The 229,439-nt window shown below is 75.0% G+C and carries 185 protein-coding genes and 2 pseudogenes (2 of these 187 only partly in view); 99 read left to right on the forward strand and 88 right to left on the reverse strand.

All coding sequences use genetic code 11. From position 1 onward, the window contains the following. A protein-coding gene (locus A2CP1_RS16065) for a hypothetical protein (RefSeq protein ID WP_015934345.1) crosses the window boundary here: on the forward strand, positions 1–1,013 show its 3' portion. The gene continues 445 nt to the left of window position 1, outside the view; 1,013 of the gene's 1,458 nt are visible here — the last part of the coding sequence; its start codon lies beyond the left edge, outside the window; it ends in the stop codon at positions 1,011–1,013. Positions 1,014–1,728: 715 nt separating this feature from the next. Continuing rightward, complete coding sequence (locus A2CP1_RS16070) at positions 1,729–2,472, forward strand: 16S rRNA (uracil(1498)-N(3))-methyltransferase (protein WP_015934346.1); 744 nt, start codon at positions 1,729–1,731, stop codon at positions 2,470–2,472. A 99-nt stretch (positions 2,473–2,571) separates the two neighbouring features. Here the strand turns inward: A2CP1_RS16070 and A2CP1_RS16075 are convergent, their stop codons facing one another. Further along, entirely contained in the window at positions 2,572–3,627 is a 1,056-nt protein-coding gene (locus tag A2CP1_RS16075; protein WP_015934347.1) for a class I SAM-dependent methyltransferase, read from the reverse strand. A gap of 326 nt (positions 3,628–3,953) precedes the next feature. Here A2CP1_RS16075 and A2CP1_RS16080 point away from each other — a divergent pair, with 326 nt between their 5' ends. Then, positions 3,954–5,144: a pyridoxal-phosphate-dependent aminotransferase family protein gene (locus tag A2CP1_RS16080; RefSeq protein ID WP_012527089.1), complete on the forward strand. Its 1,191-nt coding sequence runs from the start codon at positions 3,954–3,956 to the stop codon at positions 5,142–5,144. Between the two features lie 47 nt (positions 5,145–5,191). Here A2CP1_RS16080 and A2CP1_RS16085 read toward each other — a convergent pair whose 3' ends face one another. Then, positions 5,192–5,608, reverse strand: coding sequence for a response regulator (locus A2CP1_RS16085; RefSeq protein WP_015934348.1), 417 nt, complete (start codon positions 5,606–5,608; stop codon positions 5,192–5,194). A gap of 189 nt (positions 5,609–5,797) precedes the next feature. Between A2CP1_RS16085 and A2CP1_RS16090 the strand changes: the two genes are divergently transcribed. After that, complete coding sequence (locus A2CP1_RS16090; protein WP_245529805.1) at positions 5,798–7,183, forward strand: hypothetical protein; 1,386 nt, start codon at positions 5,798–5,800, stop codon at positions 7,181–7,183. A 26-nt stretch (positions 7,184–7,209) separates the two neighbouring features. On the opposite strand, the gene A2CP1_RS16095 is transcribed toward A2CP1_RS16090, so the two are convergent. Beyond that, positions 7,210–8,643: a helix-turn-helix domain-containing protein gene (locus A2CP1_RS16095; RefSeq protein WP_015934350.1), complete on the reverse strand. Its 1,434-nt coding sequence runs from the start codon at positions 8,641–8,643 to the stop codon at positions 7,210–7,212. Positions 8,644–8,909: 266 nt separating this feature from the next. On the opposite strand from A2CP1_RS16095, the gene aceB reads away from it, so the two are divergent. The 4 genes from aceB (at position 8,910) to malQ (ending at position 15,941) form a co-directional block, all read left to right on the forward strand. After that, a complete protein-coding gene (gene aceB / locus A2CP1_RS23965; RefSeq protein WP_015934351.1) occupies positions 8,910–12,245 on the forward strand; it encodes a malate synthase A in 3,336 nt (1,111 codons plus the stop codon). Positions 12,246–12,422: 177 nt separating this feature from the next. After that, entirely contained in the window at positions 12,423–13,646 is a 1,224-nt protein-coding gene (locus A2CP1_RS16110) for a hypothetical protein (protein ID WP_245529806.1), read from the forward strand. Positions 13,647–13,654: 8 nt separating this feature from the next. Continuing rightward, the gene (locus A2CP1_RS16115) at positions 13,655–14,377 is read left to right on the forward strand and encodes a mechanosensitive ion channel family protein (RefSeq protein ID WP_015934353.1); all 723 of its coding nucleotides are present in this window, start codon (positions 13,655–13,657) and stop codon (positions 14,375–14,377) included. A 7-nt stretch (positions 14,378–14,384) separates the two neighbouring features. Beyond that, positions 14,385–15,941, forward strand: a complete 1,557-nt coding sequence (malQ, locus tag A2CP1_RS16120; protein WP_015934354.1) for a 4-alpha-glucanotransferase — start codon at positions 14,385–14,387, stop codon at positions 15,939–15,941. Here the strand turns inward: malQ and treS are convergent. After that, the gene (gene treS / locus A2CP1_RS16125; protein WP_012527097.1) at positions 15,908–17,569 is read right to left on the reverse strand and encodes a maltose alpha-D-glucosyltransferase; all 1,662 of its coding nucleotides are present in this window, start codon (positions 17,567–17,569) and stop codon (positions 15,908–15,910) included. The genes malQ and treS overlap by 34 nt on opposite strands. A gap of 284 nt (positions 17,570–17,853) precedes the next feature. On the opposite strand from treS, the gene A2CP1_RS16130 reads away from it, so the two are divergent. The 5 genes from A2CP1_RS16130 (at position 17,854) to A2CP1_RS16150 (ending at position 21,850) form a co-directional block, all read left to right on the forward strand. Continuing rightward, complete coding sequence (locus A2CP1_RS16130) at positions 17,854–18,357, forward strand: hypothetical protein (RefSeq protein WP_245529807.1); 504 nt, start codon at positions 17,854–17,856, stop codon at positions 18,355–18,357. Positions 18,358–18,478: 121 nt separating this feature from the next. Further along, positions 18,479–18,898, forward strand: coding sequence for a CBS domain-containing protein (locus tag A2CP1_RS16135; RefSeq protein ID WP_015934357.1), 420 nt, complete (start codon positions 18,479–18,481; stop codon positions 18,896–18,898). A 159-nt stretch (positions 18,899–19,057) separates the two neighbouring features. Continuing rightward, positions 19,058–20,155 carry a Re/Si-specific NAD(P)(+) transhydrogenase subunit alpha gene (locus A2CP1_RS16140; RefSeq protein ID WP_015934358.1) on the forward strand — a complete coding sequence of 366 codons (1,098 nt, stop codon included), beginning with the start codon at positions 19,058–19,060 and terminating at the stop codon, positions 20,153–20,155. Positions 20,156–20,159: 4 nt separating this feature from the next. Beyond that, the gene (locus A2CP1_RS16145) at positions 20,160–20,459 is read left to right on the forward strand and encodes an NAD(P) transhydrogenase subunit alpha part 2 (protein WP_011422058.1); all 300 of its coding nucleotides are present in this window, start codon (positions 20,160–20,162) and stop codon (positions 20,457–20,459) included. Next, on the forward strand, positions 20,456–21,850 hold the full coding sequence (locus A2CP1_RS16150; RefSeq protein ID WP_015934359.1) for an NAD(P)(+) transhydrogenase (Re/Si-specific) subunit beta: 1,395 nt from the start codon (positions 20,456–20,458) through the stop codon (positions 21,848–21,850). Before A2CP1_RS16145 ends, A2CP1_RS16150 begins: the two co-directional genes overlap by 4 nt. 102 nt (positions 21,851–21,952) lie before the next feature. Here the strand turns inward: A2CP1_RS16150 and A2CP1_RS16155 are convergent, their stop codons facing one another. The 3 genes from A2CP1_RS16155 to A2CP1_RS16165 form a co-directional block, all read right to left on the reverse strand. After that, on the reverse strand, positions 21,953–22,432 hold the full coding sequence (locus A2CP1_RS16155; protein WP_015934360.1) for a hypothetical protein: 480 nt from the start codon (positions 22,430–22,432) through the stop codon (positions 21,953–21,955). Positions 22,433–22,572: 140 nt separating this feature from the next. Further along, on the reverse strand, positions 22,573–24,213 hold the full coding sequence (locus tag A2CP1_RS16160; RefSeq protein ID WP_015934361.1) for an AMP-binding protein: 1,641 nt from the start codon (positions 24,211–24,213) through the stop codon (positions 22,573–22,575). A gap of 123 nt (positions 24,214–24,336) precedes the next feature. Beyond that, positions 24,337–25,305: a quinone oxidoreductase family protein gene (locus A2CP1_RS16165; RefSeq protein ID WP_015934362.1), complete on the reverse strand. Its 969-nt coding sequence runs from the start codon at positions 25,303–25,305 to the stop codon at positions 24,337–24,339. A 106-nt stretch (positions 25,306–25,411) separates the two neighbouring features. Here A2CP1_RS16165 and A2CP1_RS16170 point away from each other — a divergent pair, with 106 nt between their 5' ends. Beyond that, entirely contained in the window at positions 25,412–26,656 is a 1,245-nt protein-coding gene (locus A2CP1_RS16170) for a hypothetical protein (RefSeq protein WP_015934363.1), read from the forward strand. Here the strand turns inward: A2CP1_RS16170 and A2CP1_RS16175 are convergent, their stop codons facing one another. Together A2CP1_RS16175 and A2CP1_RS16180 are read right to left on the reverse strand one after the other, a co-directional pair. Next, entirely contained in the window at positions 26,657–27,706 is a 1,050-nt protein-coding gene (locus A2CP1_RS16175) for a 2-oxoacid:ferredoxin oxidoreductase subunit beta (protein ID WP_015934364.1), read from the reverse strand. A 2-nt stretch (positions 27,707–27,708) separates the two neighbouring features. Beyond that, positions 27,709–29,547, reverse strand: a complete 1,839-nt coding sequence (locus tag A2CP1_RS16180) for a 2-oxoacid:acceptor oxidoreductase subunit alpha (RefSeq protein ID WP_015934365.1) — start codon at positions 29,545–29,547, stop codon at positions 27,709–27,711. A gap of 249 nt (positions 29,548–29,796) precedes the next feature. On the opposite strand from A2CP1_RS16180, the gene A2CP1_RS16185 reads away from it, so the two are divergent. Then, positions 29,797–31,467 carry a hypothetical protein gene (locus tag A2CP1_RS16185; RefSeq protein ID WP_015934366.1) on the forward strand — a complete coding sequence of 557 codons (1,671 nt, stop codon included), beginning with the start codon at positions 29,797–29,799 and terminating at the stop codon, positions 31,465–31,467. 62 nt (positions 31,468–31,529) lie between these two features. On the opposite strand, the gene A2CP1_RS16190 is transcribed toward A2CP1_RS16185, so the two are convergent. The 3 genes from A2CP1_RS16190 to A2CP1_RS16205 form a co-directional block, all read right to left on the reverse strand. Next, the gene (locus A2CP1_RS16190) at positions 31,530–34,976 is read right to left on the reverse strand and encodes a pyruvate carboxylase (protein WP_015934367.1); all 3,447 of its coding nucleotides are present in this window, start codon (positions 34,974–34,976) and stop codon (positions 31,530–31,532) included. 306 nt (positions 34,977–35,282) lie between these two features. Next, a complete protein-coding gene (locus tag A2CP1_RS16200) occupies positions 35,283–35,684 on the reverse strand; it encodes a bacteriohemerythrin (RefSeq protein ID WP_012527110.1) in 402 nt (133 codons plus the stop codon). A 61-nt stretch (positions 35,685–35,745) separates the two neighbouring features. Continuing rightward, entirely contained in the window at positions 35,746–36,147 is a 402-nt protein-coding gene (locus A2CP1_RS16205; RefSeq protein ID WP_015934368.1) for a bacteriohemerythrin, read from the reverse strand. A 258-nt stretch (positions 36,148–36,405) separates the two neighbouring features. On the opposite strand from A2CP1_RS16205, the gene A2CP1_RS16210 reads away from it, so the two are divergent. The 4 genes and pseudogenes from A2CP1_RS16210 (at position 36,406) to A2CP1_RS16230 (ending at position 46,595) form a co-directional block, all read left to right on the forward strand. Further along, positions 36,406–40,044, forward strand: coding sequence for a DUF3683 domain-containing protein (locus tag A2CP1_RS16210; protein WP_015934369.1), 3,639 nt, complete (start codon positions 36,406–36,408; stop codon positions 40,042–40,044). Positions 40,045–40,277: 233 nt separating this feature from the next. Next, positions 40,278–41,615 carry an NADP-specific glutamate dehydrogenase gene (gene gdhA / locus A2CP1_RS16215; protein ID WP_342626127.1) on the forward strand — a complete coding sequence of 446 codons (1,338 nt, stop codon included), beginning with the start codon at positions 40,278–40,280 and terminating at the stop codon, positions 41,613–41,615. A 431-nt stretch (positions 41,616–42,046) separates the two neighbouring features. Further along, positions 42,047–43,156, forward strand: a pseudogene (locus A2CP1_RS23025) (HNH endonuclease); the annotation flags it as partial. A 1,759-nt stretch (positions 43,157–44,915) separates the two neighbouring features. Next, positions 44,916–46,595 carry an acyl-CoA dehydrogenase family protein gene (locus A2CP1_RS16230; protein WP_015934372.1) on the forward strand — a complete coding sequence of 560 codons (1,680 nt, stop codon included), beginning with the start codon at positions 44,916–44,918 and terminating at the stop codon, positions 46,593–46,595. A gap of 3 nt (positions 46,596–46,598) precedes the next feature. On the opposite strand, the gene A2CP1_RS16235 is transcribed toward A2CP1_RS16230, so the two are convergent. Continuing rightward, a complete protein-coding gene (locus tag A2CP1_RS16235) occupies positions 46,599–48,008 on the reverse strand; it encodes an NAD-dependent succinate-semialdehyde dehydrogenase (protein ID WP_015934373.1) in 1,410 nt (469 codons plus the stop codon). Between the two features lie 145 nt (positions 48,009–48,153). Here A2CP1_RS16235 and A2CP1_RS16240 point away from each other — a divergent pair, with 145 nt between their 5' ends. Then, positions 48,154–48,738, forward strand: a complete 585-nt coding sequence (locus A2CP1_RS16240) for a CPBP family glutamic-type intramembrane protease (RefSeq protein WP_015934374.1) — start codon at positions 48,154–48,156, stop codon at positions 48,736–48,738. Here A2CP1_RS16240 and A2CP1_RS16245 read toward each other — a convergent pair. From A2CP1_RS16245 to A2CP1_RS16280, 9 genes are all read right to left on the reverse strand, one after another. Continuing rightward, a complete protein-coding gene (locus A2CP1_RS16245) occupies positions 48,710–49,717 on the reverse strand; it encodes an NAD-dependent epimerase/dehydratase family protein (protein WP_015934375.1) in 1,008 nt (335 codons plus the stop codon). The two genes, A2CP1_RS16240 and A2CP1_RS16245, sit on opposite strands and share 29 nt — an antisense overlap. Before the next feature lie 65 nt (positions 49,718–49,782). Further along, positions 49,783–51,243: a deoxyribodipyrimidine photo-lyase gene (locus A2CP1_RS16250; RefSeq protein WP_015934376.1), complete on the reverse strand. Its 1,461-nt coding sequence runs from the start codon at positions 51,241–51,243 to the stop codon at positions 49,783–49,785. Positions 51,244–51,248: 5 nt separating this feature from the next. Next, entirely contained in the window at positions 51,249–52,205 is a 957-nt protein-coding gene (locus tag A2CP1_RS16255) for a YbgA family protein (RefSeq protein ID WP_015934377.1), read from the reverse strand. Between the two features lie 79 nt (positions 52,206–52,284). Beyond that, positions 52,285–52,650 carry a DUF4870 family protein gene (locus A2CP1_RS16260; protein WP_015934378.1) on the reverse strand — a complete coding sequence of 122 codons (366 nt, stop codon included), beginning with the start codon at positions 52,648–52,650 and terminating at the stop codon, positions 52,285–52,287. Between the two features lie 89 nt (positions 52,651–52,739). Continuing rightward, positions 52,740–53,756: a YihY/virulence factor BrkB family protein gene (locus tag A2CP1_RS16265; RefSeq protein ID WP_015934379.1), complete on the reverse strand. Its 1,017-nt coding sequence runs from the start codon at positions 53,754–53,756 to the stop codon at positions 52,740–52,742. 133 nt (positions 53,757–53,889) lie between these two features. Further along, on the reverse strand, positions 53,890–54,033 hold the full coding sequence (locus A2CP1_RS23500) for a hypothetical protein (protein ID WP_012527124.1): 144 nt from the start codon (positions 54,031–54,033) through the stop codon (positions 53,890–53,892). Positions 54,034–54,104: 71 nt separating this feature from the next. Beyond that, on the reverse strand, positions 54,105–56,894 hold the full coding sequence (locus A2CP1_RS16270; RefSeq protein ID WP_015934380.1) for an Hsp70 family protein: 2,790 nt from the start codon (positions 56,892–56,894) through the stop codon (positions 54,105–54,107). A gap of 11 nt (positions 56,895–56,905) precedes the next feature. Next, the gene (locus A2CP1_RS16275) at positions 56,906–58,789 is read right to left on the reverse strand and encodes an Hsp70 family protein (RefSeq protein WP_015934381.1); all 1,884 of its coding nucleotides are present in this window, start codon (positions 58,787–58,789) and stop codon (positions 56,906–56,908) included. A gap of 10 nt (positions 58,790–58,799) precedes the next feature. Then, positions 58,800–59,615 carry a DUF2760 domain-containing protein gene (locus A2CP1_RS16280; RefSeq protein WP_015934382.1) on the reverse strand — a complete coding sequence of 272 codons (816 nt, stop codon included), beginning with the start codon at positions 59,613–59,615 and terminating at the stop codon, positions 58,800–58,802. Between the two features lie 222 nt (positions 59,616–59,837). On the opposite strand from A2CP1_RS16280, the gene A2CP1_RS16285 reads away from it, so the two are divergent. Beyond that, positions 59,838–60,572 (forward strand): DUF72 domain-containing protein, encoded by a 735-nt coding sequence (locus A2CP1_RS16285; RefSeq protein WP_015934383.1) that lies wholly within the window; start codon positions 59,838–59,840, stop codon positions 60,570–60,572. 10 nt (positions 60,573–60,582) lie between these two features. Here A2CP1_RS16285 and A2CP1_RS16290 read toward each other — a convergent pair whose 3' ends face one another. Beyond that, positions 60,583–61,569, reverse strand: coding sequence for an aldo/keto reductase (locus tag A2CP1_RS16290; RefSeq protein ID WP_015934384.1), 987 nt, complete (start codon positions 61,567–61,569; stop codon positions 60,583–60,585). A gap of 70 nt (positions 61,570–61,639) precedes the next feature. Then, positions 61,640–62,983, reverse strand: a complete 1,344-nt coding sequence (locus A2CP1_RS16295) for a 2-isopropylmalate synthase (protein ID WP_015934385.1) — start codon at positions 62,981–62,983, stop codon at positions 61,640–61,642. A gap of 254 nt (positions 62,984–63,237) precedes the next feature. Between A2CP1_RS16295 and A2CP1_RS16300 the strand changes: the two genes are divergently transcribed. The 7 genes from A2CP1_RS16300 (at position 63,238) to A2CP1_RS16330 (ending at position 69,054) form a co-directional block, all read left to right on the forward strand. After that, positions 63,238–63,423: a hypothetical protein gene (locus A2CP1_RS16300; protein ID WP_012527131.1), complete on the forward strand. Its 186-nt coding sequence runs from the start codon at positions 63,238–63,240 to the stop codon at positions 63,421–63,423. 128 nt (positions 63,424–63,551) lie between these two features. Continuing rightward, positions 63,552–64,235, forward strand: a complete 684-nt coding sequence (locus A2CP1_RS16305) for a hypothetical protein (protein ID WP_015934386.1) — start codon at positions 63,552–63,554, stop codon at positions 64,233–64,235. A gap of 71 nt (positions 64,236–64,306) precedes the next feature. Then, the gene (locus A2CP1_RS16310; RefSeq protein ID WP_015934387.1) at positions 64,307–65,248 is read left to right on the forward strand and encodes an aldo/keto reductase; all 942 of its coding nucleotides are present in this window, start codon (positions 64,307–64,309) and stop codon (positions 65,246–65,248) included. A 65-nt stretch (positions 65,249–65,313) separates the two neighbouring features. Next, positions 65,314–65,880, forward strand: a complete 567-nt coding sequence (locus A2CP1_RS16315; RefSeq protein ID WP_015934388.1) for a type 1 glutamine amidotransferase domain-containing protein — start codon at positions 65,314–65,316, stop codon at positions 65,878–65,880. A 134-nt stretch (positions 65,881–66,014) separates the two neighbouring features. Further along, on the forward strand, positions 66,015–66,782 hold the full coding sequence (locus A2CP1_RS16320) for a class I SAM-dependent methyltransferase (protein WP_015934389.1): 768 nt from the start codon (positions 66,015–66,017) through the stop codon (positions 66,780–66,782). Between the two features lie 54 nt (positions 66,783–66,836). After that, positions 66,837–67,274 carry a DUF2721 domain-containing protein gene (locus A2CP1_RS16325; RefSeq protein WP_012527136.1) on the forward strand — a complete coding sequence of 146 codons (438 nt, stop codon included), beginning with the start codon at positions 66,837–66,839 and terminating at the stop codon, positions 67,272–67,274. Between the two features lie 82 nt (positions 67,275–67,356). Continuing rightward, positions 67,357–69,054: a DEAD/DEAH box helicase gene (locus A2CP1_RS16330; protein ID WP_015934390.1), complete on the forward strand. Its 1,698-nt coding sequence runs from the start codon at positions 67,357–67,359 to the stop codon at positions 69,052–69,054. Here the strand turns inward: A2CP1_RS16330 and A2CP1_RS16335 are convergent. Then, on the reverse strand, positions 69,041–69,442 hold the full coding sequence (locus A2CP1_RS16335) for a hypothetical protein (RefSeq protein WP_245529809.1): 402 nt from the start codon (positions 69,440–69,442) through the stop codon (positions 69,041–69,043). The genes A2CP1_RS16330 and A2CP1_RS16335 overlap by 14 nt on opposite strands. A gap of 135 nt (positions 69,443–69,577) precedes the next feature. On the opposite strand from A2CP1_RS16335, the gene A2CP1_RS16340 reads away from it, so the two are divergent. The 4 genes from A2CP1_RS16340 to ybaK all read left to right on the forward strand — a co-directional run bounded on the left by A2CP1_RS16340 (position 69,578) and on the right by ybaK (position 72,803). Next, complete coding sequence (locus A2CP1_RS16340; protein ID WP_015934392.1) at positions 69,578–70,246, forward strand: hemerythrin domain-containing protein; 669 nt, start codon at positions 69,578–69,580, stop codon at positions 70,244–70,246. A gap of 151 nt (positions 70,247–70,397) precedes the next feature. Then, on the forward strand, positions 70,398–70,883 hold the full coding sequence (locus A2CP1_RS16345; protein WP_015934393.1) for a hypothetical protein: 486 nt from the start codon (positions 70,398–70,400) through the stop codon (positions 70,881–70,883). Then, positions 70,880–72,280, forward strand: a complete 1,401-nt coding sequence (locus tag A2CP1_RS16350) for a GAF domain-containing protein (protein WP_015934394.1) — start codon at positions 70,880–70,882, stop codon at positions 72,278–72,280. Before A2CP1_RS16345 ends, A2CP1_RS16350 begins: the two co-directional genes overlap by 4 nt. A gap of 40 nt (positions 72,281–72,320) precedes the next feature. Then, the gene (gene ybaK, locus A2CP1_RS16355) at positions 72,321–72,803 is read left to right on the forward strand and encodes a Cys-tRNA(Pro) deacylase (protein ID WP_015934395.1); all 483 of its coding nucleotides are present in this window, start codon (positions 72,321–72,323) and stop codon (positions 72,801–72,803) included. An 8-nt stretch (positions 72,804–72,811) separates the two neighbouring features. Here the strand turns inward: ybaK and A2CP1_RS16360 are convergent, their stop codons facing one another. Continuing rightward, positions 72,812–73,597, reverse strand: a complete 786-nt coding sequence (locus tag A2CP1_RS16360) for a glycosyltransferase family 2 protein (RefSeq protein ID WP_015934396.1) — start codon at positions 73,595–73,597, stop codon at positions 72,812–72,814. A 76-nt stretch (positions 73,598–73,673) separates the two neighbouring features. Here A2CP1_RS16360 and A2CP1_RS16365 point away from each other — a divergent pair, with 76 nt between their 5' ends. From A2CP1_RS16365 to A2CP1_RS16390, 6 genes are all read left to right on the forward strand, one after another. Then, positions 73,674–74,411, forward strand: a complete 738-nt coding sequence (locus tag A2CP1_RS16365; RefSeq protein ID WP_015934397.1) for a glycosyltransferase family 2 protein — start codon at positions 73,674–73,676, stop codon at positions 74,409–74,411. Beyond that, complete coding sequence (locus tag A2CP1_RS16370) at positions 74,408–74,791, forward strand: DUF2304 domain-containing protein (RefSeq protein WP_015934398.1); 384 nt, start codon at positions 74,408–74,410, stop codon at positions 74,789–74,791. Before A2CP1_RS16365 ends, A2CP1_RS16370 begins: the two co-directional genes overlap by 4 nt. 126 nt (positions 74,792–74,917) lie before the next feature. Beyond that, positions 74,918–75,742 (forward strand): glycosyltransferase family 2 protein, encoded by an 825-nt coding sequence (locus A2CP1_RS16375; RefSeq protein WP_245529810.1) that lies wholly within the window; start codon positions 74,918–74,920, stop codon positions 75,740–75,742. After that, positions 75,739–76,656: a glycosyltransferase family 2 protein gene (locus A2CP1_RS16380; protein WP_015934400.1), complete on the forward strand. Its 918-nt coding sequence runs from the start codon at positions 75,739–75,741 to the stop codon at positions 76,654–76,656. The genes A2CP1_RS16375 and A2CP1_RS16380 overlap by 4 nt, the downstream gene beginning before the upstream one ends. Beyond that, positions 76,653–77,840: a glycosyltransferase gene (locus tag A2CP1_RS16385; protein WP_015934401.1), complete on the forward strand. Its 1,188-nt coding sequence runs from the start codon at positions 76,653–76,655 to the stop codon at positions 77,838–77,840. Before A2CP1_RS16380 ends, A2CP1_RS16385 begins: the two co-directional genes overlap by 4 nt. Beyond that, complete coding sequence (locus A2CP1_RS16390) at positions 77,837–78,700, forward strand: glycosyltransferase family 10 domain-containing protein (protein WP_015934402.1); 864 nt, start codon at positions 77,837–77,839, stop codon at positions 78,698–78,700. The genes A2CP1_RS16385 and A2CP1_RS16390 overlap by 4 nt, the downstream gene beginning before the upstream one ends. Before the next feature lie 496 nt (positions 78,701–79,196). Here A2CP1_RS16390 and A2CP1_RS16395 read toward each other — a convergent pair whose 3' ends face one another. From A2CP1_RS16395 to A2CP1_RS16455, 13 genes are all read right to left on the reverse strand, one after another. Further along, entirely contained in the window at positions 79,197–83,003 is a 3,807-nt protein-coding gene (locus A2CP1_RS16395; RefSeq protein ID WP_015934403.1) for an Ig-like domain-containing protein, read from the reverse strand. Positions 83,004–83,016: 13 nt separating this feature from the next. Continuing rightward, entirely contained in the window at positions 83,017–84,174 is a 1,158-nt protein-coding gene (locus A2CP1_RS16400; RefSeq protein WP_245529811.1) for a cytochrome C, read from the reverse strand. A 227-nt stretch (positions 84,175–84,401) separates the two neighbouring features. Beyond that, positions 84,402–85,343 carry an NHL repeat-containing protein gene (locus tag A2CP1_RS16405; RefSeq protein ID WP_015934405.1) on the reverse strand — a complete coding sequence of 314 codons (942 nt, stop codon included), beginning with the start codon at positions 85,341–85,343 and terminating at the stop codon, positions 84,402–84,404. An 8-nt stretch (positions 85,344–85,351) separates the two neighbouring features. Then, a complete protein-coding gene (locus tag A2CP1_RS16410; protein ID WP_015934406.1) occupies positions 85,352–86,245 on the reverse strand; it encodes an NHL repeat-containing protein in 894 nt (297 codons plus the stop codon). Between the two features lie 5 nt (positions 86,246–86,250). Further along, on the reverse strand, positions 86,251–87,561 hold the full coding sequence (locus tag A2CP1_RS16415) for a cytochrome c3 family protein (RefSeq protein ID WP_015934407.1): 1,311 nt from the start codon (positions 87,559–87,561) through the stop codon (positions 86,251–86,253). Between the two features lie 8 nt (positions 87,562–87,569). Continuing rightward, positions 87,570–89,540, reverse strand: coding sequence for a cytochrome c3 family protein (locus tag A2CP1_RS16420; RefSeq protein ID WP_015934408.1), 1,971 nt, complete (start codon positions 89,538–89,540; stop codon positions 87,570–87,572). Positions 89,541–89,562: 22 nt separating this feature from the next. Then, entirely contained in the window at positions 89,563–91,308 is a 1,746-nt protein-coding gene (locus A2CP1_RS16425) for a peptidyl-prolyl cis-trans isomerase (RefSeq protein WP_245529813.1), read from the reverse strand. Positions 91,309–91,484: 176 nt separating this feature from the next. After that, positions 91,485–92,678 carry a hypothetical protein gene (locus A2CP1_RS16430; protein WP_015934410.1) on the reverse strand — a complete coding sequence of 398 codons (1,194 nt, stop codon included), beginning with the start codon at positions 92,676–92,678 and terminating at the stop codon, positions 91,485–91,487. Beyond that, positions 92,650–93,219 (reverse strand): GNA1162 family protein, encoded by a 570-nt coding sequence (locus A2CP1_RS16435; RefSeq protein WP_015934411.1) that lies wholly within the window; start codon positions 93,217–93,219, stop codon positions 92,650–92,652. Before A2CP1_RS16435 ends, A2CP1_RS16430 begins: the two co-directional genes overlap by 29 nt. A gap of 24 nt (positions 93,220–93,243) precedes the next feature. Continuing rightward, a complete protein-coding gene (locus A2CP1_RS16440) occupies positions 93,244–95,433 on the reverse strand; it encodes a hypothetical protein (RefSeq protein WP_015934412.1) in 2,190 nt (729 codons plus the stop codon). Positions 95,434–95,450: 17 nt separating this feature from the next. Continuing rightward, entirely contained in the window at positions 95,451–96,872 is a 1,422-nt protein-coding gene (locus A2CP1_RS16445) for a YncE family protein (RefSeq protein ID WP_015934413.1), read from the reverse strand. Positions 96,873–97,018: 146 nt separating this feature from the next. After that, a complete protein-coding gene (locus tag A2CP1_RS16450; RefSeq protein WP_015934414.1) occupies positions 97,019–98,341 on the reverse strand; it encodes a hypothetical protein in 1,323 nt (440 codons plus the stop codon). Positions 98,342–99,045: 704 nt separating this feature from the next. Continuing rightward, entirely contained in the window at positions 99,046–103,035 is a 3,990-nt protein-coding gene (locus tag A2CP1_RS16455; protein ID WP_015934415.1) for a CxxxxCH/CxxCH domain c-type cytochrome, read from the reverse strand. Between the two features lie 208 nt (positions 103,036–103,243). Between A2CP1_RS16455 and A2CP1_RS16460 the strand changes: the two genes are divergently transcribed. Both A2CP1_RS16460 and A2CP1_RS16465 read left to right on the forward strand, forming a co-directional pair. After that, on the forward strand, positions 103,244–103,477 hold the full coding sequence (locus A2CP1_RS16460) for a hypothetical protein (RefSeq protein ID WP_015934416.1): 234 nt from the start codon (positions 103,244–103,246) through the stop codon (positions 103,475–103,477). Positions 103,478–103,635: 158 nt separating this feature from the next. Beyond that, a complete protein-coding gene (locus tag A2CP1_RS16465) occupies positions 103,636–103,857 on the forward strand; it encodes a hypothetical protein (RefSeq protein ID WP_015934417.1) in 222 nt (73 codons plus the stop codon). 15 nt (positions 103,858–103,872) lie between these two features. Here A2CP1_RS16465 and A2CP1_RS16470 read toward each other — a convergent pair whose 3' ends face one another. The 3 genes from A2CP1_RS16470 to A2CP1_RS16480 form a co-directional block, all read right to left on the reverse strand. Further along, complete coding sequence (locus tag A2CP1_RS16470; protein WP_015934418.1) at positions 103,873–105,831, reverse strand: hypothetical protein; 1,959 nt, start codon at positions 105,829–105,831, stop codon at positions 103,873–103,875. Positions 105,832–105,865: 34 nt separating this feature from the next. Then, positions 105,866–107,506, reverse strand: a complete 1,641-nt coding sequence (gene pgi / locus A2CP1_RS16475) for a glucose-6-phosphate isomerase (RefSeq protein WP_015934419.1) — start codon at positions 107,504–107,506, stop codon at positions 105,866–105,868. Between the two features lie 92 nt (positions 107,507–107,598). Further along, complete coding sequence (locus tag A2CP1_RS16480) at positions 107,599–108,003, reverse strand: hypothetical protein (RefSeq protein ID WP_015934420.1); 405 nt, start codon at positions 108,001–108,003, stop codon at positions 107,599–107,601. A gap of 96 nt (positions 108,004–108,099) precedes the next feature. Between A2CP1_RS16480 and A2CP1_RS16485 the strand changes: the two genes are divergently transcribed. The 3 genes from A2CP1_RS16485 (at position 108,100) to A2CP1_RS16495 (ending at position 111,409) form a co-directional block, all read left to right on the forward strand. Further along, on the forward strand, positions 108,100–109,731 hold the full coding sequence (locus A2CP1_RS16485) for a GMC oxidoreductase (protein ID WP_015934421.1): 1,632 nt from the start codon (positions 108,100–108,102) through the stop codon (positions 109,729–109,731). 117 nt (positions 109,732–109,848) lie between these two features. Continuing rightward, positions 109,849–110,169 carry a hypothetical protein gene (locus tag A2CP1_RS16490; RefSeq protein ID WP_015934422.1) on the forward strand — a complete coding sequence of 107 codons (321 nt, stop codon included), beginning with the start codon at positions 109,849–109,851 and terminating at the stop codon, positions 110,167–110,169. Positions 110,170–110,230: 61 nt separating this feature from the next. Then, positions 110,231–111,409, forward strand: coding sequence for a pyridoxal phosphate-dependent aminotransferase (locus tag A2CP1_RS16495; protein WP_015934423.1), 1,179 nt, complete (start codon positions 110,231–110,233; stop codon positions 111,407–111,409). A gap of 19 nt (positions 111,410–111,428) precedes the next feature. Here A2CP1_RS16495 and A2CP1_RS23970 read toward each other — a convergent pair whose 3' ends face one another. Together A2CP1_RS23970 and argG are read right to left on the reverse strand one after the other, a co-directional pair. After that, on the reverse strand, positions 111,429–113,048 hold the full coding sequence (locus tag A2CP1_RS23970; protein ID WP_015934424.1) for a methyl-accepting chemotaxis protein: 1,620 nt from the start codon (positions 113,046–113,048) through the stop codon (positions 111,429–111,431). Positions 113,049–113,154: 106 nt separating this feature from the next. Beyond that, positions 113,155–114,507 (reverse strand): argininosuccinate synthase, encoded by a 1,353-nt coding sequence (gene argG / locus A2CP1_RS16505; protein WP_015934425.1) that lies wholly within the window; start codon positions 114,505–114,507, stop codon positions 113,155–113,157. 322 nt (positions 114,508–114,829) lie between these two features. On the opposite strand from argG, the gene A2CP1_RS16510 reads away from it, so the two are divergent. The 5 genes from A2CP1_RS16510 to A2CP1_RS16530 are packed head-to-tail and all read left to right on the forward strand — an operon-like array spanning position 114,830 to position 119,368. Beyond that, positions 114,830–115,072 (forward strand): hypothetical protein, encoded by a 243-nt coding sequence (locus A2CP1_RS16510; RefSeq protein ID WP_012527180.1) that lies wholly within the window; start codon positions 114,830–114,832, stop codon positions 115,070–115,072. Continuing rightward, positions 115,072–115,536: a hypothetical protein gene (locus A2CP1_RS16515; protein WP_015934426.1), complete on the forward strand. Its 465-nt coding sequence runs from the start codon at positions 115,072–115,074 to the stop codon at positions 115,534–115,536. The genes A2CP1_RS16510 and A2CP1_RS16515 overlap by 1 nt, the downstream gene beginning before the upstream one ends. Before the next feature lie 11 nt (positions 115,537–115,547). Next, a complete protein-coding gene (locus tag A2CP1_RS16520) occupies positions 115,548–116,369 on the forward strand; it encodes a 4Fe-4S dicluster domain-containing protein (RefSeq protein WP_015934427.1) in 822 nt (273 codons plus the stop codon). Beyond that, positions 116,369–117,610, forward strand: coding sequence for an NrfD/PsrC family molybdoenzyme membrane anchor subunit (gene nrfD / locus A2CP1_RS16525; RefSeq protein ID WP_015934428.1), 1,242 nt, complete (start codon positions 116,369–116,371; stop codon positions 117,608–117,610). The genes A2CP1_RS16520 and nrfD overlap by 1 nt, the downstream gene beginning before the upstream one ends. Before the next feature lie 21 nt (positions 117,611–117,631). Further along, positions 117,632–119,368, forward strand: a complete 1,737-nt coding sequence (locus A2CP1_RS16530; RefSeq protein WP_015934429.1) for a hypothetical protein — start codon at positions 117,632–117,634, stop codon at positions 119,366–119,368. Between the two features lie 52 nt (positions 119,369–119,420). Here the strand turns inward: A2CP1_RS16530 and A2CP1_RS16535 are convergent, their stop codons facing one another. After that, positions 119,421–121,745: a hypothetical protein gene (locus tag A2CP1_RS16535; RefSeq protein ID WP_245530052.1), complete on the reverse strand. Its 2,325-nt coding sequence runs from the start codon at positions 121,743–121,745 to the stop codon at positions 119,421–119,423. A gap of 382 nt (positions 121,746–122,127) precedes the next feature. Between A2CP1_RS16535 and A2CP1_RS16540 the strand changes: the two genes are divergently transcribed. Both A2CP1_RS16540 and A2CP1_RS16545 read left to right on the forward strand, forming a co-directional pair. Then, positions 122,128–123,498, forward strand: coding sequence for a sigma-54 interaction domain-containing protein (locus tag A2CP1_RS16540; RefSeq protein ID WP_015934431.1), 1,371 nt, complete (start codon positions 122,128–122,130; stop codon positions 123,496–123,498). A 161-nt stretch (positions 123,499–123,659) separates the two neighbouring features. Beyond that, positions 123,660–124,277: a rubrerythrin family protein gene (locus A2CP1_RS16545; protein ID WP_015934432.1), complete on the forward strand. Its 618-nt coding sequence runs from the start codon at positions 123,660–123,662 to the stop codon at positions 124,275–124,277. Positions 124,278–124,293: 16 nt separating this feature from the next. Here the strand turns inward: A2CP1_RS16545 and A2CP1_RS16550 are convergent, their stop codons facing one another. The 3 genes from A2CP1_RS16550 to A2CP1_RS16560 form a co-directional block, all read right to left on the reverse strand. Next, positions 124,294–124,530 (reverse strand): hypothetical protein, encoded by a 237-nt coding sequence (locus A2CP1_RS16550; RefSeq protein WP_015934433.1) that lies wholly within the window; start codon positions 124,528–124,530, stop codon positions 124,294–124,296. 87 nt (positions 124,531–124,617) lie between these two features. Beyond that, the gene (locus tag A2CP1_RS16555) at positions 124,618–124,950 is read right to left on the reverse strand and encodes an ArsR/SmtB family transcription factor (protein WP_012527189.1); all 333 of its coding nucleotides are present in this window, start codon (positions 124,948–124,950) and stop codon (positions 124,618–124,620) included. Positions 124,951–124,994: 44 nt separating this feature from the next. Next, positions 124,995–125,429 carry a winged helix-turn-helix transcriptional regulator gene (locus tag A2CP1_RS16560; protein WP_015934434.1) on the reverse strand — a complete coding sequence of 145 codons (435 nt, stop codon included), beginning with the start codon at positions 125,427–125,429 and terminating at the stop codon, positions 124,995–124,997. Positions 125,430–125,534: 105 nt separating this feature from the next. Here A2CP1_RS16560 and A2CP1_RS16565 point away from each other — a divergent pair, with 105 nt between their 5' ends. Next, positions 125,535–126,407, forward strand: a complete 873-nt coding sequence (locus A2CP1_RS16565; protein WP_015934435.1) for an SDR family oxidoreductase — start codon at positions 125,535–125,537, stop codon at positions 126,405–126,407. A gap of 1 nt (position 126,408) precedes the next feature. Here A2CP1_RS16565 and A2CP1_RS16570 read toward each other — a convergent pair whose 3' ends face one another. Then, positions 126,409–127,392: an aldo/keto reductase gene (locus A2CP1_RS16570; RefSeq protein WP_015934436.1), complete on the reverse strand. Its 984-nt coding sequence runs from the start codon at positions 127,390–127,392 to the stop codon at positions 126,409–126,411. 52 nt (positions 127,393–127,444) lie between these two features. Then, complete coding sequence (locus A2CP1_RS16575; protein WP_015934437.1) at positions 127,445–128,467, reverse strand: deoxyhypusine synthase family protein; 1,023 nt, start codon at positions 128,465–128,467, stop codon at positions 127,445–127,447. Between the two features lie 175 nt (positions 128,468–128,642). On the opposite strand from A2CP1_RS16575, the gene A2CP1_RS16580 reads away from it, so the two are divergent. The 3 genes from A2CP1_RS16580 to A2CP1_RS16590 all read left to right on the forward strand — a co-directional run bounded on the left by A2CP1_RS16580 (position 128,643) and on the right by A2CP1_RS16590 (position 133,141). After that, positions 128,643–131,441, forward strand: a complete 2,799-nt coding sequence (locus A2CP1_RS16580) for a M1 family metallopeptidase (protein ID WP_015934438.1) — start codon at positions 128,643–128,645, stop codon at positions 131,439–131,441. Between the two features lie 107 nt (positions 131,442–131,548). Next, positions 131,549–132,145: a TetR/AcrR family transcriptional regulator gene (locus A2CP1_RS16585; RefSeq protein ID WP_015934439.1), complete on the forward strand. Its 597-nt coding sequence runs from the start codon at positions 131,549–131,551 to the stop codon at positions 132,143–132,145. Positions 132,146–132,259: 114 nt separating this feature from the next. Beyond that, entirely contained in the window at positions 132,260–133,141 is an 882-nt protein-coding gene (locus A2CP1_RS16590; RefSeq protein ID WP_245529814.1) for an alpha/beta hydrolase, read from the forward strand. A 22-nt stretch (positions 133,142–133,163) separates the two neighbouring features. On the opposite strand, the gene A2CP1_RS16595 is transcribed toward A2CP1_RS16590, so the two are convergent. From A2CP1_RS16595 to A2CP1_RS16620, 6 genes are all read right to left on the reverse strand, one after another. Next, on the reverse strand, positions 133,164–136,451 hold the full coding sequence (locus A2CP1_RS16595; protein WP_015934441.1) for a patatin-like phospholipase family protein: 3,288 nt from the start codon (positions 136,449–136,451) through the stop codon (positions 133,164–133,166). A gap of 63 nt (positions 136,452–136,514) precedes the next feature. Next, positions 136,515–138,638: a xanthine dehydrogenase family protein molybdopterin-binding subunit gene (locus tag A2CP1_RS16600; RefSeq protein ID WP_015934442.1), complete on the reverse strand. Its 2,124-nt coding sequence runs from the start codon at positions 138,636–138,638 to the stop codon at positions 136,515–136,517. Next, on the reverse strand, positions 138,635–139,102 hold the full coding sequence (locus A2CP1_RS16605; RefSeq protein ID WP_015934443.1) for a (2Fe-2S)-binding protein: 468 nt from the start codon (positions 139,100–139,102) through the stop codon (positions 138,635–138,637). Before A2CP1_RS16605 ends, A2CP1_RS16600 begins: the two co-directional genes overlap by 4 nt. A 29-nt stretch (positions 139,103–139,131) precedes the next feature. Beyond that, on the reverse strand, positions 139,132–140,052 hold the full coding sequence (locus A2CP1_RS16610) for an XdhC family protein (protein WP_015934444.1): 921 nt from the start codon (positions 140,050–140,052) through the stop codon (positions 139,132–139,134). Then, positions 140,049–140,654 carry a nucleotidyltransferase family protein gene (locus A2CP1_RS16615; RefSeq protein ID WP_015934445.1) on the reverse strand — a complete coding sequence of 202 codons (606 nt, stop codon included), beginning with the start codon at positions 140,652–140,654 and terminating at the stop codon, positions 140,049–140,051. Before A2CP1_RS16615 ends, A2CP1_RS16610 begins: the two co-directional genes overlap by 4 nt. Positions 140,655–140,785: 131 nt before the next feature. Further along, the gene (locus tag A2CP1_RS16620) at positions 140,786–141,361 is read right to left on the reverse strand and encodes an outer membrane beta-barrel protein (protein WP_015934446.1); all 576 of its coding nucleotides are present in this window, start codon (positions 141,359–141,361) and stop codon (positions 140,786–140,788) included. A gap of 224 nt (positions 141,362–141,585) precedes the next feature. On the opposite strand from A2CP1_RS16620, the gene A2CP1_RS16625 reads away from it, so the two are divergent. Beyond that, positions 141,586–143,739: a M3 family metallopeptidase gene (locus tag A2CP1_RS16625; protein ID WP_015934447.1), complete on the forward strand. Its 2,154-nt coding sequence runs from the start codon at positions 141,586–141,588 to the stop codon at positions 143,737–143,739. Positions 143,740–143,820: 81 nt separating this feature from the next. Here the strand turns inward: A2CP1_RS16625 and A2CP1_RS16630 are convergent, their stop codons facing one another. Together A2CP1_RS16630 and A2CP1_RS16635 are read right to left on the reverse strand one after the other, a co-directional pair. After that, a complete protein-coding gene (locus A2CP1_RS16630) occupies positions 143,821–145,170 on the reverse strand; it encodes a sensor histidine kinase (protein ID WP_015934448.1) in 1,350 nt (449 codons plus the stop codon). Positions 145,171–145,184: 14 nt separating this feature from the next. Beyond that, positions 145,185–146,507 carry a TolC family protein gene (locus tag A2CP1_RS16635; RefSeq protein ID WP_015934449.1) on the reverse strand — a complete coding sequence of 441 codons (1,323 nt, stop codon included), beginning with the start codon at positions 146,505–146,507 and terminating at the stop codon, positions 145,185–145,187. Positions 146,508–146,791: 284 nt separating this feature from the next. On the opposite strand from A2CP1_RS16635, the gene A2CP1_RS16640 reads away from it, so the two are divergent. The 6 genes from A2CP1_RS16640 to A2CP1_RS16665 all read left to right on the forward strand — a co-directional run bounded on the left by A2CP1_RS16640 (position 146,792) and on the right by A2CP1_RS16665 (position 155,795). After that, the gene (locus tag A2CP1_RS16640; protein ID WP_015934450.1) at positions 146,792–147,832 is read left to right on the forward strand and encodes an HlyD family secretion protein; all 1,041 of its coding nucleotides are present in this window, start codon (positions 146,792–146,794) and stop codon (positions 147,830–147,832) included. A gap of 10 nt (positions 147,833–147,842) precedes the next feature. Then, positions 147,843–148,775: an ABC transporter ATP-binding protein gene (locus A2CP1_RS16645; RefSeq protein WP_015934451.1), complete on the forward strand. Its 933-nt coding sequence runs from the start codon at positions 147,843–147,845 to the stop codon at positions 148,773–148,775. After that, on the forward strand, positions 148,772–149,740 hold the full coding sequence (locus A2CP1_RS16650; protein WP_015934452.1) for an ABC transporter ATP-binding protein: 969 nt from the start codon (positions 148,772–148,774) through the stop codon (positions 149,738–149,740). Before A2CP1_RS16645 ends, A2CP1_RS16650 begins: the two co-directional genes overlap by 4 nt. After that, positions 149,737–150,879, forward strand: coding sequence for an ABC transporter permease (locus A2CP1_RS16655; protein ID WP_015934453.1), 1,143 nt, complete (start codon positions 149,737–149,739; stop codon positions 150,877–150,879). The genes A2CP1_RS16650 and A2CP1_RS16655 overlap by 4 nt, the downstream gene beginning before the upstream one ends. Next, positions 150,876–152,027: an ABC transporter permease gene (locus A2CP1_RS16660; protein ID WP_015934454.1), complete on the forward strand. Its 1,152-nt coding sequence runs from the start codon at positions 150,876–150,878 to the stop codon at positions 152,025–152,027. Before A2CP1_RS16655 ends, A2CP1_RS16660 begins: the two co-directional genes overlap by 4 nt. Before the next feature lie 75 nt (positions 152,028–152,102). Then, entirely contained in the window at positions 152,103–155,795 is a 3,693-nt protein-coding gene (locus A2CP1_RS16665; RefSeq protein ID WP_015934455.1) for a phosphoketolase, read from the forward strand. Between the two features lie 36 nt (positions 155,796–155,831). Here the strand turns inward: A2CP1_RS16665 and A2CP1_RS16670 are convergent, their stop codons facing one another. Then, positions 155,832–156,191, reverse strand: a complete 360-nt coding sequence (locus A2CP1_RS16670; RefSeq protein WP_015934456.1) for an antibiotic biosynthesis monooxygenase family protein — start codon at positions 156,189–156,191, stop codon at positions 155,832–155,834. A gap of 9 nt (positions 156,192–156,200) precedes the next feature. Further along, entirely contained in the window at positions 156,201–157,190 is a 990-nt protein-coding gene (locus A2CP1_RS16675; RefSeq protein ID WP_015934457.1) for a Na+/H+ antiporter NhaA, read from the reverse strand. A 287-nt stretch (positions 157,191–157,477) separates the two neighbouring features. Between A2CP1_RS16675 and A2CP1_RS16680 the strand changes: the two genes are divergently transcribed. The 6 genes from A2CP1_RS16680 to A2CP1_RS16705 all read left to right on the forward strand — a co-directional run bounded on the left by A2CP1_RS16680 (position 157,478) and on the right by A2CP1_RS16705 (position 163,358). Next, a complete protein-coding gene (locus A2CP1_RS16680; protein ID WP_015934458.1) occupies positions 157,478–158,806 on the forward strand; it encodes an ABC transporter substrate-binding protein in 1,329 nt (442 codons plus the stop codon). Between the two features lie 13 nt (positions 158,807–158,819). Continuing rightward, positions 158,820–159,866, forward strand: coding sequence for an ABC transporter ATP-binding protein (locus tag A2CP1_RS16685; RefSeq protein WP_015934459.1), 1,047 nt, complete (start codon positions 158,820–158,822; stop codon positions 159,864–159,866). Then, a complete protein-coding gene (locus tag A2CP1_RS16690) occupies positions 159,863–160,807 on the forward strand; it encodes a carbohydrate ABC transporter permease (RefSeq protein WP_015934460.1) in 945 nt (314 codons plus the stop codon). Before A2CP1_RS16685 ends, A2CP1_RS16690 begins: the two co-directional genes overlap by 4 nt. A 10-nt stretch (positions 160,808–160,817) precedes the next feature. Next, the gene (locus A2CP1_RS16695) at positions 160,818–161,663 is read left to right on the forward strand and encodes a carbohydrate ABC transporter permease (RefSeq protein ID WP_015934461.1); all 846 of its coding nucleotides are present in this window, start codon (positions 160,818–160,820) and stop codon (positions 161,661–161,663) included. A 192-nt stretch (positions 161,664–161,855) separates the two neighbouring features. Then, positions 161,856–162,338 (forward strand): BON domain-containing protein, encoded by a 483-nt coding sequence (locus A2CP1_RS16700; protein WP_015934462.1) that lies wholly within the window; start codon positions 161,856–161,858, stop codon positions 162,336–162,338. Between the two features lie 72 nt (positions 162,339–162,410). Beyond that, positions 162,411–163,358 carry a sigma-70 family RNA polymerase sigma factor gene (locus tag A2CP1_RS16705; protein ID WP_049771395.1) on the forward strand — a complete coding sequence of 316 codons (948 nt, stop codon included), beginning with the start codon at positions 162,411–162,413 and terminating at the stop codon, positions 163,356–163,358. Here A2CP1_RS16705 and A2CP1_RS16710 read toward each other — a convergent pair. Together A2CP1_RS16710 and A2CP1_RS16715 are read right to left on the reverse strand one after the other, a co-directional pair. After that, positions 163,348–164,103, reverse strand: coding sequence for a YciI family protein (locus A2CP1_RS16710; protein ID WP_015934464.1), 756 nt, complete (start codon positions 164,101–164,103; stop codon positions 163,348–163,350). The genes A2CP1_RS16705 and A2CP1_RS16710 overlap by 11 nt on opposite strands. Before the next feature lie 70 nt (positions 164,104–164,173). Then, positions 164,174–164,656, reverse strand: a complete 483-nt coding sequence (locus tag A2CP1_RS16715) for a DoxX family protein (protein WP_015934466.1) — start codon at positions 164,654–164,656, stop codon at positions 164,174–164,176. Between the two features lie 291 nt (positions 164,657–164,947). Between A2CP1_RS16715 and A2CP1_RS16720 the strand changes: the two genes are divergently transcribed. Next, the gene (locus tag A2CP1_RS16720) at positions 164,948–166,759 is read left to right on the forward strand and encodes a hypothetical protein (RefSeq protein ID WP_015934467.1); all 1,812 of its coding nucleotides are present in this window, start codon (positions 164,948–164,950) and stop codon (positions 166,757–166,759) included. Positions 166,760–166,826: 67 nt separating this feature from the next. On the opposite strand, the gene A2CP1_RS16725 is transcribed toward A2CP1_RS16720, so the two are convergent. Beyond that, positions 166,827–167,318 carry a carboxymuconolactone decarboxylase family protein gene (locus tag A2CP1_RS16725; protein WP_015934468.1) on the reverse strand — a complete coding sequence of 164 codons (492 nt, stop codon included), beginning with the start codon at positions 167,316–167,318 and terminating at the stop codon, positions 166,827–166,829. Between the two features lie 140 nt (positions 167,319–167,458). Between A2CP1_RS16725 and sigJ the strand changes: the two genes are divergently transcribed. Then, complete coding sequence (sigJ, locus tag A2CP1_RS16730) at positions 167,459–168,367, forward strand: RNA polymerase sigma factor SigJ (RefSeq protein ID WP_015934469.1); 909 nt, start codon at positions 167,459–167,461, stop codon at positions 168,365–168,367. A 5-nt stretch (positions 168,368–168,372) separates the two neighbouring features. Here sigJ and A2CP1_RS16735 read toward each other — a convergent pair whose 3' ends face one another. Then, positions 168,373–169,299, reverse strand: coding sequence for a LysR family transcriptional regulator (locus tag A2CP1_RS16735; protein WP_245529815.1), 927 nt, complete (start codon positions 169,297–169,299; stop codon positions 168,373–168,375). 62 nt (positions 169,300–169,361) lie between these two features. Between A2CP1_RS16735 and A2CP1_RS16740 the strand changes: the two genes are divergently transcribed. Beyond that, a complete protein-coding gene (locus A2CP1_RS16740) occupies positions 169,362–170,102 on the forward strand; it encodes an SDR family oxidoreductase (protein ID WP_015934471.1) in 741 nt (246 codons plus the stop codon). A 75-nt stretch (positions 170,103–170,177) separates the two neighbouring features. Here A2CP1_RS16740 and rsgA read toward each other — a convergent pair whose 3' ends face one another. Beyond that, on the reverse strand, positions 170,178–171,230 hold the full coding sequence (gene rsgA, locus A2CP1_RS16745) for a ribosome small subunit-dependent GTPase A (protein WP_015934472.1): 1,053 nt from the start codon (positions 171,228–171,230) through the stop codon (positions 170,178–170,180). A 212-nt stretch (positions 171,231–171,442) separates the two neighbouring features. Next, positions 171,443–172,855, reverse strand: coding sequence for a response regulator (locus A2CP1_RS16750; RefSeq protein ID WP_015934473.1), 1,413 nt, complete (start codon positions 172,853–172,855; stop codon positions 171,443–171,445). A 580-nt stretch (positions 172,856–173,435) separates the two neighbouring features. Here A2CP1_RS16750 and A2CP1_RS16760 point away from each other — a divergent pair. Next, positions 173,436–174,872: a GuaB1 family IMP dehydrogenase-related protein gene (locus A2CP1_RS16760; RefSeq protein ID WP_015934474.1), complete on the forward strand. Its 1,437-nt coding sequence runs from the start codon at positions 173,436–173,438 to the stop codon at positions 174,870–174,872. 78 nt (positions 174,873–174,950) lie between these two features. Here the strand turns inward: A2CP1_RS16760 and A2CP1_RS16765 are convergent, their stop codons facing one another. Further along, the gene (locus tag A2CP1_RS16765) at positions 174,951–175,610 is read right to left on the reverse strand and encodes a TetR/AcrR family transcriptional regulator (protein ID WP_015934475.1); all 660 of its coding nucleotides are present in this window, start codon (positions 175,608–175,610) and stop codon (positions 174,951–174,953) included. Positions 175,611–175,709: 99 nt separating this feature from the next. Here A2CP1_RS16765 and A2CP1_RS16770 point away from each other — a divergent pair, with 99 nt between their 5' ends. The 6 genes from A2CP1_RS16770 (at position 175,710) to A2CP1_RS16795 (ending at position 181,563) form a co-directional block, all read left to right on the forward strand. Then, the gene (locus A2CP1_RS16770) at positions 175,710–176,450 is read left to right on the forward strand and encodes a 3-oxoacyl-ACP reductase family protein (RefSeq protein WP_015934476.1); all 741 of its coding nucleotides are present in this window, start codon (positions 175,710–175,712) and stop codon (positions 176,448–176,450) included. A gap of 48 nt (positions 176,451–176,498) precedes the next feature. Next, positions 176,499–177,458, forward strand: a complete 960-nt coding sequence (locus A2CP1_RS16775; RefSeq protein ID WP_015934477.1) for a hypothetical protein — start codon at positions 176,499–176,501, stop codon at positions 177,456–177,458. A 163-nt stretch (positions 177,459–177,621) separates the two neighbouring features. Further along, complete coding sequence (locus tag A2CP1_RS16780; RefSeq protein WP_015934478.1) at positions 177,622–178,902, forward strand: trans-sulfuration enzyme family protein; 1,281 nt, start codon at positions 177,622–177,624, stop codon at positions 178,900–178,902. Positions 178,903–178,944: 42 nt separating this feature from the next. Next, the gene (locus A2CP1_RS16785; protein WP_015934479.1) at positions 178,945–179,763 is read left to right on the forward strand and encodes a cation efflux transmembrane domain-containing protein; all 819 of its coding nucleotides are present in this window, start codon (positions 178,945–178,947) and stop codon (positions 179,761–179,763) included. 109 nt (positions 179,764–179,872) lie between these two features. Next, entirely contained in the window at positions 179,873–180,229 is a 357-nt protein-coding gene (locus tag A2CP1_RS16790; protein ID WP_015934480.1) for an acyl-CoA thioesterase, read from the forward strand. Between the two features lie 95 nt (positions 180,230–180,324). Then, entirely contained in the window at positions 180,325–181,563 is a 1,239-nt protein-coding gene (locus A2CP1_RS16795; protein WP_015934481.1) for a CHRD domain-containing protein, read from the forward strand. A 10-nt stretch (positions 181,564–181,573) separates the two neighbouring features. On the opposite strand, the gene A2CP1_RS16800 is transcribed toward A2CP1_RS16795, so the two are convergent. After that, the gene (locus tag A2CP1_RS16800) at positions 181,574–182,383 is read right to left on the reverse strand and encodes a Rieske 2Fe-2S domain-containing protein (protein WP_015934482.1); all 810 of its coding nucleotides are present in this window, start codon (positions 182,381–182,383) and stop codon (positions 181,574–181,576) included. Further along, positions 182,380–183,003, reverse strand: coding sequence for a YceI family protein (locus tag A2CP1_RS16805; protein ID WP_245529816.1), 624 nt, complete (start codon positions 183,001–183,003; stop codon positions 182,380–182,382). The genes A2CP1_RS16800 and A2CP1_RS16805 overlap by 4 nt, the downstream gene beginning before the upstream one ends. Positions 183,004–183,071: 68 nt before the next feature. Here A2CP1_RS16805 and A2CP1_RS16810 point away from each other — a divergent pair, with 68 nt between their 5' ends. Together A2CP1_RS16810 and A2CP1_RS16815 are read left to right on the forward strand one after the other, a co-directional pair. Continuing rightward, entirely contained in the window at positions 183,072–183,557 is a 486-nt protein-coding gene (locus A2CP1_RS16810) for an RNA polymerase sigma factor (protein WP_012527255.1), read from the forward strand. Next, positions 183,554–184,294, forward strand: coding sequence for a DUF4384 domain-containing protein (locus A2CP1_RS16815; RefSeq protein ID WP_015934484.1), 741 nt, complete (start codon positions 183,554–183,556; stop codon positions 184,292–184,294). Before A2CP1_RS16810 ends, A2CP1_RS16815 begins: the two co-directional genes overlap by 4 nt. A gap of 3 nt (positions 184,295–184,297) precedes the next feature. Here the strand turns inward: A2CP1_RS16815 and A2CP1_RS16820 are convergent, their stop codons facing one another. Continuing rightward, a complete protein-coding gene (locus tag A2CP1_RS16820; protein ID WP_015934485.1) occupies positions 184,298–185,008 on the reverse strand; it encodes a hypothetical protein in 711 nt (236 codons plus the stop codon). Positions 185,009–185,167: 159 nt separating this feature from the next. Between A2CP1_RS16820 and A2CP1_RS16825 the strand changes: the two genes are divergently transcribed. From A2CP1_RS16825 to A2CP1_RS16845, 5 genes are all read left to right on the forward strand, one after another. Beyond that, positions 185,168–186,451: a hypothetical protein gene (locus A2CP1_RS16825; RefSeq protein WP_015934486.1), complete on the forward strand. Its 1,284-nt coding sequence runs from the start codon at positions 185,168–185,170 to the stop codon at positions 186,449–186,451. 310 nt (positions 186,452–186,761) lie between these two features. Continuing rightward, positions 186,762–188,099: a YeiH family protein gene (locus A2CP1_RS16830; protein WP_015934487.1), complete on the forward strand. Its 1,338-nt coding sequence runs from the start codon at positions 186,762–186,764 to the stop codon at positions 188,097–188,099. Positions 188,100–188,107: 8 nt separating this feature from the next. Beyond that, positions 188,108–188,341 (forward strand): hypothetical protein, encoded by a 234-nt coding sequence (locus tag A2CP1_RS16835; RefSeq protein WP_015934488.1) that lies wholly within the window; start codon positions 188,108–188,110, stop codon positions 188,339–188,341. Further along, complete coding sequence (gene cobA, locus A2CP1_RS16840; protein ID WP_015934489.1) at positions 188,338–189,687, forward strand: uroporphyrinogen-III C-methyltransferase; 1,350 nt, start codon at positions 188,338–188,340, stop codon at positions 189,685–189,687. The genes A2CP1_RS16835 and cobA overlap by 4 nt, the downstream gene beginning before the upstream one ends. A 9-nt stretch (positions 189,688–189,696) precedes the next feature. Beyond that, a complete protein-coding gene (locus tag A2CP1_RS16845) occupies positions 189,697–191,514 on the forward strand; it encodes a nitrite/sulfite reductase (RefSeq protein WP_015934490.1) in 1,818 nt (605 codons plus the stop codon). 61 nt (positions 191,515–191,575) lie between these two features. Here the strand turns inward: A2CP1_RS16845 and A2CP1_RS16850 are convergent, their stop codons facing one another. From A2CP1_RS16850 to A2CP1_RS16870, 5 genes are all read right to left on the reverse strand, one after another. Further along, positions 191,576–191,953 carry a hypothetical protein gene (locus tag A2CP1_RS16850; protein ID WP_245529817.1) on the reverse strand — a complete coding sequence of 126 codons (378 nt, stop codon included), beginning with the start codon at positions 191,951–191,953 and terminating at the stop codon, positions 191,576–191,578. A 607-nt stretch (positions 191,954–192,560) separates the two neighbouring features. Beyond that, positions 192,561–193,844 (reverse strand): IS1182-like element ISAde2 family transposase, encoded by a 1,284-nt coding sequence (locus A2CP1_RS16855; protein ID WP_012633848.1) that lies wholly within the window; start codon positions 193,842–193,844, stop codon positions 192,561–192,563. Between the two features lie 137 nt (positions 193,845–193,981). Continuing rightward, positions 193,982–194,314 (reverse strand): hypothetical protein, encoded by a 333-nt coding sequence (locus A2CP1_RS16860; RefSeq protein WP_015934492.1) that lies wholly within the window; start codon positions 194,312–194,314, stop codon positions 193,982–193,984. A gap of 21 nt (positions 194,315–194,335) precedes the next feature. Continuing rightward, positions 194,336–194,608: a hypothetical protein gene (locus A2CP1_RS16865; protein WP_015934493.1), complete on the reverse strand. Its 273-nt coding sequence runs from the start codon at positions 194,606–194,608 to the stop codon at positions 194,336–194,338. Between the two features lie 354 nt (positions 194,609–194,962). Beyond that, entirely contained in the window at positions 194,963–195,589 is a 627-nt protein-coding gene (locus A2CP1_RS16870; protein ID WP_015934494.1) for a PH domain-containing protein, read from the reverse strand. A gap of 205 nt (positions 195,590–195,794) precedes the next feature. On the opposite strand from A2CP1_RS16870, the gene A2CP1_RS16875 reads away from it, so the two are divergent. Together A2CP1_RS16875 and A2CP1_RS16880 are read left to right on the forward strand one after the other, a co-directional pair. Further along, the gene (locus tag A2CP1_RS16875) at positions 195,795–196,553 is read left to right on the forward strand and encodes a Mut7-C RNAse domain-containing protein (protein ID WP_015934495.1); all 759 of its coding nucleotides are present in this window, start codon (positions 195,795–195,797) and stop codon (positions 196,551–196,553) included. 292 nt (positions 196,554–196,845) lie between these two features. Next, positions 196,846–199,416, forward strand: coding sequence for a multiheme c-type cytochrome (locus A2CP1_RS16880; protein ID WP_015934496.1), 2,571 nt, complete (start codon positions 196,846–196,848; stop codon positions 199,414–199,416). 144 nt (positions 199,417–199,560) lie between these two features. Here the strand turns inward: A2CP1_RS16880 and A2CP1_RS16885 are convergent, their stop codons facing one another. The 3 genes from A2CP1_RS16885 to A2CP1_RS16895 all read right to left on the reverse strand — a co-directional run bounded on the left by A2CP1_RS16885 (position 199,561) and on the right by A2CP1_RS16895 (position 202,157). Beyond that, a complete protein-coding gene (locus A2CP1_RS16885) occupies positions 199,561–200,115 on the reverse strand; it encodes a hypothetical protein (RefSeq protein ID WP_015934497.1) in 555 nt (184 codons plus the stop codon). A 69-nt stretch (positions 200,116–200,184) separates the two neighbouring features. After that, a complete protein-coding gene (locus A2CP1_RS16890) occupies positions 200,185–201,363 on the reverse strand; it encodes a kynureninase (protein ID WP_015934498.1) in 1,179 nt (392 codons plus the stop codon). Then, positions 201,360–202,157 (reverse strand): tryptophan 2,3-dioxygenase, encoded by a 798-nt coding sequence (locus A2CP1_RS16895; RefSeq protein ID WP_015934499.1) that lies wholly within the window; start codon positions 202,155–202,157, stop codon positions 201,360–201,362. The genes A2CP1_RS16890 and A2CP1_RS16895 overlap by 4 nt, the downstream gene beginning before the upstream one ends. 247 nt (positions 202,158–202,404) lie before the next feature. On the opposite strand from A2CP1_RS16895, the gene A2CP1_RS16900 reads away from it, so the two are divergent. Together A2CP1_RS16900 and A2CP1_RS16905 are read left to right on the forward strand one after the other, a co-directional pair. Next, positions 202,405–203,463, forward strand: coding sequence for an NAD(P)-dependent alcohol dehydrogenase (locus A2CP1_RS16900; protein ID WP_015934500.1), 1,059 nt, complete (start codon positions 202,405–202,407; stop codon positions 203,461–203,463). A gap of 79 nt (positions 203,464–203,542) precedes the next feature. Beyond that, on the forward strand, positions 203,543–204,283 hold the full coding sequence (locus tag A2CP1_RS16905; RefSeq protein ID WP_015934501.1) for a RibD family protein: 741 nt from the start codon (positions 203,543–203,545) through the stop codon (positions 204,281–204,283). Positions 204,284–204,299: 16 nt separating this feature from the next. Here the strand turns inward: A2CP1_RS16905 and A2CP1_RS16910 are convergent, their stop codons facing one another. From A2CP1_RS16910 to A2CP1_RS16920, 3 genes are read right to left on the reverse strand one after another with little or no spacing between them, the layout of a single operon-like run. Next, positions 204,300–205,112 carry an ABC transporter permease gene (locus tag A2CP1_RS16910; RefSeq protein ID WP_015934502.1) on the reverse strand — a complete coding sequence of 271 codons (813 nt, stop codon included), beginning with the start codon at positions 205,110–205,112 and terminating at the stop codon, positions 204,300–204,302. Then, the gene (locus A2CP1_RS16915) at positions 205,109–205,861 is read right to left on the reverse strand and encodes an ABC transporter ATP-binding protein (protein ID WP_015934503.1); all 753 of its coding nucleotides are present in this window, start codon (positions 205,859–205,861) and stop codon (positions 205,109–205,111) included. The genes A2CP1_RS16910 and A2CP1_RS16915 overlap by 4 nt, the downstream gene beginning before the upstream one ends. Beyond that, positions 205,858–207,489: a cation:proton antiporter gene (locus A2CP1_RS16920; protein WP_015934504.1), complete on the reverse strand. Its 1,632-nt coding sequence runs from the start codon at positions 207,487–207,489 to the stop codon at positions 205,858–205,860. Before A2CP1_RS16920 ends, A2CP1_RS16915 begins: the two co-directional genes overlap by 4 nt. 204 nt (positions 207,490–207,693) lie before the next feature. Here A2CP1_RS16920 and A2CP1_RS16925 point away from each other — a divergent pair, with 204 nt between their 5' ends. From A2CP1_RS16925 to A2CP1_RS16935, 3 genes are all read left to right on the forward strand, one after another. Then, positions 207,694–208,611 carry a LysR family transcriptional regulator gene (locus tag A2CP1_RS16925; protein WP_015934505.1) on the forward strand — a complete coding sequence of 306 codons (918 nt, stop codon included), beginning with the start codon at positions 207,694–207,696 and terminating at the stop codon, positions 208,609–208,611. A gap of 255 nt (positions 208,612–208,866) precedes the next feature. Then, positions 208,867–209,262, forward strand: coding sequence for a (R)-mandelonitrile lyase (locus tag A2CP1_RS16930; RefSeq protein WP_015934506.1), 396 nt, complete (start codon positions 208,867–208,869; stop codon positions 209,260–209,262). A gap of 132 nt (positions 209,263–209,394) precedes the next feature. Beyond that, complete coding sequence (locus tag A2CP1_RS16935) at positions 209,395–210,657, forward strand: M20 family metallopeptidase (RefSeq protein ID WP_015934507.1); 1,263 nt, start codon at positions 209,395–209,397, stop codon at positions 210,655–210,657. Between the two features lie 455 nt (positions 210,658–211,112). On the opposite strand, the gene A2CP1_RS16940 is transcribed toward A2CP1_RS16935, so the two are convergent. The 3 genes from A2CP1_RS16940 to A2CP1_RS16950 form a co-directional block, all read right to left on the reverse strand. Then, positions 211,113–211,334 (reverse strand): hypothetical protein, encoded by a 222-nt coding sequence (locus A2CP1_RS16940; protein ID WP_015934508.1) that lies wholly within the window; start codon positions 211,332–211,334, stop codon positions 211,113–211,115. Between the two features lie 170 nt (positions 211,335–211,504). Continuing rightward, a complete protein-coding gene (locus A2CP1_RS16945) occupies positions 211,505–211,708 on the reverse strand; it encodes a cold-shock protein (protein ID WP_015934509.1) in 204 nt (67 codons plus the stop codon). A gap of 217 nt (positions 211,709–211,925) precedes the next feature. Beyond that, positions 211,926–213,413: a multicopper oxidase family protein gene (locus A2CP1_RS16950; protein ID WP_245529818.1), complete on the reverse strand. Its 1,488-nt coding sequence runs from the start codon at positions 213,411–213,413 to the stop codon at positions 211,926–211,928. Positions 213,414–213,983: 570 nt separating this feature from the next. On the opposite strand from A2CP1_RS16950, the gene A2CP1_RS16955 reads away from it, so the two are divergent. The 6 genes from A2CP1_RS16955 to A2CP1_RS16980 all read left to right on the forward strand — a co-directional run bounded on the left by A2CP1_RS16955 (position 213,984) and on the right by A2CP1_RS16980 (position 219,786). Then, positions 213,984–214,802 carry an alpha/beta fold hydrolase gene (locus tag A2CP1_RS16955; protein ID WP_041450540.1) on the forward strand — a complete coding sequence of 273 codons (819 nt, stop codon included), beginning with the start codon at positions 213,984–213,986 and terminating at the stop codon, positions 214,800–214,802. Between the two features lie 107 nt (positions 214,803–214,909). Next, positions 214,910–216,079, forward strand: coding sequence for a hypothetical protein (locus A2CP1_RS16960; protein ID WP_015934512.1), 1,170 nt, complete (start codon positions 214,910–214,912; stop codon positions 216,077–216,079). Between the two features lie 13 nt (positions 216,080–216,092). Further along, a complete protein-coding gene (locus A2CP1_RS16965) occupies positions 216,093–216,875 on the forward strand; it encodes a ferritin-like domain-containing protein (protein WP_015934513.1) in 783 nt (260 codons plus the stop codon). An 84-nt stretch (positions 216,876–216,959) separates the two neighbouring features. Continuing rightward, positions 216,960–217,421, forward strand: coding sequence for a Spy/CpxP family protein refolding chaperone (locus A2CP1_RS16970; protein ID WP_015934514.1), 462 nt, complete (start codon positions 216,960–216,962; stop codon positions 217,419–217,421). A 143-nt stretch (positions 217,422–217,564) separates the two neighbouring features. After that, a complete protein-coding gene (locus A2CP1_RS16975; RefSeq protein WP_015934515.1) occupies positions 217,565–218,317 on the forward strand; it encodes an ATP-binding cassette domain-containing protein in 753 nt (250 codons plus the stop codon). Next, positions 218,317–219,786 carry an ABC transporter permease/substrate-binding protein gene (locus A2CP1_RS16980; RefSeq protein WP_015934516.1) on the forward strand — a complete coding sequence of 490 codons (1,470 nt, stop codon included), beginning with the start codon at positions 218,317–218,319 and terminating at the stop codon, positions 219,784–219,786. Before A2CP1_RS16975 ends, A2CP1_RS16980 begins: the two co-directional genes overlap by 1 nt. Positions 219,787–219,857: 71 nt before the next feature. On the opposite strand, the pseudogene A2CP1_RS24080 reads toward A2CP1_RS16980, so the two are convergent. From A2CP1_RS24080 to A2CP1_RS16995, 3 genes and pseudogenes are all read right to left on the reverse strand, one after another. Then, positions 219,858–220,121, reverse strand: a pseudogene (locus A2CP1_RS24080) (nitric-oxide reductase large subunit); the annotation flags it as partial. A gap of 169 nt (positions 220,122–220,290) precedes the next feature. Then, entirely contained in the window at positions 220,291–223,116 is a 2,826-nt protein-coding gene (locus tag A2CP1_RS16990) for a cation-translocating P-type ATPase (RefSeq protein WP_015934517.1), read from the reverse strand. A gap of 153 nt (positions 223,117–223,269) precedes the next feature. After that, the gene (locus tag A2CP1_RS16995; protein WP_015934518.1) at positions 223,270–224,898 is read right to left on the reverse strand and encodes a sensor histidine kinase; all 1,629 of its coding nucleotides are present in this window, start codon (positions 224,896–224,898) and stop codon (positions 223,270–223,272) included. A gap of 334 nt (positions 224,899–225,232) precedes the next feature. Here A2CP1_RS16995 and A2CP1_RS17000 point away from each other — a divergent pair, with 334 nt between their 5' ends. Next, positions 225,233–228,961 (forward strand): chemotaxis protein CheB, encoded by a 3,729-nt coding sequence (locus tag A2CP1_RS17000; protein WP_015934519.1) that lies wholly within the window; start codon positions 225,233–225,235, stop codon positions 228,959–228,961. A 22-nt stretch (positions 228,962–228,983) separates the two neighbouring features. On the opposite strand, the gene A2CP1_RS23505 is transcribed toward A2CP1_RS17000, so the two are convergent. Further along, complete coding sequence (locus tag A2CP1_RS23505) at positions 228,984–229,133, reverse strand: hypothetical protein (protein ID WP_157061374.1); 150 nt, start codon at positions 229,131–229,133, stop codon at positions 228,984–228,986. 282 nt (positions 229,134–229,415) lie between these two features. On the opposite strand from A2CP1_RS23505, the gene A2CP1_RS23975 reads away from it, so the two are divergent. Continuing rightward, positions 229,416–229,439, forward strand: the beginning of a protein-coding gene (locus tag A2CP1_RS23975; RefSeq protein WP_280959879.1) for a glycoside hydrolase family 94 protein. Its footprint extends 8,247 nt past the window's final position; the window shows 24 of its 8,271 coding nt (coding positions 1–24); it begins with the start codon at positions 229,416–229,418; its stop codon lies off the right edge, out of view.

Consider the following 229,439-nt stretch of genomic DNA (forward strand, 5'->3'; position numbering starts at 1 on the left):
TGGAGGCGGACGGCGCGCGCCGGCGCGCCGAGGAGCTGTCGCGCCGCCTCGCCGCCGACGTGGCGGCGGGCACGGTGTGTGCGCCGCCGCAGGTGGAGGCCACGGCCGAGCAGCTCGGTCGGCCGCCGGTGTCGAGCGCCGCGCCGCAGGCCGGCCTGCGCGCCTTCGCCACCGCGTCGATCGCCGCCGAGACCTGGCAGATCGCGCTGCCGCTGCTGCGCGCGGCCGGGGTGGACCCGGCCACGCTGGGCGTCTCCGCGGCGCGCAACCCCGCGGAGACCACGTTCGCGTTCGCGTTCGCGCTGGGCATCGCCGGCGCGCTCCTGGCGCTGGCCTGGGCGGGCTTCGACGCGGCCTCCGTGCTCGCCTCGGGCGAGCAGGACCTGGCGCGCCGCCGCTACTCCGCGGCGGGCGCCGCCTGCGCCGCGCTGCTGTCGATCGGGCTCGCCGCCGCGGTGGCCGCGCTGCCCGGCGGGATCGGCGGGCTGCCGCCCGCCGTGTCCACGCTGCTGCTCGCCTCGGTGCCGGTGGGCGCCGCGCTGGCGCTCCGCGCCGCGCGCTCGCTGGCCACCCGCCGCGGGCTCGAGCTCGCCGACGCGCTGGAGTGGGATCGCACGCGGGCCCGGTCGCTCGCGGATCGCGCGCGCCGCCTCGAGGAGCTGGACTGGGCGGAGGCCGAGGAGCACGACCTCGAGCGCGAGCGCGAGGCCTCCCGGCGCCGCCTGCGGACCATCGGCGCGCGCGCCGCCGCCGCCGATCGGCTCGCGGCGGAGCCGCTCCGCCGCCGCCGCGCCGAGCTGTCGCGGGTGGCGCAGAGCCTGGTGAGCGCGCTCGAGCTCGACCGCTACGAGTTCCTGCGGCAGGCCGCCGCCCGCGGCGCCACCGACCTCATCGCCCCGCGGCGCCGCCGCGGCGGCGGGGACGGCCGCCGCGCCGAGCCGCCGCGCTCCGAGGCCGCCCCGTCGGCGCCGGTCGCGGTGCCCGTGCCCGAGGGCGGCCGGCTGGCGTCCTGATGCTGCGCGGGGCGGGGCGCAGCCCCGTTCGCGCGGCGCAGCCGCGCCCGCGGGGACCTCGCGCGCACCCGCGCCAGCGGGCGCGCGAGGTCACGGGACCCGCACAGCAAGTGGGGCCCCGCGGAGCTCCGCTCCGCGGGGCGGGGCGCAGCCCCGTTCGCGCGGCGCAGCCGCGCCCGCGGGGACCTCGCGCGCACCCGCGCCAGCGGGCGCGCGAGGTCACGGGACCCGCGCAGCAGGTGGGGCCCCGCGGAGCTCCGCTCCGCGGGGCGGGGCGCAGCCCCGTTCGCGCGGCGCAGCCGCGCCCGCGGGGACCTCGCGCGCACCCGCGCCAGCGGGCGCGCGAGGTCACGGGACCCGCACAGCAAGTGGGGCCCCGCGGAGCTCCGCTCCGCGGGGCGGAGCGCAGCCCCGTTCGCGCGGCGCAGCCGCGCCCGCGGGGACCTCGCGCGCACCCGCGCCAGCGGGCGCGCGAGGTCACGGGACCCGCGCAGCAGGTGGGGCCCCGCGGAGCTCCGCTCCGCGGGGCGGGGCGCAGCCCCGTTCGCGCGGCGCAGCCGCGCCCGCGGGGACCTCGCGCGCACCCGCGCCAGCGGGCGCGCGAGGTCACGGGACCCGCGCAGCAGGTGGGGCCCCGCGGAGCTCCGCTCCGCGGGGCGGGGCGCAGCCCCGTTCCGGTTGACAGGCGCGCAACGCTCGGCCACCGTCCGCGCGCGTGAACCTCCTGCTGCTCGAGCCCGGAGAGCTCTCCGCCGGCGGCACCGCCCGGCTGGCCGGTCGGCGCGCGCGGCACGTGCTGGAGGTGCTGCGCGCCGGCGCCGGCGACCGGATCCAGGCCGGGGTGATCGGCGGACGCATGGGCGAGGCGGAGATCCTCACCGCGACGCCGGACGAGGTGGTGATCGCGGCCTCGCCCGATCGGGAGCCGCCGCCGCCCTCGCCGGTGGCGCTCCTGCTCGCCCTGCCCCGCCCGAAGATCCTGCGCAAGGTGCTGCAGGCCGCCGCCTCCATGGGGGTCAAGCGGCTGGTGCTCCTCGGCAGCTACCGCGTGGAGAAGAGCTACTTCGCGTCGCCGCTGCTCGCGCCCGACGCGATCCGCGAGCAGCTGCTGCTCGGCCTGGAGCAGGGGCGCGACACGATCCTGCCCGAGGTGGAGCTGCACCGGTTCTTCAAACCGTTCGTGGAGGACCTGCTCGACGCGCGCTTCCCTGAGCGCGACCGGCTCCTCGCGCACCCGGCCGGCGCGGCGCCGCTGGAGGCGCTCGCGCCGGCCGGCCCGCGGGCCGCGCTCGCGATCGGCCCGGAGGGCGGGTGGACGCCGTACGAGGCCGCGGCGCTGCGCGACCGCGGGTTCGCCCCGTTCACGCTGGGTCCGCGGGTGCTGCGCGTCGACGCGGCGGTGCCGTACGCCGTCGGCCAGGCCGAGCTCTGGCTGCGCGGCGCGGGCCGGCCGGCCTGAGCCGTGCCTGGCCAGTCGCGAGGGGCCGCAGCCCCGTAGGATCGCCCGGACGGTCGCGTCAGCCGCGACACGCACCGATCGCGGCTCACGCACTGCCGTTCAGGCCCGCGCCTCGTACACCACGTTGAACGGGGTCTCGGTGGCGCGCCGGAACGTGCGGAAGCCGGCCTCTGCCACCACCGCCCGGGTGCGCGCCTCGCCCGCCTGGGCACCCAGGCACGCGCCGACCTCCTGCGCGCGCGACGCCGGGGTGCAGATCATGGTCGAGGCGCAGTAGAAGACCCGGCCCACCGGGTTCAGGTTATTCTCGACCTGGTCGTTCGCGAACGGCTCGACGATCATCCAGCTCCCGTCCGGCTTCAGCATCTCCTTCACGTGGGCCGCCGCGCCGGCGGGATCGCCCATGTCGTGCAGGCAGTCGAAGCAGGCCACCAGGTCGTAGGGCTCGCCGTGGAAGTCCTTCGCGGTCGCCACCTGGAAGCTCGCGTTCGCGAGCTTGCGCCGGGTCGCCGCGCGGCGCGCCGTCCCGATCGACGGCCCGTGGTAGTCGAACCCCACGAACGTCGAGCGCGGGAACGCCTCCGCCATCAGCACGGTGGAGGCGCCGTGGCCGCACCCGACGTCGGCGACGCGCGCCCCCGCGCGCAGCTTCGCCTCGATCCCTTCCAGCGCCGGCAGCCACTCGCCCACCAGGTGCGCGGCGTAGTTCGGCCGGAAGAAGCGCTCGGTGCCCTCGAACAGCGACGCGTCGTGCTCGTCCCAGCCCACCCCGTCGCCGGTGCGGAACGCCTCGACCAGCTTGGGCGTGTCCTTCACCACCGAGCTGATGATCTGGAACGCGCCGGGGATGTACGCCGGGCTGTCCTCCACCGCGAGCGCGAACGCCTGCTCGTCGGGGAGCGTGAAGGTCCCGGCGCCCGCGTCGTACTCCACGAAGCCGCCCGCCGCCTGCGCGCACAGCCACTCGCGCACGTAGCGCGCATCGGTGTGGGTCTTCTCCGCGAGCGCCGCCGGCGTCATGGGACCGGACGACGCCATCGCCTTGTACAGCCCCAGCTGCTCCCCGACGATGACCAGCGCCGCGTTCATCGCGGCGCCCATCTCGCCGAGCACCTTGCCCATGAACTGGTTCAGCTTGTCCTCGTTCAGCTGCATCGGATCCTCCGCGTGTCCGCCTGGCGGACGCGCCCGGCGGAGTGCGGTCGAGGAGCGGAGACGCGGGCCGGCGGTGCCCGCCAACCTCACCGGCGCGCCGCATGGGGACCACGGGAAGGCGGGGTGAAAGACGACCCTTGCGCCCTGCGAATGGAAGCGGCCGGGCGGGTGAGCGCGGCGACGGTCCCGCGCGGACGAGGGTCGCCGCGAGGGGCTGCGCGGCGGCGCGAATCCCCTCCCGGGGTCGCGCGGGCCGCCGGCGATCGCGTAAGCTCGTCGACCTCCTCTCCCCAGGCCGGCCCCGCGCCGGCGCCCACGAGGTCCCCATGAGCACCCCCGTCGTCTCCGAGCTGGCGCCTCCCCTGCGCCTGCTCCTCGGCCCCGGTCCCAGCATGGTCCACCCGCGCGTGCTCCGCGCGATGTCCACCCCGCTGCTCGGCCACCTCGATCCGAAGTTCCTCGAGATCATGAACGAGGTGCAGGCGCAGCTCCGCGCCGTGTTCCGCACCGAGAACCCGTTCACCATCGCGGTGTCGGGCACGGGCTCGGCCGGCATGGAGGCGGCGCTCGTCAACCTGCTCGAGCCGGGCGACACCGCCGTGGTGGTGGTGGCGGGCGTGTTCGGCGGGCGCATGGCGGACATCGTGGGCCGCTGCGGCGCCCGGCTGGTGAAGATCGACGTGCCCTGGGGCGAGGTGTGCGATCCGGCCCGCATCGAGGAGGCGCTGAAGCGGGAGGGCAAGGTGAAGGTGGTGGCGCTGGTCCACGCCGAGACCTCCACCGGCGCGCACCAGCCGCTCGAGGGGCTGGGCGCCCTGTGCCACGCGCACGGCGCGCTGCTCGTCGCGGACACGGTCACCTCGCTCGGCGGCGTGCCGGTCGAGGTGGACGCCTGGGGCGTGGACGCGTGCTACTCCGGCACGCAGAAGTGCCTGTCCTGCCCGCCCGGGCTGGCCCCGCTGACGCTCTCGCCGCGCGCGCTCGAGGCGGTGAAGGCGCGCAAGACCAAGGTGCAGAGCTGGTACCTCGACGCCGGCATGGTGGCGGACTACTGGGCCGAGGGGAAGCGCGTGTACCACCACACCGCGCCCATCTCGATGGTGTACGCGCTCCGCGAGTCGCTCCGCCTGGTGCTCGAGGAGGGGCTCGAGGCGCGCTTCGCGCGGCACCGCCGCCACTCCGCCGCGCTCATGGCCGGCGTCGCCGCGCTCGGGTTCGAGCCGCAGGCGCAGGAGGGTCACCGCCTCCCGTCGCTGAACTGCATCAAGGTGCCGGCCGGCGTCGACGAGGCGGCCGCGCGCAAGGGCCTGCTCGCCGATCACTCCATCGAGATCGGCGGCGGCCTCGGCCCGCTCGCGGGCAAGGTGTGGCGCATCGGGCTCATGGGCGAGTCGGCCCGGCAGGAGAACGTGCTCGCGGTGCTCGCCGCGATCGAGCAGGCGCTCGCGAAGCAGGGCAAGCTCGCCCGCGCCGGCGCGTCGCTCGCCGCCGCGCTCGAGTCCTACGCGCGGTCGTAGGCGGACGTCGCCGCGGGGTGTGCCGGGAGGAGGTGCATCCCGCGGCGCTACGCAGGCTGTACGAGGGTCAGCGCCGGCACCGGTACCCGCGCCAGCAACCTGCGCACCAGCTCGAGGAGCGGCGCCTCCGCGAACGGCTTGCGGATGGCGACGTCCGCGCCGGCCTCGAGGAGCGCGCGGTCGCCGCCGGCCACCCCGGAGAGCCCGACGATGGGCATGCTGCGCAGCCGCGGGTCGGGCGAGGCGCGGAGCACGCGGATGAGGTCGCTGCCCTTCATGCCCGGCATCACCTCGTCCACCACGCACAGATCCGGCGGATCGAACCGCACCACGTCGAGCGCGCTCTCGGCCGAGTCGGCCGCGAGCGCGACGTAGCCGCCCGACTCGAGCGCCTGCGCCAGCAGCGTGCGCAGGATCTCGTTGTCGTCGACCACCAGGATCCGGTGCGGAGCCGGTGCGTCCATGTAGGCAACGTAGCCCCCTCGCGAGCGGCGCAGCTATCCCGTGGCCCGGCGACGGGGCATCGCGGGGCCGGCGCCGGGCCCCCTCGTCCGATGCCGCCCCGCCGGTACCGCTGGCCCGCCCCTGGCCGCCTCCCTAGGTTCCGCGAGGACAGGGGTCGAGGAGGCGAGCGCGCGATGCGTGGAGCAGGGGTGATCGCAGGCTGGGGCGGGGGCGCGGCGGGACTTCGCAGGCTGCTGGACGGGCTCGGCGACGCGGTGCGGTCGCTCCGCCCGGTGAGGATCGGCGCAGGGCGTCCGCCGCCCGCGCGGGCGCCGCGCCTGCCCCGATCGCGGCTCGGGGTGGCCCTGGAGGCGCGCCTGGCGGTGCGCTCGGGCGTGCGGCTCGAGGATTTCCTCCGCTACCGGCTGGCGCGCTACGCGGCGCGCCTGCCGGTGCCGCTCGAGGCGCTCCCGGTCTCGGTCGACGTGGACGGCGGCGAGCCGGTGGTGCGCGCGCGCCCGCAGGCGTCGACCGCGCTGGGGCCGACGCCCTCGGGGCGGGGAGGCGAGCCGCGCTGGGTGCGCACCCTGGTGCAGCGCGAGGGCGCCGGGGCGCTGCGCGAGATCCGCGACGCGGAGGCCGCGCTGGACGCCCTGGCGGAGCGCTCGGCGGCGGCGCGCGACCGGATCGAGGCCGCGGCGCGGGCGCTCGCCGAGGACCTGGCCCGGGGCGCCATCACGGCGCCGGTCGAGATCGAGGCCACCGCCGAGCAGCTCGGGCGGCCGCCGGTGCCGCCGCCGTTCCCGGTGATGGCGCTGCGCGGCGCGGCGCTCGCGCTGCTGCTGGCGGAGACCTGGCGCCTGGCGCGCCCGGTCCTGGGCGCGGCGGGGCTCTCGGTGGACGATCTGCCCGGGGCGCTGCAGCGCGCGCCGCTCGCGGCCGGGCTCTCGCTCGCGTTCGCGGCGGGCGCGGCCGGCGCGGTGCTGGCGCTGCTCGGCGTCGCGGTGCGCCGCGGGCTCGAGGTCGCGGACGGCGCCGCGGCCGCGCGGCGGGGCTTCCTGCTGGCCGTGGGCGCCGCCGGCGCGGCCGCGCTCGCCGCGGCGGTGGCCGCGTCGGGCGCCGCGCCCGGGCGCTGGACCGAGGCGGTGCTGCTGCTCGCCGTGCCGCTCGCGGCGGTGGCGTGCCTGCGCGAGGCCTCGCGCCGCGCGGCCGAGCGCGACGCCGCCGAGGCGGCGGCGCTGGAGTGGGACCGCGAGCGGACGCGCGACATGGTGGAGCGCGGTCGGCGCGCCGGGGTGGTCGCGGAGGCCGAGGCGGCGCTGGCGCGGGTGGAGGCGGAGCGCGAGGAGGTGCGGCGGCGGCTGCGCGCGCTGGAGCGGCGCGCGGTGGAGGTGGACGAGGCCGACGAGCGCGCGGCACGCGCCGAGGCCCGTCGCCTGGAGCGGCTCTCCGAGGCGCTCGCCGGCGCGCTCGAGCTGGACCGCTACGCCTACCTGCGCCGCGCGACCGCCGGCGCGCGCGGCGCCGCCGAGCGCCCCGCCGCCCGGCCCATCCTGCTGGAGCGCGCGGCGGAGCGGCTGGAGGTGGCCGGCTAGGCCGGATCCGGTCCGGGGGCGCGGCGTCAGCGGCCCTGGACCGGCGCGTAGAACGACACGCCGCGGACGTCCGCGTTCACCTTGAGCGGATGCTGCAGCGGCGGGAACGCCCGCTGCTCGCAGTCCATCCGCTCGCACAGCCTGCACGTCAGGCCCACCGGCACCACCGCCTCGCGCGCCTCGAGGTTCACGCCGTCCGCGTAGACCAGCTCGCGGGCGCGCGAGGCCTCGCACCCCATGGCGATGGCGAGCACCGAGCGCGGCGCGTGGAACCCGCCGCCCTCGCGGTTGACGGTGCGCGCGATCCAGAAGTAGGTCGCGCCGTCGGGCATCTGCGAGAGCTGCGTGCGCACCAGGCCCGGGGTGGTGAACGCCTCGAACAGGTTCCAGCGCGGGCAGGCGCCGGAGAAGCGGGCGAAGCGGAGGCCGGAGGCGGAGAACCGCTTGGAGATGTTCCCGGCGATGTCCACGCGGACGAGGTGGAACGGGACGCCCTCGGCGCCGGGCCGCCGCAGCGTGGTGAGCCGGTGGCACACCTGCTCGAAGCTGGTGCGGAAGCGGTGGCCGAGCAGGTCGAGGTCGTAGCGCTCGGCGCGCGCCTGCTCCAGGAACGGCCCGTACGGCATGAGCACCGCCGCCGCGAAGTAGTTCGCGAGCGCCACGCGGGCGAGCGCGCGCGACGAGTCGCTGGTGAGGTGCGGGTCGGCCACGAAGCGATCGAGCACGTCCGCCTGCGTGAGCAGGCCGATCTGGTAGGCGAGCTGGAAGTTGCGGCTGCCGCGGCGGAGCAGCTCCGAGAGGGAGAGGACCTTCGCCTCGGGGTCGTAGCGCCGCACCGCGCCGCCCGCCTCGGCGGTGTGGACGATCCGCACGGTCACGCCGAGCTGGCCGAGGAAGCGCACCAGGCTCGTGTACAGGTAGTCCGGGTCGAGCCGCGCCTCGCGCCAGAGCGCCTCGCTCCCCGCCTCCAGCTCCGGGAAGTGGTTCATGTGCCGCTGGACGAGGTCCGAGACCTCCTCGGTGGGCAGGTGCGACGAGTCCACGCCGTCGAGGTCGCCGTCGGAGAGCGTCGCGGCGAGCGTGTCGGAAGCCTCCCGCGCCCCGCGGTACGCCTGGTAGAGCGCCAGGACCGCGCGGGCGGCGGTGGGGGACGAGGAGGCGAGGTCCCGCACCTCCGCGTTGGTGACGTCGTGCGCCTCGAACAGCGGATCCCCGAACACCTCCATCAGGTCCGCCACCACCCGCGCGTGGTTCTCGGTCGAGAGCGACTTCAGGTCGAGCTGGAACAGGTCCGCGAGCTTGATGAGGAGCAGCGCGGGCAGGGGGCGACGGTTGTGCTCGATGAGGGTCAGGTAGCTCGCGGAGATGCCGAGCCGATCGGCGAGCTGGACCTGGGTGAGGTTGCGCTGGCGCCGGAGCGCCCGGACCTTGGCGCCGAGGTGCTGGCCGGGCTCGCGCATGGCGGTCTCCTCGCCGCCGCGCGCGCCGCTCGGGGCGCCGTCCCCGCGCCGGGTCGGGCGGGGAGGAACGACCGCGAGCGGCGGGCTGCCGGGCGGACGGACGGTGGCCTCCCGAACATCATGGCGCGTCACGCCATTTTCAAGATTTACGGTTTGACGGCCGCGTCTTGACAGCAGGCCGACAGGTTAACCGCTCGAAATAACAGCGGCTATTGTGCTTGATCCCAATCACGATAACGATCCGGGGCACAGGAGGAACACACACGATGCCCGAGACGACCGACGCGCAGCGCCCGCCGCTCCCCCCCGGGATGGACCTTCGGGGCCCCCTCCCGACCGGACACGAGACCGTCCTCACCGCCGACGCCCTCGCCTTCGTGGCCGACCTGGTGCGCCGCTTCCGCCCGCGGGTGGAGCAGCTGCTCGAGCGCCGCGCCGAGCTGCAGCGCCGCTGGGACGCCGGCGAGCGCCCGGCGTTCCTCTCCACCACCGAGGAGATCCGCGAGTCGGCGTGGACGGTGGCGCCCATCCCGGCCGACCTCCAGGACCGCCGCGTCGAGATCACCGGCCCGACCGACCGCAAGATGATCATCAACGCGCTCAACTCCGGCGCGAGCGTGTTCATGGCGGACTTCGAGGACTCGAGCTCGCCCACCTGGCAGAACGTGGTCGAGGGACAGGTGAACCTGAAGGACGCGGTGGCCGGCACCATCGCGTACGCCTCGCCGGACGGGAAGCAGTACCGCCTGAAGGACCGCACCGCCGTGCTCATGGTCCGCCCGCGCGGCTGGCACCTGCTGGAGCGGCACGCGCTCGTGGACGGCCGGCCCGCCACCGCCGCGCTCTGGGACTTCGGCGTCTACTTCTGGAACAACGCCCGCGCGCTCGTCGCCAGGGGCACCGGCCCGTACTTCTACCTGCCGAAGCTGGAGAGCCACCTCGAGGCGCGGCTGTGGAACGACGTGTTCGTCCACGCCCAGGCGGCGCTCGGGATCCCGCGCGGCACCATCCGCGCCACCTGCCTGATCGAGACGCTCCCGGCCGCGTTCGAGATGGACGAGATCCTCTGGGAGCTGCGCGAGCACTCCGCCGGCCTGAACTGCGGGCGCTGGGACTACATCTTCTCGTTCGTGAAGCGGCTGCGCGCCGATCCGCGGGCGGTGCTGCCGGACCGGGCGCAGGTGACGATGGACGAGGGCTTCCTGCGCGCGTACGTGCAGCTGCTCGTCCAGACCTGCCACCGCCGCGGCGTGCACGCCATGGGCGGCATGGCCGCGCAGATCCCGGTCAAGGACGACGCCGCGGCCAACGAGGCCGCGCTCGCCAAGGTCCGCGCCGACAAGCTCCGCGAGGTGACCGGCGGGCACGACGGCACCTGGGTGGCGCACCCGGGCCTGGTCCCGGTCGCGCGCGCCGTGTTCGACGAGCACATGGCGGGCCCGAACCAGATCGGCGTCGCGCGCGAGGCCGCGCGGATCGGCGCCCGCGACCTGCTGCGCCCGGTGGAGGGGACGCGCACCGAGGCCGGCCTGCGCCACAACGTCCGCGTCTCGGTCCAGTACCTCGAGGCCTGGCTGCGCGGCTCGGGCTGCGTCCCGCTGTACGGCCTCATGGAGGACGCCGCCACCGCCGAGCTCTCGCGCGCGCTCGCCTGGCAGTGGATCCACCACGGCGTGGCGCTCGACGACGGCCAGCCGCTCACCGCGGAGCGCTTCCGCGCGGTGCTCGCCGGGGAGATGGACCGGATCCGCCTCGAGGTGGGCGAGGCGCGCTTCGCCGGCGGCCGCTTCGAGGAGGCGCGCGCGCTGTTCGAGCGGATGAGCACCCAGGCCGAGTTCACCGAGTTCATCACCCTCCCCGCGTACGACCTGCTGGAGGCGCGGGGCGACGAGCGCGCGCGCATCCTGGCCGGCGGCGCGCCCGCCGGCGCCGCCTCCCCCGCGCCGCACCACCCCGACCCGCGCCGCTGGGAGGGCATCGTGCGCCGCTTCGGGCGCGACGAGGTGGAGCGGCTGCGCGGCAGCGTGCAGGTCGAGCACACCCTCGCGCGGATGGGCGCGCTCCGGCTCTGGGAGCTGCTCCACGCCGAGCCGTACGTGAACGCGCTCGGCGCGCTCACCGGCAACCAGGCCGTGCAGATGGTGAAGGCGGGCCTGAAGGCCATCTACCTGTCCGGCTGGCAGGTCGCGGCCGACGCCAACCAGGCGGGCCAGACCTACCCGGACCAGAGCCTCTACCCGGCCAACTCGGTGCCCGAGGTGGTCCGGCGCATCAACGCCGCCCTGCAGCGCGCCGACCAGATCGAGCACTCCGAGGGCAGGGACGGCATCGCGTGGTTCGCGCCCATCGTGGCCGACGCCGAGGCCGGCTTCGGCGGGCCGCTCAACGCGTTCGAGCTGATGAAGGGGATGATCGAGGCGGGCGCCGCCGGCGTGCACTTCGAGGACCAGGTGGCCTCGGAGAAGAAGTGCGGCCACCTGGGCGGCAAGGTGCTGGTCCCGACCTCCACGTTCATCCGGACGCTCACCGCCGCGCGGCTCGCCGCCGACGTCATGGACGTGCCGACGATCATCGTCGCGCGCACCGACGCCGAGGGCGCGAAGCTCATCATGAGCGACATCGACCCGTACGATCACCCGTACCTCGAGGAGGGCGAGCGCACGCCGGAGGGCTTCTACCGGCTGCGGCCCGGCATCGACACCGCCATCGCGCGCGGCCTCGCCTACGCGCCGTTCGCGGACCTGGTCTGGTGCGAGACGCAGACGCCCGACCTGCACGAGGCGAAGCGCTTCGCCGAGGGCATCCACGCCCGGTACCCGGGCAAGCTGCTCGCGTACAACTGTTCGCCGTCGTTCAACTGGAAGAAGAAGCTCGACGACGCGACCATCGCCCGGTTCCAGCGCGAGCTCGGCGCGATGGGCTACAAGTTCCAGTTCGTGACGCTGGCCGGCTTCCACGCGCTCAACCACTCGATGTTCCAGCTCGCGCGCGGCTACCGCGAGCGCGGCATGGCGGCCTACACCGAGCTGCAGCAGGCCGAGTTCGCCGCGGAGCCGCAGGGCTACACCGCCACCCGTCACCAGCGCGAGGTCGGGACCGGCTACTTCGACCTGGTCGCCCAGGCGGTGTCAGGCGGCACGTCCTCCACGCTCGCGCTGGAGGGCTCCACCGAGGCGGCGCAGTTCCACCCGGCGGAGGCGGCGCCCGCGCACGGCGCCGACCAGGTGGCGCGCGCCATCGAGGCGGATCACGAGCGCCTCCACGCCCTCGTCGCCCGCGTGCGCGGCGCCGGGGACGGGCCCGCGCTCTCCGGCGCGATGGAGGAGCTGGCCCAGGCGCTGCGCGAGCACTTCGCGCACGAGGAGCACGCCAAGGGCCTCTACGGGATCGTGGGCGCGCGCAGCCCGGCGCGCCGGGCCGAGCTGAAGCGGATGGTGGAGGAGCACCAGCAGATCCTCCGGCTCGTGACCGGCCTGGTGGAGCGCGCCCGGGGCCCGTCCGCGCCCGCGCCGGCCGACCTCGGCCGCCTGGCGAGCGAGGTCACGGCGCAGATCGCCGATCACGAGCGGAAGGAGCTCCTGCTCGTCCCGGCGCTCGCGTAGCGCCCCGGCCCCCGGCGCTCCGCCGCCCGCTCCCTCTCCGCCGCTCGGAGAGGGAGCGGCGCGCCGCCTCGACCTGCCTCGCGCTCCGCGCGGCCGGCCGCTCCCCTGCGGCCCCGCGCAAGTCGGTGCGCCAACGAGACCCCGCCGCCGCCGCCGGAATCGGTTACGTTGTCGGGCGTGCTCGATCCCACCAGAGCGGGCGAGGCGCTCGCACCCGAGCTCGTGGTCGGCGTCCCCGCGGAACCGGATCGGCTGGCGGCGAGCGAGTCGGCGCAGGCGCTCCAGGCCGCGCTGCGCGCCGCCTACCCTTCCCGGCCCGGCGTGGCGGTGGTGCTCACCGGCGACCCGCGCGGCGCGGCGCCCCCCGGCGAGCCGCTCCCCCCCTCCTCCCAGGAGGGCGATCCCCCAGCGGTCTACACCGGGAGTCACGACGGCCTGGAGGCCGCGCTGCCGACGCTGCTCGAGCTGGAGCTGACGCTCGGCGCGCCCGCCTGCGCCTTGCTCGAGCCCATGCCGCGCCCGGCGGATCCGGCCTGGATACGCCAGCTCCTCGACCCCGTCCTGGACGGCACCTTCGACCTCGTCGCGCCGGCGTACGCCCGCGGCCGCTTCGACGGCGTGCTGGTCACCGGCGTGGTGTACCCGCTCACCCGCGCCCTGTTCGGGCAGCGCCTCCGGCAGCCGCTCGGGCGCGAGGTGGTGGTCTCGCGCGGCCTGGCCGAGCGACTCATCGCCGACGGGGCCTGGCGCAGCGACCCGTCCAGCGCGACCGCGGACCTCTGGGTGATCGCGAAGGCCGCCGCGCACGAGACGCGCATCGCGCAGGTGTACCTGGGGCCTCGCACGCGCCCGCCGCCGCAGCCCGCCGACGTCTCGCAGGCGGTCGCGCGCGTGCTCGGGACGGTGTTCCAGGACATGGCGCAGCACGCGCCGCGCTGGCAGCGGGTGCGCGGCTCGCGCCCGGTCCCGACGTTCGGGGAGGCGCACCTCGCGGGCGACCCGAACCCGCCGCCCGCGCCCGGTCCGCTGGTGTCGGCGTTCGGGCTGGGCTGGCAGGATCTGCGCGCGCTCTGGGGCGCGGTGCTGCCGCCCCAGACCATGCTGGCCCTGCAGCGCATCCCCCGCGATCCGCCCGAGGCGTTCCGCATGCCCGACGCGGTCTGGGCCCGGGTGGTCTACGACTTCGCGGTGGGCTGGCGCGTGAAGATCATGGATCGGGAGCAGCTGCTGCGGTCGATGACGCCGCTGTACCTGGGATGGGCCGCCAGCTTCGTCAACGAGGTGGGCGGGCTGGGACGGCCGGAGACGGAGGCTCGGGTGGAGCGGCTGTGCGAGGCGTTCGAGGCGGAGAAGCCCTACCTCATCTCGAGGTGGCGCTGGCCGGACCGCTTCACGCCCTAGGAGGCGCCATGTGGGAGCGCGTGCAGCAGGTGCTGGCGGAGGCGTTCGGACGGCTGGGGGCGGCGCTGGCCGCGGACCTGCCGGCGCTCGTGGCCATGGTGGTGGTGCTCGGGGGTGGTGTGCTGATCGCCTTCGCGGTCCGCGCCGGGCTGCGCCGGCTCCTCGCCCGGGTGGGGCTCGATCGTCGGGCCCGCGAGTGGGGGCTCACCACGGGGCGCGGGATCGAGCCGCAGCACGAGCCCTCCTGGCTGGTGGCGCGCGGCGCGTTCTGGTTCCTGGTGCTGCTGGCGGTGGCGCTCTCCCTCGACGTCCTGGGCGCCGCCACCACCACCGCCGTGGGCCACTCGCTGCTCGCCTTCCTGCCGCGCCTGGTCGTCGGCGCCGTCATCCTCATCGTCGGCATCGGCGCGGCGCGGTTCCTCGAGCGCAGCGTGCTCATCGGCGCGGTGAACCTCGGGATCCGCCAGGCGCGGCCGCTGTCGCTCGCGGTGAAGTGGTTCCTGCTCGTGCTCGCGGCGGCCATGGCGCTCGAGCACGTCGGGGTCGGCGGCGGCCTGCCGACGCTGGCCTTCGCCATCGTGCTCGGCGGGCTCGTGCTCACCGCCTCGCTGGCGCTCGGCCTGGGCGCGCGCGACGCGGTCTCCCGCGCGCTCGACCGGCAGCTCCCGGCCGAGGGGCCGCGCGGCGCCGAGGACCCCCGCGAGAACCCACGGCGCATCCAGCACCTCTAGGCCCGCGATGCGCGACCGCCGCTCCGGCATCCTGCTCCACCCGACCTCGCTGCCCGGCCCCCACGGCGCGGGCGACCTCGGCGGCGCGGCGCACCGCTTCGCGGGGTGGCTCGCCGACGCCGGCCAGCGGCTGTGGCAGGTGCTGCCGCTCGGCCCGACCGGCTTCGGCGACTCGCCGTACCAGGCGCTCTCCTCGCGCGCCGGGAACCCGCTGCTGGTCTCGCTGGAGGTGCTCCGCAACGAGGGCTGGCTCGAGGACGGCGAGCTCGCCGGGGCCCCCGCCGGCGAGCCGGGGCGGGCCGACCTCCACGCGGCGCTGGAGTGGAAGCGCGAGCGGCTGGCGCGCGCGGCGCGGGCGTTCCGGGCCGGCGCCGACGGCGAGCGCGCGGCGGAGCTGGAGGACTTCCGCGCGCGCGAGGGGGCGTGGCTGGAGGACTGGGCGCTGTTCGCGGCGCTGAAGGCGGCGCACGGCGGCCGGCCCTGGACGGCCTGGCCGGCGCCGCTCGCCCGGCGCGAGCCGAGGGCGCTCGAGGCGGCGCGGGCGCGCTTCGCGGACGAGGTGTTCGCCGAGGTGTTCGCGCAGTTCGCCTTCTCCCGCCAGTGGGCGGCGCTGCGCGCTCGCTGCCGCGCGCTCGGGATCGAGCTGATGGGCGACCTGCCCATCTACGTGGCCCACGACTCGGCGGAGGTGTGGGCGCGGCCGGAGCTGTTCCGGCTCGACGCCTCCGGCGAACCGTCGGTGGTCGCGGGCGTCCCGCCGGACTACTTCAGCGCCACCGGCCAGCGCTGGGGGAACCCGCTCTACGACTGGGAGGCGGTGGCGCGCGAGGGCTGGCGCTTCTGGATCGAGCGCGTGCGCGGCACGCTCGCGCTGGTGGACCGCATCCGGCTCGACCACTTCCGGGGCTTCGAGGCCTACTGGGAGATCCCCGCCGGCGCGCCCACCGCGGAGCGCGGCCGCTGGGTGCCCGGCCCGGGCGCGAGGCTGTTCGAGGCGCTCCTCCGCGCGCTCGGCCCGCTGCCGTTCGTGGCCGAGAACCTGGGCGTCATCACGCCGGAGGTGGAGGCGCTCCGGCGGCGCTTCGGCCTGCCGGGGATGGCCATCCTGCAGTTCGCGTTCGGGGAGGACCCGCAGGCGCCCACGTTCCAGCCCCACAACTACGCGCCGGACCTGGTCGCGTACACCGGCACGCACGACAACGACACCGTGGCGGGCTGGTGGCGGGGCGGAGCGGGCGACAGCGTCCGGACGGCCGAGGCGGTGGCGCGAGAGAAGGCGTTCGCGCTCGAGTACCTCGGGGTGGACGGGCGCGACGTGCCGGGCGCGATGATCCGCGCGGTGCTCGGGTCCGTTGCCGACACGGCCGTGTTCCCGCTCCAGGACGCGCTGGGCCTCGGCTCGGAGGCGCGCATGAACACGCCCGCCACCCTGGGCGGCAACTGGCGCTGGCGGGTGCGCGAGGACGCGCTCGACGCCGGGCTGGCCGACCGGCTGCGGCGGCTCGCGACCGTGTACGGGCGCGCGCCCGCTCAGGCGGGCTTGCGCAGCTCGAACCAGAAGTAGCCGTACGGCGCGAGCGTCAGCGCGTAGGGCTGCCGCCCGATGCGCGGGAACTCGGTGTACCCGACCATCTCCACCGGCACGTAGCCCTCGAGGTGGGAGAGGTCGAGCTGCGCCGGCTGGGCGAAGCGCGACACGTTCGCCACGCACAGGATCACGTCCTCGTCGTGGCGGCGGACGTAGGCGAGCACCTTGCGGTTCTGCACCGGCAGGAACTCCATGGTGCCGCGCCCGAACGCCCGGAACAGCTTCCGCAGCGCGATCGTGTTCCGCATCCAGTGCAGCAGCGAGGACGGGTCGCGCAGCTGGGCCTCGACGTTCACCGCCTGGTACCCGTACACCGCGTCGGAGATGGGCGCGGAGTAGAGCCGGCCGGGATCGGCGCGGGAGAAGCCGGCGTTCCGGTCCGGGCTCCACTGCATGGGCGTGCGCACGCCGTTGCGGTCGTGGAGGTAGATGTTGTCGCCCATGCCGAGCTCGTCGCCGTAGTAGACGATGGGCGTCCCCGGGAACGAGAACAGGAGCGAGTTGAGCAGCTCCATGCGCCGGCGGCTGTTGTCCACCAGCGGCGCGAGCCGGCGCCGGATCCCGACGTTCAGCTTCATGCGCGGGTCCTGGCTGTACGCGAGGTACATGTAGTCGCGCTCGTCGGCGGTCACCATCTCCAGCGTCAGCTCGTCGTGGTTGCGCAGGAACAGCGCCCACTGGCAGGTGTCCGGAATGGCCGGGGTGCGGCGCATGATCTCGACGATGGGCTCCACGTCCTCGAGCCGCAGCGCCATGAAGATGCGCGGCATGAGCGGGAAGTGGAACGCCATGTGGCACTCGTCGCCCTCGCCGAAGTACGGGCGCACGTCGGCCGGCCACTGGTTCGCCTCGGCGAGCAGCATGCGGCCGGGGAAGTGCTGGTCCACGTACGCCCGGATCCGGCGGATCAGCTCGTGCGTGCCGGGCAGGTTCTCGCAGCTCGTCCCCTCCTGCTCGACCAGGTACGGCACCGCGTCCAGCCGGAAGCCGTCCACGCCCATCTCGGCCCAGAAGCGCAGCGCGTCCAGCACCTCGCCGAGCACCACGGCGTTCTCGAAGTTCAGGTCCGGCTGGTGCGAGAAGAAGCGGTGCCAGTAGTACTGCTTCGCCTCCGGATCCCAGGTCCAGTTCGACTTCTCGGTGTCGGTGAAGATGATGCGGGCGTCGCGGTAGCGCTCGTCGGTGTCGCTCCACACGTAGTAGGCGCGCTCCGGCGAGCCGGGCGGCGCGCGCCGGGCGCGCTGGAACCAGGGGTGCTGGTCGGAGGTGTGGTTCACCACCAGCTCCACCACCACGCGGATGCCGCGGGCGTGCGCCGCGGCCACGAGCTGGCGGAAGTCGTCCACCGTGCCGTAGTCGGGGTGGATGCCCTTGTAGTCGGCGATGTCGTAGCCGTCGTCGCGCAGCGGCGACGGGAAGAACGGCAGCAGCCAGAGGCAGGTGATGCCGAGGTCCTGGAGGTAGTCGAGCTTCTCCACCAGCCCGCGCAGGTCGCCCACGCCGTCGCCGTTGGAGTCGTAGAACGACTTCACGTGCGTCTCGTAGATGACCGCGTCCTTGAACCAGAGCGGATCGACCGCCCGCCTGCGCTGCGAGATCGCCATGTGCCTCCCCGGGCCGGCCGGGCCCGCTCGTCCCTGATGCGAGTCCGTAAGGTACATCCGGACCGCCCTCCCCGCGCGGAGGACGCGCGCGCGGCGCCCCTCCGGGCCGGACGGTGGCCTGCGCGCCGCTGCGCGGGGCGGCGCCGCGCCGGCGGGCGGCCGTGCGGCGGCGGGTCCTGCGCTGCGAGGGGCGTTCCGCGCCGGCCGGCCGCGTGCGCAGCGTACGGCCGGTGGCGGGCGCGGCGGTCGGGCGGGCGGGGAGGCTCCGGGGGGCGGGTGCGGCGGTGGCCGCGGCCGCGGCGCTCCTGTCCCTGGCGGCCTGCGATCCGTGGCACTGCTCGTTCGAGAGCCACGGCGCCTGCGTCGAGTTCGAGTCGCCGCCCGCCGACCTCGAGGCGGCCAGGGCCAGGATGGACCGCCTGCTCGAGCTGGAGCTGCCGTTCTGGAACCTTCACTCGCTGTCCGGCTGGCGGATCCAGTACCGGGACACGACCGAGTACGTCTGCTACCTGGCCACCCGCAACGAGGGCTGCACCGACTACATCCAGCACACGCTGTCGCTGCACGTGCCGGACGACTCGGGGGGCTGCTTCGAGGCGGCGGAGCTGCTGCACGAGCTCGGGCACTACAAGCTGGGGGACCCGACCCACTCGAACCCGCGGTGGAAGGACGTGGACGCGGCGTTCGCCGGGATCGTCTGGGACCGGCCCGACGCGCCCGCGGAGTGCCGCAAGCGGTACCAGGGCATCCGCCTCGGCATGTGGCCGGTGGGGACGGACGCGCTGTGACGCCGCCGCGGCCCCCGGCTGACGCGGCGCGCCGCGGTCCCCGCCCCCACCAGGCGCGCTCCGACGTGGGATGCGCGGCGGCCGCGGCCGATTAGGCCATCCTTTCACAAGGAGGCGCCCGATGGCGTCGATCCACAAGCACGTGACCCGCGAGATGGTGTCCCTCGAGGCGACCGCGCCGATCCGCGAGGCGGCGCGCCTCATGTCGGAGCGCAAGATCGGCTCGGTGGCGGTCCGCGACGGGGGCCGGATCGTCGGCCTGGTGACGGAGCGCGATCTCGTCGCGACCGTGCTCGCGCGCGGCGCCGACGCGAACCATCCCATGCGCGAGGCGATGCGCCAGGGGCTCCCGCGCGTCTCCAGCAGCGCCACCGAGGTGGAGGTGGCCGGGCTGATGCGCGACCACACCACCCGCCACCTGCTCGTCGAGGAGGGCGGCCAGGTGGTGGGCGTGGTCTCGATGCGCGACATCATCCAGCTCATGCTGGACGAGAAGCAGTTCCTCATCGAGCAGCTGCAGACGTACATCGACGGCCGCTGACGCACCCGCGCCGCGGCTGCGCGACGGCGCGCAGGCATTCACCATCCGTCAACGACGCCGGCGGGACGACCCGGCTCGCCTTGCGGGTATTCCCCGCGTGGGGCCTTCTTTTGCCCACGTCCGGGGGATACCCCCGATGGACCGAGGTCTACGACGACGATGCGCATCGCGGTGCTACGTGAGGGGGCGCCCGGAGAGCTCCGGGTGGCCCTGGTCCCCGAGAACGTCACACGGCTGGTGAAGCAGGGCCACGAGGTCCGCGTGGAGCGCGGCGCGGGCGAGGCCGCCGGCTTCCCCGACGCGGCCTACACGGCGGCCGGCGCGCAGGTGGGCGACGCGGCCGCCGCGCTCGACGGCGCGCGCGTGGTCGCGGCGGTGCAGCGGCCCTCCGAGGCGCAGGTGGAGCGGCTCCCGCCCGGCGCGCTGCTGGTCGGCCTGCTCGCGCCGCACGCCGCCGGGCCGCTCCTCGAGCGGCTCGCCGCGCGCGGCGTGGACGCGATGGCCATGGAGAAGGTCCCCCGCACCACGCGGGCACAGTCCATGGACGCGCTCTCGTCGCAGGCCACGCTCGCCGGCTACAAGGCCGTGCTGCTCGGCGCGAGCGCCCTCCCCCGCATCCTCCCCATGATGACCACCGCGGCCGGCACGCTCGCGCCCGCGAAGGCGTTCGTGGTCGGCGCCGGCGTGGCGGGGCTGCAGGCGATCGCCACGGCGCGCCGGCTCGGCGCCGTGGTGTCCGCGTTCGACGTGCGGCCGGTCGTGAAGGAGCAGGTGCAGTCGCTCGGCGCCGCGTTCGTGGAGGTGCCCGCGGTGGCCGCCGAGGGCACGGGCGGCTACGCGAAGGAGCTGGGCCAGTCCGAGCAGGAGCGCGTCCTCGCCGCCATCGCCGGCCACGTGAAGGACATGGACCTCGTGATCACCACCGCGCAGATTCCGGGCCGGCCGGCGCCGCGCCTGATCACCGCGGACATGGTCCGCTCCATGCGGCCCGGCTCGGTGGTGGTGGACCTGGCCGCCGAGACCGGGGGCAACTGCGAGCTGACGCGCGCCGGCGAGACGGTGGTGGACGCCGGCGTGTCGGTGATCGGCGCGGTCAACCTCCCGTCCACGGTGCCGTTCCACGCCAGCCAGATGTACGGCCGCAACGTGGTCACGCTGCTCGCCCACCTGTTCAAGGACGGGAAGGCGGACCTCGACGCGCAGGAGGAGATCGCCGCCGCCATGCTGGTGGTGCACGGCGGGAAGGTGCGGGCCTGACCACATGCTCGAGCTCATCCAGATCTACGTCTTCGTCCTCGCCGGCTTCGTCGGGTTCTTCGTCATCACCCGGGTCCCGGCGCTGCTGCACACCCCGCTCATGTCGGCCACCAACGCCATCAGCGCCATCTCGCTGGTGGGCTCGCTGGTGATGGCCGGGGCGGAGCGCGGGCTGCTCGCGAACGTCCTCGGGTTCGTGGCGGTCACCTCCGCGACCATCAACGTGGTGGGCGGCTTCATCATCACCGACCGCATGCTCAAGATGTTCAAGCGCGCCGACCGGGCGGGAGGCCAGAAGAAGTGAGCCCGCGCACGCTGTTCATCGAGGCGGCGTACCTCGCCGCGTCGGTCCTGTTCATCCTCGGCCTCCGCAGCCTCACTATCCCGGACAAGGCCCGCCGCGGCATGCAGCTCGCCGCCGTCGGCATGCTGCTCGCGATCGTGGGCACGCTCGTGCACCACGATGTCGTCCACTACGGGTGGATCCTGGCCGGCCTGGCGCTCGGGTCGGCCATCGGCTACCCGCTCGGCGTCTACGTCCCCATGACCGCGATGCCGCAGCGCATCGCCATCTCGCACATGTTCGGCGCGGTCGCCGCCACGCTGGTGGGCGTCGCGGAGTACTGGCACCTGGGCAACGGCGCCCAGGTGGGCCGCGGCACGATGGCGGCGCTGGGCTTCGAGGTGCTGTTCGGCGCCCTCACCATCACCGGCAGCTTCATGGCGTTCGGGAAGCTCCAGGAGCTGCTCCCCTCGCGGCCGGTCACCTTCCCCGGCCAGAACGTGGTCTCGCTGCTGATGTTCGCCGCCGCGCTCGGGCTGTTCGGCTGGCTCATCCACGATCCCGGGGCGCACCCGGCGGCGTTCTACGCCATGGTCGGGCTGGGGCTGCTGTTCGGGGTGTCGCTGGTGCTCCCCATCGGCGGCGCAGACATGCCGGTGGTCATCTCCCTGCTCAACTCGTACGCCGGCCTGGCGTCGTCCGCGACGGGCTTCGCCATCGGCAACAACGTGCTCATCATCGCCGGGGCGCTCGACGGCGCCTCGGGCTTCATCCTGTCGATCATCATGAGCCGGGCGATGAACCGGTCGTTCACGAACGTGCTGTTCGGCGCGTTCGGCTCGGCGCCGGCGGCGTCCGCCAAGACCGCCCAGGGGCTGACGGTCCGCTCCATCACCCCGGAGGACGCCGCCATCCAGCTCGCGTTCGCGCGGCTCGTGATCGTGGTCCCCGGCTACGGCATGGCTGTGGCGCAGGCGCAGCACCAGGTCCGGGAGCTGGCCCAGCTCGTCGAGAAGAACGGCGGGACGGTGCTCTACGCCATCCACCCGGTGGCGGGCCGCATGCCCGGCCACATGAACGTGCTGCTCGCCGAGGCGGACATCCCCTACGACAAGCTCAAGGAGATGGACGAGATCAACGACGAGTTCCAGAACGCCGACGTGGCCCTGGTGATCGGCGCGAACGACGTCGTCAACCCCGCGGCGCGGAACGATCGCGCCTCGCCCATCTACGGGATGCCCATCCTCGACGTGGACAAGGCGAAGCAGGTCATCGTCATGAAGCGCTCGATGAACCCGGGCTTCGCGGGCATCGAGAACGAGCTGTTCTACGCCGAGAACACCTCGATGCTGTTCGGCGACGCGAAGGCCTCGCTCGCGAAGCTGGTGCACGAGGTGAAGCAGCAGTCCTGAGCCTCGCGGCTCGCGCGCCGCCGGGCGGCGCCGGCGACGCGAGGACGGCACGGGCCCCGCGCACGACGCGCGAGGCCCGTGCTGCCTCCGGCGCGAACGGCGCTACTTGTTCGAGTCCGCCTTCACCTCGATCGCCATGGGCTTGTCGCCCTTGAGGTTGAAGGACGCCTTCACGTCCTGGCCGGGCTTGAGCTGCGTGAGCCGGGCGGTGTTGCCGTCCAGCTCCACCTTGGTGTTCCGGTCGCAGTGGAGCGTCGCGGTGGTCGCGTCGTCGCGATCCAGCGTGATGGCGGTCTGCGACACCTTGGAGATCTTGCCCTTGATGTCGAAGTCCTTCTTCGACATCTCGTCCCGGCGCTGCTCGGCCTGCGCCGTGTTCTGGTGCATGCCCGGCTCGTTCGCGCTCCCGGTGCCGGTCTGATCGCGCGTCCACTGCCCGGCGCGATCGGCCGAGCTCTTCGTGTCGCGCGCGGCCGCCTGCCCGGCCTCCTTCGTCTCCTCCTTGGTGCTCCCCAGGCGGTCGTTCGCCGCCGCCGTCCCGGCGAGCAGCAGCGCGCCCATCAACACAGCCAGTTTACGCATGGTCCCCTCCTGGCGGGCGTCTGCCCGTCCGACGCAGAAGGTAGGCACGCGCCCGCACGAGCGCGACGCGCCGCGAAGGCGGCGGGGGGAGCGGGCGCCCGGGCACCGTGCGGGGGTGCGCGTCCCCCGCGCGCCGGCGCTCACGCGGTCTCGATGGAGGCCGCCTGCTGGAGGCCCAGCTCCTGGATGGCGGTCTCGCGCATCTTGTACTTCTGGACCTTGCCGGAGACCGTCATCGGGAAGCCGTCCACGAACTTGTAGTAGCGCGGGATCTTGTAGGTCGCGATCTTGCCCTTGCAGTAGGCGCGGACCTCCTCGCCGGTCAGCGTCACGCCGGGCCGCAGCTTCACCCAGGCCATCAGCTCCTCGCCGTACTTCACGTCGGGCACGCCGATCACCTGCACGTCGGAGACGCCCGGGATCGTGTAGAGGAACTCCTCCACCTCGCGCGGGAAGATGTTCTCGCCGCCGCGCAGCACCATGTCCTTGATGCGCCCGACGATCTTCACGTAGCCGTGCTCGTCGATGGTGGCGAGGTCGCCGGTGTGCATCCAGCGGCCGTCGTCGATGGCCTCGCGGGTGGCGTGCGGATCGCGCCAGTAGCCGAGCATCACCGAGTAGCCGCGGGTGCACAGCTCGCCCGGCGTGCCGCGCGGCACGATCCGGCCGGTGGTGGGATCGACGATCTTGATCTCGACGTGCGGGTGGACCTGGCCGACCGTGGTCACCCGCTTCTCCAGCGGATCGTCGGTGCGCGACTGCGTCGACACCGGCGAGGTCTCGGTCATGCCGTAGCAGATGGTGACCTCCGGCATGTGCATGTCCTTCTGGACCTTCTTCATGACCTCCACCGGGCAGGGCGAGCCGGCCATGATCCCGGTGCGCAGCGAGGAGAAGTCGAACGCCTGGAACTCGGGGTGATCGAGCTCCGCGATGAACATGGTGGGCACGCCGTACAGCGCGGTGCAGCGCTCCTGCTGCACGGTGCGCATCACCGTGAGCGGGTCGAAGTTGTCGAGCGGGATCACCATGGCCGCGCCGTGCGTGGTGATGGCCATGTTGGCGAGGACCATGCCGAAGCAGTGGTAGAACGGCACCGGGATGCACACCCGGTCGGCGTCGGTGTAGCGCAGGAACTCGCCGATGAAGAAGCCGTTGTTGACGATGTTGTGGTGCGAGAGGGTGGCGCCCTTGGGGAACCCGGTGGTGCCGCTGGTGTACTGGATGTTGATGGGGTCGTCGAACTGGAGGTCGCGCTCGAGGCGCGCCAGCTCGTCCTCGCTGAAGCGCAGCGCGTCGTGCTTGAGGGCGCCCCACTCGTCGTCGATGACGATGGTCTGGCGCAGCTCGGGGCAGCGGAGCCGCACGTCGCGCACCATGGCCACGTAGTCCGCGTTGCGGAACGTCCGCGCGAGCAGCAGCGTGGACACGCCCGACTGCTTGAGCGCGTACTCCAGCTCGTGCACGCGGTAGGCCGGGTTGATGTTGACCAGGATCGCGCCGATGCGCGCCGACGCGTACTGGATCACCACCCACTCGTACCGGTTCGGCGCCCAGATGCCGACGCGGTCGCCCTTCTTGACGCCGCGGACCAGCAGCCCGCGCGCCACCAGCGACGTCTCCTCCCAGAACTGCCGGTAGGTCGCGCGGTAGCCCTGGTACACCGACACCAGCGCGTCGCGATCCGGGAACCGCTGGACCGTGCGGCGCAGGTTCTCGCCGATGGTCTCGCCGAGGAGCGGCGTGGTGGACGGCCCGCTGACGTAGGATGGTGCGTTCAAGGCTCTGCCTCCGGGAGGGGAAACGGGGGCGGAATCCTAGACGCGCGCGGGCCCGGGTGGAAGGGTGTGCGTGCGCGACGCCGCGCGTCACGCACGATCGCCGTGAGGACCACGCCGCGCCGGCTACGGCTCGAGCACCAGCGAGCCCGTGGTGGCGCGCGCCTCCAGCGCGCGGTGCGCCTCGGCCGCCTGCGCCAGCGGCAGCGCGCGGCCGACCTCCACCTTCACCGCCCCGCTCCCGACCACCTCGAGCAGCTCGGCGGCGCTGCGCTCCAGATCCGCGCGCCGCGCCACGTAGGTGAACACGCTCGGCCGCGTGAGGTACAGCGAGCCCTTGCGCGAGAGCAGCAGCGGGTCCAGCGGCGGCACCGGCCCGGACGCGTTGCCGAACGTCACCATCATGCCGAGCGGCCGCAGGCAGTCGATGGAGCCGGCGAAGGTGGTCTTGCCGACCGAGTCGTACACCACCGGCACGCCCTCGCCGCCGGTGATCTCCCGCACCCGCGCCACGAAGTCCTCGCGCGTGTACACGATGGCGTGGTCGCAGCCGTGGGCGCGCGCCAGCGCCGCCTTCTCGTCGCTGCCCACCGTGCCGATCACGGTCGCGCCGAGCGCCTTCAGCCACTGGATCGCGATGAGCCCGACCCCACCTGCCGCCGCATGCCAGAGGACCACGTCGCCCGCCTTCACCGGGTAGGTGCGCCGGATGAGCACCTGCGCCGTGAGCCCCTTCAGCATGGCGCCGGCCGCGGTGCGGTCGGAGATCGCGTCGGGCAGGCGCACCAGCCGGTCGGCCGGGACCACCCGCGCCTCGGCGTAGCAGCCCGGCCCGCCGACGAACGCGACCCGGTCGCCCGGGCGGAAGTGGTCCACGCCCGCGCCCACGGCCTCCACCCGCCCCGCCGCCTCGACGCCCAGGCCGGCCGGGAGCTGCATCGGGTACAGGCCGGACCGCTGGTACACGTCCACGAAGTTCACGCCGGCGGCGGCGATGTGGAGCCGGGCCTCGCCCGGCCCGGGATCACCGACGGTAACGTCCTCCAGCTTCAGGACCTCGGGGCCGCCGTGCTCGTGGAACCGGATCGCGCGCATGCATCCGTCCTAACCCGGCCGGCGTGCGCTCGCACCGCCCGGTTCGCCGCAGGCGGGGCGGGCAGGCGGGCAGGCGCGGGCGGGGCGGCGTGCCGAGATTCGGCCCGTGCGCACCGCCCTCCCCGCCGTGCTCGCCCTCTCGCTCGCCTGCGGAGGGGGCGGCCCCGCTCCTGCGCCGCCCTCCGCGAGCCCCCCGCCGCCGGCGGCGCCGGACCCGGTCCCCACGCCGCCGTCCGCCGCGCCCGCCGCCGCGCTCACCATCGAGCGGCTGGACGCGTCCGGCGAGTGCGCCGGCCTGGTGCCGGACGGTGCGCCCGAGCCGGTGATCCTCGCGCGCGCCGCGCCGGCGGACGCGACCTGCGGGGCGGCGCTGTCGGATGGGACCGGGCAGGTGGCCGCGGCGGCGCGCGACGCCGGCGGCACGAGCTGGCAGGTGTTCGACCCGGGCGGCGCGCCCGGGCGCACGTTCCGGGCCTGGCCGCTCCTGACGCAGCCCTCGGGCTGGCTCGGGCTGGCCCAGGACGACGCCGCCCCGGGCGGCCCGGCGGTGCGCGTCGTCGCGCTCGCGAGCGACGGCGCCGCGGCGGGCGCCGAGACCGTGTCCTCCGATCCGGCGCTGGCCGTGCTGCGCGGTGCGAGCCTGGCCGGCGATCCGTCCGGCGGCGCGCTGGCGCTGGTCGCCGACACCGCCGTCGCCGGCAACCACTGGAGCGCGCTCCACGCCCAGCGCTTCGACGCGGCCGGCGCGCCGCGCTGGGCCGAGCCGGCCCGCTTCGGCGCGCGCAGCGAGTCCGACGTGACGTTCCTGGTGGGCGGCGTCTCGCGCAGCGGCGAGGCGCTCGCGGTGTGGCAGCGCTCGGCCTGGGTGGACGTGGCCTGGCTGGACGGCGCCGGCGGCGCGCTCGCCGTGGGCGAGCTGGTCGAGCGCTCCGCCGACCTCACGGGCTCGAGCGCGCTCCGGCACGAGCTGGAGCTGGTGCCGCTGCTCGACGGCGGGCTCGCCCTGCGCGCCGACGGCGCGTTCCGGCGGGTCTACCCTCGGCTGGCCACCACCAGCGCGCCGCTCCCCGGGTGGCTGGCCGGCCGCGCCGGGTGGAGCCTGCGCTTCACGCGCGGCAACGCGGGCTACGCGCTGCTGCCGCCGCCCGGCGCGGCCGCGGCGGACTGCGCCCAGGCCATCGAGCTGCGCGCGCCCTCGGGGCGCCTGTGCGGGCGGATCTGGCTGCGCCGGCCGGGCGTCGGCGCCTGCACCACCGGCGCGGTGGACCAGGGCTGGGACGGCACGGTGTCGCAGCAGGACGCGCAGGGCGCCTGCAGCTGGCGCGTCTGGCCGCGGCTCCTGGCGCGCTGATCAGCGCAGCGACGCCATGATCTCCTCGAGCACCGCCGGCGGCGGCCGCACCCGCGCCTCCGGCAGCGTCGCCAGCGGCGCCTCCACCATCCGGAGCTGGTCGGTCAGCGAGGCCGCCTTCGCGTCCACGAAGAACACGCCGGTGAGCACCTCGCCGCGGGCGGACGCCTCCATCAGCCGCGCCACCGCCCGGGTCCGGTCGCGGGGGTCGAACCCCTCCTCCAGCTTCCGGAGCCGCAGGTGCGCGCCGTCGTGCAGCTCGACGTCGACCGTGGTGCCGGGATCGTAGTCCACGGTCACGTCCTCGAACGCCGGCACGTACGACAGCTCCTGCAGCGGCGCGTCGTGCTCCTTCACGTACGCGAACGAGCGCGTCGAGCCCTCGTGATCGTTGAACGTGACGCAGGGCGAGAGCACGTCGAGCATGGCGGTGCCGCGGTGCGAGAGCGCCGCCTTGAGCATGGCCGAGAGCTGGCGCTTGTCGCCGGAGAAGGAGCGGCCGACGAAGGTGGCGCCGAGCTGGACGGCGAGCGCGCAGGTGTCGATGGGCGGCAGCTCGTTCGCGACGCCGCTCTTCAGGCGCGAGCCGACGTCGGCGGTTGCGGAGAACTGGCCCTTGGTGAGGCCGTACACGCCGTTGTCCTCGACGACGTAGAGGATGGGCAGGTTGCGGCGCATGAGGTGCGCGAACTGGCCGATGCCGATGGACGCGGTGTCGCCGTCGCCGGACACGCCCACCCCGACGAGCGTCCGGTTCGCGAGCAGGGCGCCGGTCGCGACCGCCGGCATGCGCCCGTGCACGGCGTTGAACGCGTGCGAGCGGCTCATGAAGTAGGCGGGCGTCTTGGACGAGCAGCCGATGCCGGAGAACTTGGCCACCCGCTCGGGCGGGACACCCAGGTCGAACATCGCCTCGAGCAGGCGCTCGGAGATGGCGTTGTGCCCGCAGCCGGCGCACAGGGTGGTCTTGCCGCCCTTGTAGTCCGCGATGGCGAGGCCGAGGCGGTTCTGGCGAGGGGCGGCGGCGCCGGGGGGAACGGGAGCGGCCATGGTCACCTCGCCTCCTTCGCCAGCAGCTCGTCGGTCACCGAGCGCGCGTCGAGCGGGAGCCCGTGCACGTGGGCGATGCCGCGCAGCCGCGGCACCAGCTCGGCGGGGAGATCCAGCTTCAGCAGCGCGGCGAGCTGGCCGTCGCGGTTCTGCTCGACCACGTAGACCCGCTCGTGCGCGCGCACGAACGCCTCCACCTCCCGCGAGAACGGGTAGGCGCGGACGCGCAGGTAGTCGGCCTCGAGGCCCGCCTCGGCCGCGAGCTGCGCGCGCGCCTCCAGGATGGCGGGGTGGGAGGAGCCGTACGCGACGATGCCCACCGGCGCGCTGCCGCCGCCGTGCCGCTCCGGCGCCGGCAGGAGCGCGCGGGCCCCGTCGAGCTTCCGCGCCAGCCGGGCCATGTTCTGCTCGAACACGGTCGGGCTCTCGCTGTACGCCGACGCGTCGTCGTGGCCGGTGCCGCGGGTGAAGTACGCGGCGCGCGGGTGATCGGTCCCCGGCAGCGTGCGCCACCCGATCCCGTCGCCGTCCACGTCGCGGTAGCGGGCGAAGCCGCCCAGCCGCTCGAGGTCCTCCTTCGAGAGCACCTTGCCGCGGTCGATGGGGCGGTCGGGGTACGGGAACGGGTCCGCCATCCAGTTGTTCATCCCCAGGTCGAGATCGGTCATCACGAACACCGGCGTCTGCAGCCGCTCGGCGACGTCGAACGCCTCCACGCCCATCGCGAAGCACTCCTCCACCGAGCCCGGGAACAGCAGCACGTGCTGCGTGTCGCCGTGCGAGAGGAACGCGGTGGAGAGCACGTCGCCCTGCGACGTGCGGGTGGGCAGGCCGGTGGACGGGCCGACGCGCTGGACGTCGAAGATCACGACCGGGATCTCGGCGTAGTAGGCGAGCCCGACGAACTCGGCCATGAGCGAGAGCCCCGGGCCCGCGCTCGCGGTCATGGCGCGCGCGCCCGCCCAGCCGGCGCCGATCGCCATGCCCACCGCCGCCAGCTCGTCCTCGGCCTGGACCACCGCGTAGGTGGCCCGGCCGTCCGCGTCCACGCGGTGCTCGCGGAGGTGGCCGATGAGCGTCTCGACCAGCGAGGACGAGGGCGTGATCGGGTACCAGGCCACCACGGTGACGCCGGCGAACAGCGCTCCGAGCGCCGCGGCGGAGTTCCCGTCCACGATGATCTTCCCGGCGGTCGCGTCCATGCGCCGGACCGAGAGGCGGTCGCGCTTCTCCAGCGTGCCGGCGTGCTCGAACCCGGCGCGCGCCGCGGCCACGTTCAGCTCGCGGGCCCGCGCCTTCTGCCCGAAGACGCGCCCGATGGCGCGCTCGACCTCGCCCATCTCGATCCCGAGCAACCGCGCCAGCACGCCCACGTACGCCATGTTCCGCAGGAGCTTCCGGAGCCGGGCCTCGCTCGCGACCGGCGCGATCACCTCGTCGAACGGGACCGGGTAGAACACGAGGTCGTCTCGCAGCGAGGCGAGCGCGAGGGGCGCGTCGTAGACCACGGCGGCGCCCGGGGAGAGCGCGCGCACGTCCTCGCGCGCGGTCTCCGGGTTCATCGCGACCAGCAGGTCGATCTCCTTCTTGCGCGCGGTCCAGCCGTCCCGGGACGCACGCACCGTGTACCAGGTGGGCAGCCCCGCGATGTTGGAGGGGAACAGGTTCTTGCCCGAGACCGGGATGCCCATCTGGAACAGCGACCGCAGCAGCACCGTGTTCGAGCTCTGCGAGCCCGAGCCGTTCGCGGTGGCGACCTGGATGGAGAAGTCGTTGACGAGCGGAGGCTGGGACGCGCGGCCGGCCCCCGCCTCCCCCGCTGCAGTGCTGTGCTCGAGCATGGCGCTCCGGGTGCACGAGAGATCGACGGGACGGAGATAACGGGGCGTGGGGGCCGCGCCAGCCAGCCCCCGGGTCGGTACCCGTCGGCGACCCGCGCGGGCATCCCGTGCTCGCGCCTCGCGTGCGCGTCCCGGCCCACTGGCCCCCCGGGCAGGCCCCCGCGCGTCCGCTTGCCCGGTGCCGTCGCGGCGGGCACTCCTGCCCCCGCTCGAGCCCGCGCTCCGCGGGCGGGCCCCGAGGAGCACCTTTTGATCCGTCTCGACCTGAGGACGTCCCTTCCCCTCGCCTGCGCGCTCGCGCTGGCCGCCTGCTCGAGCGGCGGCGGCGACGGCCCGTCCGCCGCGACGCCCGCCGTGAGCGCGCGGGGCGGGACCGGCCGCACCAGCACCGGCGGCGGTGGCGGCGCGTTCATCGTCTCCGTCACGCCGGGCGGCGGCGTCTCGCTCCGCCCCGGCGTCGCGCCCCCCGCGCTCGCCATCCCGATCGTGCCCGCGCCCGACCTGGGCGCGAACCCGCGGACCCTCTCCTCCGACGCGACGCTGCTCGCCGCGGGCCCGATCCTGGGCGACGACGGCGCGAGCCCGGCGACCGGCCTCTGGGTGAAGGCGGGGGCGACGCTCACGCTGGATCCGGACGGATCCGCCGTGGCGTACCTGCTGGTGGACGGCGCGATCCGGGTGGACGGGACCGTCGTCACCACCCTGTACGACGCCAGCCAGTCCACCGCGACGATCTCGCTCCGCGCCGCCGCGCTGCACGTCTCCGCGAGCGGCCGGATCGACGGCACGCCGCCGGACTCGGCCGGCGACGGGCTCGGATCGGGCGGCGTGACCGTGCGCACCTCGGGCGCCATCGTGAACGCGGGCGCCATCCTCGCGCGCGGCGGCCGCGGCACCTCCGGCGGCCACGCCGGCGAGCTGGATCTCGGCGCCTCCGACGGGCCGCTGGTGAACACCGGGGTCATCGACGGGTCCGGCGGTGAGGGCACCGACGGCGCCGGCGGCTCCGCGATCGCCGCCTCGCTGTGGGGCATCTGGGGCGAGGCGGGCACCTGCGACGCCCACAACCTCGGCCGCATCGTCGCGCGCGGCGGGAACGGCGCCCGCGGCGGCGGCGACGGCGGGTACGTGTACCTGTCCGGCTGCGCGGTGGGCGACACCTTCAGCGCGGGCGAGCTCGACGCCTCGGGCGGCGCGGCCACCGTGGACGGCCCCGGCGGCGCCGCCGCGGGGACCGCCCTCGAGGCGTCGGACGGCCGGGCGCTCGTGGCCGGCGTGCTGCGGGCGCGCGGCGGGCGCGCGGCGAACGGGCCCGGCGGCGCCGGTGGGAGCGTGGCGGTGCTCGCGACCGGCTCGACCGGCGCGGTGCGCGCGGTGGTGCTCGCCCAGCTCGACGCGGGCGGCGGCGACGGCACCGTGGGCGGCGACGCCGGCGCGGTGGTGGTGAGGCAGGAGGGCTTCGCCGACGGCGACGTGCGCGTCGAGGTGGGGACCGGCGCGGTGGACGCGGGCGGCGGTGACGGCGCCGACGGCGGCGGGAACGGCGGCTGGATCGGGGTCGACGGCGCGAGCGCGCCGACGATCTCGCCGGCGGCGGTGGCCGCGGACGGCATCGCGATCGAGGCCGCGCTCCGCGCCGCCGGGGGCGCCGGGGGCGCCGGCGAGGGCGGCGTGGGCGGCCACGTCCACCTGGCGGGCTCGCACGTCGCCTGCGGCGCGGTGGCCGTGGACGGCGGCGCGTCGGCCGCGACGGCGGGCGGCGTCGGAGGGACCGTCGACCTGGCCTCCTCCACCGCGGCGACCGCGGTGGCGGCGCCGCTCACCGCCCGCGGCGGCGCGGGCACGCCGGCCGGCGCGGCCGGCGCGGTGACGATCGATGGAGCGGCGAAGCCGCTCGACGGCGGGGTGTACCGGCCGTAGTGCACGGACGGGGGTGAGGGGCGGCTCCGCGCGGGGGCCGCCCCTCACGTTTCAGCCGGCGATCACCCGAGGACGAGCAGCAGGTCCTCCTTCTCGACCTTGTCACCCTCCTTGAAGCGGACCTCGGCGACGCGGCAGTCGCCCTTCGCCTTGACGTTCGTCTCCATCTTCATCGCCTCGGTGACGAGCAGCACGGCGCCGGCCTTCACCTCGTCGCCCGGCTTCACGTTCACCTTCAGCACCTTGCCCGGCATGGGCGCGCCCACGTGCGCCGGGTTGCCGCGCTCCGCCTTCACCCGCGCCGCCGACGCCTGCGCGGCCGAGGCGTCGCGCACCGTGATGGTGCGCCCCTCGCCGTTCAGCTCGAAGATCAGGTCTCGGGTCCCGTCCTTCTCCAGCTTGCCCATCGAGACCAGCTTCACGATGAGCGTCTTGCCGGGCTCGATCTCGACGCTGGTCTCCTGGCCGGGCTCGAGGCCCCAGAAGAACACCGGCGTCGGGACCACCGAGGTGTCGGAGAACGCCTCGCGGTGGCGCGAGAGCTCCGGCCAGACGTTCGGGTAGAGCAGCCAGGACACGAGCGCCTTGTCGTCCACCGGGTGCCCCACCCGCTCCGCCGCCCTGCGCCGCTCGGCCTCGAGGTCGGCCGGCTCGAGCAGCTCGCCCGGGCGGCAGGTGATGGGCTCCTGGCCGCGGAGCAGGATCTCGCGCAGCCGCTCCGGGAACCCGCCGTGCAGCTGGCCGAGCATGCCGCGGGCGAGCCCCACCACCGACTCCGGGAACGCGAGCTCGTTCGCCTTGTCGGTGAACAGGTCCTCCGGCTCGAGCCCGTTCTTCACCAGGAACATGGCCATGTCGCCGACCACCTTCGACGACGGCGTCACCTTCACGATGTCCCCGAACAGCAGGTTCACCTTCCGGTACATGTCCTTGCACTCCTCCCACCTGTCGAGGAGGCCCAGCCCGGCCACCTGCGGCTTGTAGTTGGAGTACTGGCCGCCCGGGATCTCGTGCCGGTAGACCTCGGCCGTCCCGCTCTTCAGGCCCGACTCGAACGGCGCGTACCAGTCCCGCACCGTCTCCCAGTAGTTCGCGAGCTGCTGCAGCCCGTCGCGATCGAGCTTCGGGTCCCAGGCGCTCCCCTCCAGCACGGCCGCGAGCGAGTTCAGGTTCGGCTGCGCCGTGAGGCCGGAGAGCGGCGACAGCGCCGCGTCGACCACGTCCACGCCGGCCTTCGTCGCCTCGAGCAGCGTGGCGGAGGCCACGCCGGAGGTGTCGTGCGTGTGCAGGTGCACCGGCAGGCCGACGGCGTCCTTCAGCGCCTTCACCAGCTTCGCGGCCGCGAATGGCTTCAGCAGGCCCGCCATGTCCTTCACCGCGAGGAAGTGGGCGCCCATCCGCTCCAGCTCCTTCGCGAGCTTCACGTAGTAATCGAGCGGGTACTTGTCGCGCCTCGGGTCGTCGATGTCGCCCGTGTAGCAGACGGCCGCCTCGCACACCTTGCCCTGCCGGCGCACCGCCTCCATGGCGACCTTCATGCCCCGGGTCCAGTTCAGCGAGTCGAACACGCGGAACACGTCGATCCCCGACCTCGCCGCCTCCTCCACGAAGCGCTCGACCACGTTGTCGGGATAGTTTGTGTAGCCGACCGCGTTCGAGCCGCGGAGCAGCATCTGGAACAGGACGTTCGGGACCTCCTTGCGCAGCTTGTGCAGCCGCTCCCAGGGATCCTCGCGCAGGAAGCGCATCGCCACGTCGAACGTGGCGCCGCCCCACATCTCCAGCGAGAACAGCCCGGCGCCGAGCACGCCGGTCGCGGGCGCGATGCGGAGCAGGTCGTGGGTGCGCACCCGCGTCGCGAGCAGCGACTGGTGCGCGTCGCGCATGGTCGTGTCGGTGAACAGCAGCCGCTTCTCGGCGAGCACCCAGCGCGCCAGCCCCTCCGGACCGCGCTCCAGCAGGATGTCGCGGGTGCCCTTGGGCCGCGGCCGGGTCAGGTCCACCTTCGGCAGGCGCGGCTCACGGATGTCCGCCGGACGCGTGGCGCGCGACACGCCGGGCGAGCCGTTCACGGTCACGTCGGCGAGGTAGCGCAGCAGCTTCGTCCCGCGGTCCTTGCGCTCCGACTGCGCCAGCAGCTCGGGGTGGTCCTCGATGAAGGAGGTGTCGCAGCGGCCGGACAGGAACACCGGGTGCCGCATCACGTTCTCGAGGAACGCGATGTTCGTCTTGACGCCGCGGACGCGGAACTCCTGCAGCGACCGGTCCATCACGTGCGCCGCGGCGTCGAGCGTCAGCCCCCAGGTCGTGATCTTCACCAGCAGCGAGTCGTAGTGCGGCGTGATCACCGCGCCGGTGAACGCCGAGCCCGCGTCGAGCCGCACGCCGAAGCCGCCCGGCGAGCGGTACGCCTTCAGCACGCCGTAGTCCGGCGCGAAGCCGTTCTGCGGGTCCTCGGTGGTGATGCGGCACTGCACCGCGAACCCGCGCCGCTGCACGTCCTGCTGCCGCGCGATCCCGATCTCCGGGTCGGAGAGCCGCCTGCCCTGCGCCACCAGGAGCTGCGCCTGCACCAGGTTCCGGCCGGTGATGCTCTCGGTGACCGTGTGCTCCACCTGGATGCGCGGGTTGACCTCGATGAAGTAGTGGCGCCCCTGCGGGTCCACCAGGAACTCCACCGTGCCGGCGTTCCGGTAGCGCACCGACCGCGCGATCTTCAGCGCGTCGCCGCAGATCGCCTCGCGCTGCGCCTCGGTGAGCGCGAGCGAGGGGGCGAACTCGACCACCTTCTGGTGGCGGCGCTGGATGGAGCAGTCGCGCTCGAACAGGTGGACGAGCTCGCCGTGGTGGTCGCCCAGCACCTGGACCTCGATGTGCTTGGGGCGCTCGATGTAGCGCTCCAGGAACACCGCCGCGTTGCCGAACGCGGCGCGCGCCTCGCTGCGCGCCGAGACCAGCCCCTCCAGCAGCTCCTTCTGGCTGCGCGCCACGCGCATGCCGCGGCCGCCGCCGCCGGCGCTCGCCTTGATGATGATGGGGTAGCCGTGCTGCTTCGCGAAGATGAGCGCCTCCTCGTCGTGGAGGATGGGCTCGGGGGTGCCGGGGACCACCGGCACGCCGGCGGCCTGCGCGGCCTTGCGGCCGGCCACCTTGTCGCCCAGCTTGCGCTGCATCTCGGAGGTCGGGCCGACGAACGCGATGCCGGCGCGCTCGCACGCCTCGGAGAACTCCGGGTTCTCCGAGAGGAAGCCGTAGCCGGGGTGGATCGCGTCCACCTCCAGCCGCCTCGCCAGCTCCACGATCTCCTCGATGCCGAGGTAGGCGTCGATGGGCGGCTTCCCCTTGCCCACCAGGTAGGCCTCGTCGGCCTTGTAGCGGTGCAGCGAGAGGCGGTCCTCCTCCGAGTAGATCGCGACGGTCTGGATGCCGAGCTCGGTGCAGGCTCGGAAGATCCGGATCGCGATCTCGCCGCGGTTCGCTGCCATCACGCGCTTGAACGGGATCGTCATGTCGGGCTCCGGGACGACGGGGCGGCGCGCGCACGCGAGGCGTGCGCCGTTGGCGGGGTCGAGGGTCGATGGCGATCGCCGTCCGCTCGGGGCGGGCGAGGAACGGGGCGTCGAGGATCAAGTCGGGCGTCGCGGGCTCGGCTCGGTCCAGCGGTTCGGCGTCGGGGGCGAAGTGGAGCACAGCCTGCCGCACCGTGTCGAGGGGCGTCGCAGGGCTCCCGCCTGATTCTCCGGTCGGCGACCGGAGCGGTCGACGAGACCGATCGTGAACGCGCCGGAGCGGACCGCGGCGGCGCGGGCGCCGAGCTACCCGCGCGCCAGCAGGTACCGCCCGAGCTCCTGGTCCACGCCGGCGATGTGGCGGCGGAGCCAGTCGGAGATCCAGTTGTGCAGCGTGAGCGCGGCGAGCGGGCTGGCGCCGCTGCGCTGGACCTCACCCGCGAGATCCTCGAAGTCGCGCCGGAACGCGTCGTGGGCCGCCTTGTGCGCGGCGTACTCCGGGAACCCCACCGCGCGCATCTCCCGCTCCTCCGCCTCGAAGTGCTCGACCACGTAGTCGGCGAGGAACTCGAGCAGCGGCTGGACCTCGGACCGGTCGCCGGCGCGCAGCGCCACGATCAGGCGCTCGGCGCGGCGGAACAGCTCCTGGTGCTGGGCGTCGATCTCGGCCACCCCCACCGAGAGCGACGGCGTCCACTCGATCACCATGGGGCGCCCAGTATCCCCGGTCGCGGTCCCGGACGCCACGGCCCCGGCGCCGCAGCCCCGCTCACCGGCTTGCCCGCAGGTGCCGCGCCAGGTGGGCGTCGGTCGCGCCGATGTGCGTGGCCAGCCAGTCGGCGATCCAGGTCTCCGCCCGCACCGTGATGGCGGCGCTCGGCCCGGCCCGCTCGAACAGCTCGCGGAGCGCGTGGTACTCGCGCACGAAGCGGTCGTGCGAGGCCTTGTGCACGGTCAGGCCGGGGAAGCCGGTCTCGGACATGAGCCGCTCCTCGTCCGCGAAGTGCTCGACCACGTAGCTGCCCAGGAACTCGAACAGCGGCGCCACCTCGGCGCGGTCCCCGCGCGCCATGGCCTGCACCAGCGACTCGTACCTGCGGAACAGCTCCTGATGCTGCCGGTCGATCACGTCGTGACCGAGCTCCAGCGCCGGGCTCCAGCGCGCGCTCATCCGGTTTCCCCCTCGACTCCCCCGGCGGCACAGTCCCCCGGCCGACGCATTCGGGGTAGTCCCTCGTCCCGGCGACCGCGCGCCCGTGTCCCCATGCGTGCGCGTGCGCGAAAACCTTGCCGGCTCCGCGCCGCGCGAGGTGGAGCCAACCCCGCGAAAAGGCAGGGCGTCCGGCGAAGACGCGCGGCACGAAAGCTGCTATCTTCGCCAGTTCCGCTCCACATGGGGCCGTGGAACCCCTCCGAAGGCACCTCGACGATGACGGCCAGCACCTCCCCCCGCGAGATCCCGTTCAACTACACCTCGGCCGACGACCGGCAGGCCATCTCCCACCTGCTCGGTCCGCACGTCTGGCAGAAGCTCGAGGAGCTGCGCGGCCTCCGCGTCACCGGCCGCAGCGCGCGCCTGCTGATGCGGTTCTTCGGCGAGATCCTCATCCACCGGCGCAACCCGTTCCTGTTCCAGGAGCTGGTCGAGTCCCGCGCCCGGCGCCGGCGCTTCTTCTCGAACATCGAGACCGACCTCGGCCTGGTCGAGCGGAACGCGAACGGCGAGGCCCGGGTGCTGGAGGTCCTCTCGGAGAGCCGGCAGCTCCTGGTGGCCTTCCGCCAGGAGGTGGAGGGGACCCCCGAGCTGCGGCGGCGGATGCTGCGCGAGCTGGGCGCGGTGGTGGGCAAGGACGCGGTGCTGTTCGACCCGTTCACGCTGGTGTCGCACGCCACCGACGCCACCGACTGGCGCCTGCACCTGCCGGTCGCGGTGGTGATGCCCGACGACGAGCGCCAGGTCGCGCCGGTGCTGGCGGGCATCGCGCGGCTGGGCCTGAAGGCCATCCCGCGCGGCGGCGGCACCGGGCTCACCGGCGGCGCGGTGCCGCTGCGGCCCGGCTGCGTGGTGGTGAACACCGAGAAGCTGAACCGGATCCGCGGCGTCTCCGAGCGCGCGTTCACGCTCGCGGACGGCCGGACCGCGGCGGCGCAGGTGGTGGACCTCGAGGCGGGCGTGGTCACCGAGACCGCCATGGAGCACGCCGCCGCGCGCGGCCTGGTGTTCGCGACCGACCCCACCAGCGCCTGGGCCTGCACCATCGGCGGCAACATCGCCGAGAACGCCGGCGGCAAGGACTGCGTGCAGTGGGGCACCTGCATCGACAACCTGATCTCCTGGCGGATGGCGATGCCGTCGGGCCGGCTCTGGACCGTCCGGCGCACCGATCACCAGCTGCGCAAGATCCTCCCGGAGGACACGGTCACCTTCCAGGTGGCCGACCAGGACGGCGCGGTGGTGAAGACGGTCGCGCTGCGCGGCGCCGACGTCCGCAAGAAGGGGCTCTGGAAGGACATCACCAACAAGGCGCTGGGCGGGGTGCCGGGCCTGCAGAAGGAGGGCACCGACGGCGTCATCACCTCGGCGGAGTTCATCCTCTACCCCGAGTTCGAGGTGAAGCGGACGCTGTGCCTGGAGTTCTTCGGGCCGGACTTCGACGAGGCCTCGCGGGTGATCCTGCAGCTCGCCCGCGCCTTCCCGTTCCCGAACGACGGCAAGGAGACGCTCACCGCGCTGGAGCACTTCGACGACGAGTACGTCCGCGCCATCGACTACAAGGTGAAGGCGGCGCGGGCCGAGACGCCGCGCGCGGTGCTGCTCATCGACGTGGTGGGCCACTCCGCCGAGGAGGCGGCGCGCGGCGTGGGCACGATCCGCGGCATCCTCGACGAGCACCCCAACACCGAGCTGTTCGAGGCGCGCGACGCGGCCGAGGGGAAGCGCTTCTGGGCCGACCGCAAGAAGCTGGGCGCCATCGCCCGGCGCACCAACGCGTTCAAGATGAACGAGGACATCGTCCTCCCGCTCGACCAGCTGGCAGGGTTCGCGCGGTTCGTCGAGGACATGAACGTGGAGGAGGAGCGGTACGCGCAGGGCCGCCTGGTGGACCGGGCCGAGGAGCTCCTGCGGAGCACCGAGCCGCCGCGCGAGGACCCGGAGTGGCTGGCCGGCAAGATCCCCGCCGCGCTCGAGCGCTGCGCCCGCGCCCGCGACGCCATCTCGCGCGCGGGGCCGAAGGACCTGCGCGCCCTGGCGCTGCTGGAGGACTTCCGCCGCGACCTCGCGAAGCTGATGCGCGGCTGGCCGGAGCTGACCCGCGCGGTGGACCGCGCGCACCAGGAGGTGCGCGACCGCCTGGTGGTGCTCGCGACGCACATGCACGCGGGCGACGGCAACGTCCACGTGAACATCCCGGTGCTGTCCAACGACCGGCCCATGCTGCGGCGGACCGAGCACGTGCTCGACGTGGTGATGGAGAAGGTGGTCTCGCTCGGCGGCGTGGTCTCCGGCGAGCACGGCATCGGCGTCACCAAGCTCAAGTACCTCGAGCCCGAGCGCATCGAGGAGCTGTCGGCGCACCGCCGCGACGTGGACCCCGGCGGCCTGATGAACCCGGGCAAGCTCGAGGACGTGGACGTGCTCGACCGCGTCTTCACGCCGTCGTTCAACCTCCTCGAGCTCGAGGCGCGCATCCTCAAGCACGGGCAGCTGGAGGAGCTGGCCCGCGCCATCGCGCACTGCGTCCGGTGCGGCAAGTGCAAGCCGGACTGCTGCGTCTACCACCCGGCGCGCGGCATGTTCTTCCACCCGCGCAACAAGAACCTGGCGATCGGCTCGCTCATCGAGGCGCTGCTCTACGACGCCCAGCGCAAGCGCTCCACGCGCTTCGAGCTGCTGCGGTGGCTGGAGGAGATCGCCGACCACTGCACCATCTGCCACAAGTGCCTGAAGCCCTGCCCGGTGGACATCGACTCCGGCAAGGTGTCGATCCTGGAGCGCGAGATCCTGGCGAGCTGGGGCTACAAGCACTCGACCGCGGCGACCCGCGCCACGCTCGGCTACCTCGACAGCCGGTCGCCCACCTACAACAAGCTGTTCCGCGCCGGCGTGGTGCAGATCGGCGGCGCGCTGCAGCGGGCCGGCTGCGAGGTGACCGCGCCGTTCCAGCCCAAGGACGCCGCGCCCCGGCTCTACCCGCTCCAGCTGCTGCGCGCGCCCATGCCGCCCGCGCCGCCCGAGACGCTGCGCGACGTGATCCCCGCGTGCGAGCAGGACCAGGTGCTGGTGTTCGAGCCGGACGGCGGCGCGGAGGCCGAGCGGACCGTCTTCTACTTCCCCGGCTGCGGCTCGGAGCGGCTCCAGTCGCACATCTCGATGGCCGCGCTGCACGTGCTGACCCAGCTGCGCACGCGCGTGATCCTGCCGCCGCCGTTCATGTGCTGCGGGTTCCCGCAGCAGGTGAACGGGAAGGCGGACACGCACTCGCAGACCATGCTGCGCGACACGATCCTGTTCAGCCAGATCCGCGACATGTTCGCGCACCTGCAGTTCGACGGGTGCATCGTGACCTGCGGCACCTGCCGCGAGGGGCTGGCGGAGATGGAGGCGGGCCAGCTCTTCGGCGGGCGGCTGGTGGACGTCACCCGCTACGCGCTGGAGCGTGGCCTGCGGCTGGAGGGCTCCGGCGACTTCCTGTACCACGCGCCCTGCCACGACTCGCTCGACGGCAAGGCGCAGGAGGTGCTGGTGAAGCTCGGCGGCTTCGGCAAGGTGGAGGCGGTGCCGCACTGCTGCTCCGAGGCCGGGACGCTCACGCTCTCGCGGCCGGACATCACCGACGCCATGCTGCACCGCAAGCGCGCCGCGTTCGCCGAGGCGCTCGAGACGCGGCCGGGCGGCGCCACGGTGCTCACCAACTGCCCGTCGTGCGTCCAGGGCCTGGGCCGCAACACGCCCATCGGCGTCCAGCCCAAGCACCTCGCCATCGCGCTGGCGGAGCGCATCAGCGGTCCGGGCTGGCTGGAGCTGTTCCGGTCGAACGCCGCGCGCGCGCACGCCGTGCACTTCTGAGGCGGCGCCGTCCCTCCCGCCGGCGCCCGCCGTGCGGCGCCGGCGCGTGCGCGCGCGCCCCGGCTGCGTTCACGCATGGTGATCGACCGCCGCGGCGCCGCGCCGCCCTCCCTCGATCGGATCAGTCGATTTCCCGCCCCGGCCCCTTCTCAGGTGCCTGCGATGCGTGCAGACTGCCCGATCTTCGAACGCGGGATCGCGCCCGCAACGAAAGGGAGAGCATGACCAACAAGATGGATGAGAGGCTGGAGTCGATGTACCAGGACGTGCTTCGCCGCAACCCGGGCGAGGCCGAGTTCCACCAGGCGGTGCGCGAGGTGCTCGAGACGCTCGGGCCGGTCCTCGCGAAGTACCCCGAGTTCCGCGAGCGCAAGATCATCGAGCGCATCTGCGAGCCGGAGCGGCAGATCATCTTCCGCGTGCCGTGGCAGGACGACCGCGGCGAGGTCCACGTCAACCGCGGGTTCCGCGTCCAGTACAACAGCTCGCTCGGCCCGTACAAGGGCGGCCTGCGCTTCCACCCGTCCGTCTACCTGGGGATCATCAAGTTCCTCGGGTTCGAGCAGATCTTCAAGAACGCGCTCACCGGCCTGCCCATCGGCGGCGGCAAGGGCGGCTCCGACTTCGACCCGAAGGGCAAGTCGGACAACGAGATCATGCGGTTCTGCCAGAGCTTCATGACCGAGCTGTGGCGGTACATCGGCGACACCACCGACGTGCCCGCCGGAGACATCGGCGTGGGCGGCCGCGAGATCGGCTACATGTACGGTCAGTTCAAGCGCCTCACCTCGCGCTACGAGGCGGGCGTGCTCACCGGCAAGGGCCTCGACTACGGCGGCTCGCTGGTCCGCACCGAGGCGACCGGCTACGGCGCCACGTTCTTCGTGGAGGAGATGCTGAAGGTCCGGAAGGACTCCTTCGACGGCAAGCGCTGCGTGGTCTCCGGCTCCGGCAACGTGGCCATCTACACGATCGAGAAGATCACCCAGCTCGGCGGCCGCGTGGTCGCGTGCTCCGACTCCAACGGCTACATCCTCGACGAGAAGGGCCTCGACCTCGACCTGGTGAAGCAGCTGAAGGAGGTCGAGCGGCGCCGCATCAAGGACTACGTCGAGTATCGCAGCCACGCGCGCTACGTCGCCGGCGGGAACATCTGGGAGATCCCGTGCCAGGTGGCGATGCCGTCCGCCACCCAGAACGAGATCAACGGCCACGACGCCAAGACGCTGGTGAAGAACGGCTGCATCGCGGTCGGCGAGGGCGCGAACATGCCCACCACGCCCGAGGGCATCAAGGTGTTCCTCGACGCGAAGATCTCCTACGGGCCGGGCAAGGCCGCCAACGCCGGCGGCGTCGCCACGAGCGCGCTCGAGATGCAGCAGAACGCGACCCGCGACAGCTGGACGTTCGAGTACACCGAGAAGCGGCTCGCGAACATCATGAAGAACATCCACCAGAACTGCTACGAGACCGCCGAGGAGTTCGGCGCCCCGGGCAACTACGTGGTGGGCGCGAACATCGCCGGGTTCATCAAGGTGGCGAAGGCGATGGTGGCGCACGGGCTCATCTGAGCTCGGGCGCAGGCACGGTCTGAGAGGGGCCCGGCGGCGACGCCGGGCCCTTTCTGTTTCTTCGGGCAATGAGGGTGCGACGGGGGTCGGGGGCGGTGCTGCTGGCCGTGGGCGGGGCCGCGGGATCGGCTTGCGAGAGGCGAGCGGGCGGGGCGTTGGGCGCGGGGACGCGTGCGGGGGCGGCGTGGGTGGTCACCGTGAGTGACTGTTTGCGGCCCAACGGGAACCTTCTTCGCGCTTGACGGCGTCGGCCTGGAGAGCGGCTTGCGCGAGCGGAATTGCTGGGGCGCAGGGCCCTGGAGCGTTCATAGGGCGCGGCTGAGGCGCTGGAGGACGTGGCGAGGGGTCGCGGAGGTCTGGGTGCGTTCGCGCGGCTGAGGCGATCCTCACGCGTTTTACGGAGGGCGGAATCCGCGTGCGATGCTTCGTCCATGGACACCGCACTCGAGTTCACGAAGCGTCTCGCCGCCCTGCTCCGCTCCGAGCGCCACGCCATGGCGGAGTTCCTGGTCGCGCTCGCGGAGTTCGACCGGCGGGCGCTTTGGCAGCAGCGCGGGCACACGTCGCTGTTTTCGTTCCTGCGTCGCGAGCTGGGGCTGTCCGCCGGCGCGGCGCAGTACCGCAAGACGGCGGCGGAGCTCATCCAGCGGTACCCGGCGGTCGAGGGTGCGCTCCGGGACGGGAAGCTGTGCCTGTCTTCCGTCTGCGAGCTGGCGAAGGTGGTGACCACCGAGAACTGCGCGGAGATCCTGCCGCGGTTCTACGGGCTGTCGAGCCGGGACGCGGCGGAGGTGGCCGCCTCGATACGGCCCGTGGAGAACCCGCCCCGGCGCGAGGTCGTCGTGCCGGTTCGGGCGGTCTCGGTCGCCTCGGCAGTGACGGCGCCTGCCGCGGAGCCGGTTCTATTTCGGGCGCCCGAACTGAATGTACCCGGCCGGGCTGAGCCCGCGGGTCATCTGGAGGCCGTTCCCAGTGAGGCAGAGTGCGCTCGCAGTGGCCCGGAGTCCGCTCGCAGTGAGCCTGTCGACCTGCGAGCTGCGACCCCTGCCGCGAAGCCCAGCTCCGTCGACTGGCTCGATGGGGATTCGGCGCGCATGCACCTCACCGTCTCCAAGGCGTTCCTGAAGAAGCTCGAGGCGGCCCGGGATGCGCTCTCCCATGCCATGCCGGGCGCGTCCCGCGAGAACGTCCTCGAGGCTGCGCTCGACCTGCTCCTCGCCGACCGTGACCGTCGCAAGGGGCTCACCGCTCGGCCGCAGACGAAGCGTCGTCCCTCCAAGCCCGATCACGTTCCCGCCGACGTTCGCCGCGAGGTCTGGCGACGGGACGGCGGGCGGTGCACCTTCGTCCTTGCGTCCGGCGAGCGCTGCGGCTCCACCCACCAGCTCGAGCTCGACCACATCGTCCCGCGAGCGCGCGGCGGGGCCTCCACCGCGGGCAACCTTCGCATCCGTTGTCGTGGCCACAACCTCGAGGAGGCGCGGCGGGCCCTCGGCGACGGCCTGATGGACGCCTACGCTCCGCGGCCAGGGCGGGGCAACGGCCTACCGCCGCGGCAACGTGATCGGCACCTCGATCCGCACGGGCTCGCCCTCGAAGCGCGGGAACGCCATCTGACGCGCGGCGGACTTCAGGCAGGCGCCGAGCTCGGTGGAGCCGATCGTCACGTCGTCGAACGTCGGGTACGTGGCCGCGCCGGCGGAGGTGATGGCGACGCGCAGGTTCACGGTGCGTCCATCCAGCGTCAGCCCGCGGCCGGGCCGGGCCTCGGCGAGGCACGCGTCGAACCGTGGGCGCGAGGCCGCGATCACCTGCTGGATGCGCTCGGGGGTCAGGGTGCCGGACGCGTCGGCAGGGGCGGCGGGGGGTGAGGCCGGCGCGCGTGAAGGGCGTGGGGGCTCGGCGGCGGGGCGGGCGGGTTCGGCGCGCTCGGGCGCGGGCGCGGGGGCCGTGGCGGGGGCCTCGGTGCCGGGTGCGGGTGCAGCGCCGGGGGTCGGCTCCGCGGCTGCGGGTGCCTGGGCCGGGCCGGGCGGGGCCACGGGCGCCGGCGCGGCCTCGGGGGCCTTCGCGGCGGGCGCGCTGGCGGGACCGGGCTGGCGTGCGGGCGCGGTGCGGCCGGCGCCGCGCCACACGGCCACCGCCACGATCCCGAGCATCACCAGCACGCCGATCCCGATGAGCTTCAGCGGGGCGCCGCGCTGCTCGGTGGGTGGCCGGGGAAGGTCGGGAACGCGAGGCATGGGCAGCGGCGGCGCGGGGGGCACCGCAGGCTCGGTCTCCACCGCGGGCAGCTCTCCGGTCCCCTCGTCACCGGACGGCGGCGGGCCGGAGCGGGGACCGCGGGCGAGCGGGAGGCCGGTGCCGTCGCCCAGCGAACCCTCCTCGAAGAGATCGACATAGCCGGCGTCGGTGGGCTCGACCTCGGCGCGCGGGTCGGGAGCGGGCGCGGCGGGGACGGGCCTGGCACCGCTCTCGTCGAGCGCCTGGGGCAGCGACGGCTCGGCCGGCGGCGCTGGCGCGGCGGGGGGAGGCTCGACGGCATCGACCGCGGGCCGGGGCGCGATCTCGCGCTCGGGAACCGGCTGGGACGGGATCTCCGCGGTGGCGGTCGGCACCGGGGTCGGCGCGGGCCGCGGCGGTGCGGCGGCGGGAAGAACCGCCGCGCGACGCGGCGGCGCGCCGGCCGGGGTGCCGTCCGCACCGGCGGCGGGCCCCTTCAGCACGATGACGTGCCCGCACGCACGGCACTTGAGCTTGTACACGCGCCCGGGCACGGGCGTGTCCGCGGTCGCGTACCGCTTGCCGCACCGGTCGCAGGAGAATTTCACGCGGGGATCCTACCGGCGCGATCGCGCGCGGCGCAAGCAACGGTCCCTGTCGCATGCCCGCGGGACCGCTCCGCCCCGGGCTACCCCGCCCTCCTGCCGCACCATGACGGCCTCACCGAGCACCTCGCCGGCGCACGGGGACGGCGAACCCGGTCGCCTGGAACCGCAGCGTGGCGCGGGGCTCGCCGTGAGTCGAGCTGCGGGCCAGCGCGGCGACCGGCGGCAGCGCGAGCGCTCCAGCGCCTCGGCCACGGCCTCGGAGCACGCCGCGGCCGCGAGCGCGACGGTCACCTCCTGCAGGCCGTCCAGCCGCTCCGGCCGGAGCTGGTCGTGACCCACCGTGAATCCCCTCCCGCCGGGCCCCACCCTCGGCCGGCTCGCCCGGGGTGGATCGGGTTCCTTTCGGGCGCGCGCAGAGGGGGCGTCCGGGCCTGGCGCTGCCCCGCGGGCCGTGCGGCGTTATCGGCTCGGGATGACCGCCTTCCATCAGGATCCCCCGATCCTGCCGCACGCCTTCGACGCCGACCCGCTCCTGCAGGAGTATCTCGCGAGGACGCTGCCGCCCGAGGTCCTGTCCGAGATCTCGCCGGAGCTGCGCGAGCTTGGCGCGCTCGCATCGGGCCCGCTCGCGGCGCAGCAGCTCGCCGAGCGGCTGGTGGAGCCCACCCTGGTGCAGTGGGATCCCTGGGGGCGCCGCGTGGACCGCATCGAGCCCACGCCGCTCTGGCGCGAGGCGGCCCGGCTCGCCGCACGCCACGGGCTCGTGGCCGCGGCCTACGAGCGGCGCCACGGCATCCTCTCGCGCGTGCACCAGATGGCCATGGTGTACCTGCTCGAGCCCTCGATGGACGTGTACGCGTGCCCGCTCGCCATGACGGACGGCGCGGCGCGCACGCTGCTCGACCTCGCCCCGCGCGCGCTGGTGGAGCGGGCCGTCCCGCGGCTCACCTCCCGCGATCCGGCGCGCACGTGGACGAGCGGCCAGTGGATGACCGAGCGCGCCGGCGGCTCCGACGTGTCCGGGACCGAGACGGTGGCCCGCCCCGACGGCGAGGCGTTCCGGCTCTGGGGCACGAAGTGGTTCAGCTCCGCCACGACCGCGGAGATGGCGCTCGCCCTGGCGCGCCCCGAGGGCAACCCGCCCGGCTCGGCGGGCCTGGCCCTGTTCTACCTGGAGACGCGCTTGCCGGACGGCGCGTCCAACGGGATCCTGGTGAACCGGCTGAAGGACAAGCTCGGCACGCGCAAGCTCCCCACGGCCGAGCTGACGCTGGACGGGGCGCTGGCGCTCCCGGTGGTGGGGCTCTCCGGCGGCGTGCGCGCGATCAGCCCCATGCTGAACGTGACCCGCACCTGGAACGCGCTCGTCGCGGCCGCGTACATGGCGCGCGCGGTGGCGCTGGCGCGCGACTACGCCGGGCGGCGGCGCGCCTTCGGGACGCCGCTGCGGGCGCGCCCGCTCCACGCCGACACCCTGGCGGCGCTCGAGGCCGAGCGCGAGGCCGGGTTCCTGCTCGCGTTCCGCGCGGTGGAGCTGCTCGGGCGCGCCGAGGCGGGCGAGGCCGATGCGGGCGCGCGCGCGCTGCTCCGCGCGGTGACGCCGCTCGCGAAGCTCACCACCGGGAAGCAGGCGGTGGCGGTCGCCTCGGACGCGATCGAGGCGTTCGGCGGCGCCGGCTACGTGGAGGACACCGGCCTGCCGCGCCTGCTCCGCGACGCGCAGGTGCTGCCGATCTGGGAGGGGACCACGAACGTCCTCGCGCTCGAGGCGCAGCGCGCGCTCGCCGCCGAGGGCGCGGCCGAGGCGCTCGCGGCGGAGATCCAGGAGCGGCTCTCGCAGGCGCGCGACCCGGCGCTCCGCCCGGCGGTGCAGGCCGCCACCGGCGCGCTCGCCCGGGCGCGGGCCGCGCTCGCGGCGGGCGACGCGCCGGAGGTGCGGGAGGCGGGAGCGCGCCGGCTGGCGCTCACGCTGGGACGGACGCTGGCGCTCGCCCACCTCGCCGCGCACGCGCAGTGGGCCCTCGACGCCGGGCGCGGGCGCCGGGCGACGGCCGCGGCGCGGCGGTTCGCCCGCAACGGCGTGGACCTGCTCGGCCCCGCCGGCGAGGACCTGGAGGACTCGGCGCTGCTCGTCGCCGCGCCCGACGCCTGACGGCTACTCCATGGCCGCGCCGGGCTGCCCCGCCGCCGCGGCGGCGTCCTGCAGCACGACCGTCTTCAGGTTCACGAACTCGCGGATGCCCTCGCGCGCCAGCTCGCGGCCGTACCCCGAGCGCTTCACCCCGCCGAACGGGAGCCGCGGATCCGAGGCGACCATCGCGTTCACGAACGTCGCGCCGGCCTCCAGCTCGTCCACGAAGCGGTCGCGCTCGGCCGGCTCGCGCGTCCAGACGCTCGACCCGAGGCCGAACGGCACGTCGTTGGCGATGGAGATGGCCTGGTCGACGTTGCGCGCGCGGAACAGCAGCGCCACCGGGCCGAAGATCTCCTCGCGGTAGGACGGCGAGGTCGGCGGCACGTCGGCGATCACGGTGGGCGGGTAGTAGAACCCCCGTCCGCCCGACGGCGCCCCGCCGAGCAGGAGCCGCCCTCCCGCCTTCACCGCCGCGTCCACCTGCTCCGAGAGCTTCCGGAGCTCCGCCTCGCTCACCACCGGCCCGACGTCGGTGCCGGCGTCGAGCGGATCGCCCACCTTCAGCGCGGCCATGCGCTTCACGAAAGCCTGCTCGAAGCGCTCGGAGATCGCCTCGTGGACGATGAAGCGCTTGGCCGCGATGCAGGACTGGCCGTTGTTGATGGTGCGCGCGGTGACCGCGGTGGCCACCGCCGCGTCCAGGTCGGCGGACGGCATCACCACGAACGCGTCGCTGCCGCCCAGCTCCAGCACGGTCTTCTTGATGACGCGGCCGGCCGCGGAGGCCACCGCGCTGCCGGCGCCCTCGCTGCCGGTGAGGGTGGCCGCCGCGATGCGCGGGTCCTCCACGATGCGCTGCACCCGCGACGAGCCGACCAGCAGCGTCTGGAAGCAGCCCTCCGGGAAGCCGGCCTCGCGGAACACCGCCTCGATGGCGAGCGCCGACTGCGGGACGTTGGACGCGTGCTTCAGCACGCCGACGTTGCCGGCCATGAGCGCCGGCGCGGCGAAGCGGAACACCTGCCAGAAGGGGAAGTTCCAGGGCATCACCGCCAGCACCGGCCCGATGGGCAGGCACCGGGTGTACGACCGCGCCGCGCTCGACGGGAGCACCTCGTCGGAGAGGAACCGCTCCGCGTGCTCGGCGTAGAAGCGGCAGACCCAGGCGCACTTCTCGGCCTCGGCCACCGCCGAGCGGAGCGTCTTGCCCATCTCGAGCGTCATGGTCCGGCCGAGCGCGTCCTTGCGCGCCTCCAGGACCTCCGCCGCGCGCCGCATGCGCCCGGCGCGCTCCGCGAGCGGGACGCGGCGCCAGGACCGGAACGTCGCCGCGGCGAGCGCGAGCCGCCGCTCCAGCTCGGCGTCGGCGATCTCGTCGAAGCGGGCGAGCACCTCACCGGTGGCGGGGTTCACCGACGACATGGCGGCCATGGGCGTCCCTTCCTTTCGTGGAGCGTGCGGCGCGGATGGTAATGTGGCGCGGATGCCCACAGATACCACGCCCGCGGGCCGCCGGCCGCCCGGCGAGGCGTCCTGTGGGCGGTGCGCCGGCGAACGCGCCTGGACGACTGCGGCGGTGCTCGCGGCCGTGGGCTGGGCGCTCCTGGTGGCGGCGAGCCCGCCCCGGTTCTTCGCCTGGGCCACGCCGCTCGCGCTCGCCTGGATGGCCCTGTCCCTCGCCGGCGCGCCGCCCGGGCTGCGGGCCAGGCTGCGTCCGCGCGGCTCCGACGTGCTGCTGGGCCTCGCCGTGGCGGGCGTGCTCTACGCCGGGGCGCGCGCGTTCCTGTGGGCGGGCTGCGGCGGGGCCACCGACGCGCTGTGCGCGCCCACCGCCGCCATCTTCGAGCGGTTCCGCACCCGCGCGCTCGGGCCCGGGCTGGCGCTCGCGCTCGCCATCGCGCCGGCCGAGGAGGTGTTCTGGCGTGGGCTGGTGCAGGCGCGCCTCGCCCGGCGGCTCGGTCCGGCGCGGGCCGTGGCTGCCGCGGCGGCGCTCGCCGCCGCGCTCGCGCTCGCGACCGGCGAGGGGTTGCTGGCGCTCGCCGCGGTGCCCACCTACGCAGCGTGGGGCGCGCTGGCGGCCTGGCGGGGCAGCCTGGTGCCGGCGCTCGTGTCCCACGCGGTCTGGAGCGTGCTCATCGCGACCGTGGCTCCCCCGGGCTGACCGGCCCGAGCCGCGGCGCACAGCGATCCACCAGCGCCTCCTCGAGCGCCGCCATCGCGCCGCGCAGCCCCTCGCCGGCGGGCTCGCCGGCCAGCGCGCGGCGCGCGGCCTCGTCGAACGGCAACGGCGCGGGCAGCCCGGCGAGCTGCCAGAAGCGGGCCTCGCGCGGAAGGAGGTCGGTCGCCAGCCCCTGCACCAGCTCGCGCACCACCCGCCAGTCCGCGCCGGAGATCAGCTTCAGCCAGAGCATGGAGACGCGCGGCACCGGCAGCGGCACGCGGGCGGCGGGCAGGCGCCGCCCGCGGAGCGCCGCCACCCGCTCCAGGATCTCCCGCACCTCCAGCACGTCCGGGCCGGGCAGGTCGTGAACCGCGCTCGCCGGCAGCGGCAGGTCGATCCCGGCCACCAGCGCGCCCACCACGTCGCCGATCCAGACCGGGCAGGTGCGCGAACGGGCCCACGCCGGCAGCAGCATCACCGGCAGGCGCATCGCCAGGTCGCGCACCACCTGCCACGAGGCGCTGCCCGCGCCCACGATCATCGACGCGCGCAGCTCCAGGGCGGGCACGCGACCGGCGCGCAGCACCTCCCCGACCGCGAGGCGGCTGGCGAGGTGCCGGGAGGGCGTTCCCTGCGGCGCGACGCCGCCCAGGTACACGATGCGCCCCGTCCCGGCCCGCTCCGCCGCCCGCACGAAGCCGGCGGCGGTGCGGCGCTCCTCCTCGACGTAGTCTCCCCGGCCCGCGGCCATCCCGTGCACCAGGAAGTACGCCGCGTCCACGCCGTCCAGCGCGCGCTCGAGGTCGTCCGGCCGCCGGACGTCCACCGCCATCCAGTCCACCGTCCCGCCCGGCCCGGCGCGGCGGCGGCGACTCGTGGCGCGGACCCGGTGCCCGGCCGCGGCGAGCGCCGGCACCAGCGCGCTCCCCACGAAGCCGGTCGCCCCGGTCACCAGCACGGTGCGTTGGACTGGGTGCATCCGAGCATCCTTCCGCCCCGCGACCGGCCCGCGCCACTCCCGTCGGGAGGGGTGCCGCGCGGCGTTCACGGTCCGTGGCGCTCCAGGTACCGGCGCACCGGCCACTTCCGGGCGGTGTTCGCGGAGGACATGTATCGGACGGTGCCGAACACCGGCCGCTCCGGCCCCCAGGGCCGGTCGTAGCGGCCGAGGCACCAGGCGATGCCCGCGACCGAGTTCGGGTCGCGGCCGTCCAGCGCGTGGCGGTCGTTCAGCTCGAGCAGGGTCGCGTGCGCCTCCTCCGGCGTCGCGCTCCACTCCAGGATCTTCTTCCCCCAGAGCATCCGGAGATACCCGTGCACCACGCCCTCTCGCAGGAGCTGGCGCTGCGCCGCGTTCCAGAGCGGGTCGTGCGTCTCGGCGGCCTCCAGCGCCGCCCGCGCGTAGACCGCCGGCCGCGGGTCGGCGGCGTGCCGGGCCAGGGTGGCGCGCGCCCAGGCCGGGAGCGACGCGTACGCGCGGTGCTCCGGGACGTGCGCGCAGGTGACGAAGGCCAGCTCGCGCCAGGTGAGGAGCTGATCGAGGAAGGCCTCGGCGGAGGGGGACAGCGCCCACCAGCCGGCGCGGGCGCCCCTGGGCGGCGTGGCGACCGCGGGCGGGGTCCAGCCCTCCCGGCGCAGCACCGCCCGCAGGACCTCGAAGCTGCTGACGTGCCCGAAGTGGAGCCAGGGCGAGAGCCCGCTCGATCCCCGCGGCTCGTCCGGCGCGTTGCGGCGCTCGGCGTAGCCGTCGAGCCCCTCGCGCAGGAACGCCGCGAGCCGGCGCCGGGCCGCCACGCTCCCGCCGCGGCCGGCCGGCGGGACCCCGTGATCGATCGGCAGCCCCGCGGCGAGCGCGGCCGGGCGGTCCAGCTCCGCGCCGCGGGCGGCCGGCCAGCGCCGCCGGATCTCCACCGGCACCGACGCACCCCAGGGCGGCGGCGCGCGCGCCAGCGGGTCCTCCGCCGGCAGGCGATCCAGCCACGTCGGCAGCGTGCGCTGGAGGTGCCGCCGGTAGGCGTGCGCGGTGGGGAAGTCCTTGCCAGCCAGGCGGAACGGCACCACGCAGCTCGCGTCCACCGCCTCCAGGCGCACGTCGAGGCGCGCCGCCGCGGCGTGGATCGCCTGCGCGGGGAAGCCGGTGGGGAAGTCGTCCGCGATCACGGCGCACGCCCTCGCCGCGAGCGCCTCGAGCAGCCCGTCCCCCTCCCCGGCGCGCCGCTCCACCCACGGGTGGTACAGCGCCCGTCCGGCGAGCGCCGCGGCGTTGTCGCGCATGCCCTCCAGCAGGAACGCGTGGAGCCGGTCGCTCGCGTGCGGGTACCCGCACCGCAGCGGCTCCACCACCAGCACCGGCCGGCCCAGCTCCCGGCCCAGCTCCGCGGCCCGCTCGAGCGCGGGGTTCGAGCGGGTCCGCCGCGCGCTCGTCATCCAGTGGAGCACCACCGCCCGCTCCGGGCGGAGCGGCGCGGCGTTCAGGGCGCGGATCCGCTCGGCGGGGACGGGCATGCGGCTCACGCGTGGTTGCGGAGCATGAGCTCCTTGGGATCGGGATCCAGGTACACCTGGCCGGCGAGGTACTCGAGGCCCTGGGCGCGCACGTGGTGGCGGAGCAGCGTGAGCGGCACGATGCGCGGCACCAGCCCGCGGCCGAAGTCGGCGATGCTCTCCTCCAGCTCCTTGCGGTCGGCCGCAGGGAGCCGGTCGCGGAGGTAGCCGGCCGCGTGCTGCAGCACGTTCACGTGGCGGCCGCGGGTGGCGGGCACCTTCAGCGCCGCCATCAGGCCGGCCCCGTACGCCTCGACGTCGGCGCGGATGGCGCCCCTGCGCAGCCCGCCCACGCGCGCTCCCAGCGCCCGGTACGCCGCGGGGCTGTGCGCGAGGAGCGTCAGCTTGTGCGCGGTGTGGAACGCCACCAGCGCCCCGCGGGTCATCCCCGCGGCGACGGCCTCCTTCCAGCGCGCGTAGGCGAACACCCGCTCCACGAAGCCCTCGCGCAGCGCCGGATCGTGCAGCCGGCCCTCCTCCTCCACCGGGAGGAGCGGGAACGCCTCGATCAGCACGCGCGCGAACGCGCCCACCCCGTCGCGCCGCGGCGGCCCGCCCTTCGCCGGGTGGACGCGCACGCGCTCCATCCCGCACGACGGCGAGTCCTTCTTGGTCACGTAGCCGGAGAGGTCCTCGCGCGCGAGCTCGCCCACGCGCCGCTCCGCGAAGGCCCGCATGGCTTCGGTGTGATCGAGCCCGCTCCGCTCCGCTACGAGCGACGGTGCCGCGGACCGGCCCACCAGCCGGATCGGCTCCCGCGGCACCCCCAGGCCCAGCTCCAGCTCCGGGCACACCGGCACCCATTGCACGAACGGGCCCAGCACCTCGGTCAGGAAGTCGTCGCGCTTGTGCTGCCCGTCGTAGCGGACCTCCTGGCCGAGCAGGCAGGACGAGACGCCGAGGCGGAGCTTCGGGCGGGCCATGCGGCCAGCGTAGACGAACGCGGCCGCCGCCGCACCGCCGCGGGGCGCGTCCGCCGCCCGGGGGAGCGCGCGGCCGGCGCTACCAGAGCCAGGTGGCCGGGTTCGGGACCGGCTGGCGCTGATCCAGCCACCTCAGCCCCTTGACGCAGCGGATCACCAGCCAGACCGCCACGAACAGCAGGAGGAGCGCGCCGATCCCCACGATCGTGAGCAGGCCGCCGACCACCGCGTAGAGCAGGCCGATCCAGAACGTCCGGATCTGGAACCGGTAGTGCGTCCGCAGGCCCTCGGGCGCGTCGCCCTCGTTCACGTACGCCATCACCACGCCGATGAGCGTGGTGATGCCGGCCGCGAAGGACAGGAGATAGAGGACGTAGACGATCTTGGCGGTCGACTCGGTGTTGCGCGTGGCGGCGGGCGTCGGGAAGGGCGCGGTCGGTTCCATGGCGTGGGGCCCGGGCCGGAGGGCGCGGGGGGCGGGATTCTAGCCCGGTTCCTGGCGCCCGGGGGGCGCCGGGCGGGCGTGGCCTGCGGTCACGCCTCCCTGCGGCCGATCAGGATCCCGGCGGCGAGGCCGGCGACGAGCGCGGTGAGGCCCCCGATCCGCCGGCGGCGAGGCGGCGCACGCAGGGGCGCCGGGGCTGCCCGGGCCGGCTCGTCCGGCGCGGACGCCCGCGCCACCGGCCCCATCCCCGTGTCCTGCATGGACTTCGCCCCCTCGCGCTTGCCCTCCGGCGAGCGGTGCTCGATGAGCGCGTTGATCTCCGCCCCCACCAGCAGGACCAGGGCGGAGAGCCACATCCAGAAGAGCAGCACGATGACGCCGGCGATGGAGCCGTAGGTCTTGTCGTAGTGGCCGAAGTTCGCGACGTACTTGCCGAACCCCCACGACGCCAGCACCCAGAGCACGACCCCGAACACCGAGCCGGGGGTGATGAACTTGAAGCGCTGCTCCACGTCGGGCAGCACGTAGTAGAGCAGCGCCCACAGGAACATCATCACCAGCGCCGCGACCGGGAGCCGCAGCCACAGGATGGCCGCGCCGGCGCGCCCGCCGATCGCGTTCGCCAGCGGCTCGGTCGCGACCGCCGCCAGCGCGCCCACCAGCGCGAGCACCCCGGCCACCACCGTCATGAGCAGGGCGATGGCCCGGACCTTCCAGAACGGCCGCGACTCGCCCACGTCGTACGCGGTGTTCAGGGACCGCATGAGCGCGAGCGTGGCGCCCGACGCAGCCCAGAGCGCGCCCAGCGCGCCGAAGCCGAGCAGCGTCACGTTCTGCTGGGCGCCCAGCTGCTGGATGCGGTCGCCCACGATCTTCGTCACCTCGCCCGGCGCGACCTGCGCGAGCTGGTGCACCAGCTGCTGCGCCTGGGCCGGCGTGATGACCACGCTCGCGAGCGCCACCAGGAACAGCAGGAACGGGAACAGCGCCAGCACGCCGTAGTAGGTGACCGTGGCGGCCAGGTCGGTGACGTTGTCGTGGTCGAGCTCGTGGTAGAGCCCCTTGCCGAACTCCCTCCAGCTCATGCCGTCGCCGGGCAGCCGCATGCCGATCCCCCGTGCCGCTGAAGATGGTCACGCGGGTGGAGGCGGCGCGGGCCGGACCCGCGCCCACCGGCCGAGGGAGCGGGCGCGCGCGGCGCCGGCGGGCGGAAGGGCCGCGCGTGCTCCGGCGCGCGCCTCACCGCCGGCGGGCGCGCGCGGTCTCCACCAGGAACCAGACGCCGAGCACGATGAGCATCGGCAGGATCAGCCGCGGCCTGCGCGCCACGACCGCGATCACCACCGCGAGCAGGAGCGCGAGCGGCCAGCTGAGGCGAACCATGGGGCGCATCCTACCCCGCCGGCCGGCGCGACGGCGCGCCGTTCGCCCCGGCGGGCGCGCTTCACTGCTCGTCACGTGGGCGGGGCGGCGGGGTCCTCCTCCCCCGCGACCAGCCGGAGCCCGGCCGGGAGGCTCTCGCCGAAGATCCGCTGCTCGGCCTCCGCGCTCGCCTCGACCACCTCGCGCACCGGCCGTGCCTGCTCCTCCGGGACGCCGGCGGCCGCGAGCGCGGCCAGCGCCCGCGCGCGCGCGGCCTCGCCCACGTCGCGGACCCGATCGCCGCTCCGGCGGGCGAGCTGCCCCAGCGCGAACGCCACCTCCCGCGGCGGCGCGGCCGCGAGCAGCCGGTCGATCCAGGCCTCCGCGACCGCGGGCGGGACCACCTGGTGCACGCTGGCGTGGAACGGGACGCGCGCGCCCAGGCGGCCGATCGCCCAGAGCAGGTGCGCCGCAGGGCCCTCCGCCTCGGCGCGCGCGAGCAGCCACCCGCCGAGCTCCTCCTTCTCGGCCGCGTCGATCCGCTCGAGGCTCCCGGCGAGCCGGACCATCTCGTCCTCCGCCATCGGCCGGACCCCGGCCACCTTCGGCGGCGGGCGGCGCGGATCGCGCGGCTGGAGGAACGGCCGCACCGTCTCGAGCAGCCGCCGCTGCGCGGCGGCCTCGAGCCCGCCGGCGATGCGCCGCCAGGTGACCCACCAGGCCGCCCAGGCGCGCGCGTCGCCCTGGTACTGCAGCCCCTCGCCGAACGCCTTCCAGGTCTCCCCGGCCCGCCAGGCGTCGAGCGGGGCGCCGAAGCCGGGGCGCAGGCAGAAGCCGGTGAGCTGGAGCCAGGTGCGCTCGTGGTCGGCGGTGCGCCGCCGCCGCCCCCGGCCCGCGTGCAGCGCCGCCCACAGGTCCCGCACCACCGGCGTGGACCAGGCGTCGCGCGGCCCGAGGACCTTCTCGAGCGCCCGGAACAGCCCCTTCACCTCCTTGCGCTCGACCGCCCCCTTCCTGCCGTAGAACAGGTCCACCAGCGCGTGCGCCTCCTCCAGCCCGCGCGGCACCGCCGCCGTCTCCGCGGGACGTCCCGGCGCCCCTGCGTCGGCGGCGCCCGCCCGCAGCGAGAACTCGAGCCGCCAGCGCGCGTCGCGATCGGTGGCGGCGCACCACAGCTCGAGCGTCCCGATCTCGGTGAGCACCGCCTCGAGGCGCACCGGCACCTCGGCGTCGCCCTGCCCCGGTGCCGAGAGCACCGTCTCCACCGGCGGCAGCGGGACCAGGTCGTCGCCCGGCTCGACGACGTCGCCCGGCCCCTCCAGCCGCGGCGCGGACGACGCGAGCAGCGCGAAGCGGACCGGCCGCCCCAGCGCCAGCCGGAACGTTCGCGGCACCGCGACCCGCGTCCCCTCCTCGGCGTGGCGCGGCACCACGCAGAGCGCCCGCTCGCCCTCCGGCGCGGCGATGCCCACGTAGAACGCCCGCGGGGTGCCGCCGCCGATGCGCAGGCCCACGCCGCGCCGGGCCAGCGCCGAGAGCGCCGCGCCGCGCGCCACCGCGAGGTCGAGCGCGGGGCTGGCGAGCGCGCGCACCGGCGGCGCGCCCGGGAACAGCGCGGACACGGCCTCGGCGAGGCGCGCACGCACCTCCGGCGCGGCGAAGGTGCCGCCGTTGAGGAGCACCGCGTCCGGCCGGGCCGGCCCGCCCCCCACGGCGCCCGCCTCGGCCGCGTGCAGCGCGAGGAACGCGGCCACGTGGCGGGTGACCGCCGGGTCCGGCTCGTAGGGCAACCCCAGCTCCGCCAGCCCGGCGGTGCGCGGCGCGCGGCGGGGGCGGTCCTCCGGACCGACCCGAGGGAAGAAGCCGTCCAGCACCAGCGCGCGCACCTCGTCGCGCGTCAGCTCCGCCGAGACCGCGCCGGCGACGATGCGGCTCCCCGCGCCGGCCACGGCCACCGGGACGCGCTCCGGGCCGCCCGCGGCCAGCAGCCGCTCCTTCGCGAGCCGGCACGCCTGCACCAGCGCGCCGAAGCGCGCCGGGTCGAGCCGTCCGCCCAGCCTCCCCTCCACCGCCCGCGCCAGCGCCAGGTCCACGTTGTCGCCGCCGAGCAGCAGGTGATCGCCGACGGCGAGGCGGGTGAGCGACGGCCGCCCGTCGTGCACCTCGGCGCGGACCAGCGTGAGGTCGGTGGTGCCGCCGCCCACGTCGACCACCAGCACCTGCGCGGCGCCCTCGCCGCCGGGGAGGCCCAGCGCGGCGCCCAGGTCGGCGCGGTGGCGCGAGGCCCAGTCGTGGAACGCGGCCTGCGGCTCCTCGACCAGCGCCGCGCGCGGCAGCCCCGCTTGGCGCGCCGCCGCGAGGGTCAGCTCGCGCGCGGCGGCGTCGAACGACGCGGGCACCGCCAGCGTCAGCTCCTGCTCGACGAGCGGTGCGCCGGGGTGGGCGGCCTCCCAGGCATCGCGGAGGTGGCCCAGGACCAGCGCCGAGGCGGCCACCGGCGAGATGCGCGGCACGCCCTCGGGCGCCCCCCAGGGAAGGATCGGCGCGGTCCGGTCGGCCCGGGGGTTCGCGAGCCAGCTCTTCGCCGAGGCCACCAACCGGCCGGGCACGCGGGCGCCCTGCTCGCGCGCCAGCTCGCCGACCACGATGGCGCGCTCGCCCCAGGGCAGCCGGGTGGCGGCCGGCGGCAGCTCCGGGCCGGGCAGGTAGGCCGAGGACGGCAGCAGGCGCCGCGGCTCCACCTCGCCCGGCCGGACCAGCTGCGGGACCGGCAGCGCCTCGACCGCCTCGGCGAGGTCGCCCGCGCGCGCGAGGTCCACCGAGGCGAGCGCGGAGTTGACCGTGCCGAGGTCGATGCCGACGACGTAGCGCGGGCCGGACATGTGGCTCCGGATCAGGCGGGCGGGGCCGCCGGCTCCGGCTCGCCGCCGGCGCCAGGCGGCTGGCGCAGGGTCCACTCCAGCGACCAGCGCTCGTCCGGACCGACGCAGTCCAGCTCCAGCGTCCCGATCTCGGTGACGTGCGCGCGCAGCCGCACCGGCACCACCTCGCCGGCCGGGCGCGTTCCGGCGGCGATGGTGGCGGTCACCGGCGGCCCCTCCTCGAGGGAGCCGGCGTCCTCCACCACGTCGCCGGGCCGGTCGTCGCGCCGGACCGAGGAGCTGAAGAGCCGGAAGTCCACCGGCTCCCCCACCACCAACCCGAGCGGCTCGCCCGGCAGCTCCGCGCGCGTACCCTCCTCCATGCCCATGGGCGCGAGGCACACCGCCCGGAGCGGCGGCGCGACGCCCGGCACCGCCGGCATCGACGCCTCCACGCCGACGTAGTACGCACGCGAGGTGCCGCCCCGGATCCGGATCCCGTGGCCGGCGCGGACGCGCCCGTACACCGCCGCGCCGCGCGCCACCGCCAGGTCGAGCTCGGCGGCCGGCAGCACGCGGGGCGGCGGCGCGCCCTCGGCGGCGAGCCAGCCCGCCAGCACCTCCACGACGCGCGCGGCGAGCGGCGGGGCCTTCATGACGCCGCCGTTGAACAGCACGGCCGTCGGGTGGAGGAACGCGCCGCCCGCGAGCGGGACCTCCGCGTGCCCGCCCGAGCCGAGCGCGGCGCGGTGGCGGGCGAGGAACGCGGCGAGGTGGCGGGTGATGCCCGGGTCCGAGGCGTACGGCAGGCCGAGCGTGGTGAGCGCGACACGGCGCGGCGCCTGCGGCCTCGCGTCCGCGTCCACGCGCGGGAAGAAGCCGTCGGTGAGCACCGCCTCCAGCTCGGCGCGGGCCAGCGCGGTGCGCAGCGCGCCGCCGACCAGCGACGAGCCGCGGCCGGGGATGGCGACCGGCAGCTCGTCCAGGGACGGATCCGCGAACAGCGCCTCCTTGGCGCGCCGGGCGGAGTGCCCCAGCGCGAGGAGCTGCCAGCGGTCCAGCGTGCGCCCGTCGCGCTCCAGCCGGCCGGCGAGCGCGTGCGCCAGCGCGAGGTCCATGTTGTCGCCGCCGAGCAGGATGTGGTCGCCCACCGCCACGCGCTCGAGACCGAGGTCGCCGCCGCGATCCACCACCGCGACCAGCGAGAGGTCGGTGGTGCCGCCGCCCACGTCCACCACCAGCACCAGGTCGCCGGGCCGGACCGCCTTGCGCCAGCCCTCGCCCATCGCCTCCACCCACGCGTAGAGCGCGGCCTGCGGCTCCTCCAGCAGCACCACCTGCGGCAGCCCGGCGAGCCGCGCCGCCTCCACCGTCAGCTCGCGCGCCACGGCGTCGAAGGACGCGGGGACGGTCAGCGTCACCCGCTGGACCGCCAGCGCGCGGGCGGGATCCCCGGCGGCCACCTCGCGGTCCCACGCCGCGCGCAGGTGCGCGAGGTAGCGGGCGGAGGCCTCCACCGGGGAGCGGCGAGGAACCTCGGCCGGCGCGCCCGCCGGGAGCGTCGCGGCGCGCCGGTCGAGCGTGGGGTGCGAGAGCCAGCTCTTGGCGGAGGAGACGAGGCGGATGGGCGTCTGCGCGCCCAGGTCGCGCGCCAGCTCGCCCACGAGCTCCCCCGCGGCGTCCGGCGCCCACGGCAGGGCGGTCGCCCCCGGCGGCAGCTCCGCCGGGTGCGGCAGGTACAGGAACGACGGGAGCAGCGGGCGCGGCTCCACCTCGCCCGGGCGCACGAGCTGCGGGATCGCGAGCGCCTCGGCGCGCGCGCCGTCCGGCGCCGGGCCGGCCTCCAGCGCGCGCCAGGCGATGGCGCAGTTGGTGGTGCCGAGGTCGATGCCGACCGCCAGCGGGGCGTCCGCCATCAGCCGTCCCTCACAGCTCGATCTCGGCCGGCGCCACGACGGTCAGGTCCTTGCCGTCGGGCGGCGGCGGCAGCTTCACCTCGCGGGCGCGCCAGCCGTGGTGGCGCAGGGCACCCTGGAACGGCGGCTGGCCGACCACGTTGCCGCTCAGCCGGATCGCGCCGGCGTCGAAGCCGGCCGCGACGGTGACGCGCGCGCCCTCCGCCTCGCGGAACACCGGCTCGAGCTGGAACATCGCCTCGATGGCGCGCTTGCACCCCGCGTGAACGGTCCGCGCGGCGGCGCCGATCGACGCGTCCGGGAAGCCGGTGAGGTCCTCCTCGAGGAAGTCCACCAGCCGCCCCTCGCGCTGCAGCGCCGCCAGGAGCTGGAGCGCCGCGGCACGCGGGTCGGCGCGCGGAGGCTCCGGGGCGCGGACGGCGGCCGCCGCGGGCCTCTCGGGCTGCACCTTCTCGGCCGCGGCGGGCTTCGCGGGAGGGGCTGCGGCGGCCGGCGGCGGGATGGGGCCGACGGCCCCGGGCTTCGCCGGCTCGGGCGCGGGCGTACGCGTGGAGGACGGCGCCGCGACCGTGGGCGGCGGCGCAGCGACCCGCTCCGGTGGCGTCGGCATCGGGGCGGGCGGCGCCACCGGCGGCGTCGCGACCGGCGGAGGCGCTGCGTGCCAGGGCTCCGGCGCCGCGGGCCGGGGCGGCAACCCCTGCGCACCTTGCGTCACGCGGAGCATGTGGACGGCGCGGGCCACGTCGGGCCGGAAGAGGACGGCGAAGAGCGCCCAGAACGCGAGGACCAGGCGCTGGACGGGCGTGAGCTCGAGGGGATCGGACATGGAGGACACCGTACGGCGGGCTGACCCGCGATGGAGCGTCCGGCCGGGTTCCCTCACATGCGGGGAACCCGCCCGAACCCTGGGTGGGCGGAAGACGCTCGAATGTGCACCCGAGCGGCGCGTCGAGCGAGCCCTGACGGCGGGCGTACAGGCGGGCGCTCGCCGGCCGCTGCGCCCCGAGCCGGACGGGCGCTCCACGCGGTGCGTGCGCAGATCCGACGCGTGCGCCTCCTCACCGGCACGAGCGGCTGGAGCTACCCGGCCTGGCGCGGGACGTTCTACCCGGCGGGCCTCCCCTCCGCGCAGATGCTCCCCGCCTACGCGGCGCGGCTCGGGACGGTGGAGGTGAACAACACCTTCTACCGGATGCCCGGCCCCGAGCTCCTGGCCGGCTGGCGCGCGGCGGTGCCGCCCGGCTTCACGTTCGCGCTGAAGGCGCCGCAGCGGATCACCCATCGCCTCAAGCTGGCGGGCGCGGAGACCGCGCTCGCCTGGTTCCTGCGCTCCGCGGCGGAGCTCGGCCCGGCGCTGGGCCCGATCCTGTTCCAGCTCCCGCCCTCGATCCGGCTCGACGTGGCGCTCCTGCGGGCGTTCCTGTCGCTGCTGCCGCGGGGCGGCCGGTTCGCGTTCGAGCTCCGCCACCCGAGCTGGCACGCGGACGCGGTCCGGACCGCGCTCGCGGACGCCGGGGCGGCGCTGTGCATCACCGACGCCGACGAGGGCTCGACGCCGCTCGCCGCCACCGCCGGCTTCGGCTACCTGCGGCTCCGGCGCACCGAGTACGGCGACGCCGCGCTGCGGTCGGCGCTGCACGCCATCGCGGCGCAGCCCTGGTCGGAGGCGTACGCGTACTTCAAGCACGAGGACGAGGCGCGCGGGCCGGCGCTGGCGACGCGCCTGGCCGAGCTGGCCGCGGAGATGGGCCTCGGGGCCGGCGCGGAGGCTCCCGCGCCGTGACCGGGCGCGGCTAGAGGTCGACCCGCACCATCCCCGACGGCGGGTAGCGATCGCCGGCGGCCGCGCCCTTCGGCGCCACCTGGTCGATGGCGGCGAGATCCTCGGGAGTGAGGCGGATCGACGCCGCGGCCACGTTCTCCTCCAGGTGCCGGCGCGTGGTCGTGCCGGGGATGGGCGCGATGTCGTCTCCCTTGCCGAGGACCCAGGCCAGCGCGAGCTGCGAGGCCGAGACGCCCTTCGCGCTCGCCATGTCGCGGATGCGGTCCACCAGGTCGAGGTTCCGCTGGAAGTTCTCGCCCTGGAAGCGCGGCGAGGTCCGCCGGAAGTCGCCCTCGGGGAGATCGTCGGGCGAGCGGAACCGGCCGGTGAGGAAGCCGCGGCCGAGCGGGCTGTACGGGACGAAGCCGATGCCGAGCTCGCGCAGGGTGGGCAGCAGCGCGTCCTCGGGATCCCGGCTCCACAGCGAGTACTCGGTCTGGAGCGCGGTGATCGGGTGCACCACGTGCGCGCGGCGGATCGTGCCGGGCGCGGCCTCGGAGAGGCCGAGGTAGCGGACCTTGCCCGCCTTCACCAGGTCGGCCATCGCGCCGACGGTGTCCTCGATGGGCACGGTCGCGTCCACCCGGTGCTGGTAGTAGAGGTCCACGTGGTCCACCCCGAGCCGCCGCAGCGACGCGTCGCAGGCGGCGCGCACGTACTCGGGTCGCCCGTTGATGCCGACGAAGGTGCCGTCGGCGCGGCGCTCGTTCCCGAACTTGGTGGCGAGCACCACCCGGTCGCGCCGATCGCGCACGGCCCGCCCGACCAGCTCCTCGTTCTTGAACGGACCGTACATGTCGGCCGTGTCGAGGAAGGTGACGCCGAGCTCGATGGCGCGGTGGATGGTCGCGACCGACTCGCGCTCGTCGGCGCCGCCGTAGAAGTCGCTCATGCCCATGCAGCCCAGCCCGACGGCCGAGACCGTGAGCCCCTGCGTCCCCAGCGTGCGCTGCTCCATGTGATCGCCTCCGGCGCGCCGGAGGGCGCGGCGGGGCGACTCATAACCGCCCGCGCCGCGCTCCGCCGCGTCATCCCTGCGCGATCGCGCGGACGCCCGGCGCGCCCCCGTGCGTTCGCGCGTACACCTCGAGGATCTCGGCCGGCGTGAGGTCCGTCCCGCGCGCTTCCGCCATGCCCTGGATCACCGCCGCGAAGCGGACCAGCTCCTCGCGCCCGAGCGTGATGCCGCCGTGCTCCTCGAGCACCCAGCCCACCCCGCCCTTCCCGGACTGGCTGTTCACCCGGATGACCGCCTGGTACGTGCGGCCCACGTCCGCCGGGTCCATGGGCAGGTAGGGCATCTCCCAGCGATCGCCGCTCGTGCGGCGGAGCGCGGCGAAGCCCTTCTTGATCGCGTCCTGGTGCGAGCCGGAGAACGCGGTGTAGACGAGCGCCCCGGCGTAGGGGTGGCGCGGGTGCACCGGCATCCGCGTGGCCCGCTCCGCCACCTCGACCAGCGCGTCGAGGTCGGCGAGGTCCAGGCCGGGATCGACGCCCTGCGTGTGCAGGTTGAGCGCGAGCGTCACCAGGTCCACGTTGCCGGTGCGCTCGCCGTTCCCGAACAGCGTGCCCTCCACCCGGTCGGCGCCCGCCATCACCGCCAGCTCCGCCGCCGCCACCGCGGTGCCGCGGTCGTTGTGCGGGTGCACCGAGAGCACGTAGCGCTCCCGCCCCTGCACGTGGCGCGCGAACCACTCGACCTGGTCCGCGTACACGTTCGGCGTGGACATCTCCACCGTGGCCGGCAGGTTGAGGATCACCGGCCGCTCCGCCGAGGCGCCCCACGCGTCCATCACCGCCTCGCAGACGTCGGCGGCGAAGTCGAGCTCGGTGCCGGTGAAGCTCTCCGCCGTGTACTCGAGGATCACCTCGGTCTCCGGCAGCTCCTCCGCCAGCCGGCGCGCGAGCCGCGTACCGTCCACCGCGATCTGCCGGATCCCGGCCCGGTCCTTGCCGAACACGACGCGCCGCTGCAGCTCGGAGGTCGAGTTGTACAGGTGCACGACCGCACGCGGCGCGCCGCGGATCGCATCGAAGGTCGCGCGGACGAGGTGCTCGCGCGCCTGCGTGAGCACCTGGAGCGTCACGTCCTCCGGGATGCCGCGTTCGACGAGCTCGCGGACGAACTCCCGCTCGGGCCGGGAGGCGGACGGAAAGCCCACCTCGATCTCCCGGAACCCCGCGCGCACCAGGGCGTCGAACAGCAGCCGCTTGCGCTCCGGGCCCATCGGATCCTCGAGCGCCTGGTTCCCGTCCCGGAGATCCACCGAGCACCAGCGGGGCGCGCGCTCGATGCGGCGCGACGGCCAGCGCCGGTCGGCGAGCGCGACCTGCGGGAACGGGCGGTACTTGTGGGCGGGCATCCTCGGCATGACGTGATTCCTCCGGCGGGTGGGGGCCGGGAGGTCTCTGTTCGTCTTGCTGGGAGCGGTGACCTCTCCGGCCGTGGGACGGCGAGAGAGGTCGCGCGGTCAGTCGAGCCGGGCGAGCTCTCTCGCCTGGCGAAGAAGTCGACCGGTCGCGCGCTGCGAATGCATCGTCCTCCATGGTTATCCGACCGGGCGCCCGGCCGTCAAGCCGCGAGGCCGCCGTGGCCGTCCCACCCTCGCCCCGCGCCGCGTGTAGAATGCGGCCCGTGAGGCGCAAGCTCTTCCGCGGAAAGAAGAACCCGTTCGCCATCGACGCGCCGCTGCCCCCCGCGGGCGCGGCCCGGTGGGCCACCATCGCCGGGCTGGTGATCGGCGGCCTGGTGGCGCTGTCGGTCCCGATCTTCTTCGCCCTGATGCTGTTCGAGACGCTCCGCGGCGAGTGATCTCCCGGGGGTGGCGCGTCCGACGCTCGGGGACCGACCCGGGCGACGGGCGGTCGTGCGCCCACCGGCAGCCGGGCGTGCGCCTCGCCCCGCCTGCCCCCATCCTTTCGCGAAGGGGGACCGAAGGCATGTACGTGAGAGGAATCGCGATCGCGGCGGCGCTGCTGCTCGCCGCCGCCGGTTGCAAGACCGGGACGAGCACCAAGACCCGCACGGCCAGCAGGTCGGGTGACGACAAGGCCACCACCGAGATGAGCGGCCGGGAGCGGACCGCGCAGGCCGCGCCGCAGGAGGGGCAGAGCGAGCGAGACGTCGCCGAGGCGCAGGCGGCCGAGGCTGCGCCGAGCGCGCGCGCGCAGCAAGGCGTGGGCGGGAAGGATCCGCATCCGCTCCCGACCGAGGGCGCGGACGCGACCCCGCGGTACTCGGGCGATCCGGGCGCCGGCGCGGCGGGCCAGCAGGGCCGCGTGCCGGAGACGATGGAGCCGGGCGCGACCGGCAGCGTGGCCGGCACCGGCACGCCGGGCGCCGCCACCAGCGGAACGGGCGCCGGGACGACGGCGAGTGGCCCGAGCGAGCTCACCGGGCGCGTCGCGCTCGTCGATCGCGAGCAGCACGAGATCGCCATCGACTCGGGCGACGCCACCACGCAGGTGAAGGTCGCCGACCGCGCGCGCATCACCGTGGACGGCCGCTCCGCCACGCTGGCCGACATCCGGCAGGGCGCCTCGGTCCGAGCGCGCCTCGACCGCAGCGGCGACACGCCGCAGGCGGTGCAGATCGACGTGATGCCCTCGAAGGCGAAGCCGTAGCGGGCGGGCAGGTGGACGCGGGGCCCCGGTGCGCCCGACGCGCGCCGGGGCCCTGGCGTTAGGATGCGGTCATGACCGCGCTCCCCCGCTTCCAGCCGCGCCGGCCGCTCGGCCGCACCGGCGTCCCCGTCACCCGCATCGGCGCCGGCGACCTCGCCGATCGCAGCGTCCCGAAGGAGCGCTGCGTGGCCACGCTCCGCCGCGCCCTCGACGCCGGCGTGAACGTGGTGGACACCGCGCCGATGTACGAGGACGGCTACTCCGAGGAGATCGTCGGCGAGGCGCTCCGCGGCCGCCGCGAGGGCGTGTTCGTGGTGGACAAGATCGATCACCTCGACCGCCCGGTGGCGCCGCAGCTCGACGGGAGCCTGGGCCGGCTCGGGCTCCGCGCGGTGGACCTGCTCGTCTTCCACTCCGTGTCCGAGCCGGCCGCGTGGGGGCGCCTCGCCGCGCCGGGCGGCGGCATGCAGGAGCTCGGCGACGAGCTCCGTCGCGGGCGGGCGCGCTTCCGCGGGATCTCCAGCCATCACCCCGACGTCCTCGCCGCGGCCCTCGACTCCGGCCTGTGCGACGTCGTCATGTTCCCGGTGGGGCCGTACGTGCACCCCCGGTACGTGCAGGAGATCCTGCCGCGCGCACGCGCGCTCGGGGTCGGCACGATCTGCTTCAAGACGTTCGGCGGCGGCAAGCTGCTCGGCGACACCGAGGGCTACGGCCGGGCGCTGTCCGAGCGCCCGCGCGGGAAGCTCTCGTCCGGCGGGGAGGACGCGGCCGCCCCGGCGCTGCCGCGGCTCCCGGTCGAGGCGTGCGTCCGGTACACGCTCACCTGCGATCCCGACGTGGCACTGCTCGGCCTCTCGTTCCCGAACGAGCAGGACGCGGCCTTCGCCGCCGCGGCCGCGTTCCGGCCGATGGACGAGGCGGAGCTGGCCGACACGCGCCGGCGTGCGGCCGAGGCGGTGCAGGGCAAGGGAGCCGTCTGGTGGAACCCACCGGAGCGACCCGGCGCCTGACGAATTTCCGCGCCGTCGCCTTGTGCGGCGCGCGGCCTGTGCCGAACCTCCACTCGGAGGAACCCATGGCACGCATCGCATTCATCGCGGACGATCTGTTCGAGGACTCGGAGCTCCGCGTCCCGTGGGACCGCCTGCGGCAGGCCGGGCACGAGACCGTGCTGGTGGGCCTCGAGAAGGGGAAGCAGATCCGCGGCAAGAAGCAGCGGGAGACGTTCACCACGGACGTGGCGGCGCGGGACGTCACCGCCGAGGACTTCGACGCGCTGGTGGTGCCCGGCGGCTACTCCCCCGATCACCTCCGCACCGACATGGACATGGTCCGGCTGGTCCGGACCACGTTCACCGCGGGGAAGCCCGTCGCCGCGGTCTGCCACGGACCGTGGATGCTGGTGGAGGCGGACGCGATCGACGGCAAGACCGTCACCTCCTGGCCCTCGCTCAAGACCGACCTCATCAACGCCGGCGCCCGCTGGGTTGACCGCGAGGTGGTCGAGGACGAGAACGTCATCACGAGCCGCAAGCCGGACGACCTCGAGGCCTTCTCCGAAGCCATCCTGCGCCACCTGGGCGAGGAGCCGCGGGCGCGGACCGGCGACTCGGCGGGCGCGGAGCAGGGCGCGGGGATCTGACCGCGGCGTCCGGCCCGTCGATCCCTCCACTCGGGGTCGGCTCGCTCACCCCGAGCGGTTCTCGACCTCCGCTCGCGCCGACCGCCGTCGAAGGGCGAGCGGCGGGCGAGCCGTGGGAGTGCTAGACCTCTTCCATGGCCGCCGCGTTCAAGGACCACTTCACCCCGGTGGCGGACGCGTACCGCGCGTTCCGCCCCCGCTACCCGCGCGCGCTGTTCCGCTGGCTGGCCGAGGTGGCGCCCGCCCGAGGCGACGCGCTGGACTGCGGGTGCGGAAACGGGCAGGCGTCGCTCGGGCTCGCCGAGGTGTTCGAGCGCGTGCACGCCGTCGATCCCGGCGAGGCGCAGATCCGCCAGGCGCTTCGCCATCCCCGCGTGACCTACGCGGTGGCGCCGGCCGAGGACACCGGCCTGCCGCCCGCGTCGGTGGACCTCGCCATCGCGGCCCAGGCCATGCACTGGTTCGACCTCGACCGGTTCCACGCCGAGCTGAGGCGGGTGGCGCGGCCCGGCGCGGTGTTCGCCGCGGTGACGTACGGGCTCACCCGCGTGGACCCCGAGGTGGACGCGGTGGTGGACCGCCTCTACCACGGGCTGCTCGCCGGCGACTGGCCGCCCGAGCGCGTGCACGTCGAGAGCGGCTACCGGACCCTGCCCTTCCCGTTCCCCGAGCTCGAGGCGCCGCCGCTCGAGATCGAGGAGCGCTGGCCGATGGACGTCTTCCTCGGGTACCTCGGCACCTGGTCGGCCGTGACCGCCCACCGCAAGCGCACCGGCGCCGACCCGCTCCTCGAGATCGGCCCCGCGCTGCGCGCCGCGTGGGGGACGCCGGAGCGGCCGCTCCGCGTCACCTGGCCGCTCGCGATCCGGGCCGGGCGGATCCTGCCGCACGCCGGTGGGTGAGGCCGGCGCCGCCGCGTTCTTGTGCCGGGCGCGGGCCGAGGCGAGACTCCGCGCATGCCGCCCGATCCCGCGATCGCCAACATCACCCGGGTCATCCAGCTCTCCGTCGCGCCGGTGTTCCTGCTGACCGCGGCCGGGACGCTGCTCGGCGTGTTCTCCACCCGGCTCGGCCGGATCGTGGACCGGTCGCGGCGCCTGCTGGAGCGCCTCCCGGCGCTGCCGCCGGAGCGGCAGGCCGGCGTGCGCGAGGAGCTCGCGCTGCAGTTCCGCCGCCGCCGCCTCGTCAACACCTCCATCACGTTCGCGACCGCCGCCGCGCTCCTGGTGTGCGTGCTCATCGCGGTCGCCTTCATCGCCTCGCTCCTGCACTGGGACTTCTCGCACCCGGTGGCGGGCCTGTTCGTCGCGGCGATGGTGGCGTTCATCGGCGCGCTGCTGGCGTTCCTGGCCGAGGTGCTGCTCGCGGTCCGGAGCGTCCGGATCGACCATTGAGCGCGCGAGGCACGGGGCCCGCGCGGCAGCGTGGGGCGCAGCCCCGCATGATCCCCGCCGCGGAACCTGCTAGAACGCGCCCGTGACCTTCACCGAGCTCGGCGCCCACCCTGCCCTCGCCCGCGCGCTGGAGCGCCGCGGCTACACCGAGCCGACGACCGTGCAGGAGGCGGTGTTCACGCCCGCGCTCCGCGGCCGCGACCTGCTCGTCTCGTCCGCGACCGGCTCGGGCAAGACGGTCGCCTACGGCCTCGTGCTGGGCGGCTCGCTGCTCGGCGACGCCCCCGCGTTCGGCCCCGCCGGCGCCCCCGCCGGCCTGGTGGTCGCCCCCACCCGCGAGCTCGCCATGCAGGTGCAGCGCGAGCTGGCCTGGCTGCTCGCCGAGGCCGAGGGGCGGGTCGTGGCCTGCGTGGGCGGCATGGACGCGCGGCGCGAGGCGCGCGCGCTGTCGGACGGCGCCCACCTGGTGGTGGGGACGCCCGGCCGCCTGCTCGACCACCACCGCCGCGGCGCGCTCGACCTGTCCGAGCTGCGCGCGCTGGTGCTGGACGAGGCGGACGAGATGCTGGACATGGGCTTCCGCGACGAGCTGGAGGCCATCCTCGCCGCCGCGCCCGAGGGGCGCCGCACCATCCTCTTCTCCGCCACGCTCCCGAAGCCCATCGTCGAGCTGGCCCGCCGCTACACCAGCGATCCGGCGCGCGTCGCCGCCACGCCCGCCGGCGAGGCGCACGCGGACATCACGTACCGCGCCCACGTGGTCGCGCCGAGCGAGCGCGAGCTGGCGGTGGTCAACGTGCTGCGCGCGCTGGAGCCGCCGCGGGCGCTGGTGTTCCGCGCCACCCGCGAGGCCGCCCACCACACCGCCTCCAGCCTGTCCGAGCGCGGCTTCGCGGCCGTCCCCATCTCCGGCGAGCTGACCCAGGCCGAGCGGAACCGCGCGCTCGTCGCCCTGCGCGACGGCCGCGCGCGCGTGCTGGTCGCGACCGACGTCGCCGCGCGCGGGCTCGACCTGCCCGGCCTCGACCTCGTGCTCCACGCCGACCTCCCCCGCGATCCGGCGGCGCTGCAGCACCGGAGCGGCCGCACCGGACGCGCCGGGCGCAAGGGCCTGGCCGTGCTGCTGGCGGCGCCGCCCGAGCGCTACAAGCTGGAGCGGATGCTCCGGGACGCCGGCGTGCGGGTCGAGTGGGCCCCCGTCCCCGCCGCCGAGGCCATCCGCGCGTCCGACGAGGCGCGCCTCGCCGGCGAGGTGGACGCGCTGTCGGAGGACGCGACCGACGACGAGCGCGCCGCCGCCGCCCGGCTGCTGTCGGGCCGCGATCCGGTGCTCGTCGCCGCCGCGCTGGTCCGCTCCACGCGCGCCCGGCTGCCCTCGCCCGAGGACCTTCCCGAGACCGTCCACGCCGCCCGCCAGGCCCCCTCGCCCCGCGGCGAGCGCGCGCCGCGGCGCGGCCCGCCCGCCGAGGTGGCCTGGTTCCGGATCAACCTCGGGCGCGAGAAGAAGGCCGATCCGAAGTGGCTGCTGCCGCTCCTGTGCCGGCGAGGCGGCGTGACCCGCGACGAGATCGGCAAGATCGTGATCGGCGCCACCGAGACGCGGTTCGAGGTGGCCCGCGCCGCCGCGGCGCGGTTCGGCGCGACGGCGCGGCGGCCGGATCCGCGCGCGCCCGGCGTCCGCATCGAGCCGGTGCGCGAGACGCGGTCCCCCGGCGAGCACCGCGCGCACGCGGGCGGCGAGCGCGCGCCGCGCGCGCGCCGGCCCGTCACTCGGACCTGAACGTCCGGACCCCGAAGATCGCCGACACCACCCAGGACAGGAACGTGAGGGCGAGCGCGAGGAGCAGCGAGCGCCAGAAGCCGAGCCCGTAGCTCGCCGCGATCACGCTCAGCCACACCAGCACGTACACCAGCCAGGGCAGGACCAGGAACCAGAGGAACTTCGCGAGCGTGATGTAGTAGGCGATCGACAGCACGATCGACACGATCACCGCGCGACCGAACGTGTTGTAGGGGTTCCCGGGCGAGACCCACGCCACCGCCAGCCAGAGCACGCCCGCCGACACGACCAGGCGGAGGACGAACGCGAGCAGGTGGTTGGGCGGGTTCGGCGAGGCGTGCATGGCGTGCTCCCGGTCGCGGACGCCGTCCAGCATGGATCGGCGCACGCCCGCGCAGCCTATCCCGGATGGGCGCGCGGCCTTAAGGACAACTTAGGATTCCGCTAGCGAACTTTGAGCACGCGCCCGCGCCGCGCTCCGCCAGATTCGTGCCGGACCCACACCGACCTGGAGGAAGCACGCATGTCGCGCATCGATCTGTTCGGCCCCGTCCACAAGGGCATCCGCACGCTGCTGTTCGACGCCGGGACCCGCCTCGGGCACACCGACTTCGCCGACGAGGCCGGCGCCGGCGCCGCGGCCGAGCTGGTCCACCGGCTGATCGGGATGCTCGAGGAGCACGCCGCGCACGAGGACCGCTGGTTCATGCCCGAGCTGGCGCGGCTCGCGCCGGAGCTGCACGCGGCGCTCGCCGCCGACCACGCGCGCACCGAGGGGCTGGCGCGCGAGGCCGGGCAGCTCGCGGCCCGGCTCGCCGGGGCCTCCGCCGCCGAGCGCACGGCGCTCGGGCGGCGGCTGCACGACCGGATCTGGGGGCTCGCGGCCGAGCACCTGCGGCACATGGAGCGCGAGGAGGTCGAGGGCATGCGCGTGCTCCACGCGAACTTCGACGACGCCGCGCTGGGCGCCATCCACCGGGCCCTGCTGGAGAGCATCCCGCCGTCGCGGCGGGGCGAGTGGACCGCCGTCATCGTGCGGTCGCTCAACCTGCCGGAGCGCGCCGGCCTGCTCCGCGGCATGGCCGGGGAGATCCCCCCCGCCGCGTTCGCCCAGGCCACCGCGCCGATCCGGGCGGCGCTCGGCGCCGAGGCGTGGGCCGCCGCCGCCGCGGCCGCCGGGATCGCCGCGTAGCGCGCCGGGCGCCCCGCGGGGAGGCCGCACGCAGCGTGCGCCTCGGCGCGCGCTGCCCCGCGCGCGTGGGACGCACTTCCTGGTCGTCCCGACAGGGCGCGCCGCCCGGCGTGCGGCGCGGTGGCGCGCGCCCTTAGAATCGGCGCCCAGCGTGATCTCCCACGACCTCTCCGCGTTCCTCGAGTCCGGCGTCTCCATCCTGCTGGCGAGCCGCGACGCCCGGCTCGTGCCCGACTGCGTCCGGGCGGTGGGGGCGCGGGTGGAGGCGGGGGGAACCGAGCTGACCGTGCTCGTCCCCGAGGCGAGCGCGGGCCGCTGCCCCGCCGCGCTCCGGGAGAGCGGGCGCGTCGCGGTGATGTTCTCCCGGCCCACCGACCACCACACCATCCAGGTCAAGGGACAGGTGGCGGCGCTCGCGCCGGCCGCCGAGGGCGAGCGGCCGCTCGTGGAGCGGTACACCTGCGCGCTGGCGCGGGAGCTCGCGCTCGTCGGCGTCCCGCCGCGGCTCACGCTGCGGGTGGACCGCTGGCCCTGCCTGGCGGTGCGGCTGCGGGTGGATGGCCTGTTCGTGCAGACGCCCGGCCCCGGCGCCGGCGCGCCGCTCGCGACCGCCGCCCCGCCGGAGCGCGCGCCGTGACCGCCCCGGCGTCGCTCGCCGGCCTGCCGGCCACCTGCTTCCAGGGCATCGTGCCCGCCGCCATCGCGACCTGCTCGCGCGCCGGCGAGCCCAACGTCACCTACCTGTCGCACGTGCACCAGGTGGACGATCGACGCGTGGCGCTGTCCTGCCAGTTCTTCAACAAGACCAAGCGCAACGTGCTCGAGCACCCGCACGCCACCGTGCTGCTCCTCGACCCGCTCACGCTCGACAGCTGGCGGCTGCGGCTCCGGTACGATCACGCCGAGACCGACGGGCCGCTGTTCGACCGGATGGCGCTCCGCATCCAGGCGATCGCCTCGCACACCGGCATGGCCGGGGTGTTCCGGCTCCTCTCCGCCGACGTGTACGAGGTGCTCGGGGTCGAGCGGCTGGATGGCTTCCTGATGCCGCCCGATCCGATGCTCGACGCGGAGCGCGCCCCGCCGATCGCGTCCGGGCCGCTCACCGAGCTGCGCGGGCTGCAGGCGGTGTCGGAGCGGATCAACCGCGCCACGGACCTCGAGGCGCTGCTCTCCGGCGCCATGGCCGCGCTCGACGAGCTCCTCGGCTTCCAGCACGCCATGGTGCTCGTGCCCTGCGAGGCCGGTCACCTCGTCGCGCTCGCCAGCCGCGGCTACGGGCCCGGCGGCATCGGCGCCGAGGTGGCGCTCGGGGCCGGCATCATCGGCACCGTGGCCGAGCGCCGGCGCATGATCCGCGTGGCCGGGGTCGGCGGGGAGCTGCGCTACGGGCGCGCCATCCGCGGCCGGGTGGCAGAGGCCGGCGACGCGGCCGGGCTCGCGCCCGAGATCCCCCTGCCCGGCCTCCCCGACGCGCAGGCGCAGCTCGCGCTGCCGCTGCTCGTGGGCGACCGGCTGGTCGGCGTGCTCGCGGTGGAGAGCCGGGACCCGCTCCAGTTCGACGAGTGGGACGAGGCGTTCCTCCAGATCGTGGCGAACCAGATCGCCATGGGCATGGACCGGATGGCGGCGCTGGAGGAGGACGCCGCGCCCGCCGCCACGCCGGCCCCGCTGCCGCCGCCGGCCCGCGCCACCCAGGCGGCCCGCCGGCGCACGCTCGTCTACTACCGGAACGACGACTGCGTGTTCGTGGACGGCGAGTACCTGATCCGGAACGTGCCCGGGAAGATCCTGTGGAAGGTGCTCGGGCTGCACCGCGCCGAGGGGCGGATCGAGTTCACCAACCGTGAGCTGCGCCTGGACCCCGGCCTCGGGCTCCCGCCTGTGAAGGACAACCTGGAGAGCCGCCTCATCCTGCTGCGGCGGCGGCTGGCGGAGAAGTGCCCGGACGTCCGGCTGGTCCCGGTGCGCCGCGGGCGCTTCGCGCTGGAGCTCGACTGCGCGCTGGACCTGGTGGAGAAGGAGTGCGCGTGAGGCGTCCCGTCGCGCCGCCCGTGCGGTATCCTCCGCGCGCATGAGCAAGCTCCCCTCGACGCCCGCCACGCGCCTCCTCCGCGAGCAGGGCGTGGCCTACACCGAGCACCCGTACCGCTACGAGGAGCACGGCGGGACGCGCGTCTCCGCCCGCGAGCTCGGCGTCGAGGAGCACGCCACCATCAAGACGCTCGTGATGGAGGACGAGGACCGCGAGCCGCTGGTGGTCCTGATGCACGGCGACCGGGAGGTCTCCACCAAGGCGCTCGCGCGCACCATCGGCAAGAAGACCGTGCAGCCCTGCAAGCCGGAGGTCGCGAACCGGCACTCCGGCTACCAGGTCGGCGGGACCAGCCCGTTCGGCACCCGCAAGAAGATGCCGGTGTACCTGGAGCGGTCGATCCTCGAGCTCGAGAAGGTCTACATCAACGGCGGCTCGCGGGGCTTCCTGGTCGGGCTCGCGCCGTCCGAGCTCGTGCGGGTGCTCGCGCCGGTGCTGGTGGACGTGGGGATCGAGAAGTAGGGCCGAGGTCATCGCCGGCGCAGCGCCGCGGCGACGTCCAGCGCCTGGTACACGGCGACCTGCGCCGCGTAGCGCGCCAGGTGTCCAGGGAGCGCCAGGCGCTCCACCCCGCGTGCGCGGCGGCAGGCGATGCGGAACGCCTCCCACGCGCCGGTGCGGTACCGGGCGCCGGTCTTGGAGGAGGCGTGCCAGCGGAACGCCGCCAGTGGACGCGGCACGAACACCGGCCGCGCCACCCGCGCGAAGCGCAGCCACAGATCGTAGTCCATGGCGAAGTGCAGCGCCTCGTCGAGCGGGCCCACCTCGGCCACGAGATCGCGCCGGAAGAACGTCGCGGGCTGCGAGATGAAGTTGCGCCCGAGCAGGCGCGCCAGCCCGTAGCGGCGCGCCTGCGCGTTCTTGTAGGCGGTGACGCCGCGGCGGATCTCCCGGTCGTGCTCGTCCACGATCCGGCACTCGCCGAAGCACCAGCGCGCGCCTCCCCGGAGCGCCTCGACGGCGGCCTGGACGGCCCCCGGCTCGTAGGTGTCGTCGGAGTTGAGCCAGGTCACGACCTCGCCCGAGGTCATCCGCAGGCCCTTGTTGATCGCGTCGCACTGCCCGCCGTCCGGCTCGGAGATCCAGCGGAGCCGCCCCTCGTACCGTCGCAACACCGAGAGCGTCGCGTCGGTGGAGCCTCCGTCCACGACCAGGTATTCGAGGTCGAAGTCGCCGCGCTGGGACAGCACGCTCTCGACGGTGCGCTCGATGAAGCCGCCCTGGTTGAACGACGGGGTAATGATGGAGACTCGCAACCGCCCTCCGAGGCAGCGTTCGGTCCGGACCTGCGCGCTTTTCCCGGTCCCGCGCGTATGCTACGTCATTCCTGCCTTGACGCACGCACTCGTCGCCGAGACGCCGCACGCCCACCCGGCCCGTCTGCTGGTGGTGATGCCCGCTTTCAACGAGGCTCGGGGTATCCGGCGGGTGGTCGAGGCGGTGCGCGACCAGGTGGCGGGCGACGTCCTCGTCGTCGACGACGGCTCCACCGACGAGACCGCCGCCGAGGCGCGCGCCGGAGGCGCCCGCGTGGCGGTCCACCCCGTGAACCTCGGCTACGGCGCGGCCCTCCAGACCGGCTACCGGTACGCGTTGCGCCACGGGTACGACGCCGTCCTCCAGCTCGACGCCGACGGCCAGCACGACCCCGCGTCCATCCCGCGGCTGCTCACGGCGCTCCAGGGGGCCGACGTCGTCGTCGGCTCGCGCTTCCTCGACTCGGGGTCGTACCGGCCGCCGCTGGCGCGGCGGATAGGGATGTGGCTGTTCGGGCGGGTGGCGAGCGCGCTGTCCGGCCAGCGGATCACCGACCCCACCAGCGGGTTCCAGGCCATCTCACGCGAGGCGCTGCGCTTCTACGCGCACGAGCGATACCCGGTGGACTACCCCGACGCCGACGTCCTCGCGATGGTCGCGCGCGCGGGGCTGCGCCTGGCCGAGGTGCCGGTCCGGATGCTCCCCCCGCCCGACGGCAAGAGCATGCACGGCGGCATCGTCAAGCCGTTCTACTACGTGTTCCGGATGTCGCTGGCGCTGTTCCTGGTTCCGCTCCGGAGGGAGACGCGATGACGCCCACCCAGCGCGTATTCGCGATCACGGCCAGCCTGATCACGTTCGGCGTGATCCTGGAGCTGGTCCGGCGCCGCAAGCTGAAGGAGGAGTACTCGTTCCTCTGGATCGTCACCGGCATCGCCATGCTGGTGCTGGCCTCGTGGTATGGGCTGGTCGAGCGGGTGACCGCCCTCATCGGCGCGGTGACCGTCACCACGACGCTCTTCCTGTTCGGGTTGCTGTTCCTGGTCCTCATCAGCGTGCACTTCTCGACCGTGCTCTCCCGACTCACGCAGCAGGTTCGTCAGCTCACCCAGGAGCTGGCCATCCTGTCCGCGGAGCGAGACGAGGCGGCCCGGAAGCCGTCGGCCCAGGATGCGCCGCCGCATCGCGGCTGATCGCCGGCCCGCGAAGCGATGCCATTCCGCGCCTGCCCTAGCGTCGAGGAGCTGCCGTCACCGCCGCGCGACGCGCGCGGGTGGCCCTGGACCACCGGCCCCGCGGCGCCGCCCGCGGCGGGGCCGTTGCCCACCGTCACGCTGGTCACCCCGTCGTTCAACCAGGCGAGGTTTCTCGAGGCGACGATCCGCTCGGTGCTCCTCCAGGGCTACCCTTCGCTCGAGTACGTGATCATGGACGGCGGATCGACGGACGGCTCCGTCGAGATCATCCGCAAGTACGAGCCGTGGTTGGCAGCGTGGGTCTCGCGGAGGGACCGCGGCCAGAGCGACGCGCTGAACCAGGGGCTCGCGCGCGCCGAGGGTGAGGTTGTGAACTGGCTGTGCAGCGACGACCGGCTCGTCCCCGGCGCGCTCCACGCGCTCGCGCGGTTCCGGGCCGCGAACCCCGACGCGATCGCCTGGGCCGGCGCCTGTCGAACCGTCACGATCGAGGGGCGGTCGTACTACACCAACGCGCCCAGGGGTGCGACGCGCGAGGAGCTCGCCGACTGGGGCCGCTCCGGCAGGATCTCCCAGCCTGCCTGCTTCTTCCGGCGGGACGCATGGGAGCGGCTGCGCGGCGTGGAGGAGTCCTACCACTATGCGATGGACTTCGACCTCTGGCTCCGGATGTCGGCGCTCGGCCGCTTCGCCCTCACCGAGGAGGTCTGGGCCGAGGAGACGATGCACGACGCCACCAAGAGCTTCGGCCAGCGCGGCCGCTCGCTGGCGGAGGTGCACCTCATCCAGATTCGCCACGGCTTCGAACGCGTCGCGCTCGAGCGGATGGGAGAGGCCCTCCAGCAGCGCGAGGACATGCTCGCCCGGCATCCGGCCATCCGCCTGAAGACGCAGCTCAACCTGTGGGTGCGGCCATTCCTGGACGCGCTCCGCAAGCCGTCGAGATGAGCGCCCCGTCCTTCTCGGTGATCCTCGCCACCGTGCACCGCCCGGAGCTCGCGACGGCTGCGGCCCGCTCGGTGCTGGGCGGAACCTGGAGCGACCTCGAGCTGCTGGTGGTCGATCAGAGCCGGGACGGCCGCACCCGCGAGGCCATGTCGGCGCTCCGTGACCCGCGCCTCGTGTACCTCCACTCCGACGTGATGGGGCTGAGCCACGCCCGCAACCTCGGCGCCGCGCACGCGCGCGGCGCACTGCTCGCGTTCCTGGACGATGACGCGGTGGCGGAGCCCGGCTGGCTGCAGGGGTACTCGTCCGCGTTCGAGACCGAGCCTCGCCCGGGCATCGTCGGCGGCCGCCTCCGTCCGCTCTGGGACGCGCCGCGGCCCGCCTGGTTTCCGTCCGCTCACGCCTTCCTGCTCGGGCTCTACGACATCGGCGAACGGCGCCGGGACTTCCCCTCTCGCGATCTCCCCATCGGCGCGAACTTCGCGATCCCGGCGGATGTGCTGCGGCGGCTCGGCGGCTTCGACGAGGCGCTGGGCTTCGACGCGAGCCGCGCGGGGTCGCTCGTCGCCGGGGAGGACACCGCGCTCGGCCTCCGCGTCCGCGCCGCCGGGCTTCGCGTGGTGTACGAGCCGCGCGCGGCAGCGCTGCACCACGTCGCGCCCGGGAAGCTCACGCCGAGCTACTTCCTGTCCCGGCTCTACTGGGCAGGGCGGAGCCACATCCGAACGTACCGGGTCGTCGGTGCGGTGCCGGCGCCCGCCGGCGACGCCGCCGCTGCGCCGAACCGGGCGCTGCCACCGGGGGGCGCGGCCCAGCGCCTCGCTCAGCTCGCCGGACGGGCTGCCGTGCTCGCGGGCGCGACGGTGGAGCTGCTCGCGCCGGGCGGGCGCCGGGCCGGGGACGCCGCGCGGTGAGGGTGCTGCACGTCAGCGGCTGCTACGCGCCCGCGACCGAGTGGGGCGGCGTCGTCACCGCCGTCCGCGGCATGCTCCATGCGCTGTCCTCGGCCGGCGTGGAGGTGGAACTGCTCACCACCACCCAGCGCTCCCGGGCGGAGCTCCCGGCCATCCCGAGCGGAAGGCGCGACGTGGACGGGGTACCCGTCTCCTACTTCCGATCGGTGCACCGGCTGGGCCGCGCGTTCTGGGCGCCCGGCCTCGGGCGCGCGCTCCGGGCGCGCGCCCCCAGCTTCGACCTCGTCCACCTGCACATGCTCTGGACCGCTGCCGGCATCGTCGCGGCGCGACACTGCCGCGCGCGTGGCATCCCATACGTGGTCACGCTGCACGGCGCCCTGAACCCGTGGGCGCTGCGGCAACGCGCCTTCGAGAAGCGGGTGTTCCTCGCCGCCGCCGAGCGGCGCAACCTGCGGGGCGCCGCGCGCCTGCACTTCACCACCGAAGCGGAGCGCGACGAGGCGCCGCCCTGGGTGCGGACCCTGCCGGCCGTGGTGGTGCCGGACGTGGTCGACGCGGAGCGATTCGTCGGGCTGGGGAACGCGGACGAGCGGGCGCACAGCTTCGAGGTGCTGCTCCTCTCGCGCATCCACGCCGTGAAGGGCTTCGATTTGCTCGTGCCGGCGATGCGCCGGGTTCGGGCGCTCGAGCCCCGTGCCCGCCTGGTGGTCGCCGGTCCGGACGAGGGGGGGCACCGCGCCGTCGTCGAGCGACAGGTCGCGGCGGCGGGCCTGCGGGAGGCGGTCACCTTCACCGGCCTGCTGGACGAGACGGGCCGCGCGCGGGCCCTCGCGCGCGCCGCCCTCCTGGTCGCGCCTTCCCACCAGGAGAACTTCGGGATGTCGGTGGCCGAAGCCATGTCGGCCGGGCTGCCCGTGATCGTCTCCGACCGCGTGAACCTCGCTGGCGACGTGCAACGCGCCGGCGCGGGCGAGGTCGTCCCGCTCGACGAGGGTGCGCTCGCCGACGCCATCCTCCGCGTGCTCCGCGACCCTGCGCGGCGCAGCGACATGGGCGCCGCCGGGCGCCGGCTCGTGACCGAGCGCTTCTCCTCCCGGGCAGTCGGCGGTGCGCTGCGCGCCGCGTACGCGTCGGTGCTGTCGGACCGATCGCGGCGGTCCGGGCCTCGGGGGGAAGCGTGAAGCCCGTCCGCGTCGACTTCGTGGACTTCTGGCCCGGCTTCGATCGGCGCCGCAACGTGCTGCTCGACGTGCTGCGCGCCCGGTTCCGGGTGGAGGTCGTGGACGATCCCGACTTCCTGTTCTTCGCGAACTTCGGCCGGCGCCACCGGCGCTACCGGTGCACGCGCGTCTTCTTCACCGGCGAGAACGTTCGCCCCGACTTCCGCCGCTGCGACTTCGCCCTCACGTTCGACCATCTCCCGGAAGAGCCACGCCACCTCCGCTGGCCCCTGTACAATCTTTACCTCGACGACCCCCGCTTCCTCCTCGAGCGGCGGCGGGACGTCGACGCGCTCGTGGCGGAGAAGACCCGGTTCTGCAATCTGGTGTGCTCCAATCCCGCCGCCACCGAGCGGCTGCGCTTCTTCGAGAAGCTGTCCCGGTACAAGCCGGTGGACTCCGGCGGGAGGGTTCTGAACAACGTGGGGGGGCCGGTCCCGGACAAGCTCGCGTTCATCCGCCAGCACCGGTTCACGATCGCCTTCGAGAACGCCTCGTACCCCGGCTACACGACCGAGAAGATCGTCGAGCCCATGCGCGTGGGGTCGATCCCGATCTACTGGGGGAATCCGCTCGTTCACCTCGACTTCGACCTGCGCAGCATCGTGAGCTGGCACGAACACGGAAACGACGAGGCGACCATCGAGCGCGTCATCCAGATCGACCGCGACGAGGAGCTGTACCGCCACATGCTCCTCCAGCCCTTCCTGCCCGACGGCCGGCCGACGCCATACTCGGATCCCGGCGTGCTCCTCAACTGGCTCGAGCGCGTCTTCTCGACGCCGCGGCGCGATGCGAGGCCGCCGCGCCGGTGGTGGTGATCGGAGGAGCATGCTGCGCATCTGCATCGACGCCCGGCTGCGGGCAGGTGAGCAGGGCGGCGTGCAGCAGGCGCTCATCGGCCTCGCTTCCGGCCTCGCGGCGCTCCGGGACGGGGACGAGGAGTATCTCTTCCTCGTCAACGACGACTCGGCCGATTGGCTGGCGCCGCACGTCGCTGGTGCCTGCTGCCGCATGCGTGCATTGCCGCGCCCGCCCAGGAGCGTCGCCGGAAGCGCGCTGCTCTCCCCGGCAGCCTACGACCGGCTCGCTCGCGCCGTGGTGCGGTGGATGCCGGTCCGCGTCCCGCCGTCCGACGGTTTGGTCGAGTCGCTCCGCGCGGACGTGGTGCACTTCGCGCTGCAGCACGGGTTCCGCACCTCCGTGCCCTCGATCTACGTGCCGGGGCCGGCCCACGGCCCCGCATGTGCCGTCCATCGGTGGCGTCGCGTCCGCTCCGGTCCCGCCGGCACGGGCGGCGACCGCTCGATCGCGATCTCAGGGAGAGGTGACGGTGATGGAGACGGTGCCCGTCGCCGACTGGCCGTCGGTGTCGGTGACCTGGTACGTGAACGCATCGGCGCCGGCATACGCGGCGTTGGGCGTGTAGGTGATGGTCCCGTCGGCGTTGGCGACCGCGGTCCCGTTCGCCGGCGCGCCCGGGATGACGGAGGCGACCCCGTCGACGACGGTGTCGTTCGCGAGGACGGCGATGATCGTCGGGGTGTCCACCGGCACCGGCGCCGCGTCGTCCACCGGCACGGGTGGGCCGTCGTCGACCGGCGAAACGGTGACCGACACCGCGGCGGACGCGACCTGCCCGTCCAGGTCGAACACCTGATAGGTGAACGCGTCGTCGCCGAACCAGTTCGCGGCCGGGGTGTAGAGGATGCTGCCGTCCGCCTGCACCGTGGCCGCTCCATGTGCGGGCGCGCCCAGGAGGCTCACCGTGGCGGGCGGGTCCGCCACGGTGTCGTTCGCGAGGACCGTCACCGCGGCCGGCGTGTCCTCCGCGGTCGTCGCCACATCCGCCACCGCTGCCGGCGCGCCGCTGTCCGCCGGCGTCACCGTCACCGTCACGTCCGCCTGGGCGGCCTGCCCGTCGAGATCGGCCACCTGGTACGTGAACACGTCGGTGCCGTTCCAGCCCGCCGCGGGCGTGTAGGTCACGGTGCCGTCCGCGTTCGCCACCGCCGTGCCATGGACGGGCGCCGACGCGATCGTGACGGAGGGCGGGAGATCCAGGACGACGTCGTTCGCGAGCACCGGCACGATGGCCGGGCTCCCCTCCGCCGTGCTCGCGGTGTCGGCGAGCGCGACGGGGGCGCCGCTGTCCACCGGCGTCACCGCCACGGTCACGTTCGCCGTGGCGGTCTGCCCGTCGAGGTCGGCGACCTGGTAGGTGAACGCGTCCGCGCCGTTCCAGCCCGAGGCCGGCGTGTACGTGATCGTCCCGTCGGCGTTCGCGATGGCGGTCCCGTACGTCGGAGGCGTCAGCACGGTCACGGTCGCGGGAAGATCGGCGATGGTGTCGTTCGCGAGCACCGCGACGAGGGTTGCGACGCCCTCCCCAGTGGTGATCGCGTCCGCCACCGCCACGGGCGCGCCGCTGTCCACCGGCGCGACCGTCACGTTCACCGTGGCCGAGGCGGTCTGACCGTCGAGGTCGGCCACCTGGTAGGTGAACGCGTCGGAGCCGTTCCAGGTCGGCGCCGGCGTGTAGGTCACGGTTCCATCCGCGTTCGCCACCGCGGTCCCGTGCGCGGGCGCCGACAGCACCGTCACCGTGGCCGGGAGGTCCTGCACGGTGTCGTTCGCCAGCACCGCGACCACCGCGGCGGTGCCCTCGGCCGTGGAGGCCGCGTCCGCCACCGCCACGGGCGCGCCGCTGTCCACGGCGGTGACCGTGATGGTCACGGTCGCGCTGGCGGTCTGCCCGTCGAGGTCGCCCACCTGGTACGTGAACGCGTCCGAACCGTTCCACCCCGGGGTCGGCGTGTACGTCACCGTGCCGTCGGCGTTCGCCACCGCGGTCCCGTGCGCCGGCGACGAGAGCACGGTGACCGTGGCCGGCGGATCCTGGACCGTGTCGTTCGCCAGCACGGCGACGGTGGTGGCGGTCCCCTCCAGCGTCGTCGCCGCATCCGCCACCGCCGCGGGCGCGCCGCTGTCCACGGGCGCCACGGTGACGCTCACCGATGCGGACGAGGCCTGTCCGTCCGCGTCGGCCACCTGGTAGGTGAACGCGTCGGCGCCGTTCCACCCCGCAGCTGGCGTGTACGTCACCGTGCCGTCCACGTTCGCGACGGCGCTCCCGTGCGCCGGCGCAGCGATCACCGTCACGGTGGCCGGCCGGTCGAGCACGGTGTCGTTCGCGAGCACCGGCACCACCACGGCGGAGCCTTCCGGCGTCGACGCCGAGTCCGCCACGGCGACCGGCGCGCCGCTGTCGACGGCCGTGACCGTGATGCTCACCGTCGCGCTGGCGGTCTGGCCGTCACCGTCGGTCACCTGGTAGGTGAAGGCGTCCGCGCCGTTGAACGCCGGGGCTGGCGTGTACGTGATGGTGTGGTCGGCGTTCACGACCGCCGTGCCGCCGGCCGGCCCGGCGGTCACCACGAGCGCGGAGACCCCGTCCACCACCGTGTCGTTGGCGAGGACGCCGATGACGACCACGCCGCCCTCGGCGAGCGTCACCGCCTCGTCCACCGCCACCGGCGGCCCATCATCGACCGCGGTCACCGTGACCGAGGCCGTCGCGGTCGCGACCTGCCCGTCGTAGTCGCTCACCTGGTAGCTGAACGCGTCCGCGCCGAAGGCATTGGCGGACGGCGTGTACGTGATCGTCCCGTCGGCGTTCACCGTGGCGGTGCCCTTCCCCGGCGCGGTCGCGATGGCGACCGTGGCGGGCGGGTCCTGCACCGTGTCGTTGGCGAGCACGTTCACGGTGGTCGCGGTGTCCTCGAGCGTCGTCACCGCGTCGTCCACCGCCACCGGCGAGCCGCTGTCCACGGCCGTCACCGTCACCGACACGGTCGCCGAGCCGGTCTGGCCGTCGGAGTCGGTCACCTGGTACGTGAACGTGTCCGGGCCGAAGTAGCCAGGCGTAGGGGTGTAGGTGACGGTCCGGTCCGGGTTCAGCACGGCGGTGCCGTTCGCCGGGCCGGCGAGGATCGTCAGGCCTGCCACGCCATCGGCCACGGTGTCGTTCGCGAGGACGTTCACCACCACGAACGAGCCCTCGGACACCGTCACCGAGTCGTCCATCGCCACCGGGACGCGCATCGCGGCGGTGGTCAGGTCCCAGGTCAGCTGGACCGCCCCGGCCGTGGAGCAGTCCAGCGTGTACTGGCCCTGCAGGCGATCCTGCGAGATCACCGAGCCGGCGGCGAGCGTCCGCTTGCAGGTCGGGTGGTAGATGCCGAGCGTGTCGAACTGGAGCGAGAGCAGCTCGTCGTACGCCGCGCCACCGGCGTAGCTGCACGAGAGCGGCCAGCGCGCGGTGATGCCGAAGCGGAACGCGCGCGATCCGAGCACCTCGGCGATGGTCGCGTCGAGCTCGAAGGCCGGGTCCGCCGCGGTGCAGGCGACGTCGGGGGCCGTCACGGTCGTGGAGTCGAGCGCGAGCGTCCCCCACTGCAGGAAGTAGGCGCCGCCCGCGTCCTCGGCCGCGTAGTTCAGCGCGAGGTTGCCGGTCGCGGTGTACGTCTTGCCGAGGGTCGAGTCGACGGTGACGACGCCGTCGAGGTCGCGCGTGGAGCTCCCGACGAGGCTCCAGTCGCTGAAGTGCAGCGAGGCGACCGTCACCGTGCCGGCGGCCAGATCACGGGCGACGTCGCGGTCGCGGTACCGCAGCCAGAAGCCCTGCCGCTCCTGGTACGCGACGGCGATGCCGTCGAGCGGCGCGCCCGGCGCCGCGGCCACGAACGTGAGGCTCACCGGGGCCGAGAAGGTCGTCCCCTCCGGGCCGAGGCGGTAGGCCTTGGCCGGATCGAGCGCGCCGGGGGCGGTGTTGGTGATCTCGTCGACGGTGAAGGCCACCGGCGACGCCACCGCGCCCGCGGGGATCGCGATCGTGAGCAGGCCGTCCGGCGAGACGAGGGTCCCGCCCTGGGCGCCGATGGTCGCGGCGGAGGAGAGGCCGAGCACCCGCCCCTTGGGCGACGGCTGCGGGTAGCCCTTCCCGGAGGAGCTCGAGCCGCCGCCGCCGCCGCAGGCGAGGAGCAGCACCAGCGCGGCGGCGCCCGCCACCGGCGCGCCCGCGCGCCGAAGCCACGTCCCCGCTCGTCTCGCCGGCGCGCTCATGCGATCCCCGCACTCACTTTGCGTGACACTTGTTGCAGAGGCTGGTCTGGAAGCTGGCGAACGCGGTCGGCTCACGGTCGTACATCGCCCCGCGCGTCTCCGCCCGCGTGCGTCCCTGGGCCACCGCCGCCCGCCCGGCCTCCCCGATGGCGTCGATCCCCGGCCACTGCCCCCCAGCCACGACGTACTCGCTCTTCACGTTCCAGCGAAGCGACCCGTCCCACCCCGAGGCGTGCGCTCGATGGCAGGAGAGGCACATCACGTTCTCCTGCCCGCGCACCGGCCCCGTCCGCACCATGCCGTCGCTCGACGTGCTCGCCGCGAGCGTCGCCCGGTCGGCCGTCCCCTCCTCGTACGGCACCAGCGACGTGTACGCGAGCGCGTAGCTCCCGCCGAGGTCACCGGTCTTCACGTAGGCGTTGTACACGTTGGCGAGCATCCCGAGCTTGGCGCTGCTGCCCGACGGGTGCATGAACTCCCCGGGACGCGTCGGGTTGGCGGGCGTGTGGATCGCGCCGTGGCAGTTGCCGCACCACTCGGACATGCCGCTGCCGTACGCCACCCGGACGTCCGCGATCCGCTCCCCCTGGTTGTACGCCCCGGGTGCGAGCGCCACCGGCGGATCCGCCGAGAATGCGTTCACGCCGCCGAGCGTCCGCGGCTGGTAGCCGACGCCCGCCAGCATGCGATAGGTGCCGATGGCGGTGGTCTGGCTCGGCGTCGCGAACGCGGTGCGGTCGCCATACGAGCCGGATGCGACGATGGGCGCGCCGCCGGTGGCCACGACGCCGCCTTCCCGGACGCGGTACTTCCCGTGCGGATCGTGGCAGCTGATGCACGAGAGCTGGTTCGACGGATAGCTGCCCCCGGGCGCCGTGGGGTGCCTGGGATCGGCGAAGCGGCCGTAGTCGGCCGCGACCACGTTGTGGCCGTGGGCGTCGCCCGGGCTCGTCTCGAGCCCCGCCGTCCCGGCCCAGGACCACGACTTCGTGAGCCACGCGAAGTCGCCGCCCGGCGTCATGTTGAGCGGCGCGGCGCCGGGCTGGACCGAGAGCGAGAGGACGGAGTGCGGCGCGGAGGACACGCCCGCGTGGCAGAGGAGGCACGTGGAGCTCGCGTCGGCACCCTGGACCAGGGCCGAGCCCGAGGTCTTGGTCGCGCTGCCGTGCATCGTGTGGCAGCCCTCGCAGCGGGCGGCGCCGCCGGAATGGAACGCCAGGGCCGGCGCTGCCGCGAGCAGCGCGACCGCTGCGGCCGCGAGTCGACGAACCCCTGGCACTCGCCTCGACGCTGACACGATCCCTCTGCCGCCGTCCTGCGGCTTCCTGTCCGACCATCGTTCGCCTGCGCCCCGCGACCGCGTGACGTCGCAGCGTTCCGCACCCATCGTCGCCGCGCTCAGCGGCCATGAACCAGGAACGCGCTGACGCCCCGGTTTCCTCCCTGCGATACGAAGAGCACGCCGTTGCCGACCGCCATCTCGCTCGGGATGACCAGCCCTGCCTCGCCGCCGCCGGACTCGCCGACGAACTCGAGATCGGGCCCGAACACCATCACCACGCGCCGGAGCTGGTCCGCCACGAAGACGGTGCCCTGTTCGTCCGCCACGATCGGCCCCACCACGTTGAACATGCCGGGGCGGCTTCCGCGCCGGCCGAAGACCCGGAGCGTCCCATCGGGCGCGAGGATGTACGCGTGGAACTCGGTGGGGATGGTGAACAGGACGTTGCCGCGCGGGTCCACGCTGAACCCGTGCATCTGGTTGCCGTCGGGCGCCGCGCCCCCCAGCGCCAGAGGCGCGAGGTCCACCGCGCGCACCGTGGCGCCCTTGAGATCGGTCACGAGCAGCTTGAGCCTGGACGTGTCGGCCAGATACACGAGCCCGTCCCGGTACGCGAGCCTGCTGGGCGCGAAGTCCCCCAGCGTCTTCGGCACCTCGAGCCGCAGCTCCCCGGTCTGCCTGCCCCGGAAGTCGGTCCGTAGCACGCGCGTGCCGTCGCGCTCGGACAGCAGCAGCAGGTCGCCGCTCTCGATCACCGCGACGCCCCGCACCCAGCCGAGCTGGCCCTCGTCGCCGAACCGGTAGACCTCGACGCCCGTCCGGTTGAAGACGCGCACCCCCTCGCCCGGGGCGATGACGTAGAGCTCGCGCCGCGCGGCGTCGTAGCCGAGCGTCGCCCAGCTCATGGCGATGGGCCCGTCCAGCGCCGCCACGTCGTAGAGGTACGCCAGCGACACGGGGCGCCGGGCGTCTCCCTCGCCGTGTGCGGCCTCCCCGGGCCGGGCCGCCCCGGGGAGCGCCAGCGCCAGCACTGCGACGATGACGGCGGTGCGGCCCACGCGCCTCCTCACCGGCTGGTGTCGAACACCTGGATGCGGTCGTTGCCGCGGTCGGCCACGAACACGGCCCCGTCCGGCGCGAAGCAGATCTGGGCCGGGTAGTAGACCAGGCCAGGGCTCCAGCCGAGCGCGAGCTGACGCCCCTGGAACGAGCCGTCCGCGGCGAGGATGGCGATCCCGCTGCCGTGCTGGTCCACCACGTACAGCTTGCCCTGGTGGAATGCCAGGTAGGTGGGGAAGCTCATCACGTCCTTGCGCGACTCGGTCAGGCGCTTGAACGCGGTGGCGCCCTTGTCGGCGCTCCAGATCGCGGCGCCTACCGCGTCCACGGCGAAGATCGTGCCGGCTCCGTCCACCGCCACGTCGGTGAACTGCGCGCCGTCCCGGGGCAGCTCCAGCTGCCGCGTCACCTTGCCGGAGGGATCTGCCACGAGCACCCGGGGACCCAGGACGTCCAGCACGTACAGGTTGCCCGCGCCGTCCACCTTGAAGCTGCCCGGCAGCGCACCCGCCGGCGCGCCCTCCAGCCCGACGTTGCCGAGGAAGGCGCCCTTGGCGTCGAGCCGCACGATCTTGCGCAGCTTCTCGTCGAGGACCAGCACCTCGCCCTTGGGGTCGAGCTGCACGCGGTACGGGTACGGGACCTGGGCGAGCTTCACCTGCGTGCCGCCGGTCAGCGCACCGTCACGGTAGGTGTACAGCAGCAGCCGGGCGTTGCCGGTGTCGGCGACCACGACGGCACCGCTCGCGCCACAGGCCACGCCTTCTGGCCGGCGGAGCTGGGCTTCCTTCGGATCCGAGTAGACGGTGGACTGGTGGCGAAACGCCTGGGCGGCCGCGACGGCCGGCCCGAACGCCATCGCGAGCCCCAACACCGACTGGAACACGATCGCTCTCGACACGGGCGTCACCTCTTGAACGACTCGTGGCACTTCGTGCACAGGTCGGTGGTCGTCGGGAACGGCAGCATCTGCGCGTACTCGGTCCCGTGAGCGCGGTGGCAGCTCAAGCAGTCCACCGTCCGGTTCGGGTTGCGCGGGTCCTTCACCTTCTCGCCGATCGGGTGGGACGAGTGGCGCTGCCAGTCGTGGCACTTGCCGCACATCTCGACCCGGTTGGCGCCGGTGAGCATGAGCGGCGAGTCGGACGAGTGGGGATCGTGGCACGCCCCGCACTCGCCGGCGCCCACCGGCTCGTGCTTCGCCGGCGAGAGCTTCTGCCGCTTGATGGTGTCCGCGTGGCACTCGCCGCAGACCACCGTCAGGTTCGCGCGCGGCAGGCCCGCCTGCTTCGACGCGTGCGGCCCATGGCAGGTCAGGCAGGCGTCGCCCTCCAGCACCGGGCGGTGCACCCGCGCCTTGGCGGTGAACTCTCCGATCTTGGGGGTGTGGCAGAGCTTGCACAGCTCGACGCCCGCCTGCTTCGGCTTGAAGCGGTTGGGCGAGCCGGGCGGCTCGTGGCACTGCGAGCACTGCCCGCGCGCGACCGGCGGGTGGACGTGATCGTAGAGCATGCCCGGCTTGCTCGAGCCGTGCGGATCGTGGCAGGTCGTGCAGCGCGCCTTTCCCACCGGGTAGTTCATGTGCTTCTTGAGGAAGATGGCGCCGTCCGGGCGGTGACACCCGACGCAGAGGTCCGGCGCGTCCTTCTTGAGCAGGCTCGGCGAGGTCGCGGAGCCGTGGACGTCGTGGCAGGTGGCGCAGTCGTTCTCGACCGGCTTGTGCTTCACCTTGGCCGCGACGATGCCGTCCACCAGCTTCTTGTGGCAGCCGGCGCAGAGCTCCGCGCCGCCCTTCAGCAGGTTGTTCTTGAAGTTGGAGGCGTGCGCGGCGTGGCAGCTCGCGCACTTGCCCTCGCTCACCGGCGCGTGGAGGCTCTTCGCCGAGGCGGGGACCATGCCGCCGTGGCAGCGGGCGCAGATCTGGCCGCCGGTGTCCGCGAGCAGCTTGCCGTGGTCCGAGGCGTGCGGGTTGTGGCAGCCGACGCAGTCGCGCGTCCGGACGGGCGTGTGCACCGACTTCTGCGCGAGCTTCTGCTCGAAGTCGGCGTGGCAGTCGAGGCAGAGCTTGCCCTCGGCGCCGGTCTTCAGGCGGTACGGGTTGCCCTGCTTCGGCGCGGCCGCGGCGGGCTGCGCCTTCGCCGGCGGCGCCTTGGGCGCGGCCAGCGCCGGGCCGGCCGCGGCGAGGAACACGAGGAGGAGAGCGGTTCGCGAGCGCATGGGTCCTCTCACTTGCCGCCCACCGGCAGGTGGCAGCTGTCGCACTGGCGCGCAGCGAAGGGCGGGTGGACCGCCGTCTTGAGGAACTTCGGGTCCTTGGACGAGTGCGGGTCGTGGCAGGCGACGCAGTGCATGACCTTCGCGTCGATGCCGGCGTGGCGGGTCGAGAACTGCGGCGCCTTCACGTCGTGACACTGCTCGCAGAGCGCCAGCACCGGCTCGCTGGTGAGCTTCGGCTGCGCCGACTGGTGGGGCGAGTGGCAGGAGAGGCAGTCGTCCGCGGGCGCGTGCCTCGTCTCCCCGGCCATCTTCTCCTTCTGCTTCGTGTGGCAGGAGAAGCAGAGGTCCGGGCCGGAGGCGTTGAGCAGGCCCTTCAGCTTGGCGCCGTGCGGGTTGTGGCACTTGGTGCACTCCCCCGACGCGAACGCGGCGTGGACGCTCTTGGCCGAGTCGGAGCTCGCAGCCACCTTGGCGTGGCAGGAGAGGCAGAGCGCCTTCTGGTCCTTCACGATCATCCCGCCGGCGTTCGCGCCGTGCGGATCGTGGCAGGTGAGGCAGGCGCCCTCCGCGAACGGCTTGTGGACCACGCCCGCGGAGGCGAGCTTCATGAGCTCGCCGTGGCATCCCTGACAGAGCTTGGCGCCGTCGGTCTTCAGCAGCTTGGGCCGGTCGGTCGAGTGGCCGGCGTGGCAGGCGCTGCACTTGCCCTCGAGCACCGGCTTGTGGGTGTGTGCCTTCACGAACCGGGTCTCGGCGTCGGCGTGGCACCCGAAGCACAGCTTGTCCTGGCGCGACGCCATCATGCCCGGGAAGTCCGAACCGTGCGGGTCGTGACAGGTGGCGCAGTCACCGTCCTTGAACGGCACGTGGACGACCTTGCGCTTGCCCTCCTCGGCGACCTTCGGGTGGCACGTGGCACAGCCCTTCGAGACCTCCGTCGCGAGGAGTCCCTTCACCGGCGCCGAGTGCGGCTGGTGGCAGCCGAGGCAGGCCTTCGGCCCCGACATCGGTTTGTGCGCGACCAGCTTCTTGGCGTCCTTGCCTGCGTGGCACCCGGTGCAGAGCGCGGCGCCGGCAGCCCGGGTCATGGCGGGGCTGTTCGAGGCGTGCGGGTCGTGGCAGGCGCCGCACTCCTCCTTGCGCACCGGCGCGTGGACCACCTTCTGGCCCTTGGTGACGTCCTTCGCGTCGTGGCAGTTGGCGCACAGCTTGCCACCCGCCGCCTGCACGGCGAACGGCTTCGGGCTGCTCGGCGCCGCGTGGCACTGGTCGCAGCCGCCGGACAGCGCCGAGTGGACCGACGCCTTCATGAGCTTCGGCTGGTCGGAGGAGTGCGGCTCGTGGCAGGCGCTGCAGCGCTTTCCAGCGACCGGATACCCGCCGTGCGCCTTGGCGAACCCGCCGGAGGTGGGCGCGTGGCACTTCACGCAGAGCTGCCCCTCCTCGGCCTTGAGGAGCGCCTTCTGCGCCGAGGCGTGCGTGGCGTGGCAGGCGCCGCAGCCCTCCTTGGCGAGCACCGGGTGCACGTTCTTGCGCTCGAAGGCCTTGCGATCGTGGCACTCCCAGCAGACGGCGCTCCCCTCCGCCTTCAGCATGTGGGGGGCGTTGGAGCCGTGGACGGCGTGACACTGCGTGCACGACCCGGTCTTCAGGACCGCGTGCACGTTCGGCTGGTCCATCCCGATGGACGCCGGCTTGTGGCACGAGTAGCAGAGCCTGTTGCCGCTCTCCTTCAGCAGGAGCTTCGGGACGATGCCGTGGCGCTGGTGGCAGGCCTCGCACTCGCCCTTCTTCACCGCCTCGTGGCTGTACCGGAAGGCGGAGAACTTCTTCGCCTCCTCGGTGTGACAGTCGAGGCACTCCTTCCGCTTGAACTTTCGCTCGGCGGCGCCGCCGTCCGCAGGCGCCAGGAGCACGCCGGCGGTGAACGCCGCCAGCGCGAGGATCCGCCAGAGTCTCGTCGTGCGCGTCACGGCCATTCCCTCGGTGGAGGACCCCGCCTCAGTTGCCGATGCGGGTGATGAACGTCTCGATCTCGTGCGCGGCACGCAGCTTCGCGGCCCAGTCGGTCACCGCGCGGTTCAGCGCCTGTCCGAACAGCTTCTTCTGGATGTCGGGCCTGGCTTCTGCGTAGGGCTGGACCTGCGGCTCGGTGCGCGACACGACCAGCACCACGTAGCCCTGTCCCCTCGGCCCTTGGTGCAGGCGGTAGTCGCCGACCTGCGCCGACCCGAGCGCCCCCGCGAGATCCTCCGGGAGCCCCTTGGCGGAGAGGAGCTGTCCCTCGAAGTCGAGCGCGCGCTGCGCCGGCGGGAGCTGCCCCTCGGCGTTCGCCTTGAGCCACTTGAAGTCGGTGCCGCGGGCGAGCCGCTCGGCCGCCCGCTGGGCGCCCTTCATGTCGGCGAAGGCGACCTGCTCGAGGCGGTACAGCGGCGCCGAGGTGAACTCGTCGCGGTGGCCGTCGTAGTACGCCCGGAGATCCTCGTCCTTGAGGGAGACGTCCGGGACCAGCACGCGCTGCACGAACGTGCCGAACACCATCGAGTTCTCCTGGTCCTCGACAGCCCGCAGGTACTCCTCGGACTGATCGAGCTTCCGGACCCGCGCCTCCTTCGTGAACACGCGCTTGTAGATGAGCCCGTCCAGGCGCGGCCGCTTGAGCTTGTCCACCCGCTTCTCCTGCTGCGGCTTCTCCACGCCATGGAAGAACTTCTCGCCGACCGCGTTGGCGAGGTCCCCCACCGTGATGGGCGCCTCGCCGGCAATCCGGACGATGGGCCGCTTGTCCTTCACGAGCACGGCGAACCCCGGCTTCGGCGCGTCGAAGTCGATCTTCCGGAGCAGGGCCTCGTCGATCTTCACGTACTTGCGATCCAGCTCCTTGCGGAATGCCGTGAGAAGCTGGCCGCTCTGCCGATCGACGGACGCCTTCTCCGCCTCGGCGCGCTTCGCCGGATCGCTCGGATAGACGATGTCCTCCACGTACAGGACCGCGAAGCCGTTCTGCAGCTTGAGCGGCGTCGTGGCCTCGCCCTTCTGCAGCGGCTTGAGCGCCGCCGCGACGGCCGGCAGCGTCTGATCCGGGGGCAGGACCTCCGGCTCCCCGGTGCCCTCGGCCTTCTTCTCCGCGATGAGCTGCTTCGCCAGCTCGGCGAAGCCCTTGCCGCCGGCAAGCGCCGGCTTCACCGCGGCGGCGTCCTCCTCCTGCCGGAAGAGGAGCGAGCGCACCTTCCAGCGCCGCACCGACTCCTTGTAGACGCGCTCGACCTCGAGCGCGTCCGGCTTGACGTCCTTCGTCAATTGCTGCTGGAGCGTCTCGCGCAGCGTCACGTCCTTGAAGACCGCCAGCTGCTCCTTCAGCTCGGGCAGCTCGTCCAGCCCCATCTCGCGCGCTTCCATGATCAGGAGCCGCGAGTCGATGAGCCGCTGGAGCACGGCCTTGAAGTCCGGCGACGTCGCGGCGCCCGCCTTCCGCTCATCGTGCGTCGCGGCCAGCGCCTCCTGGAGCTCCGCCAGGCGCACGACCTGATCGTCGATGCGCGCCACCGGCGTCTGCGCGAACAGCGGCGAGAACAGGGGAGCCTCGATGCGCGCCGCCATGGGCTCGGGCGCGGTGGTTGCCGGCTTCGAGGCAGGCGAGGGATCGGCCGCCTTGGGCGCGGCGTCAGGCTTCGCCGGCTCCGCCGCCGAGGCGACCTGGGGCGCGGCAAACGCGACGAGGACGGCGAGCAACAGGGAGCGGGGCATGTCGTGCGGGATGGTCATGTGGGCGGCCGACCTCGGTGCAACGGTTGTGCCTCGTGAGCTCGATGTAAGACATGGAAATTCGGTTGTGTTTTCCGAACCATTGAAACGCCTCGGCGCAACCATTGCGCCGCGCCACGGATTCCCGCAGCGACTGTCGGCGAACGCGTCTTCGACCGTCATGGCGCCCCGTGGACGCGCCGCAGCGAACCGGTGAGCCGGCTGCGCTGGGGAGTGGCGTCGGCGCCGCCGGAGCCGCGCGCGACCTCCAGGTCCATGCGGTCGACGACCGACGCTGCCACGCGGCACAGGAGGTCGGCGGAGTTCTGGACCCTGCCGAGATCGAACCACCACACGCCGCTGCCGCCGTCCCCCTGTGACACGGAGCTCCACGCGACGACCTCGTGCGCGCGGTCGAGCACCTGGACCGCGAGCTCCACGCGCGCGGCGTCCGAAGACGCGCCGCCGCCGTCCTCGTACCGCCGCACGATGCCGGCGACGACCAGGTCCGCGTCCAGCTTGTCGAGTACGGTGCTCGCCACGTCCAGCGAGACGCCGCCTGGCATGATCAGGCGGTTCTCGAGCAGCACCGACCGGACCACTCCCGGCTCGACCACCTCGACCGCCGGCGAGGCCGAGAGCTGTCGGACCAGCTCGAGCGCCGCCGCGTCGCCCGCGCTCCGCCGCCGAGTCTCGTTCACGAACGGCAGGACCGCCACCTTGAACGGCCCCTCGCCCAACCGGGGCGAGCGAAACACCAGCCGCGGACCGAAACGGCGCTCGGGCTCGCAGGTCCCGGCCCGCGCGCCGCCGCGCAGGTACGCGCGGAGCGAGCGGCCGAGCCGGTCGAGCACGATGCGCTGGACGCGCGCGGGATCGCGGATGACGCCGAGGCCGAGCAGCCCCGGCTGCTCGTCGCCGGCGCGCACCGCCCCGTCGATCCAGAGGATCCGGGGCGGCTCCCCGGTGGACACGAGGCGGAGCGTGACGGCGAGCCGCGGCGGTGCCTGCGGCTGGTAGGCGCCCACCGAGACGAGCACCACCGCGTCGACCCCCAGCTCCTCGCGCGCCGCGCGCGCGGTCTCCGCGTCCACGCCGGCCGTGTTCCGGACGCGGTGGCGGGCGAGGAAGTCCTCGAGCACGGGGCGCGGCACCACCTCGAGCCCTGCGCCCGCGACGATGCCCTCGACGCCGCGATCGAGCTCCTCGCCCGGCGCCGGTCCACCGCCGACGTTCACCGTGGGGAATACCGCCACGCGCGCGGGCGCGGGCGCGGTGGCCACGGGCACCCGCGGATTGCCGCACCCGGCGGCGGCCACCGCGAGCGCGAGGAGCCGCGCCGCGCTAGTGGAAGAGCTGCGACAGGAGCTCATCGACGGCTTCCTCGGTGATGCGATTGACCGGCTCCCCCCCGCTCCCGAGGAGCCGATCACTGAGCGTCACCCCGCCCTTGGTCGACTGACCGGACCAGACCACCTTGCCGGTCGAGGTCTCGAGCAGCTGCGCGCTGATGGAGACCACGTTCGAGGCCGTCGTCCCGGAGCGGACCTCCCCGTACTCCTTGACGACCCCGACGACCACCGCATCCGCCTTGAGGACCGAGCCGAGCTTGACCACCTCCTCGACGGAGGGGCTGGTGGGCAGCGCCACGCCCGCGCGCGCGATCCCGCGGGCGACCTCGCCCGGGGGCAGCACGTAGATGCCGCCGGTCGCCAGGAGCGCGCTCGAGAACACCTCGCGCACGCGGTCGGCAGCGGCCGCCTCGCGGGTCAGGTTGGAGAAGGGCATCACCGCGACGGTCCGGATCGAGCCGAAGTCCATGTCGGTGTCGTGGTACACGCGGCCGGAGGAGCGGCAGGCGGCCAGCAGCAGCATCGTCGCCAGGCAGATCGAGATCGGGGTTCGGGTCGTCATGGCATGCTCGCGCTTGCGTCGCGCTCAGGAGAGCGTGAGGAAGAGGTGCAGCATCAGGGAGTCCGCTCTCGTCCTGCTCTGGGGGGAACGGTTGTCGATGTTCGAGTAGTTGAGGTCCAGGTACGCGTTCGGCCGGACGTTCCATCGAAGGCTGGCACTCGTGGACTTGGTGGTCGTGTCGGCCACGTCATCCGAGGTCTCCTGATGCTGCCCCGTCAATACCAGGTCTCCTCCGCGCAACGGTGCATACGAGAGGAGATAGTTCCAGAGCAGGCGGGGGCTCGTGCCCGACTGCGTGGAGCGCGTCGCGCCGGCGGTGGCGAGCAGCGCGGGGAACGGCGTGATGCTGGCGAGCCCGGTCAGCTGCTGTGCCTCGACCTCGCGCACCCGATCCCCGGTCTCGCTGTGCGATCGGTTGTAGCCGTAGGTTCCCGACAGGTTCAGCACGCGGTTCGGGACGATCGACGTGGTCGCGGAGGCGAACGTGGTGCGCGTGGACGTGGCCGCTCCCGAGGTGTAGGAGCGGCCCGCGTTTCCGGTGACGCTCAATCCTCGATACAGATCTGCCCGCGCGAAGACGCTGGCCGCGTTCCGGAGCTGGTCGCCCTCCGGGAGTTGCGCCCAGTTCCCTGCATAGGTGGCGCCGGCGGTCGCAGCGGGGACCGGATTCACGCCCAGGGACGTGCCCCAGTCGAGCTGCCCGGTGTGCCGGCCCATCGAGCTGCTGTCCGTCCGCGCAACGCGGGCGGTGAGCGTGGTGACGGGATTCAGGAGCTGCCGGAGCCCGAGGCCGTTCGCGACCACCCAGGCGCCGGACTGCCCGCCCGTCTTGGCCCACCGGAAGCTGAGATCGTGCGTCAGCGCCGGTGAGTCCAGCAGGCGCGTGGTGACGGTCCCGTTCACCGCGTTGGTCACGGTCGTCGTCCGACCCGCAACCGACTCGGCGGAGACCTCCTCGAAGAGGACCACCTCGGTGACCAGGATGGCGCCGAGCGTCGCGTCGGTCGTGACCGTGGCGGCGAGCGGGCGGGTCACCAGCTTCAGGTACTTCGAGCGGGTCCGCTGGATGGGGATCTCGAACCGGTTCTGGAACGGGCCGAACGTCACCGCGCCGTCCAGCGGCACCGGCACCCAGTTGACGTTGTCGTCGCTTCGCCAGGCGGACCACTCGATCGCGCGCCAGACCGCGTCCGGGAGCAGGCGATCCACCCAGACCTGGACGAGGTTCACCGGCTGGAGCGGCTCCCCCATCTGCACGCCGACATCGCGCGGTGCCGTGTCGCCCGCCAGCGTGCGCTGGAAGCCGAGGTCGAGCCCTGCGCTGCCCTGAAGGTTGCCGTCCACCAGCGCCGGGTTCGCCTGGAGCGTGTCGGTGGACGGGACGTCGGGGAACGCCTCCACCAGCGAGAGGCCGGCGAGCGACGGCCGCTGCGTCCGGACCGTGCCGAGCGCGGAGGTGGCCTGGGTCTCGGAGAGCGAGCTCTGCAGCCCGTACGCGAGGTACGCCTGGGAGCGATCGCCGAAGAAGCGCCGGCGGTAGGTCGCGGTCGCGACCTGCCCGAGCGTCCAGGTGCTGGTGTCGTCCACCCGGTCGTCGGTCGTGTTGTACGTCGTCGCGTAGGTGAGCCCCAGCTCGTCCGTCGGCGAGTAGATCGCGGTGACGCCGGCGGTCGTGGTGGCCGTGTCGAACTCGGCGCGGGTCTCGTCGAACTGGTTGGCCCGGCTCAGCCGGAGGTTCACGACGGGCAGGTCCACCGGGTCCCAGCGGGCGGACGCGCCGTAGGTCTCGCTGACCAGCGTCGGCACGCGCGTCCGCTGCCGGCCGCCGGCCGCCGCGTCGACGCTGGACTTCGCGTCCACGGTGTCCCGGTCGTAGGTGAAGCTGCCGCCCAGCACCGGCCCACCCCAGCCCAGCCCGGTGGAGAGCGTCCACTCCTGGCGCGTGCCGTCGGTCGACGTGCCGCCGGTCTCGGACCAGAGCTGGTCGCGGAGCAGCGTGCCGTTGGCGCGCCATCGCAGGGCCTCGGTGAAGGACTTGTCGAGCCCGAGGCGGTACTGCTGCGAGAGCAGCTGCGAGTCTGTGGTGGTGGTGGTTCCCGTCGCATCGGTGAGCCGGAGCCGCGTGACGGTGTACATCGGCTCGGCCGCGGCGGTCAGGCCATCGGCGCGGGCCGCGCGCGGTCCGAGCCCAGCGGCAACGAGCAGCAGCGCCATCGCTCGCAGCGCTCCCCTCAACGCCGCTCCCCCACGATCGCGAGGTCGTACGGCTCGCCCCCGACCTCGAACAGCCCGACCTGCCGCTGGGCGGTGAGATCGATCACCGAGACGGCCCGCCGCTCCGGCAGGAGCGCGAAGACCAGGTTCTGCATCGCGTCGAAGGCAAGGAACGACGCCCCACCTCCCACGTCCACGCCGCCGAGCGGCACCAGCGAGAACGGGTCGTAGATCGCGAGCACGGGGCTGCCGGACTGGGCGACGTAGAGCAGGTCCGTCCGCGGATCGACCAGGATCGCCGATGCGCCCAATCCGACGAACAGCCGGCCCGCGGGCGTGAGCTCCGGGAGCGTGTAGATGGACAGGTAGGCAGAGCCGGCGTGGACCACGAACAGGCGGGAGCCGCTCCGGTCGAGGTCGCCGCGGAGCGGCTCGGGCTCCGTCGTCGCCGAGCCGACGGCGGCGCGGCGCGTGACATCGAGCGTCGTCACCGTGTTCGACCGCCGTCCGAACACGTAGGCGCGATGGCGCGGTGGGTCGAGCCGAAGCGACCAGGGCTCCTCCCCCACCGCGACGCGGCCGATTTCCACGCGGGCGCTGGTGTCCAGGAAGGACACCGTGCTCGAGCGCCGGTTCACGGTCAGCAGCGTCCGACCGCCGTCGACCAGGGCGACGTCGTACGGACCGTCGCCGGGACGCAGCCGGATCGGCTCGCGGACCTGGCCGTTGGTGAGATCGAGGACCTCGATCCGGTCCTCGAGGGAGAGCGCCACGTACGCGAGGTTCGCGCTCTCGTCCATGGCGACCCCCGCCGGCCCCATGCCCGTGGCGATCGCCGCCGTCACCTGGCGCTCGTATCGATCGAAGGCGATGAGTGCGTTGTCCGCAGCGCTCGCGCAGTAGCCGAGCCGCTGCGGGTGGGTGGCCTCCGGTGCCACCAGCGAGAAGCGCGGCGCGAACGCGACCTCGTCGCCGGGGGGCTGCGCCTCCCGCATGATCAGCCACAGCACCTGGGCGCGCCCCGGCAGCACCGTGAACGATCCGGTCACCTGGACCGCCTCGGAGCGGACCAGCAGGTCCGACGGGCCGTCCGGCGTCTCGATGCGCGCTCGGCCGACGTGGAGACGGAACCCGGAGTAGGTCCCAGCCGCGAGCCGGCCCTGTGCGAGGAGCCGCTGCCGGCCATGGCCTTCCCTGTCGACCTCCGAAAGCACCGCCCGGATCGGCTGGACACCATCCTCCCCCGGTCCGAGGGCGTCGACCCCTGCCAGACCGAAGGTGACGTTCTCGACCTCGCGCGCGAGCGGCTGCAGGTACACGTACAGCTCGCCGTCAGCCCCGAGCGGTCCCGGGTTCGTGGAGCGCGCGCGCACCGCCGAGCACCCCGAGCCGCCGACAGCCAGCAGCAGCGCGAGCGCGGCGCGTCGATGTCGGATCATGGCGACCCCCGCGCCCACTTTGCCATGAGTCGCGGGGCCGTTCCATCGGGCCCGCGCGTCCCGGGGCGTTCCGGCGGACAAAAAAGAAAGGAGGGAGCCGCTGGCTGCGCGGCTCCCTCCGGTCGAGCTACGTCAGCAACCGACCACTAGTCCTTCGCGTGGCACTTGTTGCAGAGCGACTTCTGGAACGTGGCGTACGCGGTCGCCGGGCGGTTCTGGTGACCCGCCTGGATGATCGCGGAGGTGCGCCACTCGCCGCGGGCAGCAGCCTCGCGGCCGTAGTACTCGCCGTTCTCGATGATGAACTCGGCGTCGGCCCAGCGCAGCGCGAACTCGTACGGCGACGCGTGCGCGCGGTGGCAGGAGAGGCACATCACGCCGCTGGTGCCCGCGGCGGCGGCGATGTCCGGCGTGCCGGCCGTGCCCACGGCCTTCGTCGCCAGGGTGGCGCGGTCGACGTGCTGCTCGAAGGGAGCGATGGCGTCGTACGCGTTCGTGCCGGTCAGGTCACCCGACTTCACGTAGCTGTTGTAGTTGCCGGCCACGGTGGCGCTCATGGTCGCGAGGTCGCCGGCCGGGTGCTTGAAGATGCTGCCCGAGATGTTGTCGTTGCTGTGCATGCCGGGGTGGCAGGTGCCGCACCACTCGGACATGCCGTTGCCGTACGCGACCACGACCTGGCCAGCGCGGGTCGCGGAATCGAAGCCCGTCTCGGCCACGTTGTAGGTCGACGGCGCGACGGCGACCGGCGGGTTCACGGCGAACGCAGGCTGCGTGGGCGAGGACTTCGGCTGGTAACCGACGCCGGCGAGGAGGCGGTACGCGCCCATCGCGGTGCCAGCGGGCAGCGCCGCGGCCAGCGGGTAAGAGCCGGACTCGGCGATCGGGAGGCCGGTGTTGATGATCGCGCCGGTCTCGTCCATGCGCGCCTTGCTGTGCGGATCGTGGCAGGAGATGCAGGAGAAGGCCGCGCCGTCGTACACGCCCGCGACGTTACCCGCCGGAGCGTTCGGGCGGGAGTCCGCCGTCATGCCGGCGTACGCCGCCGCGATGACCGAGTGACCGAAGCGCTTCGTGGCGACCGCGGCGCCGGCGGTGGTCGTGAACCCGGCGTTCGCCTGCCAGGCGAAGTCGCCGCCCGGGGTGAAGTTCACCATCGTGGGGACGAAGGTCGCGACGGTGGCCGTCGCGAGGGACGGCTCGTAGACGTGGTAGCTGCTCACGCCCGCGCGGCCGTGGCAGATGAGGCAGGTCGAGCTCGGGTCCTGCCCCTGGAGCAGGTACTTGCTGGCCAGACCGACGGTCGGGTTGTTGCCGAGCACGGTCGACGCGGTGCCGGTACCGGTCGTCGTCGAGTTGTGCATCGTGTGGCAGCCCTCGCACTTGGCGACGCCGCCGGCGTGGAACGCATACGCCCGGCCCGAGACGAGCGCGAACGCTGCAACGATTGCGATACGCGTGAACTTCATCGTGTCCCCTCTGCTCCGTTCAATGGGACCGCCAACCATTGGCGTTCCCGGCTGAGCTGCTCCGCTGCGAAAACTTCTTCTGTCCAGCTGCCCCGGCGTCGGGTCATCCCGCCCCGCGGCGATTGCTTCGTCCCCGTCACTACGTCGCGGCGGCTCTGTGCATGCGCAGTGCCGTCCCGGTCGCGGGCCGGATCGCCCGAAATCGCCGAGATCCGTGGCATGCCCGAGCGCGCTCGCGGTGCGAGCTGGGGGATTTCACCCAGACCGGGGGAAGGCACCCACACCGGAACCCCCAACTGCTCCAATCGCAGTGGTGAGCGTCTGTTTGCGCGCGAGGGCATCGCACTGTCCGAGCGTCTCGCGCAGCGCAACGGCTGCGCGACGGCGGCGCATGCGTTGCGTTGACGGGCGACGGAAGACCGACTCCTGCGACCGACTCCTGCCGTCCCTGCGCCAGCGGCCACGCGAACGCTTCGAGCCGTCCGGTCGACCGGCTCCGGGACGCCCGGGACGGCGCCGTGCGCTGGCGCGGCGCGTTCCCCCCAGCATCCGGCACCGCTCACCACCGTGCGTTCACGGCGCGGTAGCCCGGGGGGCGCGAGCCCGTCACACGAACGTTCAGCGGGCGCGCGATGGTGGGATGCCGAATGGCGCGCGCCGCGTACGGAGCCGACCGCCGCGCGCTCGTCCCCGATCCGCGGCGCTCACCAGTCGGTGTGGCAGTCGGTGCAGGCCAGCGCCTCGACCACCCCGTTCACGTGCCGCTCCTTGTTCACGGCCTCGTAGCCGGCCTGCGTCTGGTACCCGGCCCCGTGGCATTCGCTGCAGGCCTTGGTCCCGTGGTAGCGCCGGAACGTCGAGGTGCCGTGCGCCCGCCCGGTGGTCGGCGGCAGCCCGTGGCACGAGCCGCACTCCGCCTGGCCCGGGCCGCCGGTCCAGGACGGGATGGCACTGCCGCCCACGGCGGCCCCGTGACACGCGACGGTGGCGCACCCGTTCCCGTCCCAGGCCGGCGCGAGCACGCCTCCGCCGGTCGCGAGCACGCCGAAGGACACCTGCGCGGCGCCGTCGGTGTGCAGCATGTCGGTCGGCACCACGTGGCACTCGGTGCACGCGAAGCCGTTGGACCAGCGGCTGCCGGCGAGGTGGGCCTGGTGGGCGCCCACCGCGCGGGTGGACGGGTCGGTCTCGCCCGCGGTGCCGATGGGCGGCGCCGCGGCGTTCGTCGTCCGCGCGGCGTCGCCGTGGCAGGAGGTGCAGGTGAGGCCGCCCACGTCCAGCCGGCCATCCACGTGCGTGGCCACGTTCACCGTGGTGGAGGTGTAGCCGGTGTGGCAGGCGCCGCAGTCCGGGTTCGCGGGGTGCGGCGGAGGCGGCGGCGTCCCGTGACAGCTCCCGCAGGCGGCCTGCGTCCCGTCCACCTGCGTCCAGGCGGGCTCGACGTTGCTCCCGCCGGCGCGAAGCGTGCCGCCGTGGCAGTACGTCGCCGCGCAGGTGGTGCCGCTCCAGATCGGCGAGACGTTCCCGTTCGCGGAGGCCAGCGCGCCCCACACGATGGCGGGGTTCCCGTCGATGTGCGCGAGGCCGGTCGGCTTCAGGTGGCACTCGTCGCAGTCGAACGGCCGCGCGATCGCGCTGCCCTGCACGTGCGCCTGGTGCGCGCCCACGGCGCGATCCGTGGTCGCGGTCTCCCCGCGCGTGCCGGCGGGCGGTGCGGCGGCGCCGACGGGGCGCGAGGCGTCGCCGTGGCACAGCGCGCAGCCGGCCGCGTTCACGTCCACCTTCCCGTCCACGTGGACGTCGCGGGCGGGCGCGCCGTCGGCGGCGCCCGGGTGGCAGGTGCCGCAATCGCCGCGCGCGGGGTGCGGATAGACCGGCGGCGCGCCGTGGCAGGTGCCGCAGGCGGCCTGGGTCCCGTCCACCACCGTCCACGCCGGCCGGACGTTGCTGCCCCCGCCGGCCAGCGTGGCGCCGTGGCAGTACGTGGAGGCGCAGGTGGCGCCGTCCCACTGCGGCGACCCGCCGCCGCTGGCCAGCGCGCTCCACACGAGGGCGGGCGTGCCGTCGATGTGGCCGAGGCCGGTGGGGTTCAGGTGGCACTCGTCGCAGTCGAACGGCCGCGCGATGGCGCTGCCCTGCACGTGCGCCTGGTGCGCGCCCACCGCGCGATCGGTGGTGGCGGTCTCGCCGCGCGTGCCGGTGGGCGGTGCGGCGGCACCGATGGCGCGCGACGCGTCGCCGTGGCACGAGGTACACGCCATGGCGTTCACGTCGAGCGCACCGTTCACGTGCGTGGCCACGTTCACCGAGGTGGCGGTGTAGCCGTCGTGGCACTGACCGCAGTCTGCGTTCGCGACGTGCGGCGAAGGCGGCGGCGCGCCGTGGCAGGCGCCGCACGCGGCCTGGGTGCCGTCCACCACCGTCCAGGCGGGCGCGAGGTTCGCGCCGCCGGCCGCGAGCGTGGCGCCGTGGCAGTAGGTCCCGGCGCAGGTGGCGCCGTTCCAGGAGGGCGTGGCCGAGCCGGCGCGCGCGAGCGCGCCCCAGGCCACGGCGGGCGATCCGTCCACGTGCGAGAGGTCGGTGGGCTGGACGTGGCACTCCGCGCAGCCGAGCGGGCGCGCCAGCGGGCCGCCGAGGACGTGAACCTCGTGCGCGCCCACCGCGCGGTCGGTGGTGAGCGCCTGGCCGCGCGTCCCGACCGGCGGCGCGGCTGGATTCACCCTGCGAGACGGGTCGCCGTGGCAGAAGGTGCAGTTCGACTGCCACCCCGCGCCGTGGCAGGCGCTGCACGACACGCCGCTGGTGCCACCCTCGAGATCGGGCCCGTGGCAGGTGCGGCAGGACGCGAGCCCGGCGTTCGCCGCGTACCCGTGCTGCGCCGGATCGTTCCAGCCCAGCGGGTGCGTCTCGGAGCGCTCCAGCTGGCCGTTCATGTGCTTGCCGCCGTCCAGCCTCAGGCTCCCTGCCGCATCCACCGTGGCCGGGTGGCACGCCCCGCAGTTCGAGAGCTGCGCGTGGGGAGGCGGCGGCGGGAGGCCGTGGCAGGTGCCGCAGGCGGCCTGCGTGCCGTCCACGGTGGTCCAGCTCGGCGCGTGGTTCGTGCCGCCCGCGGCGAGCGTCGCCCCGTGGCAGTAGGTCGATGCGCACGCGCCGCCCTGGTACGTGGGCGTGGCGCCGCCGGTCATCGCGAGCGGCCCCCAGGCCAGCTCGACCGCGCCGGTGACGTGCGTGAGATCGGTCGGCACGGTGTGGCACTCGGAGCAGGCCACCGGGCCGCGGAGCGTCCCCGCCTGGACGTGCGCCAGGTGCGCCCCGACGCCCGGAGCGTCCGTGCCCAGCTCGCCCTGCGTGCCCGCCGGCGGCGCCGGCTGGTTGACGGCCCGGTTCGCGTCGCCGTGGCAGAACGTGCAGTTCGACTGCCAGCCCGCGCCGTGGCACGTGGCGCAGGAGATGCCGGTGCCGCCGCCGGCCAGGTCCTCGCCGTGGCAGGTCCGGCAGCTCGCCAGGTCGCGGTTGGCCGCGTAGCCGTGCGCGGTGGGCTCGATCCAGGTCACCGGATGGTACTGGTTCACCTGCACCGTTCCGTCCACGTGCATGCCGCCGGTCACGTTCACGGTCCCGTCGCCGTTCACCGTGCCCGGGTGGCAGATCGCACAGCCGGTGCCGCGGGGATGCGGCGGCGGCGGCGGCGCGCCGTGGCAGGTGCCGCACGCCGCCTCGCTCGCCCCGCCCGTCCAGCGCGGGGACGTGCGGGTGCCACCCGCGGACAGCGTCGCGCCGTGACAGTACGTCGAGGTGCAGGTGGGGCCGCTCTCGCCCCAGGCCGGCCGCGTCCCGCGCGCCGCGAGCGGGCCGAACGTGACGCGGGCGGTGCCGTCGAGGTGCTCGAGGCCGGTGGGGACGACGTGGCACTCGGTGCACGCGAACGGCCCGGCCACGGGACCGGCCTGGAGGTGCGCCTGGTGCGCGCCGACCGCGACGGACGCCGGATCGGTCTCGCCATGCGTGCCGCGGGGCGGCGCGGCCGGGTTGCGCGGACGCGTGGCATCGCCATGGCAGTCCGCGCAGCCGGTGGAGAAGTCCACGGTGCCGTTCAGGTGGCGTCCGCCGGCGACGTCGATCGTGCGGAGCGTGCCGGCGAGGATGGTGGCCGGGTGGCAGATCCCGCAGTCGGCGGACTGGGGGTGCGGCGCGGGCGGCGGATCGCCGTGACAGGCACCGCAGGCGGCCTGCGTGCCGTCCACGCGCGTCCACGTCGGCCGCGTGGCGGCACCGCCGGCGAGGGAGACGCCGTGGCAGTACGCGAAGCAGGTCGCGTCCGCCGGGCTCCACGAGGCCGCCGTGCCGTTCGCCTTGGCGGCCACCCCTAGGACGACGCGCGGGACCCCGTCCACGTGCGCGAGCAGGTGCGCCGGATCCGGGACGGCGTGGCAGGCCTCGCAGCCGAGCGGCGCGGCGATGCCGTGCGAGCCGGACACGTGCGCCGTGTGCGCGCCCACCGAGATGCGCGTGGTGTCGCTCTCGCCGTGCGCATCGCGCGGCGGGGCACCGCTCCCGTTGTCCGCGCCGCCGTGACAGCGGGTGCACGCCGCGCCCTCGGCGCGCTCCTCCGAGGCGGCGTTCCGCGCGGAGTTGCAGCCCGCGAGCGCGAGCGCGAGGACGACGGCCGGCAGACCGGCGGTGCGTCGGGACATGGGTGGAGCCTCCCCCGGCTGTGAGATCCGGGGCATCCGGTATCAGCCCGAGGCCCTTCGCTTCCTTGCCGCGCGTCAAATCGGTGACCCGTCCGTGTTGACGCGCTGGACGCAGTCCGCCGGCGACCCCTCTCGGGGGAGCGGCGCATCGCTCCCCGCGGATCGAGCTTGGTCGATTGCCGTGCCCGCTTCGCGCACGGGGGTGACCATGACCGGCCTCGCGCTCCCGCTCACGATCGTCGTCTCCATGGTGATCTCGCTCGTCGCCGCGCTCCTCGCCGCGCGCCGCCGCCGGGCGCGATCTGCGCTCGCGCCGCTCCCGGCGGGTATCCGAGCGCTCGCTTCGAACGTCCGGGCGATCAGCGGGCTCGGCGCGGACCTCGCGCTGCCTCCGGCGCGCGGATCGCTCCGCCCGACGGTCACGCTGACGGCGCTGCGATAGCGCCCCGCATCTCCGCGGCAGGCGTCCCGCGGCCTCGCGACACGCCGTGGAGCGGCTGCGGCCGGCGGGCGCAGCCGCGCCCGTGCTCGCCCGTTGTGGTGTTCCACTCGATGCGCAGGCCGTGGCCTGCTGCACCTTCCTGCTCGGGGGGAGCAGCCATGCTCGACGATCTCGTCCTCATCCTGACGCTGGTCGGGACCGCCTACGGCGTCACGCTGCTCGTGCAGCGGCGGGTGCACCGGCTGCGAGGCGCGCCGGCGCGGATCGCGGTGGGCCACCGCCTCTACGCCTCGCCGCTCGTGTCGAGCCCGGGCAGCCTGGTGCTGCCGCGCACCCGCGTGCGCGGCCTCCGCGGCGCGATCGGCAGGCTGCTCGGCTGACGGATCCGCGCTCGTTCAGTGCGCACCGGCGGCCCCTCGGACCCAGACGTCGACGTTCGTGTTCTGCGCCAGGACCGACCACCCGCGCGCGGCGAGCCTCGCCCGGAGAGGCGCAAGCTCCACCGGAGGACACGCGCCGGGCGGCGACGGCGCCGGCAGCGCCGATCCCGTGGCGACGCGATCGCGCCCCAGGTGAACGAGCGCCACCGCGCTGCATCCTCCGCGCTCGCCGGGGGGAAGCATGGTGGCCGTGCCCACGGGACAGGTCAGGTACCGGAGCGCGAACGGCCGCGCGGGCCCGGCCAGCAGCACCTCGTTGGCCCCACCGCCCACCACGCACAGCGGTTCGCCGTGAAGGACCGCGGCGAGCCGCGGGCGCTCCCCGGCGCCGAGGTAGTGGAACACCTGTCCGAACCGCTCACGACGCGCGTCGAAAAAGGCGAGATAGGAGGTCGTCGCGACGAGTCCGGCCACGCACGTGGCCGCGACGCCGATCGGGATCCAGCGTCCTCGCGCGCGCGCGAGGACGGGCGGCGCAACCCAGAGCAGGGCGAACCACGCGAGCAGCGGGATGGTGAAGCGTCCGGACCAGGGCTGGGGATAGATCGGCGCCGTGACGCCGAGGAACATCGCCGCCCCGACCGCCGCAACGGGCCCTCGGGCGCCGCGCGGCAGGAGAGCGACGAGCACCGGAAGGGCCAGCACCGAGGCGAACGCGGTTCGACCCGAGTCCGGCGAGGGCAGCGGCTCCCACGCCCACCGCGCCACGCCGAAGCGCGGCTCGAGCACGCCGAGCCCCCCGTACACCCGCTCCACCAGCCCCGGGAGCCAGCCCCGCAAGCCGGGCGGCGCGTAGCCGAGCGGCTCGAGGACCCAGTGCGCGAGCGCCGCCGATGACGAGCGCATCGCCTCGTCCACGCCGCGCACCCCGAGCCCCCGCCCCACTGCCCCGCCCGCGAAGTCGCCGAACGCCCGGTAGATCGGCCAGTACGAGGCGAGGATCGCCGCGCTCCCCGCCAGCGCGGCCGCGACCGCGGCGACGACGATCGCCGGCTCGCGCCGGCGGGCCCGCAGGCGGATCGCGGCGGCGGCGGCGCCCATCAGGACGATGAGGGCCAGCGTCGGCTTGCACGCGATGCTCATTGCAGCGAGCCCGACTGCCGCGGCGACGGCGGCCGGACCGCCGGCCGAGCCGTCTTCCCGCGTGCGCGGGACCCGGAGCACGATCACCGCCGCGGCGAGGAGCGGGAACGCGGCGCAGACGTCGGTGTTCCAGGCCGCCACTCGGAACCCCACCGCTGGGAAGCTCGCGAACAGCAGCGCGGCGAGCACTGCGCGCGAGCGTTCCAGCCCGAGTTCGAGCCCGATCGCGTACACCGCCCCGATAGCACCCAGCGTGATCCACGCACAGCCGAGCGCAGCGCCCGCCCAGCCGAGCCCAAGGAAGACGCGCGTGCCCAGGATGACGTCTCCTGCGACCGGGAGCCCGATCTGCTGCCACGTCGGTGTCGGCCAGGGAGTGAAGCCGCCCCGCCCTGCCCACGCGAGCACGCGCGGCACGTGGTAGATGAGCCCGTCGGAGTGACGCGTTCCGCGGAGCGCGTCCAGCCCGAGCTGAACGATCATCGCGATCGCGACCCCGCTCCCCAGGCCGAGGAGCGCGACGCCGCGGCGGGTCCGGAGGATCTGCCGAACGCGCAGCGGTCGGGACGGCGCCTCTCCCCGCCAGCCGCCGCGCACCGCCCCGACCCACGCCAGCGCCGCGAGTGCAATGGCATGGGCTGCCGCGGTCCACGCCGGCGTGAGGCGACCCACGGTCCCCAGCCCGAGCCCGATCCCGACCAGGATCGCCTGGTACAGCGCGACGCCCATGACGAGCCGCCGCGCCGCCGCGCCGGGCCCGGAGGACGCCGGGACCGCCGCGACGCAGGCGAACGGCAGGACGACGTACAGGATCTCGAGCAGCGCGCGCAAACCGCCGCACGATACCCGGGGGAGCGCGGGCCCGCTACCCGCCCCGCCTCGCGCGGTACCGCCGGATGAGCGCGTTCGTGGAGCCGTCGTGCGCCAGCGCCGGCTCCGCGGGCGACTCCAGCTCCTTCACGATCCGGTTCGCGAGGACCTTCCCCAGCTCGACGCCCCACTGGTCGAACGAGTCCACGTCCCAGATCACGCCCTGGGTGAACACGGCGTGCTCGTAGAGCGCGACGAGCGCGCCGAGCGTGCGCGGGGTGAGGCGGTCCGAGAGGATGGTGCTGGAGGGCCGGTTCCCGGGGAAGGTGCGGTGCGGCACGAGCGGCTCCGGCGTCCCCTCCGCGCGCGCCTCCTCCGCGGTCTTCCCGAACGCGAGCGCCTCGCCCTGCGCGAACAGGTTGGCCATGAGCAGGTCGTGGTGCCGGCCGAGCGCGTGGAGCGGCTGGCAGAAGCCGATGAAGTCGCAGGCGACGAGGTGCGTGCCCTGGTGGAGCAGCTGGTAGAACGAGTGCTGGCCGTTGGTGCCCGGCTCGCCCCAGTAGATCGCGCCCGTGCCGTGACCCTCCACCGGCGTGCCGGAGGCCGTCACGCGCTTCCCGTTCGACTCCATGGTGAGCTGCTGCAGGTACGCGGGGAAGCGGTCGAGGTACTGATCGTAGGGAAGGACCGCGACGGTCCCCGCGCCGAGCAGGTTCGCGTTCCACACGCCGATCAGGCCGATCAGCGCGGGCAGGTTCCGCTCGAGCGGCGCGTCCCGGAAGTGCTCGTCCATCTCGCGGAAGCCGGCGAGCAGCTCGCGGAAGCCCTCGGGGCCGACGGCGATCATGGTCGAGAGCCCGATCGCCGAGTCCATCGAGTAGCGCCCGCCGACCCAGTCCCAGAACCCGAACATGTTGGCGGGATCGATGCCGAAGCGGCGCACCTCGGCCTCGTTCGTGGAGATGGCGACGAAGTGGCGCGCCACCGCGCGCGGATCGCCGAGCGCCGCGAGCAGCCAGGACCGGGCCGAGGCGGCGTTGGTCATGGTCTCGAGGGTGGTGAACGTCTTCGACGCCACCAGGAACAGCGTCTCGGCGGGATCGAGGTCGCGGACCGCCTCGGCGAGGTCGGTCCCGTCCACGTTGGAGACGAAGCGGAACGCGAGGTCCCGGATCGCGTACGCGCGCAGCGCCCGGTACGCCATGGCGGGGCCGAGATCCGAGCCGCCGATGCCGACGTTCACCACGGTGCGGATGCGCTTGCCGGTGAACCCGGTCCAGGCGCCGCTCCGCACCTGGTCCGCGAACGCCGCCATGCGGTCCAGCACGGCGTGGACCTCGGGCACCACGTCGTTCCCGTCCACCAGGATCCGCTCGCCGCGCGGGGCGCGCAGCGCGACGTGCAGCACCGCCCTGCCCTCGGTGACGTTCACCTTCTCGCCGCGGAACATGGCCGCGCGCCGCTCGGGCAGGCCGCGCGCCTCGGCGAGCGCGACCAGCAACCGGACGGTCTCCTCGGTCACGCGCTGCTTCGAGTAGTCGAGGTGGAGCCCGGCGCCGTCCGCGACGAGCCGCTCGCCGCGGCCGGGATCGCGCGCGAACAGCTCGCGCAGGTGCAGCGGCTGGAGCTCGGCGAGGTGCGCCTCGAGCGCCCTCCAGGCAGGCGTTCGGAGGAGGGGTCCGGTCCGATCGGGCATGCGCAGGCTCTTACCGCGTTCGACCGCGCCTGGCACGCGCGGCGGAGGGGCTCGCTCCGGGCGGGCGGCGGGGGGCCTGCTTTCACGGTGCGTCACCGCGCCCCGCCGCCCCCCATCCGCTCCGCCGCCTCCCGCAGCCCCTCGCGCGCGCACGCCTCGGCCACGCGGCGCGGCAGCCCCTCGTCGCTGGCCCCGAGCTGCACCGCCTGCGCGACCACGTGCTCGGCCTCGGCGACGCTGCCGGACAGGCAGTGCAGCAACGCCAGGCGGATGGCCTCGCGCTCGGTGAACGGCTCGGCCAGGCCGGCCTCGGCGAGCGCGCTGACCTCCTCCCAGGCGCGGCGCCGGGCCGCCTCGAACGCGCGCCACCACCGCACCTCGCGCAGCAGCGCCTCCGGCGCGGCGGGCGCCTCCGCGAGCCGCAGCCAGGGCGCCGCCTCCTCGGCGGTGGGGCGCCAGGCGGGGTCGCGCGACAGGAGCTCGAGGGCGGGGTCCACGAGGCAGAACCTACCGCGCGACCCGCCCGGGCGCGAGCGCCGGCGGAGCGCCGCTCGACCGCGCGCCGTGGCCGCGGTTAGCATGAACGTTCGACCATGCCCGGCCCCCAGCCCGACGCCCCCTTCGACTACGACTACCTGGTGATCGGCTCCGGCTTCGGCGGCTCGGTGTCCGCGCTGCGGCTGGCCGAGAAGGGCTGGCGCGTCGGCGTGCTCGAGATGGGCAAGCGCTGGCGGCCGGAGGACTTCCCGCGCACCAACTGGAACCTGCGCAAGTTCCTGTGGATACCGAGGCTGCGGCTGTTCGGGATCCAGCAGATCACGCTGCTGAAGGACGTCCTGGTGCTGCACGGCGCTGGCGTGGGCGGCGGCAGCCTGGTCTACGCGAACACGCTGCTCTCCCCGCCGGACCGCGCCTTCGAGGATCCGCGCTGGCCGGGCGGCGGCTGGAAGGCGCGCCTCGCGCCGCACTACGCGATGGCGAGGTTCATGCTCGGCGCGGTCCTGGCGCCGGAAGTGTTCCCGGGCGACGAGGCGCTGCGCCAGGCGGTGGAGGAGGAGACCGGGCGCGGCGACACCTTCGCGCGCCACACCGTCGCGGTGCACTTCGGCGACCCGAAGCGCGCCGCACCGGACCCGTACTTCGGCGGCGAGGGGCCGGCGCGGATCGGCTGCTCGCTGTGCGGCGAGTGCATGACGGGCTGCCGCCACGGCGCGAAGAACACGCTCGACCGGAACTACCTCTACCTGGCCGAGCGGCGCGGCGCCGAGATCCTGCCGGAGACGCGGGTCACCGACCTCCGCCCGCTCGTGGGCGGAGGCTGGGAGGTCCACACGCGGTCGTCCACGCACGTGGTCCGGCGCCAGCGGCGCGTGCTCCGCGCGCGCGGCGTGGTGCTGGCCGCGGGCGCGATCGGCACGGTGCGCCTGCTGCTCCGCTGCAGGGCGGGCGGGAGCCTGCCGGCGCTCTCCGATCAGCTCGGCAACCACGTGCGCACCAACAGCGAGGCGCTGCTCGCCGTCACCGCGCGCCGCGACGACGTGGACTACAGCCACGGGCTCGCCATCACCTCGGGGCTGCAGGCGGACGACGACACGCACATGGAGGTCGTCCGCTACGGCGCGGGCCACGACTTCATGTCGCTCCTCGCCACCCACCTCACCGGCGGCGGCCCGCCCTGGCCGCGCCCGCTGCGCTGGCTCGGGAACCTGTTCCGGCACCCGGTGGACTTCTTCCGCGCGCACTGGCCGTTCGGCTGGGCGCGCCGCACCGCGGTGCTGCTCGTGATGCAGCCGCTCGCGAGCCACCTGCGGCTGCGGCTCGCGCGCCGGCCGTGGGGGCGATCCCTCACCAGCGCGCTCGACGGCCCGCGGCCGCCGAGCTACATGCCGCTCGCGAACGCGGTGGCGCGCAGGATGGCGGCGCGCATGGACGGGGTGGCGCAGAGCGGGCTCCACGAGGTGTTCCTGGGCGCCTCGAGCACCGCGCACATCCTGGGCGGCGCGACCATGGGCGCCTCGCCGGCCGAGGGCGTGTGCGACGCGCAGGGACGCGTGTTCGGCTACCAGGACCTCTACGTCGCCGACGGCAGCCTGGTGCCCGCGAACCTGGGCGTGAACCCGTCGCTCACCATCACCGCGCTGGCCGAGCACGTCATGAGCCGGATCCCCGCCAGCCCCGCCGGCGCGCAGCGGCCGGCCCCGCGTCCGCCGGGTGGCGCCGCGTGACCGGGCGCCGCGCGCCTTCCCGTCTGAGCCCGAATTGGGGCTTGAGTCCGCTGGGCGCGGGCGCGCACGCTTCCAGAGGGTTCACGCCACGCCGCAGCTCACTTGCGAGGAGGTTCGATGGCCACGAAGGCTGAGCGGTTCCGCTACGAGACCGAGCGTTCCGGCCCGAAGAAGGCGAAGCAGCCGCGGCCGGCGCGGCGCGACACCCCCGTGGACACCGCGCTGCCCGGGGTGAGCGCCACGAGCCGCAAGAGCGCGCGCCACGAGTCGGTCCGCGCCGGGAAGAAGGCGCAGTACGCGCTGGAGGACTCGGCCGGGAAGCCGTCGCGCAAGTCCACCCGCAAGGCATCGAACCGCCAGAAGACCGACAGCCAGATGCGCGTGAAGCGCCGCACCGGCGAGATGCGCCCCGAGTCGCGCGGCCAGCGCGGCCGCTGACGCGCACTGCCCGCCCTCCGCGGCCGGCGCGGGGGGCGGGCGTCACCGCGCCGGCGACCCCATGGCCCGCCACCCCGCCCCCTCCCCCACCACCGCCACCCTCTCCGACCGCGTCTACAGCCCGACCGGCGGCCCGGTGCACCTGCCCCAGGGCCCGGTGTACGCGCTCAACGTGGGCGACACCTGGCGCGAGCCGCCCGCCTTCGCCCGCGCCGAGGCGCAGCGCGTGGCCGATCACCCGGGCCTCCACGGCTACGCGCCGGTGCAGGGGGAGCCGGCGCTGCTCGACGCCATCCAGGAGCGGCTGCAGGCGCGCGGCGGGGCGCCGGTCGCGCGCGAGGCGCTGCAGGTGGTGGTGGGCGCCACCGCGGGGCTCGCGGTGGTGGTGGACGCGCTGCTCGACCCGGGCGACGAGGTGATCGTGCTCGCGCCCTACTGGCCGCTCATCCGCGGCATCGTGGCGGCGCGCGGCGCCGTGCCGGTGGAGGTGCCGTTCTTCGACCGGCTCGACGCGCCGGGGTTCGACCCGGAGGCGGCGCTCGCCGCCGCGGTGACGCCACGCACCGCGGCCATCTACGTGAACTCGCCCAACAACCCCACCGGCCGCTCGCTGCCCGACGAGCTGGTGACCGCCCTGGCTCGCCTGGCGCGGCGCCACGCGCTGTGGGTGATCGCGGACGAGGTCTACGAGGACCTGCAGTACGGCACGCCGCGCCCGCCGCCGTGGACCCGCCCGGAGCTGCGCGAGCGCACCGTCGCGACCCACTCGTTCTCGAAGGCGTACGCGCTCGCGGGCGCGCGGGTGGGCTACACGCACGGGCCCGAGGAGATCATGCGCGCGGTGCGGGCGGTGCAGACGTTCAAGACCTACTGCGCGCCGCGTCCGTTCCAGATCGCCGCCGCCCGTGCGCTGCGCGAGGGCGACGCCTGGCTCGCGGAGACCCGCGCCATGTACGCGCAGGCCGGCCGCAGCGCCGCCGCCGCGCTCGGCGTGCTCGCGCCGGAGGCCGGGACGTTCCTGTTCCTGGACGTGGCCCCGCACCTCCGGCCGGGCGAGGCGCTCGATGGCTTCCTGGCGCGCTGCCTCGAGGCGGGCGTGCTGCTCACGCCGGGGCCGGCGACCGGCGCGGCGTACCGGACGCACGCGCGGCTCTGCTTCACCGCGGTCACGCCCGACGCGCTCGGCGCGGCGCTGGCGCGGCTCGGGCCGCTGCTGGGGCGAACGAGCCGGCCCGACTGAGCGGCGCCGGTGGCTCCGCTCACCGCCCCGACGCGAGCCGGAGCGGCGGCGCGGAGGGCGGGTGGGGCTCCGCCCCGGCGGCCACGCCGCGGAAGAAGCCGATCGCGTCCCGCAGCCCCTCGGCCTGCGCGGCCAGCTCCTCGGCGGTGGACGACAGCTCCTCCGCCGCGGCCGCGTTCCGGCCGCCGATCTCCTCCAGGCTCCGCAGCGCGCCGCTCACCCGCGCGGCGCTCGCCCCCTGCGCGGCGCTGCCGGCCGAGATCTGCTGGACGAGGGCCGCGGTCCGCTCCACCTCGGGCACCACCGCGTCGAGCGCGGTCCCGGCCTGCGCGGCGAGGTCCACGCTCGCGGCGGTGAGCCGGCCGATGTCCTCGGCCGCCGCCCGGCTCCGCTCGGCGAGCCGGCGCACCTCGCTCGCCACCACCGCGAAGCCGCGCCCGTGCTCGCCGGCGCGCGCCGCCTCGATGGCCGCGTTCAGGGCGAGCAGGTTGGTCTGGTAGGCGATCTCCTCCACGATCGAGATCTTCTCGCCCACCTCGCGCATGGCCGCTGCGGTCCGGGCCGCCGCCTCGCCGCCGGCGCGGGCGCCCCGGGCCGCGCCCGCCGCGGCCTCGCCGGTCCGCGCCGCCGCCGCGGCGTTCTCCTGCGCGTGCCGCGCGATCTCGTGCATGGCCGCCGAGGCCTGCTCGGTCTCGGAGGCCTGCTCGCTCGACGCCTGCGAGAGCGCCGCGGCGCCACCGGCGAGCTGACCGCTGCCGGCGGCGAGCGCGTCCGCCGCCCCGCGGATGCTCCCGGCCGCACCGGAGAGCGCCGCCACCATCCCGCGGAGCGCCTCGACCACGCGCCCGATCTCGTCCGCCCCGCCGTCCTCCTCCAGCTCGACGTCCAGCCGGCCGCGCGCCACCAGGTGGAGGGTCGCGCCCACGCGCTGCAGCCGCGCCAGGAGCGGGCCGAGCATCAGCGCCGACGCGAGCAGGCCCAGGGCGAGCACCGCGGCGCCCGTGGCGAGCGCGCGCCACAGCGCCGCCCGGATCGCGCCCTCCAGCGTGGCGGTGTGGACGTCCACCCCGAGGAAGAACTCCTTGCCGCTGCGCGAGCGGAGCGGCACGTAGACCGAGCGCAGCGAGTCGGTGGGATCGACGTAGGTGTCGAAGTGGACCCGGTGATCCGCGAGCGCCGCCACCAGGCCCGGGCTCGGGTGCGTGGTGGTCTGGAAGAAGCGCGGGCCGGTGCCGGAGGCGAGCTCCTCGCGCGTGGCGCTCGACGACGTGAACGCGCTCCCGGAGCCCTGCGCGACGACCGTGTACAGGTAGGCGAGGCCGGTCTCCTCCGCGAGCGCGGAGAGGCGCCGCTGCACCTCGAGGTGCTCCTCGGGCGTGATCGAGGCGGGGCCGTCGACCCGGTCGTGGAACGGCACCAGGAACAGCGCCGCCGCGCGGGCCGCCGTGAGCAGCTTGTCGTCCACGGCCGCGCGGATCTCGCCGGCCTGCACGCGGTACGAGATCGTCACGAACGCGGCCGCCGAGGCCGCGTTCACGGCCGCGAGCAGGACGAGCAGCTTGGTCCGGAGCTTCAGGTCGCGCAGGCGCGCGAGCGCGCCGCGAGCGGGCCGCGCGGAGGGAGGGCGTGCGTGGGCCATGGACCTCAGTCCTAACCCGGCTCGCGCTCCCGTCGCAGGGGACGCCGGGGCGTCGATGTGGGAGCAGGGAGCAGATCCGGCGCGGCCGCGGGGCCGCGCCGGGCGATCACTCGTCCTCGCCGGAGCCGAGCAGCGCCCCGAGGCCGGGGCCGCGGGTCGCGGCGCCCAGCTTCCGGACGGCGTCGAGGTGGTGCAGCAGCAGGTCGCGGTTGTCGCCCACGCTCAGGTTCTGCAGCTCCAGCGCGCCGATGCGGTCCTCCGGCGTGAACGCGGGATCGGCCACGCGCTCCATCGACAGCTTCTCCGGCGCGTAGCTCATGTACTCGGCGCGGGTCGAGAGGACGGTCCAGTCGTCGCCCCGGCGCAGCTCGACGCGCACGCTGCCGGTGACGGCGGGCGCGACCCAGCGGGTGAGCCCGTCGCGCAGCATGAGCGCCTCGGGGTCGAACCACTTGCCCTCGTAGAGCAGGCGGCCCAGGCGGCGGCCCAGCGTGAAGTACAGGTCGAGCGTGTTCTCGTTGTGGATGGCGGAGAGCAGCCGCTCGTAGCCGAGGTGCAGGAGCGCCATGCCGGGGGCCTCGTAGATGCCCCGGCTCTTCGCGTCGATGACCCGGTTCTCGATCTGGTCGCTCATCCCCAGGCCGTGGCGCCCGCCGATGCGGTTCGCCTCGAGGAACAGCTCGTACGGCGAGGGGAAGCGCTTCCCGTTCAGCTCGACCGGCTGACCCTGCTCCCAGGTGATCTCGATCTCCTCGGGCGCGATCTGGACCTCGGGCTTCCAGTGCGCCACGCCCATGATCGGCTCGACGATCCGCATGCTCGAGTCGAGGCGCTCGAGGTCCTTCGCCTCGTGCGTGGCGCCGAGCACGTTCGCGTCGGTGGAGTAGGCCTTCTCCTTGCCCATCTTGTAGGGCAGCTCCCGGCGCTCCAGGTACTCGCTCATCTCCTTGCGGCCGCCGAACGCGGTCACGAAGGCCTGGTCGAGCCAGGGCTTGTAGATCTTGAGCTGCGGGTCCACCAGGATGCCGTACCGGTAGAACCGCTGGATGTCGTTGCCCTTGTGCGTGGAGCCGTCGCCGAAGACGTGCACGCCGTCCTCGCGCATGGCGCGCACGATGGCGGTGCCGGTGACCGCGCGGCCGAGCGGCGTGGTGTTGAAGTACTTCTTGCCGCCGGAGGACAGGTGGAACGCGCCGCACTGGATGGCGGCGATGCCCTCGCGCACCATCGCCTCGCGGCAGTCCACCAGCCGCGCCTTCGCCGCGCCGTGCTGGAGCGCGATGGGCGGGATGTCGGCCGGGTTCGCCTCGTCGGGCTGGGCGAGGTCCGCGGTGTAGGCGTGGACCGCCATGCCCTGCTCGGACATCCAGGCCACCGCGCAGCGCGTGTCCAGGCCGCCGCTGAACGCGATGCCGATGGCGGTGCCCTTCGGAGGAAGCGACTTGTAGATCCGGCTCATGGGACGGGCCAAGTAGCAGAATTCCGGGCCGTGTTCCAGCGGGCGTGAGCGCACCCGGACCGATCTCCTCCCGTCGCGGCGGCGGGAGCGCCGGAGCGGGCAGGCGGGCGCCCGGGCGCCATTCACTGACCGTCACTTCCCGCGCCCGCGCCTGATGGGCGTCAATTCGCCCTCCCCTCGACGCGGTGCGGCGATGGCGCGCACCCGAGCGCCGAGAGCGCCCTGGATCCGCGCACCTGCGGCGCCTCCGCCGGCTGCGCCCGCCGCGGCGGCGCGCCGGGGGGATTGCCGCGGCAAGGCGCCGCATGCTTCGCTTCCCCACATGCCGCCTCGCACCGCGGCCCTGATCGCCGGCCTCCGCAGGATCGTCGCGATCGAGACCCTCCCCCCGGCGCCTCCCCCGGCGCCGCCGCGGTGCGAGCGGCGCAGCCTCCTCGGCCTGCTGCTCCTTCCCGAGCCCCTCCCGCTCGCGCCGCCCCGGCCGCGCCGGCGGACGCGGTGGCTCGCCTGGCTCTTCCTCCCGGAGCAGCTCGGCCGGGAGGGTCCGGATCCGGAGGTGCGGTGATGGAGCACGCACGCCACGTCTTCCGCGCCGCGCTGGGGGTCCTGGTGCTGCTCGCCGGCGTCGGGATCACCCGCGGCTTCCTGGTGCCGCCCACGTACGGCCTCCACGGCCCCTACCGCTGGGCCAACGTGGCCGAGCAGATGAACGCGCGGACGCCGGCCCATCGTGGCCCGGCGGCCTGCGGCGCCTGCCACGAGGACGAGCTGCGCCGCCGCGCGGCCGGCGCGCACCGCGCGGTGAGCTGCGAGATCTGTCATGGGCCGCTCCTCGCGCACGTGGCCGACGACGGGCGCGTGACCTCGCCCACGGTGGACCGCTCGCCGGCGCTGTGCGCGCGCTGCCACCGCAAGGTCCTCGGCCGGCCCGCCGCGTTCCCGCAGGTGGTGCTCGAGGAGCACGTCGAGGGCCCGCTCGACGCCGGCGCCTGCCTCGCCTGCCACGACCCCCACGCTCCCACGCCGTAGCGGAGGCGATCATGGACGACCGCACGCCGTGCCCCGCCTCGACCGGAGGCCCCTCCACCCGGCGCGTCCTCGGCCGCCGCGCGTTCCTGGAGGACGTCCTGCTCCTCTCCGGCGGGGCGGTGGTCTTCCTCGCCGGCGCCACCGCCGCCGCGCCGGCCGCGGCGGAGGCGGCCTCCGGCGCGCCGCCGCCCGCCGACGGCTACCAGCCCTGGGAGCACCGCTGGGCCTACCTCGTCGATCCGGAGCGGTGCATCGGCTGCGGCTCCTGCGTGCGGGCGTGCAGCGCCGAGAACCACGTGCCCGACGGCTTCTTCCGCACCTGGGTCGAGCGCTACGTCACCGGCATGGACGGGACCAGCGTGGACTCGCCGAACGGCGGCAAGGACGGCTTCCCGGCGCTCCAGGTCGCGTTCGTCGCGACGAAGTCGTTCTTCGTGCCGAAGATGTGCAACCACTGCCGCGAGACGCCCTGCATCCAGGTGTGCCCGGTGGGCGCCTCCTACCGCACGCCCGACGGCGCGGTGCTGGTGGACGGCGAGCGCTGCATCGGGTGCGCGTACTGCGTGCAGGCCTGCCCGTTCGGCAGCCGCTTCCTGTCGCCGGAGACGCACACGGCCGAGAAGTGCACCTGGTGCTACCACCGCATCAGCCGCGGGCTGCGCCCGGCGTGCGTCGAGGTCTGCCCCACCGGCGCGCGCGCGTTCGGCGACCTGCGGCGCGAGGGCGATCCGGTGCGACACGCCATCGAGCACGACCGCGTCGCGGTGCTGCAGCCGCACCTGCGCACCGAGCCGCAGTGCTTCTACCTCCACCTCGACGGGGAGGTGCGGTGATGCCCCAGATCAGCGGCTTCGCGTTCCCGAACGACGTCCACGTGTGGTGGAGCCTGATGATCGTGATGTACCCGTACATCACCGGCTTCGTGGCGGGCGCGTTCATCGTCACGAGCCTGTTCCACCTGTTCGGCCGCGCCGAGCTCCGGCCGGTGGCGCGGCTCGCCATGGCGACGTCGTTCTCGTTCCTGCTGGTGGCGTCGCTGCCGCTGCAGCTCCACCTCGGGCACCCGGAGCGCGGCCCGCTCGTGCTCGTCACGCCGCACTTCACCTCGGCCATGGCCGGCTTCGGGATGCTGTACGGCGGCTACCTGCTCGTCCTCGCGCTGGAGGTCTGGTTCGTCTGGCGGCGCGAGATCATCGACCGGGCCCGGCGCAGCCGGGGGGCGGCGCGCGCCCTCTACGCGACGCTCGCGCTCGGCACCTACGACACGAGCCCCGAGGCGCTGGCGGTGGACCACCGCGCCATCGCGGTGCTCGCCGGCATCGGCCTCCCCGGCGCCTGCATGCTCCACGGGTACGTGGGCTTCATCTTCGGCGCCATCAAGGCGAACCCCTGGTGGTCCACGCCGCTCATGCCCATCATCTTCCTGGTCTCTGCGGCGGTGTCGGGCATCGCGCTGCTCCTGGTGCTCTACCAGGTGGTCTCGAAGCTGCGCGGCCGCCCCGCGGACCAGCCCTGCGTCTCCTCTCTGGCGCGCTGGCTGTGGCTGTTCCTGATCCTCACGCTCTCGCTGGAGCTGCTCGAGATCCTGGTGATGGCCTACGAGCGCTCCGACTCGTGGCTGATCATCTCGGAGCTCATCACCACCCGCCTCGAGCTCTCGTACGTGACGGTGCAGATGATCGTGGGCGGGCTCATCCCGGTGATCCTGCTCGCGGTGGTGGTGCTGATGAACCGCTACCTGCACCCGCGCGTCCGGAACACGCTCTCCACGGTGGCGGCGCTGCTCTGCCTGCTGCAGGTGTTCTCGATGCGCTGGAACATCGTGATCGGCGGGCAGCTCCTCTCGAAGTCGCTGCGCGGGCTGCGCTCGCACTACGAGCCGGAGCTGTTCGGGCGCGAGGGCGTGCTGATGGCCGTCGCGCTCGTGCTCGCGCCGTTCGCGATCCTGTGGGTGTTCGACCGGGTGCTCGGCATCGACCCGCCCGGCCCGGGCGAGGCGGACGCCGCCGCGCACGAGCCCGGCGGCGTCCGCGACGCGCGCGCCCGCACCGGGCTGGGAGACGTTCACCCTTAGCGAAGGACGCGGAGGCGGGCCATGGCCGAGGGCGCGCCGGGGACGATCGAGGCGAGGCTGCAGGAGCTGACCCAGGCCGTGGAGCGGCTCGAGCGGCGGGTGGGCGCGCTGGAGGGCCACACGAGCGCGCTGCGAGGCGCCTCCGCCAGGGCCGCGGGGACCGCCGCGGTGGGTCGCGGCCCGGCCGCCGCCGACGCGGCCGCGCTCGCCGGCGGCCTCGCGGGCGGGCTCACCGTGGCCGGCCGCAGCTTCCTCGTGCTGGCCGGCGCGTTCGTGCTGCGCGCCGTCACCGACGCCGGCCGGCTCCCGCCGTGGCTGGGCGTGGCGCTCGGGGTGGCGCTCGCGTTCGCCCTGCTCGCGCTCGCCGACCGCGCCGCGCGCGCCGCGCCCGCGGGCGGGCCGCCGCCGGCGAGCGCCGTCGCGCACGGCCTCACCGCCGCGCTGGTCGGGTTCCCGCTCGTGTTCGAGGCGGCCACCCGCCTCCGGCTGCTCGGGCCGGGCACGGCGGCGCTCGCGCTCGCGGCGCTCGCCGGCCCGGCGCTGGCGGTCTCCTGGCGTCGCCGCCTGCCCGCGCTCGCCTGGATCGCGGCGCTGGGGGCGGTCGCGACCTCGCTGGCGCTCGCCGCCGCCTCCGGTCGGTTCGCGCCGGCGGCCCTGGTCCTCGTGGCGGTGGGGACGGCGACGCTGTGGATGGGCTACGTGCTCGACTGGTACGGCCCGCGCTGGCCGGTGGCGGCCGCCGCCGACCTGGCGGCGCTCGCGCTGGCGGTGCGCGCCGCGCGCGGCGGCGAGGACGCCGGGACCGCCCTGCTCGTGCTCGGGATCCTGCTCGCCGCGTACCTCGGCAGCATCGCGGTCCGCACGCTGGTGCTCCAGCGGGCGGTGGTGCCGTTCGAGGTGGTCCAGGCGGCCGCCGCGCTCGCGGTCGGCCTGGGCGGCGCCGCGCTGCTCGACGCGCGGGCGGAGGGCGGCGCGGCGGGCTTCGGCGTCGCGGCGCTCCTGCTGGCGTCCGGCGCCTACGGCGTCGCGTTCGCGTTCGCCGACCGGCGCGACGCGGCGCGCGCGAACTTCCGCTTCTACGCCGCCGTGGCGCTGCTGCTCGCGCTGTGCGGCAGCGGCCTGCTCCTCGACGGTGCCGCGCGGGCCATCGCCTGGGCCGCGCTGGGCCTGGGCGCAGCGCTGCTGGCCCGGCGGCTGCGCCGGGCCACGCTCGCGCTTCACGCGGCGCTGGCGGGCGCGGCGGCGGCGCTCGCGGGCGGCCTCGTCAGCGGGGCCGCGGTCGCGCTGGCCGGGCCCGCCGAGCCGCCCGGGGCGGCGGCGCTGGCGGTGCTCGCGCTGGTCCTCGCCACCGCCTGGCGCTGCGCCGGCGCGGTGGGGCGCGCCACCCGCGCCGAGCGGGCGCCGCAGCTCGTGCTGGTGGGGGTGGCGGCGGCCGGGCTGTGCGGCGCGGCGGTGGGCCTCGCCTCGCCCGCGCTGGCCGGGTCGCCGGCGGGCCTGTCCGCCGCGCGCACCGCGGCGCTCGTCGCGGGGGTGCTCGCGCTGGCGGCCCTGGGCCGCCGGCCGGAGTGGCTGGAGGCGTCCTGGCTCACCTATCCGGTGCTGGCGCTCGCCGGGCTGCAGCTGCTCGTGGACGCGGTCCCGCACGGCCGTCCGGCCACGCTGGTCCCCGCGTTCGCGCTGTTCGGGCTGGCGCTGCTGGCGGTGCCGCGCCTGCGCCGGCCGCGCGCCGCGCCCGCGGCGCCGGCCAGGGTGCGGTGACGACGGGCCGCGGCCCCGGATGCACCGGGACCGCGGCCCCCTCACCTGCGCGCTACGGACAGCCGAACGGCCGGGTCGCCGCGCCCTGGTACAGGTCGCAGACCGGGACGCGCGCGCCCGAGGCGTGGCAGTCCGTGCACGCCGAGATCGCCTGCGCCCGCGGCGCCACCTCGTGGTTCACGTTCATGAACATCTCGGTGTCGCTCCAGCGCCAATCCACGCCGCGGACGAGCGCGCGGAAGAGGCGCACCGGCTGCGTCGAGACCACCGGGGCGGCCGGGCTCGGCAGCGCCGCCTCGTGCCAGCGGAGCGTGTTCGCGTCCACCGCGGTGACCGCCTTGATGCCGGGCGCAAAGCCGGCGTCGGGCGTCATCACGTTGTACGTGCCGGAGGCGAGCCCGTGCCCCGGCGCGTCGAGCGTCACGTCGCCGGCGGCGTCGCGCGTCGCGTGGCCGGCGGCCACGGTGACGAGCACAGGGACCTGCCCCGCGGTGGCCGCGCCGAACGAGACCACGTCGTTCCACATGGCATCGAGGAACGCCGCGTAGGTGGCGTGGTCGCCGTACCTCGGCCCGGTCGGCGCGGCCGAGGTGGCCGGGACGACCGGGATCGACGCGCCCGCGGCGGTCGGATCCGGCTTCGTGCCCCACAGCGACCAGGCGCCGAACACGTGCGGCACGATGGCGAACGCGCCGTCGATCATCACCGGCTGCCGCCCCTGCATGTGCTTGAACGGGGTGATGCGCGCGCCGGCGTCGCCCAGCCGGGCGGCGGGCTCGGACAGCGCGATGGGCGCGCCGGCCGCCAGCCCATCGGCGGGATCGAACGAGGCCAGGGCGCCCGCGACGGTGGTGTGACGGGCGGTGCCGTCGTACCAGCGGTACGCCGGCTTCACGCCCTTCTCCATCACGAACACGCCCTTCTGCCAGTTGTAGTCCACCTCCACCCCGTCGATGACGGCCCTGGACGTGCCGAACGCCGGGCTGGCCGGGTCGGTGACGCACGCGTCCACGATCGCCTGCGGCGCGCCGGGGTACTTGCAGTCCTTGTAGCCGGCCTGCGCCCAGTTCCAGTTCGTCTTGGTGGCGAGCTGCCGCGAGAACGCGGGCACGTGGCAGGTCTGGCAGGCGACCGCGGCGAGGTGCTTCGCGGTGTGGATGGGCGCGGTCGGCGCGTGGCAGTCGGCGCAGGCGAGCGGCGCCTCCTCCACCATGGCGACCGAGAGGCCGGTGCCCTTCATGCGGTCGTGGCGGAAGGCGTCGCCGGCGTGGCAGTCCACGCACAGCGTGGGCGCGCCGGCGTTCGCCGAGCCCATGTGCACGTCCACCTCCGGGCCGGCCGGCGCCGCCAGCGAAGAGGCGAGGTCGCCCATCTTCACGTTGTCACCGCCGCCTGCGTAGAAGTGGCACTTGCCGCAGTTGTCGCGGCCGGGGCGCCGCACCGAGCGCGCGGCCTGGAGCAGGACGTCGGAGAGCTTCGCGGCGTACTCCGGCGAGCCAGGCGCGACGCAGGCCGGCCCGGCCTCGAGCGGGAGGCACACCTGCGTGCCGGTGCAGGCGGGGCTGCAGCCGGAGACGGGCTTCACGTCGGCGACGCCGAAGTTCTTCTGCGCCTTCACGTACCCCGTGCCCAGGTCGGCGTGGCAGACCAGGCAGTCCACGCGGCCGGCATCGGGCGCGAGCTGGTAGGCGAGCTTCTTCTGCGCCGGGTCGCCGTAGCCGGCGTGGCACTCGCCGCAGCGCCCCTCGTTGCTGGGCACCGCCACGCAGAAGTCGTTGATGAGCCCCTTCTTGCCGACGGTCCCGTCGTCCACCGGGTTGCCCGCGGCGTCGCGGAGCCCGGGGGTCGGGCCGGCCCAGCGGAAGTGCGCCGAGGCCAGCATCTCCTGGCCGGCGCCGGCGTGGCAGGTGAGGCACTCGGCGGTCACCTCCTCGCCCTTCGTGAACGGGCCGGTGAGCCAGGCCGCGTGGATGTTCGTGACCTCGCAGCGCAGCGCGGTGGCGTTCCAGGCCTGGCCCGGGCCGCAGAGGGAGGCGGTCGCCTCGCAGCGCTGCGCCCCCGCGTTCCACGCCTGCCCGGCGCCGCACACGCCCACGCAGGCGGCGGTGCCGCCCGCCGCGAGGCACACCTGATCCTGCGCGCAGCCGCCGGCGCAGGCGCTGGAGAGGAGCGGCACGCAGGTCGCGGACGCGCCGGCGCCCTGGCACACCGTGCCCGCGCCGCAGGCGGGGCTGCAGGCCTCCACCGCGACACAGGCGCCGCCCACGCAGGCGGCGCCCTCGCCGCAGAAGTCCTGGCACTTCTTGTCCTCGGTCGACGAGCAGCCGGCCAGCCCGGCGGCCGCGACGAGCGCGGCGACGGCGAGGCCGTGGATCATTCGGATCAAGACGTTCTCCTCGGAACGGGGTTCACCGCAGGTGGCGGCGCGCCGCGCGCCCGCAGGCGGCGGCGCCGGCCGTTGAGCAACGCGCGTGCCCCACCGTGTCGCCGCGCGGCGCCCTGCGCGGTTCCGTCCCCGTCCCGAGCCATCCCGGGCAGATGGCGCCGCCGATCCCCGCGCGGCCTCCGTCCGGACGTTCACGCGTGAACGTTCGCCGTCTCGTTCACGCCGGCGCCGGTGAACGCCTGGCCGCGGCGCCCGGGCCGCGGCCCGGAAGCCCTCGGAAACCGGCCATGCGGCGATCCGCCGCAGCGCCGCGCGGAACCTTCGCCAGGGCGTGCGGCTCCGATCCGGCGTTCACGTGAACGCCGGAGGAGACGTGCCCCCGCCCAGCGCCGCCCCCCTCCCGTTCCTCGGCCTCGGCAGCGAGGACGCGCTCCGCGCCGTCGCCGACGCGCTCCCGGACGGCCTGTTCACCACCGACGCCGCGGGGCGCATCACGTTCTGGAACCGCGCCGCGGCGCGGATCACCGGGTGGTCCTCCGGCGACGCGGTCGGGCGCGACTGCTCGCTGCTCGCCGGCGACCCGGTGCATGGCTGTGCGTGCGGCGCCGGGCCCATCCGCTGCGGCATGGCCGAGCGCGAGCGCACCTCCAAGACCTGCTCGGTGCGCACGCGCGACGACCGCCTGCTGGTGATCGTGAAGAGCGCCGTGCCCCTGCTCGCGCCCGACGGCACCGCGGTCGGGGCGCTCGAGTCCTTCAGCCCGGTGGACCCGGTGCCCGGCGGGCGGCGGCAGGACGCGTGCGCGCGGCCCCAGGCGTCCGGCCTGCTCGGCCGCGGGCCGGCCATGGAGGAGCTGCGCCGGATGATCGCGCTGGTGGCGCGCTCCGACGCCACGGTGATGCTGCACGGCGAGAGCGGCTCCGGCAAGGAGCGCGTCGCCGAGGCCATCCACGCCGGCAGCGCGCGGGCGGCGGGCCCGTTCGTGCGCGTGAACTGCTCCGCGCTGAACGAGAACCTGCTGGAGAGCGAGCTGTTCGGGCACGTGCGCGGCGCGTTCACCGGCGCCCTGCGCGATCGGCGCGGGCGCTTCCAGGACGCGGACGGCGGCACCTTGCTGCTGGACGAGATCGGCGACATCTCGCCGGTGGTGCAGGTGAAGCTGCTGCGGGTCATCGAGCAGCGCCAGATCGAGCGCGTGGGCGACTCCGCGCCGGTCCCGGTGGACGTGCGCATCGTGTGCGCCACCCACCGCGACCTGCGCGCGCTGGTCGACGCGGGTCGGTTCCGCGCGGACCTGTACTTCCGCCTGGCGGTGTTCCCGCTGCGCGTCCCCCCGCTGCGCGAGCACGTCGAGGACCTCCCCGAGATCGCCACCGCGTTCCTGGAGCGCCACGCGCCGGCCCCCGGGGGGCGGCCGCGCGCCCTCTCCGCCGCCGCGATCGCGGCGCTGTCCGCCTGCACCTGGCCCGGCAACGTGCGCGAGCTCCAGAACGTGCTCGAGTTCGCGGCGCTGCAGGCGGGGGACGGTGACCTCGGGATCGAGCACCTCCCCGCCGAGCTGCGCGGCGCCTGCGCCCCGCTGCCCCGCCGCCCGGGTGCGATGCCGGGGCCGGAGGAGATCCGGTCCGCGCTGGAGGCCTGCGGCGGGCGCCGGGCCGAGGCCGCGCGGCGGCTCGGCATCTCGCGGGGTACCCTCTGGAAGCGGATGCGGGCGCTCGCGCCGGGCTCGTCCGATCCGGGCTAGGCCGCCGCGGTCCCTCCGGCATCCGCCGCCTGCTGGCGGGCAAGTGCCCGATCTCGCACGGCGCCAGGCCATGCGTCATGCGCCGGATGGCGCGTCCGCGCGCGCCCTCCCATCGTGACCATCGCCCCGGGCCGGTCCGGGCTGCGCGATGGAGGTTCACCATGCGGAAGATTGCGATCGCGTTGGGGACGTGGGTGCTGCTGCTGCTCGGGGGGCGTGCGCTCGGCGCCGAGCCCTCCCCCACGCAGGCGAACCTCCAGGCGGCGCACCAGCGCGATCTGGATGCGCACGCGCGGTACCAGGCCTTCGCCCTCGCCGCGGACCGCGAGGGCTACCCGGGCGCGGCGGCGCTGTTCCGGGCGGCGGCGCGGTCCGAGCAGATCCGGGCGGAGCAGCACGCCGCGGCGCTCCGTCGCCTGGGCGGGTCGGTGACGACGGCCGCGGCGGTGGTGGGGACGGTGCGCGACACCCCGTTCAACCTGCGGGCGATGCTGTCGCACGAGAGCGCGGAACGGTTCGGCTCCTACCCGCGCGCGGTCCGGCAGGCCCGTCGCGAGGAGCTGGCGGAGGCGGCGCTCGGCTTCACGCTCGCGCACGCGGTCGAGCGGGAGCTGGTCGCGCTCTATCAGGACGCGGTGGGGCGACTGGACGCCCTCCGCACGCCGGGCGAGCCGTTCCACGTCTGCCGCACGTGCGGGCACGTGGCGCGCGGCGCCCGGCCGCCGGAGACGTGCCCGGTGTCGCTCTCGCCCGCCGAGGCGTTCGAGCGCGTCCCGTAGCGCACGCCCGGGGGCCTCAGGCGGCGAGCGGCACCAGCGGCGGCTGGAGGTCGCCGGGATCCACCCCGACGAGCTCGCCCGCCTCCTCCGGCGTGAGGAACCGCTCCGCGACGAGCATGCGCCCTGCGAGGGCCCGGGCGGCGCGCGCCCGGCGCGCATCGCGCACCAGCAGCGACGCGTGCAGCGCGCGGCGGGCGTCCGGGGGGATGGAGCTTTCGACCAGCAACATGGGAACGAGGGACCAGGTGTTCATCGGCACCCCTGGTCCTTAATTCGATGCCGGTCGATTTTCAGGGGAAAGCGGGCGGCGCGCCGAGGGGCCCCCGGCAGCGGGAGGGAATCAGCCGCCGCGCGCCCGCGATTCCGCGAGCTTGCGCGGGGGCGGGGGCGCGAGGGTGCGGGCCCGCAGCGCCTCCAGGTACGCCTCCATCACGTCGCGCCGGAGCCGGAAGTACGCGAAGTGCCCCTCCCGGCGCCGCTCCAGGAGCTGCGCGGCCACCAGCTCCTTCAGGTGGTGCGAGACGGTGGACTGGCACAGGGCGACGCCCTCCACCAGCTGGGAACAGGCCACCTCTCCCTCGGCCGCGGCGCGGCGCAGGATCTCGCAGCGCTGCGGGTCGGCGAGCGCCCGCGCGATGGTGCAGAACTCGTCGTCGGTGAGCTGGACGGGCATGGGCGCTCCTGGCGGGCCTTCGATAGCCGTCGATGCGCGCCGCGTCAAGCCCGGGCGCGTCCGGCCGGGGCGGGCCGGCTCTTCGGCTCCTCCCGCGCCGCCAGGATCCGGGGGAGGCTGTCCTCGATCCAGTCCGTCAGCGCCTCCACGTGCCCGGCCACCTCGCGGCCGAGCGAGGTCAGGCTGTAGTCGACGCGCGGCGGGATGACGGGGTGGACCTCCCTCCGCACGAAGCCGTCGTGCTCCAGGGCCTGGAGCGTCTGCGAGAGCATCTTCTCGCTCACCCCGGCGACCTTGCGGCGCAGCGCGCTGAACCGGTGCGTGCCCTCGAGGAGCGAGACGAGGACGAGCACGCCCCACCGGCTGGTCACGTGATCGAGCACGCCGCGCGACGGGCAGGCGGGCGCGTGCAGATCTCCCCGTCCCGCCTGCGATCGCAGCGCCTCGGCCAGCCGTCCGCCCCTGCCCGTCCTCGCCATGCCAGTAGCTTACTCGAAAGTACGTACTTCCCACAAGTTAGTACGGGCCCTACGGTAAGCATTCCCCCACACCCCGGGCGCCCCGCGCCCGCAGGAGAGAATCCCGTGATCGCCATCACCGCCGCCTCCGGAAAGCTCGGCCACCAGGCCGTCGAGGCCCTGCTGAAGCGCGTCCCCGCCGCAACGCTGGTGGCGCTGGTCCGCCACCCTGCGCGGGCGGCCGATCTCGCCGCCCTCGGGCTCCAGGTTCGCGAGGGCGACTACGACCGGCCGGCCACGCTCGACACGGCGCTCGCGGGCGTGGAGAAGCTGCTCTTCATCTCCGGCAGCGAGGTCGGCCGGCGCGTGCCGCAGCACCAGGCGGTCGTCGACGCCGCCCGGCGCGCGGGGGTCGGGCTGGTGGCGTACACCAGCATCCTGCACGCGGACACCTCCGGCGTGATGCTCGCCGTCGAGCACCGCGAGACCGAGGCCATGCTCCGCGCCTCCGGCGTGCCGCACGTGCTGCTCCGGAACGGCTGGTACCTCGAGAACTACACCGAGCACCTGGGGCCGGCCCTCGCGCACGGCGCCATCGCCGGGGCGGCCCGCGACGGCCGGATCGCCGGCGCCGCGCGCGCCGACTACGCGGAGGCCGCGGCCGCCGTGCTGACCGGCGAGGGCCACGAGGGCCGCGCGTACGAGCTGGCGGGCACGCCCTTCACGATGGCCGACCTCGCGGCGGAGGTCTCGCGCCAGGCCGGCAAGCCGGTCGCCTACCGCGACCTCCCACCCGCGGACTACCGCGCGGTGCTGGTCGGCGCGGGCATCCCGGGACCGTACGCCGACGCGCTGGTGGACGCGGACCTGGGCGTCGCCCGGGGCGAGCTCGACGACGCGAGCGGCGACCTGGAGCGGCTCATCGGGCGACCCAGCACGCCGCTCGCGACCGCGGTGGCGGCGGCGCTCGCCGCGCTCGGCGCGCGGCCACGCGCCTGACCTAGGTCCAGGCGAGGGTGGCGCGCCGGGCCCAGTAGCGCGCCGGCGGCTCGACCAGCGCGGCGAGCCGCTCCTGGTCCTCGGCGCGCGGCTGCAGCTCGAGCGCGCGCAGGTTGGAGCGGAGCTGGTCCACGGTGGCGGCGCCCAGCAGCACCAGGTCCGCCCAGGGGCGGGCCAGCGCCGCCGCGAGGGCGAGCGCGTCGGGCGTGGTGCCGGCCTCGCGGGCCACGCGCGCGAGCGGCCCGTCGGACCCGACGTCGCCGCGCGGCCCGAGCCGCCCGTTCGCGAGCGGCTCCTTCACGATCACCAGCCGGCCCGACGCGTGCGCCTCGCCGAGCACCGCCTCGCAGGAGCGCTCGAGCAGGTTCCAGGTGCCCTGCACCGCGGTGAACAGCGGCCGCCCCCCGCGCTCGATCCCGAGCGCGCGCGCGGCCGCCTCGGCCTGCCCCGGCCCGCTCACGGTGACCCCGAGGCGCAGCCCGCCGTCGCGCAGCCGGGTCAGCTCGTCCAGCACCGCGCCGTCGCCGAGCACCGGGCCATCCGCGGTCACCGAGTGGATCTGGTACAGCGAGAGCAGCGGGCCGAGCGCCTCGACCGACTCGGCGTGCTGCCGCCGCAGCGCCTCCAGCGAGTGGTCCTTCACCTCGTGCTTCTCGGCGTCCACGCGCCAGCCGCCCACGTAGCGGTAGCCCCACTTCGACGAGACGGTGAGGTCGCCGGGACCGAGGCCGCGGGCGTCCGCCCAGGCGCGCAGGAAGGCCTCGCCCGCGCCGTAGGAGCGGGCCGCGTCGAAGTGGCGGATCCCGGCGTCGTGCGCGGCGTCGAGCACCGCGTGCGCGTGCCGGCGGAGCTGCTCGGGCGAGCGGCCCTCGGGGAAGTCGGCGCCGTGTCCGATGGTGTGGTAGGCGGGGCGGCCCAGCGCGGCCATCCCCAGCCCGAGCCGGCGGACGGCGGGCGCCGTCCGCGGGGGTTGCGGGATCTCCATGCCGTATCCTTCTAGCAGGGATCCCGCCCCCCGTCCGCCAAAGCGGACGACGTCACTTCGCGAGCTTCGCGATGAGCGCGTTCGCCTCGGCGGGCGCGCGCTTGCACTCGAGCAGCGCGGTGAGCATCAGCGGCGCCACGATCGTCGCGTCGGACTCCACCACGTACATGGGCGTGTCCTGGGTGAGCTTGTCCCAGGTGATCTTCTCGTTGGGCGTCGCGCCCGAGTACGAGCCGTAGGACGTCGTCGAGTCCGAGATCTGGCAGAAGTAGGCCCAGGGCTTCACCGGCTCGCCCAGGTCGTACTTGATCGACGGCACCACGCAGATGGGGAAGTCGCCGGCGATGCCGCCGCCGATCTGGAAGAACCCGACGCCCTTGCCGGCCGACAGCTCCTTGTACTGGTCGTAGAACGCGGCCATGTACTCGATGCCGGACTTCACGATGGACGGGCTGCACTCGCCGGTCTTCACGTGCGAGGCGAAGATGTTGCCGAACGTGGAGTCCTCGTGGCCGGGGACCACGATGGGCAGCTTCGCCCGCGCGGCGGCGAGCAGCCAGCAGGCCTCGGGGTCGCCCTCGTAGAGGTCGGTCCCGATCGACTGGATCAGCTCGTAGAAGTACTCGTGCCAGAAGCGGCGCTCGCCCTTCTCGGTGGCGCGCGTCCACATCGGGACGATGAACTTCTCCACCGCGCGGAACGCCTCGTCCTCCGGGATGCTGGTGTCGGTCACCCGGCGCATCCGGTCCTCGAGGATGCGGGTATCGTCCGCCTTGGTGAGGTAGCGGTAGTCGGGGAAGTCCTTGTAGCTGTGGTGCGCGACAAGCCGGAACAGCGACTCCTCCAGGTTCGCGCCGGTGACGGAGAACCCGTGGATGAGCCCAGCCCGGATGGCGGGCGCCAGCGTGAGCCCGAGCTGCGCCGACGACATGGCGCCGGCGACGGCCCAGAACATCTTCCCGCCCGCCTCCACGTGCCGCCAGTAGGCGACGAGCGCGTCGCGGGTCTGGCGCGCGTTGAAGTTCTTGTAGTTCGTGAGGACGAACTCGAGGACGGGCAGCTCGGTCTTCGGCATCTCGGCACCTTTCCGTCGCGCCGTCGAGGCGCGCGCACTGCGATCCGGGCGCTCGTACCCGACTGCGCCCCGCCGATCAAGCCCGGCGTTTCGCGGGGGCCCGACGGGCGGGCGGCGAGGCGGTTCCCCGGCGCGCCCGGGGAGCGTATCGTCTCGGTCTCCCCCGAGGTGAACCGTGACGCTGCTGCGCCGCGCCGCCCCGCCCCCGCCCCGCCCCGCCCTCCTCGCCGCGGCCGCGCTGCTGGCGCTCGCGACGCGTGCCGCCGCCGGCCCCGCGGCACCGCCCGGCCCTTCCCGCGCGCCCGCGCCCGGCGCCGGCGAGGAGCCGCCGCCGCTGCTGCAGCTCCCCGCCGACGTGCGCCCGGTCCGCTACGCGCTCGACCTGGAGATCCTGCCCGAGCGCGAGGACGGGATCCGCGGGCGCGCCGACGTGGCGGTGGTGCTGGAGCGGCCGCTCGCCCGGATCTGGCTCCACGCGCGCGACCTCGCCGTCTCGGAGGTCACCGTGGAGGCCGCCGGCGGCGCCCGCGTTCCCGGACGGCTGACGCAGGTGCACCCCTCGGGCGTCGCACGGCTCGACCTGCCGCGGGCGGTCGGGCCCGGGCCGGCCACCATCCGCATGGCCTGGTCGGCGCGCTGGGGCCCGGCCGGCGCCGGCGCGTTCCGGGCGCGGGAGGGGGGCGACCTCTACGCCTCCACGCAGTTCGAGGCGGTCGACGCCCGCCGCGCCTTCCCGTGCTTCGACGAGCCCCGGTTCAAGACGCCGTTCGAGGTGACGCTCACGGTTCCGGCCGGGCTGGTCGCGATCTCGAACGCCCCGGAGCGCGGCAGCGAGCCCGCCGCGGGCGGCCTCCGCCGCGTCCGCTTCTCGGCCACGCGCCCGATCCCCACCTATCTGGTGTTCTGGACGGTCGGGCCGTACGACGTGGTGGACGCGCCGGCGCCGCCGAACGAGATCCGCCCGACGCCGCTGCCGGTGCGGTACGTCGTGCCGCGCGGCCGCGCCGCCGACGCGGCGTTCGCGCGCGAGGCCGGGCCGGCGCTGCTCGCCGAGCTGGAGCGGTGGTTCGGGACGCCGTTCCCCTATCCGAAGCTCGACCACGTCGTGGTCCCCGGGTTCCCGCTCGCCATGGAGAACCCGGGCGCGATCTCCTACGTGGAGTCCGCGCTCCTGTTCGACCCGCGCCGCCAGGCGCCCGACGAGCGCCGGTGGATCGCGGACACCATGGCGCACGAGATGTCGCACCACTGGTTCGGCGACCTCGTCACCCTGCCCTGGTGGACCGAGATCTGGCTGAACGAGTCCTTCGCGCAGTGGATGGGGACGCGCGCGGTCCAGCGCTGGCAGCCGACCTGGGGCGCGGACGTGGCCGGGGTCGCCGGCACCACGCGGGCGATGCGCCAGGACGAGCTCGCGGCCACGCGCGCCATCCTGAAGCCGCTCGCGCGCATCGAGGAGGTGGAGGGGCAGTTCGACGCCATGAGCTACCAGAAGGGCGCGGCGCTCCTCGGCATGATCGAGCGCTGGGTGGGCGAGGCGCCGTTCCGGGACGGCGTCCGCCGCTACCTCGCGGCCCACGTGGACGGGACCGGCTCCACCGACGCGATGCTCGCCGAGATCTCCGCCGCGGCCGGCCGCGACGTCGCCGCGCCGTTCCGGACCTTCCTCTCGCAGCCGGGGGTGCCGCGGGTGGAGGCGGCGGTCGACTGCGGAGGAGGGACCGCGCGCGTCCGGCTCCGCCAGGCGCGGGCGCTTCCGCGCGGCTCCGCGGCGGCGCCGGGCGGCGCCTGGAGGATCCCGGTCTGCCTGCGCTACGAGGCGGCCGGCGCGGTGCGCGAGCGCTGCACGCTGCTGGAGCACGCCGAGGGAACGCTGGCGCTCCCCGAGGGCTGCCCGGCGTGGCTCATGCCCGACGCCGGCGCGGCGGGCTACTACGCCTGGGCGCTCGCGCCCGCCGACCTGGCCCGGCTGCGCGCGCGCGGGCTCGCTCGGCTCTCCACGCTGGAGCGGCTCTCGTTCGCGCGCGCCGTCGCCGCCTCGGAGCGCGCGGGCGCGCTGCCCTACGCCGACGCGATGGACGCGCTCACCGCGCTGGCGCGGGACCCACGGCCCGAGGTCGCCGCCGAGCCCATCGAGGCGCTCGAGCACGCCCACGACTGGCTGGTGCCGGCGGCGGGCCGGCCTGCGGTGGAGGTCGTGGCGCGGCGGCTCTACCGGCCGGTGCTGGCCAGGCTCGGGTGGTCCGCGCGGCCCGCCGAGTCGAGCGCCGTCCGCGACCTGCGCGCCCGCGTGGTGCGCCTGCTCGCGCTCGCCGGCCGCGACCCGGCCGTGCGCCGCGAGGCGGCGCGGCGCGGCGCGGCGTACGCCGGGGTGGCCGACGGGAAGCTGCACCCGGAGGCGCTGGACCCCGAGCTCGCCCCCATCGCGCTCGCGGTCGCGGTGCAGGAGCGCGGGCGGCCGATGTTCGAGGCCGTCCTCGCGCGCGCCCGGGCCGCCCCGGATCTCGCGACCCGCGAGCGGCTGCTCCCGGCGCTCGCCGCGGCGGACGATCCCGACCTCGCGCGCCGCTTCGCGGCGGTGCTCGCGGGCGACGACCTCCCGCTGCTCGAGCGGGTCGACGCCGTGCTGGACCCGCACGCGGTGCGCAGCGATCCCGCGTTCGTCGCCCGGCGGCTGGCGCTCCTCGAGGAGAACGTCGACGCGTGGGCGGCGGAGCTGCCGCCGTTCATGGCCGCCGGCCTCCCCGGGGCCGCGCGCGGGGCCTGCTCGGGCGGCGACGCGGCGCGGGTCGAGGCGCTGTTCGCGCGCCGCGCGGCGGCGCTGCCCGGCGTCGAGCCGATGGTGGCGAGGGCGGTGGAGCGGATCCGGCTGTGCGCCGCCGGCCGCGAGGCCGACGCGGGGCCGGCGTCGGCGTGGTTCGCCCGCGCGGCCCGGCGCGTTGCGCCCCCGCCCGCCGGCGCGGCCGCGCGCTAGCCGTCGCCCCGCCCGCGGCGGGCGCCCGCCCCCGCGGCGCCTGCCCTGGTGGGTGTCCCCGCCGAGTTCCCCTGGCCCATGCCGAACGACCGTTCTATTTTCCGGGCATGGGGAAGGGCGCCGAGACGCGCGAGGCCATCCTGCACCGCGCCGTCCAGCTCGCCAGCGAGGTCGGGCTGGAGGGCGTCACCATCGGGCGCCTGGCCGAGGCCATGGACCTCTCCAAGAGCGGCCTGTTCGCGCACTTCCAGTCGAAGGAGGCGCTCCAGGTCGCGACCCTCGAGCACGCGGGCGCGCTGTTCGTCGAGGCCGTGGTCCGGCCGGCGATGGCCGAGCCGCGGGGGGCGCCGCGGATCCGGGCCCTCGTCGAGCGGTGGCTGCGCTGGCCGGAGCTGGTCCCGCAGCCCGGGGGATGCGTCTTCGTGCAGGCCGCGGTGGAGCTCGACGATCGCCCCGGCCCGGCGCGCGAGCTGCTGGTCTCGATGGAGCGCGCGTGGCTCGGGACCCTCGCCCGCGTGGCGCGCGACGCCCGGGACGGCGGCCAGTTCCGGGCGGACGTGGACCCGGACCAGGTCGCGTTCGAGCTCCACGGGATCATGCTGACCACCCACCACGCCTGGCGGCTCCTCGGCGATCGCCACGCCCGGCGCCGCGCCCGCGCCGCGGTGGAGCGGCTGCTGGCGGACTGCCGGCTGCCCGCCTGACCTCGTCCCCTTCCCGCAGCGCCCGAGGTGCCCGTGCCCCGTCCCGAAAATAGTACGAACGTTCGCTCTCCTGCCCGCCGCGCGCTCCGCGCCGGCTTCTCCGCGCTCTCCGAGGTGGCGCCCCGCCTCGCCGCGCGCGCCGCCGGCCGGCTCATCCTGACGCCGCCGCGGCACCGCCCCCCGCCCGCCGAGCGCGAGGCGCTCGCGCGCGCCGAGCCGCTGGCGCTCCCTGGCCGCGACGGTGCGCTGCGCGCCTGGCGCGTCGGGCAGGGCCCGGCGGTGCTCCTGCTGCACGGCTGGGGCGGCCGCGCCGGCCAGCTCCTCCCGATCGCGGAGGCGCTCGCGGCGGCGGGCTGCAGCGCCGTCACCCTGGACGCGCCCGCGCACGGGGCGTCGCCCGGGTGTCTCGCGTCGATGATCCACTTCGCCGAGGCGGCCCGCGCGGCGGCGGCGGCGGTGGGCGCCCGCATGGCGGTGGGCCACTCGCTGGGCGGCTCGGCGGTCGTGCTCGCCATGATCCGCGGGCTGCGCCTCGACACGGCGGTGGCGATCTCGCCGCCGCGCGGGCCGGCCGGCTTCGTGGCCCAGGCGGCCGCCGAGCTGGGCGTCTCCGCCGCGGCGCTCGGGGAGGACATGGAGCGAAGGCTGGGCGTCTCCCCGGACGCGCTCGACCTCCCGCGGCTCGCCCCGCCTGGCGCGGCGCCGCTCCTCGTGATCCACGATCCCGGGGATCGCGAGATCCCGTTCGCGGACGGTGCCGCGCTCGCCGAGGGCTGGCCCACCGCGCGGCTGCTCGCGACGCAGGGCCTGGGCCACCGCCGCATCCTGCGCGACGCTGGCGTGATCGCCGCCGTGGTGGCGCAGGCCCGGCAGTGGCTGCCGCGCTGCGGCGGGTGCGGACGCCTGGCGACGACCGCCGGACCCGAGCCGCGCTGCGCCGGCTGCGCGATGGCGGACGACCTCTGGGACCGCGACGCCCGGTGGGCGGCCTCCTGAGCGGCAGCGGCCGCGGCGCCGGTCAGCGGGCCGACGGGCCGGCGCCGAGCGGCGAGAGCCAGTAGGCGAGGCCGTTCAGGTCGGCCACCGAGAGCGCCACGAACCAGCCCTGCGGGCCGGACCGCGCCGCCGGGTCGCGCGCGCCGACGATCACCGCGAACCGATCCTGCACCGCGGCGACGCGGGCCTCGATCCCCAGCCCGGAGGGCCCGTCCCAGTCGGCCCACCAGCGCGGCCCGGCGCCGAACGAGAAGCCGCGCGCGTGGCCGAGCACGACCGCGCCGGCGGCGCTCGACCAGGTGTCGTGGGCGGCCCGGAAGGCGACCGGCTCGAGCGTGGTGGCGATCGAGAGCCAGGGGCGCAGATGGAGCTCCGGCTCCAGCCACGCGACGGCGAAGCCGCCGCGCGACACGTCGAGCGAGAGCCGGTACGGGACGAGGCGGGCCGCCAGCGGGCGCCACGCCGCCTGGCCCGGAGCCGCTGTGACCGGGAGCGTCGAGGGATCGAGCACCAGGCGCGGCGTCGGCCCGCGCTCGGCCTGGCGGCGGGAGAGCAGCTCGGCCGCGCCGAACGCCGAGATCATCGCGCCGGAGAGGGGGCCCGGATCCCTCCCGACGGCGGTGCGCTCCACCGCCAGCGCGCGACCCGCCAGCCGGTCGAGGGTGTCCGCCCACCACGCGTCCTGATCGCGCATCGCAAGGCGGAGCCCCTCCGACCCGGCGCGGTAGCCGTGGGCGGACAGGGCGGCCAGGAACTCGCCGAAGCCGAGCTCCGCCGGGCAGAGCGCCTCCGTGTCCCCGGACCGGCACGGCACCCGGCGGTCGGTGAGCGCCTCCAGCGTGGCGAGGACCGGGTCGCCCGCCGGCGCCGGGCGCGGCGCCAGCTCGTCGAGCCAGCTCCAGCTCGCCTCCTGCCGGAGCAGCTGCGCGCGCGTGGACCGGCCGAGCCACGCGGCGAGCTCCAGCCCCGCGAGGCGCGCGACCACCTGGCTCGCGTACGGCGAGGCGCGGACGCCGAGGACGTCCACCGTGCGCCGCAAGGCCTGGCCGACGCAGCGCTGGGTGGCGGGCGCGGTGAGATCCACGTCCGCCGGACTCCCGCGCAGCCGGATCGGACCCGCGTCGCCCGCCTCCGGCGCGCCGCCGGCGCACTCCGCCACCGCGATCCCGTGCGCCGCCTCGTAGACGCCCGCGTAGTAGTCGTAGCGGCGCAGGGGGCGGTCGAGGAAGCCGGCGAAGCCGGAGAGCTGCGCCCCGGCGAGCGGCGCGAACCGGCTGGGCGCCACCAGCCGGCGCTCGGTGGCGGCGCGATCGGCGAGCGCCATGGCGTCGGCGCGGAGCGCGGTGACGCGCGAGGACAGCCCGAGGAGGCGCGTCCTGGCCTCGAGCACGCCGAGCGCGCCGCGCCACGCCTCGGTCATGGCGCGCGCGTCCCACTCGCCGCGAGCCAGCAGCGCCGACGACGCGGCCACCGTCCCCTGGAGCGCGTCCACGTCGAGCAGGGCGTCCCCGGGGAGCGTCGCGAGGCGCGCGCGGGCGCGGCGCGCCTCGGCGGCCACGGCCGGCGGCGCCACCGCGGCCAGGCGCTCGAGCTGGGCGTCGAGCAGCCCGGCGAGCAGCGCGCCGGCGGCGCGCGTGAGGCCGTCCGAGCGGCGGATGGGCTCGAGGACGGCGGCGCGGAACCGGTGCAGCACCTCCTCCGGCAGGCCGCTCGCGGAGACGCGCTGCGCCTCGTCCGCGAGGAACAGCAGCGCCGACGCGACCAGCGTCGAGCGCCGCTCGAACGTCTCGGCGTCTGGGAGCTCCGAGGCGCGCCGCGCCGGCGGGGCGGTCGCGGCCTCCCGGAGCAGCGCGGCGAGCCCGTCGGCGAGGCGCACCACCTCTGCCGCGGGGAGCGGTGCGTCCTGCGGCCCCGGCGGCGCGAGCGACAGCCCTGCGACGTCGCGCGTGCACGGCTCCGGCTCGCGCCCGTGGGAGATGGGCGCCGCCGCGAGCCGGTCGATGCAGGCGGAGAGGGCCCGCCCGAACGCGGCCCGGCTCACCGAGGCCGGCGCCGGGCCGAGGGCCTCGGGGCGCCGGGGCGCGCGCGCCGGCGCGTACGCCGTCGCCGACGTCGCGCTCAGCTCCGCGAACTCCGCCGCCACCTCGGCGAACTCCCGCAGGACGCGCTGGGTGGTGCGGTTCCAGCCGCTCGCCCCGATGGTGCGCGAGAGCTCGGCGCTGCGCGCGGTGGCGAGCAGGCTCCCGAACAGCCGCAGGTGTCGGCCGAGCGTGAAGTGCTCCGGGGCGGCCGTGTCCGTGGCGGAGGGCGGGCGCAGGCGCCGCAGCTCCGGGTCCACCACGAAGAAGACCACCGGGTGGAGCACGCTCCCTCCGCCGGCGGCGTCCACCAGGTGAACCGCCAGCCCGATGGGCGCGTTGTCGAAGACGCCGCCGTCCACGTACTCGTGGCAGCGCGCGGGCGCGCGCTCCGCATCCGCGTCCGCCGGCGCGGGGGCGCACAGCCGCCGGGGCGCGAACGCCATCGGCACCGCGGCCGACGCGAGCAGCGCGTCCTCGATCACCTGCGGCCGGAACGGCGCGGCCTCGCCGGGTGCGGGGACGCCGTCCAGCTCGAGCACGCTCTCGGCCAGCTCCCCGGGCAGCAGCGCCTGGCGGACCACGGCCACGGCGCCGTCCCGCCCCGCCTCCAGGCGCCACGGAACGACGAGCCGCTGCGTCGAGGTGGTGAGCCCCGCCACGTCGCGCTGCCGCGGCTCGGCCTGGGTCACCGCGATCCCGACCGGCACCCGGCACCCGGGGCGGAAGGCGCCGGCCGCGCCCGGGCCGAAGAGCGCCGACCGGATGAGCGCCCCGGTCCGCTCCAGCGGCGCGGCGGACAGCAGGCCGTCCCCCGGCCGGTAACCTCGCGCCGAGCGCGGCAGCAGCTCGTCGAAGTCGAGATCGATCCAGGCGCTCAGGAGCAGGTTCTCGTCCACGTCGCCGGCGCGCTCCGGGCGCGCGCACCAGGTCGCAGCGGCGAGGAGCGCGTTCACCGCGCCGGCGGAGGTCCCGGTCACGGCGGCCAGGCGGGGCCGGAACAGCGCGGCGACCCCGGCCCTGCCGTCGCGGACCGCCGCGAGGTAGCGGACGGTCGCCCAGGACAGCCCCGCCTCGTAGGCGCCCAGGCTGACCCCGCCACTGACCGTGAACGCGACCAGGTCGTCGGGCCGACCGCCGGCCGCGGCGGGCGCGGGCTCCCCGGCCCGGGCGCCCGCGGGCGCCAGGGTCGCGAGGACGACGGCGACGAGCGCGGCGCGGCACGGGAGCACCGCGCCACTCTGCGCGACCGGCCCGGGACCGTCAACGCATCCGGCGGCGGCCGGGGTCGCCCGCTACCCTGCGCGCCCCGCCGGCCGGAGCGGCAGCCTGCGCAGCCGCTCCCCGGTGGCGGCGAACACCGCGTTCGCGACGGCCGGGGCGATGGGCGGGAGCGCGGGCTCGCCCATGCCGCCGGGCTCGGCGTTGCTCGGGACGAGGTGCACCTCGACCCTCGGCATCTCGCTCATCCGGAGCGGCTCGTACGCGTCGAAGTTGCCCTGCTCCACCGCGCCGCCCTTCACGGTGATCTCGCCACGCAGCGCCGCCGACAGCCCGTACACCACCGAGCCCTCCACCTGCGCCTCGACGCTGTCCGGGTTGAGGGCGGTGCCGCAGTCCACCGCGCACACCACCCGGTGCACGGTGATCCGGCCGTTTCGCACCGACACCTCGGCGACCTGGGCGACGTAGCTGCCGAACGACGCGTGGCAAGCGAGGCCCAGCGCGTGCCCGGCCGGCGGCGCCTTGCCCCAGCCGGCGCGGTCGGCCGCCAGCCGCAGCACGCCGCGCAGGCGGCTGTCGCGCGGGAGGTTGGCGAGGCGGAACGCGAGCGGGTCCTGGCCGGCGGCCCGCGCCAGCTCGTCCACGAAGACCTCCTCCGCGAACGCGTTCTGCGACGAGTACACCGAGCGCCACCAGCCGAGCGGCACGCCGATCTCGGGCAGCGCGTGCTCCACGCGGACGGCGCGGGCGGTGTACGGCACGTCGGCCGCGCCCTCCACCGTGTCCGGCCGGTCGCCGCGGCGGCGCGCCTCGCCGAACAGCTGCTGCCCGATGGACGGGTTGCGCACCACGTGGTGCCACGCCACCAGGCGCCCCTTCGCGTCCAGGCCGGCCCGCAGCTCGTTGCGCCCCGGCGGCCGGTAGAAGTCGTGGCGCAGGTCGTCCTCGCGCGTCCAGGTGACCTGGACCGGCGCGCCCGCCGCCCGCGACACGTGCGCCGCCTCGACCGCGAAGTCCGGCAGCGCCCGGCGGCCGAAGCCGCCGCCGAGGAACGTGACGTGCACCGTCACCGCGGCCTCGGCGAGGCCGAGCGCCTTCGCCACCTCGGCGCGGGCCCAGAGCGGCGCCTGGGTCGGCGCCCACAGTTCCGCCTTCCCCAGGGCCACGTGGGCCGTGCAGTTCATCGGCTCCATGGTGGCGTGGGCGAGCAGCGGCAGCTCGTACACGGCCTGCACGCGCTGCGCCGCGCCCGCCAGCGCCTGCTCCACGTCCCCGCCCTCGCTGCGCGACGGGACCGGGTCCACCTTCGCCTCGGCGAGCAGGCGCGCGATGGCGGCGCCGTCGAGCGCGCCGTTCGGGCCCGGCTCGAAGGTCGCCTTCAGCGCCTCGCGCCCCTGGATGGCGGCCCAGGTCGAGTCGGCGATCACCGCGATGCCGCTCGGGACCTCGACCACCTTGCGCACGCCGGGCACGTTCGCGGCCGCGGCCGCGTCGAAGCCCTTCACCTTCCCGCCGCGCACCGGCGGCCGCGCCACCGTGGCGTGCAGCATGCCCGAGACGCGCACGTCGAGTCCGAACACCGCCTCGCCGCGAACCTTGGGCGGCGTGTCGAGGCGCGGCACGCGCTTGCCGATGAGCTTGAACCGCCGCGGATCCTTCAGGCGCGGGTTCGCCGGGACCGGCAGCGTCGCCGCGTCGGCCGCCAGCTCGCCGTACCCGAGGCGCCGCCCGCTCGCGGCGTGCACCACCGCGCCGCCCTCGGCCCGGCAGGCGCGCACGGGGACCCCGAGCCGCCTCGCGCCCGCCTTCAGCAGCACCTCGCGCGCCGCGGCGCCGGCCTTGCGGAGCGGGATGAACTCGCTGCGCACCGAGCGCGAGCCGCCGGTGACCATCTCGCCGTACTTCGGGTCGGCGTCGCCCTGGACGACCTTCACCTTGGTCCAGTCCGCCTCCAGCTCCTCCGCCACCAGCACCGCCATGCCGGTGTAGGTCCCCTGCCCCATCTCCGAGCGGCCGAGGAAGATCGTCGTGGTGCCGTCCGGCGCGAGGTGCAGCCACGCCGACGGCCTGAAGCCTTCCGCCGCCGCCACCTGCCCCGCGGCCAGCACGCGGCCCGGACCGGACACGGCCAGCCACAGCCCCGCGCCCGCCGAGAGCTTCAGGAAGTCCCTTCGCCCCAGCGCCCCGGCGCTCATCGCGCACCTCCCTTGGCCCGCGCCGCGCGGTGGATGGCGCGGCGGATCCGCTGGTACGTCCCGCACCGGCACAGCACGCCGTCCATGGCGGCGTCGATCTGCGCGTCGGTGGGATCCGGGGTCCTGGTGAGGAGCGCCGCCGCGGACATGATCTGCCCGGACTGGCAGTACCCGCACTGCGGGACCTCCTCCTCCACCCACGCCGCCTGCAGCGGGCTGCCGCCGGCGGCGAGCCCTTCGATCGTGGTGATGCGGTGCCCGACGGCGTCCTTCACCGGCGTCTGGCAGCTCCGCACCGCGTCGCCGTCGAGCAGCACCGTGCACGCGCCGCAGAGCGACATGCCGCAGCCGAACTTCGTGCCGGTGAGGCCGAGCGTGTCGCGGAGCACCCACAGCAGCGGCGTCTCCGGCGCGACGTCCACCGTGCGCTTCTGGTCGTTCACGAGCAGGGTCAGGCTGGCCATCTCGTCTCCTCCATGTCCTGCGGCCGGGATCAGGTGGCGGGCGCGGCGGCGGCGGGCGCCGGGACGGGCGCGGCCGCGCGGCGCAGCGTCGCCACCAGGTCTGCGAGGATCTCCACCGCGAGCTCGGCGGGCGCCTCGCCGCCCAGGTCGAGCCCCACCGGCCCGTGCAGGCGCGCCAGGTCGGCGTCGGCGAGTCCCTCCTCGCGGAGCCGGCTGCGGATCCCCGCCTGCGTGCGGCGGCTCCCCAGCGCCCCGACGTAGAACGCCGGCGACCGGAGCGCCGCGGCGAGCGCCGGGTCGTCGAGCTTGCGATCGTGGCTGAGCGTCACCACGGCCGTCCGCGCGTCGAGGCCGATCCGGGCGAGCGCCTCCCCGGGCCAGGCGCGCTCGACGGCAACGCCGGGGAAGCGCGCCTCGGTGGCGTAGACGGGGCGCGGGTCCACCAGCCGGACCTCGTAGCCCGCCACCTCCGCCATGCGCGCGAGCGGCTGCGCGAGGTGCACCGCCCCGACGATCACCAGCCGCACCGGCGGCTCCAGCACCAGCCGGAACGTCTCGCCCCCGCCGAGCTCGAGCACCCGCTCGACCCGCTCGCGCGCGCGGAGCGCGCGGACGTCGCGTGCCAGCGCGTCGGCGCCGGCCGCCTCCACGTGGACGCGCACCCGCCCGCCGCACGGGAGCCCCACCTCCCAGGCGCGCTCGGCCGTCACCCCGTACTCGAGCGTTCGCGGCGCCCCGGTGCGCAGCACCTCCAGCGCCGCCTCCGCCACGGCCGACTCCACGCAGCCGCCCGACACCGAGCCCGCCAGCTCTCCGCGCTCGCTCACCGCGAGCTGGCTGCCGGCCGGTCGAGGCGACGAGCCCCAGGTCGCGACCACGGTCGCGAGCGCCACTCGCTGCCCCGCGGCGCTCCAGGCGGCCGCCCGCTCCAGGACCTCGCGATCGGTCACCGCGTGCCTCCCTCGCCGAGCCGCGCGCGCAGGCGCTCCAGGTCGGCCGGACCGTCCACGTCGGCGAGCGTGCCGGCGGGCGCGTCCACCACCTGCAGCCGGTCCGCGTGACGCCGCAGCAGCGCGCGCCCGATCCCGTCACCCTCGCCGCCCGCGGCCAGCTCGGCGAACAGCGCGCGATGGTAGAGCACCGGCGGCGCGAGGGCGTCGCCATCGCGGGTCGCCACCAGCGGCGCACCGGAGGCGCGGTGGCGCACCACCAGGGCGCGGATCGCCGCGGCGTCCACCAGCGGCATGTCGGCGAGGAGCACCACCGCGCCCGCCGCGAGGGCGGGCACCGCGGCCAGGCCGGCCGCGAGCGAGGCGTTCATGCCGCGCGAGGTGAGGGCGGGATCCGCGACGATCGTGCAGGGGAGGCCCTCCAGCTCCGGCCGGGCGCGCTCGGCGGCGTCGCCGAGCACCACCACCACGGGGCCCACCGCCGCGTCCGCCGCGGCGCGCGCGACGCGCCGGAGCAGCGAGACGCCCCCGAGCTCGAGCACCAGCTTGCTGCGGCCCATCCGCGACGAGCCGCCGGCCGCGAGCACGATGGGCGCGAACATGGCCGGAACCTTAACCCGGCGCGCGCGCGCCCGCCGAGACGGCGACGCGCGAGCGCGCCCGCGGCGCGCCCCTTCCGGGAGCGCACCGCGGGCGCAAGACCTCCGTCCCGCGGCGCCGCGGGATCGGCCGGCTACCGGCCGCCGAAGTAGACGCTGAGGCCGACGCCGACGTTCAGGCCCGAGATGTCCCAGTCGCGGTTCACGTCGTCCTCGAGGTACAGCGCCTGGTAGCCGAGGCCGGCGTCGATCGAGAGGTACGACACCGGGAAGAAGCTCAGCCCCGCGCCGACGCCCCAGCCGAACCCGTCCATGTCGAGGTCGTCCTGCGAGCCCCGCGCGAACACGAGGTTGCCGTTCAGCTTGAGCGAGAGCTGCTGGGCCAGGCTCACGTTGAAGCCGATCGTCGGGCCGAAGGTGGTGGTGCTGGACTCGGTCTTGTCGAGGCCGTAGGTGGTCTCGACGTTCTGGTGCCCGAGGACGAGGCCGATGCCGAGGTTCGGGGCGATGTAGACGAGGCCCGAGCCGTGGACGGTCCAGATGTCCTGGTCGAAGTCGTTGGGGTCGCCGTCCACCTCGGTCGACGTGGTCGAGAACCCGAGCTGGGTCGAGCCGGAGAGCTCCAGCGTGCCCGGCGACAGGTTGCGGGCCTGCGCGGCGAACGGCGCCAGCGCGAGGACGGCGAGGACGGAGATGAGCATCCGCTTCATGTGTGTTCGCTCCGTGGGTGGTGAGGGGCGGCGCGCGGCGGCCCGGCTGCCGCGCCCGTGGCGCGCCGGCGAGCGCCGGCGCACGCACGTTCAACCTGCCTTCGCGCCGCGTGTCAACCGCGGATCGCACCGCGACGCGCACGTGATCCGGCGCGACGAGGGACTTGACCCGCTCGCGGCCCCGCGCGAGAGAACCGGGAGCCCATTCGGCGCGGAGGTCGTACATGTCGGCACTCGTCGCGAGCGCGCTCGCACAGCTCGTCCTGCTCTCCAGCCCGCCCGCGGCCCCCGCGCGCGCGGAGGTCCCCGTGAACAACCCGCTGCTCGCCCCGTGGGCGGGCCCGCACGGCGGCGTCCCGCCGTTCGACGTGGCGCGCGTCGATCAGCTCGCCCCGGCCATCGAGGCCGGCATGGCCGCGAAGCTCGCCGCCGTCGAGGCGATCGCCGCCGACCCGGCCGCGCCCACCTTCGACAACACGCTGGCCGCGATGGAGCGCTCCGGCCGGGCGCTCGACCGCGCCATGACGGTCTTCGGGGTGTTCTCCACCTCGATGAGCACGCCGGAGTTCCAGGCGGTGGAGCGCGAGCTGGCGCCGAAGCTGGCCGCGTTCGACGACCGGATCACGCAGAACGAGAAGCTGTTCGCGCGCATCGCCGCCGTCTACGATGCGCGCGAGACCTCCTGCAGGACGCCCGAGCAGAAGCGGCTCGCCTGGCTCTATTACACGACGTTCGTCCGCGCCGGCGCGAAGCTCGACCCGGCCGCGAAGCAGCGCGTCGCCGCGATCAACGAGCGGCTCGCCACGCTGTACACGAAGTTCGCGCAGGACGTGCTGGCCGACGAGTCCGGCTACACCCTGGTCCTCGAGGACGAGGCGGCGCTGGCGGGCCTGCCGGCGAGCGTGCGCGCCGGCATGGCGGCCGCGGCCGCGACCCGCGGGAAGGCCGGCAAGTGGGCGGTGCTCAACACGCGCTCCAGCGTCGAGCCGTTCCTGGCCTACTCGGAGCGGCGCGACCTCCGCGAGCGGGTCTGGCGCGACTTCACCAGCCGCGGCGATCACGGCGACGCGCACGACACCAAGGCGGCCATCACCGAGATCCTGAAGCTGCGCGCCGAGCGCGCGAAGCTGCTCGGGTACCCGACGCACGCGCACTGGCGGCTCGAGGACTCGATGGCGAAGACGCCCGGGCGCGCCATGGCGCTCATGGAGGCGGTCTGGCCGGCGGCGGTGGCGCGGGTCCGCGAGGAGGTCGCCGACATGCAGGCGGTGGCCGACCGCGAGGGCGCGGGCATCACCATCGAGCCGTGGGACTACCGCTTCTACGCGGAGAAGGTCCGCAAGGCGAAGTACGACCTCGACGAGAACGAGGTGAAGCCGTACCTCCAGCTCGAGAAGCTGCGCGAGGCGATGTTCTGGGTGGCCGGCCGCCTGTTCGACCTGCACTTCACGCCGGCGAAGGGCGTGCCGGTGTACCACCCCGACGTGCGCGTCTGGGAGGTGAAGGACGGCAAGGGCCGGCACGTGGGCCGCTGGTACTTCGACCCGTACGCGCGCGACGGGAAGCGCTCGGGCGCGTGGATGAACGCGTACCGCGCGCAGGAGCGGTTCGACGGCGAGATCCCGACCATCGTCTCGAACAACGCGAACTTCGTGAAGGGGAAGCCGGGCGAGCCGGTGCTGGTGAGCTGGACCGACGCCGAGACCCTGTTCCACGAGTTCGGGCACGCGCTGCACGGCCTCGCCTCCAGCGTCGGGTACCCGTCGCTCTCCGGCACCGCGGTGGCGCGCGACTACGTGGAGTTCCCGTCGCAGCTCCTGGAGCGCTGGCTCGAGACGCCGGAGGTGCTGGACCGCTTCGCGCGCCACGTGAAGACCGGCAAGCCGCTGCCGCGGGCGCTGGTGGCGAAGATCCAGAAGGCGTCCACCTTCAACCAGGGCTTCGGGACGGTGGAGTACCTCTCGGCCGCGCTGGTGGATCTGAAGATGCACCTCGCCGGCTCGACCGAGATCGACCCCGCCGCGTTCGAGAAGGACACGCTCGCCGCGCTGGGCATGCCGCGCGAGGTGGTGATGCGCCACCGGCCGCCGCACTTCCTCCACGTGTTCTCCGGCGACGGCTACTCCGCCGGCTACTACAGCTACCTCTGGGCCGACACCCTCAGCACCGACGCGTACGAGGCGTTCACCGAGGCGAAGGGACCCTACGATCGGGCGGTCGCCGCCCGCCTGCGCGAGCACGTGTTCTCCGCCGGGAACACCGTCGACCCCGCCGACGCGTACCGCGCGTTCCGCGGGCGCGACCCCGGCATCGGCGCGCTCATGCGCAAGCGCGGCTTCCCGGTGCCGGCGGCGGAGCCGGGCGCGGCGCCGCGGTAAGCGCGCGCGGCACGCGATCCGCGATCCGGTCCCGGGATCGCGGATCGCGCCGACCAGGCCCTGCGCCCGGCGGCGTCCCGGCTACGGCCCGGGCGCGGCGGGGCGCGCCGGCAGGACCAGCTCCGCGGCGGTGCCGCCGTCCGGCCGGGGCGCGAGCGCGAGGTCACCGCCGTGCTGGCGGGCGATGGCCCGCGCCACGGTGAGGCCCAGGCCGGAGCCCTTCGCCTTGCTGGTCACGCCGGGGTGGAACACGGCGTCGCCGAGCGCGGGGTCCACCCCTGCGCCGCGATCGAGCACGCGCACGCGCGCGCCGCCGTCCGCGGCGGGCGCGACCTCGAGCACCACCTCGCCGCCCGGCGCGCTCGCCTCCACCGCGTTCTGGACCAGGTTGATGAGCACCTGCTTCAGCTTGCGGCGATCGCCGCGGACGGACGCGCCGTCGCCTTCCACCGACAGCTCCAGCCCGCGCTCCGAGGCGACGCCCTCGTGCAGCGCCGCGACCTCCTGGCAGAGCGCGGCGAGGTCGCACGCGTCCACCGAGAGCGGCACGAGCGGGCGCGAGAAGTTGAGGAAGTCCTCCAGCACCGACTGCATCCGGTCCACCTCGTGGCGGAGGACCTCGAGCCGCTCGGCGCCCTTGCCGTCCGGGAGCTGCTGCCTCAGCAGCCCCGCGAGCGCCTTCACGCTGGCGAGCGGGTTCTTCAGCTCGTGCGCGATCTCGCCGGACAGCTCGACCAGCTCGGCGGCGCGCTCCTGGTGCGCGCGCAGCGCGTCCTCCTGGGCGGCGAGCTGGCGCCGGAGGACGGCCTGGTACGCGTGGCGCAGCCCGTTCCCGAGCGCGTGCACGCCGGCCAGCATGAGGCAGAGCAGCGCCGCGTCGGCCCACAGGTACGCGGTGCCGGCGCCCACGCGCGCGCCGCCGCCGAACGCCGCCAGGTTGAGATCCGGGATGGCGCCGCTCGCCCCCAGGGCCGCCAGCGTCAGCACCCCCGAGATCTGCATGGCAGGGATGAGCCAGCGCACCGGCCCTTCCACCAGCATCGCCGGGATCACCGCCAGCACCAGCGCGGCCGGAAGGAACGGGCTGTCGATGCCGCCGGTCGCGAACGAGACCACCACCTGCCCGAACGTCGCGAGCAGCACGTTGCGGTTCACCGACCGCTGACCCGCCCCGCCCGCCCGGAACGCGAGCAGCTCCCGGACGAAGAAGATCGACACCGCCACCAGCGCCGCGAGCAGCACCGCGCGCCGCCAGGGGGACGGATCGATCCAGACCACCCATCCCACCAGCAACAGCACCGGCAGCAGCACCCACAGCCGGAAGGTGAGCAGCCGCCCGAACAGCCTGGAGAACTCCTCCCGCTGGATGCGCTCCGGCAGCGGCGGGCCGGAGCCCACCCGCCGCCGCGCCAGGGTCGCCGCCGCGCGCATGGCCGCCCCCGGCGCTACAGGTCCCGCCCCAGCGCGCGCCCGAGCGCGAGCCGCGCCTGCGCGAGCCGCGCGCGCGCGTCGGCGAGGCCGATCTCGGCCAGGTACTGGCGGTCGTTCGCGTCGATCACGTCGAGGCTCGACGCGATCCCCGCCTCGAAGGACCGGCGCGCCGACGCGGCCGTCTCGCCGGCCAGCCGCGACTGCGTGTCGGCCAGGCGGAGCCGCTCGCGCGCCACGCGCAGGTCGCGCCGGCCGTCCTCCACCTCCTGGCGCACCGCCAGCCGCTGCGCCTCCGCGCCGGCGCGCGCGCCGGCGGCCTGGGCCTCCGCCTGGCGGCGCTTCCCGTACCGGAAGCCGCCGTCGTAGAGCTGCCAGGTGAGGTCGAGCGTCACCCGCCAGCCGTCCTTCTCGCCGGAGACGTAGGGGGTGTCCGCCGCGAACGCGGACCCGGAGGCGGAGAGCTGCGGGGCGAGGCGCGCCCAGGCGGAGCGGACGCCGGACTCGGCCGCCGCCACCCGCGCGTCCTGCGCGGCGATCTCCGGCCGGTGCTCGAGCGCCTCGCCCGCCAGCGCCTCGGCCGGAACGTCGAGCTCCGGCGCGGGCGCCGTGGTGCCGTCCGGCACCACCACCCGGACCGGATCCCTCCGCCCGAGCAGGATCCCGAGCGCCAGCCGCGCCCGCTCCAGGCCGGCGCGCGCGGACACCAGGTCGCTCTCGCGCCGGACCTGCTCCGTGCGCGACTTCAGCACGTCGAGCGGCGCCGCGGTCCCGGCGGCCACGCGGCGCTCCGCGCTCCGCACCAGCTCGGCCGCGCTCTCGACGGCGCGCTCGGAGGCGGCCACCACCTCCTCCGCCGAGGCGGCACCGTGCGCCGACTGCGCCAGGCCGGTGCGGAGCGTGCGCCGGGTGGCCTCGGCGCCGAGATCCTCGGCGCGGGCCGCGTCGCGCGCGGCGGCGAGGTCGAACCAGGCGGTGGGGACGAGCAGCGGGACGCGCGCGGTGGCGGTCACGCTCAGCGACTCGTCCGGCTGGATGACGCGCTCGGGGCCGCCCGGGAGCGCCAGCGTGACGCCCTCGCTGTTCCTCAGATAGGTGCCCTGGGCGGTGAGCGTGGGGAGGAGCGCGGCGGCGGACTGACGCACGAGCGCGCCCGCCTCGTCGGCGCGGCTGCGCGCCTGCGCCAGGGTCAGGCTCTGCGCGTCGAGCTCGCGGAGGGCGGCCTCGAGCGTCAGCTCGGCGACGGCGGCGTCGGGCGGCGCGGCCGGCGAGGCGGCGGGCGCCGCCGGGGTACCGCCCGGCGTGGCGAGGAGGAGCGCGAGGAGGATCGGCGTGTTCACGGTGCGTTCTCCGGGGCGGCGCGGGGGGGACGGCGCCGCCGGGCGCGGAGGAGAGCAAGGACGGTGCCGGCGCGCGGGATCGCGCCGCGGCGGCGGTTTCGGCGCGCGGCCCGGGTGCGCGCGTTCGGATTCCCGTACGCCGCGTCGGTTCTCCTACGCCGGAGGGTCGACACGCCGGGCGCAACGCCGCGTCCCCGCGGCGCGCCGGGCACCGGCGCACGGCGGCACGCGTCTTGCGACGCGACCGGGCGCAGCCCGCGGAATCCACCGCGGAGGGAGCAGACATGAGACGAGTCGTCGCGGTCCTGGTGGTGCTCACGCTCGTGCTGGCCAGCCTCATCGGCTACCGCCTGTGGAGCCAGGCGCGCGCCCTGTCGGCGCCGGCGGGCGGCTCGGGCGAGATCGAGGGGACCGTGGTCGAGCTCTCCTCGCGCGTGGGCGCGCGCATCCTCGAGCTGAAGGTGCGCGAGGGCCAGCGAGTGAAGGCGGGCGACCTGCTGGTCCGCCTCGACTGCGCCGATCCCGCCGCGGCGCTCGCCGAGGCGGAGGCGCGCCTCGCCGCCGCGCGGGCGCAGGCGGCGGCCGCGATGGCGCAGGTGAAGGCGTCCGAGCGCGCGCGGGTGGCGGCGGGCGCGACGCAGGAGGCGGCGAAGGCGCAGGCGGCCGCGCTGGCGGCGCAGGCCGAGGCCGCCGAGCGGCAGGCGCGGCGGCTCACGAACCTGCCCGAGGACGTGGCCGCGTCGAGCATCGACCTCACCCAGGCGAGCGCGGCGCAGCTCTCGCAGCAGACGCTCGCCGCGAGGGCGCAGGCCACCGCCAGCGCCGAGCAGGCGCGCGCCGCGGCGGTCAACACCACCGCCACCGCGTCGCAGGCGCAGGCCGCGCTGGCGCAGGTGCGGGCGGCGGAGGCGTCGGTGGAGCGCGCCCGGATCCTCGCGGGGGAGTGCGAGCTCCGCGCGCCGCGCGACGCCGAGGTGCAGACGCTGCCGCACGAGGCCGGCGAGCTGGTGCCGCCGGGCGCGGTGCTGGCGCGCCTCGTGGACCTCTCGGAGGTGACCGCCACCTTCTACCTGCCCAACGCCGAGATCGGCGCGGTGAGGCCGGGGCAGAAGGCGGAGGTGGCGGCGGACGCGTGGCCGGGCGAGCGGTTCCAGGCGACGGTGCGCACGGTCTCGCTGGAGGCCGAGTTCACCCCGAGGAACATCCAGACCCGCACCGACCGCGACCGGCTCGTCTACCCGGTGGAGGTGGTGGTGGTGAACCGGGACGCGAAGCTGCGGGCCGGGATGCCGGTGCAGGTGACGCTGCCCGGGACGGGGCGCTGAGGCGCGCGCCATGACGCACGAGCCCACCCCCTCCCCCGGCGCCGGCCCCGCGGTGGTCGCGCGCGCGATGGTCCGGCGCTTCGGCGCCACCGTCGCGCTCGACGGCCTGTCCTTCGAGCTCGCGCGCGGCGAGCTGCTGGGCCTGGTCGGCCCCGACGGCGCCGGCAAGACCACCGCCATCCGCGCGCTGGCCGGCCTGCTCGCGCTGGACGGCGGCGAGGCGCGGGTGCTGGGCGCGGACCCGCTCTCCGGCGCGAACCGCGAGCGGCTCGGGCTCATGCCGCAGCAGTACTCGCTCTACCGGGACCTCACCGTGGAGGAGAACCTGCACTTCTTCGCCCGGCTCTACGTGCTGCCGCGGGCGGTCTACCGCGAGCGCAAGGAGCGGCTCCTCGCCATCACCCGCCTCGACCGGTTCACCGACCGCCGCGCCGACGCGCTCTCCGGCGGCATGTACAAGAAGCTCGCGCTCGCCTGCGCGCTGCTGCACGAGCCCGAGGTGCTGCTCCTCGACGAGCCGACGAACGGCGTGGACCCGGTCTCGCGCCGCGAGCTGTGGGCGCTGCTCCACGAGTTCGTGCACGGCGGCATGACGGTGCTCGTGTCCACCCCGTACATGGACGAGGCGGAGCGCTGCAGCCGCGTGGCGCTGGTACACCGGGGCCGGGCCCTGCTCGACGGGGAGCCGGGCGCGCTCATCGCCCGCTTCGAGGACGAGGCGTACGAGGTGCACGGCGGCGATCGCGAGCGGCTCGACGCGGCGCTCGCGGCGCACCCGGCCGTGCTGGCTGCCTCGCCGGCCGGGGCGCGGCTCAAGGTGGTGGTCGCCCGCGGCGCGCGGGACGAGGTGGCGCGGGCCATCGCGCCGCTCGGCGCCGAGCTGGAGCCCACCCACCCCGACTTCGAGGACCTGTTCCTGGCCCGCATCCGGGAGGCGGCGTGACCCCGGCCGCGAGCGCCGCCGCGCCGGCGATCGAGGCGCGCGAGCTGACGCGCCGCTTCGGCGCGTTCCTGGCGGTGGACCGCGTCAGCTTCGAGGTCGAGCGCGGCGAGATCTTCGGCTACCTGGGCGCGAACGGCGCGGGGAAGTCCACCACCATCCGCATGCTCACCGGGCTGCTCGCGCCCACCTCCGGCACCGGCCGCGTGGCCGGCCACGACCTCGCCACCGACCCCGAGGCGGTGAAGGCCTCCATCGGCTACATGTCGCAGAAGTTCTCGCTCTACCTCGACCTCCCCGTGCGCGAGAACCTGATCTTCTTCGGCGGCGCCTACGGGCTCTGGGGCAAGGCGCTGGAGCGGCGCGCCGACGAGGTGCTGGCGCTCGCCGACCTGCGCGACGCGGGCGACGTCATCACCGGCGATCTGCCCGGCGGCGTCCGCCAGCGGCTCGCGCTCGCCAGCGCCATCCTGCAGCGGCCGCAGGTGGTGTTCCTCGACGAGCCCACCGCCGGCGTGGACCCGGTGGCCCGCCGCACGTTCTGGCGCGTCATCCGCGACCTGGCTCGCGAGGGGACCACCGTGTTCGTCACCACGCACTACCTCGACGAGGCCGAGTACTGCCGGCGCATCGGCCTGATGGTGGACGGCAAGCTGGTGGCGCTCGACACGCCGGCCGGCCTGAAGGCGCGCTGGGTGCCGGAGCGGCTGCTCGTGGCGCGCGGCCGGGACCTGGCGCGCGCGGTCGAGCGAGCGCGCGGCCTGCCCGGCGTGAGGAACGTGATGCGCTTCGGCGCGGCGCTGCACCTGCGCGTCGAGCCGGGCGCGCTGTCCGAGCAGGACGCGGCGGCGGCGCTGCGGGCCGGGGGCGCCTCGGACGTGGTGGTCGAGCGCGCCGAGCCGAGCCTCGAGGACGTGTTCCTGGCGGTGGTCGGCGCCGGCGGGCGCGGCGAGGAGGGCTCGCCGTGACGGGGCCCCGGGAGCGGACGCGCCGCTCGCTGGTGCGCATCGGCGCCATGGCGCAGAAGGAGACCATCCATGTCCTGCGCGACCCGCGCACGCTGTACCTCGCGCTGGTCATGCCGCTGGTGATGCTGTTCCTGTTCGGCTACGGCGTGACCACCGACCTGGAGCGGATCCCGCTGGCGGTGGCGGACGCGGACCGGAGCGAGGCGTCGCGCGAGCTGGTCCGGGCGCTCACCGAGAGCGGCGAGCTGGCGCTGGCGGGCGAGGTCGCGCCCCGGGACGCGGACCGGCTGTTCCGCCGGGGCGAGGCGGCGGCGGTGCTGGTGATCCCGGAGGACTACGAGGAGCGGCTGGCCCGCCGCGAGACGGTGGAGCTGCAGCTCCTGGCCGACGCGTCCGACGTCAGCTCGGCGAACCAGCTCCTCTCCAAGGCCGACGCGCTGGTGCGCGCCGAGTCGCGCCGGCGCTCCGCCGCCCTCGCGGCGCCGGCCGCGCCGCCGCTCTCGGTGAAGGTCCGGACGCTCTACAACCCCGCCGCGCGATCGGCGCTGTTCCTGGTGCCGGGGCTCGCCGCGTACATCCTGGCGATCACCGCGATCCTGCTCACCACGCTCACCGTGGCCGGCGAGTGGGAGCGCGGCTCGATGGAGCAGCTCTTCGCCTCGCCGGTGGGCCGGCTGGAGATCGTGCTCGGCAAGCTCCTGCCCTACCTCGTGCTGGCGATGCTCGAGCTGCTGGTGGTGATCGCGTTCGGGGCGGCGGTGTTCGACGTGCCGGTGATGGGCAAGCCGCCGCTCCTCATCGCCATGGGGTTCTTCTTCGTGGTGGGGATGCTCGGCCAGGGGCTGCTCGTGTCGGTCCTCACCAAGAACCAGCTCCTCGCCACGCAGGTGGGGCTCATCTCCGCCCTGCTGCCGTCCCTGCTCCTCTCCGGCATGGTGTTCCCCATCGAGAACATGCCCGTGGCGCTGCAGCTCCTCTCCCGCCTGATCCCGGCCCGCTACATGGTGCACGCGCTCCGCGAGATCCTGCTGAAGGGGAACGGCCTCGACGTGCTCTGGCCCGACCTGCTCGCGGTGGTGGCGTTCGCGCTCCTCGTGATCGCGCTCTCCACCGCGCGCTTCAAGCGGAGGCTCGCGTGACCCCCCGACGCCCCAGGCCCTCGGCGCGCGTGCAGTTCCTGGCGGTGTTCCGCAAGGAGGTCCGCCAGACGGCGCGCGACAAGCGCATGATGGCGGTGCTGGTGATCGCGCCGCTGCTGCAGACGGTGGTGTTCGGGTTCGCGGCGAACTTCGACGTGGACCGGGTGCGCACGGTGGTGCTCGACCGCGACCGCACCGACGTGTCTCGCGAGCACGCGCGGCGCCTGCTCGCCGACGGGACGCTGATCCGCGCCGGCGACACCGCCTCGGCGGTCGAGGCCGAGCTGCGGGTGCACCGGGGCGAGGCCGCCGCGGCGGTGATGTTCCCGGAGCGGCTCGCCGCCGACCTGGCCGCCGGCCGGCCGGCGGAGGTGCAGGTGCTCATCGACGGCGCCGACCCGAACCGCTCCACGGTGGCCGCCGACGCGGTGGCGCGCTACTTCGGCGGCGTGGGCGAGCGCCTGGCGCGGGAGGCGCTCGCCGCGCGCGGCGCCACGCCGCCCGGCCAGCTCGCGCTCGTGCCGCGGCTCTTCTACAACCCCGGGCTCGACTCCCCGCCCTACATGGTCCCCGGCATCGCGGCGCTGCTTCTGGTGGTGGTGACCACGATCGTGAGCGCGATGGGGCTCGCGCGCGAGCGCGAGATGGGCACGCTGGAGCAGGTGCTGGTCACGCCCATCCGGCCCGCCGTGCTGCTCGCCGGCAAGATCGCGCCGTACGTGATCATCGGGTTCGTGAACCTGGCGCTGCTGGTGGGGGTCGCCAGCCTGATCTTCGGGGTGCCCATCCGCGGACCGCTCCCGGTCCTGGCGCTCGGCACGCTCCTCTACCTGCTCACCACCCTCGGCGTGGGGCTGTTCATCTCGACCATCTCGAAGAACCAGCAGCAGTCGTTCCTGGGCGGCTTCCTGTTCCTGGTCCCGGCGCTGCTGCTGTCCGGCGTCATGACGCCGGTGGCCGCGATGCCCGGCTGGCTCCGGGCCATCACCTTCGTGAACCCGGTGCGCCACTTCGCCACCGTGATGCGCGGCTCGCTGCTGCGGGGCGCCGGCCTGGCCGACCTGGCGATCCCCCTCACGGCGCTCGCGGTCATCGGCTCGGCCATCTTCGTCCTCTCCGCGCTCCGCTTCCGCAAGACCCTGAGCTGACCCGGGGCGGCGGCCCGGCCTACCGCGCGGGGTGCGACCCGACTTCCGCTGACCGGGGGCGGGGCGAGGCGCAGTATGACGATCCGGCGGCGCGCCATGTCCGAGCGGATCCTCGTCCTCAACGCCGGGTCGTCCTCGATCAAGTTCGCGCTGTTCGCCGGGCAGGCGGACGGCGCGCTCGCCGCCGAGCTCCGCGGCAAGGTCGAGCGCCTCGGCGGCGACGGCGCGCCACACCTCCTCGCGCGCGGGCCGGACGGCGAGCCGGCGGCCGAGCGCACCTGGCCGGCGAACGCGTACGTGGATCACGCGGCCGCCCTGGGGGCGGTGCTCGAGCTGGTGCGCGCGGCGCCCGGGGGGCGGACGCTCGACGGGGTGGGCCACCGGGTGGTGCACGGCGGCACGGTGTTCGACGGGCCGGCGCTCCTCACCGGCGAGGTGCTCGCGCGCCTCCAGACGTTCGTCCCGCTCGCGCCGTTGCACCAGCCGCACAACCTCGCGCCGATCCGCGCCGTGCGCGAGCTGCTTCCCGGCGTGCCGCAGGTGGCCTGCTTCGACACCGCGTTCCACCGCACCGCGCCGCCGCTGTTCGAGCGGTTCGCCATCCCGGAGGAGCTGCACGAGGCCGGCCTGCGCCGGTACGGCTTCCACGGGCTCTCCTACCAGCACGTGGCCGAGGCGCTCCCGGCGCTCGCCCCCCGGGCCGCGGCCGGACGCACCGTCGCGCTGCACCTCGGGAACGGCGCGAGCCTGTGCGCGCTGCAGGGCGGTCGCAGCCTGGGCGCCACCATGGGCTTCAGCGTGCTCGACGGCCTGGTGATGGGCACGCGCTGCGGCTCCATCGACCCCGGCGCGCTGCTGTGGCTCTCGGCCGAGCGCGGGATGCGGGCGCGCGAGATCGAGGCGCTGCTGTACGACCGCTCCGGCCTGCTGGGCGTCTCCGGCGTCTCGGCCGACATGCGCACGCTGCTCGCCTCGGCAGACCCGCGCGCGGCCCTGGCGGTGGACCTGTTCGTGGACCGGATCCGGCGCGAGCTGGGCGCCGCCGCGGCCGCGCTGGGCGGCCTCGACGCGCTCGTGTTCACCGGCGGCATCGGCGAGAACGCGCCGGAGATCCGCGCGCGGGTCTGCCGCGACGCGGGCTGGCTGGGCGTGGAGCTCGACCCGGGCGCGAACGCGGCCGGGGGCCCGCGCGTCTCGGTCGCCGGCAGCCGCGCCTCGGCCTGGGTGGTCCCGGCCGACGAGGAGCTCACCATCGCGCGCCAGGCCCGGGCGCTGCTCGAGCGCGCGCGGCCGCGCGCCAGGGAGGGAAGCCACGTGACCTCGAACCCCGCCGTCGCGACGGGCGCCGCCGCGCTGTCCGCGTACGGCCCCGCCCGCGCCACCGTCTCCGAGCGGCCGCTCGCGCCCGAGGAGGTCCACCGCCTCGACGCGTTCTGGCGCGCCTGCAACTACCTCGCGGCCGGGATGATCTACCTGCGCGACAACCCGCTGCTGCGCGAGCCGCTGCGCCCCGAGCACGTGAAGAACCGCCTGCTCGGGCACTGGGGCGCGAGCCCGGCGCTGTCGTTCGTGTACGCGCACCTGAACCGGCTCATCCGGCTGCGCGGCGCCGAGGTGCTGTTCATGGCGGGCCCGGGGCACGGCGCGCCCGGCGTGCTCGGCCCCGTCTACCTGGAGGGCACCTACTCCGAGGTCTACCCGGACCGCAGCCTGGACGAGGAGGGGCTGCGCCGGTTTTTCCGCCAGTTCTCCTTCCCCGGCGGCGTCGGGAGCCACTGCACGCCCGAGACGCCGGGCTCGATCCACGAGGGCGGGGAGCTGGGCTACGTGCTCTCGCACGCCTGCGGGGCGGCGTTCGACAACCCGGACCTGGTCGTCGCCGCGGTGGTGGGCGACGGCGAGGCGGAGACCGGGCCGCTCGCGACGTCCTGGCACGTGAGCAAGTTCCTGAACCCGATCCGCGACGGCGCGGTGCTGCCGATCCTGTCGCTCAACGGCTACAAGATCGACAACCCCACCCTGCTCGCCCGCATCGGGCACGACGAGCTGGAGGCGCTGCTGCGCGGCGCCGGCTGGACGCCGTTCTTCGTGGAAGGATCCGAGCCGGAGTCGATGCACCAGGCCATGGCCGCCACGCTCGACCGGTGCGTCGAGCTGATCCGGGGCGCGCAGCTCGAGGCCCGGCGCACCGGGGTCCCCGCCCGCCCGCGCTGGCCCGCCATCGTGCTCCGCACGCCCAAGGGCTGGACCGCGCCGGCCGAGCTGGACGGCCACCGGCTGGAGGGCTCGTGGCGCGCGCACCAGGTCCCCATCCCGCGCGTGAAGGACGACCCGGCGCGCCTGGCGCTGCTGGAGCGCTGGCTGCGCAGCTACCGGCCCGAGGAGCTCTTCGACGCCTCCGGCGCGCCCGCGCCGCGGGTGCGGGAGGCCGCGCCGCGCGGCGAGCGCCGCATGGGCGCCAGCCCGCACGCGAACGGCGGGGTGCTGAAGAAGGCGCTCCTGCTCCCGGACTTCCGCGAGTACGCGGTGCCGGTGCCCGCGCCCGGCGAGTCGCGGGCGGAGAACACGCGCCCGCTGGGCGCGTTCCTGCGCGACGTGATGCGCGAGAACCCGACCCGCTTCCGGTTGTTCGGACCGGACGAGACCAGCTCCAACCGGCTCGACGCCGTCTACGAGGCGTCGCGGAAGCTCTGGCTCGCCGAGCGCTTCCCGGAGGACGAGGACGGCGGGCGGCTCGCGCCGGACGGGCGGGTGGTGGAGATGCTCTCCGAGCACACGCTGGAGGGGATGCTGGAGGGCTACCTGCTCACCGGCCGCCACGGCCTGCTCTCCACCTACGAGGCGTTCGTCCACATCATCGACTCGATGTTCAACCAGCACGCGAAGTGGCTGTCCATCTGCAACCAGCTCTCCTGGCGCGAGGAGATCGCCTCGCTCAACCTGCTCGTCACCTCCACGGTGTGGCGGCAGGACCACAACGGCTTCACCCACCAGGACCCGGGCTTCCTCGACGTGGTGGTGAACAAGAGCGCCGCGGTGACCCGCATCTACCTGCCGCCCGACGCGAACTGCCTGCTCTCGGTGGCCGACCACTGCCTGCGCAGCGAGAACTACGTGAACGTGATCGTGGCCGACAAGCAGGCGCACCTGCAGTACCTGCCCATGGACGCGGCCATCACCCATTGCGCCAAGGGGCTCGGGATCTGGGACTGGGCCAGCAGCGACGAGGGCGCCGAGCCGGACGTGGTGATGGCCTGCGCCGGCGACGTCGCCACGCTCGAGGCGCTGGCGGCCACGGCGCTGCTGCGCGAGGCGTTCCCGGACGTCAAGCTGCGCTTCGTCAACGTGGTGGACCTGTTCACGCTGCAGCCGGACACCGAGCACCCGCACGGCCTCCCCGACCGCGACTTCGACTCGCTGTTCACGACCGACCGGCCCATCATCTTCAACTTCCACGGCTACCCGTGGCTGATCCACCGGCTCGCCTACCGCCAACGGAACCACCCGAACCTGCACGTGCGCGGCTACAAGGAGAAGGGCAGCATCGACACGCCGCTCGAGCTCGCCATCGACAACCAGATCGACCGGTTCAGCCTGGCCATGGACGTCATCGACCGCGTCCCGCGGCTCCGCGCCACCGGCGCGCACGCCAAGGAGCGGCTGCGCAACCGGCAGCTCACCGCGCGCATGTACGCGCACGAGCACGGGGTGGACGCGCCGGAGGACGCGGGCTGGACCTGGCCCGGCGGGCGGCTGGGGGCGCGTTGACGCCGGCGCCGGGCCGCGGGCGCTCGACCTCGGCGATCAGGGGAAGGCGTACTCGCGCTCGACGCGGCACACTCGGACGCGGTACGCGCGGTACCACCGCTCCCGCCCGGCCCGCTGCGCTGCGCGGTGGTCCGCCAGCTCCCGCCAGCGCCGGATGGCGTCCTCGTCGCGCCAGTACGCGACGGTGATGCCGAGGCCGTCGGCGCCACGGGCGCTCTCCACGCCGAGGAAGCCCGGCTGCACGCGCGCGAGCGCCTCCATCTCCTCGGCGGTCTGGGCGTAGCCCTGATCACCGTCGGTGCGGAGGGAGGTGAAGACGACGGCGTAGGCACCGGGGCCGGCCGGCGGGGCGATGCCCCCGGCCGGCGCGGCGCGGGATGGATCGCGCTCGAACATGGGCGGCACTCATACCCGTCCGCCGCAGGCGCCGGAACGGCCCTGGCGGGCTACGTGCCCGCCGCGTCCACCTCGGAGCCCTCGGGCGCCGGGAGTGCCTCCGCCTCCGCCGCGGGCGAGCGCCGGGCCAGAGCACCAGCGCGCCGAGGACGCCGGCGAGCATCGACGCGGCGAAGATCGCGATCTTCGCCGCGGGGACTCGATGCGATCGTGGATGGCGTCCAGCGCGCGCAGCGCCGGCAGCGAGCGGTGGCGCAGCACGCCCTCGCGCGCCCGGCGCAGCTCCGCCTCCAGCACCGCCTGCGCCTGCCCGGTGAGCGCGCGGAGGTCGGGCGGCGGCCGGGTCGGCGTCACCACCGCCAGGATCACCCCCGCCAGCCTGGGGTGCAGCCCGGCCGCGTGGAGGCAGGCCCACAGCAGCACGCCCAGCGCGGCGTACGGCGGCGCCGCCGAGATCGCCGCCCGGCTCAGCCCGGCGAGGGGCGCGGTCACCGCCGCCGCCGCGAGCAGCCACGGCACCGAGATCGCGCCGGAGTCGAACAGCGCCACCACCGCGATCGCGACCAGGTCGTTCACCCATTGCACCAGCGGCAGCGCGAACGCGTGGCCGCCCAGCGACAGCCCGAGCGGCGCCTGCCAGGCGGCGGTGAACGCGGCGCGGGCCGGCGAGCTCGCGATGGCGACCGCGAGCGCGGTGGCGGCCAGCAGCAGCAGGCGCGGTGGAGGGCGCCCGCCAGAAGCCGTCACCGGCGAGCCCGGCCGCCTCGGCCAGCTCGGCCGCCGGCCGGGCCGCCTTGGCGCGGATGGGCGCTGGCGGAACACGTACCGGAGCCGGTCGCGCAGGTCTGCGACGACCGCGTGGGCGGCGTGGCAGTGCGGGCAAGCGGAGCTGCCGTACTCGACCAGCGTCAGCTCCGCGCCGGCCTCGCCGAGCACGTGATCCCGCGCCGGGTCCACCGGAGGATCGAGCCGGACCGGGAGGGGAGCGGACGCGCTCATCGGGTGGCCTTCCGGCGCGAGGCGAGCGGGTCGGCCATCGGCGCGATTCGACTCCGGGCCGTGCGGGCGGCAAGCACCAGCCCGGGCCGGGCGCTCGGGCGTCCCGCCGACGCGCGCCGGCGCACCGCGAGCGGCCCCGCGCGGCGTCGCCATCGAGGGAGCACGCGCGGGCGGCCCCAAGCGACGCAGCGCCGGACCCGTCAGGCGCACGGCCGCCAGCCGCCCTCGTACATAGCGATGCAGAGGTCACGGTTTCGCGCGCGAACGATCGCGCGCCGGAGGTCGGGATGGCAAGCGATCGCGGGTCCTCGAGGTGGAGCCGTCGGCAGTTCGTGAAGGCTGCGGGCGTGGGCGCCCTGGCGGCGGCCGGGCTGCCGCGCCGCGCGCGCGCGCAGGGCGGCAAGACGCTCAAGATCATCCAGTGGAGCCACTTCGTGCCGGGCTACGACAAGTGGTTCGACGGCACCTTCTGCAAGCAGTGGGGCGAGAAGCACGGCACGCGGGTGATCGTCGATCACATCTCCATCCCGGAGATCAACGCCCGCGCCGCCGCCGAGGTCTCCGCGCAGAAGGGCCACGACCTGTTCATGTTCCTCTCGCCGCCGGCGGCGTACGAGAAGCAGGTCATCGACCACACCGAGATCTACCAGCAGGTGGAGAAGCGCTGGGGCAAGGTGAACGACCTCGGGCACAAGTCCACGTTCAACCCGAAGACCAGGAAGTACTTCGCGTTCGCGGACAGCTACGTCCCGGACCCCGGCAACTACCGGCAGGATCTCTGGTCGCAGGTCGGCTTCCCGCACGGCCCGGACACCTGGGAGGACCTGCGCAAGGGTGCCGCGGCCATCAAGCAGAAGATCGGCAACCCGTGCGGCATCGGGCTCTCGCAGGAGCTCGACACGAACATGGCCATGCGCGCGCTGCTCTGGTCGTTCGGCGGCTCGGTGCAGGACGCGGAGGGCCGGGTGGTCATCAATTCGCCGCAGACCATCCAGGCGCTCGAGTTCATGCGCGCGCTGCAGAAGGAGGCGCAGACCGGGGAGGTGTTCACCTGGGATCCCTCCTCGAACAACCGGGGCATCCTGGCCGGCAAGCTCTCCTTCGTGCTGAACGCGATCTCGGTGACGCGCACCGCCGAGAAGGAGAACCCGGAGATGTCGAAGAAGATCCAGATCGTGCCCGCGCTGAAGGGGCCGGTGCGCCGGATGGCGGCCGAGCACGTCATGGACTGCTACGTCATCTGGAAGTTCGCCGAGAACAAGGACGGCGCGAAGCAGTTCCTGGTGGACTACCTGGACGCGTTCGGCGACGCGTTCAAGGCGAGCGAGTTCTACAACTTCCCCTGCTTCCCGAAGACGGTGCCGGACATCGCCCAGCAGGTGGCGAACGACCCGAAGGGCGTGCCGCCGGACAAGTACAAGGTGCTCGCGGGCGTGACCGAGTGGGCCACCAACGTCGGCTACCCCGGCTACGCCACCGCCGCCGTGGACGAGGTGTTCAACACCTTCGTGATCCCGACGATGTTCGCGAAGGTCGCGCGCGACGAGATGCCGGCGCGCGACGCCGCCAAGGCGGCCGAGGCCGAGGTGAAGCGCATCTTCGACAAGTGGAAGTGAGGCGGAGGGGCGCGTGGCGGTCGTCGAGACGCGGAGGCTCACCAAGATCTTCCGGAAGGCCGACCAGGGCGCCGCGGTCAACGAGGTGGACCTCGCCACCCGCGACGGCGAGTTCCTGGTCTTCCTCGGGCCCTCCGGCTCGGGCAAGTCCACGCTCCTCCGGATGATCGCCGGGCTGGAGGAGCCCACCCGCGGCGACGTGCTCATCGGCGGCCGCGTGGTCACCGGGCTCCCGCCTCGCGCCCGGGGCATCGCCATGGTGTTCCAGAGCTACGCGCTCTACCCGCACCTCTCGGTCGAGCAGAACATCGGCTTCCCGCTCAAGGCGCACGGCGTCCCCCGCGACCGGCGCCGCGAGCGGGTGCGCTGGGCCGCGGAGCTGCTCGGGATCGGCCACCTGCTGGCCCGCAAGCCGCGGGAGCTGTCCGGCGGCGAGCGGCAGCGGGTGGCGCTGGCCCGGGCGCTGGTGCGCGAGCCGACCGTCTTCCTGCTGGACGAGCCGCTCTCGAACCTGGACGCGAAGCTGCGCGCCTCCGCCCGCACCGAGCTGATCCAGTTCCACGCGCGGGTGGGCACCACCACCATCTACGTCACGCACGATCAGGTCGAGGCCATGAGCATGGGCGACCGGATCGTGGTGCTGGACAAGGGGGTGGTGCGGCAGGTGGGCACGCCGAAGGAGGTCTACGACGAGCCGGCCGACACGTTCGTGGCCACGTTCCTGGGCTCGCCGCCCATGAACCTGGTCGACGGCGGCGACGTCATCGCCGGCTTCCGCCCCGAGAGCCTGCTGCCGCGCGCGACCGTGACCGGCCCGGCGGTGGCGCTCGACGTCCTCGTGCAGGCGGTCGAGTACCTCGGCTCCGAGCGGATCCTGCATGGCGTCGTCGAGGGCGGCCGGTTCGGCGGGCGAAAGGTCGTGTCGCGCATGACGCTCGGCGCGAGCACCGGGCTCGACGAGGGCGCGGTGCACCCGCTGGCGGTGGCGGAGCGCGATCTCCGGCTGTTCGACCCGGGCACCAAGCGGCGCGTGCCCACGCGGGAGCTGGCGTGGCGATGACCCCGGCCGACGCGGCGCGGCCGGCCGCCGGAGCGCTCCGCGACGTCCCGCGCCGCCGCGGCCCGTCTTCGGCGACCTGGCTCGGCGTGGCCCTGTTCACGCCGGCGGTGGTCTACATCCTCGCGCTGGTGGGCCTGCCGCTGGCGCTCGCGTTCCTGTACAGCGTCAGCGACGTCACCGTCGGCTCCGAGGGCTGGTCGTTCGTCGGCCTCGACAACTTCCGCAGCGTGATCCGCAGCCCCACGTTCCGCCGCGCGCTGCTCGACTCCTTCGTCTTCACGGTCGCCACGCAGGTCATCGTGCTGGTCGCGGCCACGGCCCTGTCGCTCGCGCTGCGCGAGCGCTTCCGGGGCCGGGCGGCGGTCCGGTTCCTGATCCTGCTGCCCTGGGTCGCGCCCATCAGCCTCGGCGCGATCGGCTGGAAGTGGATCCTCGACTCCATCTACTCGGTGGTGAGCTGGGTGCTCGCGCGGCTCCACCTCGTGAACCGGTTCGACCCGCCCATGTGGCTGGGCGAGCCGGCGCTCGCCATGGGCTCGGTGATCGCCGTGCACGCCTGGCGCATGATCCCGTTCGCGACCGTGATCATGCTCGCCGGCCTGACCTCCATCCCGAAGGAGATCCCCGAGGCGGCAGCGGTGGACGGGGCCGGGTTCTGGCGCACGCACTTCCAGATCACCCTCCCCATGATGCGGCCGATCATCAACGTCGCCGTGCTGTTCGGGGTGGTCTTCACGTTCACCGACATGACGGTGGTCTACATCCTGACCCGCGGCGGTCCGTACGACACCACCCAGGTGCTGCCGTCGCTGGCGTTCTTCACCGGCGTGCTCGGCTCGGACCTGGCCGAGGGTGCCGCCATCTCGGTGTTCCTGGTGCCCATCCTGGTCGCGGTGGCGTTCCTGATGCTGCGGGTCGCGCACCGGGCCGAGGTGACGTGAGGAGGCGCGCGTGATCCGGACGCAGGCGACCCTCGGCACCCGCATCGGCCGCTGGGTGATCGTGGCGGGGTTCGCGGCGCTGCTCGCGTTCCCGTTCTACTGGATGGCGATCACCTCGTTCAAGCAGACCTCGGACCTCTACGATGTCGAGCACGACCCGTTCATCTTCAACGCGGCGCCCACGCTCGACCACCTGCGCTTCCTGTTCCACGAGACGCTGTTCCTGCGCTGGTTCTGGAACACCACGCTGGCCGGCGCGGCGGTGGTGGTCATCACGCTCCTGCTCGCGGTCCCGGCCGCGTACGCGCTGGCGCGGCTCACCGGCGCGGCGGGGCAGCAGCTCGGCATCGGCATCTTCCTCACCTACCTCATCCCGCCCACCCTGCTCTTCATCCCCATGTCCCGGGTCGTCGCGGAGCTCGGGCTGCAGGACACGCTCTGGGCCATCATCGTCACCTACCCGACGTTCACCGTCCCGTTCTCGATCTGGCTGCTGATGGGCTTCTTCAAGGCCATCCCCAAGGACCTGGAGGAGGCGGCGCTGGTGGACGGGCTGACCCGGTTCGGCGCGTTCGTGAAGCTCGTCATCCCGATCTCGGTCTCGGGGATCCTGACGGTGGTGATCTTCTCGTTCACGCTGGTGACGCAGGAGTTCGTGTACGCGCTCACCTTCATCTCCTCGGCCGAGCACCAGACGGTGAGCGTGGGCGTCCCCATCTACCTGGTGCGCGGCGACGTCTACTACTGGGGCTCGCTCATGGCGGCCTGCCTGCTGGCGAGCCTGCCCATCGCGATCGTCTACAACGTGTTCCTGGATCGCTTCATCGCCGGCTTCACCGTCGGCGCGGTGAAGTGAGGGGCCCGCGCCCACCGCCTCCGTCCGTCCTTCCGCGCTCGCGGTGAGCGGACGCTCGAGCCGCGTCCCTGCGTCCGCCCGCGGATGCGCCGGGCTCGCGCGCGCCCGCCCCGCGCCCCGCCTCCGTCGGCACCTCCCGGCGCGATGCGTACCGTAGCTGGGGCTTCGGGCCCCGGAACGGGAGGAACCGCCATGTGGTTCGAACGACGGAGCCGGGCGTGGGGCGGGAGCGTGCCGTCCTTCCTCGCGGGCGCCGCCCTCGGCGCGCTCGCCGCCGCGCTGCTCGACCCGCGCCGCGGCGCAGCCCGCCGCGCGCTGGTCCGGGACAAGGCCACCTCGGCCGCCCGCCAGGCGAGGCGCGAGGCGGAGCGGCGCGCGAAGGACGTGGCCAACCGGGCGCGCGGGAGGCGCCACGAGCTCGCGCACGCGGACGAGCGCGTGCCCGACGACATCCTGGTCGAGCGGGTGCGCGCGCACATGGGTCGTCCGGTGAGCCACGCCCGGTCGATCCAGGTGCACGCCGACGATGGCATCGTGACGCTGGCCGGCCCGATCCTGCGGGACGAGGTCCAGGGCCTGCTCACGGCGATCGGGCAGGTGCGCGGCGTCCGCCGGATCGACAACCGGCTCGAGGTGCACGACGCGCCGGGCAAGCACCCGGGCCTGCAGAGCTAGGCGGGTGGCGCCCGCATGGGGGCCGCGCTGGCGCTTCGCACCGGCCTGGTCCTCCGCTATGACCTCGGTCGCATGACCACGGTCGATCAGCTGGAGACGCACCGGGCGGCGCTCACCGGTCACTGCTACCGGATGCTGGGCTCCGCCGCCGAGGCGGACGACGCGGTCCAGGAGACGCTGCTGCGCGCCTGGCGCAGCCTCGAGCGCTTCGAGGGACGCTCGTCGCTCCGCACCTGGCTGTACCGGATCGCCACCCGGGTGTGCCTCGACGCGCTGGAGGACCGGGCGCGGCGGGCCCGCCCGGTGGATCTCGGGCCGGCCGGCACCGCGGCGGACGCGCTCGAGGCGCTCCCTGGGGAGCGCTGGATCGAGCCCATCCCCGACGCGCAGGCGATCCCGGCCGACGTCGATCCCGCCGAGCAGGTGCTGCTGCGCGAGAGCATCCGGCTCGCGTTCGTGGCCGCGCTCCAGCAGCTGCCGCCGCGCCAGCGGGCCGCGCTGCTCCTGGCGGACGTGCTGGGCTGGTCGGCCGCGGAGATCGCCGGCGACCTCGACACGTCCGTGGCGGCCGTGAACAGCATGCTGCAGCGGGCCCGCGCGACGCTGCCGGCGCGGGATCCCTCCGGCCCCGGCGCCGCGCTGTCGCAGGCCGAGGCCGTGCTGCTCGAGCGCTACGTGGACGCCTTCGAGCGCTACGACGTGGCGGCGCTCACCGCGACGCTCCGCGAGGACGCCTGCTTCTCCATGCCGCCGTTCTCGCTCTGGCTGCGGGGGCGCGAGGCGGTGGCGGCCTGGCTCACGGGCCCGGGCGCCGGCTGCCGCGGCTCGCGCCTGGTGCCCACCGCCGCGAGCGGCCTGCCCGCGTTCGCGCAGTACCGGCCCGCCGGCCCCGGCGTCCACCGCCCCTGGGCGCTCCTCGTGCTGGAGCCGGCGCCCGGCGGGATCGCCGCCTGGACCGCGTTCCTCGACACGGCCACCCTGTTCCCGCGCTTCGGCCTCCCGTCCGAGCTCACCTCGTAGCCGCGCTCAGGGCCGGCTCGGCGATGGCCCGCAGGTCCACCTCCGGGCACCCCACGGCCACCCCGTAGCGCTCGGCCCAGCCGCGCGCCTCGGCCAGCGACGGCACGTCCACGATGACGTAGCCCCCCATCAGCTCCTTCGACTCGGCGAACGGCCCGTCCACGACGGTGACCCCGCCGCGCCCGAAGCGGAGGCGCTGCCCGCGGGCGCTGGGCCGGAGCGCCTCGTCGGCGAGCAGCACGCCGGCGGCGCGCATCTCCTCGAGCACGCGCCGGACCGCGCCCGCGCGCGCGGGCGGCGCCGGCTCCTCCGCCTCGGTGGCGGCGGTGGCCTTGTGGAGCGCCATGTATCGGCGCGTCGCCAGCCCCTCCGGCGCCGGCGCGACGCCGAGATCCCACGCCTCGGTCACCGGGCGCACGTCCACCTCCACGCCGTCGCCACCGAGCGCCTGGCCCAGGCGCGCGCCCCACTCCGCCGCGTCCTCGATCGAGGCGACGCGCAGGATCACGAACCCCGCCGGGAGCTCGTTCTCCGGCCTGAACGGACCGGCCAGCACCGCGCGGTGACCCGCGGTGAACCGGAGCCGGACGCCCTGCGCGCTCGACCGGAGCCCCTCGCCCGCGCGCAGCACGTCCGCGGCCTGCATCGCCGAGATCATCGCGCCCACCCGCGCGATCAGCTCCGGCCCCGGCCTCGCGCCCGCCTCCCACGCCGGCGTGGTCCGGTGCATGATCAGGAAGCGCATCGGCCCACCTCCACCGCGGGTGATCGCGCGCCCTGCCGCTCGAACACGATGGCGGTCCCGTCCCTCGAGATCACCTGCCCCATGACGCCTCCTCGGCCTCGCGGGCGGCGCGCCCCCGCAGCAGGGCCACCCGCAGCCGCCGGTCGCGCAGCACCAGGCCGCCCCAGATCAGCGCGGCGACGTAGGTGGGGAACAGCACGTGGCTGAACAGCGGGTTCCCCACCCGCACCTGCGTCGCGACCGCGCCGCCCAGATACGCGGTGAGCAGGATCGCGCCGAGCGCCGCGGTGCGCGGGACGGCGTACAGCGCCACGCAGGCGAGCAGCGTCGCGCCGATCCCCACCACCGTGTCGAGCGGGAACCCGAGCTGCTGCGTCCCCTCCAGCACCGGCGCCGCCCGCACCAGCTTCCCCATGGCGTCGAGCGCGAGGAACGCGATGGCGAGGCCACTCAGCACGCGACCGGTCCACACCGCGGTCCTCGAGGTCGCGCCCGCCTGCACCGGCTCCGCGCCCGCCGTGTTCCGCCCACCGATGTCCGTCGTCAGCTCCATTGTCGTACTCCTGACCTGTCGGGTCCGGGGCGCTCGCCCCTGGACGTGCGTGTCGGCGCCCATCCCGCCGCCCCTCGTCGCGACGATCGACGCCTCTCCGGATCGACACGGTCCGGAGGGAATTCTCATCGAAGCGTGAGCGGGGGGTGCGCGGACGACCGTCACGGGTCGTAAACGCCCGCCGACCCCGCCGTGTAGGGGTGCGCCGCGTGGGGCGTCGCCTCGGCGCTCCCCGAGACGGCACCTTGACGCCGGGGCGATCGCGCCTGACGCGCGGTCGGGGAGGCGGCCGTGGAACGCGCGAGCTTGCGGGCGGCGGGGATCGTCGTCGGGGTGGTGGCGTGGCTGGGCTGCGGCTCCAGTAGCGGCGGAAAGCGGGAGACCTGCACGCCCACGGATTGCGCGGCGGCGGGCGCGTCCTGCGGCCAGGTGAGCGACGGCTGCGGCGGGTTCCTCCAGTGCGGCGGGTGCCCCGAGGGCCAGACCTGCGGTGGCGGCGGGACGGCGAACGCCTGCGGGGCGCCGGCGTGCCACCCGGCCACCTGCCAGTCGCTGGGGAAGAACTGCGGCCAGGTGGACGACGGCTGCGGCGGGCGGCTGGACTGCGGGAGCTGCCCGCAGGGCCAGGTCTGCGGCGGCGCCGGCACGCCCAACGTCTGCGGGACGCCGGCGGCGGGCTGCACCCGCACCACCTGCGCGAAGGAGGCCAAGACCTGCGGCACCATCCCGGACGGCTGCGGCGGGACGCTCGACTGCGGCGCGTGCGGCAGCGGGAAGGTCTGCACCGCCTCGAACACCTGCGGCCCCGCACCCTGCACGCCGACCACCTGCGCCGCCCAGGGGAAGGACTGCGGCCGCATCGACGACGCCTGCGGCGGCACGCTCGACTGCGGCGCCTGCCCCGAGGGCCAGACGTGCGGCGGCGGCGGCAACCAGAACGTCTGCGGCGTGCCCGCGCCCGCCCCGACGGTGCGCTGGTACGCCACCGTGAGCACCCCCGGGCCGGACGTGTACGCCGCGGTCGGCGTGGACGAGCAGGGATCGCGCGTCCTGCTCTCCACCACCATCGACGAGGCCGGGCCGGGCGGCGGCACGCTGCGCCTGGAGAAGCGGGACCACGACGGCAAGGCGGTGTGGTCGAAGACCTTCACGTACGCCGGCTGGCCGGTGTTCCGCATGGCGGTCACGCGCCTCGGCAACGTGCTGCTCGCGATCGACCCGCAGTGCTGGGGCGACTGCACCGGTCGCCCGGGCATCGACCTCGGCGGCGGCGCGATCCAGGACTCCGCCCTGGTGAAGCTCGGTCCCGACGGGCGCTACGTCTGGACCGTGTCGCTGGCCGGGTCGAGCGTGAACCAGCTCGCGACCGACGACTCCGGCTCGGCGCTCCTGTTCCGTGCCCCGCGCCAGACGTACGCGCCGGTGGTCGAGAAGTACTCCTGGGAGGGCAAGCAGCTCTGGTCGAAGGCGTCGCAGTGGGTGGACGCGATCTCGCTCGCGCCGACCGGCGAGGCCTACGTCGCCGGCCACGCCTCGAGCGGCCTCGTCGAGGGCGCGCCGGCGCCCGCCTCCGGCACCTGGACGGCGCAGGTGGTCAAGCTCGGGACCGACGGCAAGTTCCAGTGGTCGGTCCAGTCCGCGACCCTCGGCTACTTCAGCGGCATCGGGACCACCAGCAAGGGGACGCTGGTGCTGCTCGCCGACCGCGCCGGCACGGTCACCTGGGGCGACTCGACGGTGGACAACGGCGGGCTGGTGCTGGCGGTGCTGGAGCCCGACGGGAAGCCGCGCTGGGCCCGCGGCGTGGAGCGGCTCTGGCCGGCGCTCCTGGGCGTGGACCCCACCGGCCGCGCGGCGGTCGCGGGCAACCCGACCAGCTGCCTGGCCGTGACCGTCCGCACGTTCGACCTCGCGAACACGCCGCTCTGGACGCGCACCGTGCCGACCAACGGCCAGTGCGGCTCCACGCGCGCGCAGGCGCTCTCGTACGGCGCCGACCACGAGGTCACGGTGGGCGGCACGTTCGGCGGCACGATCGTCGTGGGCGAGGACACGCTCCTGCCGCAGGGAGACGACGGGATCGCGGTCGAGCTGGCGCCCTGAGCGGCCGCGCGTCGCCGGGACCCCGGGCCGTCGTGGCCCGGGGTCCGCGGCCGGCGCAGCAGCAGCCCTAGGCTCGTTGCGCCGCGGGCTCCGCGGGGGCACGGTTCGCGCCGACCTGGTACGTGCCGACGGGCGCCCGGAACGAGACGGCCAGGCGGTTCCACCCGTTGATGGCGACGATCGCCATGCTGAGGTTCACCAGCTCCGCCTCCTCGAACTCCTGCCGCGCCGCCTCGAACGCCTCGTCCGGCACGCCGGTCTGGCCGATGAGCGTGACGGTCTCCGTCCAGGCGAGCGCGGCGCGCTCGCGCGGCGTGAAGAACGGGGTCTCCCGCCAGACCGGCACCGCGTACAGCCGCTGCTCGGTCTCGCCGTGCGCGCGGGCCTCCTTGGTGTGCATGTCCACGCAGAACGCGCAGCCGTTCAGGTACGACGCCCGCAGCTTCACCAGGTGGTACAGCGTCAGGTCCAGCCCCGAGCCCCGCACGTACTGCTCGAGCGCGTACATCGCCCGCAGGGCCCCCGGCGCGACCTTCCCGTGATCGATTCTCGGCTGCATGGCCTCTCCTCGTTGTTCGTGGTTCATGACCGGCAAGACGGGCGCGTCCCCGTCCCGTGACCGGCCGGCCCGCGACGCCCCGATCGGACCGGGCGACGGCATCGCGGTCACGGCACCGTCACCTCGATCGTCTCGGCTCCATGATGACCACCTCCGCCACCACGCCTGGACACCCCGCGGAGCGGAGCTCGGCGTTCGAGCGCCTCCGCCCCCGCCTGTTCGGCATCGCCTACCGCATGCTCGGCACCGTCCCGGACGCGGAGGACGTGCTGCAGACCGCCTACCTGCGCTGGCACGAGGCGGACGTCGCGGCGGTGCAGAACCCGGAGGCCTGGCTGGTGGCGGTCACGAGCCGGCTCGCGGTCGATCGGCTGCGCCAGGCGAGCGGCGAGCGCCAGCGCTACGTCGGCGACTGGTTGCCCGAGCCGCTCGTCACCGGCGCCGCGCCTCCCGCCGACGCGCGCTCCGAGCTGGCCTCCGACCTGTCCATGGCGTTCCTGGTGCTGCTCGAGCGGCTCTCGCCGGACGAGCGCGCCGCGCTGCTGCTCCGCGACGTGTTCGGCGCCGGCTACGCGGAGATCGCCAGGGTGCTGGACCGGAGCGAGGAGGCCTGCCGCCAGGTGGTGCACCGGGCGCGGCTGCGGGTGCGCGAGGGGCGGCCGCGGTTCGAGGTGCCGCTCGAGGCCAAGCACCGGCTGGTGGCTCGCTTCCTGGACCGGCTGGCCGCGGCCGACGAGCAGGCACTGCTCGCGCTCGTGTCCGACGACGCCACCTGGACCTCCGACGGCGGCGGCAAGGTCCACGTCGCTCGCGGGCTCCGCGGCAGCGCGCGCATCGTCCGGTTCATGCTGAACGTGGCCCGCAAGGGCGCCGGCCGGACGCGGCGCGAGCTGGTGTGGGTCAACGGCGAGCCCGCCATCCTCACCACCCTCGACGGCCGGCCGTTCTCGACCATCTCGTTCGCCACCGACGGCGAGCGCGTGACCGCGTTCTACGCGGTGCTCAACCCGGACAAGTTGCGGCGGGTCGAGCCCGCTCGGGCGCGCTGAGCCGATCAGCCGGGCGGGCGCCGGCGGCGCGCGACGTCGGAGCCGCCCGGTCCCGTGCGCCGGACCCACTCGATGGCGTCGCGCACGCGCCGGGGCACGAGCCGCCGCGACGGGTAGACCGCGAACAGCTCCCGCCCCTCCGGCTCCCCCAGCGCGCACTCCAGCGCCACCAGCCCTCCCGCGCGGGCGATCATCTCGGCCGGCGCGCGCACCACGCCGAGCCCCGCCAGCGCGGCCTCGACCGCGACGCGCGGGTCGGTCGCCGCGAAGCGCTCGTTCGGCCGCAGCTCGCGCACCACCCCGTCCGCACCCAGGAACCGCCACGGCCGGCCCGGGTGCGTCACCACCGCCGGCGCCCGCGCCAGCGTCGCCGCGTCCACCCGCCGCCGGCCCCCGAGCGCGCGCGCGACCACCTCCGGCGAGGCCGCCAGCGCGGACGGGATCGCCCAGAGCCGGCGCGCCACCACGTCGGCCTCGGCGACCGGCCCGACCCGGAACGCCAGGTCGAGCCCCTCCTCCACCAGGCTCAGCACCGAGTTGGTGAGCCGCAGGTCCACGCTGACGCGCGGGTGGGCCGCCGCGTACGCGATGAGCGCCCGGCCGACCCGCTCCGCGCCCGTCACCACCGGCGCCGTCACCCGCAGCCTGCCGGAGGGCTCCTCCTCGCGATCGGCCGCGTCCTCGAGCAGGTCCCGGAGCTGATCGAGCAGCGGCGCCGCGCGCGCGAGCAGCCGCGCCCCCTCGTCCGTGGCGGAGACGCGCCGGGAGGTGCGGTGCAGCAGGCGGACCCCGAGCCGCTCCTCCAGGCGCGCCACCGCGCGGCTGACGGTGCTGGTCGGGACGCCGGTGCGCCGGGACGCCGCCACGAAGCTCGACTGCTGCGCCACCGCCACGAACAGCCGCAGGTCCCCCGGATCGATCATCTCATCCATGGCACGAAGCATACCGGATCGTCCCGTTGATCACCCGCGCCGCCGCGGGCATGGATGCGTGCATGACGACGACGACTGGGGCCGGGCTGAAGGATCGGACGGTGGTGGTGGTGGGCGGCGGGTCGGGCATCGGCCTCGCGGTCGCGCGGGAGGCGCTGGCGCGCGGCGCGGAGGTGGTGCTGGCGGGGCGCTCCCGGGAGCGCCTGGCGCGCGCGCTCGGAACGCTCGGCGCCGGCGCGCGGGCGCGGGCCGTCGCGGCCGACGTCCGGCAGGAGGACGAGGTGATGCGGCTGTTCCGGGAGGTCCCGGCCGCCGACCACGTGGTCGCGACGGCGGTCGTGCCCGCGTACCAGCCCATCGCCGCGTTCGACCTCGAGGCGGCCCGCGCGGTGGTGGACTCGAAGCTGCTCGGCGCGCTGCTGCTCGCGAAGCACGGGGCGCCCAGGCTGCGGCCGGGCGGCTCGCTCACGTTCACCACCGGGATCGCCGCGGATCGCCCGATGCCACGGGGCGCGATGATCGCCGCCGTGAACGGCGCGCTGGCCGCCTTCGTGCGGGCCGCGGCGCTGGAGCTCGCCCCGCTGCGGGTGAACGCGCTCTCGCCCGGGTGGGTGGACACGGAGATCTGGGACGCGGTCGCCGGCGACGGCAAGGCGGCGACGTTCGCCGCGATGGCCGAGCGGCTCCCCGCCCGCCGGATCGGGCGGCCGGAGGACGTCGCCCACGCCGCCGCGTTCCTGATGGAGAACGGCTTCACCACCGGGAGCGTGCTCCGGGTGGACGGGGGGCATCCGCTGGTCTAGGCGGCGCTCCGCGACCCCGTCCTCACGAGGCGAGCGCCCCGGCCGCGCGCGCCGCCGGCGGCCGGGGCGCCCGGCTCACCCGCGGTCGCGGTCGCGGTACATCCGTCGCTGCGCCTTCTTGATGGGCCGCCAGCGCAGCTTCTCCGCCCGCGCCGCCGCGCCGCCGCGGCGGGCCTCCTGGAGCGCCGCCTCGCGCTCCAGCTTGCGCAGGCTCTCGAGCCGCCCGGCGTCGAGCCGGCCCGCCTCCACCGCCCCGGCCACCGCGCAGCCGGGCTCGCCGGCGTGGCGGCAGTCCCGGAACCGGCACCCGGCGGCGAGCGCGGCGACGTCGTCGAACGCGGCCGCGAGCCCTCCGGCGTCCCACAGCCGGAGCTCGCGGATCCCCGGGCCGTCGATCACGCAGCCCGCCCCGGGCAGCTCGAACAGGCGCCGTGCGGTGGTGGTGTGGCGCCCGCGCACGTCGCGCGCCCGGACGGCGCCGACCGGCTGCTCGGCGCGCCCGAGCAGCGCGTTCACGAGGGTGGACTTCCCCGCGCCGGAGGGGCCGACGAACACCGCCGTCCGCCCCGGCCCCACCAGGCCGGCCAGCGCGTCCAGGCCCTCCCCGCTCACGCCGGACGCGACCAGCACCGGCGCGCCCGCCGCGGCCGCCCGCGCCTCGGCGAGCGCCTCCCCGAGGTCGGGGACCAGGTCGGCCTTGGTGAGGACCACCGCGGGCTCGGCGCCGCTCGCGTGCACCGCGGCGAGCGTGCGCTCCAGGCGGCGCGGGTGGGCGCCCTCGTCCAGGCCCTGGACGACGAGCACGACGTCCACGTTGGCCGCGAGCACCTGCTCGACGGTGGCGCGGCCGGCGGCGTTGCGCGAGAGCGCCGAGCGCCGCTCCAGCACGCGCGCGATCACCGGCGGCTCGCCGGGCGTGGTGAGCACGAAGTCGCCTGCGACCGGCACCGGCTCGGCGCCGAGCAGGTGGCCGGGGACGATCGCCAGGCGATCGCCCGCCTCGAAGCGGACGCGCAGCCGGCGGCCGCGGTCCGCGACGACGCGGCCGACGAGGAGAGTGGAGGCTTCTTCAGAGGAGAGCTGCGCCGAGAAGTACGGACCCCAGCCGAGAGCTGCGAGGGTGGACACGGTTGGACCTCGAATGCACGAGCGGACGGACGCGCCGCCGTCGCGCCGCACGGGCGGACGCGTCGGAGGCGCACGGGTCGCGCGGGCGCTCGCGGGAGCGCGGCGCGCGACGACTCGGGCTAGAGGACACGATCGGTCACGAGTCTCTTCTAGGCGGCTGGCCGCCGGGCGTCAACCGCCCTGGCGGCGAGTGCGGCCGGATGGCGCGGCGTTCAGCGGCAGGCGCGCGTCGGCTCGGGGCTCCCGGCCCGACCGGCCCGGACGTTCCGATGCAGCTTCACCACCGCGTCGGCGATCCCGTCGGGGCCGATCCGCTTCGCGAGCACCTCGTCGGCGCCGCTGGCCCGGAGGCGCGCGGCCAGCGCGGGGTCCTCGCTCCCCGTGACCGCCACGATCGGCAGGTCCCGCTCGCCGCCCACGTGGCGGATGCGCCGCACCAGCTCCCCGCCGTCCACCTCCGGCATCACCACGTCGGTGACGAGGACGTCGAGGCTGAAGATCTCCTCCGCCAGCCTCAGCAGCCCGGCCAGCGCGTCGCGCTCCGTCACCACCTCGAAGCCGCGACCGGCGAGCGCCTCGGAGAGCATCGCGCGCGCGAGCGCGTCGTCGTCGACCACCAGCGCGCGCGGCCTCGCCGCGGTGAGCCCGGTGACCGCCGCGTCCAGCACGGCGCGCGCCGCCGGTCCGGCGCCGAACTCGACGCCCACGCCCCCGGCACGCCCATGGACCACGGTCGCCGCCAGGCCCAGCCGCTCGCCATGCGGCGTCGACAGGTCGAGGCGGATGGGCGTGCCCGGGACCACCGGGGCGCCCGTGCTCACGAACGCGCCGCCGTGGGACACGTCCTCGAAGCGCGCCTCGACCGCGGCGGCCGGCGTGGTCAGGCGGGTGCGGCCGCCCACGCGGAAGCGTGGCGCGGACCGTCGGCCCCCGTCGGTGCGCGGCGGGCACGCTTCGGCCAGGTAGGCGTGCAGCCCTCGCCCCTCCTCCACCGCAACCACGAACCCCGCCGGCGCCGCGTCCCGCGGCTGGAACGGATCGCCCACCGCCACCGTGCGCACCGTCCCGGAGCAGGTGAGCTCCTCGCCCGGCGCTCCCTCGAGCCGCAGCACGAAGCGGTCGCCCAGCGGAGGCGAGAGCGGGCTCGGAACGAACAGCCGGCGTCTCGCAGGGTCGTAGGTCATCGCCTCCCATCCCGGGCCGCCCAGGGACAGCACCAGCACCGGCAGCGGCCCCGGCGGCTCGACCGGCTCGTCCAGCCCGGCAGCGGCGGCGAGCACCGTCACCCCTTCGGCGACGCGGTCCTGCCCGAGCGAGACCCGTGCGTCGCTGGCGCCGAGCGCGTCGACGACGTTGGCCCGGGTGGACGCGGTGGCCTGCGAGAGGGACAGCGCCACGCCGCCCGCCCGCGCGCACCAGAACGCCAGCCGCGCCACCGCGGCCGCCGGCTTCGGCGCGTCGAGCCGCACGACCGCCAGCAGGCCCTGCGACTCGCGCCGGAACCCCGCCTCGCAGCCTTCCAGGTCCTCGCGCACCAGCGCGAGGACGGTGGCGAGCGCACCCGTCACCTCGCGCGCGCGAGCGCCGTGGACGTGACCGAAGCTCACGACGACGGACTCCGGCATCAGTAGCTCACCTCCAGCACGGCGTGACGGTGGGTGCATGGTACGCCGTCGCGGGCGGCGGCGGCGCAGGGCGCGAGCAGCTCCACGCGCGGGCGCGCAGGATGCCCCGCAGGCGCGACCGCGGCCGCGGTGCGCGACGCGGCGCAGGCCGGGCCGGCGAGCAGCCAGGCGCCCGCGAGGCAGACGAGCGCAGGCCGTGACGGCGGGGTTCGTGCGGTCATCGATTCGCCGCAAGAGCACGGAGCGTACCGCCCGCCAGCGCGCGAGATGACGCAGGTTTGGGTCGCCGGCGGGGGTCGCCGCGCCACCACCCCCGCTGCATGGTGCGCCGCGGCGCGCGCACCGCCGACGAAGGGGGGCCGCGCGAAAATCCGCGCCTGCCGTGCGGTCTGCGCCCCGCGCGCTCGCGAGCCCGGCGCGGCGGGTCCCCCGGCACTCGCGAGTCGGGGGTCCGGTCCGCGACGCGCGGGACAGCGGGCGCGCGCGGGCACGGCGGCCGAGGGTGCGACCGACCGCCCACCTGCCCGCTCCGTCCGTCCTGGGATGGGCACGGCCCGCCCGTCCGGCTTATCCGGTGGACATGCGCTTCCTCCACCCGGAGCACGACGAGGCGCTCGAGCTGTCGCTCGAGGACGTGTTCCTCGTCCCCAGCTACTTCGACGGCGGCTCGCGGCTGGAGGTGGACCTCCGGCCGGTGGACTTCGCGGGCGGCTCCCACCCGGTCGTCTCCGCCAACATGAACGCGGTCACCGGCAAGCGGATGGCCGAGACCATGGCGCGGCTGGGCGGGCTCGGCGTCCTGCCGCAGGACATGAGCCTCGAGACCGCGGCGCGGATCATCCAGCACATCCGGTCCGTGGACCCGCGCCACGACACGCCGCTCTCCGTCTCGCCCCGCGCCACGCTGCGCGACGTGCAGGGGATCATCCGGAAGCGCGCGCACGACATGGTGGTGGTGGTGGACGACGAGCGCCGCCCGGTCGGCATCGTGACGCACGCCGACCTGCGCGACCAGGACCAGTACTCGCCGGCCGCGTCGTTCATGTCGTCGCGCCTCGTGACCCTCCCGGCGGGCACGCCGAACCGCGAGGCGTTCCTGCGGATGGAGGAGCAGCGGGTGAAGGCCGCGCCGGTGGTGGACGGCGCGGGCCGGCTGGTCGGCGTCCTCACCCGCGACGACGCCGTGCGCCTGGAGCTGCTCGCGCCGGCGCTCGACCCCGCCGGCCGGCTCATGGTCGCTGCCGCGGTGGGGATCTCCGCCGACGCCGCCACCTCGGCCGCGCGGCTCGCCGAGCTGGGCGTCGCGGCGATCGTGCTCGACACCGCGCACGGGCACCAGCGCCGCATGGTCGAGGCGATCCGCGAGGTGCGGCGGGCCATCGGCGACCGGCTGCCGCTGGTGGCAGGGAACGTGTGCACGCCGGAGGGCACCCGGGACCTGCTCGACGCCGGCGCGGACGTGGTCAAGGTGAACGTGGGCCCGGGCGCGATGTGCACCACGCGCATGCAGACCGGCGCCGGGCGCCCGACGTTCACGTCCGTGCTCGCGTGCGCCCGCGAGGCGCACCGGCGCGGGCGGCACGTGTGGGCCGACGGCGGCGTCCGCGATCCGCGCGACGTGGCGCTGTACCTCGCGGCCGGCGCCTCGCGCGTCATGATCGGGACGGCGCTCGCCGGCACGTACGAGAGCCCCGGCGACGTGAAGGAGGATCGCGAGGGGCGGCCGTACAAGGAGAACTACGGCATGGCGAGCGCGCGCGCGGTGAGCGATCGCACCGCCGGCATCGATCCGTTCGAGCGCGCGAAGAAGGGCTTCTTCCGCGAGGGCATCTCCACCTCGCGCATCTACATCCGCGAGGGCCGGGAGAGCGTGGGCGCGATCCTGGTGGACGTGATCACCGGGGTGCAGTCGGCGTTCACCTACGCCGGCGCGGCGTCGGTGCCCGAGTTCCACCGCAAGGCGGTGGTGGGCGTGCAGACCGCGGGCGGCTACGTCGAGGGCAAGCCCCGCGGGTGAGCGGCCGCGGCCCGGGACGCATCCGGGCCGCTCGGCGCCCGCCCGTTCGTCGCGCCAGGTGCACCGAGCCGGCCGGCGTCAGCGGGCGGCGTGCGTGCGGCGGCCGCGCGCGGCGCCACGACGCGGGGCGGCTGGGCGCAGCAGCGCGTCCCACGCCGCCATGGCGGACTCGACGATCCCGAGCAGCTCGGCGCGCGAGGCGCCGTCGCGCGCCCGGAGCGAGAGCCCCTGCAGCACGGTGGCGTAGAACGCGGTGAGCGCCTCCACGTCGGCCCCTGGCGGAAGGTCACCCTCGTCGACGCCGCGGCGGAGCCTCCGGCGCACGTCCTCGACCGCCCGGGCGCGGCGCGCCCGCAGCAGCGCGTCCAGCGCCGCACCGTCGCCGTCTGCGCCGCCCTGGCATGCGCCCAGCACGATCATGCAGCCGCGTGGCTTCCCCGCCGCCGTGAGCCCCTCCACCGTCGCGCGAAGCATGCCGCGGAGGGCCTCCCGCGCGGTGCCCTCGTCCAGCGCGCACCGCCCGCCCGCGCCCTCGGTGGCCGCGTACAGGTCCAGCGCCTCCCGGAACAGCGCCGCCTTGCTCCCGAACGCCGCGTAGAGGCTGGGCGAGTTGATCCCCATGGCGCGGGTGAGGTCCGCCATGGAGGCGCCGTCGTACCCGCGATCCCAGAACACCTCCATCGCCTTCTGCAGCGCCTCGCCCCGGTCGAACGAGCGAGGCCGCCCGCGCGTGCCCATGCCGGCCCCCTTTCTGTGTCGTACAGCATAGAAAGTCGGGCGGCTCCCTGGCAAGCGCCGTAGGCTTTCTATGTCGTTCAATACAGAACGGGAGCAACCATGGGAAACCTGCAGGGCAAGGTGGCGCTGGTGACCGGAGGGAGCCGCGGGATCGGGGCCGCCATCGTGCGGCGGCTGGCGCGGGAGGGCGCGACCGTCGCGTTCACCTACGTCAGCTCGGAGGAGCCCGCCCGCCGGATCGCGGAGGCGGTGGAGCGCGCGGGCGGCCGCGCGCGCGCGTACCGCGTGGACAGCGCCGACCCGGTGGCGGTCGAGCGGATCGTGGACGAGGTCGCCGCCGAGCACGGGCGCCTCGACTTCCTCGTGAGCAACGCAGGCGTGGCGACGCTCAAGCCCGTCGAGGAGACCACCCTGGAGGACTTCGATCGGATCGTCGCGACCAACCTCCGATCGGTGTTCGCGGGCGCGCGCGCGGCCGCTCGCCACCTGCGCGCCGGCGGGCGCATCATCACCATCGGCAGCGCCCACGACGAGCGGGTCCCGTTCGCGGGCATCTCCGCGTACGCGGCCAGCAAGGCCGCGCTCGTCGGCCTGACCAAGGGCCTGGCGCGCGATCTGGGCCCGCGCGGCATCAGCGTGACGCTGGTGTCGCCGGGCCCGATCGACACCGACATGAACCCGGCCAGCGGGCCGCTCGCCTCCACCGTCCTGCCGATGCTGGCCTTGCCGCGGTACGGGACGGGCGACGAGGTGGCCGGCCTGGTGGCGTACCTCGCCTCGGACGAGAGCGCGTTCGTCACCGGCGTCTCGCTCGCCATCGACGGGGGGATCACCGCCTGACGGGCGAACGCGGCGCCATCGCGCCACCCGCTCCGGTAGAGTGGCGCGATGGCGAACGCACCCGGTCACGCCTGCCCGCGCTGCGGCGCACCCCGCGCGCCCGGGCCGGAGTGCCCGGGGTGCGGGGTGATCTATGCGAAGGCCCGGCCGCGGCCGGTGCCTGCCACCCCGCTGCCGGATGCGCCGCAGCCGGAGCTCGGCGCGGAGGGCGGCGCGCTCGGGATGCCGCCGCCGGCGCGCTGGTCCGGCGCGCTGGACGGCGCCCGCCGCGAGCTGTGGATCCGGGCGGTCGCGCCGCCTGCCGCGCTGCTCGTCGCGCTCGCGCTGGTCGCGAGCGGACCCGGCCACGCGCTGCTCCGCACCTTCCTGTCCATGTGGATCCACGAGCTCGGTCACGCCACCACCGCCTGGCTGTGCGGCCACGGCGCCTTCCCCGGCCCCTGGCGAACGCCGATCTCGGCGGCGCGGCTCCCGCTCGTGGTGGTGTCGGTCGCCGGTGGGCTCGCCGCGCTCGCCTGGCGAGGCTGGCGCACCGGGCGGCGGGCGCTCCTCGCCGCCGGCCTGGCCGGCCTCGGCGTCCAGCTCGTCTGCACGCTGCTGCCGGCCGGGACCGCCCGGGCGCTCATCACGTTCGGCGGCGACGCGGGGTGCATGGTGATCGGCGCGGCCCTGGTGGCGACGATCTGGTCCGATCCCGAGGGCCCGCTCGGCCGCGGCTCGCTGCGGTGGGGCTTCCTCGTCATCGGCGCGGCGGCGCTGGTGGACGCGCTGCACGGCTGGGTGCACGCGTGGCGCGACCCCGGGGAGCTCCCGCTCGGCGAGATCGAGGGCGTCGGCCTCTCCGACGCGAGCACGCTCATGCAGGTGCACCGCTGGAGCGCGTCCGCGCTCTCCGGCCGCTACGTGGCGCTCGGGCTCGCCTGCCTCGCGGGGCTCGGCGCGGCCTACGCGGTGATGCTGGCGCGGGCCCGGGCGGCGGTCGCGGGGGAGGCGCGGCCGGGCGCCTGAGCCGTTCGGCTCGTGCCTCCGACATAACGGACGCCGGTGAGCCCATAACTAGCGGTCTACGTCGGGCATCTACATAAAACGGACGCACGTCCTAGAAAACGGATTCGCGGTCTGATAGGAACATCCGCCCGGCCGCGCCCGCCGCACGGCCCCAGGAGCCGCCATGTCCGAAGACGTCCACCTCGACTCCAACGTGCCAGGCAACCCGGCCTACCACTTCACCATCGTCGCGCCCGGCACGCCGGCACGGGCGGGCTGGGCGGAGCGTGCGCCGCTCGTCCCCGGGGCCGCGCTCGCCACGCAGTGCGTCCACGCGGGCGTGCAGCCCGACCCCGCCTACGGCGCGGTGATGCCGCCCATCTACCAGTCGTCCACGTTCGCGTTCCGCGACGTGTGCACCAACGCCGGCTACGACTACACGCGCAGCGGCAACCCGACGCGCGCCGCGCTCGAGGAGGCCATCGCCACGCTGGAGGGAGGCGCCGGGGCGACCTGCACCACCACCGGCATGGCCGCGGTGCTGGTGGCGCTCAACCTGCTCCCGCACGGCAGCCACCTGCTCTGTACCGTGGACTGCTACGGCGGCACGTTCCGGACGCTCGAGCACGCGCGGCAGGCGTACGGGCTGGAGGTCACCTACCTCGACCTCGCCGACCTCGGCGCGGTCGAGCGCGCGCTGCGGCCGAACACCGGGATGGTCTGGATCGAGACGCCGTCGAACCCGCTGCTCCGCCTCACCGACATCCGCGCGGTGGCCGAGCTGGCGCACCGGCGCGGCGCGCTCGTGGTGGTGGACAACACGTTCCTCTCGCCGGCGCTCCAGCGCCCGTTCGAGCACGGCGCCGATCTGGTGGTGCACTCCACCACCAAGTACCTGAACGGCCACAGCGACGTGGTCGGCGGTGCGGTGGTCGCGCCCCGCGGCCGCACCGCGCTCCTGCAGCGCATCCAGTCGATGAACAACCTGCTCGGCACCTCCCAGAGCCCGCACGACGCCTTCCTGGTGCTCCGCGGCCTGAAGACGCTGGCGCTGCGCGTGAAGGCGCACGAGGCCGGCGCGCAGCGGGTGGCGGAGTTCCTGGCCGGCCACCCGCAGGTGGCGCGGGTTCACTACCCCGGCCTCCCGTCGCACCCGCAGCACGCGCTCGCGCGCGCGCAGCAGCGCGGCTTCGGCGCCATGCTCAGCTTCGAGCTCCGCGACGGCCGCCCGGATCGGGTGGACCACGTGCTGCGCACGCTGCGCTGGTTCACGCTGGCGGAGTCGCTGGGCGGCGTCGAGAGCCTGGTGGCGCACCCGGCCTCGATGACGCACGCGTCGATGACGCCGGAGGCGCGGCAGCGGGCGGGCATCACCGACTCCGTGATCCGGCTCTCCATCGGCATCGAGGACCCCGCGGACCTGATCGGCGACCTCGACCGCGCGCTCGCGTCGCTGCCGGCCTGAGCGCCGCCGCGCTCGCCGCGGTCGTCTATACTCCGCCGCGACATGGCGACGGCCGAGAAGACGCGCACCGTGTTCGCGGTGCCGAGGATGGATTGCCCCTCCGAGGAGCGGATGATCCGCCTGGCCCTCGAGGGCGCGGCGGACGTCGCCGAGCTGCGCTTCGACCTGCAGGCGCGCACGCTCACCGTGCTCCACGCCGGCGATCCCGCGCCGCTCCTGGCCCGGCTGCAGCCGCTCGGGCTGGGCGCCGAGGTGGCGGCGTCGGCCGCGCACGACGGCGCGCTGGCCGGGGCCGCCGCGGCCGCGCCCGAGGCAGGGGCGGAGGCCCGCACGCTGCGGCTGCTGCTCGCCATCAACGCGGCCATGTTCCTGGTCGAGGTGGTGGCCGGCTGGCTCGCCGAGTCCACCGGCCTCATCGCCGACTCGCTCGACATGCTGGCGGATGCGCTGGTGTACGGCCTGAGCCTCTGGGCGGTCGGCCGCGCCGCCAGGGCGCAGCTGCGGGCCGCGCACGTGTCGGGCGTGCTCCAGGCGGCCCTGGCCGTCGGCGTGTTCGCCGACGTCGCGCGGCGGCTTGTCGGGGGCAGCGCGCCGGAGTCGCCGGCGATGATCGGCATCTCTGCCCTGGCGCTCGCAGCCAACGTGGGCTGCCTCGCGCTCGTCGCCCGCCACCGCCACGGCGGCGCGCACATGAAGGCGAGCTGGATCTTCTCGACCAACGACGTCCTCGCGAACCTGGGCGTCATCGCGGCCGGCGCGCTGGTCGCGTGGACCGGCTCGGCGCTGCCGGACCTGGTCATCGGCACGGCGGTGGCGCTGCTGGTGCTCGTCGGCGCGATCCGCATCCTGCGCCTGCGGTGATAGCCTCGCCGGCGCCCCGTCCCCGAGGAGGCGTCCCCTGTCCCGCGTCCACGTCGAGCTGCCCGACACCTTCGCCTTCTCCACCGAGCTGCCGATCCGCATCGGCGACGTGAACCACGGCGGGCACCTCGGCAACGACGCGGTGCTGTCGCTCGTGCACGAGGCGCGCGTCCGGCTGTTCGCGCGGCACGGCTGGACCGAGCTCGACGTCCGCGGGCCGGGCATCCTGATGGTCGACGCCGCCGTGGTCTACCGGGCCGAGGGCGCCTGGGGGATGACGCTGCGGGTGGACGTCGCCGTCGCGGACCTGGGATCGCGCGGCTGTGACCTCGTCTACCGGCTCTCCGACGCGGCGAGCGGCAAGGAGATCGCCCGCGCCAAGACCGGCATCGTGTTCTTCGACTACGCCGCGCGGCGCGTCGTGCACGTGCCCGAGGCGTTCCGCGAGGTCTTCGGCCCTCCCTAGTCCGCGGGCCCGCCGCCCCAAGGCGGTGCGTCACCCCGCGCGAACGATGGGTGTCACTCCCGGCGGCCGTTCTCGCGCCAGGGAGGACTCGATCCATGGGACACGTGTTGCTTCGATCGCCGTCGCGCCATGCGCTGCTCACCTCGCTCCTGCTCGCCGCCTGCGGAGGAGGAGGCTACGGCGGAGGGGGCGGAGGCGGAGGAGGTGGCGGCTACGGTGACGGCGGCGGCGGTGGGGGCGGAGGTGGCAGCGGCGACGCGGGGCTCGCCGCGCTGTGGGTGGTCCCCGAGTCCGCGCCGGCGCTGAGCGCCGCCGGGCAGGCTGGGTTCACGGCCGGAGAGCTGTTCTGCAACGCGCACACCGCCGCCCACGCGGGCGGCGAGATCCGCGGCCAGCTCGACCTGGGCGGCCCGCTGCGCATCGCCACGCTGGACGGCGCGCAGGAGACGCCGCCGGTCGTCACGAACGCGTTCGGCGCCGCGGCGTTCACGGTCGACCCCGGCACGCTCCGCATGCGCGGCGTGGTGGTGACCTCGGGGGTCCCCACCGCGAACGCCGCCCACGTGCACCTCGGGGCGCGCGACGCGCCGGGCGAGATCATCGTCCCGCTGGCCGGCGGCCCCGAGGTGTGGGTGGTGCCGGACGGCGCCCCGCCGCTCACCACGGCCCAGCGCGAGGCGTTCGAGGCAGGCACGCTGTTCGTGAACGTCCACACCCCCGCCCACGCCGGCGGCGAGATCCGCGGCCAGCTCGACCACCGCGGCACCGCGCGGCTCGCGGCGCTGGATGGCGCGCAGGAGGTCCCCGCCACCGGCTCGAGCGGCTTCGGCGCGGGTCTGCTCGTGGTGGACGACGCGACCGGCCGGCCGGGGGGCTTCGTGATCTCCCGGAGGCTCACCGCCGAGTCCGCCGCGCACGTGCACCAGGCGGCGAGGGGCACCTCCGGCGGCATCATCGTCCCGCTGTTCGGGCGGCCCGGGCTGTGGGTGGTGCGCGACGACGCGGAGCCGCTCACCGCGGAGCAGCGGACCGCCTTCGACGCGGGCGGCCTGTACTACAACGTGCACACGACCGCCAACCCGGCCGGCGAGATCCGCGGCCAGCTCGGGCGCGGCGGCCCGCTCCGCATCGCCTCGCTGGACGGCGCGCAGGAGACACCGCCGGTGACGTCCGCCGGCTTCGGGGCCGGGCTGCTCGCGCTCGACGACGGCGGCGGCGGCGAGGTGGGCGGGTTCGTGGTCGCGGCCGGCCTCACCGGCGCGACCGCCGCCCACGTGCACCAGGGCGCGCGCGGCGCCCCCGGGGACATCCTGGTGCCGCTCTCCGGTCCCTGAGGCGCAGGGTTCACGCCGGGACGTGCACCGTCACCGCCAGGGCATCGGCGGTGACGTCGTACGTTCCGAGCGGGCGCGTGGCCGGTCCGTGCTGCACGGCGCCGTCGAGCGCGTAGCGCGAGCCGTGGCACGGGCAGATCACCTGGCCGCGCCCCGCGTCCCACCCCACGATGCAGCCGAGGTGCGTGCAGATCGCGTCGAGCGCGGCGTACGCGCCGCCGGCGAGCGCCACGACCACGAGCGCGAGCGGCCGCGGCGCGCCGCCCGGCCGGCCGGCCACCGAGCCACCGTCGGCGGCGAGCTGCGGGAAGTCCGCCAGCGGGAACACGACCGCGCCGTCCGTCCAGCGCGGGAACCCGGGATCTCCGGCGGTGAGATCGACCGCCACCTCGTCCAGCGCCGGGTCGTGGAACGCGGCGTAGGCCGCCAGCCCCTGGATCGCGGGCGGGCGCGTGACGCGGCCCAGCAGGTCGAAGGTGGAGGCGTGGCACGGGCAGATCACCTCGCCGCCCTCGAAGCCCACCGGGCAGCCCTGGTGCGTACACGTGCTCGACATGGCGGCGAAGGTGCCGTCGGCCGCGTGGACCACGAGCACCGGATCCGCGAGCCCGGGCGCGCGCGCCCGCACCGCGCCGCCCGGGCGCGCCAGCGCCGGATGGCGCGACAGCGTCAGCGTGAGCCGCCCGTTCACCGGCGCGGCGACGTCCACCAGCGGGGCCGGGGACGTGTCGGGCGCGCAGGCGGGCAGCGCCGCGCCGGCGGCGGCCCCGGCGCCGCCGGCCAGCGCGCGGACGAGGAACTGACGGCGGGTGACGCTCATCGCTCCACCTCCAGCTCGAGCCGCGCGTCCACGTCGACGCGATCGTCCACCTTCACGAACAGCAGCTCCGGCCGCTCGACCTGGTGCGCGTCCAGGCTCACCGGGAAGGTCGCCTCGACGTGGGCCCGGTCCGGCCCGTCGAAGTGCACGGCGGCCGCCGCCTCGACCGGCCGGGGGGACTTGAGCGTCAGCTCGCCGCGCAGCTGCACCCGCACGTCCACCGGGTAGCGGTCGGGTGGATCGAGGTGGCCGACGCCCTTGAAGATCACGTACGGCTGCCGCGCCGCGCCGGTGACCTCGAGCATGTGCGCGTCGCGGTTCGAGTTGCCGGAGTGGAACGAGTCGAGCGGCGCGCGGACCATCACCTGCACCGTCCCGTCCGGCAGCACCCGCGCCTTCCCCTCCACGGCGCGGGACGTCCCCTCGACCGCGTGGAACTTGTGGACCAGCCGGTAGCGGAGCGTGCTGGCGGGCCCGACGTCGAAGGTGCGTGGGGCCGCCCCGGCGGGCGAGGCCGTTGGGGCGAGTGCGGCGAGGACGGACAGCGCGAGCGCGGCGATCATGCCGTCCAGACACCCGGCCTCCGCGCCCGGGGACACCTGCACCCCAGGTGCGCGCACCCCGTTGGGCTTGGCGCGCCGGGACCCACGCGCCCTGCCGCCGGTGTCGTTAGGAACGTGCGGTGCCGATGGACGAGCAGGCGGCTGCCCGGCTCTACCGGACCTACGGGCCGGCCGTCTATCGCCGTTGCCTGCGGCTGCTGCGGGATCGCGAGCTGGCCCGCGACGCGACGCAGGACGTCTTCGTCCAGCTCCTGCGGCACTGGACCACGTCGACCGAGCCGGAGGCGGTGCTGCACTGGATCTACCGGGTGGCCACCAACCACTGCCTCAACCTCCTGCGCAACGCGCGGCGTCACGGGGAGCGATCCCTGGAGCTCGCCCCGGCGCGCGCGGCGGCGGGGACGGCCGCCGAGCCGCAGCGCCTGGTCGCGCAGCGGGTACTGTCGCGGTTCGACGAGGTGACGCAGGCGGTCGCGGTGGGGGTGTTCGTGGACGGGATGGAGCACGAGGAGCTGGCGCGTGCGCTCGGGATCTCCCGGCGTACGGTGAGCCGTCGCCTCGACCGCTTCGTCGAGTCCGCGCGCGAGTATCTGGCCCGAGGTGAGGGATGACGGCCTGCCCGTCCGACCTGAGGCTGGAAGCCCTGCTGCTCGCGCCCGACGGCGCCGACGCGGCGCACGTGACCGCGTGCCCGGCCTGCCAGGAGCGGCTCGCCGAGATGCGCGCCGAGGGCGAGGCGTTCGCACGCGAGGTCTACCCGGCCACGGTGGACGCGGTGGTCGCCTCGGTGCGGGCGACTCCGGCGGCTGCGCCACGGCCGGCGCCACGGCTGCACTGGCTCCGCTTCGCCGTCCCCCTCGCCGCGGCCGCCGCGGTGGCCGTGTTCCTCCTGGTGCGCCTGCGTCCGGCGCCCACGGTGGAGCTGTCCGTGTTCGTGCAGGACGCGGCGCGCGCCGCGCCGGTGGCGGATGGCGAGCCGGTGCCCGCCACCGCGTCCCTCCGCTTCGAGGTCCACCCCAGCTCGCCCTGCTGCCTGTGGATCCTGTCGGTCGATCCCAAGGGGAACATCGCGCGCCTCTACCCGCCGAAGGGCGACAAGGCCTCCGAGGAGCTCATCCACCCGGCCGAGCCGCACGCGCTGCCCACCACCGCCGTGCTCGACGGGCAGGCTGGCCCGGCGCGCATCTTCGCGGTCTGCACCAAGGCGCCGGTGCCGTGGCCGAAGCTGAAGGACGCCGCGGCGAAGCGGCTCGAGAAGGGCGACGAGGCCGTGCGCCAGCTCCGCGCGATCGGCGGGCTGCCCCGGGGCTCGGCGCAGACGTCGGTGCTGATCGAGAAGCGCGGCTGAGCCTCAGAACAGCAGCACCGTCACCCCGACCGTCATCGCGCCGAGCGTCGCGTACCCCACGCCCTGGTGCACCGCGGCCAGGTCGCGCTCGGAGAGGCTGCCCGCGCGCCGGCGCGCCACGATGCCGAGCACGATCTGCGTGACCATGCCCGCCGTGGCGGCGCCCATCGCGATCTTGTGCAGCAGCGCGGTGTCGAGCCGGACCGGCTCCTTCAGCGGCTTCGGGGCGAGCACCCCCAGGAGCGCCGTCGAGAGGAACAGCGCGCTCGTGCCGTAGGCAAGGCCTCGGTGCCAGGCGTGGTAGCGACCGGTGTCGCCGCCGCCGCGGAAGCGATCGTCGAAGTCGAGCTGGCCGACCACGGTCGTGGCGGCGAGCGCCGCCCAGGTGGCCAGGCCGACGGCGGGGTGCAGCCTCAGCATCAGCCGGCGCCGCTGGAGCTGGCGCTCGACGCGCGGATCGGCCTGCTTCGCCGGCCGCCCCAGCAGGTCGAAGTCGAGGTCGGGCGGCGGCGGCTCGAGATCGGGGCGACGCTCGGGCGCCGCGTGCGGCGCGCCGACGTCCGCGTTCGAGGCCTCGCCGGCCTTTGCGCCGTCGCCCGCCTTCGCGGCCTGCCCGGCCTTCGAGGCCTGCCCGGCCTTCGAGGCCTCCCCGGTCTTCGCGGCCTCCCCGGCGCGCGCCGGCCCGGACCCGGCCAGCGCCAGGGCGAGCGCCACCCCCGCAGCTCCACGCACTGTGATCGCGGTCATCGTGGGTTCGGACACCCCGCACCGTTCCCGTGCGCCACCCGCCCTGCACACGGCCCGGATGAAGCCCCACGAAACGCGCCGCCGCGCCGGCGCATCCGATGCCTGGACCGGAACCGGAGGACCGACATGGCTCGACGCGTGAACGCAGGGACGGCCGCCTGGCTGCTGGGCGGCACGATCGTCACCTTCACCCTCGCCACCGCGGCGCTCGCGACGCCGAGGCGAGGGCCGAACGCCGCCATCACCGAGGGGCGGCACGTGTTCCGGTACGACACGTTCGGTGACGAGGCATTCTGGAGCGGCGTGCTGCGCCTGCACGAGCCGATCGCCGCCCTCACCCCGGTCCAGGCGCTCGGCGCGGGGCTCAAGGTCGACCTCGACGCGCTCCCCGCCGCCACGGTCGACGCGCTCCGCGCCGGCGAGGTGAACCTGAACGACCCCGCCGTCACGCTGGACCTGCTCGCGCGCGACGCGGTGGTGGGGGTGAAGGCGAAGGTCGAGGATGGTGCGCTCAGCGCCGTCGGCATCACCTGCGCGCTCTGTCACTCCACCGTGGACGACGCGCTCGCGCCCGGGGTCGGCCACCGGCTCGACGGCTGGCCCAACCGCGACCTGAACGTCGGCGCGATCGTCGGGCTGTCGCCGAACCTCCAGCCGGTCGCGGACCTGCTCGGCGTGGACGTCCCGGCGCTGCGCTCGGTGCTGGACGCGTGGGGGCCGGGCAAGTTCGACGCGACCGTGTTCCTCGACGGCAAGGGCTTCCGGCCGGACGGCAGGACCGCCGCCACGCTCATCCCGCCGGCGTTCGGCCTCGCCGGCGTGAACCTGCACACGTTCACCGGCTGGGGCCAGGTCACCTACTGGAACGCGTTCGTGGCCAACCTGGAGATGCACGGCCAGGGAACGTTCTTCGACCCGCGCCTCGACGACGCGACGAAGTTCCCGATCGCCGCGCGCAACGGCTTCGGGCACGTCCGCCCGCCCGAGGGCAAGCCCGACCTCGTCACGCCGAAGCTGCCCGCGCTCCACGCGTACCAGCTCTCGCTGGCCGCGCCCCGCCCGCCCGAGGGCAGCTTCGACCCGGCGGCCGCGGCCCGCGGCGGCGCGCTCTTCGCCGGCGCGGCGAAGTGCGCGAGCTGCCACGTCCCGCCCATCTTCACCGAGCCCGGCTGGAACCTGCACACGCCGGCCGAGATCGGGATCGACGACTTCCAGGCGAACCGCGGCCCCGAGGGCCGCTACCGCACCACGCCGCTGCGCGGCCTGTTCGCGCACGCGAAGGGCGGCTACTACCACGACGGCCGCTTCGCGACGCTCGGTGACGTGGTCGATCACTACGACCAGCACCTCGACCTCCACCTCACGCAGGCGCAGCGCAGCGATCTCGTCGAGTACCTGAAGTCGCTGTAGGCGCATCCCTCCCGCGCCCGCAGCCCCGCGAGCCCGGCCCACGGCCGGGCTCGCGCCGTTCGGTCCGCCCGTCCGCCAAACCGGACAATCGTCCGTTGTCCGCTTGACAGGAGCGACGTCCGTCATCCAAGATGCCCTCACCATGCGCTCCCCTGCTCCCGCAACCGACGCGCGCGCACGGCCGGTGCGGTGCGCCTGTCGTCCGCCGGCGCCCCCCGCGCGAATGCGCGGCTGACGCCGGCGAGCGCCCCCCTCTCCTCCCTTCCCGCCTGCCCCGGCGCGGCCCATGCCGCGCCCGATGGAGACGTCCATGTCGAAAGCCGCCACCGCAGCCCTCCCATGGCACCGCCGCGAGGACACCTGGGCGATCCTGATCGCGCTCGGGCTGGTCCTCGCCGTCACCGCCGCGTTCTTCCTGGGCGGCGGGCGCGCCGTCTCGGCCACCGCGCTCTCGTTCCCGACCTGGTCCGAGGCGGGCAAGCTCCTGGGGGCGCTGGGCGCGAACCCGCTCGCGCCGCTGGCGCTGTTCGGGACGTTCCTGGCGGCGTTCTCCGTCGCGTCGCTCGTCATCGGCTGGGACGTCGCCCGGTACGCGGCCGGGTTCGCGCTGCTGTTCGCGTTCTCGATCGTGGTGACGGCGCTCGGCTCGAACGCGGTGCTGAAGCAGTGGCAGCTCGAGACCCCGCTGCTGGCGCTCGGGGTGGGCATGCTGCTCGGCAACGCGGTGACGCTGCCCGCCTGGTTCCAGTCGGCGCTCCGCACCGAGTTCTACGTGAAGGTGGGCATCGTGCTGATGGGCGCGACGCTGCCGTTCACCATCATCCTGCAGGCCGGCCCGCTCGCCATCGCGCAGGCCACCCTGGTCGCGGTCTCGACGTTCTTCACCATCCACCTCGCCGCCACGCGGCTGTTCGGGCTCGACCCGCGCTTCGCGGCCACGCTCGGCGCCGGTGGCTCCATCTGCGGCGTGTCCGCCGCCATCGCCATCGGCGGCGCCTGCCGGGCGGAGAAGTCCCACGTCTCGGTCGCGATCTCGATGGTGATCCTGTGGGCGGTGGCCATGATCTTCGCGCTGCCCTTCGCCTGCCGCGCGCTCGGGCTCGCGCCCGGCGTGGCCGGCGCCTGGATCGGCACCTCGGAGTTCGCCGACGCGGCCGGCTTCGCCGCCGCCTCCGCCCTGGGGGACGAGCGCGCCGTGAAGACGTTCACGCTCATGAAGGTGGTCGGTCGCGACATGTTCGTGGGCGTCTGGGCGCTCGTGGTGGCCTTCCTCTCGGTGACCCGCTGGGACCGCGAGCGCGCCGGCGCGCCGGAGAAGGTCGGGACCGGCGAGATCTGGCGCCGGTTCCCGAAGTTCATCCTGGGCTTCCTGGCCGCGTCGCTCGGGGTCACGGTGATCCTCGCCTCGGTGGACTCCGGCGCCGGCACCCGGTTCGCCAAGGAGGCGATCGGGCCGCTCAAGAACCTGCGCGGCTGGGCGTTCACCTGGACGTTCCTGTCCATCGGCTTCACCACCCGCTTCCGCGAGCTGACCCGGTTCGGCTGGCGCCCGTTCGCGGCGTTCGCGGTGGGCGTGCTCGTGAACGTGCCGCTCGGCTACTGGCTGTCCACGCACGTCTTCGACGCCTACTGGCTCGCGGTGCGGTGAGGCGCGCCATGGTCGACCACGTCACCCGCATCACCGTGGAGGCCGGCTCGCCCCGCGCCGCGGCGCTGGGCGGCGCGCTCGCGCAGCTCGGGTTCACCGTCCACGCGGGGCGCCGGGGCCTGGTGGCGGAGTCGAGCGAGGTCGAGGCGCAGGACGCCAAGCGGCGCCTCCGCGCGCTCGGCTTCGCCGACCGCGAGTACCGCGTGTCCCTCGAGTACGTCCGCCGCTGGGGGATCCTGTGAAAGCGCCGCTCGTGCCGCTGTTCGTGAAGCTCGCCGGCCGCGAGGTGGTGGTGGTGGGCGGCGGGGCCATGGCGGCCGTCCGCGTCCGCCAGCTCGCCGAGGCCGGCGCCCGCGTCAAGGTGGTCGCCCCGCAGATCCGCGAGGAGGTCGCCGGGCTGGCGGCGGAGCTGGTCCGCCGGCCGTTCCGCGGCGGCGACCTCGACGGCGCCTGGTTCGCCGTGGCGGCGGCGACGCCGGAGGTGAACCGCGACGTGGCCTGGGCCGCCGAGGCGCGCCGCATCCTGGTGAACGCGGTGGACGATCCGGAGCACGCCACCGCCTACACCGCGGGCGTGGTCCGCCGCGGCGACGCCACCGTCGCCATCTCCACCGCCGGGCGCGCCCCCGCGCTCGCGGGCCTGCTCCGGGAGGCGGTGGACGCGCTGCTCCCGCCCGAGGTGGCCGGCTGGGTGGACGCGGCCGAGGCGGAGCGGCCGGCCTGGAAGGCCGCGCGCGTGCCGCTCGCGGCGCGCCGCGGGCGCCTGCTCCGCGCGCTGAACGCGCTGCACGGCGAGCCGCCCGAGGCCCCCGTCCCGCCCGGCTTCGTGTCGCTGGTGGGCGCCGGCCCCGGCGACGCGGGCCTGCTCACCCGCCGCGGCGCCGAGCGGCTCCGGACGGCGGACGTGGTCCTGTACGACGCGCTGGTCGACCCCGCGGTGCTCGCGCTCGCGCCCTCGGCCCACCGCTTCCACGTGGGGAAGCGCGCCGGGCGCCCGAGCGTCTCGCAGCGCGCCATCGAGCGGCTGCTGGTGCGGGCCGCCCGCGCAGGCAAGCGCGTGGTCCGGCTGAAGTGCGGCGATCCGTTCGTGTTCGGCCGCGGCGGCGAGGAGGCCCTGGCCCTCGCCGCCGCCGGCGTGCCGTTCGAGGTGGTCCCCGGCGTCTCGTCCGCGGTCGCAGCGCCGGCACTCGCCGGCATCCCGGTGACGCACCGCGGGACCTCCGCCGCGTTCGCGGTGGTGGCCGGGCACGCCGAGGCGTCGTACGGCCCGGTGCTCGACGGCCTCGCGCCGGGCACGCTCTCGCTCGTGGTGCTCATGGGCGTGGGCGAGCGCGCCGGCATCGCCGCGCGGCTCCGCGCCCGCGGGTGGGCCGCCGAGACGCCCGCCGCGCTCGTCCTGGGCGCGTCGGGCGAGCTCGTCCACACCTGGCGCGGCCGCCTCGCCGACCTGCCCGGCCTCGCGCTCCCGCCGGACCGCACCCACCTGCCCGGCACGCTCGTGGTCGGGGCCGTCGCCGCCCTCTCCCTCCGCTCCCCGCACTCCACCGAAGCGCAGCCCGCCGCCCGCGCCGACGCCCGGCCGACCTGAAAGGACCCCATGACCGCCACGCCCGCCACCCCGCGCGACCGCGCCTCCTTCGCGGACGACGCCGAGATCTCCGCCTTCGTCGACACGCTGGGCCGCTTCGAGCGCGGCGAGCTCGACGCCGAGGCCTGGCGCGCGTACCGCGTTCCCCGCGGCGTCTACGGCCAGCGCCAGGACGGCGTCCACATGCTGCGCATCAAGCTGCCGCAGGGCGCCGTGACCGGCGCGCAGCTCCGGGCGATCGCCGACGTCGCCACCCGCTGCTCGCGCGGCTTCGGGCACGTCACCACGCGCCAGAACTTCCAGCTCAACTACGTCCGCCCCGCCGACCTCGAGCCCGCCATGCGGCGGCTCGCCGAGGCCGGCATCACCACCTCGGGCGCGTGCGGCAACACGGTGCGCAACGTGCTCGCCTGCCCGCGCGCCGGCGTCTCGCCGGACGAGGTCTTCGACGTGACCCCGTACGCGGAGGCGTTCACCCGTCACTTCCTGCGCCACCCGCTCGGCCACGCGCTTCCCCGCAAGTTCAAGGTGGCGTTCGAGGGCTGCGCCCGCGACCACGTGGCGACCGCCATCCAGGACCTCGGCTTCCGCGCCCGCCTGCGCGACGGCGCGCGGGGGTTCGCGGTGACGGTGGCCGGCGGGACCTCGTCGCTGTGCACCGTCGGCGCGCTCCTGGTGGACTTCCTGCCGGCCGCGGACGTCCTCGCGCTGGGCGAGGCGGTGGTCCGGGTGTTCCACGCGCGCGGCGATCGCGTGAACCGGCACCGCAACCGGCTCAAGTTCCTGGTCCGCGCGCTCGGCTTCGAGCCGTTCCGCGCGCTCGTCCTGGCGGAGCTGGCGCAGGTGCGGGCCGAGGGCGCCCCGGCGCTGCCGTTCGACCCCGAGCGCCCGCCGGTCGAGGCTCCGCCCGCCACCGCGCGCCCGCCCGCGCCCTCGGTCGCCGACCTCGCCGCGCGGGTTCGCGGCGCCCGGCTCCGCGGGCCGGGCGAGCCGCCGCCGCTCCGGATCGTCACCGAGCCCGCGCCGGCCGCGCTGGCGGCGTTCCGCGCCACCAACGTGCTCCCGCAGCGGCAGGCCGGCCACGCCATCGTGGCGGTGTCGCTCGCCCAGGGCGACGCGACCGCGGCCCAGCTCGAGGCGCTCGCGACGCTGGCCGAGGCCTACGGGGACGGCGCGGTGCGGTTCACCAGCGGCGGCCACGTGCTCCTGCGCTGGGTCCGCGAGGAGGACGTGCCGGCGCTCCACGCGCGGCTCTCGGCCGCCGGCCTCGGGCGCGACGGCGCCGGGACCGCGGCAGACGTGGTCGCGTGCCCGGGCGCGGACGTGTGCCGCCTGGCGGTGACGCGCACCCGCGCGCTCGCGCGCCTGGTCGAGGACGAGGTGCGGCACGCCGTTTCGGGCGCCGGCACGGCGGCGCTGCCCGTCGCCATGTCCGGGTGCCCGAACGGCTGCAGCCAGCACCACCTCGCCGCCATCGGGCTGCAGGGCAGCGCGCGCAAGCTGGGCGGCCGCGCCGTGCCGCAGTACTTCGTGCTGCTCGGCGGCCACGTGGACGCGGGGGGCGCCACGTTCGGCCGGCTCGCCGCCAAGGTGCCGGCGCGGCGCATCCCCGAGGCGGTGGCGCGGCTGACGTCGCTCTACCTCGCCGAGCGCCACGCCGGCGAGGCCGCCGGGCCGTTCTTTGCGCGCGCCCTCGACCGCGCGAAGACGATCCTGGCGGACTACGAGCAGCTGCGGCTCGAGGACACCCGGCCCGAGGACTTCGTCGAGCCGGGCGCCACCGAGGACTTCCGCCCCGGCGCGGACGCCGGGGAACGCGCCGCGTAGCGCTCCCGCGCATCACGCGGGACGTGCGCGGTCGTGCGATCGCCCCGGCGCCGCGCGACGGTCAGGAGCCGTGCTGCGCGGGGTCCATCATCGGGCAGCCGTGCTCCTGCATGTAGGTCGCGTGCTGGCGCACGGTGGACTGCAGGGCCTGGAGGTCCGCCGGATCGTTCGGCGTCACCACCAGCCGCGCGCCCTGCGGCACGTCCTCGACGCTCGCCTGCGAGGGCGGCGGCATCTGCATGCCCGCCATACCTCCGTGCATGCCGTGCATCGCGCCGTGGTCCGCGTCTCCGCCCGCGTGGTGGCGGGCGTGCATCGCCGCCATCGCGTGCACGCGCTCGCGCAGCGCGGACACCTGGTCGGGATCGCTCGTCGTGAACGTCACCGCCTCGCCGCTGGAGGTGTCCTCGGCGGAGAGGCGGGTGCCGGGCACGCTCATCGGGCACATCCCCGCCATCCCGCCCGGCGCCGTCGCGGCGCCCGGCGTCGCGGCGGCGGCCCCTCCCGTGCCGGGTTCCGGGGCGGCGTGCCCCGCGTGCATGCACGCGGTCGCCCCGACGAGTGAGAGAACGAACAGAAGCGACCGACTCATGGCTGCCCTCCTTGCCAGCGCCTGGCGAGACCCGGGAAGCTGAGCCCGGGGTGCCGTGCCCGGCGCTGCCCGCCGGGGTCGCCGCCCCGTCGTTCCGCGCAGCGCCCGGTCCCTGGCGCGTTCGGGGCGCGCGCGCCTCAGAGCGCGTGAATCCATCCCCGGACCGAGCCAGGCGGTCGAGACGCGAGCAGCGCGAGGCGCGACGACCGAGCATGCCCGTCGGCATGTGAGGGAGGAGCAACGACGCGATGCGACGCGGATCGGCCGCCGCGGCGACGGGAGGGGATGGGTTCACGTGCTCTCAGGGACCGTGAAGTAATCCGTCCGCGCTGCGGGTGCGGCGCGGGCAGGCGCCCGGGGTCGAGCGCGCCCACCTTCGGGGACGCGGGGGCGTCGGAGGGCTCGTTCAGCCGGCGGAGCTCGGTCCGGCGCCGGGAGTCCCGTCCGGAGGCGATTAGGCCGAGAGTCTGCTCGCGATGAGACGCATGATGTTGAAGCTGATCGCGGCGAGCAGCACGATCGTCTTCACCTTTACCAGCCCTCGGACGTTCAGCCGGTCGAGTCGCCGGTGCACACGGAGATCTGCGTTCGTCCTCTCGGCGAGGACGCCGCGCTGCACGTAGACGCGCTTGGCGTCCTCTGTCCCCATCCGCACGCGCCAGGCCCCGATCGCAGGTGTGTCGTTGCGCTTCGGAGCGTGCGGATCGACGGCTTTGCTCTTCGGCTTCGGCAGCGGCGCATACGGAGTCGCGCCCCGCTCTGCGATGGCCTCGATGTTGTCGAGCGTCACGAAGCCACCGTCGACCAGGTACTCGCGTGGCGTCTCGCCCGTTCGGCGCCGGATCTCGTCGAGCATCGGCACGACGTGCGGCTGGTCGGTACCGTTGTTCGTGACGTCGGTGCCCACGATGACACCGCTCTCGTCCGTCGCGAACTGCACGTTGTAGGCGGGCCGGAACCCACCGTCCGCCATCTTCATCACGCGGCTCTCCGCGTCCGTGGTGCTGACGCGGATCTCGCCGCGACGCCTCGCGTCCGAGGGCTTCTTCTCGTCTCGCTCGACGCGCTGCTTCTCGACGACTTCGACCTCCGCAAGTGCGGCCTCGACGGCATCGAGCCGAGCTTGCGCGGCCCGCTCCTTCGCAGCCTGCACACGCTTCGTCGAAGCTGACGGATCGCTCTCGATCTCGCGCCTGAGCTTTCGGACCTGTTCCTCGGCTTCTTTGCGGCAGCGCTCCAGTGACTGACGACGCCGGAAGCTCGCCGCGCCGGCGCTCGCCCGGACCTTCATCCCGTCCTGCGCCACGCGCCGGAGCTGCACCACGCCTTCCTTCATGAGCGCGGCCAGCACCTGCGTCATGAGCCGGTCGAGCTTCTTCCCGTGCTCCACGCGAAAGTCGGCGAGCGTATGGTGGTTCACCGGCACCCCGCCGCAGATCCAGCGGTAGGGCGCGTCCCGCTCGCACAGCCGCTCGAGCAACCGCGCGCTCCCCACGCCCTCCGAGTTGGCGAACAGCCACAGCGCGAGCAGCACCGCCGGGTCCGTCGCTGGCCGCCCAGCATTGCTGCCGCGCGACGCGATCTCGTCGTAGAACGCCGACAGGTCCAGCCGCTCGACCAACGTCCAGATGGCGCGAACCGGGTGCTCGTCCGGGACCAGCGCTTCGAGGTCCGTCGGCTGCAGCGAGAGTTGATTTCGGACCGGCCTCACCACCCGCGGCGCGTCGTGTTCGCTCACGCCCCGAGAAGATCACGGCCGGCGGCCACAGTCCATGGGGCACCGGCCGATTCCTTCACGCTCTCTCAGCGCCCCGGCGACGCGCACATCGCGGCGCGGGCGTCGCCGATCCACACGTCGGGCTGCCCGCCCGCGCGTCAGCGCACGCCGTGCCACCACGCGTCGGTCGCGTCCCACGCGGCCTGGTGGTCAAGCCCCTTCATCATCTCCTCGGTGTGCTTCCAGCCGCGCGCGGCCATCGCCTCCCCGTCGTCGGTCCGGACGGCGGCGTCCCACGCGGCCTGGTGATCCTTTCCCTTCATCATCTCGGCCGCATGCCCGTGCATCCGGGCGGTGAGATCGGTGCGCGACGCCGACGCGCGCACGGCCTCGCGCGCCTCGTCGGTGCCGGTGGGGACCTGCGCGGCGCGGGCTGCGCCGGCGCCGAGCGCGAGCGCGGCGGCGAGCGGGATCGAGTGGCGGAGCTTCATGGTCGTCTCCTCCCGGGCGGTTCAGCGCGTGCAGGCGCAGGCCATCCGCGCAGCCTCGGGCCGGGCCGGCCGCTCGCGTGCCGGCGCCTGGGCCGGGTAGCGGGTGTCGTCGTAGCTCGGGCCCGCGGCGACCGCGCCGGTGCCGGCGGTGCCGCTGGTGGCGAGGGTGGCGTGCGTCGCCTCCCCGTAGTTGACGTCGTCGTGCGAGCCCGCGTTCGGCGGCAGGTCGGCGGCGAGGGCGGAGCCACCGAGCAGGGTGGCGGCGGCGAGGGCGAGGAAGGTCGGGGTGCGCATGTTGTCTCCTGGTGCGGGCGTCCCGCCCGCGTCTTCGTCGTGGATTCGACGTGATCCAGGGACTGCAGCGCTCGTGCCGGGCGGCGCGAGCGGAGCGGGCCGCGAAACGCGCGAGATCCGGGGCGGTCGCGGTCGCCGGAGCGGCGCGCGGCGTGACCGCTGCCGTCACATCGTGATCGCGCGCGATCCGCTCCTGCGCGAGCTGCCGCAGCCCGGCCGTTGTCCCCGGCCGCGAGCGCGCCAGCGTCGCGGCGTGACGCTCGCCGCCGCCCTGTGCGCGATCCCGCCGTTCGACCGGCTGCCCGACGAGAGGCGGTGGGCGCGCCCGGCGACGAGGTCGCGCTGGCCCCGGCGTCACATCGCGCTGCGCGAGCGCGGCGCGCCGCCGGTGCCGGCGAGCTCCTGCAGCGCCTCGCGCGCCGCCGGATCCGCCTCGAGCACCTGCCGCGGGAGCCGGCGCAGCGCGAGGGCCGCGAACTCCGGCATGCCCGCGACCTCGAGCGGGAGCCACAGGTGCGCACCCTGGTCGGTGGTCACGTGGAACCAGCGCTGCGCGCCGTTGAAGGACAGCTTCGCGACGCTCCCCCACCCGACCAGCAGGCGGCCGAACACCCCGACGCGCTCGAGGCCGGTGTCGTGGACCATCACGTGCGCGCGCGCGGCGGAGGCGAGCTGGAACACCGCGACCGAGAGGAGCAGGAGGACCACCGCCGCCCCGCCGGCCATCCCCACCGGCCCGACCCGGCGCGGCTGCGCGCCCCACGACCGGATCATCAGCGCAGCCACCAGCACGGCGGGGACGAGCGCGGTGACGCAGGACAGCAGCGCGTTCCGCGGCGGCGTCCGGAGCACCAGCGGCTGGCCCGGCTTCCAGGGCACGTGGGATGGCGCGGCCCGGCGCCGGCGGCCCCGGAGCCGCGCGGCCTGCGCAGCGAACATGAACACCGCGAGCACCGCGAACGCGATCAGGCTCTCGCGCATGCGGCCAGTTTGCACCACGGGCCGCCGTCCGGTGAAGGCCGCCCCTGGGGGCGTTCACCGCTTCGAGGTGGGTCGCGGGATGACGACCGCCCCGGTCGGCCCGTGCGCGCGGCGGGAGGGGGGGCGCTCCGGCGCCGGCGTGCTCGGGCGTCCCCCGACACGCCCGCGACACCGCCGCGGACGACGCCTAACGTCGGATCGGCCCATGGCCCGCGCCACGTTCCGCTTCTACGCCGAGCTGAACGACTTCCTGCCGCCGCGCCGGCGCGGCGTTCCGTTCGAGCACGCCTTTCACGGCCGCCCTGCCGTCAAGGACGTGATCGAGTCGCTGGGCGTGCCGCACACGGAGGTGGACCTCGTCCTCGCGGACGGGGAGTCGGTGGGCTTCTCCTGGCCGCTCCGGGACGGGGCGCGCGTGAGCGTCTACCCGGTGTTCGAGGCGCTCGACATCGGACCGCTCGCGCGCGTCCGCCCGGCCCCGCTGCGCGAGGTGCGCTTCGTGCTCGACGGCCACCTGGGCCGGCTCGCGCGGCACCTGCGGATGCTCGGGTTCGACGCGCGCTGGTGGCCGGACGCGGGTGACGAGGAGCTCGCGGCCGTCTCCGCCGGCGAGGGCCGCGTCCTGCTCACCCGGGACCAGGGCCTGCTGAAGCGCCGCGTGGTGACCCACGGCTACTGGGTCCGGGCCACCGACCCGCGGCGGCAGCTCACCGAGGTGGTCCGGCGGCTCGACCTGGCGCGCGCCGTCGCACCGTTCCGGCGGTGCCTGCGCTGCAACGCGCCGCTCGAGCCGGTCGCGCCGGAGGCCGTGGCGGATCGCGTGCCGCCGGCGGTGCGCGCGCGGCACCGCGCGTTCCGCCGGTGCCCGCCGTGCGGCCGCGTCTACTGGGCCGGCTCGCACCACCGGCGGATGGCGCAGCTCGTCGCCGAGCTGCTCGCCGAGTGCGCGCCCGGCGCGCGCTGAGCCTCGTCCTGCGCCGCCGACGGGTGCGATGCGAGACCGCGCCGGCCGCGGCGCTCGCCGGGCGCGTCGCGCTCCGGGACGAGCGACCGCCCCGTGCGCGGCGTGCCCCGGGGCGCAGGAGGTTCCCCGGCGTGCTCGATTGCGCAGACACGATTGCCGCACCGGTCCATTCGATTGATCTCGGATTGTGGCGTGGTCGGTCGTCGCATTGACCGGTGGGGTTCGGGCGCGTCTCATCGCGCTCCGACGTTCGCGGGGTTCCGTAGCGCACCCGACGTAGGAGGGGGAAGTCATGAGGAAGCTGATGATGCTCGTCGCGATCGCGGTCGCGACGGCGCTGTCCGCCGGCTGTCAGGGCGACAAGGGGCCGGTGGGCCCGCAGGGGCCGCAGGGCGACAAGGGGGACCAGGGCGACAAGGGTGATCAGGGAGCGCCGCCGCTCGCCACCACCGAGGCGTGCGCCGGCTGTCACGCAGGGTCGATCGCGTCCGTCCACGCGCTCGCGCCGAACGACGCGGTCCAGGTGACGCTGTCCACCGACGACCGCTACACGATCAGGGTGAACCCGGAGACGCACGCGGTGACCTTCCGCTTCAACGTGAAGGTGAACGGCGTGAACCGGATCGACTTCACGGACAAGGCGGCGACGCTGCGCGCGCACAACGAGGACGCGTTCTGGGTCTACGACCCGGCCCTCCGCGCCGGCCGCCGCACCAAGATCCCGTGCGGCACCGTCGCGAGCGCCACCTGCGATCCGAACGTGCAGTGGGCCGTCTCGAGCAACGGCAGCGGCAACTACACCATCACCGTGTCCGGCTTCGCGGCGGACCCGGCGCCCGGCACGACGTTCATGCTGAGCACCATGGGCCCGGACGAGATGACCGCGACCGTGGTCGCCACGCTCGGCGAGGCGGCGCACGGCTCCGTGAGCGACGAAGCCTGCCTGAACTGCCACGGCAACCACATCTGGCGCGGCGCGGCCCATGACGTGACCAACCCGCAGGGCATCGGCCCGTGCGTGGTCTGCCACAACCGCGACGGCGCGGTCGAGACGCGGCTGACCGGGTACGTCGCCGCGAACGCCAACGTCACGCCGCCGATCGTGGGCGTCGATCCCGCCGAGGGGACCCGCGGTACCGGCCTCATGGGCATCGTCCACGGCATCCACAACTCGAAGAACATGCCGGACGGCGTCTACCACTGGCTCTGGACCAACGGGACCAGCTTCCACGACTTCTCGAACGGCTTCCCGGGCAACATGAACAACTGCGCCACCTGCCACCGAGGCCCCGACCAGCTCGCCGCGGCCGCCGGTGCCCCGGTGTCCTTCGCGCTGTGCGTGTCCTGCCACGACGACCTGGGCGCGTTCCCGAGCGCGCCGAGCTCCGGCACCTACAACCATGCCGCGTTCACGCCGTTCTCCTCCTGCAGCCCGTGCCATGACGGCCAGACCGCCGCGATGTTCCACGACGGCCAGGTCACCGAGCGCGCCGGCCTGATCTGGGACGGCGCCGACCAGTCGATCGTGCTCGCCTCGACCATCAAGCTGGCGATCACCGGCGTGACGGTCGGCGTCGCGGACGTGACGGTCACCTGGACCGCGACCAACCCGGACGAGGGCGGCGCGGCCTGGGATCCCTGCAACGACGATTACGCCGTCGGCCCGGTGTTCTTCCGGACGCCGCCGGATCTGGCGACCGAGGGCTGCACCAACACGACCGCCGGCTGCGGCAACTCGATGAGCTTCATCCGGTCGTACGCGCAGGCGGACGACTGGGTGAACGACGGCCTCACCGGCGCGTCCACCACCATCCTGCCCGGCCAGCCCAACGGCTCCACCCTGCTCACCACCGCCAACACCACCTGCGACGCGAACCACGTCGCCACGACGGTGCTGCCGCTCCAGGGCACCACGGCCACCCGCGGCATCCTCGCGCTGCAGGGCAAGCCGCAGGTCCGGTTCTCGAACGGCAACGTCGTCTGGGTCCGCGCCACCACCCCGACCCGCGAGTTCCTGGTCGCCGACGGCGCGGTGCCCGACGTCGTCCGCCGCCAGATCGTCTCGGTGGACAAGTGCAACGCGTGCCACTTCGGCACGCTGTACCAGCACGGCGGCAGCCGCGTGGACAGCATCGAGCTGTGCGTCATGTGCCACAACCCGGCGTCGAGCGAGCAGAACCGCCGCGTGGACATCGGCATCAGCGCCGCGAACGCGTACGACGGCCTGAACGGCCAGACGTACGACCTCCGCACGATGGTGCACGCGATCCACTCGGCCGGCGAGACCGGCCGAGGCCTCATGTACTACCGCACCAACGGCATCTTCTTCTTCGGCTCCGCCGAGGCGCTGGCGGTGCTGCCGAACTGGCCGTCCGGCGACGCGTGCGTCACCTGCGTGGACGAGGAGGACGGGCCGCTGACCTACTGCAAGGTGTACGGCTCCTCCGCCACCGGCAAGGACTACTCGGTCGTGGCGAACACCGACGGCACCTGCAAGGCGCAGGCGGACCTGCCCGCCAGCACCGACGGGACGTGGCGCCCGCACCGCTTCGTGGAGGTGGAGTACCCGCGCGCGCTGAACGACTGCGGCGCCTGCCACGTGGACACGCTCACGGGCACCACCGCGGACGTGCTGCCGGATCCGAGGCAGGTGGTCGGGGTCACCTACGACGCCGGCGTGGCGCCGTGGAACGTCCTCGCCGACGACCAGCTCCTCGGCCCGACCACCGCGTCGTGCATGAGCTGCCACCAGTCCGATGACGCGATCGAGCAGTTCCGGCTGCGCCGGCACGCGTACGACAACGGCTGGGCGCCATCGGAGTTCGAGAACGGCCGCCAGACGCTGATCGACGCGGTGCCGTAGCGACCGCTGCGAGGCGGCGGGGAGCGATCCTCCCCGTTGCTCCCGAGGGGCGGGGGTGCCATCCGGCGCCTCCGCCCCGATCGTTCGGCGCCCTGCCCTGCCTCCGCGGTGACCGCGGCGACGGCCGCGGACGCCGATCGCTGCTCAGGGTGCGCGAGCCGGCGCCTCCGCCGGCGTACCCGGTTGCGGCGGCGCCGGCCGCCGCTGCGCGCTGCCCAGCGCCTCGGCGCGTCGCGCGAGCAGCGCATCGAGCTGCTCGAGCTGCTCCGGCCGGAAGATGCGCCGGATCCCATGGACGCTGGCGGCGTCCAGGGCCTGATAGTCCGCGAGCAGGCGCTGGTCCCGGACCTGGACGGCCCCAGGCGGCGGGGCGGCGCCGGTGCCGCCGCGGAGCGCTCCCTCGCCCGGCCCCGACGCCCCGTTCTGCGGCCCCGACCTCGCCGCCTCCACGTCGCGGTCGCGCTCCGCGACCAGCTCCCGGGCGCGGAGCTGGACCTCGCTCAGCTTCAGCTCGAGCGTGACGACCTGGCCGGCGTCGAGGCCGAGCGTGTCGCGGCTCCTCAGGATGACCTGCAGTGACGGCTCGGGGAGCGCGGCGCCCTTCCCGCGGGCGTCGCGCGGCTGCGCGGCGGCGGCGAGCGGCGCGACGAGGAGGAGCGCGGCCAGCTGGCGCGCGCACTGCGTGAACGATCGGTTCATGGTCACGATACGTGGTGCCCGGGGTTGCGCGGCGGTGACGTCCCGTCGACGGATGGTCCGGCCATCATCTCACGGCTCGCTTCGGAGCTCCCGCGCCGCCTCGCCCAGCCGCTCGATGGCGGCCTCGAGCTGCGCGTCGTCGAGGTAGGGCGCCGGGCCGAGCCGCAGGTGGCGCCCGCGGCTGTCGGCGAGCACGCCGCGCGCCACGAGCGCGCGCTGCAGGGCCGCCGCGCGGGGCGTGTCGAGCGCCAGGAACGCACCGAACCGGTCGAGCGGCGTGCTGCGGTCGCGCCCCACCAGCGCGTCGTCCAGGCCGAGCGCGTCGAAGCGCGCCGCGAGCAGGTCCACCTGGCGCCGGTAGCTCGCGCGGAGCGCCTCCGGGGTCAACCCCTGCGCGCCGAAGTAGTCCATCACGCGCGCCGCGCGGTAGTGGCTGGTCGGGTCGTAGGTCGAGCCCGCGAACGCGGCGGCGCCGCGGCCATACGGGACGAGGTCCGGGCGCGGCGCGTCCGCCAGGGCGTCGAACTCGGCGTACCAGCCGGTGACGGCCGGCCGCAGCCCGCGCGCGTGGGGCGGCAGGCGCAGGAAGCAGTTCCCCTCGCCCAGCTGCAGGTACTTGTACCCGCCGCCCACGATCCAGGCCGACCCGAGCCCCACGGCCGGGAGCGCGAACGGCATCGCGCCGAGCGCGTGGTAGGCGTCCACCAGCAGCTCGACCCCGCGGGCCGCACACGCCTCCGCGAGCCCTCCGAGCCCGGGGACGATCCGCGCGTCCTCGTACAGGACCGCCGAGACCAGCACCGCGGCGGTCCGGTCGCCGGCGCGCGCGGCCAGCCGCTCGGCGAGCGTGTCCACCGGCCGCGCCGGCAGGACCTCCACCTCGAGCCAGTCCTCGCCGAGGCGGGCGAGCTGCCGCCGCAGCGTGTGGAACTCGCCGTCGGTCGTGACCAGCCGCCGGCGCCGCCGCAGGTCGAGCGCCGAGAGGAACCGCAGCACCAGCTCGTGCGTGCTCCCACCGAGCGCGAGCTCGCCGCCGGGATCGGCGAGCAGCGCCCGGAACCCCTCCCGCACCCGCTCCGCCTTCGCGAGCGCCCGCCCCCACTTCCCGTCCACCTCGCGCGCCGCGTCCTCGAACGCCTCGAGCACTCCCTCCCGCGCGACGTCCGGCCAGGCCTGGTGCGAGTGGCCCGTGAGCAGCAGCCGCTCCGCCACCCGGAACCGCGTGTAGTGGCGCGCGAGCGGGTTCACAGCGCGCCCCGCACCGCCCACAGGTCGGGGAACGCCGGGGTGAACAGCGTCGTGCGCAGGTACTGCGCGCCCGCCGAGCCGCCCGTGCCCGGCTTGTCGCCGATGGTCCGCTCGACCATCTTCACGTGCCGGTAGCGCCACTCCTGCACGCCCTCGTCGAGGTCCACGAAGCGCTCGCACACCAGGGCCGCCTCGCCGTCGGCGCGGTACACGTCCAGCAGCACGCGCTGCACCGCCTCGGACGGCTGGCGCCAGCCCGCCGCGCGCGCCTCGGGGACCGGCGGCGGCGCGAAGCCCTGGGTCGCGAGGTAGCGCAGGAGCGAGTCGAACAGCGACGGCGCCGCCATCGCCGCCGCGATCGGCGCGTGCCCCGGACCGCCCGGCGGATAGGGTGCGAGCATCCGCTCGTCCCGGCGCCCGAGCATCGCCTCCAGCACCCGGAACTGCGCCGACTGGAACCCGCTCGCCGCCTCCAGGCGGCTGCGGAACGCGGTGAACTGGCGCGGCGTCATCGTCTCGATGACGTCCACCTGGGACACGACGGTCTTCAGGATGGTGAGGACGCGCTTCAGCGTCGCGAGCGCGTGGCCGCCCTCGCCCCGGTGCAGCCGCTCCTGCAGGTGGGCCAGCTCGTGGACCACCTGCTTGAACCAGAGCTCGTAGACCTGGTGCACCACGATGAACAGCAGCTCGTCGTGCTCCTCGGAGCGCGGCCGCTGCGCCGAGAGGAGCTCGTCGAGCGCGAGGTACGAGCCGTAGGTCAGGGCCGCCGAGTGGGCCGAGGGATCGGTCATGCGTCCTCCGGCGGGGATGCCTAACACGGGCCGGGGCGGTCCGCCCCGCCGCGCTCCGTCGGGGACGCGGCGCCGCCCAGCCCGACGTGCCGGCGCCCGTGGACGGCGCGCGCCGCGACGCGCACCGTGAAGCTTTCCTGAACGGCCCATGCGCGATCCGCCCGTTTCGTGGCGCCGCGCGCGCGCGTAGCTTCCTCCCCGCCGCCCGGCTCCCGGTGGAGCCGCGGCGAGCCCCGGAGGAAGCCACATGTTCCACGCCAAGGCGTACGCCGCCACCAGCCCGACGTCCCCGCTCGCAGCCACCACGATCCCGCGCCGCGACCCGACCCCGCGCGACGTCCAGATCGAGATCCTCTACTGCGGCATCTGCCACTCCGACCTGCACACCGTGCGCAACGAGTGGAGCAGCCTCGCGTCCACCGTCTACCCTTGCGTGCCGGGCCACGAGATCGTCGGCCGCGTCGCGAAGGTCGGCGCCGAGGTGACGCGGTTCGCGCCCGGCGACCTCGTCGGCGTCGGCTGCATGGTGGACTCCGACCGCACCTGCCCCGAGTGCCGGGCCGGCCTCGAGCAGTTCTGCGCGGGCCAGGTCCTCACCTACGGCGCGCCGGACAGGCACCTCGGCGGCGTGACCTACGGCGGCTACTCCGGCAGCGTCGTGGTGGACGAGCACTTCGTGCTGCACGTCCCCCCGAACCTCGATCCCGCCGCCGCCGCGCCGCTCCTGTGCGCCGGCATCACCACCTGGTCGCCGCTGCGGCACTGGGGCGTGAAGGAGGGCAAGAAGGTCGGCGTGGTCGGCCTGGGCGGGCTCGGCCACATGGGCGTGAAGTTCGCGCGCGCGCTCGGCGCGCACGTGGTCGTGTTCACGACCTCGCCCGGCAAGCGGGAGGACGCGCTCCGCCTCGGGGCGCACGAGGTGGTCCTCTCCCGCGACGCGAACGAGATGCGCAAGCACGCCGGCAGCTTCGACTTCATCCTCGACGCGGTCGCCGCCGACCACGACCTCAACGCGTACGTGGCCCTGCTCCGCCGCGACGGCAACCTGACGCTCGTCGGCGCGCCGGAGAAGCCGCTCCCGGTCGCCGCGTTCGGCCTGCTCCTCGGCCGCCGCAGCATCTCCGGCTCGCCCATCGGCGGCATCGCCGAGACGCAGGAGATGCTCGACTTCTGCGGCTCGCACGGCATCACCGCCGACGTCGAGGTGATCCCGATGCAGCAGGTGAACGAGGCCTACGAGCGGATGCTCCGCTCGGACGTGAAGTACCGCTTCTCGATCGACATGGCCTCGCTCCAGGCGGGGTGAAGGCCCGCGCCGGCTCCCGCGCGGCGGTAGGATCGCGCCGCCGGGGGCCCGGGCCCGCGGTGAGACGGAGGTCGCGACGATGTCCCCGAAGCGCTCCAGGTCGTCCGGCCGTTCCGGGCGACCGTACGTCATCTGCCACATGGGCCCCTCGGTGGACGGGCGCATCGTCACCGACGGCTGGCCGCGGTCCGCGCGGCTGAGCGCCGAGTACGAACGGATCCACGCCGCGCTCGGCGCCGACGCCTGGATCATCGGTCGCATCTCCATGGCGCCGTACGCGGGACGGGCACCGCTCCCGGCGCGCGGGCCCCGGGCACGCGTCCCGCGCACCGACTTCATCGCGCGGGCCGAAGCGCCCTCGTACGCGATCGCCCTCGACCCTTCCGGCAGGCTGCGCTGGGAGTCGGGCGCCATCGACGCGGAGCACGCCGTCACGGTCCTGACCGAGCGGGTCCCGGACCGCTACCTCCGCTTCCTGCGCGACCGCGGCGTGTCGTACCTGTTCGGCGGCCGGGACCGGATCGACGTGCCGGCGGTCCTCGGGAAGCTGCGCGCGCGCCTCGGCATCCGCCGGCTGCTCCTCGAGGGCGGCGGCAAGATCAACGGGTCCTTCCTCGCCGCGGGCGTCATCGACGAGCTGAGCCTGCTCGTCGCCCCGGTGGCCGACGGGAGCGTCGGGACGCCCGCCCTGTTCGACGCGGGCGAGTCCGGGCCCAGGCTGCGCCTCCGGCTGCTCTCGGCGGAGCGCCGCCCCGGCGATCTGCTGTGGGTCCGGTACCGCGTCGTGAACGCGGCCGCCCCGGCCCGCGGCCGCCCCTGACGCGCGGCAGCCGCCGTCAGCTCACCGTCTCGGCGCTGTACCGCGCCAGCAACCCGGTGCGGACCGCGTACCGGTAGACGCGGACGAACGCCCACCCCGCGAGCACGATGGTCCCGGCCGCCAGCAGCGCTCCCTGCCCGAGCGCGGTCCACGCCACCGGCCGGCCGGCGGTGAGCGCGCGCAGCTGCTCGAACACGTACGACGGCGCGAGCAGCCAGGACACGGCCTGCATCCAGCGCGGCAGCGTGGCGATGGGGTAGAACACGCCCACGAACGGCGAGAGCACCGCCGGGATGGGCCAGATCAGCCACTCGGCCGCCGGGCCGAGGCGCAGCACGATGGCGCAGCCCAGGATCCCGAGCGCGATCCCGAACATGAACAGGATCAGCAGCGCCGGGACGATGGCGAGCCCGTAGGCGACGAACGAGAGCCCGAACGCCGCCGTGGCGAGGCCGAGCATGACCGCGAGCCCGAGCGTGCTCGTGAGCACGCTCGACACCACCAGGCCCGAGACGTACTCGCCGGTAGTGATGGGGGTCGCGAACACGTTCAGGAAGTTGCGCGACCACACGTCCTCGAAGAACGCCATCGTCACGCCGTGCATCACCCGCGAGAAGAAGTCCCAGAGCAGGACGGCGCCCAGGAGCATCGGGACGAAGTCGAGCCCCGACGCGGCGACCTGGTTCAGGTAGCGGGAGATGAAGCCCCAGAGCACCACGTCGATCGCCACCCAGGCGAACAGCGGCAGGATCCGCGCCGGGCTCCCGCGCAGCAGGTACGCCTGCCGCAGCACGACCGCCGACACCCGCCGGACGCGCGACGCGATCACGGCTGCTCCAGCGCGAGCGGCTCGCGCGCGACGGTGATGAACAGGTCCTCGAGCGAGGCGCGCCCGTGCTCGCCCGGCAGCGTGCGCGGGTCGCCCTCCAGCAGGATCCGGCCGTGGGACAGGAACAGCACGCGGTCGCAGACCTCCTCGACCTCGCGCATGTTGTGCGAGGTCCACAGCACGCCCTGCCCCTCGCGCGCGGCGACGCCGCGGATCCGGACCCGCAGCTCGCGCGCCACGGCCGGGTCGAGGGACGCGGTCGGCTCGTCGAGCAGGAGGAGCCGCGGCGCGTTCAGCATCGCCTTCGCGATGGTGACCCGCGACTGCTCGCCCGACGAGAGGACGCCGGTCTTCGTGTCGCGGAACGGGACGAGGTCCAGCTCCGCGAGCAGCGCCTCCACGCGGGCGCGGACGTCGCGGACGCCGTAGAGGAGCCCGAACACCGTCAGGTTCTGCGAGACCGTCAGGTTCCCGGGCAGCGGCGCGTACACCGCCGCGAAGCTGGTGCGCGCGAGCGCCTCCGAGCGCCGCCGCGCCAGGTCGACGCCGTCGATCCAGATCCCGCCGGAGGTCGGCGCCAGCACGCCCAGGATCATGCTGATGGTGGTGGTCTTGCCCGCGCCGTTCGGGCCGAGCAGCCCGACGATCTCGCCGGGCGCGACGTGGAACGTGATCCCGTCCACGGCCGGAGTCGCGCCGTAGGCCTTGCACAGCCGCTCGACGCGCAGGATGGGGCCGTGCCGGGTCACGAGGCCTCCGGCGCCTCGTCGCGGGCCAGCCGCCGCAGGCCCAGCTCCTCGAGATCCAGCTCCTCCTCGACGCGCTGGAACGCCGCGTCCCCGATCGTACCCTCGGCGCGCAGCGACAGGAGCCGCCCGCGCTCCGCCTCCACCGCCCGGCGCGCCACGGCGGCGCCCTGGGTGCGCGGCGGCCCACCGTCGGCCTCGCCCGCGGGCGCCTCCGCGGCCCCGCCGCGCAGCTCCGCCTCGGCGCCGCGGAGCATCACCTCGTAGCGGTGCCGCAGCACGCGCGAGAGCTCGTCACCCGCCGCGCCGTCGGTCGCCGACAGGCCGGCGCGCAGCGTCTCGACGCGCGCGAGCCGGACCTCCCGATCGACCGAGCGATCTCCCTCGAGCCGCAGCGCGCGCAGCAGGGGGCGGAGCGTCATCCCCTGCAGGACCAGCGTCCCGAGCACCACCGCGAACGCGGTGAACACGACCAGGTCCCGGTGCGGGAACGCCGGCGCGCCCCGGCCGCCGGTGGGCAACGCCAGCGCCGCGGCGAGCGTCACGATGCCGCGCATGCCGCACCAGCCGACCACCGCGGCGCCGCGCGGCGAGAGCCCGATCGCGTCCGGCCGCTCCGGCGCCCCGTCGCACGCTGGGCGGCAGCGCAGCCGACTCACGGCGGCCGTGGCGGACACCCACGCGATGCGCGCCACGATGGCGGCGAGGCCCACCGCCCCCGCCACGCCGGCGTACCGGAGGAGCGTGGCCGCGTCGATCCGCCCCAGGATCGCCTTCAGCTGGAAGCCGACCAGGATGAACGCGAGGACGTTCAGCACGAAGACCGCGAATCCCCAGACGGCATACGACGGGATGCGGACGCGCGCGGCCATCTGCCCCGCGGCGCGCTGGGCGCTCGCCATGGCGAAGACGACGACGGTGAGGATGCCCGAGAGGTGGAGCCGCTCGGCGAGCATCCAGACCGCGAACGTCCCGCAGAACTGGACCACCACGGCGATGGGCACGTCCTCGATGCGCGCGATGAGCGGCGGGATCACGCGGGCGAGCGCGTACCCGAGCGCCACGCTCCCCACCGTCGCGACCAGCAGCAGCGGCAGCGCCTCGAGCGGCGAGAGCGCGCCCGCCACCGCCGCGCCCACCGCCAGGCGGTAGACGAGGAGCGCGCTGGCGTCGTTGAACAGGCTCTCGCCCTCGAGGATCACCATGAGGCGGTGCGGCGGGCGGAGCTGCCCGAGCACCGCGGTCGCGGCCGCCGCGTCCGGGGGCGCCACGATGGCGCCGAGCGCCACCGCCACCGCCCAGGGCATGCCGGGCACGAGCGCGCGGGCGACCACCGCCACCACCACCACCGTCAGCGCGACCGCGCCGACCGCAAGGCCGGCCACGGTGCGCCAGCTCGCCCGCAGGTCGCGCTGGGACGCGTCGTAGGCCGCGTCGAGCAGCACCGGCGCGACGAACAGCGTCAGCGCAAGGTCCGGCTCGAGGACCAGCGTCGGCGTGCCCGGCACGAGCGCGAGCGCCGCGCCTGCGAGCGCCACCAGCGCCGGGTACGGCGTCCCGATCCGCCGGGACAGGGCGGTGAGGGCCGCGCCGGCGAGGAGCAGGCCGATGATGATCTCGAAGACGAGCATTCGGGCCGGACGCCCCCGATGCCGGCCACCCGCGGCGGGCACGTCCTCCGCCACCATTCTGTCGCGAGTCGCTCCCGCCGTGCCGTGAAGATTTCCCGAACGCCCCATGCGCGTTCCGGGGCACCGACGCTCCCCCGTCGGCCGAAAGAGGATCGTAGGATCCCGGCGGCCGCACCGGCGCCGGCAAGGAGGAGGACGCGCACCATGGCCTTCACACCGCTCAACGCGCTCAACGCGTTCATCGCGGTCGCCCGTCGCCGCAGCTTCGCCGCGGCCGCGCGGCACCTCGGCGTCTCCACGTCGGCCCTCAGCCAGTCCGTCCGGCAGCTCGAGACACGCCTCGGCGTCACGCTCCTCACGCGGACGTCGCGCACCGTGGCCCTCACCGACGCGGGGCAGCGCCTGCTCGAGAACGCGGGGGCGGCGGTGGACCAGGCGCTGGAATCGCTGAAGACCGTGTCCGTCCGGCCCGGCGAGGTCACCGGCCGCGTGCGGCTCACCGTGCCCAGCACCGCGGTCACGCCCGTGCTCGCCCGGCTCCTGCCGCGGTTCATCGAGCGACACCCCAGGGTGGAGGTCGAGGTGCAGGTGGAGAGCCGGTTCGTGAACATCATCGCCGAAGGGCTCGACGCCGGCATCCGGCTGAGCGAATCCATCGAGCGCGACATGGTCCAGGTGCGGCTCACCGAGCCCGGCCGCTTCGTCGTGGTCGGCGCGCCCTCCTACCTCGCGCGGCGCGGCACGCCGGAGAAGCCACAGGATCTCCTGCAGCACGACTGCATCTGCATCCGCTCCAGCGTGCACGGGGCGAGGTACGCCTGGGAGCTCGAGCGCGGAAAGAAGTCCTGGCGCGTCCCGGTCCAGGGGACGGTGACCACGAACGATCCGGTGCTGATGCACGCCCTGGCCGTCGCCGGCGTGGGCCTGCTCTACTCGTTCGAGCCCGAGGTCGCTGACGACCTGCGCAGCGGGCGGCTCCGGCTCGTGCTCGAGCCCTACGCCGCGGCGGTGCCGGGCTTCTTCCTCTACTTCCCCAGCCGCGCGCAGGTGTCCCCGGCGCTCCGGGCCTTCGTGGACGTCGCCCGCGAGGTGGCGGGGCAGTCGAGGACGCGGGCGGGCTGATCCGCGCCGGCGCTCGCCGCGGCGTTCGCGCGTTCCGCGCGACCGCCACGTGAAGGCTTCCTTCACGCCTCATGCGCGTTCCTCCCGTTTCGCCGCGACTCGCCCGCGCGTAGGTTCCCGCCCGTCGCCATGAACGTCCTCGCCACCGCCGCCTCGCTGCTCCTCCTGTCCCCGCCGTCCGCGCCCGCTGCCCGGGCCACGGCACCACGATCGGCCGACGCCTCGCGGACGGCGCCCGCCGGAGGTCCGACGCAGATGCGCATCACACGTGCAGGCACGCAGGTTTCGCAGAAGGGACCGGCCGATTGGTTCACCGGCACGGTCCGGGTGGACATGCTGTTCCAGGCGAACGATCCGGCGCGGGCCAGCGGCGGCCAGGTCACGTTCGAGCCGGGCGCCCGCACCGCGTGGCACACCCACCCGCTCGGCCAGACCCTGATCGTCACCTCCGGCGCCGGCCGCGTGCAGCAGTGGCGCGGTCCCATCGAGGAGCTCCGGCCCGGCGACGTGGTGTGGATCCCGCCCGGCGTGAAGCATTGGCACGGCGCCGCGCCCGCGACCGCGATGACGCACCTGGCGATCCAGGAGGCGCTGGACGGGAAGGCCGCCGACTGGATGGAGAAGGTCACCGACGAGCAGTACGCACCGTGAATCAGGGCCGCCGGCGCCGCCGCCCGGACCCCGCCGGAGAGGGGACCTCTCCCGAGCCGGCCCGCCCTGCCCGACGTCCGCTAGCATCGCGTGCACCCTCGAGACCCGGCTCACGGGTGGAGCGAGAACCCGATGGCGAACGCGCAAGATCCCGGCGGACTCCTCGCCACGCTCGACGCATTGCTCCCGGACCTGGAGAGCCTCTACACCGACCTCCACGCGCACCCCGAGCTCTCGATGCAGGAGACCCGCACCGCGGCGATCGCGGCGGACCGGCTTCGCGCCGCCGGCTACGAGGTGACCACCGGCATCGGGAAGACCGGCGTCGTCGGCCTGCTTCGCAACCGCGATGGTCCCACGGTGATGCTCCGCGCCGACATGGACGCGCTGCCGGTGAAGGAGCTGACCGGGCTCCCGTACGCGAGCACCGTCACGGCGACCGACGCGGAGGGCAGGAACGTCCCGGTGATGCACGCCTGCGGCCACGACATGCACGTGGCGTGGCTCGCCGGAGCGGCGACGTTGTTCGGGCGCGCCCGCACCGCGTGGCGGGGGACGCTGCTCACGGTGTTCCAGCCGGCCGAGGAGATCGCCACCGGCGCGCAGGCGATGATCGACGACGGGCTGTTCACGCGCTTTCCCAGGCCCGACGTGGTGCTCGGTCAGCACGTCATGGTCGGCGCGGCGGGCGTGCTGGGCTGGCGCGCCGGCGTCATGACCTCCGCGGGCGACAGCCTGCAGATCCGGCTGTTCGGGCGCGGGGCGCACGGCTCGATGCCCCAGGCCAGCATCGACCCGGTGGTGATGGCGGCCGCCACCGTGCTCCGCCTCCAGACGATCGTCTCCCGCGAGCTGGCCGCGAGCGAGGCGGCCGTCGTCACCGTGGGCGCCCTGCAGGCCGGCACCAAGGAGAACGTCATCCCCGACGAGGCGCTCATCAAGCTGAACGTGCGCACGTTCGACGAGGGCGTGCGAACGCGCGTGCTCGCCGCCATCGAGCGGATCGTGAAGGCCGAGGCGGCCGCGTCGGGGGCGCCCAGGCCGCCCGAGATCACGCCGCTCGATCGCTACGGCGCCGTCGTGAACGACGCCGAGGCGACCCGTCGCGTCGTCGAGGCGTTCCACCGGAGCTTCCCGGCGGAGCGCGTGCAGGAGGTGGCGCCGACGTCCGCGAGCGAGGACTTCGGCTGCTTCGGCGCCCAGTGGCACGTGCCCGCCGTGTTCTGGTTCGTGGGCGGGACCGATCCGGAGTCCTACCGCAACGCCCGGGCGGCGGGCCGGCTGGGAGAGCTCCCCACCAACCACAACCCGCGCTTCGCGCCGGTGCTGCACCCGACGCTGCGCACCGGCGTCGAGGCCGCGGTGTCGGCCGCGATGGGCTGGCTCGCGCCGTGACCGCCCCGGGCCAGTCCGGCCCGTGACGCGGCGGGCGGCCAGCGGGTGCACGTGAGCCGATCGGTCTCGGCGCCGCGGCCATCCACCGCGGAACGGCCTCCAGCGCACGGAGCGCGTGAATCCATCCCCGGACCGAGCCAGGCGGTCGAGCCGCGAGCAGCGCGAGGCGCGACGACCGAGCATGCCCGTCGGCATGTGAGGGAGGAGCACCGACGCGATGCGACGCGGATCGGCCGCCGCGGCGACGGAAGGGGATGGGTTCACGCGCTCTCACAGCGCCTCCCGTTCGCGTGGGGCCCGTCGCGAGGCACACGATGGCGTCGCCGAGCCGGGCACACGAGGACCGAGCAGCGCAGGCGTGCCCGTCGGCACGTCGAGCAGCGCAGGGACGAGTCTGCCCGGCGCAGGCAGCCAGCGTGCGCCGCAGCAGGGCTCCACGCGAATGGGCGGCGCTATCAGCCCTCCCGGCTGGACCGCCCGAGCAGCTCCGCCTTGTCGATGGCCGCGCGAAGCGCCTCGGACGGCTCGCGCGTGCGGTCCCCGTCGCGCAGGAGCCGCTGCGCCTGGCTCACCGCGCGCGCGAACTCGAGGTTCCCCAGCATGCGGTCCGGCTCGCCGGTGAGCCGCTCGGTGAGCTTGCGGAGCCGCGCCTTCATCTCGCCGAAGTTCTCGTTCATCTCTCTCTTCTAGGCTCGACGGGGGTGCGCCGCTCGTCGGCGCGGAACTGGCCCTTGCCGGGCGGGCATGGGCCCGAGCGGCCGGCGCAGTGGATCCCAGGAATGGCGAAGCCCGGCCTGCTGGGGCCGGGCTCCGTCTCCGCTGTGAAGCGGATCAACAGGTCAGCGGATCAGATCGGACGGACGTTGGCCGCCTGCAGGCCCTTCGGGCCCTTGGTCACGTCGAACTCGACCTTCTGCCCCTCTGCGAGGCTCCGGAAGCCCTCGGCCTGGATGGCGGTGTGGTGGCAGAACACGTCCTCGCCGCCGCCGTCCTGGGTGATGAAGCCGAAGCCCTTCGCATCGTTGAACCACTTCACGGTACCGGTAGCCATCTCTCACGACACTTTCTTCGTTCTCGAGCGGCGATGTCCGCCGTCGTGCCCTGCCCAGAGTGGGCCGGGGAACCCGCTGTATAGCCTTAACTTTCTGTAAAGTCCACCGGTCGAGCGGCGCGGCGACGAGTTCCCCCTTCGGAGGCGACTCGGGGATCGACGCGCGGCGGACGGGCCGACGCCCCATGGCAGCGGCGTCCGGCGCGGGAGCGGCCGCTCACATCCCGCCCATCCCGTCGTCCATGAGGTGCCACATTCCCATCATCCCGATGTCCTCGTGCTCGAGGATGTGGCAGTGGAACATGGTCATCCCGCCGTGGTCGCGGATCGGCATGCGGAAGGTCGCGCTGCCCCACTTCGGGATGATGATCGTGTCCTTCCACGCGGGAGCGCTCGTGTACAGCGCCGCGTACCTCGCGATGCTCGCGTCGCCGCCGCTGATCGAGAGGACCTGGGCGTCGTTCACGTGCTGGTGCCACGGGTGGTCCATGCCGCTCTCGTTCACGACCTCCCAGATCTCGTCGTCGCCGACCATCGAGTGATGCTCGCAGCTGCGGATGGAGCCGTCCGCGAGCTGCTCGAAGGTGATGCCGTTGATGTAGCCCCGCCCCTGCCCCATGCTGAGCGCGAACCTCGGCCGCGCCAGCGCCGGATCGTCGGAGAGCCTCGTCGTCCCCGGGGCCACCGCGGCGGGGAGCGCCTGGGCGGCGCGCGTCCGGCTCGCGATCCGGACCGTGAGCAGCGTCACCTGCGCGCTCGCCATGTTCCCGTGCCGGGCGTACGGCAGCGCGAGCAGCTTGTAGTCGCCCTTGTCGGCGGTCCCGAACGGCACGAGCAGGTCCACGCGCTCGCCCGGCGCCATCAGGAGCTCGGACCGCGCCGCGGTGGGCCGATCGAGGAGCCCACCGTCCGCGCCCACCACGTGGAACGGGTGGCCCTGGAGCGAGAGGCGGTAGAAGCGGGCGTTGCTCACGTTGAGGATGCGCAGCCGTCGCACCTCGCCCGCGGTGACGGCGAGGTACGGGTTCACCTGGCCGTTGACGGTGACGACGTTGCCTTCCCTGCCCCGCATGTACTCGGAGAGCATCGTGTAGGGCGCGGGGGCGCCGTTCGAGACCGTGACGTCCTTGAGCACGAGGAGCGTCGCCGGGTACGGATCGAGCGCGGTGATCTCGCCGTCGGAGACGTCGATCGCGCCCACCAGCCCGTTCCACATCTGCTCCGCCACGGAGCCGTGGAGGTGCGGATGGTAGAGCGCGATCGAGCCCGGCCGCTGCATCGCGAGGTCGTAGTCGTAGGTGAGGCCCTGCCCGCCGCCCTCGATGCGGAGGTGCACGTCGTCCGCCGGCAGGCCCGTCATCGCGTCCGCCCCGGGGGACACGTGCAGCCCGTGCACGTGCACGTTGGTGGGATGGCGCTCGTGGCCGAGCAGGTTCAGCGCCGGGTCGGCCGGGAGGCCGTTCGTGAACTCGAGGCGGATGCGCTGGCCGGGGCCGGGCTCGGCCCGGAGCACCGGCGCCACGAAGCGGCCGTCCAGCGGCGCGCCGAGGTCCCGGTACACCATCGCGTTCGCGCTCGCCCCGTCGATCGCGACCGGCGCCTGGCACGCCTCCAGCCGGTAGTGGAGCATGCCGCCCGGCGACCCGGAGACCGGCGTCGCGACGGGGAGCGCTCTCAGCGGCCCGCTGACCGGCGGATCCGTCACGGTGGTCGTACCCCCGCCTCCCCCGCCCCCGCGCATCATCCGTGCGAGCGCACCGCGCGCCGTCGCCGCACCCGCGACCGCTGCCGTCGTGCGCACCAGGAACTGCCGCCTGCCGATCGGCTTCCCGCGCATGGTGATCCCTTTCGATGTCGGGGGGTCCACGTGCAGGAGAGCCACGCACCGTTCCGCGGACAACCACACAGCCGGGGAATGCGGCGAAACGCTCGGGCGCGCCATTCACCTTGGGTGATCGATGCCGGGGAAGGCTGCCGCAGGTCAGGCCATCGGGTGCGCGCGGCGAGCCCTGGCATGGCCGCGCCACCACGCGCGCCGGGCGGTGAACCGGGGTCGACCTCCCGCTTGGGTCGCGCGCGATGAGATCCGACGGGCTACGACGTCGAGGGCCACATGACCCCCCACCACGACGCCCTCGCCGCGCGCCCTCGCACGCCTCGCACGCCCCGATCGCCCACGCGACCTCGTCCGCGCGCCTTCGCCACGCTCGCCAGCGTGCTCTGCGCCTGCGCGGCCGCCGGCACCCAGCACACCTCCAGCCTCGAGAGACCCGCCATGAACGCCCCCGAACGCCCCCGCTCCTCCGGATACGCGGACGTCGACGGCCTGCGCCTCTACTACGAGATCCGCGGCACCGGCGGGGCGCCGCTGGTCCTCCTGCACGGCGGCCTGCACAACAGCGCGCTCGACGCCCCCGTCGCCGAGCGCCTCGCCGCGCACCGCCAGGTGATCTCGGTGGACCTGCAGGCCCACGGCCGCACCGCCGACGTCGAGCGACCGCTCCGCTTCGAGCGGCTCGCCGACGACGTCGCCGCGCTGCTCGCCCAGCTCCGGATCCCGCGGGCCGATCTTCTCGGCTACTCGCTCGGCGGCGGGGTTGCCCTGAGGACGGCGATCCAGCACCCCGAGCGCGTCCGCAGGCTGGTCCTCGTGTCGGTGCCGTTCTCCGACGCGGGGTGGTACCCCGAGGTGAAGGCGGGGTTCCAGCACCTCGGCCGCGCGCTCGCAGAGCCGATGCGGCCGTCGCCCGTGTACCAGACGTACGCCGCCATCGCGCCGCACCCCGAGCGCTTTCCCGACCTGCTCGACAAGCTGGGGGAGCTCGAGAACCGCCCATACGACTGGTCGGCGGACGTCGCGCAGGTGACCGCGCCCACCCTGCTCGTCTACGCCGACGCGGACGCCATCCGGCCCGAGCACGCGGTCCAGCTCTTCCAGCGGCTCGGCGGCGGGCGCCGCGACGGCGGCCTCGATCGCAGCGGCGTGTCGAAGGCGCGGCTCGCGATCCTCCCCGGGCTCACCCACTACGAGGTGTTCGAGTCGCCCGCGATGCCCGTCGCGGTCGAGCCGTTCCTGGATGCGCCGGAAGGGTGACGCGACGTCCCGGCGGGCGGGCGCCACGGCGACTCGCGCACGCTCGCGGCCGGTTTGCCGGCCGCGAGCGGCTTGCGCAGCTTGTCGATGACCCCTGGAGGAACGCCGTGAGCCTCGACCTGACGAAGGAGCGGGGGACCCCGCTCGACAAGCAGCAGTTCACCTGGAAGGACTTCCTGCGGCACCAGTACTCGAAGCTCGACGCCGACGCGTTCACCCGCGTGCGGGTGATCCTGATGAACGGGATCGAGCAGGAGGCGCTGCGCTTCCAGCACGCCTGCGCCCGCATGAACGCGCGCCTCCAGCAGCCGCTCGCCCGCATCCGCCGCGTGGAGCAGCACCAGGCCACGCTGGTGAACTGGCTCAACCCCGCCGACCAGTCGCCGCTCGAGACCACCATCGGCTACGAGCAGGTGGCCATCGAGGTCACCGCGCACCTCGCGCAGCACGAGCCGGATCCGTACGTGGCGCAGGCGTTCCGGTTCGGGCTGCTCGAGGACTTCGACCACATGTACCGGTACTCGGCCCTGCTCGATCGCCTGGAGGGGAAGGACGCGAACAACATCCTGCAGAGCTACACCGACGTGATGCCCGGTCGCCCGACCGAGCAGGAGCACCGCGCCCCGGAGGACGACCTGCGCGACCACTACGATCGCGCGAAGGCGCAACCGCTCACCAAGCTGAACACGCTCACGCTCATGGCGGGCGAGCAGCAGACGCACGCCTACTACATGAACATCGGGCCGATCTTCTCGGACCCGGTCGCGCGGGCGCTCTACGCGGAGATCGCGTCGATCGAGGAGCAGCACGTCACCCAGTACGAGTCGCTCATCGATCCGGACGAGAGCTGGCTGGAGAAGTGGCTCCTGCACGAGGCGACGGAGGTCTGGAACTACTGGAGCTGCCTGCAGCAGGAGCGCGAGCCGGCGGTGAAGGCGATCTGGGAGCGATTCCTGGACTACGAGCTCGGCCACCTGCACGCCGTGCGGGAGCTGTTCGAGTCGGTGGAGAAGCGGGACGCCGCCGCGGTGCTGCCCCGGTCGCTCCCGGAGCCGCTGCGGTTCGAGAGCCAGCGCGAGTTCGTGCGCCAGGTCCTGGAGCGAGAGGTGGACCTGCGGGCGAGCGGGACGCGCTTCGTGCCGCTGGAGGAGGAGTCGCCGGCGTCGATCGCGTACCGCCGGCGGATGAACGCCGACGGCTCGCCCACGGAGATCGTCGCCGGCGGCTATCGCTGGCGGCCCGGGACCGAGCTCGCCGGGACCACGTCGGTCCACTAGGGAGGGGAACGCCATGGCGCAGAAGCACTCGAAGAAGCCCACCGACATGGGGACGAACCGGACCGGCATCGCGGCCTCCCCGGTGGACGCGAAGAAGGCGGTGGAGGGGGCGCAGCGCGCCGCTGCGACGGAGGGGGGCGCGGAGCGCCTCGCCGACTTCCGCGCGGAGTGGTCGAAGGCGGCGCCGCCCGCCGGCACCATGCCGCCTCCCGCGACGGTGAAGGGCGCCGTGAAGAGCCTCTCCAAGGCCGTCCGGGGGGAGACCGCGAACGTGCTGCTCGACAAGCTCGGCGAGCGGCTGGCGTTCGAGCGCACCGGAGTCCGGCTCTACGAGGCCGTGCTCGCGAAGCTGCCCGCGAGCAGGACGAGCGACGGCGACCTCGGCGCCCCCGAGCTGCGGCAGCTTCGCGACGAGGAGCACCGCCACATGCTCGTCGTCACGGAGGCCATCGAGCAGCTCGGGGGCGATCCCACCGCGGTGACGCCCTGCGCGAACCTCGCCGGCGTGCAGGGCCTCGGGCTCGTCCAGTCCCTCGCCGACCCGCGCACGACGCTCACGCAGTGCCTCGACACGCTGCTCGCGGCGGAGCTCATCGACAACGACGGGTGGAAGCTGCTCATCGCGCTCGCCGAGGGGATGGGCCAGACCGAGGTGGCGAAGCGCTTCACGGAGTGCCTGGCCGAGGAGGACGAGCACCTCCTCAAGGTGCGGGCCTGGGTCGCCGAGCGGCTCGAGATCCAGGCCGGGACGGGGCTCCCGCGGGCCGACTTCGGGGAGCCGGCGCAGCCGGTCTGACCTTCATCCTTCTTCACGTTCGCGACGCGCACCGGACAAGCGCGCACGCGAGGATGCTCCCGTGACCTTCACGGAGGCATCCCCATGAGCTCGTTCCTGTCCGGCGCCCTCGGTGCCGTCGTCGTCCTCCTCGCCGCCGGCGTCGTCCGCGCCGCCGCCTTCCGCCGGTGGCGGCGCCACGGCCACGGCCAGGTCCGCGCCGGCTGGCTCCTCCGCCGCATCGGCGCGAGCCCGGACCAGGAGCGCGCCGTCCGCGCCGAGCTGGACGCGCTGTCCGAGGCGTTCAGGGCGCTCCGCGCCGACGCGCACCCGCTCCGCGGCGACCTCGCCGACCTCATCGTCGCGCCCGGGCTCGACGCGACGCGCGTGCGCGAGGCCATCGAAGCGCGGCTCGCCAGCGCCTCGGCGCTCCGGGCCCGCGTCGCCGAGGCGGTCGCCCGCGTCCACGACGTGCTCGACCCGGCGCAGCGCGAGCGGCTCGCGATCCTCCTGCGCGAGGGGCCGCGCCGGCACGGCTGCGGCGGGGTTCACGGCGCGCACGCGTGAGCGGCGGCCGGGGCCGGGGCGCCGCGCCGCCCTGACGCGCTCCCGGCGCGCTCGCGCGCCCGACCCCGGATGTCCGCGCCGCGCCGGCGCGGACCGGGGTAGAGGTAGACGCGAAGAGGGGGCCCGCGGAGCCCGCCCAGCGAATGGCCCAACCCGTCCTCGAGCTGCACCAGCTCACGAAGCGGTTCCGCGGGCCGGCGGCCATCGGGCCGGTGTCACTCACCGTGAGCCGTGGCGAGGCCGTGGCGCTCCTCGGGCCGAGCGGCGCCGGCAAGTCCACCCTGCTCCGCCTGGCGCTCGGCCTCCTCCGTCCCGACGCCGGCGAGGTCCGCTTCCTCGGCGCGCCGATCGGACCCGGCGACCACGCGGCGCGCAGGCGCATCGGCTACGTCGTCCAGGGCGGTGGCCTCTTCCCGCACCTGACCGCCGCCGCGAACACCACCCTCGTCGCGCGCCATCTGGGCTGGGCCGCGGAGCGCGTCCGCGCGCGGCTGGCGGAGCTCGCGGCGCTGGCGCGCCTCCCGGCCGACGCGCTGGAGCGCCACCCGGGCGCGCTCTCGAGCGGGCAGGCGCAGCGGGTCAGCCTGATCCGGGCGCTGATGCTCGATCCCGAGCTCCTGGTCCTCGACGAGCCCCTCGGCGCGCTCGACCCCATCACGCGGGCCGGGCTCCAGGAGGACCTGCGGGCCGCCTTCCGGGCGCTGTCGAAGACGGTCGTCCTGGTCACCCACGATCTCGCCGAGGCGGCCTTCCTCGCGGACCGGCTGGTGCTGCTCCGGGACGGCCGGGTGGTCCAGGCGGGGACGCTCGAGGATCTCGCCCGTCACCCCGCCGATCCGTTCGTCGCCCGGTTCGTCGGCGCCCACCGGGCCCTCGTCCTCCCGGAGGTGCGGTGATGCTCGCGGTGGCCCTCGCCCTCGCCGCGCTGGCGACCCCCGGGGTCCGCGTCGGCTCGAAGGCCTTCACCGAGTCGGTCGTCCTCGGCGAGATCGTCGCGCAGACCGCCGCGTCGACGGGGACGGCCGCCGTCCACCGCCGGGCGCTCGGCGGGACGCGGGTGGTTTGGGAGGCGCTCACGCGGGGCGAGATCGACGTCTACCCCGAGTACACCGGCACCCTCGTCCGCGAGATCCTGGCCGGCGAGCCGATCGCCGACGACGCCGCCCTCCGGCGCGCGCTGTCGGCGCGCGGGGTCGGCGTGGCGGCCGTGCTCGGCTTCGACAACACCTACGCGCTCGGGATGCGGCGTGCAGCCGCCGAGCGGCTCGGCATCCGGACCATCTCGGACCTGCTCCGGCACCCCGGGCTCCGGTTCGGCTTCACGAACGAGTTCGTGGACCGCGCCGACGGCTGGCCCGCGCTCCGGTCGCGCTACGGCCTCTCGGCGTCGTCGGTGCGCGGGCTCGACCACGACCTCGCCTATCGCGCGCTGGCGGAGGGCGCGCTGGACGTGGTGGACCTCTACTCGACGGATGCCCAGATCGCCCAGCTCGACCTGTCGGCGCTCGACGACGACCGGCGGGCGTTCCCGCGCTACGACGCGGTGATCCTCCAGCGGCTGGATCTCGACGCGCGCGCCCCTGCGGCCGTCGCAGCCATCCGCCGGCTCGCGGGCACCATCACCGCGCGAGAGATGACCGCCATGAACGCGCGCGTGCAGCTGGAGCACGCCGACCCCGGCGAGGTGGCGGCGGCTTTCCTCGCGGAACGGCTCGGGCTCGCGCCGGCACCGGTGGCGACGGACGGGCTCGCGCGCCGCGTCGCCGATCGCACGCTCGAGCACCTCGTGCTGGTCGCCGTGGCGCTCACCGGCGCGATCCTCGCCGCCGTGCCCCTCGGCATCCTGGCCGCGCGCCGCCCGCGGCTCGGCCGGCTCGTCCTCGCGATCGTGGGGGTGGTGCAGACCGTCCCCTCGCTCGCGCTCCTCGTGTTCATGATCCCGCTCCTCGGGATCGGGGCGCGCCCCGCCATCGCGGCGCTGTTCCTGTACGGGCTCCTGCCGATCGTGCGGAACACGCACGCCGGGCTCACCGGGCTGGCCCCGGAGCTGCGGGAGTCGGCCGAGGCCCTCGGGCTTCCGCCGCTCGCCCGGCTCCGGCGGGTGGAGCTGCCGCTCGCCACCCCCGCCATCCTGGCCGGCGTGAAGACCTCCGCGGTCATCACGGTCGGCACCGCGACGCTCGGCGCGCTCGTGGGGGCCGGCGGCTACGGCCAGCCCATCCTCACCGGCATCCGGCTGCTGTCGGTGCCGCTCATCCTCGAGGGCGCGGTCCCCGCGGCGCTCCTCGCGCTGGGCGTGCAGGGGCTGTTCGATCTGGCCGAGAAGCTCCTCGTGCCGGCGGGCCTGCGGGCGGAGCGGGGGTGACCCCCCGGCCCGCCGCGCGCGTCTGCGGCGGCGGCCCAGGCGGTCCACGCGAAGAACGCGGTCAGGCGCCGGAGGTCGTCGGGGCTGGAGACGAGCCCCGGCGAGAGCCCGGTCCTCGCGCTCGGCTGCGAGAAGAACGCACGCGGCGACTCGCGCGCGTGCTCGAACGCCGCCGCCTGGCCCTCGGTGAACCTCAGCACCCCGGTGGCCGGATCGTAGCGGTTCTCGCGGAGCTCGGCCCACGTCCGCGGGCCCCCCTCCCGCTCCGACTCGCCCAGGCCGCGGGTGAGGAGCAGCTCCTGGCCCGCGAGGACGTCCTCGCGGTCGAACCCCACGCGGCCTCGCGGATCGACGGTCCGCTCCGGGATGGGGGCGAGGCCGTGTAGGTGCGGTAGGCGAGGCGCGACGACCGAGCATGCCCGCCGGCATGTGAGGGAGGAGCAACGACGCGATGCGACGCGGATCGGCCGCCGCGGCGACGGGAGGGGATGGGTTCACGCTCTCTCAGCCCCGGCGACCGCGCAGGACCCGCTTCTTCAGCTCGCCGATCCAGACGACGGAGCTCGCCACGGAGACGCAGAGGAGCCAGTCGCCGGCGTCGAGCGGGACGGTGCGGAACGGGCGCTGCAGGAAGGGCAGGTGGACGACCGCGACCTGCAGCGCCGCCGAGCCGGCCACCGCCAGCCACAGCCACCGGTTGGCGAAGAGCCGGTGGAACGTGCTGTGGTGCTCGAAGCGTGAGTTGAAGGTGTTGAAGAGCTGGAAGAACACGAGCGTCGTGAAGCCCATCGTCCGCGCGCGACCGATCCCCTGCCCCGCGTCCGCGCCGGAGACGAGCCCGCCGGGGAGCTCCCAGTCCATCACCAGCAGCGTGCCGACCGCCATGACGACGCCGATGAAGACGATGTCGAGCCAGGCGCGGCCGGGGAGGACGCGGCTGCGCGGATCGCGCGGCGGCCTCAGCATCACGTCGTGATCGGGCGGCTCGACCCCGAGCGCCAGCGCCGGCCCGGAGTCGGTCAGCAGGTTGATCCACAGGATCTGGGTGGCGAGGAGCGGCACCACCAGCGCGGAGCCCTCCTCCGCCACGAGGCCGATCGTCCCGGCGAAGACCACGCCCAGGAACATGACCAGCACCTCGCCGATGTTCGACGACAGCAGGAAGCGGAGGAAGCGCTGGATGTTCGCGAAGATCGACCGCCCCTCCTCCACCGCGGCCACGATCGACGCGAAGTCGTCGTCGGCCAGCACCATGTCCGCGGCGCCCTTCGCCACGTCGGTGCCGGTGATCCCCATCGCCACGCCGATGTCGGCGGCCTTGAGCGCCGGTGCGTCGTTCACGCCGTCGCCGGTCATCGCGGCGATCTCGCCGTTCGCGTGCAGCGCCCGGACGATCCGCAGCTTGTGCTCCGGGGCGACGCGGGCGTAGACCGCGACCTCGCGCACCGTGTCGCGCAGCTCCGCCTCGTCCATCCGTTGCAGCGCCGTGCCGGTGACCGCCGCGGCGCCGGACTCCGCGATCCCGAGCTCCGCCGCGATCGCGGAGGCCGTGGCCGGATGGTCGCCGGTGATCATGACGGGACGCACCCCCGCGCGCTTCGCCCGCGCGACCGCGTCGCGTGCCTCGGGCCGCGGCGGGTCGATCATCCCCACCACCCCGAGGAACACGAGCGCCTGCTCCAGCTCCTCGGTCACCGCCTCCGCCGCCGCGTCGCGGCCGAGGGCGCGGTAGGCGACGCCGAGCGTGCGCAGCGCCTCCGCGGCGAGCGCGTCCACCGCGCGCCCGAGCTCCTCGCGGCGGGCCGGCGTGAGCGGTCGCGTCCCCGCGCCGACGCGCTCCTCGGTGCAGCGCGCCAGCAGCACGTCGGGCGCGCCCTTGGAGAAGACCATCGTCCGGCCCGGGTCCTGGGCGTCGGTGTGGGCCGTGCTCATGAGCTTGCGCTCGGACGAGAACGGCACCTCGCCGACGCGCGGGAAGCGGCCATGGAGCGCCTCCGACGCGTGGCCGACCTTGCGCGCCGCGACGACCAGCGCGCCCTCCGTCGGATCGCCCTGGACCGTCCAGCGCCCGCCTTCCTGGCGGAGCGCCGCGTTGTTCGCCAGCTCCCCGGCCGCGAGCGTCCGGGACACCTCCTCCAGCAGCGCCGGGTCCTCGACCGGCTCCCCGCCCTGCTGCACCTCGCCCGCCGGATCGTAGCCGGTCCCGGTGAGGTCCACGCGGCCGCTCGCCGTCACCACGGCGCGGACCGTCATCTCGTTCCGGGTGAGCGTCCCGGTCTTGTCCGAGCAGATGGTGGTGGTCGAGCCGAGCGTCTCGACCGACGACAGCTTGCGGACGATGACGTTCCGCTCCGCCATGCGCCGCGTCCCGAGCGACAGCACGATGGTGGTGATGGCGGTGAGGCCCTCCGGCACCGCCGCCACCGCGAGCGACACCGCGAGCAGCAGCACGTCCAGGAGGTCCGCCAGCGCGTTCAGGTGCTCCACCAGCACCAGCGTCGCGCCGATCACGACGGCGATCGCGACCACCGCCGCGCCGAGCAGCTTCCCCACCCCGTCGAGCTCCTTCTGCAGCGGCGTCGGGGCCTCCTCCGTCGCCTGCAGGGAGGCGGCGATCCTGCCGATCTCGGTGGCCCGCCCGGTGCCGGTGACCACCGCGCGGCCGCGCCCCGCCGCGATCGCGGTCCCGCTGAACACCATGTTCGTCCGGTCGCCGATCCCCGCCTCCTCGGCGAGCGGCGCGGAGTCCTTCGAGGCGGCGGTGCTCTCGCCGGTCAGCGCCGACTCGGCGGCCCGGAGCGCGATGGACTCGACCACCCGTGCGTCGGCCGCGATCGTGTCGCCCTCCTCGAGCAGGAGCAGGTCGCCCGGCACGAGCTCGGGCGTCGGCACCATCCGCTGCTCGCCGTCGCGCAGCACGCGGGCGCTCGGGGCCGACATCGCCTCGAGCGCCGCCAGCGCCTGCTCGGCGCGGCTCTCCTGCGCGAACCCGAGCACGCCGTTCAGGAGCACGACCGCGAGGATGGTGAGCGCCTCGTACGGCACGGGCCCCTCGGGCTCGAGCCACCAGGCGGCGAACGACACCGCGGTCGCGACGAGCAGGAGGCCGGTGAGGACGTCCTTGAACTGGGCGAGGAACCGGCGCCAGGCCGGGACGGGCGGCGCGGACGGCAGCTCGTTCCGCCCGTACCTGCGGAGTCGGTCCCGAGCCTCTCCGTCGGTCAGCCCGCGCTTCCCGTCCCCGGCGAGCGAGGCGACGACGTCGCGGGCGGTGCGGCGGTACGGCGGGCGATCCTGGGGCGCGGCGGCGACTTCCGGGAGTGCGACCATGTCCGTGGCTCTTGCCCACCGCGGCCACCGGGCCCGTGCCGCAGCCGTGGGTCCGCATCAACGTACGCCCGCCGCGGCCGGATCCGGGCGCCGACATCGGGGGGTGGGGCATTGCGCAGCAGGCGGCTGCGCACCTGCGGGACCTTTCCCCGCTCAGGGAGCGGTCGCTCGATCCGCCTTCTCTCCGGACGCAGGCGCCGCCGCTGCGTGCGTCTCCGGCAGGAGCGGGAGCGTGACGACGAGCTCGGTGCCGCGGCTCCCGTCGTCGCCGCGGGCGGCGATCGTGCCCCCGTGGAGGTCCACCAGCCCCTTCGCGAGCGCGAGCCCGAGCCCGAGCCCCGCTCGATTGCGATCCAGCGTGTCGGCCCCCTGGGCGAACGGCTCGAAGAGCCGGGAGCGGACCTCCGGCGCGATCCCGACCCCGTCGTCGCGGACGCGCACGACCGCAATCCCCGGCTCCTCGCGCGCGACCGACACCTCGGTCTTTCCGTCGGGGCCCGCGAACTTGGCCGCGTTGGAGAGCAGGTTGCCGATCACCTGCGCGAGCCGGACGGCGTCGCCGTCCACCCACAGCGGCCCGTCGGCGACCCGCAGGTCGAGACCGGCGCCGCCGCGGACGAACAGGGATCTGTGGTCATCCACGGTCCGGCAAACGACCTCGGCGAGATCCATTCGCGCGCGGCGGACCTGCACCTTGCCGCTCGCGAGGCGGGTCGCGTCGAGCAGATCGTTCACGAGCCTCGTCAGGTGACCGAACTGCCGGCCCATGATGGCGCGCGCGCTCGCTGCGCGCTCGCTGCCTGGCGCCACGCGGTCGAGCAGGTGCAGCGCGTTGCCGATGGAGCCGAGCGGGTTCCGGAGCTCGTGCGAGAGCATGCTCAGGAAGTGGGTCCGCCTGCCGATCGCGTCACGGAGCTCCTGCGCGACCCGGCGCTCCTCGTCGTGCAGCCGGAGGGACGCGAGGTAGGCGCCGAGCAGCGAGGCGACCACCGAGAGCAACTGGAGATCCTGTTCACCGTACGCGGCGTCGTCGCGCTCGACCAGGAGGACGCCGGCGAGCGCGTCCAGCGCGACGAGCGGCACCGCGAGGTGCGACGCCGGCCCGGCGGGGATCGGCGGGAGCGCGCCGGGGGCGTGGTCGAAGAGCGACGCGAGCAGCGCCTCCGCCCTGGTCTCCAGGCGACGGCGCTCGGGCTCGGGCAGCGGCGGCTCGAGCAGGAGCCGGGGCGCGGCCGCCGCCGTGGCGTTCACGAGCGCGCACCGATCGTGGGGTACGAGGCGGCGGAGGGCAGCGAGCGCGCGCCGGACGCGCGCCTCCGCGTCCTGACCGGCCTCGAGCGCGTGCGCGAGGTCGGCGAGGACCGAGGCCGTGGGGGGCGGGGTCACGGCGTGGGCTCCGTCACCCTGCCTCCTCGCCGCGGGGCCCGCCTCGACCAGCTCCGGCGCCCGCGCGAGCCGGCGCGCGATCACGAGTCCGGCGAGCTCACGGAACGACGGGTGGAGATCCTCGCGCACCAGCCGCCGCAGCTGCTCGACGGCCTCGCGCCGCGCGGGGTCGTGCCACGCGCCGGGGAGCACCCACGCGTATCCGAGCCCCTCGCGCCTCAGGACGACCGCGGCCAGCTCCGGCTGCTTCTCCGCTGCACGCTTCAGCGCCCGCCGCAGCAGCGCGGCGGTCGCCGCCGAGCCGACGAGGTCCGCCACCTCGTCCCACAGCCGCTGGAACAGCTCGGCGGCGGACGCGCGGCGGTGCGAAGCAGGCTCTCGGCTCGGGGACGACATGCCGCGGCACTCCGGGTGAAGCTCGCGTCGTGGGCGGTCACGCTACCACCTCGGTCCGCAGCCGCGCGGGCTGCCCCAAGAAGCCGGGCGGTTCGCCGAGCACAGGGCCGGTCGGCGCAGATGGGGGAGCGGCCGGACGCCGGTACGCCCCCGTGCGACCGCGTCGGCACCTCGGTTACTGCTTAGATCTGGGCCGACGCGGGTGTAGACCTCGGATCGCCGCCGGTGGGCGGGAGGCGTGCAGCCGCTCCACCACCACCCCTCTCCGCCGGGCGGGGCCGCTTCTCACCCGTCGAGCCCGGCCCGTCGAGCGGGGAAAAATCGAGCCGCGACCATGGCCACGCCGAGTCCCGAACGAACGGCGAGCGACGCGCAGGAAGCCGAGTGGCGCGCCAGGGAGGGCGAGCGCCTCCTCGTCGTCGGCATCGGCGCCTCGGCAGGCGGCCTCGAAGCGCTCGAGCGCTTCCTCCGGCAAGTACCGCCGGACAGCGGCCTCGCCTACGTCGTCGTGCAGCACCTCTCCCCGGAGCACGAGAGCAGCCTCGCCGACATCCTGGCGCGGGCCACGCAGCTGCCGGTCGAGCTCGCGTCGGAGGGGAAGCGCATCGAGCGCGATCACGTGTACGTCATCCCACCCGCGGCGGGGCTCGTCGTGGAGCGCGGCGCCCTGCGGCTCGTCCCCTTCGACCACAGGGGCGCTCGCCTGCTGGTGAATGCGTTCCTGACCTCGCTCGCGGAGGACCAGCGCGAGAACGCCGTCGGCGTCGTGCTCTCGGGGACGGGCTCCGACGGCGCGCTCGGCATCGCGGCCGTGAAGCGGCACGGCGGCCGGACCTTCGCGCAGGCCGCCGGCGACGCCAGGTACGAGAGCATGCCCGCCGCCGCGATCGCGACGGGGATGGTGGAGCAGGTCCTCCCCGCCGAGGAGATCCCGGCGGCCCTCGTCAAGCTCGCCGCGGAGCGGCGGCACCATCCGCCCGAGAGCGCGCGGGGCGAGGCGGAAGGCCTCCGGCAGGCGCTCGAGACCGTCGGTCGGACGACGGGACACGACTTCAGCCGCTACAAGCGGACCACGATCCTCCGCCGGCTCCACCGGCGGATGGCCGCCACCGGGCTCGGCTCGGTCCGGGAGTACGCCGCCCTGCTCGAGGGCGATGCCGACGAGACGCGGTTCCTCGCCGAGGACCTGACGATCAACGTCACGAGCTTCTTCCGCGACGACGGGCCGTTCCAGGTGCTCGAGCAGGTCGTGATCCCCGACCTCCTGAAGCGGCGGCGGGCCGAGGGAGTCCGGCTCTGGGTGCCGGCCTGCTCCTCCGGCGAGGAGGCCTACTCGCTCGCGATCCTCTTCTGCGAGCGCGGCGACGAGCTGCCGCGCCCGCCGCAGATCCAGGTCTTCGCGACGGACATCGACGCCTCGGCCCTCGCGGAGGCGCGGCGAGGCCAGTACACGAGCGTCGTCGAGCGGCAGGTGAGCGCCGAGCGGCTGGCCCGGTTCTTCACGAGGCGCGGGGACTCGTACTCGGTCACGCGGCCGCTCCGCGACCTCTGCATCTTCACGGAGCACGATCTCGTCAGGGATCCGCCGTTCTCGCGCATGGACCTCGTGTCCTGCCGCAACCTGCTCATCTACCTCGAGCCCGCGCTCCAGAAGCGGGTCATCGAGCTCCTGCACTACGCGCTCCGCCCGGGCGGCTACCTGCTCCTCGGCAAGGCCGAGATGATCGACGCGCAGGAGCTGGAGCTGTTCGAGGTCGTGGACAAGACGGAGCGCGTGTTCCGCCGGCGCGAGGTGGACCGGCGCCCGGCGATCCTCCCGCCAGGGAGGCGGGCGCTGCCCCTCGAGCTGGCGGCGCCCAGCCGGCGGGGCGATCCCGAGGTGAGGAGCGCCGCCGATCGCTCGCGCAGCATCGTGCTCGAGGAGTACGCGCCTCCGTCGGTGGTGGTCGATGCCCGCGGCGAGATCCGGTACTACTGGGGGACGAAGCTGGCCTTCTTCCTGCCCCCCCGCGCCGGCGCCCCCTCGACGAACCTGATGCACGTCGCCCGGCGCGAGCTCCGGGTCGAGCTCTCCGCCGCCCTCCACAACGCCGCGCGCCAGGCGAAGCCCGTCACGTACAAGGACGTGGTGGTGGAGGCGGAGGGCGTCCAGCGCCGGCTGAACATCGTCGTCCGGCCGCTCCCTCCCTCGGAGCGGGATCCAGACGAGCTGTTCCTCGTCGTGTTCGAGGAGCTGCAGTCCGTTCCCATCGCGCACGGCACGCCGCTCGACGCGCCGACGCTGGAGCGACACCGGCAGCTCCAGCGCGACCTCGAGAGCACCCAGGAGCGCCTCCAGGTCACGATCGAGGAGCTCGAGAACGCGAACGAGGCGCTCCGCAGCTCCAACGAGCAGCTGCAGGCGATGAACGAGGAGATGCACTCCGCCAACGAGGAGCTCCAGACCTCCCAGGAGGAGCTGCAGTCGGTGAACGAGGAGCTCAACACCCTCAACGCCGAGCTGAACAAGAAGGTGGACGAGCTCGAGCTGCTCTACGGCGACATCCAGAACCTGTTCCAGAGCACACAGATCGCGACCATCTTCCTCGACCGTCAGTCCCGGATCGCGCGGTTCACGCCGGCCGCGACGGCGGTCTTCCGGCTCGCCGACGGCGACGTGGGGCGGCCGCTGTCCGACTTCGCCGCCCGGTTCGACGCCCAGGGCGTGCCCCAGGAGGTGGCGACGGTGCTCGAGACCCTCGCGCCCGTCGAGCGCACCGTCGGGCTGGTGGACGAGAAGCGGTCGTTCCTCATGCGGATGAACCCGTACCGCACCCCATCCAACGTGATCGCGGGGGTGGTGGTCTCCTTCATCGACATCACCCAGCTGAAGGAGACGGAGGCGGCCCTGCGGCGGGCGGTGGAGGAGCGCGAGCGCGCGGAGCAGTCGCTCCGAGACGAAGACCGGAGGAAGGACCAGTTCCTCGCGGTCCTGTCGCACGAGCTCCGGAACCCGCTCGCGCCCATCCTGAGCAGCCTCCACGTCCTCGAGCATGCGACGGCGGACACCGGCGCAGCGGCCAAGGCGCACGAGATCATCGCCCGCCAGGTGGGGTACCTCGCCCGGCTCGTGGACGACCTCCTCGACGCGACGCGCATCGCGAACGGCAAGCTCCAGGTCGAGCGCCGGCCGCTGGACCTCCGCGAGCTCGCGCGGCGTACGGCCGAGGACCACCGCGTCAGTTTCACCACGCGTGAGGTGGCGCTCGAGGTCGCGCTCCCCGACGAGCCGGTGTGGGTCGAGGGGGACGCGACCCGCCTCGCGCAGGTGATCGGGAACGTGCTCCAGAACGCGGCGAAGTTCACGCCCGGCGGCGGTTCGGTCCGGCTGTCCCTCGAGGCCGCCGATCCCGTCGCGGTGCTGCGCGTCCGGGACACCGGCGTCGGGGTCGATCCCGCGATGATCCCGCGCCTGTTCCAGCCGTTCTCGCAGGCCGACACGACCCTCGACCGCCGCCTCGGCGGGCTCGGGCTCGGCCTCGCGCTCGTGAAGGGGCTCGTCGAGACGCACGGCGGCACGATCGCGCTGTCGAGCGGCGGCAAGGGGATGGGCACCGAGGTGATCGTGCGGCTCCCGCTCATGGCAGCGCCGGCAAGGGTCGAGGTCGCGCCGGCCGCGGCGCCGCCGCGCCCGCGCCGCATCCTGGTGATCGAGGACAACATCGACGCCGCGGAGAGCCTGCGGCTCGCGCTCGAGATGGAGGGCCACGAGGTGGCCGTCGCGCACGACGGTCCGCACGGGATCAGGCGAGCGCGCGAGCTCACGCCGGAGGTCGTGCTCTGCGACATCGGGCTCCCGGAGATGGACGGCTACGCGGTCGCGAGGGCGCTCCGCCACGAGCCTGGCCTCAGGAACACGCTCCTGATCGCGCTCACCGGCTACGCGCTTCCCGACGACCATCGGCGCGCCGTCGAGGCCGGGTTCGACGCGCACCTGACCAAGCCCACGACCGTCGAGGGCGTGCAGGAGGCCATCGATCGTGCGCCACCGCCGGCGTCACCGGGCGGCGGCGCGCCGCCGTGACGCGCGAGGTCGCTCCTCCGGGTCACGGCGCCCGGTCCGCGTCCGCGGTGCTCTCCAGCTCCTCCGCGCAGGCGACGAGCGCGTCCGCCATGATCCGGCGCCGCCGTCGGTTCCACCAGCGCGCGTGGTCGGTCAGCTCGAGCGCGGCGAGGCGCGCGACGCAGGCAGCCACTCGCGTACCGGAGTCCTGCCCTGCGGAAAAGCTCGTGGCGTCGTAAGCGGTCATGTCCGTCGCCCTCCGGCGGCCTCGCGGCGGAGCAACGGCTTCGATTCGAGGCGGCCCTGATCTCCTAGCGCGCGGCGCGCGGCCCTGCCCGCGCTTCGCCCTTCGCCCGTCGCCGGGCGCGGGGGGAGCGGCCCGGCGCTGCCGCGCGCGCCGTGTTAGATCTCCTGCACAGCCCGCCGCATCTCTCCCGATGACGCGCCGACTGCGTCCCGGGAGGGTGCATTGTTCGTGGCGTCCAGGCTCGAGTCGTCC

Source organism: Anaeromyxobacter dehalogenans 2CP-1 (assembly GCF_000022145.1).
GTDB classification, from domain to species: Bacteria; Myxococcota; Myxococcia; order Myxococcales; family Anaeromyxobacteraceae; genus Anaeromyxobacter; species Anaeromyxobacter dehalogenans.

Excerpts from the sequence above, each read along its gene's own strand:
- A2CP1_RS16440 (WP_015934412.1), bottom strand. The coding sequence starts at position 95,433 with ATGGCGCTGCTGCTCGTTGCCGCTGGGCTCGGACCGCGCGCGGCCCGC.
- A2CP1_RS16765 (WP_015934475.1), bottom strand. The coding sequence starts at position 175,610 with ATGGGCACGCGCGGGCGGCCTCGCTCGTTCGACCGGGGCGAGGCGCTG.
- A2CP1_RS16115 (WP_015934353.1), top strand. The coding sequence starts at position 13,655 with ATGTGGGAGCGCGTGCAGCAGGTGCTGGCGGAGGCGTTCGGACGGCTG.
- A2CP1_RS16945 (WP_015934509.1), bottom strand. The coding sequence starts at position 211,708 with ATGGCTACCGGTACCGTGAAGTGGTTCAACGATGCGAAGGGCTTCGGC.
- A2CP1_RS16450 (WP_015934414.1), bottom strand. The coding sequence starts at position 98,341 with ATGAAGTTCACGCGTATCGCAATCGTTGCAGCGTTCGCGCTCGTCTCG.
- A2CP1_RS16900 (WP_015934500.1), top strand. The coding sequence starts at position 202,405 with ATGTTCCACGCCAAGGCGTACGCCGCCACCAGCCCGACGTCCCCGCTC.
- A2CP1_RS16880 (WP_015934496.1), top strand. The coding sequence starts at position 196,846 with ATGAGGAAGCTGATGATGCTCGTCGCGATCGCGGTCGCGACGGCGCTG.
- A2CP1_RS16435 (WP_015934411.1), bottom strand. The coding sequence starts at position 93,219 with ATGACGACCCGAACCCCGATCTCGATCTGCCTGGCGACGATGCTGCTG.
- pgi (WP_015934419.1), bottom strand. The coding sequence starts at position 107,506 with ATGCCCGATCGGACCGGACCCCTCCTCCGAACGCCTGCCTGGAGGGCG.
- A2CP1_RS16315 (WP_015934388.1), top strand. The coding sequence starts at position 65,314 with ATGGCACGCATCGCATTCATCGCGGACGATCTGTTCGAGGACTCGGAG.
- A2CP1_RS16370 (WP_015934398.1), top strand. The coding sequence starts at position 74,408 with ATGACGCCCACCCAGCGCGTATTCGCGATCACGGCCAGCCTGATCACG.
- A2CP1_RS23500 (WP_012527124.1), bottom strand. The coding sequence starts at position 54,033 with ATGGTTCGCCTCAGCTGGCCGCTCGCGCTCCTGCTCGCGGTGGTGATC.
- A2CP1_RS16715 (WP_015934466.1), bottom strand. The coding sequence starts at position 164,656 with ATGGAGCTGACGACGGACATCGGTGGGCGGAACACGGCGGGCGCGGAG.
- A2CP1_RS16310 (WP_015934387.1), top strand. The coding sequence starts at position 64,307 with ATGACCGCGCTCCCCCGCTTCCAGCCGCGCCGGCCGCTCGGCCGCACC.
- A2CP1_RS16965 (WP_015934513.1), top strand. The coding sequence starts at position 216,093 with ATGGCGCAGAAGCACTCGAAGAAGCCCACCGACATGGGGACGAACCGG.
- A2CP1_RS16780 (WP_015934478.1), top strand. The coding sequence starts at position 177,622 with ATGTCCGAAGACGTCCACCTCGACTCCAACGTGCCAGGCAACCCGGCC.
- A2CP1_RS16665 (WP_015934455.1), top strand. The coding sequence starts at position 152,103 with ATGACGATCCGGCGGCGCGCCATGTCCGAGCGGATCCTCGTCCTCAAC.
- A2CP1_RS16250 (WP_015934376.1), bottom strand. The coding sequence starts at position 51,243 with ATGCCCGTCCCCGCCGAGCGGATCCGCGCCCTGAACGCCGCGCCGCTC.
- A2CP1_RS16550 (WP_015934433.1), bottom strand. The coding sequence starts at position 124,530 with ATGAACACCTGGTCCCTCGTTCCCATGTTGCTGGTCGAAAGCTCCATC.
- sigJ (WP_015934469.1), top strand. The coding sequence starts at position 167,459 with ATGATGACCACCTCCGCCACCACGCCTGGACACCCCGCGGAGCGGAGC.
- A2CP1_RS16535 (WP_245530052.1), bottom strand. The coding sequence starts at position 121,745 with ATGATCCACGGCCTCGCCGTCGCCGCGCTCGTCGCGGCCGCCGGGCTG.
- A2CP1_RS16200 (WP_012527110.1), bottom strand. The coding sequence starts at position 35,684 with ATGGTGATCGAGTGGACGCCGTCGCTCTCGGTGGGGGTGGCCGAGATC.
- A2CP1_RS16155 (WP_015934360.1), bottom strand. The coding sequence starts at position 22,432 with ATGCGTAAACTGGCTGTGTTGATGGGCGCGCTGCTGCTCGCCGGGACG.
- A2CP1_RS16640 (WP_015934450.1), top strand. The coding sequence starts at position 146,792 with ATGAGACGAGTCGTCGCGGTCCTGGTGGTGCTCACGCTCGTGCTGGCC.
- argG (WP_015934425.1), bottom strand. The coding sequence starts at position 114,507 with ATGAGCCGGATCTACAAGTCGCTTCCTCCGAAGGGCACCGCCATCGGC.
- A2CP1_RS16750 (WP_015934473.1), bottom strand. The coding sequence starts at position 172,855 with ATGCCGGAGTCCGTCGTCGTGAGCTTCGGTCACGTCCACGGCGCTCGC.
- A2CP1_RS16180 (WP_015934365.1), bottom strand. The coding sequence starts at position 29,547 with ATGCTCGAGCACAGCACTGCAGCGGGGGAGGCGGGGGCCGGCCGCGCG.
- A2CP1_RS16860 (WP_015934492.1), bottom strand. The coding sequence starts at position 194,314 with ATGAAGCTCCGCCACTCGATCCCGCTCGCCGCCGCGCTCGCGCTCGGC.
- A2CP1_RS16895 (WP_015934499.1), bottom strand. The coding sequence starts at position 202,157 with ATGACCGATCCCTCGGCCCACTCGGCGGCCCTGACCTACGGCTCGTAC.
- A2CP1_RS16075 (WP_015934347.1), bottom strand. The coding sequence starts at position 3,627 with ATGCAGCTGAACGAGGACAAGCTGAACCAGTTCATGGGCAAGGTGCTC.
- A2CP1_RS16705 (WP_049771395.1), top strand. The coding sequence starts at position 162,411 with ATGACCACGGTCGATCAGCTGGAGACGCACCGGGCGGCGCTCACCGGT.
- A2CP1_RS16510 (WP_012527180.1), top strand. The coding sequence starts at position 114,830 with ATGCCGCCTCGCACCGCGGCCCTGATCGCCGGCCTCCGCAGGATCGTC.
- A2CP1_RS16785 (WP_015934479.1), top strand. The coding sequence starts at position 178,945 with ATGGCGACGGCCGAGAAGACGCGCACCGTGTTCGCGGTGCCGAGGATG.
- A2CP1_RS16835 (WP_015934488.1), top strand. The coding sequence starts at position 188,108 with ATGGTCGACCACGTCACCCGCATCACCGTGGAGGCCGGCTCGCCCCGC.
- A2CP1_RS16290 (WP_015934384.1), bottom strand. The coding sequence starts at position 61,569 with ATGGAGCAGCGCACGCTGGGGACGCAGGGGCTCACGGTCTCGGCCGTC.
- A2CP1_RS16495 (WP_015934423.1), top strand. The coding sequence starts at position 110,231 with ATGGCCCGCCACCCCGCCCCCTCCCCCACCACCGCCACCCTCTCCGAC.
- A2CP1_RS16340 (WP_015934392.1), top strand. The coding sequence starts at position 69,578 with ATGTCGCGCATCGATCTGTTCGGCCCCGTCCACAAGGGCATCCGCACG.
- A2CP1_RS16530 (WP_015934429.1), top strand. The coding sequence starts at position 117,632 with ATGGCCGAGGGCGCGCCGGGGACGATCGAGGCGAGGCTGCAGGAGCTG.
- A2CP1_RS16675 (WP_015934457.1), bottom strand. The coding sequence starts at position 157,190 with ATGAGCGCGTCCGCTCCCCTCCCGGTCCGGCTCGATCCTCCGGTGGAC.
- A2CP1_RS16175 (WP_015934364.1), bottom strand. The coding sequence starts at position 27,706 with ATGGCCGCTCCCGTTCCCCCCGGCGCCGCCGCCCCTCGCCAGAACCGC.
- gdhA (WP_342626127.1), top strand. The coding sequence starts at position 40,278 with ATGGATGAGAGGCTGGAGTCGATGTACCAGGACGTGCTTCGCCGCAAC.
- A2CP1_RS16710 (WP_015934464.1), bottom strand. The coding sequence starts at position 164,103 with ATGCGCTTCCTGATCATGCACCGGACCACGCCGGCGTGGGAGGCGGGC.
- A2CP1_RS16255 (WP_015934377.1), bottom strand. The coding sequence starts at position 52,205 with ATGGCCCGCCCGAAGCTCCGCCTCGGCGTCTCGTCCTGCCTGCTCGGC.
- A2CP1_RS16210 (WP_015934369.1), top strand. The coding sequence starts at position 36,406 with ATGACGGCCAGCACCTCCCCCCGCGAGATCCCGTTCAACTACACCTCG.
- A2CP1_RS16620 (WP_015934446.1), bottom strand. The coding sequence starts at position 141,361 with ATGAAGCGGATGCTCATCTCCGTCCTCGCCGTCCTCGCGCTGGCGCCG.
- A2CP1_RS16230 (WP_015934372.1), top strand. The coding sequence starts at position 44,916 with ATGACCGCCTTCCATCAGGATCCCCCGATCCTGCCGCACGCCTTCGAC.
- A2CP1_RS16295 (WP_015934385.1), bottom strand. The coding sequence starts at position 62,983 with ATGCCGAGGATGCCCGCCCACAAGTACCGCCCGTTCCCGCAGGTCGCG.
- A2CP1_RS16940 (WP_015934508.1), bottom strand. The coding sequence starts at position 211,334 with ATGAACGAGAACTTCGGCGAGATGAAGGCGCGGCTCCGCAAGCTCACC.
- malQ (WP_015934354.1), top strand. The coding sequence starts at position 14,385 with ATGCGCGACCGCCGCTCCGGCATCCTGCTCCACCCGACCTCGCTGCCC.
- A2CP1_RS16905 (WP_015934501.1), top strand. The coding sequence starts at position 203,543 with ATGTCCCCGAAGCGCTCCAGGTCGTCCGGCCGTTCCGGGCGACCGTAC.
- A2CP1_RS16280 (WP_015934382.1), bottom strand. The coding sequence starts at position 59,615 with ATGTCCGATCCCCTCGAGCTCACGCCCGTCCAGCGCCTGGTCCTCGCG.
- A2CP1_RS16515 (WP_015934426.1), top strand. The coding sequence starts at position 115,072 with ATGGAGCACGCACGCCACGTCTTCCGCGCCGCGCTGGGGGTCCTGGTG.
- treS (WP_012527097.1), bottom strand. The coding sequence starts at position 17,569 with ATGGCGATCTCGCAGCGCAGGCGGGCGGTCGATCCGCTCTGGTTCAAG.
- A2CP1_RS16815 (WP_015934484.1), top strand. The coding sequence starts at position 183,554 with ATGACGGCCTGCCCGTCCGACCTGAGGCTGGAAGCCCTGCTGCTCGCG.
- A2CP1_RS16380 (WP_015934400.1), top strand. The coding sequence starts at position 75,739 with ATGAGCGCCCCGTCCTTCTCGGTGATCCTCGCCACCGTGCACCGCCCG.
- A2CP1_RS16800 (WP_015934482.1), bottom strand. The coding sequence starts at position 182,383 with ATGAGCGTCACCCGCCGTCAGTTCCTCGTCCGCGCGCTGGCCGGCGGC.
- A2CP1_RS16400 (WP_245529811.1), bottom strand. The coding sequence starts at position 84,174 with ATGCACGGCAGCGCGACCAAGACCTCGGGCTCGGCCCTGGTCCAGGGT.
- A2CP1_RS16095 (WP_015934350.1), bottom strand. The coding sequence starts at position 8,643 with ATGCGCGAGCCCGGCCAGCACCTCGGCGCCAAGGTCCGGGCGCTCCGG.
- A2CP1_RS16300 (WP_012527131.1), top strand. The coding sequence starts at position 63,238 with ATGCGGCCCGTGAGGCGCAAGCTCTTCCGCGGAAAGAAGAACCCGTTC.
- A2CP1_RS16205 (WP_015934368.1), bottom strand. The coding sequence starts at position 36,147 with ATGAGCGCGCGCTGGAGCCCGGCGCTGGAGCTCGGTCACGACGTGATC.
- A2CP1_RS16135 (WP_015934357.1), top strand. The coding sequence starts at position 18,479 with ATGGCGTCGATCCACAAGCACGTGACCCGCGAGATGGTGTCCCTCGAG.
- A2CP1_RS16775 (WP_015934477.1), top strand. The coding sequence starts at position 176,499 with ATGGCGAACGCACCCGGTCACGCCTGCCCGCGCTGCGGCGCACCCCGC.
- A2CP1_RS16990 (WP_015934517.1), bottom strand. The coding sequence starts at position 223,116 with ATGGTCGCACTCCCGGAAGTCGCCGCCGCGCCCCAGGATCGCCCGCCG.
- A2CP1_RS16140 (WP_015934358.1), top strand. The coding sequence starts at position 19,058 with ATGCGCATCGCGGTGCTACGTGAGGGGGCGCCCGGAGAGCTCCGGGTG.
- A2CP1_RS16490 (WP_015934422.1), top strand. The coding sequence starts at position 109,849 with ATGGCCACGAAGGCTGAGCGGTTCCGCTACGAGACCGAGCGTTCCGGC.
- A2CP1_RS16600 (WP_015934442.1), bottom strand. The coding sequence starts at position 138,638 with ATGAGCGCCGGGGCGCTGGGGCGAAGGGACTTCCTGAAGCTCTCGGCG.
- A2CP1_RS16615 (WP_015934445.1), bottom strand. The coding sequence starts at position 140,654 with ATGTTCGCGCCCATCGTGCTCGCGGCCGGCGGCTCGTCGCGGATGGGC.
- A2CP1_RS23970 (WP_015934424.1), bottom strand. The coding sequence starts at position 113,048 with ATGGCCCACGCACGCCCTCCCTCCGCGCGGCCCGCTCGCGGCGCGCTC.
- A2CP1_RS16425 (WP_245529813.1), bottom strand. The coding sequence starts at position 91,308 with ATGCCCCGCTCCCTGTTGCTCGCCGTCCTCGTCGCGTTTGCCGCGCCC.
- A2CP1_RS16970 (WP_015934514.1), top strand. The coding sequence starts at position 216,960 with ATGAGCTCGTTCCTGTCCGGCGCCCTCGGTGCCGTCGTCGTCCTCCTC.
- A2CP1_RS16845 (WP_015934490.1), top strand. The coding sequence starts at position 189,697 with ATGACCGCCACGCCCGCCACCCCGCGCGACCGCGCCTCCTTCGCGGAC.
- A2CP1_RS16700 (WP_015934462.1), top strand. The coding sequence starts at position 161,856 with ATGTGGTTCGAACGACGGAGCCGGGCGTGGGGCGGGAGCGTGCCGTCC.
- A2CP1_RS16995 (WP_015934518.1), bottom strand. The coding sequence starts at position 224,898 with ATGTCGTCCCCGAGCCGAGAGCCTGCTTCGCACCGCCGCGCGTCCGCC.
- A2CP1_RS16455 (WP_015934415.1), bottom strand. The coding sequence starts at position 103,035 with ATGTCCCGACGCACCGCCGGTCTGCCGGCCGTCGTCCTCGCGCTCGCG.
- A2CP1_RS16165 (WP_015934362.1), bottom strand. The coding sequence starts at position 25,305 with ATGCGCGCGATCCGGTTCCACGAGCACGGCGGCCCCGAGGTCCTGAAG.
- A2CP1_RS16325 (WP_012527136.1), top strand. The coding sequence starts at position 66,837 with ATGCCGCCCGATCCCGCGATCGCCAACATCACCCGGGTCATCCAGCTC.
- A2CP1_RS16560 (WP_015934434.1), bottom strand. The coding sequence starts at position 125,429 with ATGGCGAGGACGGGCAGGGGCGGACGGCTGGCCGAGGCGCTGCGATCG.
- A2CP1_RS16850 (WP_245529817.1), bottom strand. The coding sequence starts at position 191,953 with ATGAGCGTGCCCGGCACCCGCCTCTCCGCCGAGGACACCTCCAGCGGC.
- A2CP1_RS16190 (WP_015934367.1), bottom strand. The coding sequence starts at position 34,976 with ATGACGATCCCGTTCAAGCGCGTGATGGCAGCGAACCGCGGCGAGATC.
- A2CP1_RS16080 (WP_012527089.1), top strand. The coding sequence starts at position 3,954 with ATGAGCACCCCCGTCGTCTCCGAGCTGGCGCCTCCCCTGCGCCTGCTC.
- A2CP1_RS16260 (WP_015934378.1), bottom strand. The coding sequence starts at position 52,650 with ATGGAACCGACCGCGCCCTTCCCGACGCCCGCCGCCACGCGCAACACC.
- A2CP1_RS16645 (WP_015934451.1), top strand. The coding sequence starts at position 147,843 with ATGACGCACGAGCCCACCCCCTCCCCCGGCGCCGGCCCCGCGGTGGTC.
- A2CP1_RS16145 (WP_011422058.1), top strand. The coding sequence starts at position 20,160 with ATGCTCGAGCTCATCCAGATCTACGTCTTCGTCCTCGCCGGCTTCGTC.
- A2CP1_RS16670 (WP_015934456.1), bottom strand. The coding sequence starts at position 156,191 with ATGTTCGAGCGCGATCCATCCCGCGCCGCGCCGGCCGGGGGCATCGCC.
- A2CP1_RS16305 (WP_015934386.1), top strand. The coding sequence starts at position 63,552 with ATGTACGTGAGAGGAATCGCGATCGCGGCGGCGCTGCTGCTCGCCGCC.
- A2CP1_RS16545 (WP_015934432.1), top strand. The coding sequence starts at position 123,660 with ATGCGGAAGATTGCGATCGCGTTGGGGACGTGGGTGCTGCTGCTGCTC.
- A2CP1_RS16445 (WP_015934413.1), bottom strand. The coding sequence starts at position 96,872 with ATGATCCGACATCGACGCGCCGCGCTCGCGCTGCTGCTGGCTGTCGGC.
- A2CP1_RS16520 (WP_015934427.1), top strand. The coding sequence starts at position 115,548 with ATGGACGACCGCACGCCGTGCCCCGCCTCGACCGGAGGCCCCTCCACC.
- A2CP1_RS16735 (WP_245529815.1), bottom strand. The coding sequence starts at position 169,299 with ATGGATGAGATGATCGATCCGGGGGACCTGCGGCTGTTCGTGGCGGTG.
- A2CP1_RS16085 (WP_015934348.1), bottom strand. The coding sequence starts at position 5,608 with ATGGACGCACCGGCTCCGCACCGGATCCTGGTGGTCGACGACAACGAG.
- A2CP1_RS16465 (WP_015934417.1), top strand. The coding sequence starts at position 103,636 with ATGCTCGACGATCTCGTCCTCATCCTGACGCTGGTCGGGACCGCCTAC.
- A2CP1_RS16920 (WP_015934504.1), bottom strand. The coding sequence starts at position 207,489 with ATGCTCGTCTTCGAGATCATCATCGGCCTGCTCCTCGCCGGCGCGGCC.
- A2CP1_RS16605 (WP_015934443.1), bottom strand. The coding sequence starts at position 139,102 with ATGGCCAGCCTGACCCTGCTCGTGAACGACCAGAAGCGCACGGTGGAC.
- A2CP1_RS16795 (WP_015934481.1), top strand. The coding sequence starts at position 180,325 with ATGGGACACGTGTTGCTTCGATCGCCGTCGCGCCATGCGCTGCTCACC.
- A2CP1_RS16760 (WP_015934474.1), top strand. The coding sequence starts at position 173,436 with ATGCGCTTCCTCCACCCGGAGCACGACGAGGCGCTCGAGCTGTCGCTC.
- A2CP1_RS16630 (WP_015934448.1), bottom strand. The coding sequence starts at position 145,170 with ATGCGCGCGGCGGCGACCCTGGCGCGGCGGCGGGTGGGCTCCGGCCCG.
- A2CP1_RS16625 (WP_015934447.1), top strand. The coding sequence starts at position 141,586 with ATGTCGGCACTCGTCGCGAGCGCGCTCGCACAGCTCGTCCTGCTCTCC.
- A2CP1_RS16395 (WP_015934403.1), bottom strand. The coding sequence starts at position 83,003 with ATGAGCGCGCCGGCGAGACGAGCGGGGACGTGGCTTCGGCGCGCGGGC.
- A2CP1_RS16575 (WP_015934437.1), bottom strand. The coding sequence starts at position 128,467 with ATGCCGAAGACCGAGCTGCCCGTCCTCGAGTTCGTCCTCACGAACTAC.
- A2CP1_RS16320 (WP_015934389.1), top strand. The coding sequence starts at position 66,015 with ATGGCCGCCGCGTTCAAGGACCACTTCACCCCGGTGGCGGACGCGTAC.
- A2CP1_RS16585 (WP_015934439.1), top strand. The coding sequence starts at position 131,549 with ATGGGGAAGGGCGCCGAGACGCGCGAGGCCATCCTGCACCGCGCCGTC.
- A2CP1_RS16810 (WP_012527255.1), top strand. The coding sequence starts at position 183,072 with ATGGACGAGCAGGCGGCTGCCCGGCTCTACCGGACCTACGGGCCGGCC.
- A2CP1_RS16555 (WP_012527189.1), bottom strand. The coding sequence starts at position 124,950 with ATGCCCGTCCAGCTCACCGACGACGAGTTCTGCACCATCGCGCGGGCG.
- ybaK (WP_015934395.1), top strand. The coding sequence starts at position 72,321 with ATGAGCAAGCTCCCCTCGACGCCCGCCACGCGCCTCCTCCGCGAGCAG.
- A2CP1_RS16460 (WP_015934416.1), top strand. The coding sequence starts at position 103,244 with ATGACCGGCCTCGCGCTCCCGCTCACGATCGTCGTCTCCATGGTGATC.
- A2CP1_RS16930 (WP_015934506.1), top strand. The coding sequence starts at position 208,867 with ATGCGCATCACACGTGCAGGCACGCAGGTTTCGCAGAAGGGACCGGCC.
- A2CP1_RS16870 (WP_015934494.1), bottom strand. The coding sequence starts at position 195,589 with ATGCGCGAGAGCCTGATCGCGTTCGCGGTGCTCGCGGTGTTCATGTTC.
- A2CP1_RS16570 (WP_015934436.1), bottom strand. The coding sequence starts at position 127,392 with ATGGAGATCCCGCAACCCCCGCGGACGGCGCCCGCCGTCCGCCGGCTC.
- A2CP1_RS17000 (WP_015934519.1), top strand. The coding sequence starts at position 225,233 with ATGGCCACGCCGAGTCCCGAACGAACGGCGAGCGACGCGCAGGAAGCC.
- A2CP1_RS16875 (WP_015934495.1), top strand. The coding sequence starts at position 195,795 with ATGGCCCGCGCCACGTTCCGCTTCTACGCCGAGCTGAACGACTTCCTG.
- A2CP1_RS16485 (WP_015934421.1), top strand. The coding sequence starts at position 108,100 with ATGCCCGGCCCCCAGCCCGACGCCCCCTTCGACTACGACTACCTGGTG.
- A2CP1_RS16245 (WP_015934375.1), bottom strand. The coding sequence starts at position 49,717 with ATGCACCCAGTCCAACGCACCGTGCTGGTGACCGGGGCGACCGGCTTC.
- A2CP1_RS16275 (WP_015934381.1), bottom strand. The coding sequence starts at position 58,789 with ATGGCGGACGCCCCGCTGGCGGTCGGCATCGACCTCGGCACCACCAAC.
- A2CP1_RS16690 (WP_015934460.1), top strand. The coding sequence starts at position 159,863 with ATGACCCCGGCCGACGCGGCGCGGCCGGCCGCCGGAGCGCTCCGCGAC.
- A2CP1_RS16680 (WP_015934458.1), top strand. The coding sequence starts at position 157,478 with ATGGCAAGCGATCGCGGGTCCTCGAGGTGGAGCCGTCGGCAGTTCGTG.
- A2CP1_RS16265 (WP_015934379.1), bottom strand. The coding sequence starts at position 53,756 with ATGCGGCTGCCCGGCGACGGCATGAGCTGGAGGGAGTTCGGCAAGGGG.
- A2CP1_RS16885 (WP_015934497.1), bottom strand. The coding sequence starts at position 200,115 with ATGAACCGATCGTTCACGCAGTGCGCGCGCCAGCTGGCCGCGCTCCTC.
- nrfD (WP_015934428.1), top strand. The coding sequence starts at position 116,369 with ATGCCCCAGATCAGCGGCTTCGCGTTCCCGAACGACGTCCACGTGTGG.
- A2CP1_RS16770 (WP_015934476.1), top strand. The coding sequence starts at position 175,710 with ATGGGAAACCTGCAGGGCAAGGTGGCGCTGGTGACCGGAGGGAGCCGC.
- A2CP1_RS16975 (WP_015934515.1), top strand. The coding sequence starts at position 217,565 with ATGGCCCAACCCGTCCTCGAGCTGCACCAGCTCACGAAGCGGTTCCGC.
- A2CP1_RS16415 (WP_015934407.1), bottom strand. The coding sequence starts at position 87,561 with ATGCGCTCGCGAACCGCTCTCCTCCTCGTGTTCCTCGCCGCGGCCGGC.
- A2CP1_RS16955 (WP_041450540.1), top strand. The coding sequence starts at position 213,984 with ATGAACGCCCCCGAACGCCCCCGCTCCTCCGGATACGCGGACGTCGAC.
- A2CP1_RS16830 (WP_015934487.1), top strand. The coding sequence starts at position 186,762 with ATGTCGAAAGCCGCCACCGCAGCCCTCCCATGGCACCGCCGCGAGGAC.
- A2CP1_RS16925 (WP_015934505.1), top strand. The coding sequence starts at position 207,694 with ATGGCCTTCACACCGCTCAACGCGCTCAACGCGTTCATCGCGGTCGCC.
- A2CP1_RS16935 (WP_015934507.1), top strand. The coding sequence starts at position 209,395 with ATGGCGAACGCGCAAGATCCCGGCGGACTCCTCGCCACGCTCGACGCA.
- aceB (WP_015934351.1), top strand. The coding sequence starts at position 8,910 with ATGCCCGAGACGACCGACGCGCAGCGCCCGCCGCTCCCCCCCGGGATG.
- A2CP1_RS16420 (WP_015934408.1), bottom strand. The coding sequence starts at position 89,540 with ATGGCCGTGACGCGCACGACGAGACTCTGGCGGATCCTCGCGCTGGCG.
- A2CP1_RS16235 (WP_015934373.1), bottom strand. The coding sequence starts at position 48,008 with ATGGCCGCCATGTCGTCGGTGAACCCCGCCACCGGTGAGGTGCTCGCC.
- A2CP1_RS16865 (WP_015934493.1), bottom strand. The coding sequence starts at position 194,608 with ATGCGCACCCCGACCTTCCTCGCCCTCGCCGCCGCCACCCTGCTCGGT.
- A2CP1_RS16980 (WP_015934516.1), top strand. The coding sequence starts at position 218,317 with ATGCTCGCGGTGGCCCTCGCCCTCGCCGCGCTGGCGACCCCCGGGGTC.
- A2CP1_RS16725 (WP_015934468.1), bottom strand. The coding sequence starts at position 167,318 with ATGCAGCCGAGAATCGATCACGGGAAGGTCGCGCCGGGGGCCCTGCGG.
- A2CP1_RS16825 (WP_015934486.1), top strand. The coding sequence starts at position 185,168 with ATGGCTCGACGCGTGAACGCAGGGACGGCCGCCTGGCTGCTGGGCGGC.
- A2CP1_RS16270 (WP_015934380.1), bottom strand. The coding sequence starts at position 56,894 with ATGTCCGGCCCGCGCTACGTCGTCGGCATCGACCTCGGCACGGTCAAC.
- A2CP1_RS16740 (WP_015934471.1), top strand. The coding sequence starts at position 169,362 with ATGACGACGACGACTGGGGCCGGGCTGAAGGATCGGACGGTGGTGGTG.
- A2CP1_RS16430 (WP_015934410.1), bottom strand. The coding sequence starts at position 92,678 with ATGAGCTCCTGTCGCAGCTCTTCCACTAGCGCGGCGCGGCTCCTCGCG.